This is a genomic window from Botrimarina mediterranea, assembly GCF_007753265.1.
Classification (GTDB): Bacteria; Planctomycetota; Planctomycetia; order Pirellulales; family Lacipirellulaceae; genus Botrimarina; species Botrimarina mediterranea.
The window spans coordinates 1-230686 of record NZ_CP036349.1 but is presented as its reverse complement, the minus strand read 5'-3'; the positions used below and the strand labels follow the sequence as shown (position 1 = coordinate 230686).

Genomic DNA, 230686 nt, shown 5'->3' with positions numbered 1-230686 from the left:
CCACTCGGCCGCGGCGATGAAGTCGTCGAACACGTTCTGCTTGTTCTTGAGCTTGCCCGCCTCGTGCCAGGGCTCGCCGTACTCACCGCCGCCGCGGAGGTTGGCGACCGCCAGGACGCCCCCCTTCTCGACCCAGGCCATCCGGCTCGCCGAGTAGCCCGGCGTCATCGAGATCGTAAACCCGCCGTAGGCGTAGAGCAGCGTCGGGTTCGTACCGTCGAGTTCGAGGTCCTTGCGGTGAGTGAGGAATATCGGGATGCGCGTGCCGTCCTTCGACGTGTAGAACTCCCGTCGCACGGTGAACTTCGAGAAGTCCACGCCGACATCGGGCTGGAAGAGCAGCTCCGATTCGCCCGAGGGGATGTCGTAGCGGTAGGTCGTCGGCGGGGCGTCGTAACTGGTGTAGGTGTAAAAGGTCTCGGTCGCGTCCTGCCAGCCACCGAAACCGTAAACGGAACCGACGCCCGGCAGCTCGACTCGCCCGAGCGGTTCGCCACGCAGCGAGTAGCGCTTCACGACGGCGGCGACGTCTTCGAGATACCTCGTGAACACGACATCGCCCACGAGCGAAGCCGACTCGAGCGTCGCGGCGCTCTCGGGAACGACTTCGACGAGCGTGTCGCGAAAGACCACGTCGCTGGCCCGCTGCAGGTCGAACGACACGACACGGCGCTGCGGGGCGTTGTGGTCGGTGACGAGATACAGCCGGCTCCCTTCGCTGGCGATCGGGTTGAACTCGTTGTCGAAGTCCTGCACGAGCGGCGTCCACGCGCCGCCTTCGGCGTCGGCGCGACGGACGTAGAGCCGGTTCTGGTGGTCGGTGCCGCGACTTTCCACTACCACCAGCCACTCACCGTCCTCGCTCACCCACAGGCCGGACGACCAATCGGGGTGCTCGGGGTTCTCGTAGATGACGACATCCTTTTCCTGCGGATCGCCCAGCTTGTGGTAACAGAGCTTGCGATTGAGGGCCGACGCCTGGTAAGCGGCGCCCTCTTCGGGCTCGGGATAGCGGCTGTAGTAAAAGCCCTTGCCGTCGGGCGCCCACTGCACGCCGCCGAATTTGACCCAGCGCAGCTCGTCGTCGAGTTCCTTGCCGGTTTCGACGTCCATGACGCGGATCACCCGCCAGTCGCTGCCGGCCTCGCTGCGTTGATAAGCGAGTAGCTTGCCGTCGTAGCTCGCCGACGTGCCCGCTAGAGCGACCGTGCCGTCTTCGCTCCACTGGTTGGGGTCGATCAGCACGCGGCCCTCGGCGTCGGCCGAGTCGGTGATGTAGAGGACGCTCTGGTTCTGCAGGCCGTCGTTCTTCGTATAGACGTACCGGTCCGGGCTCATGCCTGGCTTGCCGAAGCGGCTGGGCGCGCTGCGGCGCTCGTAGTTCCACAACTCGGTGAGCCGCTTCTCGAAGGCCTCCCGCTCGGTGAGCGCTCCGAGGTACGCCTCGGTGACGGCTTGCTGCTGGGCGACCCAAGCGGCGACGCGGTCCGACTCGCGGACGTCCGCCTCCAACCAGCGGTAGGGGTCGGTCACTTCGATCGTCTTGCCGCCGGGGCCTTGGTACTTGTCGACAACCTCTTCGCGCGCGGTGACGGGGTACTCGACGGCGTGAGCGGCTGGCATGGCGGAGAGCAAGCTGAGGGCGAGGCCGATTCGGTGCATGGCGGATAAGGCGACGGTCTGGCGTGGCGACTGTTGTAAGCCGCCCAATTGAACCACGTGGCGCGTTCTGGAACGAGGGTCGGCGAGTCTGCCGATTAGGAAAAAGAAGGCGGCAAAGCATTCCGACAGTTATCTCTTAGCCGTAGGCGGCAGCCCACGGCCGAACCACCCTACCTCCCTGCGACACTTCACCGGGGGCTTCCGCCCCCGGCTAAGGCCTACACCGATGGCGGCATCTAGCAACTCCTATGACGCGATCGTCATCGGCGGCGGCCACAACGGACTCGTCTGCGCATGCTACCTCGCCAAAGCGGGCAAGCGCGTCGTCGTGCTCGAACGCCGCCACGTCCTCGGCGGCGCCGCCACGACCGAAGAGCTGTGGCCGGGCTACAAGGTCTCGACGGCCGCGTACGTCATCAGCCTGTTTCTGCCGGAGATCATCCGCGACCTGAAGCTGAAGGAGAACGGCTTCGCCGTGTTGCCGCGGACGCCGTCGAGCTTCACGCCGCTGCCTGATGGCCGCAGCCTGCTGATGGGCCCCGACGCCGAGCTGTGCCGCCGCGAGATCGGCCAGTTCAGCACCAAGGACGCCGAGGCGTACCCGCGCTACGAGTCACTGCTCGAGCGCGTCGCGGCGGTGCTCGAGCCGACCCTCAGCCAGGCGGCGCCCGACCCGCTGCCACTCCCGCGCAGTTGGCGGAAGATCGGCTTCGCGAAGCGGCTCCGCGACGGCGCCAAGATGTGGCGGATGCACCAGACGCTCAAACATCTCGGCAAAGACCAGCCCGCCGCGGTTGAACTGCTGACCGGCGCCGCTCGACCGATCCTCGAACGGTGGTTCGAATCGGAAGTCCTCAAGACGACGCTCGCCACCGACGCGATCATCGGCGCCTTCACGTCGATCAGCTCACCCGGCAGCGCCTACGTCCTTCTGCACCACGTGATGGGCGAGGCGGGCGGCGCGCGGGGCGTTTGGGGCTATGTCCAAGGGGGCATGGGGAGCCTGTCGAACGCCCTGGCGAAAGTCGGCGAACAGCTCGGCGTCACCGTCCGCCGCGAAGCGTCTGTCGCGTCGATCAATGAAGCGAACGGCAAAGTCACGGGCGTAACGCTCGAAGACGGCTCGACCATCTCGGCGCCAATCGTCGCCTCAAGCGTGGACGCGCACCTGACGTTCGAGAAGTTTCTCCAGCCATCGAGCCTGCCGGCCGACTTCCGCGAGGCGGTGGCGAACATCGACTACGCGTCGGCATCGATGAAGGTGAACCTCGCGTTGAGCGAGCCGCCGAACTTCACGGCCCGTCCCAGTGCGCCGGGCGAGGTCGCGCCGCACCACCACGGCACGATGCACATCTCGCCGACGCTCGACTACCTCGAGCAGGCGTACCACGACGCACGGCTCGGCAAGCCGGCCGAGGAGCCGATCGTTGAGGCGACGATGGCGACCAGCGTCGATAACTCGATCGCGCCCCCCGGCAAGCACCTCTTGTCGTGCTTCGTCCAGTACGCGCCGTACAAGCTCAGGGACGGCAACTGGGACGACATCAAGGACGCCTTCGCCGACAAAGTCGTCGCCAAGATCGCCGAGTACGCCCCGAACGTCCCGGCGGCGATCGAGCACCGCCAGGTGCTCTCACCGCTCGACATCGAACGTGTCTACGGCCTCACCGGCGGCAACATCATGCAAGGGGCGATGAACGCCAACCAGCTGTTCTGCTTCCGTCCAATCGCCGGGTGGGCCGATCACCGCACCCCGCTGAAGGGCCTCTACCTCTGCGGCGCCGCCAGCCACCCCGGCGGCGGCGTGATGGGCGCGTGCGGCAAGAACGCGGCGCAGGAGATTTTGCGGGACAGGTAGCTTCCATTTCAGATTTGACGCGAGCCCCCGATGTTAACCGGGGGTGGATGTCGAGTACCCACTTCATTCCCCCGATTAACCTCGGGGGCTCGCCATCAAACAAAAAAGCCAGCCGCGGTGGGCGCTTCCGTGCGCCCTACGCGGCTGGCGGCGTGAGTCCGTTCACGCTTGGATAGTCCTGAGGCTCGAGGGAACAGGCCTGAGGAGAAAGGCATGCAGCCCAACCCTCAGGTCTCACACCTCAAGTCTCACCTCGCGTCAGCGAGGCCCGATCGACGGCGGGTTGCACATCAGGAAGTCGCGCGGTCCCCGCGTCGTGTAGTACGGGTAAGCGGTCTGCCCCACGGGCGGGCCCGGGTTGAAGTTGTAGTTCTGGTCGCCACAGCCGCCACCGGGGCCGCAACCACCGGGACCGCCGGGACCACAGCCGTAAGGCCCGCAGGCGCTGCGGCAGTTGTTGTGACCCGGGCAGTCGAGCAGGCAGCTCAGCCCATTCTGCAAGCAGTTGTCGCAGTTTCCGCAGCCGCAGGCGTCGCCACAGCCGCCGCCACCGGCGCCGAACAAGCCGCAACCCGCCCCACAGCCATCGCCGACACACTCGCCGCAACCCTTCTGGGTCCAGCCGAGGCGATCGAAGAGGCCGAGTGACGTCGGGCAACGGCCCGAGAGCAGCGTGGCGCGAGGCGCGTGCTGCGAGGTCGCGACATGGCACGGCTCGCCGCAGCCAAGTCCGCGTGATTGGATCGCCGTACAACCGACGCTCGATACAACGAGCGCCGCCGCTAGCGCGGCAAAGCGCAGTTTCATAGGATTCCCCCCCTAAAGGCCCCCGCCTTTCGCCGCGCCGGTTGATCACGGTAGGGCCGACCGATCGGCCTCCGCGCGCCGCGGGGCGCCTGCTGGGTACGGTATCGGCGGCACGGCCGGCACAATCCACTCTTTCGGCGCCGCCGTTGTCATCGTTGGCGCCGTCGCGATCGGGACTCGGTGAGTCCCATTCGTGCTAGCAGCGCCGCTGCGGCCGATGCCGTTGGTCGGGACGCGGGTGTCTGATACAACCCTGAACCCACAGCGGCGGCGACGGATCGCCCCGCTGGCGCCCGGCGTCATGCCCCGTCACGGACGACCCATGAAACAGTTTGGCCGCGCAATGCGCCTGGCGGCCCGCTACCCCGGGACCGTTGCCGCCGTCTGGGCGACATCGGTGCTGGTCGCTGTGCTCTGGGCGGCCAACCTCGCCGCCGTGTGGCCGGTGGTTGACGCCGTCATGCAGGGGGAGTCGATCCCCAGCTGGCTCGTGCGAGAGATCGAGCAAGGCGATCAAGCCCTCGCCGACCTCAGGTCGCAACGGCTCGCCGCCGCCCGGCGGATGTCGATCTCCGGCCCCGAGACCGCCGCGCAGCTGGCGCGGGAGATCACCAATCTCCGCACGCGCGAAGGGCTCACCACCGCCGAGAACCAGCGCTGGCGGTCGATCCAGCCGTTCGCCGACCGTTGGCTCCCCGACACGCCTTTCGAAACGCTGGCGTGCGTCTGCGCGTTCTTGATGGTCGGGACGCTCGTGAAGAACGTCTTCCGGATCTTCAATCAACTGCTGGTGTCGCGACTGGGGTTCCTCATCGCCTTCGACATCCGCAAGGAGTACTTCCGCCACCTGCTGCGGCTCGACCTCGGTGAGTTCACCGACCGCGGCCGTGGCGACCACATGACGCGCTGCACCACCGACATCCACAACACGGGCTACGGCGTCCAGACGGTCTTTGGTCAGGCGATCTGCGAGCCGCTGAAGATGATCGCCTGCACCATCGGCGCCGCATGGTTCAGCTGGCGCCTGCTGCTGCTGGTGATGGTCGTCGCGCCGCTAGCGGTGCTGATGATCCGCTGGCTCGGCAAGTCGCTCAAACGCGCCAACCGCCGCGCCATGGAAGAGTTGTCGGGCGTCTACGAGTCGCTCACCGAGACCCTCAGCGCCGTGCGGCTGATCCGCTCGTTCGGCCGCGAACCGTCGGAGCGTTCGCGCTTCAACAAAGGGCTCAAGCATTACTACAACCGGCAGATGCGGATCGCCACCTACGACTCGCTCACCAGCCCGCTTACCGAGAACGTCGGCGTCGCGATGGTGATCCTCGGGGCCATCTCCGGCGGGTACCTGGTGCTCAACGAGCAGACCAGCCTGTTCGGCATCCCGATCAGCGACACGCCGCTCACGCACGGCCAGATGACCGCGTTCTTCGCGATGCTCGCCGGCATGGGCGACCCCGCGCGGCGGCTGTCGGGCGTCTTCAACATCATCCAGAGCGCCGTGGCGTCGAGCGAACGCGTCTTCGAGGTGCTCGATCGCCAGCCCTCGATCACCGACCCCGAGTCGCCGCAAGCGATCCCCGAAACGTGGCGGACGCTGCGGTTTGAGAACCTCTCGTTCCAATACAACAGCGAGGCCCTGACGCTCGAAGGCGTCAACCTCGAGGTCCGCCGCGGCGAGACCATCGCGATCGTCGGGCCCAACGGCTGCGGAAAGAGCACGCTGCTCTCATTGCCGCCGCGGCTCTACGACCCGTGCGAGGGCGCCGTCTACCTGGGCGAGGTGGACCTCCGCGACGCCCGCCTCCGCGACATCCGCAAACGCATCGGCATCGTCTCGCAACAGGCGCTGCTGCTTTCGGACACCATCGCCGAGAACATCGCCTACGGCAAACCGGGGGCGTCGCACGAAGAGATCGTCGAAGCCGCTAAGCGCGCCCACGCCCACACGTTCATCACCCAGCGACTCGCCGACGGCTACAACACGCACGTTGGTCCCGGCGGCGGTCGCCTGTCGGGCGGACAACGGCAGCGGATTGCCTTAGCGCGGGCGATCCTCCGCGACCCCGAGATCCTGATCCTCGACGAGGCCACCAGCCAGATCGACATGGAGAGCGAGCAGCTCATCCAGAAGACGCTCGCCGAGTTCACCCGCGACCGGACGACCCTGCTCATCACGCACCGCCCGAGTACGCTGACGCTCGCCGACCGGATCGTCGTTATGGACCACGGCCGCATCATCGACGTCGGCACCGCGGACGAGTTGGAAGGCCGCTGCGACATGTTCCGACGGTTATGCTGCTCGCCGCTGCTTGAGAGTGCGTGACCGCCCGTTTCGACAGCCGCGGCCCCAGCGCGTACGATAGGGGCATGCAAACCCTCCCCCTCCACACGCAGCACGAGCGCCGCTTTTCGGCGAACCGCTTCGTTTACCCCGTCCTCAGCCGGCGGTCGGGCGGGGTGTCGGTGGGCGTCAACCTGAATCCCGACAAGGTCTGCAACTTCGACTGCGTCTACTGCCAGGTCGATCGCACCAGCCGTAGCGAGACCCGTTTCGTCGAGACCGACCAACTCCTCACCGAGCTGAGCGACGTGCTGCGGATCGTCGCGTCGGGCGATCTCTACAAGACGCCCAAATTCGCGAACACGCCCGAGCCGCTCCGCCGGCTCAACGACATCGCCTTCAGCGGCGACGGCGAGCCGACCACTTACAAGAACTTCGACGAGCTGATGCAGCTCGCCGCCGACGTGAAGCGTGAGGTCGGCGCCGAGTTCGCCGCGGCCCGCGACGCCAAGATGGTGCTGATCACCAACGCGTCGATGTTCCACCGCACGCACGTCCAGAGCGGCCTGGCGATCCTCGACGCGAACAACGGCGAGGTGTGGGCCAAGCTCGACGCCGGCACCGAGGCGTACTACCACACAATCGACCGCACGAAGATCCCGTTCCAGCAGGTCCTCGACAATGTGGCGTCGGCGTCGAGAGTGCGGCCGCTAGTAATCCAGTCGCTCTTCATGCGACTAGCGGGCGACCCACCCACAACCGAGGAAATCGACGCCTATTGCGACCGCCTCAACGAGACCACGGCCACCGGCGGAGCGATCAAGCTCGTCCAGGTCTACACCGTCGCGCGGAAGCCGGCCGAGTCGATCGTCGGCGCGCTGACGGACGAAGAGGTCGATGCGATCCGCGATCGGGTGCGCCGGCGGACGGGGTTGCGCGCGGAGAGTTTCTATGGGACAAGCGGTTATTGAGAGGCGGCCTCAAGCCTTTCTCGTAACTCTTTCGCATCCTCAGCGATGCGGTTCTCAGCGTCCCATGCCGACTCGAAGCTCGGTAGCAAGAGCGACGCCAACGCTTGTTGAGAAGTCATTTTTGGACTCGGCCCTCCAGGCCCGGGCTTAGCGAACTCCTTCTCGGCAGCGGAGATAGTCTGTTCATACGCTTCGAGAACAGCGGGCTGCTCCCAAAGTCGCACGATCGGGGACATCGTTTGGAATATTTCCAAAGAGTGAGCCCGTTCCGACGCCAGCGCCTGTTGAAAGCCGCTTCGATCTTCCAAGCTCGCCAGCGCCTCATCGAGCTGCGCAGACAGGTGAGCCGGCAGCGGTCCGGTCTGAGTAGTTTGTTGCATCAGGTTGATCGCCATGTTCTGAAGCGCGCACGACAACAAGCGATTCACGATGATCGGCTCGTTCTCATAAAGCTTGCCAAGTCGGGCAAGCGCCAAGGCGGCTTCAACGGCTTTGTCCTGGTCTCCGCTCACCAGAGCAAGGCGCCCCTCCAACAACAAGAGCCTCGCCGCCGACCTCGCTGTTGACATGGTCGGCAGTCCGAAGAGGTTGGCCATCTCGTCCGCCTTCAGCAGCGAGACGTACTGGGGTCGACTCAAGATGGAATGGAGCTCGCCGATGGTTGTCGATTGCTCGTCGTACACCCGCCGCGCCTCTGCGATGCCGGTATCGTCGTAAGGCGTTTCGCCCAAGGCCTCGAGGGCGTCCGCGGCCGCGTTACCCCCTCGCTCGAGAGTGGGGCCAAGGTCACGCAACCCCGCGGCGACGTTCTCGGCGTCCGGAATCGAGTCCGCGACGAGGTCCGCATACACAACCGGCGCCCCTGAGTCGCGGAGTTGCGAAACGGTGGATTGCAACAAAGCGAACCACAAAAACGCCAGAACGAGTAAGAGAGCCAGCAGGTTCAACGGGATGAACCACCAGCGATGCCAACGGCGAACGGATGAAAACGGGGTCGCCATGAACGGCTCCGATACAGAAGAAGCGGGTTACGCCGGCTAATTCGCTCCAGACCTGTCGTTATTGGCAACATACTACCGAGATATCGTCGCTCGCCCGCGCGCCTGCCCTGCCACATCGAGCCCCACCGTCCGGTCCCAAGCCGAAAGCATCCGCGCATACATCGGCCCCGGCTTGCCTGCGCCGATCGAGGCGCCGTCGCAACGCACGACCGGCATCAAGCAGATCGACGTGCTCGACAGCCAAGCCTCGTCCGCCGCGCGGAACTCTGCTGGCGTCAGGTCGCGTTCCGTGAACGGCACGCCCTCGGCTTCGGCCAACTCACGCAGCACCGCGACGCTCACGCCCGGCAGGACCTTGTCCATCCGTGGCGAGACGATCCCTTCGCCCCCGTTGTAGATGACCACGTTCGCCGTGGACGCTTCGCCGACGTAGCCGTCTTGATCGAGCAGCAGCGCCCGCGCTCCCGGCTCGCGGCGGCGGGCTTCTTGGTCGGCGAGGTAGTAGTGCATCCGGCTGCGGCACTTCAACTCGGCGGGCCAGCAGTTCTCGGGTGTCTGCCGATGGGCGCTCGTCCACAGGCTGACCCCCGCGTCGTACTGGTGGGCCCAGTGATGGAACTCCAGCGGGAAACCATGGACGCAACGCGTCGGCTCGCCCCCAACGCCCGGCGTTGCGAAGGCGACGACCGCCCAATCGTCTTCGACGCCATCGATCGTCGCCGCGGCGCGCTGCGGCTCATGGCGGCGCAGGAACTCGGTGATCGCCGCGTCGATTTCGTCCGCGACCGCAACGTCGATGCCAACAATCTCCGCCGAACGCCGCAGCCGACGGACGTGCTCCGGTTGGCGCCACACCCGACCGCCGAAGGTGCGCAGCCGCTCGGTGATCGTGATTCCCATCGCAAAGCCGGGATCACCGACGGGGATCGACAAGGCGCGATCGTCGATCCACTGGCCGTTGAGGTAAGCCTGTCGTTCCGCCATGGGGGCCAATCGGTGAGGCGTGGTTGCTCTTGGCGCTAGCCGCCGGTAGCAGCGGATAACGCACTCAATCGTAGTCCACCCACGGACCACTGGGTACTCGGCGCCACCAGCGCAACAAGAAGGGCGCCCGCCGTTGCCGACGGGCGCCCTTGTTTGGCTTGCTCAACTCAACCGACATCAAACGACGTATGTCGGCAGCGTCACGCCATCCGCGCCGAACTCGTCTCCCGCACGATAAACGGCATCGCGGTAGAAGCCGTCACGGCTCAGCGGCTCGCGGTACAGGTTGTCGCGGTAGAAAGCCTCGCGCTCGGCGCCGTCACGCCAGTCGAACCGCTCCAGGTAGCTGTACGGCGAACGGGCGGTCGTCGTTGTGAAGCGGGGCTCGACGTAACGCGGCTCTGCCAGGCGGGGATCTGCGAGATGGGGCTCGACGTCGCGCTCGAAGCGGTAACGCGGCTGCACACGGTGAAAGGCGGGGCGGTAGGGCGCCTGCGGGCGATAGCCGCGGCGCGGGCGCCATGACTCGCCGTAGACAGCCGCCTCGTGGGCCCATTGCGCGAGCACCGAGCGGATCACCGTCAGCGACTGCGTGCCGGTGCGTTCGGCGACGACCCACTTCGCTTCGCGCCAACGCGCCTCGCTGTGGGCCAGCTCCAGCAGCTCGTGGCCGGCGTTGGTGAGCCGCACGCACGGCACGCCGCCCGCGGGACGATCGACTTCTTTAACGAGGCCCGCATCGATCAATAGCCGCACGTGGTAACGGAGCGTCTCGTCCGCTTCGCCGGTGACGCCGGGCCGCAGGGCGGTCACTGCACAGTCGGGGCCGTGGCCTTCAATATCGGCCAGCAACTGCCGGCAGAGGTCCAGATCGCGTTTCATCGGGCGCCTTCCTTTGCACTCGGAGCGGGAGAAATGGTCGCGCGGCGCTCGTTGGGTCGGCCGCGGCGAGTTGTACGGAAGGAGAATGATGCTCCAAGTCGGGGGAAACGGGCAACGCCGATTCTTTGGGGCCGTGGAGGGTGTGCGTTTTTGTCGTGCGCCGTGGGCTTCCGCCCTCGGCTGAGGTTTTTACTCATGTCGGCCTCAGCCGAGGGCGGAAGCCCACGGCGCGCCACGAGACGCCCACCACCGACCAACACCAGCAACGCTAGCGTTCGCTGTCCTCCACCACCACACGGATCTCGTCGCTATTCCCACGCAGCTCCGGCGCGTACATCGCCGAGATTTGCGCCGGCAGCGCCGCGAACTTGCCGGGCGTCTCGGCCCGCAGGCGGTAACGCACGGTCCGCTCGCCGCGGGCGAGGGTCCGGGCGTAGAACCGCACCGTCTCGTCGCGGAACTCCACGTACGCGCCCAGGGCGTTGCCGTTGTAGCCGCTCTGCGACTCGACCGGCTCGAAGCCCGCCGGCTTGGCGTCTTCGATCACGAGGTACTCGTAGTCGTTCTTGCTGGTGATCGTCAGCTCGACCTCCACCAACTCGCCCGTCTTCACGGCGCCGAGGTTCGGCACGTCGACGCGGCGGAACTCCTCGACCGTCGGCGTGAGCACGCCGCCACGGGCGTCCACGTCGGCGGCGGTCGCCTCGATCGGTACGAGCTTCTGAACCCGCCGTTTCACCCGCACCTCGAGGCCGGCGGCGCGGAGGTCGTCCTCGAGGCTGAAGTTCGTCAGCGCGGCGCCGACGTACAGCCGGCCCTCGCCCGACTTACGGACTTCGAGCGTGTGCCGCCCGGCGTCGAGTTCTTCGCCCGCCAGCACGAACCGCCCGTCGAAACGCAGCGCGTCCTTGGCGGTGAATTCACGGAGGTCGCGCTTCTTACCGTCGAGCCAGACCTCGACCGTTCCATCGACCGCCGCCTCGCCGCTCTGGCGGACGTAGTCGGCCATCGCTTCGACGACCAGCGCCGTATCGCGCGTGCTGTTCCAACGCGTGGCGTGCCGTCGGTTGGCGAGCAGGTACTTCACGAGCTTCGGCGCCAGCTCGCCCTTCGGCTCGGTGGCCGCCAGCAGCTTGAGGAAGTAGGCGTGGGCCTCGTACTCACTGCCGTACCAACGCCACCAGTAACCGTCCGGCAGGTTCAGGTACGCGGTCTGATTCTCCTCGTCCTCCTGCACAAACTGCCGCAGGTTGCGGATCACGACATCGCGCCGCTCTGCCGCTTGCGGCTTAGCGGCGTCGTCACCCCCTTCCGCGACGAGATGCAACGCGAGGCCGAGCGTCGCCAGGTTGTACGGCGCCAACTTCAACCGATCGTCGAACAGCCGCCCGAGCATCGCGTCGTTCGGCCGGCCCGCTTCGCCGAGCACCAGCTCCACCAACGCGTCGAGGTTGTCGGCCGCGAGCTTGTGGCGCCGCTGGTCGTTGATCGGCTTGCCGTCCTCGTCGACGTTCGCCAGCGCCTCGAGCTCCATCGCACGGTAGCGTTCGAGCCAGTCGAGGCCGCGGTTGAGGACGTCGTCTGAAACGCTGACGCCGCTCCGCTTCGCGATCCCCAGGCCCCGCGCGACGACCGCCGTCGTGTGTGGCGAGCTGTGCTCGCCGAGGCCGCTGAACCAGCCCCAACCGCCGTCGCTGAGCTGCATCTCGGTGAGTCGCTGCACGCCGGCGCGGACGATCTTGTCGAGCTCCGCCGGATCGAAGACCGGATCGGGCCGCTCCGTCGGGCCATCGACGGGCTCGGCCGGCTTGAGCGTCGCCAGATCGACGCCGAGGTCTTTCACCGTTTGCCTGACGATTACCGCGGGGAGGAAACGGTTGAGCGTCTGCTCGGTGCAGCCGTGCGGGTACTCGATCAGGTAAGGGAGCGTGTCGAGCATTGCGCCGACGAGCGTCGGGGCGAAACGCACCTCGAGCCGCGTCGATTCGGGCCGGCGCTCTTGTGGCACAACGAGTTGGAACGTCGCAAGGCGTTCCTTCGGGCCGATCACGCCGCTGAACGACTCGACGATCTCGGCGCCGTGAATGAGCACCGGCAGCGTCACCTGCATCGCGTCGGAGAGCGTGCCGTCCGAAGTGGCGATGACGCGGAGCGTCGCGTCGCCCGCCGCCGCGGCAGTGACGCGCCAATCGACGAGCTTCTCGGCGCCGGCGGCGATCGTGACGGTCTGCTCATTGACCGAGGGGATCGTCAGCACGCCCCCCTCTTCTTCAAGCTTCACACGCACCGTCAACTCCTCGGGCGACTCGTTCTGAACGAGGGCCGAGAGGGTCGCCTCGTCGCGCTCCACCAAGAACCGCGGCGCGCGGAGGCGGACCATCAGGTCCTTGCGCGTGACAACCTGCGCGTCCCCTTGCCCGACGCGTAGCCCGTCACCGACGGCCCAGACGCGGATCTTCCACGACGTGAGGCTCTCGGGGAGCGGCATTGGCACAATGGCGAAGCCCTCGGCGTCAGCGCTTACGGAGCCGATCCACACGGCCGTGTCGGCGAAGTTCTGACGCACCGCAACCGGCGCCGCGTCGCTGTCGGTCGTCGATGACGCCGATCGCTGCATCTTGGCGCTACCGAACTCTCCTCCGGCGGCGTCGGCGGTTTCAGCGGCCATCGCCATCGGAGCGCCAACGACGACCCCCTCCTCGTACCGTTCCTGCCACGCTAACCCGCCCCCGCCGAAGCCGCCGCGGCCAAGCATTCCTCCCCGACGCCGCGGCACAACGCCGCCGAAGACGCCCAGGTCCTGCATCGTCGGCACGTCGTTGGGCGTCACGGGGCTCTCGCTGCGCGACAGGTTGTGCGTCGTCCCCGGCCAGTGCTGGCGGGTCCAGTCCCAGAACGCCGCGCGGATGTCGCCGCCCGACGGGCCGCCGGCGATCGCCTCGACGCTGCGGTCGTACACCGCGATCGTCGCCGCGCCGGTGACGGGCTTGTCGTTTTCAACCGTGAGCTTGACGCGCAGCGTCCCCTCTTCGCCGGGCAGGTACGTCGTCGCCGACGGCGCCGCCTCGACGTGGATCACCCGCGACTCCGGCGGCACGGCGATGTTCCGCGTCACGGTGTGCAACTCGCCGCTGGAGACCGTGTGCGCCTCGACGTAGAAGTTCGGCATGTCGGCGCGCTCGATCGGGACTTCAACGACGGTGCTCTTGCCGTCGAGCACGAGCACCTGCGGCGCCGCATAAACGCCGCCCACCGGTCGCACGAACAGCGTCACTACCGAGCCGAGCCGGTCCGTGTTCACCATCAGCCGCAGCGTCTCGCCGGGCTGGTAGTCCGACTTGTCGGGCACGAGCTCCAGGTCGCCGAAGCGGAACGCGGCGCCGTCGAAGCCCGGGCCGCGGATCGTGAACACGACGCCCCCTTCGACCGCCGGCTCATCGGGACGGGTGATCGCGTCGCTGCGATAGACGAGGCGGTACTGCCCCGGCTCGGACGCCTTGAGACGCATCTCGGCCCGGCCCTCGTCGGTCGTCTCCAACCGCCACGACTGCACGAGCGTTTCGTTCGGATCGACCAGCTCCGTCGGCTCGCCGTCTTCGCCCTGCGGCTGGTCCACCGGCGGGGCGATCTTCATCAGCCGCAGCTCGCCTTCGCCGGCGATCGGCTTGCCGTCGGGCCGGCGGACCGAGACGTTCGCCTCGACCGTGTCGCCAACGTTGTAGTAACCGCCGCCCAGCCACACCGTGACGTTCACGGGCTTCCGCGCGGCGAGCACCTCGCCGGCGCCGACGATCGTGCGACGGCCCGCGTCGGTCACCTCCGCGGTGATCTGGTACTCGTGGTCGCTGTTGGGGTAACGCTCGGCGGCAAGCTTTGTCTCGATCGGCAGCCGGAAGACGCCCTCCGCGTCGAGCGTCGCCTCGCCTTCGGCGACCACTTCGGGCGGCCCCGTCACGCGCGGCAGCCACGGCGGCGCGGGGCCGAAGCAGCCCCACCGCGACCAGTCGCTCCGCCACGTCGCGTCCTGGCCGAGCCAGCCGTATCCGGGGCCGTACAGCCAGTCCCACGGCATCGGCGGCAGCCAGTGCTCGGTCCGCTTGGTGCGCACCACCTTGTACTTCACCGTGCCGCCACGCACCGGCGTGCCGGCGTAGTAGTCGGCGCAGATGACGGCCTCGAACTCGTCGCCGAGCTTCGTCGGCTCCTCGGGCGCGTCAACGATGACTTCGAACTCGGGCTTGCGGTACTCCTCGACCCGGAAGTTTCCGCTGCCGAAGCCGGCGACCTCGATGCGGTACACGCCGAGCGACGACGCGTCGGTCGTCAGGTGTTGTCCGACGACGCCGCCGAAGGCGTCGGCCGTCAGGCGTTGCGTCTCGATCTTCTCGCCACGGGCGTCGAAGAGATCGACCTGGAACTCCTTGTGGGCGAAGGGCGAGGGATCGGCCGCTTCCCCCTCCGCGGCGGCGGCGAGGTAGTCGGGCTTGCCGATCCACGCCTTGAACTGCACCGCGTCGCCCGGGCGATAGACGGGACGGTCGGTCACGAAGAACGTCCGCGCGTGCTCCGGCGGGTCGGCGTCCACGTAGCTCCGCCACACGCCGGCAAATCCCAGATACGCCATGCGGCCGTCGGCCGTGGTCGCGACGGCCAGCCATTCGTAACCCTGCTCGCCCTCCGGCGGCGCGACGTCGAACGTCGCGAGCCCGTTAGCGTCGGTCTTCTGCGTAACCTCGGTGGTCTCGATCCGCGGTTTGCGGAAGGGCTGGCCCTGCTCCTGCGGCTCCTGAACCTGGCGGTAACCGAACAGGTCGATCGAGGCCTCGGCGATCGGCTGGCCGTCGCGGGCGTCGAGCACTTGGTACAGCGCGCCGCCGGCGGTCGTCTTCCGCACGAGCGTCGTGTCGGCGACCCAGACGACGACCATCGATGGCGCGCCGCTCGAACCATCCGACGCGATCGGTGTCGCGGTGACGAGGTACGCGCCCGGCTCGGTCAGCGGCGCGTCGATCGGCGCTTCGCCGTCGCGGTGGTCGGCGGGGGTCGGGATGTCGGCAGTCCACGACGCCGCTTCTTCGCCGAGGTACTTCTTCTGGTCCTCTTGGACGAGCCGCCAACCGAGGTTCTCGACTTGCAGCGACCGCCACGGGTTGTCGATCGGCGGCTTGCCGAGCAGCGCCTTCACATCGGTGAGCAACTGCGCCACGTCGATCCGCCGCGCGAGCAACTGCACCTTGGCGGCGTTGCGATGCGTCACACGGAGCGTCGTCTTGTCGCCCGCCGCGTGAGTAACGGTCGGCTCGAAGCGAACCCACGGGTCGATAAGTTGGTCGAGCCGCTGCTGGATGCCATCGCGCAGGTCGCGATTCGATTCGGCTTTGATCGCGGCTCGCGTCGCCTCGGCCGCCTTGGGACGCTGATTGCGGTTGAGGTAGATGTCGGCGAGCGTCGTGTGCCGGTTGTGCTTGCGATAGACCTCGATGAAGCGATGCCCCTCGGGGAGCGTGAACCGCCGCACGCCGGTGGCGAGCCGCGCGATGGTCTCCTCATCGCCGAGGGTTTCGACCGCCAGAGCCGAGGTCTCTGGCAGCGGGCCGTCGCTCTCCTCCGCCGGGCGGAACCAGCCCTGCTGGGCGAGCGACTGCACGCCGAACTGGTCGTGCAAGAAGTCGGCGTAGGCCAGCTCCATTTCTGCCGCCTTGTCGGGCCGACGACGGGCCGACTCCGCCAGCAGCCAACGCATCCGCTCGCCGTCGTTCTTCGCGGCCTGCCAATCGTCGGGGACCTCGTAGAGCAGCGGCATGTCGCCATCGGCGGTGACCGGCGGGTCGCTCTGCGAGACGTTGCCGTTCCAGCGGTCGGTCGGGTCCGGCAGGTCGGCGTCGAGGTCCGTCAGCAGTTGCAACCGCCACGCGAAGCGGCCCATGCGGCTCGCCATCAACTGCGATTGCATCGCATGCAGGATGTCGTACGCCAACGCATCGTCGTCGCCGACCACCGCCAGCGCCCGCTCACCCAGCCGCAGCACCCGAACCCGGTCGGCTTCTTCAACCGACAGCATCGCCCCGCCGTCACGCTGCGGGCCGCGCCGGAACTCGCCGGCGACCTCGACGCCAAAGTGCGGGGCGTTGGCGTACGCTTCCATCGCGCCGAGCAGCATCGACGCCGACTTCTCGTAGCGGGCGACCGTCTTCTCGACGAGGTCGTCCAGCTCCACGGCCCGGTTGAGCCGCTGCAGGCAGACGGCGGCCGCCTGGAGATCGGCGCGCTGGCCCTCCCCCGAATCGAGCCGCAGCTGCGCCAACTGTAGCGCCTCGTCCCAGTGGCCCGCCTTCATCGCGTCCTCCACGGCCCGGCGCGACGCCTCCTCGGCGTAAGTACTTCCCACACAAGCGAGCAGCACGCCGCCGACTAGCAGCGCACCGAGTAGCAGTTCGCCGATCATTAACCAAAAAGGTCGCGTCATCATTCCGCCCCGTTCCTTGAGTCACAGCCCTTGGTGCGCGGGCGCCCAACCAACCCGCACCTTCGGATGCCCCCGTTCCCACGGATGCCCCCGTCTACTGATGCCATAGTGCGGCTGGGCAGCGAAAAGGGTTCAGAAAAACGGCGAAATCCTCGTAATCCGTCCGCTTCCCCCAAACCCCACGCCGGCCGCCCTCCCAAGCTAAGGGATTCGGCCCGCCCAAGCCATCGAAGGCCGGATAAACCGCCCAACGTCACGGACGGCGACCTACGCTTTTCCCACCGGTCTGACCTTCCTGAAAGGGGCGAGGGGCTGAGGAGCTAGGGGCTAAAGGGTTAAGGGACGCGCAAGCGGTCCCTCGTCATTCCCTTAGCCCCTCAGCCCCTCAGCCCCTAGCCCCTCCCCAACCATGTCCACGATCCACCGCGGCATCGCCTCCGCCCCCAGCCTGCTCACCAGCCTGCACCGCGTTATCGACGCCGCGGCGATCGCCGCTGTCTCGTACGCCGCCGCCAAGCTCACGCCCGCCGGCGGTCAGGCCGGGCTCTCGCTGGTCAACGAATGGCTCGGCGTCACCGCCGCCGCCGTGGTGGCGTTCCACGCCGTCAGCGAGCTGACCGGCGTCTACCGCAGCTGGCGCGGCGCCCGGCTCCGCGGCGAGCTCGGCTGTCTGGCGATGACCTGGGCGTACACGGTCGCTTTGATGCTCGGCATCGGCTTGGTGACCGCCTACAACGCCCGCTTCAGCTACGAGTCCAAGGTCGCCTGGATCGTCGCCACGCCGCTGGTGATGGTGACGCTGCGCTCACTGCTGCGCCTCGTGCAGCGGCGCCTGCAAGCCGAGGGCTGGAACACCAAACGCGTCGCCATCTGCGGAGCCAACGAACTCGGCGTGCAACTCGCCCGCAACCTCGCCGGCATGCCCGAGCTGGGCCTCAAGACCGTCGGCTTCTACGACGACCGTTACGTGGAACGCCGGCAACGGGCCAACCGCCGCGCCGACCAACCCGCACGGGGCGATAGCACGACCACCGACGAACGCCGCGAAGCCGAGACGTCCGACCGCCGCCAAAACGACATCGCCTCCGCCGCCCGCAAGGCGAACATCCCCACGGAACTCGGTGGCGTCGTCGGCGGCGTTACGGACCTCGTGGCCGCTTGCCGGGCGGGCGAGATCGACACCGTCTACCTGACGTTTCCGATGCGCGCCGAGAATCGTCTGCGCGACGTGCTCAACAAGCTCGCCGACACGACGGCCGACGTGTACCTCGTTCCCGACTTCTTCGTCTTCGAGTTGCTGCACGCCCGCCTCACCAACGTCGGCGGCCTGCCGGCGGTGAGCATCCACGAGAACCCGCTGTACGGCGTCGACGGCCTGCTCAAGCGTGCGTTCGACCTGGTCGCGGGGCTCGCGCTGCTGGTGCTGTTCAGCCCCGTGATGATCGCCGTGGCGCTGGCGGTGAAACTCACCAGCCGCGGGCCGGTCTTCTTCCGCCAGAAGCGCTACGGCCTCGACGGCCGTGAGATCCGCGTCTGGAAGTTCCGCAGCATGCGCGTCGAGACGTGCCAGGTCGGCGACGCCGGCACGACCGTCCAGCAAGCCACCAAGGGCGACGCCCGGATCACGCCCGTCGGCGCATTCATCCGCAAGACGAGCCTCGACGAGCTGCCGCAGCTGTTCAACGTCGTCGGCGGTTCGATGAGCCTCGTCGGCCCGCGCCCCCACGCCACCGCTCACAACGAGCAGTACCGCACCCTGATCGACGGCTACATGCTCCGCCACAAAGTGAAGCCCGGCATCACCGGCCTCGCGCAGGTGATGGGCTTCCGCGGCGAGACCGACACGCTCGACAAGATGGAAGGCCGCATCCACTACGACCACGAATACATCCGCACGTGGAGCTTCACGATGGACGTGGAGATCCTGTTCCGGACGCTGTGGGTCGTGCTGGGGCAGAAGAATGCGTATTGAGGGAGGGGCTAGGGGTTAGGGCCAGGGGATGAGGGGGACTGCCGCACATCGCTAACCTCTTTGTCAGTTAGTCTGGGTAGGCAGCGCGGAGCGGTTGGGCAAACCCGCCGCTGGCGGCTTAGCGGGCCGCCGACGCCGATACCAGTGGCGATGGTCCATCGACTCGCATCCGCCGCGCTTGCACTACTACTGCTGGCGTCGCTGGCAGTCGCCGAAGAGCCGCGCCGTTTGCCGCCGCCTAACAAAGCTAGCGTCGTTGACGACGCGGTGACGCCCACCGTCTACCAACCACTCTTTGGCGTCGCCTGCGAGCCCGGCGATGATCCGCTGACGCCGCGTTACGAAGTCGGCGCTGTCTTCGACAAGGGAGTCTTCATCCGCGGCGTTGATCCGCAGCGCGACCCGTATTCGTTGTATGTCGGCGCGCGTCTGCAATTGCGGCACACGGGGTTCACCCGCACCGCCGACGAGTGGACCGACTCGGCCGGCAATACGCGCGAGGTCCGCAACCGCAACAACTTCGACGCCGAGCGCGTGCGGATCAACTTCCAAGGGACGGCGGTCGATCCAAACCTCTCGTACTACTTCATCCTCGACGGCGACTCCGACGGGCAGTCGAACGTCGACATGCTGTTCTACGCCTTCACGTACAAGTTCGACGACGCGCTACAGCTGCGCGTCGGGCGTTGGAAGGCGGCGAGCGACCGGGAGTGGCTCGTCTCTTCGCGGTTCTTGACGCTCGCCGATCGCTCGATGGCGACCGAGTACTTCCGTTCGGGCATCACGGACGGCCTTTGGTTGCTCGGCGATCTGGGCGACGGCTGGCGTTACGAGGCCTCGCTCAGCAACGGCCTCCGCAGCAGCACCCGCCGCGGCTTCGAGTACGACGACAACCTCGGCGTCGCGGCGACAATCTATCACGACCCGCTCGGCGACTTCGGCCCCGACCTGATCGACTACGCCTGCAGCCCGGCGCCCCTGGTGCGCTACGGCGCCAGCGCGGCGTTCGACAAGACCGACGACCGCAGCGACGCGGGCTTCCCGCTTGGCGACAATAACTTCGTGACGATCTCCGACGGGACGCAATTGTCCGAGGTCGGCGCCCTCGGACCCGGAGCCCGGGTCGTCAGCGACCGCATCATGAAAGCGAGCCTCGATTTCGGCATGAAGTACCGCGGCTGGTTTATGTCCAGCGAGTGGTTCTTCCGCTCGATCCAAGACATCTCCGCCACCGCGCCGATCTTCGTCTCGCAGATCGACGACCACGGCTACCGCCTCGACACCGGGGTCTTCATCGTGCCAAAGCGGCTCGATGTCATCGGCCGCGTATCGCACGTTTCCGGCCCCTTCGGCGACTCCTACGAGTACGCCGCCGGAAGCAATTACTACTGGGGCTCGGGCACGACTGACGGCAAGCTCAATGACCGCATCAGCAAACTGACCTTCGACGTGACCTATGTCGACGGCTCGCCCGTCACCAGCCCGCTGAACGACATGGTCGCCGGCGACCGCGGCGTGCTCTTCCGCACCCAGGTCCAAATCGGCTTCTAACGTAGGGTCCACTGTGCGGACCGCCCGAAGGATTCCGCGCAACGAAAGGGTAATATCGACGAGTGACAGCGAGCCGCGTCAGCGCCCGAAGTTGAGCCGCGGTCGAGTCGCTGGGTCATTCGACTCCGCGGTCCGCACAGCGGACCCTACGAAGCGCTCAATCCACCACGATGAATCCCGCCCACCACACCGGGTGCTGCGGCGATATGTCCTTTGGGCTGTCGGGCGCGAGGCGTGGTTCATGCACCACGTCGATCGCTCGACTCTCGCACAACCGTCGGGCGCGGCCCCACGCTTCGGTGGCTGGCAGACGCGATAGGCCGCTGAGCCACTCGGCGACATAGTCGCGCGAACGGGCGCCGCCACTCGACCAGCGTTCTAGAAGGATTGGCTCGGCGCCCCCCGCAAGCAGCGACGCGACGACGTGCAACTCCGGCGCGCCGACGTCGATCGCCGACTTTGCGCGGCGGACCTTGGCGCCCCCCGCTTCGCCGCCGCCCATCGATCGCAGCACGACGGCGATCGGGTCGCTGAGCGGCAAGCCGCTCCAGGCGCCAACCTCACGCTGGCCGCGGTCGGCGGTCGTCAGCGGCAGGCCCAACGGGTCCATTGCGGCCGGCTGATTGCCGAGGTCGATCGCCATCTGACCGGCGACCGACTTCAGGTGGATCGCTGTCGGATCGAGACCCTGCGGCGGCGGCGTCGCCTTCGCAACCTCGGCGATCACGTCGATGCCGTCTACCGCGGCGGCCGATTTCGGGTCCGCTGCAATCACCCACGTGGGCCGAGTGTCTTGTTGATTCGCGTCTTCTTCGGGCCTTGGCCGCGTCGCCCACCCCGGGGTTGGTGCGTAGCTGATCGCCACGTCGGCGAGCGTCTTCCCCTCCGTCGCGCCGGGCAGCGTCAGCACGCCCAGCGGCGCCCTCCATAACGGGCCATCTGGCACGACCCACAAGCGCCGGAGCGTCGCCGCGTCGAGCCGCGAGTCGGCGAACAACCGCGTCGATAACGCGTCGGCCGCTTCGCGCCACTTGTCGTTCGTCAAGTCGTCCGCGGTCCACGTCGCCTTCGCGCTCGAGCCGACGACCTCGCGCAACAAGCGTTCGACGTCCTTGGCGAGTTCGTCGGTGGGACCGACGCGCCACAGATGCTCGCCCGCCGAGGTGAGCACGACGCCGTACGTCTCGCCGGCCGACTCATGAAACACAACGACGGCGTCCCCCTCGACGAGCTCCTGCTTGGCCGCTTCCGTATCGATCGGCGGCGGGAAGACCAGCGGTGTCGGCGTCCGCGACAACGCGACGCGCAGCGCCAAGCTCTCTCGCGCGGCCACGGACTCTCGGAGGTCCTCCGCCGCACGTCGCGCAGCGGGCGACGTCGATTCGGGCGAGTCGGCGATCGCCGCGCGCAGGGCGCTTGTAGCCGCGGCGCCTGCGCTGCGATGGTTGCGGTACTCGGGCGCGGCCGCCTCGACCTGCGCCCGCAACGCCAGGGCGGCCGGCGGTAACGCCTCGTCGGACGCCTCCAGCAACCACTGCGCCGCCACGAGTCGCCCCGCCATCGGCTGGCCGACGAACACCTCTCGACGCCGTTGTTGATCGATGATCCGGAGGCACAACAGCGGGTCCCGGTTGTCGAGCGCCGCCGCGAACCAGCGGTCGAACGCGTCCCGCAGAGGTAGTGAACCGGCGGCGACCGCGTCGAGCGGTTGGGTCTGCCACCCGAATACGGACGGGTCGCCAAGCACGCCGGCGTACGCCTGCCGCGCGAGCCGCTTCGAGAGTCGGCCGTCGTCGTACCAAGCGCCCGCGACCTGCGTCTGCAAGAGCCGCAGCGAGACCTTCTGTTGATTGGCGATCGCGCGTCGTGACTGCGCTAGGGCCGCATCGTACGGCCCGCTGGTGGCGACGAGGGCGGCGAGCCGTTCCGCCTCGCGCCCCATCCAACCGCCCGACACTTCGCGCGCCCGGCGGAACAGCGCGCCGAGCGCCGCTTTGGCGCCGCTGGAGTCGCCGGCGAGGATCGAGTTCTCGATCAGCGCGAGCCGGGCGTCGATCGACACCCGCCACAGGCCCGCTTGCTCGGTCCAGGCGACGACCTGCGCGAGCGGCGGCTTCGGCGCCGTCGGGTCGGCAAGCGACAGTTCGTGCAGCGCTCGGGTCGCTTCGGCAAGGACGTCGAAGTCCTCGTAGGCGACCGCCGCCGAGATGGCCTGCTGCAGCAGCTTGCCGGCAGCCGGCCCGTCGCCCGAGGCGGCGGTGAGCTTCCCCTGGGTGAGCAGCGAGAGTCCCGTCAGCCGGTGCTGCATCCGCCCGCCGAGGAGCGTCGCGTCCCGCAGGTGGGGCAGCGCCTTGACCGTCTCCCCCGCCGAGGCCTCGGCGAGTCCCCACCACAACTCGGTCCATGCCCGGGTCCAGTGTCCCGAGGGCCCCAGTCCGCCGCCCGCGAGCCGCGACGCGACGGCTTGCGTGCGGGCGTCGTACGCGCCGAGCGGGCCGAGCATGTCGCCGCGGCGGTAGAGCGACCAGGCGATCGCCCGCGACAGCTCTTCGCAATCGAGCTTCCAGAACTGGGCGGGTTGGACGACGCCGCCTTGTTGCTGAGCGAGTGTGTTATCGACTTGCCCCTGCTGATAGAGAAAGCTCCGCGGCATGTCGGCATAGACCGCGGAGCCCGTCACGGCCCAAGCCGGCATGCGCCTAGCCAGCGAGACGTCTTCGCGCGGCGACTGCTGCCATTGGATGCGGCGCATCCACGTGGCTTGGCTGAGGAAAAGGTCGATCGCCGCGTCGAACTGCGTCAGCGCGTCGCCGAGCCGGCCCTGTTGGTAGAGCGCCTCGCCGAGGCCGGCGTGGAAGCAGATCGAGTCGAGCCACCGTGAGTCGATCGTCTTCACCGCGGTGCGCAGCTCGGTCTGCATGACGCGCCCGGCGCGGTTGTAGTCCCCCGAGTGCAGCTCATCGAGCGCCCGGAAGTAGGTCTGCCCCGGGTAAGTGCTGAACTGCGCCCAGACCGGCGGCGCCAGCAGCGCCGCCACGACCAGCGTGACGGCCTTCAAGAAAGCGAGGCGGTTGGCTCGTATCATCCGAGAACGCTAGCAAGGGGAGCGGCGGCGAATAACGGCCGATTCGCCTTCTTTCACCCTACCCCGCCGGCGTTATTCCGTCGCGTCGGCGGCCGCCGCACTTTCTGTCAAAGTTTGCGGGCTTTGCCGCCGATAACGGTTGTGACGGCTCGCGCTGCGGCGTGGGCGCACCGAACCCGTACCAACCGCCGCGGCCGGCTACCCGGACCGCCGCCTCGGAGAGATCGCCATGGATCACGGCACACGAAAGACTGGCCTGCGGGCTTCGGGCCTTGTGGCCGCCCTCGTCGTGGCCGCCTGCCCGGCCCTGACGGGTTGCTCGATGGACATCGCCGGCCAGACGCTGCCGAGCCCGTACTACCTGACGGACGACGTGCAGTACTACGCGGAGGGCCCCGAGTTCAAGCTCGCCAACGAGGCGGCTGCGATGAAGGCTCAGAAAGAGGCCCGCATCAGCCAGCAGCAGAAGTAAGCCTGCCGCGCCTGGTTCGCCAAGACAAACGACGCCTAGACAAACGACACAGCCGCGACGGGGAAACTTCCCCGCCGCGGCTGCTTGCATTGCGGTCGGATGTTAAGAGGCGTTCTACGCGCGACGTCGCCGCGCCAGCACAAAGCCAACCGCCGTCATCGCCAACAGGGCGCTCGTCGGCTCGGGGATCGCGGTGGTGATCATCATGGCGCCCAAGTAGTAGAACCGGCTGCCGTTGTCGTTGTTGGGGCCGGCCGAAACATCGATCGACACAGCGCCCGAGCCCGTTGGTTGGATCCCCGCGACCGTGACGACCGTGTCCACGTTGGCGGAGGCATTGAGGTAGCCGACGCCCGAGTTGGCGCCGCTGATGTCATAGGCGGTCTCGCGATTGTCAGAGACCCCGGTCCGCGACGCGAAGAACGTGAAGTCGTAAGTCAGCGCTGGGTTCAAGCCGGTAAGCGATACCGTGCCTAGCGAAGCGTCCGGATTGCCACTGAACGGGCCGGTGTGTCCGAACGCGTTGTCGCGCGTCGCCGTCACGGGGAATAGGGCCGCGGCGTCGCCGGCCGGGGCGGTTTGCCCCGTCGAGTTCGAGCCGGGGAAGAACCCGCTGATCGAGATCCCGACGCCGGTGTTCGCGCCGCCCTCGTCGACCATGTCCGCGATGCTCAGGGTCGCCGGCGAGTTGACGACAATGTTGTTGAAGTTGCCGGCTGTCAGTTGAGAGCTCTCGCCGAAATCAACGAACACATTCGCGCCGGCAGCAAGCTGCGTTAGGGAGACGCCCAAGATGAGGGCCGTCGAGCCAATCCACTTCATGAGACAAACCTTCGTGTTGAAGAGCCACGATGCAATCGAGTCGGCTTCTCCGAGGAGGAGCCGCCCGCCGAGAAGAGACCGAAGAAAAGAGCAGCACGCCGCCCCCCTTCACCAACGGCGACAGGCGGCGAGTGCAAGTGCTTTACAACGCAAGGTTAGTCGTCCGACACCCCGATTGCAACAAGCAACCGCCGGATACCTCGTGAGCCCAGAGCCGCGAACGGCCGGGGTGGCTCCGCGGCGTCGAGGCCCGCGCGCGACGCTTGGAAACAGCCGTAGCCGCGACGGGGGAAGGCTCCCCGCCGCGGCTAGAAGCCGTAAAGAGTTCGCAACGAACCGCTACCCGCGACGACGCCGGGCCAGCGACAGTCCGACAACCGCCAGCGCCATCGCGGCGCTCGTGGGCTCGGGGATCACCGGCGCCAAGACCGCATCCGCCGCCGCGGCGATGGCGGCGGCGTCCGTGGTGCTGATATTGAGCGACGTGAGGATGCTCCCAAGCGGGATATCGCTAGTGGTCGTGTCGCCATAGATCGTCCCGTAGAGGACGAGCGTCGCCAGCAGCGACCCCCGGTTCTGCGCGTGGTAGATGTCGCCCGCGTAGAGACTCAGTGGGAAGCCCATCTCCTCGAACGCGTCGCCCACCGGCGCCACCAAAGCCGTCCCGGCGCCGGCGCTGGCGTTGATGTTCGCCTGCGCGGCAAGGTAACCGTCACGCAGCTCTTGCTGCATCTGCGCGGGGCCGCCCGGGAACGAAGGCGCGCCACCCGTGTAGAACGAGTGGCCAGGGCCGCGAGCCCAGGTCTCGTACAGCACGGGCGTCACATCGGGACTGCGAGCCGCAACCGCGTTATACATGCCCAGCGTGCTCGAAAGATGTTGCGACAGGTTGCCGATGTGAGTCGGCATTGTCGAGAAATCCTGCAACACAACGTAGTCCCAATCATCGCTGGCGCTGATGCCGCCGTTGATCCCGGCGGTGTTATTGGTCAGATGCCACTGGAGCGACTGGCCATTGCTCGAGCGATTGACGTTGTTCGGCGCCGGTTGACCGGCGGCGACTGCGACCGCATTGAAGATGGCCGGCACCGAGGCCGTCCCGCCGCAGCAGGTGGCGTTAGTGAAGCTATTGCCGTACCAAATGATATTGATGGGTTCGGCCGCTTGGCTCGACGCCGCCGCCACGAGGGCGGCGAGCGCGAGCGTCGGCGACAAAGCCCGTCGAAGGCATTGAAACACGTGAAGGATCTCCTTATTCAGTCGTCAATATAAAGACCGACGCGAGCGGTGGCTCAACGACGACGGAAAAGGAAACCTGCGCTGGCAAGGCCGGCGATAGCGAGCGACGCCGGCTCGGGGATCGCGGGGGCCGAAACTAGACGGACAGCGCCGAGGTAATAGAACTGCTCAGGGCTGTTGTTATTGGGGCCAGGCTTGGCGATCAACGTGATCGTGCCCGCAAGCGACGGGATGACGCCAGCAGCCGTCACCACATTGCTCGTATTATTGGCGGGCTCTAGCAACAAAGAAGTAGACGCCAAACCGCTGATGTCGTATTGCGTCTCGCGCAGGTTGGGCGTCGAGTTGCGGCCGGCAAAAATTGTGATGTCGTAGGCCGTTGCGCCCGACCCATCCAGTCCGCCAAACACTACCGTCCCCTGAGGGGTCAGCGGATTCGCCCCGAACGCTCCGGCATGGCCAAAGGCGTTGTCGCGAGTCGCGGTCGCTGCGAATATGGCCGCGTCACCTGTAGGCGTCTGGGGCCCACCCGTATTCGAGCCGGTAAAAAATCCCGAGGCGCTCGCGGTGATTCCTGTCAGCGAGCCATCCGAATCGACCGAGTCCGCAATGCTTAACTGCCCGGGCGGATTAACGACGACGTTGTTGTAATTGACCGGCGTCTGCTGATTACTGTCGCCAAAGTCATAGAAGACGGTCGCGGCGGAAGCCGACTGAACCGCAGCGAGGCCCAAAACGAGGGCCAACGAGAAGAATCGCTTCATGAGACACACCTTTTCTTGCTGAAGACACTAGATGCGGAGGGGCAGCTAACCGCAGGGGGAGAGCCGCCCGCCAGGAAAAGTCACGAGGACAAGGTGAGAGCGTCAGCGGTCGGCGAGCCCGCAGGCCAACCGCAGCTAACTGAAAACGCTTTCACCCCGCAGCCTAGTCGCCCCCCATCCCCTGTCAATAGTCGGTGCGCAAAGCAACGAAATCGCTTTCAGGCGCCCTCGGAGACTATCGTCTGGTCGGTCTCCGACCAGCCTCCGCCGGAGACCTCCATCAGCCCGCCCAACGCAGCCGATTGGTCCACCACTTGGCGGCCCGCAAAGCCCTGGGACGCCACGCCGAGGCGGCGATATGGGTCAGTCGGCTGCTCTTTTCCACCGTTGTTCGCAGGCGGGCCTTATAGCCCTCGGCGCCCACGCCGAGGTCTAGCCGCCGGTCGCCACGACTCAGGCTGTCTTCAATCACCATCCCCAACAGCACCGCGCCGGCCCCGTCAGCTAGGTTCGGGTCGTAGCCCGTCCGCAGGCCAAGAACCTCGCCATTGCAACGGTAGGCGTAGTAGTACGCCGCTGGCTTGCCGTCGAGGTAGAGCACGCTCATGTCGAGCATCCCCAGCCGTGCCGCTTGCTCGTGGGCGTCGGCGAGTTGTTCGGACACCGTCCCGTGACACAGCGTGTTGCCCGTGCGAGAGACGGCCTGCCAGCTCTTCTCCGCGACCGCGATGCAGTCGTGATACAGGTCCCAACGCGGATCGCCGTCGCCATGGCGGAGCGGCTCGGGCCGGTGACGGACAAACTCGACGTGATGGTTGCGCGACAGCCGACGCCGTTGACGCCGCAGCTCGTGACGCGTCTTCGCTGTCCGCGAAGCGAGGTACGCCTCCCAGTCGGCAAAGCGATCAAGTTCGATCACCGACGTGGTCTGGTCGTCTTCGACGATCGCCGGCAAGCCGGCCAGCTGCATGGCGTGTTCCGTACGGCCCCGATCGGTGGAGTTGTGCGCTGTCCAACGCGGAGCGAACACGTCCCACGTCCGTGGTGATTGCGCCAAGTGCTTCATCGCGATGGCGAGCGTCGCCGTTTGGTTGAGCCCGATCGGCCCGAACCAAGGCCCCCAGTTGTCGAGCGGATAGGTTAGCACCCGCACGGAGCCGAGTTTGGTCGTCTCGGTCAACTCGACCAGCGGCAAGATGCCGATCGGTCGGCCTTCGACAAGGACGATCAACACTCGAAGCCGCTTCCCTTCGCCGCAATGCTTCCAGTAATTCTCGAGCCACTCGAGCGTTTGGAAGTACGACGCCCGCGGCGTCTCGGCGTGCAGAGCGGTCCACGCCAGATGGTAACTCTGGAGCGACGCGATGCTGTTGACCTCAACGACGTCAGCCATGGGACAAGCCCCCGAGAAGAAGAGTGACGGGTCCCCACACCCGTCGTACGAGGAGTGGGTTGCAAGCCCGGCGCCAATGGCCGCCCGCGGCGTCCACGGCGCGAGAGACAAGCCCCAAACGGCCGCCGACTCCGGACAACCCTCACAAAGGCGCCGGTTCCGTGTGGCCTCAACGCAACCTGTCGTCGGCAGGCAACAGTGGCTTCCCGATCGACGAAGCGACTTTGCCACCTACAATCGGGGGCATGATGCAACCGGGCCTCATCGAGCGACTCCACGCGACTCCCTGGCGGGGCGTGCTCACCATTACCGGCGGCGGGAGCGGCGCGATCCCGAAACTCCTAACCGTCCCCGGCGCCTCGGCCACGGTTCTCGAAGCGACCGTCCCCTACTGTAAAGCATCGCTTGCCGACTGGCTCGGGGCCGCCCCCGCCCGTGCGTGCGACGAACAGACGGCTCGCCAAATGGCGATGCGGGCATTCGAGCGGGCGCGCCTGTTGGCGACCGACGCCAACCCGCGTGAACTCTTCGGCCTCGGCTGCACGGCGAGCCTCGCCTCGACGCGCCCCAAGCGCGGCGAGCACCGCGCGCATGTCGCCGTGCAAACGGCGACGGAGACCCGCGTCCTGACGCTTCACTTCGAGAAGGGCCGGCGGACCCGCATCGAGGAGGAAGAGGCGACCGCCCACGCAGCGGTCGCGTTGCTTGCTCAGACGGCCGGCGTTCATACGCTCGACCTGACGAAGACGCCCGGCGGCATCGAGGCGACCATCGAGAATGTCCTGGCGCCAGCCGAGTGGACCGGGCTGCTGCTCAACGAATGGGCGGCCGTCACGCTGCACGGCTCGCCAGCCGTTGGCGCCGCGGGCCTCTGTCTGTTCCCCGGTTCGTTCAACCCACCGCACGCCGGGCACGCCGAGATCGCCCGCATCGCCGCCGAACGCACCGGCAGGCCGGTGGTCCTAGAACTGTCGATCGCCAACGTCGATAAACCGCCGCTCGATTTCGTCGAGATCAGCCGGCGGTTGGCGGCGATTGGAGAGCGGCCCGCTTGGCTCACCAACACGCCCACGTTCATCGAAAAGGCCGGCCTTGCCCCCGGCGCCGTATTCGCCGTCGGCGCCGACACGATCCACCGCATCGGCCAGGATCGCTACTACTCCAACAACACGGCTCGCGACGCCGCCTTCGAGCGACTTGCCGCGCAGGGCTGCCGCTTCCTGGTCTTCGGCAGGAGAAAGGACGACCGGTTTGAGGGGCTCGAAGACCTCTCAATGCCGCCGAAATTGCGACAGCTTTGCGACGGCGTCACCGAAAGCGAGTTTCGCAGCGATATCAGCTCTACCGACTTGCGAGACGGGCTGTAGGCCCAAGCCCGCACGGGCCCGGCCTGGCCCGCTTCGATGGCCTCCGCCGCGAGGAGTTATGTCGCCCCCCACCTTGGGATTGCCCCAGACGGCGGTGTCATTCTAGCTGTCACTGCCGGCAACGCCGCCAACCCCTGGTTCGAGGCGATCGGCGGGATCGCTTGGGCTACGATCGGCGGAGTCTTCTCTGTCACCGCCGTCGTACGCCGCCATGCTGCTGTTCAAACGCAAATTCCTTCCGGCTATCCGCTGCGGTGAGAAAACCCAGACCATCCGACTGTGGAAGCACCGGATGATGCGGCAGGGGCAGCGAAGTTACATCCCTGGCGTCGGCGCCATCCGGATCACCGTGGTTGAGCCGGTCGAGATCGACTCGCTGACAGACGAGGACGCCGTCCCCGATGGCTTTGCTACCGCCGACGCCCTGCGTGTCGAGCTGCGGGCCATCTACGGCGAGCAAATCACCGCGGGCTACCGGGCGTTTCGGATAGGGTTTGTGCGGGAATCGGAATGATCCGTTGCGACATGCGATCAACGGATCGCTTTCATCAACGCGGATCCCGACCGGAACGACAACACTAGCAACGCTAGCGAAGCGCGGGCGTTCACCACATGCTGGCGTCGACTCTGACGTTCCGTGTTGCCCGCCGTAGGGAATTGAGCTACTACGACCGATCATTGGCTCTAGTGTCGGAGTCAATTGACCCCCTTTGCTGTGCCGATGGCTGGTCCCTTCAAACAAGCGTTCCGCGACGCCCAGTGGTGCCTACGCCACGGCGGGTTGCACGGCTTTAGCGCGGCCGTCGCCGGACGGGTCGCCGATACGCCGGTGACGTTCAATGTGCATGCGCCGCTGCTCGAACACCCCGTGACGCTGCGGGTCCCTTCGACGGATGTCTCGACCTACAAGCAGGTCGTCACGCGCCAAGAGTACGCCGTCGAGCTCGCGAAGCGGCCCGTCACCATCGTTGACGCCGGCGCCAATATCGGCCTCGCCTCCGCTTACTTTGCCAGCCGTTACCCCGACGCGCGGATTCTTGCGATCGAGCCCGAGGCGCAGAACTACGACCTCCTGCTGAAGAACACGGCGCCCTACCCGAACATCCAGGCCGTCCGCGCCGCGCTATGGAGCGAGTCCGGCGTGATCGGCGTGGTGGACTCCGGAACCGGCGCTTGGGGCTTCCGTACGGAAGCCTTGACCGACGCGATGGCCGCCAACTCCGTCCGCGCGGCGACGCTCGACGAACTGCTCGACGAGCATGATTTCGATCACGTCGATCTCCTGAAAGTGGACATCGAAGGAGCCGAGGTCGAGGTGTTCGCCGACACGTCGGCGTGGATCGATCGGGTGAACGTGGTCGTCGCCGAACTGCACGAGCGTTACCGCACCGGCTGTCTGCGGAACTTCTACAACGGCACGCCCGGCTTCCCCGTTGAATGGACGCACGGCGAGAGCACGATCGTCGCCCGTCGCGACTGGGCCGCGGCCGGTAAGTCGAAGGCGTCGCAACGTCACGCCGCCTGATCGACCCCGCCCCTCGCTGGAAACCCTCGCCGAATGAAGATCGCCCTCGTCAGCACACAACGCACCTGGGGCGGCGGCGAAAACGTGCTGGCTCAACTCGCGCTCGGCTGCCGACGCGCGGGGCACACCATTGGCGTCGCGGCGCCCGCTGCTAGCGCGACGGCCGATTGGGCCAGCAAGCAACTGGGGATCGAGCGGCTCGAACTCCCCGGCCGCGGCCGAGGCCCGGCGGCGATGTGGCGGCTGCGGAACTGGATCACCCGCACGGCGCCCGGTGTTGTCGTCCTCAACGACCCCCACGCCATCACCTACGGCGGCGTCGCGCTCGCGGGGCTTGGCGTCCCCCGCGTCGGCGTCAAGCACACCTGCTTCCCCGTCCGCTCGGCATGGAAACACAACCACCTGCTGGAACGCGTCGTCTGCGTCGCCGAGGCCGCCCGGCGTGAATGCCTCGCGGCTGGCGTTCAAGCAGCCAAGCTCGAAGTGATCCATGCGGGACTCGACCGACTAGCGCCTACCAACGCAGAGTTCGCAGCCGCGAAGTCGCTCCTGGCAACCAAAGGCGGGGGCGCGAAGCATGTCCTTGCGATCGGCAGCTTGCTGCCGGTGAAGGGCTTTGACTCGCTCATCGAATCCGCTGCTCGTTCGAGCGGCTGGAACCTCTGGATCGCCGGCGAAGGCCCGCAGCGCGATGCGCTCGAAGCTCAGATCGCGAGGCTTGGCGTCGCCGACCGTGTCACGCTGCTCGGCTTCCGTAGCGACATCGGCGCGCTGCTCGCAGCGGCCGACGTCTTTGCGTCGGCGTCGCACCGCGAGGGCCTGTCGCTAGTGCTCGTCGAGGCGATGATGTCCGGCACGCCCGTCGTCGCGACTCCCGTCGGCGGCAACGGCGAAGCGCTGCAGATCAACGAGCCCGGCGCTTCTCCCGTCGCCCGCGCGGTTCTGCCGGACGATCCGGCAGCGATGGCCGCCGCGATCGAAGCCGCTCTCCAGCCCACCGACGAGAACTCGCGTCGCATCGCCACGGCGAGGGCATGGGCCGATGAGCACTTCACGATCGAGCGGATGACCCGCGACTACCTCGCGCTGTTCGAACGACTCGCGGCTGTCGGTCGTCACTCTCACGCGGCATAGCAGGCGGGGTTGATCCGGCACACCGGTTGGAATAACGCTCGCCACCGACTTCATCGGTCAACCGAACGACCCACCCTACTTCCTTGCTTCGAGTCCCTGCTCGATCACTCTTCGATTTCTTGAATGCGGATGTTTCGCCAGCGGATCTGCTTGCCGACTTGCTCGGGGCTGCCGACCGAGTGGACCTGTAGTGCGATGAAGCCCTCCGGCGTCACATCGTCGTGCAGGTGGGCGACGGGGACGCCGTTGACGGTGGTCTCGATGTGGTCGCCGACACACTCGATGCGGTAGTGGTTCCACTCGCCGACCTTGAACGCCGAACGCGCCTCGGCGCGGTTGTCGGCCTTCAGGTCGTACAACCAGCCGCGACGGGCTTCGTCATAGACGCCTCCCGACCAGGCCCGGTCCGAGGGGTCGATCTCGCACTGGTAGCCATGCACGCGGCCGGCGGGGATCTTGTAAGTCTGCTCTTTGCTTTCCCCATCAGGGCCATCGACTTCGAGCTTGACGGTCTGCGGCTCGTCGAAGCACTGGCTGCGGAACTGCACGCCCGAATTGAGCGACGAATCCACCAGCACCTCGAACTCCAAGACGAAGTCGCCGTAATCGCGATCGGTGCAAAGAAACGAGTTGGGCGTGCTCGCGACGCTCGTGCCGACGATCTGCGGCCCGCCGTCGGCGTCGGCGTCGACCTCGTAGGTCGCTTCGCCGCCACGCTGCACCCAGCCGTCGAGGTTCTCGCCATTAAACAGCGGCGTAAAACCCTCCTCCGCAACGGCGCTAGACACAGCGACCAGGGCAAAAACGAGCAGCGCGGCAAGACGAAGCGTGGACATGGCGGCGGGCAAATTCGGTGGCGAAATGTCAGACGTCGAGAGTCCAACATTATAACCAATCGAGTGGCCAATTCCTCGCACAAACCGGAGGCTGCTTTCCCTCAGCCCCTCGCCCCTAATCCCTCGTCCCTCGCTTACAACTTCCAGATCAGCATCGCCGAGTAGTTCAGGTTGTGCGGCGAAACGCCCTGCGGGTCCGAGTCGTAGCGATCGGTCGCCGAGAGCTTGAGGCTCATGTTCGACGGCTGATGGAGTTGGATCTGCATGCCGACGTCCGCCAGCACGCGGTAGTCGTTGAAGTCTTCCCACTCGGGGAACCAGTCGGCCTTGGCGAATAGCTTTTTGTCGGCGTCGATCTGTAGCTCGTAGTTCACGCCGAACTGCGCTTCGGGGACCCACTCGCTGTCGGGCCCGCCGAACTCGCGCGAGGCGCCCGTACCGATGCTCGTCGTGAGTTTCGTCCAGTCCTCTTGGAACCACTGGTAACCAAAACCGGCGTTGGCGTTGACGTTGAGGTCGAACGCCTGGAACTCGTCGTAGAAGGTCTGGGTCATCACGTAGACCGTCCACGGCGACTCACCGAACAACCAGTCGTAGCGCGCGTCCAGCAGCGCGTTGCTCTGCACCTCGACGCCGTTGGACTGGGTGCGGTTGTGGTACAGCGACGCGTCGAGCTTGTAGTCCTTCGCGCTGCGTTTGATGAAGCCGCCGACGCGGAAGCTCACCGACTCGCTGGTGCCGCTCGTGCCGTTGAGGCCAAACTCGATCCCCGAGTCCCACGGCGCCGGGCCGAACCAGTACGCCGGCTCGTACCAGGGCACAACGGGCTCGTGCCCCGGCAACAACGCGCCGAAGTTCTCTTCGATCACCGGCGTCACCTCGCCCGACTCGACGGGCTCGCCCGCGACTTCTTCTTCTGCCGGAGGCGCCGGGTTCGGCGGGACGAGGTCCGCGTAGGTCGGGATCAGTTGCGGCGCCGGCAGCGTCTCGCCTGCGCCCTGCGCAGCGGCCGACGACGCCCGGAGGGCGAGCGCCAGCGCAAGGATGATCAGGAGCCGTAGCCTTTGCATGCGTCGATACCGGTAGCCGGTCAATTCGACGCAACGTTTAGCGGCATCCCCCGAGCGGAGGCAAGGCGGATCGCCGCCGTGCTAGCGGCGCCGGCGCCTTAGAACAGACTCGTCACCAGCCGGGAGATGTCCATCGAAGTGACGAACAGCATCAGGCTGAGCAACAAGAGCAGGCCGACCGTCTGCAGGGCGATCGCCACCTTCTCGTTGACGGGCCGCCCGGTGATCCCCTCGTAGAGCAAGAACACCATGTGCCCGCCGTCGAGCACGGGGATTGGCAGGAAGTTGAGCACCGCCAGGTTCGCGCTGAGCATCACCAGCGACATGAGCAGGGCGCCAACACCCTCGAACGCCGCCTCTCCCGCCACCTGCGCGATCGTCAGCGGCCCGCCGAGCGCCTTCACCGAGACCTGCCCGCCGATCTTCTGCAAGAACCGCACGACGCTCATCAGCGCGCTACCCGTCTCACGGAAGGCGAGCTCGGCCTGCTCTTGGAAGTTCTTGGCGACGTGCATCACTCGGAGTGGCGACAGCACGAGGCCGCGGTTGTTGACCATGTACGAATCGGAAACCGAAACGGGCTTGAGTTTCACGCTTCGCGACGGCTGCTGCTCAGCGGATGAATCGCTCGCGATCGACAGCTCGACCGTGAAGTCATCGCCCGGGTTCTGCAGGGCCAGGATGAATACGGGCCAGTTCTGTTGTCCTTCGCCGAACTCCATGGAGTCGGTCTGCGAAACGCCCTTCGCATCGGTCCAAGAGAGGGTCGCCTTCGAGACCCGGTCGCCCGGGCGCAGGTCCGACGCCGCCGCGGGGCTGCCGCCGATGAGCGACGCCACCTCGGCGCGCAGTTCGCAAGCGGCGCCGATGGCGTCGAACGTCTGGGGGCTGTTCTCGGTGATCGCCATCGACTGCCAAGTGACAACGCGCGGCGCCATCGAGAGCTCGACGGCCTCGCCGTTGCGATCGACCGTCAACACGACATCCTCGCGTCGCGCGGCGATGGCGCCGAGCTTCGCGTCGAGCGTCACCGGGTCGAGGGCGGGTTCGCCTTCGGGCGCGGCGCCGATCGCCTCGCCATCGACGGCGGTGATCACATCGCCGACCTTAATGCCGGCCTCATCGGCGGGAGAGCCCTGCTCAACCACGACCACAGGACCGAGCGTCGGCACGATGCCCAACCGCTCCATCGGGTCGGGCGGCAGCGTGACGTCGACGCGCTCGCCCCCTTCGACGACGCCGAAGGGATCGCCCGCCGGCGCTTTGCCGTCGCGGATCACGGTGAGTGTGAGCGGTTGATCGCGTTTGGCGGCGAACGTCGCAAACAGGCCGGCATAGGTGTCCACCTCTTCGCCATCAACGGCAACGATCTGGTCACCCGCTTCGAAGCCCTCGTCGCCTAGCGAAGCCGCCGGTGAGTGCGGCGCGACGGGCTCGGTCGCTGAGAGCCGCAAGCGATTCGCCATCAGCACGCCGACCTGCGGCGCCATGCCCGTCAGCTTGGGTCGCAGGGTGATCTGCTCGGTTGATCCGTCCGTGCGGAGCACCTCGGTGTCGAGCCCTTTTTCGAGGTCCCCGAGGACGACCGACCCAACGAGTTGCTTGTGAGTGGGGTTCTGGATGTCGCCGATCCTCGTTAGGCGGTCGCCCGTCCGCAGGCCAACCTGCCACGCCGGGCTGCCGGCGATCGTCGCGCCGACCGTCGCCGGCGTTTCCGGCACGCCGACGCCAAACGCGATGAACGCCATCACCACAGCAAAGATCACGTTCATGATCACGCCCGCCGAGATGATCGCCATGCGTTGCGGCACGCTCTTGGCCATGTAGCTGCGTTTGTGGACCCAGACCTTCTTGCCATCGGGGCCCATCACCTCTTTGGCGTCGGGCGAACCCTCCATCGCCTTCGACGCCTCGATCTCTTCGGCAATGGCGCCGGCGTTGTCCTCCTGGCCGAACATCTTCACGTAACCGCCCAGCGGCAGGATGCCGATGCCGTACTCGGTCTCGCCCCACTTGCGGCTCAGCTTGAGCCCGCCGATGTCGAAGCCGATCATGAACTTGTCGCAGCGCACCCCGCACGCCTTGGCGACGAGGAAGTGACCCAGCTCGTGAACAAAGATCACGAAGCCCAGGCCGAGCGCGACTTGAAGAATGGCGAAGAGGGTTTGCATCGGGGGAGGGATTAGGGACGGGGGACGGAGGGCGAGGGAAAGAAGCGCAAGCGACGGCGACGATTCCCTCGTCCCCCGTCCCTGACCCCTCGTCCCTCCTTAGGCACAGACCCAGCTGTGGATTTCTTCTCGCGCCCAGAGATCGAGTTCCTCGAGCCGCTGGAGCGTTGGGTTGGCTTCGTAGTCGTGGGCTTCCAGGATGCTGCGGCAGGCCGGGACGATCTCCGTGAAGTGCAGGTCCCCTTCGAGGAACGACTGCACCGCCGCCTCGTTGGCCGCGTTGAGCACCGCGCCGCTGGTGCCGCCTTGCCGAGCGACCTCGAACCCCAGCGCCAACGCCGGGAAGCGGTCGAAGTCGGCCGGCTCGAAACGCAGCTCGTGCATCCGCGTCCAGTCGAGCCGCTCGGCAGGGCCGGCGAGCCGTCGCGGATAATCCAGTGCGTACTGGATCGGCAGCTTCATGTCGGGGCGTCCGAGTTGGGCCACGACCGAGCCGTCCACAAACTCAACCATCGAATGGATGATCGACTGCGGATGGATCAGCACCTGGATGCGTTCGGCGGGCGTGTCGAACAACCACCGCGCTTCGATCACCTCCAGCGCCTTGTTCATCATCGTGGCCGAATCGATCGTGATCTTCGGGCCCATGTCCCAGGTCGGGTGGGCGAGCGCCTCATCAACGGTCACTTGGGCCAGGTGCTCACGGGCCCACGTGCGGAACGGCCCGCCGCTGGCGGTGAGGAAGATCTTCTCCACCTCGTCACGCCGGCCGCACGCCATCGACTGGAACACCGCGCTGTGCTCGCTGTCGACCGGCAGCAGACGCTCCGGCGCGGCGGGGTTTTTCTTCCGCTCGGCGTCGAGCATCTTGCGCACGAGCGGTCCTGCGGTGACAAGCGTCTCTTTGTTCGCCAAGGCGACCGTCTTGCCCGCTTTGAGCGCGGCGAGCGTGCTGCGGACGCCCGCGGCGCCGACGATCGCTGCTAGCACGACGTCGACTTCGTCGCAGCTAGCGGCCTGCTCGAGCCCCTTCGGCCCCACCAGCAGCTCGGTCCCCTTGGGGAGCTTCTTCCAAGACTGCTCGGCGGCGGCTTGTTCATCCGAAGCGACGACGAACTTTGGCTTCAGCAGCTCGGCCTGCTCGATCAGCTGGTCGAGCCGCGAGTGAGCCGAAAGCACCGTCGCCTTCAGCCGGCCGCCGCTGGCGCGGATTACCTCGATCGTGTTCCGGCCGATACTGCCGGAAGAGCCGAGGACGGCGACGCGGCGGGGCGGCTCGCCATCGGCGGAGGGGGCGGGGGTCTTCGAACGGTCAGCCATGACTCGGCGGCGCCGGTGGGGACAATTGGGGCGGGACGCGACGGGTAGTTCGTTACGGAGCAGTCGGGCTTGCGCCGGTTTGGTGGTCCGTTTGGGGGGGTCAGCGCCGGCCGGGCGGGTTGCACGGGCGGCCGTTCCGTTGGTTCGTCGCGTCAGCCCCCCGGAGATCGCGCCGCAGCGGCCTTTGCTTCGCTAAAATCTTGGTAGGATTGCCTTTGCAGCGAGTCCGGCGATTCTATCGGCGACCGTCATCGACCCACAAGGCGAGCCGGCTGAGCCGACGACCGCCACGGACAGGCCGATTGCCGCCCTCAGCAAGTCGATTCTAGCCTTTGGTGAACCGTCGGCGCCCTGTTTGCGTTTGGATGATAAGTCTACCTTTCTCTTCCCTGCCGCGATCTTCGAATGGAAAAGCAGCCCGAATCCCCCAAGAACGACAAACGGGGCAACGACGGGAAGAAACCCGGCTCGCAGCCCGTCAGCTTCGTCTGGTACCTCCTGGCGGTGTTCGTGCTGCTGATGTTCGGCGTCACGCTCTTCGGGGGCGGCTCGTCGACTGCGCTGGAGTGGAGTGACTTCAAGAGGCTCGTCGAAGCCTCCTACGTGCCGCCCGAATCGGCCGGCGTCGCGGTCTCAGTCGAGGGGAACTCGGTCGAGGGTGACGAAGAGACCGCGATCGAAGAGTCCACCACCGACGAGCCGGCGCCACGGCCGGCAGGCCCCGGCTACATCGATTACGTCGATCGCACGATGGAGCCCGAACGGCTCGTGCGGCTGTCGAACCTCAGCAAGCTCGAAGTGAGCTACGACGGTGTTACCGGCCGCGTCACGCGCCAGGTGCTCCCTCCCGGCGCGACGATGCCTAGCGGCGACGCCGCCAGCGAATCGACGCCCTCCCCGCAGGCCGAAGCCGGCGCCACGGAGAACGACGTCCGCTTCCACGTGAATTGGAACGCCAACCTTCCCAAGATCGGCGACCTGCTCGAAGCCAACAACCTCAAGTATAGAGCCGCCCAGCCGGCGAACCCGCTGTTCAACTGGGTGCCAACGCTGCTGATGATGGGGCTGCTCGTCGGCCTGATGGTCTACATGCTGAAGCGCCTCGGCGGCGCCGGCTCGCCGATGGCCTTCGGCCGCAGCCGCGGCAAGCTCTACGCGCAAGAAGACCTTGAAGTCACGTTCGACGACGTCGCCGGCATCGACGAAGCGGTTGAAGAGCTGCGAGAGGTTGTCGACTTCCTCAAGAACCCCGAGCGATACCAGCGCCTCGGCGGGCGCATCCCCAAGGGCGTGCTCCTGGTCGGCCCCCCGGGAACCGGCAAGACGCTGCTCTCCAAGGCCGTCGCCGGCGAGGCGGGCGTGCCGTTCTTCTCCTTGAGCGGCTCAGACTTCGTCGAGATGTTCGTCGGCGTCGGCGCCGCCCGCGTCCGCGACATGTTCCAGCAAGCCGAACAACGCGCCCCGTGTATCGTCTTCATCGACGAGCTCGACGCCCTCGGCAAGACCCGCGGCGCCGGCAACATGGGGAGCCACGACGAACGCGAGCAGACGCTCAACGCGCTGCTCGTGGAGATGGACGGGTTCGGGACGAACTCGGGCATCATCATCATGGGCGCCACCAACCGCCCCGAGACGCTCGACCCGGCCCTGTTACGCCCGGGCCGCTTCGACCGCCACGTGCTGGTCGATCGACCCGACGTCGCCGGCCGCAAGCAGATCCTCGAAGTCCACCTCACCAACATCAAAGTCTCCGACGAGGTCGATGTCGAAGCCCTCGCCGGCATCACCAGCGGTTTCGTCGGCGCCGACTTGGCGAACATGGTCAACGAGGCCGCGCTGCTCGCCGCCCGCAATGGCAAAGAGATGGTCGGCAAGGTGGAGTTCTTCGAGGCCGTCGAACGCGCTTCGATCGGTCTCGAAAAGAAGAGCCGCATCATGCTCGAAGAGGAGAAGCACCGCCTCGCCGTGCACGAGGGGGGCCACGCGCTGATCGCCTACTCGCTGCCGAACACCGACCCGGTCCACAAGGTCTCGATCATCCCCCGCGGCCTGTCGGCGCTCGGCTACATGCAGCAGCGTCCTGAAGCGGACCGCTACATGATCACCAAGAGCCAGCTGGAGAGCCAGCTGCAAGTGATGCTCGCCGGCACCCTCGCCGAAGAGTTGATCTTCGACGACGTCGGCACCGGCGCCAGCAACGACCTCGACCGCGCCACCGAAGTCGCCCGCAGCATGGTGATGGACTACGGCATGAGCCGCTTGGGCCGCGTCACTTACCGCGAGCGCACCACCGGGTTCCTCGGCCAAGAGGCGGGCTACATCAAGCACCACAGCGAGCAGACGGCCCGCGAAATCGACCAAGAGGTCAAGCGGATCGTTGACGAGGCGCTCGAGCAAACGCGGCGCATCCTCGCGTCGCGACGTCCGGCGCTAGAAGCGATCACGGCCGAGCTGCTCGAGAAGGAAGTCATCGAGGCCACAAAGCTCGGCGAGCTGATCGAGCAAGCCAGCCCCGGCCCCAAGATCGTCCCCGGCACCGCCACCGAACGCAAACCCGCCACGCCGCCAGCGTCATCCGCCGAAGACGAAGCCGCCGAAGCGTAAGCGATGGGTTGCTAAATGTGAGCCGTCGGCGCTAGCCGCGGGTGACCCCGGCACACGGTGTTCATCGTTTCGAACGAGAGCCCACGACGCCAGTCGTGGGAGTGCAGCGGGTACGTGGTTCCTCCCCCGACTGACGTCTGGGGGCTCGCCTTAGCGCTTGCTTCGCTCGCGATCAGTTCTCGCGTCTCACTTTTCCGGCTGTGAGTAGTACTCCAGCTTCAAATCCGCCACGTGCTCGATCAAGCTCGCCTGCTTCGCGCCACCGAACCGGCAGTTCTTGATCGTCAGCCCCTGGATCGGCGACTCGGCCAATCCCACCAGGTGCATCGGACGTTTGCACTTCTCCGCGGTGACGTTCTCTAGCACGACATCGCTCACCGCCGGCGGGTAGGGGCCCGACTCGGGTTCGCTGTAGACGAGGTTGATCCGGAAGACGGCGTCGCTCACCTCGCCGACGCGGATGTTGCGGACCTGCATGTTGCGCAAGTAACCGCCACGCATCGAATTGCTCTTCAGACGGATCGCGCGTTCGAGATTCGGGGAGTCCATCTCGCAGTCCTCAACGAACACGTTGCGGATGCCGCCCGACATCTCGCTGCCGAGCACCACGCCGCCGTGGCCGTCGCGCATCGTGCAGTTGCGGACGACGATATTCTCGCTCGGCGCTCCTACGCGCCGGCCGTCGGCGTTGCGGCCGCTCTTGATCGCGATGCAGTCGTCGCCCGTGTCGAAGAAGCAGCCTTCGATCAACACGCCCGAGCACGACTCGGGGTTGCATCCGTCGTTGTTCGGGCCGTGGCTATCGACCGTCACGCCGCGCACCGTGACGTTCTTGCAGAGCACCGGATTGAGGCACCACATGGGCGAGCGGTGAACGGTGATCCCCTCGATCAGCACACGCTCGCAGCGGTAGGGCTGCACGAAGTTGACGCGCAGCTGCGAGCCGCCGAAGCGGCGTTCGCTCACCGGCACGCCCTTCTCGCCCATCTCGCCGAGTCGCTTGATGTCCGTCGCGCCGCTCCGCTTCCAGACCCACCAGTGCTCGTCGTCGGCGCCGCCGTCGATGACCCCTTCGCCGGTGATCGCTATGTCGTGCTGCTCGAACGCGTAGATCGGCGGCGACCACATCATCACCTCGGTCCCCTCGAAGCGAGTGTGGACTTCCGGCAAGAAGTCGTCGGGGTCGTTGCTGAACTGGAGCGTCGCCCCCTTGTTCAAATGTAGGTTGACCCTCGACAACAGATGAATCGGTCCTTTGCAGTACCACTCGCCCTCCGGAACGACGACGCGCCCGCCACCCGCCTCATGGCAAGCGCGGATGGCGTCGGCGATCGCCTGCCGGCAATCGGTCTTGCCATCGGGCTTCGCGCCATGATCGGTGACAGGGAAGTCACCGTCCGGAATCAGCGGCGCCTCGATCGCGGCGACGATCGTGGGAACGTCGTCCCACCCCGGCGACTCCTCAGCTCGCAAATCCGACGCGCTGAGAAAAACGGCAATCGCGACACACCCTACTAGCTTTCTCATTAGGAAGCTCGATCTCCACGGTGAACGACTAGGTCTCACACAAAGTCGCGAAGACGCAAAGAAGATGAAGCCAAGAGCCTTTGCGTCTTCGCGCCTTTGCGTGAGTCATCAACCTTAACCTTACGAACCAAGACGAAACAAAAACCGGCGGCAGCCCCCACCCCGAGGGCTGCCGCCGGACTGCCTACCAGAAGAGGTCGGCAGTGTGCGTCGGCTAACGCCGCCGCGCGGCCAGTCCTAACCCAACCAAGGCGAGCATCGCGGCCGTGGGCTCGGGGATGGCTAGAGCGGCGCTTCCGAAGTGCGTGTCAAAAACCGCCAGATCGAGGCTGTCGACGAGGTCGTCGGCGTTGAGGTCGAACAGATTTTGTGCCGTCGCAATCGCGATCTCAGGAGGAGACGCGATCGCATTCAAGAGCGCTGTCCGATCTTCGGGGCCCAAGACGCCATTCCCGCTCAAGTCGCCGGGCGTGCCCGTGACTAGCAGATCACTAAGCGTCACCGCGTCCACCACCACACCATCATCTGCAGAGTCGAAGTAGTTGATCGTCCACTCGTACGCGGCGCCGGCGTAGTCGGCACGCACTTTTGTGCCTTCCCATAATCCCGCGTGCGGGAGCATCGACGTGCCAGCCGTGTTAAGGCCAGCCCGGTCAGGGTCAAAGAACCGTCCCATTTCGATCTCGCCCGATTCCACGCCGGGGTCGTTGTCGAGGTCAACTTGCGATGAGATGCGATCAGCCTGGAACAGCACGATCTCGTCACCTGACCCGACACTGCCTGAACCCGCAGTGGTCGGCTCCGAGAGCTTGATCCGCAGAAAGGCGTAACCGATCTCACGATTCCCTTCGAGGTCCTCGGTGCGACCGAGACGGAGTTCGTCGTTCACGACAACCGGCGAGGCGCCGCCAGCGTCGAGAACAAACTCTGTGACAAACTTGCCGAGCTTCATGTTCGTGACGCCATTCGGGTTGTCGGTTGTGACATCGTTGTCGTGGTCCCAGAGGCCGAGTCGGCTTTCGTTCCAGTAATCCTCAACGTTAGCCTGGACCCCCGACCCGCGTACACGGAAGATCGCGCCCGGCGTGGTTCGTGAGCCGCCATTGTCACGATCTCCCAGGCGAATCGCACCGTGAAGATTCAAAACCGCGTCGCCACAGATCTCGTATAATGCGCCGGCGGAGTTAGGTTTGTCGCGAGAGAAATCGATCGTTGCGTTATTAGCCGGAACCTCGGGCACGTACTGGAGCGTACCATGCGTATGTTTCAGGATCGCCCAAGGGGCCGTCTCGGTGGTTCCGCCGGCGAGAGTGCTTAGCGGGTTGATATTCTCTCGGCCGAGTCGCATGGCCCGGGTCCCGTTCGTCGTGCCGGTCGGTTCACCGCTTGAGTTGCGCTCGATGGCAGTCAAAGTAACGCTATTGTTGATGACGAACGTTGTCTTCGCGTTGAAGTCATTGGCGCCAGACTCTCCGCCATAAGCAAACGTGCCCATTTGCTCGGTCCCGTTCTCGCCGCTCCGCTCATCGGTGAGAACGATCGTGATGTCTTCCGCATTGTTATCGACAAACCAGATACTGTCGCGGCCTGGAGGGGTCGATTCGAGACCCGCTGACGGTATGGGGTTAAAGTCACTAACGTCCCAGTTCGCGGGGTCCTCAAATGCGAACGTTGCCCCCGATCCACCCGTCGCCCCGTAGTTCGTGCTCCACAACGTGTAATGGGCAGCGCCAATGGGGGTTCCGAGGCCGTTGTCGTTGGGCAACGCGGCCCCACTTCCGTCGTTATCTCGGTAGACCGTGTAATCCGCGGCGTTCACGGCGCCATCGCTATTGAAGTCGCCGAGGGCGGCCGGCGCTGGCTCTCCGACGAAGTTGACCGCCGCGATGACGCTCGAGGGACAGAGAAGCGCCGCTGACGCGGTGAAGGCGATGGAAACGAGACGAGAATAGAACATTGCAGAGACTCCGCGGTTGCAACAAGGAGAGATTGTGTCAACTCTTTCCTGACGTACTTGGCAGTTCGAGTTCCATGTCGTAGTTCATCGAAGAACTCGATGTCGTCACCTCGCACTCCAACCCCGACGTGCTGGGGCTCTCATACACGGGATGGATGGTGCGTGCCTTGGGGTTATCCCAGCCGCCTCGTTTCTCGCTCACTGCCACTTGGTACTTGCCGGGCGGCACGCCGTCTCCTCTTTCCACTCCTCCAACTTCGTAGTTGCCGTCATCATCGGTGATCCCGTCGGCGGACGCCCCCGTCTCGGAAGATCGAAAGAGGACTTTTGCCCCCGACACCGGTGTGCCATCGACGCGAGTCACCCGTCCGCCAACCTTGATCCGGACAGGGCCACCGCAACCAGCAGCGACCACCGCCACGATCGTGGCTAGCCAGACGATGCTTCGGACGTTCAACAATTGCATGATGGGGTTTGCGGAGCTAATCCGGGGGTCAGAAGGGATTGGAGATCACCGGCGCGCAGGAACCATTTGCCGGCTGATCCTCTTGATAGAGATCGTCACCGGCACGTGTCACCATGCGATCGACGACCGCGGGATCAATATCCAGCCTCACCGGACGCACTTGGCCGTCCGCCATTCCCATCAAGACGACGCCGGGATGCGGGCCTCCAAATCCTCCCTCGTCGGGGCTCTTTGAGAACGGGGCGAGCTCACCCGATCGGAGACCGGGTTCGACATCCCCGCCGAACGCATGCTTCGACTCGGCCTCGTCCTTGCTTCCGTGCCCTACCATGAAGGTCTTAGAGGTGCCGTCGGTGATCTTCGAGAGTGAAGTCCTCGACCAATAGCGTTCGATCGTCCTAGGGAAATTCCCATTGGTGCGATCGAAATCTCCCGGCACGATCGCCCCGTCGGCGCGCTTCGCATTCTCGGTCGAGCTGGAGGTCAGTGAGACACAAGTCGATATCGCCGACGGACTGTAGTCCGTGATCACGCCTTCGTATGTGGTTTCAGAGTGGGCGTGCGTGTCGCCTGGCGCCACCGCCGCAAAAGGCGACTCGTGAAACTGCGAGGGGCAGACGATGTTCGGCAGCTCATGCAAACGTACCTGTTCAGGCAAGTCGTAAAAGCACCCTTGCTTGAAGTCCCAACGATCAAAGTGCGCCTGCTCCTCAATCTGCGGCAAGATGAGCCAAAGCCAGGTTGCTTGACCGTCGTTGATTCTCGATGGGGGCAACTCCTTCCGTACATCGTGATGGTTGTGGATCGCCAGCGAGAGCTGCTTGATCTGATTGATGCACTGCGAACGCCGCGCCGCTTCGCGGGCGGCTTGCACCGCCGGCAAGAGTAGCGCTACAAGGATGCCGATAATGGCGATCACCACCAGCAGCTCCACGAGGGTGAAACCACTGGTGCGACTAGCGCGCGACGAATAGGCCGTAAGCCGCATGGTAATGCGTCTCCTGTGTCGCCTGAATTGTTGAAGAGTAGCAGCGAGAAAAGATTCCGCGATCGCGCCGCGCGTCCCAGCGCTGCGCGCAGCTTCGGCTAAGCCTCAACCCTCGCGGAGCGGGTCGAGGTGCCGCACGAAGTGGTCCCGCAGGACCTCGTCGTACGCCGATTGGTTGCCCGCCAACACGCCCTTGACGGCCGGGCCAAGTTCGGGGTCGGTCATCACCGAACCAAACGTGCAATGCAGGACTTGTCGCCCCGGCGCCGTGAAGCCCTTCCCCGCGGGGACGTCTTCCCAGCGCTCCAGGTACAGCCGTTCGAGTTCGATCGCGTCGGCGACCTCGCTTTGTGGCGGCGCGTCAGCGAGCGTCGCGGAGACGTGGTAGGTCGCCTTGTCGCGGTCGTAGCAGCCGCGCGAGAAGTCGACGATCCGCCGGAACAGGGCGTCGTCGCTCCGCGCCACGACACGCAGGGCTTCGAGGTAACTGGTGCCGGCCGTCTTCACATGGAAGCGGCCCTTCGTCGCCCGCGACAGCAGGCGGTACATCGAGATTTTGTCCGACCCCGAGTGCAACGACAGCTTGTAGGGGCCCAACTCTTGGGCGATCTCGGCGTGGAAGCCAAGCGAATGTTCGAGCGACGCCAGATCGCCCTTGTAATCGACGCCCTTCTCGAAGTCCCCCTCGAAGCGCGGGGCGAGGCTGACGATCGCTACGCCCGCTTGCCGTAATTGATCGGCGATCAGGTAGTGCTCGGCCGGCGTCGTCGGCTGGTCGGTCTCATCGACCGAGAGCTCGAGCTCGAACGGCTTGCCTTGGCGGGCGGCCTCTTCGGCGACGAAGCGGCCTAGCTCGATCGTCGCCTGGATCGCCTTGCCGTACTTCACGGCGGCGCGCCGCAGCGTCGGCTCGTTGAACTCGATGGAGCCCGAGGCAAACTTCACCGTCTTGCCGCGGTACGTGTCGAGCCACGGCGCCGAGTCCTTGCAGGCCTCGAACTTCGTGGCCAGTTCGCTCGCCGAGTAGCTGTCGGCCTGCTGATCCACCGAACCCGACGGGTCGAGCGTGAAGAACACGAAGCCCGCCGACATCGTAACGCGCACGTCGTCGGGCGTCTTCAGGTGGTCCGCGTCGGCGGACCAGATGTCCGAGAAGCCCTCGGCCTCCAGCGCATCGACCGCGGCCTTCATCACCTCCGGCGCGGTGCGGTGCGTGCGGGTCATCTCCCGGATCGACTGCTGCGCAAAGATGCCGCGGATGGCGCCGCCCGCTTCACGCAGCGCCGCCAAGTGGCCGGGCGTCGCGCAGCCGATGCGGTCGCCGAAGCCGAAGCTCGGCTCGATGCCTAGGGGAGTGGGCGCCTGAACTTTAGTTGCAGCCATCGTCGTCATGTTGCGGGCGCCTCGACAAAGGAGGCAAAGTTCTTCTCGAAGAGCAGCGCCACGTCGCGACGCACTTCACTCTCGGTGGCGCGCCAACCAGCGGCGGCCGCGTCATTGTATTTGTCCACCAGCACATCGGCGATCAACTCGCGGCTATGGCGCCACTTGTAAATCAGTTGCTCAAGCACGCGCGCGTCGGAGTGCTGCGGCACGAAGCTGAGGCCGAGCAGCTCGACCCGCATGCGGGTGATCTCTTCGACCAGCGACGGGTTGTTGAGGAACCACCAGCAGCCGAACACCAAGAGGTTGCCGAACTTGCGGGCCGCGACCGCCAGGGCGTGCTGGTTCTCTCGGGCGAGCATCGTGCACAGGAAGCGGTTCTGCGGGAAGTCGTTCGCTAGGCGGGTGACGCTGAACACGTCCGCCGGGCCGACCATGTCGCCCGCGTCGCCCAGCGCCGGGTTCACCTGCAGCTGCGAGCCGATCATCATCGCAAAGGGCAGGTCGCGCTCGGCGAGCACCGGTAGCACGATGTCGGCGAGCACGCGGCTGCTGTAAGAGCCGTCATCGGGCGAGTCGTATCGGAACGAGGGCGGCAAGCTGACGGCGCAGTAGATCGCTTTGACGCGGTCGATCCAGTCGTTGAGGAACCGGCGGGCGTTGGCGATGCTGGCGTCATCGAGTGTCTCGCTCGCCGCGTAGCCCCAGCGGGTGAGCTTCGCCGCCGCCGCGGGCCAGTCACGCACCAGCGGGTCGAACCGCAGCACGCCCTCGAAACGCGAGTCGGCGCCGACATTAGGATTCTCGAGCCAACGCAACCGTTCGTTGTCGTCGAACACCGCGTTGGTCATCGTGATCCGGTTGACGCCGCCGAGCTCCATGACGCGGTCGATGTGATCGTCCGGGTTTTGAGCGGCGAACCAGCGGCGGTAACGGCCCAGGTCGCGCTCGTCGGGGTCGAGGCCCAGCGCCTGGAGTGTCGTCAGCACGCCGCGGCAGGCCTCGCTGATCGGGCTGCGTTCGAGGAACAGGTGGCGCCAGATGTGGTCGGCCTGCGCCTCCTTCGACATCCGCCAGAAGTCTTGATAGGGCAGCACGCGACTGGGGACGACGCGGAAGACCTCGGCCACGAGGTAGTGGTAGGTCAGCAGCTCATCGACGCCCCACAACAGCAGCCCCTTCGGGTCCGTGGGCGCCCCGGCGCCGGCGTTGGGGGTGCCGAACGCCACCGGGTAGAGGTGTGTGTGCAGGTCCCAGACGGGCGTCGTGCGGACCGCGTCACGGACGATCGTCTCCAGCGCTGTCGCGTGCGCCGCCGAGCCGTTCGCTCCGTTGGACGAGCCCGCGCCGTTAGCGCCGTGAGGCCCGCCGGTGCGAGGATGCTTTTGACCGAGACTGTCCATTGCCGCGCAAAGTCCGCCAATAAATTTAGGAATCTACCGCCTGGTTGCCGAGTGCCGAGTCTTCACCCAGGTCTCGGCGCCGTGCGACTCGACACTCCCATCACACCGGGCGTCGCGTTACAGCCGCTAGCATGAGCCAGCGGCAAACTGAGTGACGAGAGGGCCGAGCGGTTTTCAACGACCAGCCGTCATTCACCCTATCCACGCTTGGCGAAAGGGTCATCCGCACTGGTTGCAATTGTCGGGAGCAATAACGCACCACAAGCGAGTTGTCCTGAATAAGTGCGGTTTTTCACCCCCGCTCTGCAAGCAGGCGAATTGTGGGTCCCGGAGGCCGGGATTACGGTGAGGGTGGCGATGAAGTTCGCCCACGGCTTTTCCCTAGCGGCGTCCGCGCCGCCACTCGTCTCGCTGGCCGCTGAGGTGGCCCTGGTCTCGCGTCCTTCTTTTGACTCGCATCCTTTTCTTGCGGTAGACCCCCGGAGTTGCTCATGAACAAGACACTCGCTCTCGTCCCTAGCCGGATCGGCTGGGCCCTTATGCTGGGCCTCGCTGTGACGACAACGGGCCCCGCCGCCTCGGCGGCGATTCTCCTCAACGACTCGTTCGCCGACGGCAGCCGTGGCGAAACCAATCTCCCCAATGAGTCGGCCGTCTGGCTCTCGCACGTCGCCGACGCGGCCGTCAGCCCGGGTTCGCTCGCCTTCACCCAGGACGGCGGCAGCAAAAAGCTGTGGACACATTTCGCCGCCGATGGCTCGGAAGTGGACCTCGCCGTCGGCGACAAGCTCGTTGCGACGGTCGATTTCACCCCCCGTGGCGGGCTGTACGCCAACACGTCGCGGAGCTTCCGCTTCGGTTTGTTCAACGATCCGACCGACGGGCAGTTGATGAGCGACACCAATAGCGACAACGGCGGCGGACTCTGGACCGACTCGAACGGCTACGCCGTGCTGATCGCCCTCAATTCGGACGGCGCCGGCGGCACGGGCGCGCAGGTCGGGAAGCGAACCGGCACGGGGAGCCTCCTCGGTTCGACCGGCGTCTACACGACCAGCAGCGGCGGCTCGCCGATCGTCAACGCGCTCGACACGCAGTACACACTCAGCCTCGAGCTGGAGCGCGCTGCCGCGGACGTGATGAACGTCTCGTTCTCGATCGCCGATGCCGGCGGCGTTATCTCGTCGCACTCGACGACCGACGATCCTAACGGCGCGGCGACGCTTGGCGCCGGCCCGATCGCTACGACGTTCGAGCAGCTCTTCTTCCGCTTCTCGAACAACACGACGACCGCCGACGTGATCGACATCAATCGCATCCAGATCGAGCACATCGCCGCGATCCCCGAGCCGGCAACGGCAGCGATCGCCCTGCTCGGCGCCGCCGCTCTACTGCGTCGTCGTAGCTGAACGCAACGGGGTGCTGTGACAAATTCTAGGGGCCGGCCGGCGCGTCTCGGCCGGCCCCTTCTCGATAAAGGCCCTTCGATCGAGGCGAGCCGGAAGCCGCAGCGCCCGGAGCGGCGCCACGGTCGAGCGCCGTCTTCACTCCCACGACTGGCGTCGGGGACTCCCGGACTATCCATAAATCATGCGAAATCGCCCGCTCATCGCTCTCGCTTTGTGCGTCGCAATAACCGCGACCACTGCGGCCCAGTTGCCGTTCTTCCCGGGCGCCGAGGGTTTCGGCGGCTCGTTCTTGGGAACGGCGCCCGCCGGCGGTTGGTTCTCCAACGCCACGGTCTATCGCGTCACGAACCTGAATGATGACGGCCCGGGCTCGCTCCGCGGCGCGTTCCAAGAGAACACCGCCAACCGCATTATCCTCTTCGATGTCGCTGGCACGATAAACCTCACCTCCGACAGCCTCGACATTAAGAACATCCAGAACTACTACATCGCTGGCCAAACGGCGCCCGGTGAGGTCACTATCACCGGCGAGACAGTCCAGATCACGCACAGCAACAACCGTGACAACACCAACATCGTCCTGCGGTACCTGACGTTCCGCAAAGGAACCGGCGACGGCTCCGACGCGATCACCTTCGCCGGCGGCAGCTCGGCCACGCCTACCAACGTTGGCTCGAACATGATCCTCGACCATGTCACCGCCACTTGGGCCGAGGACGAAAACCTCTCGATCGCCAATAACAACACTAACATTACCGTCCAGCATTCGATCATCGCCGACGCTACCGGCGGCACGCACTCGTACGGCACGCTCGCCCGCCCGCGGAGCGACGCCTCGGTCTCGATCCACCACAACCTGTACGCCAACAATCGCAGCCGACAGCCACGGCTGGGGAGTTACAACGGCACGCTGCTCACCGCCGACGTGCGGAACAATGTGATGTACAACTGGAGCGACCGCGCGACGTATGCCGGCGGCAGCAGTGAGGACGACGAAGAGTATGTCGACGTCAATTACGTCGGCAACTATCTCGTAGCGGGCCCCTGGACTACCGCCAACGCCAACCGTGCGTTTGTCATCGACAAAAACACCAACGTCGAAGCCTATCAATCGGGTAACTTCATCGACTCGGATCGGCAGGCGAATCCGTCCGGCGAGCCCAACGGGGCGGACACGGGCTGGAACATGTTTCAGCTGCTGACGACTTCGCCGCAGTCGACCTTCACCCAGCGTGCGACTCCGTTCGACATGGCGCCGGTGACGACCCAATCGGCGCTCGACGCGTACCACTCGGTGATTGCCCACGCCGGCAACTCGGCCTGGGGACGCGATACGATCGACCAGCGGATCGTCGGCAATGCGGTCAACATGACGGCGCCGTCCAACGGCCCGAGCCCCGCCGCGCCGATCGCGTCGGAACTGGCCTTGGTCAACAACGCCGCCGCGACTTACCACCCGGCCGGCTACGACACCGATGGCGACGGCATGCCCGACGCCTGGGAGGTCGCCCACGGGCTCAACCCCAACTCGAACCTCGACTGGAAGCTCGACTTCGACGGCGACGGCTACGTCAACCTCATCGAGTTCATCAACGAACGCGGCGAGTTCCCCGCTACTGCTCCGATCGAGTTCACCGGCGACGCCGGCGCTCGTTACGCGCGGATCGAGAATTGGCGCACCAACGACGGCGTCACCGCCGGAAGCCTCTGGCAGCCTTCGCGGCACGACCTCGCCACGATCCGCAGCGGCAGCGTGATCGTTGACGCCGTGGGCCAGCACGCCGGCTTGCTCCGACTCGGCGACCAAGCCGGCGACAACGCCTCGCTCAGCATCACCAGCGGCTGGCTCCAAACGGCCGAGGGCGTCGTCATCGGCGGCCACGATTCGGCCACGGCGAGCCTTTCGATCAGCGGCGGTCTCCTGGTCGCGCCAGCCCTTGCCAAGAGCGCCCTTGGCTCCATGAGCTTCACCGGCGGCGAACTCCGGACCGAGAGCGTCACCTTCGACCTCGCTGTCGATGGCGGCAAACTCTCGCCCGGCGTAGCGATCGGCAATCTAGCGATCGGCGGCGATTTGGCGATCAACTCTGGCGCCCTTGAGATCGAGCTATCCGCGTTGGCGCACGACACCGTCACCGCCACTGGCGTCGCCACGCTCAGCGGCTCCCTTGAGGTTGTCCTGCAAGACGGCTTCACCCCCTCATCGGGCATCTGGGAAATCATCACCGCCGACGCCATCGTCGGCGACTTCGCATCCGTCACGGCGGGCTACACCACGTTCGTGATGGGCGACTCGCTCTGGTTGTCGATTGGCCTCGCTGGCGATTTCAACGACGACGGCGCTGTTGATGCCGCCGACTACACCGTCTGGCGCGACGGCTTCGGCCAGCAGTACACCGCTGCCGACTACGACATCTGGGCCGCCAACTACGGCCGCACGCTCTCGTCATCGCTCGCGGTCCCTGAGCCGACGACCGTAGCCGCCGCACTACTCACCATCGCACTGTCCTCCGCCGTTCGTCGGCGAGCCGGAAGCGTAGGCGCCCGGAGTCGCGCCACGCTTGGTACGTCGGCTTGAGTCCCTCGTCACATCACTCCGGGCGCTGACGCTTCCGGCTCGCCACCTTCCTTGGAGCTTAGCGGCGTGATGCCATTTGCAAGTCGGTTCTTAGCTCTCTTCGCGATCGCAGCCACCACGGCGCTGGCTGCCGCAAACCCGCCGGCGTTCCCCGGCGCCGTAGGGCAGGGCGCCGCCGCCACCGGCGGGCGTGGCGGCGACGTGTACCAGGTCACTACCCTCGAAGACTATTCGGTCCGTAAAGACCCGCCAAAGATCGAAGGGAGCCTCCGCCACGCCCTACGTTCGGCTACCGGCCCGCGGACCATCGTCTTCGACGTGGCTGGCGTCATCCACCTCAAGCAGCCGCTGCTCATCAACAAGGACAACATCACCATCGCCGGCCAGACTTCACCCGGCGGGATCACGCTGTTCGGCTATCCCTTCGAAGTAGACGGCGCGAAGGATGTCGTGGTCCGCCACCTCCGCGTCCGCTGCGGCGACCTCAACGCCCGTGGCCGCCCGAGCGACGACCCTCAGGGCGCCGGTGACCTTGAAGCTTCTAGCGCCAACGCGGTGCAGATCGGTGACGGGGCCGAGCGCGTCATCTTCGACCACGTCTCGACTTCGTGGGGCATGGACGAGACGCTCTCGATCACCTGGGCCCGCGATGTCACGGTGCAGAACTCGATCGTCACCGAAGCGCTCGATCGCTCGTTCCACGCCAAGGGCAATCACGGCTACGGCAGCCTGATCCGCGGGACGGTCACGCCCGAAGACCAGCAGGCCAACCGCGGCGGCTACACGCTCTACGGCAACCTCTGGGCGCACAACCGCGCGCGGAACCCTTCGATCGGGGGCGCCCAGTCACGGCTTAGCCCCGACGAAGAGCATCGCCGCAAGCGCACCGACGTGAACGTCGTCAATTGTGTCGTCTACGACTGGGGCGATCAGGCGACTCACCGCAGCAACCTGGGTGCGGTGCGGATCAATCTTCTCGGCAACTACTACGTCGTCGGCCCCGTGAAAAAGGCCAAGTACTTTTTTCGCGGCGGCGGCGGCCCCAATTCGCCGACAGCGGTCTTCCAACGCGGCAACTACTTCGACCGAAACCAAAACGTCCGCCACGACGGCGAACTCGTTGAGAGCCTTGAGCAAGTCGCGGCCTGTTTCAATGACCTCGACGAAGACGACACCGTTATCAGCGATGGCGAGCCCCTCGGCTTCGTTGCAACCATCCCAACCGAAGCGATACTCGACGGCCAGACGGCCTACGAGCGGGTCCTGGCGTCGGTTGGCGCCTCGCTATGGCGCGACGCGGTCGATGAGCGGATCGTGCAGACGCTCGAGGACCGCAGCGGCCACGTCATCGACACCCAAGAAGACTACCGCCGCGAAGACGGCGTTTTGCCCGGCATCGACGACATCCCAGAGAAGCGTCGCCCCGCCGACTTCGACCGCGACGCCGACGGCATGGCCGACGCGTTCGAGCAGGCCAACGGCCTCGACCCCAGCGACCCCGACGACCGCAACGGCAAACAGCTTGCCGAGCAGCGCGGCCTCGACGGGCTGACCAACCTCGAGGTCTACCTCGACGCGATCACCCGCGAAAACGACGCCTATTGAGCCGTCGGCGCTAGCCGCGGGCAGCGCCCCGGAAGACGGAAAAACAAGAGAGAAGGCATGAGACGCTACCTACTGATGCTGACGGCATTCACTTCGCTGTCCGCATCCACTTCCCACGCTGCGGATTACTTCATCGCCCCCACCGGCAACAACGCCGGCAACGGGTCCATCGGCGCGCCGTGGGCGACCTTCGACTTTGCGATCGATCGCCTCGACCCCGGCGACACGCTCCACGTCCGCGGCGGGACTTACTCGCTCAATAGCCGCATCCAGATCCGCAGCAACGAGGGCGGAACCGAGTCGGCCCCGATCCGCATCTGGGCGTATGAGAGCGAGTCCCCGGTCCTCGATTTCTCAACGATGTCCAACTCACAGTGGGGACAATCCGGTGGGCGGGGCATCCAAGTCGATGAGGGCGCCGATTGGCTCCACCTCCGCGGCCTCACCATCGAGAACGCCCGCGACAATGGCGTCTGGAGCGGCGCTAATCACGGCGTCTATGAGCGGATCGTCACCCGCTGGAACGGAGACTCCGGCATGCAGCTCAGCGGGACCGCCTCTTACAACTTGATCGAGAACGCCGACTCGTACGAAAACTACGACCCCAGCTCCAACGGCGAGAACGCCGACGGCTTCGCCATCAAGTTCAGCGAACTCGGCCCCGGCAACATCGTCCGCGGCGCCCGTGCGTGGGGCAATTCGGACGACGGCTGGGACATGTGGCAAAGCATCCAGGGCGCCGTGCTAGTCGAGGACTCCTGGGCGTTCGACAACGGCAAGATCCTGCCGCGCTTCTACGACGTCGAGGCCCTCGAAGCGAATGACATGAATCCGTCCAACTTCAATGGTGACGGCAACGGCTACAAACTCGGCCAGGACTCCGGGCCCCACACTCTCAACCGCGTCCTCGCCTGGGACAACCGGGTCCGCGGCATCGACGTCAACGGCAACGGCTTCGGTGTCTTCGTCAACCATTCGACCGTGTTCGACTCGGGACGCAATTGGAACTTCGATGAGACCGCATCAGAGACCATCAACCAGCACCTCCTCACCAACAACGTCTCCGTTCTAGGGAGTCAGTCCGATACGTTCCTGTCGGGCGTCACGAGTTCGTTCAATACCTGGAACGGCGTCCCCGCAAACGCGGCCGACTTCTTGTCGCTCGACGACGCCATCGCCCGCGGCCCGCGCCAAGCCGACGGCAGCCTCCCCGTGAGCGACTTCCTGCGTCTCTCACCCGACAGCAACCTGATCGACGCCGGCAAGAATATTGGCATGCCGTTCTCGGGTTTAGCGCCGGACCTCGGCGCGTTCGAGTCGGGCATCCTCGGCGATTACAACTCCGACGGCGTCGTCAACGCGGCCGACTACACCGTGTGGCGTGACAACATCGGCGGCGGGTTCCTGCCCGGCGATTACGGCGTCTGGGCAACGCATTACGGCGAAGGCGCACCGAGTGGCGTGTCGGTTCCGGAGCCGACCAGTGCGTCGATCCTTCTAACCGTCTTATTGCTAGCTCACCATCGACTCCGACACTCTCGAATTTAGACCGGAAGAACAGGATCGACAGGATAATGCTTGGGGGGCGATAGGCCTCGCATCCATCCCGCCAATCCTACCGTTCCTGTCTAACAAAACTTTGTGCTTACTCCGCGCTCTCCGTGGCTCCGTGGTTAAACGAATGCGTCTAAAGACTCTGCTGGCTAGCCTGCTCCTCCTCTCGACGGCAAACGTTGCCTATTCACAACTGCTCGCCTTCCCCGGCGCCGAGGGCGTCGCGCGGCATGTCACCGGCGGGCGCGGCGGTGATGTCTATAAGGTCACTAATCTCAACGACTCCGGTGTCGGGTCGCTGCGTCACGGTTTGCAGAACGCGCCGACGGCGGGGCGGACCATCGTGTTCGACGTCGCCGGCACGATCCACCTTAGCTCCGACCTCAGCATCACCCGCGACAACATCACCATCGCCGGGCAGACGGCGCCCGCCGGCGGGATCACACTCGCCGGGCGTCAGCTGCGGGTCAACAACACCGAGAACGTGATCGTCCAGTTCCTCCGCGTCCGCCCCGGGCACAGCGACGGCGCTGGCGACCCCGACGCGATCTGGGTCTCCGGCTCCAACGGCGTGATGCTCGATCACATCACCGCCAGCTGGGGCGTCGATGAGACCATTTCCACGACGCACAACTCCAACAACGTCACCGTGCAGTGGTCGACGCTCTCGCAAGCGCTCTACGAGGGCGGCCACAGCAAGGGGGACGGCCACAGCTACGGCTCGCTCATCAACGGCGGCGCTTACTCGTACCACCACAACCTCTACGCCCATAACAAGAGCCGCAACCCCCGCGCTCAAGCGAGCGGCAACTACCTGCGGCTCGACTTTGTCAACAATGTGATGTTCAATCCGCAGGACCGCTTCGGGTACAACGACTCCGACGACCCCTACGACGTCAACCTCGTCGGCAACTACGCGATCAAGGGACCCAAGTCGAACTCGAACAACTATCTCTTCGATTCGAAGGACGCCGACTCGCACTACCACGTCGCCGGCAACTTCACCGACATCGACAAGGACGGCCTGCTCGACGGCGCCGCGGTCGATGGCGACGGCGTCTTCCGCCCCGGCGGCGCCTACACGCTGTTCCCCTCGCGGCTCAGCGCCGCGCAACTCCCCGTCGTCGCGACGCACTCCGCCAGCGAAGCGTACCTGCACGTCCTCAGCCGGGCCGGCGCCATCAACTATCGCGACCCCGTCGACCGCCAGCTGATCCGCTCGGTGATGAATCAGCTGGAGTACTCGATCAACACCGAGGACGACATCGGCGGCCTGCCCACGCTTCCCACCGGGACCGCTCCGTCAGATTCAAATGGCGATGGCGTCCCCGACAGCTTCGCAGCGAGCCTCGGATTCGCGCCGACGACCAACCTCGCCGCCACCTACACTCCGTCAGGTTATAGCTATCTCGAAGAGTACCTGCACTCACTGACGCCCTTCGCCTACGCGCCGACCAACACGGAGACCATCGCCATCTCTACCGCCGACGGCCGCGGCGCCGACGCGACCGTCAGCGAAGCCGGCGGCGGGACAGGCGATGGCCTTGGACCCACGCTCAGCGCCAGCTGGGCGGGCGCCTCTGGCGCGACCAACGACGTGACCGTCTTGAAGTTCGACCTCTCGGCCATCGAAGCGGGCAGCGTCGCCGCCGCCTCGCTCGAACTCACCGCCGCCGCTTCGGCCGGAAGGTCGCAGCGTTTCCGGCTCTACGGCCTCGAGCACGACGCCGCCGACTGGGACTGGGACGAAGCGACCATCGACTTCGATTCGGCGCCGGGTTTGATCGACGACGGCAACCCCGGCACGCTCGGTATCGATCCGGCCTACAACGCGTCGAACCCCACCGACATCCCCGGCGTCTTGTCGCTCGGCGAGTTGAACGCCGGCCCTTTCGAGGAGGGACAAACCGTCACGTTCGACAACCCCAACCTCGGCGTCTTCGTCAACCTGGCGGCGTTCTTCGAGGGCGCTGCACAAGAAGGCGTGGTGACGCTCTTGCTCGAGTCGACAACCAGCAATGGCGCTGCCTTCTACTCGAAAGAGGGCTCGGCCGAATTCGCGCCGCGGCTGGTGCTTGAAGCAACCGCCTCCCCGGGCCTGCCGGGCGACTTCAACAGCGACGGCGTCGTCAACGCGGCCGATTACACCGTGTGGCGTGACAACACGAGCGGCGAGTACACGCCGGCGGATTACCCAGTGTGGGCGAGCAACTACGGCCGCAGCGTCTCGACGGTGACGACGGTCCCCGAGCCTTGCTCTCTGATGCTAGTAGCAACACTACTTGTGGGAGGCGTCTCCAGACGCCGATGACGCGCACCATCACGTTTCGGCTATAGCGTACTTTATTTTGCCGTAGCGTCTCGCGCAGAGACGCGGAGACGCCGAGGGTCGGCAGCGAAGACTCACGCCAAGCCGCCAAGCTGCAAAGACAAAGTTGTTGAGAAATGAGCGTAGCCGCAAACGATCGCGCAGCAACGCGTTCTTTGCGGCTTAGCGCCTTTGCGTGAGTCTTGGAAAGCATCCAACTCTGCGCCTCTGCGTCTCTGCGCGAGACTTCCCCACGTTGCTCCGTGGATCAGAGCGAGGCTAGAAACGCTACGGCCAAGTGAAGCACGCTCAAAGTGACTGCAATCGGCGTCTGGAGACGCCTCCCACAGTGATCACTCGACTCGCTTTGCGAGCGGGAGGTCGTCGAGCCACTCCGCCAGGTAGCGGAGGTGCGCCATGTGGTCGTCGCCCGTCTCACCGGCGGCGCCCCAAAGCACAAAGCCGCCCCGCTCCGCCGTGCGAGTGAAGCGCAGCGTGCCGAGGCCCGGCTGGTCGATCGCCGTCGGCGTCAGCCCGAGATGCGCGAGCAACTCGTCCCCCGTCTCACGGGTGCTCTCGTAGGTCGGCGTCGCGACGTCCGAGTGCGTGAAGAGGAAGGTCTTCTCGCCACGTGTCGCCATGTCGGCGTAGGTCTTGTAGTCCGCCATCTGCTCATCGACCGGCGTGCCATCCGCGGCGTCGGTCGAGGCGTACAGGGAGTCGGCCGCAAGGATCGCGTCGATCGCCTCGCGATAGTGCGGCTGCTTCAGAATCTCGCGCACGGCGCCATAGCCGGCGCTGAATGAGGTGACGGCGATGCGATCGAAAGCCGCCTCCCCGAAGTCCGGCAGCGTCCGTAGCTTCGCCCGCGCGTCGTCGAGCAACGACCGGAACAACTCCGTGTCCGAGAACGGCTTGCTGTACGCGCTCGACAGGCCGTTGTAGTTGGCCGTCACGATGATGGCGTTGAGCCGTGCCTGAGCCGCGTTGTTCCAAACGGCCTGTGGGTCGCCGTGAAAGTGCATCAGCAAATCGACGGCGCCGTCCTGGCGATGCTCGTAGCCGGACGGCACAAACAGTTTCCACTGCGGCTGACTCAGCTCGAACGCTTCGCCCGTCGCCGGTGGCGCCTGGGCCGAAGCGACCTTGGCCAGCAACACGACAAACCAACAGGCGAACGCAACCGGGCGCTTCACGATGACTTTCTCCGTAACCATTCGCCCCATCGGCTGGTCCCTTCGACATGCTCCATCGCCGGCAGCTTCGCCAACTGACGGCGGAGCGGAAACGACACCTTCGTCCCGGTCAGATCGAGTCGCTTCAAGTTCGGCAGCCGGCTAAGCCGCATCGCGCCGGGATCGCCGACCAAGGTGTCCGCCAAGTTGAGCGACTCGAGGAACGGCAGGTTGGCGGCGTCGGCGGTTAGCTCCATGACCTGGGCGTCGCCAACGGGCCGGCCCGAAAGGTCGATCGACTTCAGCCGGTCGGCCATCGCCGCAAAATCCTCGCCGACGGTCCCCTCGAGCCAGTCGAGGGCCTCGATGACAAAAGTCCCTCCGCACCGCTCGACCAACTCGGCCGCGTCACGCTGGGCCACGTAGATTGGCGCCAACGAGCCGATCCAGGGGAGCCGCTTGCCGTTGCGCTTCGCGTACTCGACCGCATCGTTGAAGGCCTGCTGAACCTCCAAGAACTCGCTCGTCGAGCCCCCCCGATCCGGGTGGGCCTCCCGGGCCCGCTGGAAGTAGGCCTGTTTAACGTCCTGCTCGGTCACCGGCAGCGACAGCCCGAGCCGCTCGACCGCCATCGGCCGCTTCTTGTGCGTGTGACCCCGGGACGATTCGTCGGGCGGCGGGAGATGGGGCGTCATGCGGACGGCTGGGGCAGGGCGGTGAGCGGAGGGCCGCTAGCTGCTCCGATTCTAACCACCCGACCCCAGAAGTGACGGCGAGCCGGGGACGTGAGTCCTCGGTGGAACCCTGGTACCCACTTCCCACCGACGACTGACGTCGCCGGCCCGCCTTCGATCGAAGGGGCGGGCGGGGAGCACGAGGACGCAGGACCCCTGCTCAATGGCTTGCATTTCAAGCCAGATCCGGAGTCGATACAAATGTCCACCGGTGTCGAAATCGCTCGCTAGGACGCATCCTCGGCGATCTGGCGCGGGTCAGAGGGGTGCGAACCGGGGACGTAAGTCGTCGGTGGAACCCGGGTACCAAGTTCCCACCGACGACTAACGTCGCCGGCTCGCCGCCTTATTTTGCCCCCGTTGGTAGCGTTGTAGCGGCCCCGGCCCCGGGCTATAATCCGCGGCTCGACTACCCATCCTGCCTAAATTCGCGCGACTGTCCGGCGGCGTCGCGGCGCTCGCCCCCGCTCCGTCTGCCCCGCTCCGCCCGAGAGACCCGATGCGGTTCTGGCTGCTCGACACGATCGAAGAGTTCGTCGCCGACGAGCGCCTAGTGGGCTCGAAGCAGGTGAGCTATTCCGAGGAGTACCTCCAGGACCACTTCCCCGAGTTCCCGGTGCTGCCCGGCGTGTTCATGCTCGAAGCGGCGACCCAGGCCTCGGCCTGGCTGCTGCGGCTCAGCGAGGACTACGCCCACAGCGTTATCGAACTGAAAGAAGCCAAGAACATCAAGTACGCCGACTTCGTTCGACCCGGGTCGCGGCTTACCGTCACGACCGAGCTGATGAAGAAAGACGACCGCGAGGCGACCTTCAAGGTCAGCGGCATGGTCGGCGATAGCACGAGCCTCAGCGGCCGGTTGGTGCTCGAAAGATTCAACCTCGGCGACACGGATCCCAGCATGGCGGAAGTTGACGCTCACGTCGTCCGTTACATGCGGTCGATTGAGCAGGTGATGCGACTCAACCGCGTCCCCGTCGGGAACGCGACTTAAGGACAAAGCTAGCGGCGCCATCGCGGCAAGCAGACACCCGACGCGATCGCCATCGACTACCTCAGTTCATTTTCGAGAAGACGAGTAACGGTATGCCCAGCAAAGAAGAGATCTTCGCCAAGGTCCAGGAAGCCCTCGTGGACGCCCTCGGCGTGGAAGAGGACGAAGTGACGCCCGAGGCGACCCTGCAGGGCGACCTCGACGCGGAGAGCATCGACTTCCTCGACATCGTCTTCCGCCTCGAGAAGGCGTTCAACATCAAGATCGAGCGTGGCGAGCTGTTCCCCGAGGACATCCTCACCGACTCGGCCTACGTCGCCGACGGCAAGGTGAACGCCGACGGCATCGCCAAGCTCAAAGAACGCATGCCCTTCGCCAACCTCACGGCGTTCGAGGCGGACCCACAGGTCCAAAAACTCGGCAAGCAACTCACCGTCCAAGACATGTGCGGCTTCGTTGAATACAAGCTGGCGAAGTCTTGAGGTAGCAACTTCACATTTAGCCCCCGGTCATTGACCGGGGGCTAAATACTTACACAACGCCCCACTCATGAGATGGTTCTGGGTCGACCGCTTTTCCGAGTACGTCGCGGGCTCGCACGCGCGCGGGCTGAAGGGCGTGTCGCTCTCGGACGAGTTCATCCACGGCCATTGGGACATCTACCCGACGCTCCCTAACTCGCTCATCGCCGAGGGCATGGCCCAGACGGCCGGCTTGTTGGTGAGTGAGATGTACGACTTCAAAGAGCTGGTGGTCCTGGCGAAGTTCACCAAGCTGTCCTTCAACACGCTGGTGCGGCCGAGCGAATCGCTCGAGTACCACGCCACGATCGGCCGCGCCCTCGACGCCGGCGCCCAGTGCATGGTGACCGCCACCGCCCGCGGCATCGAGGGCGAACGCCAGCAGGCCGAGGCCGAAATCTTCTTCGCCCGGCTGTCCACTAGCGAGGCCGACTCCGAAGCCGCCCAGAAGGGCCTCCCGCCCCGCCTGTTCGACCCCGCCGACCTCGCCCGCTGGCTCTACGTCACCGGCGTCTTCCAAGTCGGCGTCCACGAAGACGGCAGCCGGATGAAGCCGCAAGACTACGATTTGCCGGTACTAGCGTGAGGGACGAGGGGCTAGGGACGGGGGACGAGGGTTTCATAGCTTCGGAATCCCACGTCGCTTGAACCTTGCCCCGCTGACCGAATAATCAGGTTCTCCACAACCATTTGGCAGGACGCTGTTTATCAGGAGGAGTTGAGGGGCTAAGGAACTAAGGGGCTGAGGGAACGCGCAAGCGTTTTCCCGTCCGTTCCCTCAGCTCTCAGCCCCTCAGCCCCTCCTCGTCCCCCGTCCCTAACCCCTAGCCCCTCCCACCTCATGCGTCGCGTCGTCATCACAGGCATGGGCTGCGTCACGCCCCTGGGTCACACCGTCGATGAGCTGTGGGGCAACCTGCTGGCGTGCAAGAGCGCCGTGGGGCCGACCACGCTGTTCGACGCCAGCTCGTTCCCCACCAAGATCGCCGCCGAGGTGAAGGACTGGTCGGTCGCCGACGTCGGCCTCGACGCCAAGGAGTGGGAGCGCCGCGGCCGCCACACCCGTTTCGCCGCCGGCGCCGCCAAGCAGGCGATGGACCAGTCGGGCGTCGCCGGTTCGGTCGAGCCTGCGCGGATGGGCGTCTACCTCGGCGCCGGCGAAGGCCAACAAGACTTCGAGTCGTTCGCGCGGATGATGACCGCCGCCATGCAAGGCGGCCAGCTCGACATCGCCCGCTTCGTCCAGGAGGGGATCAAATCGCTCGACCCGCAATTGGAATTGGAGCAAGAGCCCAACATGCCCGCCGGCTACCTGGCGGCGATGTTCGACGCTCAGGGCCCCAACAGCAACTGCCTCACCGCCTGCGCCGCGAGCAGCCAGGCGATCGGCGAGGCGACCGAAATCATCCGCCGCGGCGACGCCGACGTGATGCTCTCCGGCGGCTGCCACAGCATGATCCACCCGTTCGGCGTGACGGGCTTCAACCTGCTCACCGCCCTCAGCGAACGCAACGCCGAGCCGCACCGCGCGAGCCGGCCGTTCGACCGCGACCGTGACGGCTTCGTGCTCGGCGAGGGCTCGGCGATGGTCGTCCTCGAAGAGTACGAGCACGCCAAGAAGCGCGGCGCGACGATCTACGGCGAGCTGCTCGGCTACGGCGCCACCGCCGACGCTTTCCGCATCACCGACACGCACCCCGAGGGCCGCGGCGCGACGACGTGCCTCAACATCGCCCTCGCCGACGCCAAGCGCAACCCCACCGACATCGACTACGTCAACGCCCACGGCACGAGCACTTCGGTGAACGACCGCGTCGAGACGCTCGCGCTCAAGCAAGCGATGGGGGACGTGGCGTACCAGACGCCCGTCAGCAGCACCAAGAGCATGATGGGCCACCTGATCGCCGCCGCCGGCGCGACGGAGTTGATCATCTGCCTCAAGACGCTCGCCGACGGCGTGATGCCGCCGACGATCAACTACGAGACGCCCGACCCCGACTGCGACCTCGACTACATCCCGAACACGCCGCGCGAAAAGAAGTGCCGCACGGTGTTGTCAAACAGCTTCGGCTTCGGCGGTCAGAACGTGACGCTGATCGCCGGCGCGGTGTAGGGTCCGCGCCGATGTTGTGGGAGGGGTCTCCAGACCCCGATTACGGTATCCGTCCCGTAAAGGCATGGTGCGCGTAATCGGGGTCTGGAGACCCCTCCCACATCGACCCCTACTCCACAATCAACACGCACGTCGGCGAAGGCACATAGTCCGACTCGAGCGTCCACTGCAGCGCGCCGGTCTCGCCGTCGATCGAGAACACCGCGACGGTGTTCGAATCCCGGCCCGCGGCGAGCAGCCACTTGCCCGACGGCGACACGGCGAAGTGCCGTGGGTGGCTGCCACGGATCGGCTCGAGGTCGATCGGCGTCAGCTGCGACGGGTCGGCCTCGATACGGAACGCGGTGACCGAGTCGTGCCCGCGGTTGCCGACGTACACGACCTTGCCCGAAGGGTGGACGCGCACCTCCGACGCGCTGTTGGAGACCTCGCCGGCGCGCTGCTCTTCGGTGAGCGTCGGGAAGGTTTGCAGCAGCTCCAGCTCGCCCTTCTCCGTATCCCACGCGAACGCCGTGACGGCCATCGACAGTTCGTTGACGACGTAACCGAACTTGCCATTCGGATGGAAAGCGAAGTGCCGCGGGCCGCCGCCCGGCTCGCACTTCACGGACCCGTGCGGATTGAGCTCGCCCGACTCGACGTCGAAGGCGTAGACGTAGATGCGGTCGGCGCCGAGGTCGGGGACCAGCACCCACCGCCCGTCGGGCGACGGCATCGCCGAGTGCGGGTGGCATTCCTTCTGCCGGTCCGCGACGACGCCTGACGGCTCGTCGTGCTCCATCAAGGACGCCCGCTCGGCGATCGAGCCGTCCTCGCGCAGCCGGTACGACGCCACCGAGCCGCCGCCGTACTGCGCGGTGAACAGCACGCGGCCCGAGGGGTCGACCGACACGTGGCAGGGCCCGCCGTCGCCGGTCGGCGCCTGGCCGAGCAGCTCCAGCCGCTTGCGCGACCCCTCGCCGCCGATCCGCCATTCGGCGACGCCGCTCTGGCGGGCGTCGATCGTCGAGTAGAGCCGCGGCAGCGTCGGGTGCTTGGCGAGGAACCCCGGCTGCGTCGTCTCCGCGGCGAGGCGGGCGCTCGAAAGCTTGCCGGTCGCGTCGTCGAGCGTCAGGTGATAGATGCCGCGGCTGGCGCCGCTGGGGGCGGTGGCGGTGCCAATCCAGACGTCGGTCATAGCGGCGGAAGCGGTTGAGGCGGTGAGCAGGGCGAGGAGGAACAAACGCATGGCGGAATCATTGCCCTGAGAGTCGGTCGAGGCGAGGCGCCTCGCGCTGGATTGCCTAAGTTGCCGGCGGCGAAGGTCAGAGCCATTGGGACACGTCTCGCGGCCAACAAGCCGCCACCACTGATATCACAACGATATCCACGGCGGTCTTATTGATTGCAATTCACGAAGTCACAAAACACCCCGTCAGCGCCTAAAGCATTTTACCACAACGGCTTACGGAGTTCACGCCGTTATGGCCACTACTTTGCACAATCGGTATTTGCCGTCGTCGCCCCTTCCAGTCGACAACGCCACCCGATTTACCAGGAGCAAACCCAAATGACGAAGCACCTTGTTGCAGCGGCCGCCGCGGTCGCGTTGTGCTTCGTGGCTGGCGCCGATCAGGCCCAGGCCCGAGGCTTCCACATCCGCGCCGGCGGCGTCCACGTCGATATCGGCAACCCCCACGGCCACTGGGGCGGGCGACACGTCGTCGGCTACCCGGGCTACGGCGCCGGGCGTGTTCACCGCTCGTTCTACGGCGCCGGCTTCGGCGGCGGTCATGACCACGGCCACCGCCGCTGGCACGACACCAGCCACTACGACTACCACGGCCCGAGCCTCGTCCCGCACCGCGGACACTTCGACTACGTCCCCGGCCACTACGATTTCCACCGTAGCGGGCACTGGGACCACCACTGAGGCGGGGTGACGCGATAACGAATCAGCCCGGAGGAACATTGTCCCTCCGGGCTGATGTATTGATAGCGGATTGGGGATTTCGGATTAAATCGCAGAGCGAGGCTTGGGGTTCGCTTGCGTTTCAACCCGCATTCCGCAATCCCAATTCCGCAATCACTACAACGCCACCGTCACCGTCTTCGTCTCCAAATACGCATCGAGCCCCGCCGCGCCCTTCTCGCGCCCGACGCCCGAGTGCTTGAAGCCGCCGAACGGCGCCGCGGCGTCGAAGACGTCGTAGCAGTTCACCCACACGGTGCCGGCGCGCAGCTCGGCCGCCAGGCGATGCGCCTTGCTGATGTCCTTCGTCCACACGGCCGCGGCGAGACCGAAGGGCGAGTCGTTCGCGCGCTTGGCGACCTCTTCGACCTCGCTGAACTTCAGCACGCTCATCACGGGCCCGAAGATCTCTTCGCGGGCGATCCGCATGTCGTCCTTCACGCCGGTGAACAGCGTCGGCTCGACGAAAAACCCGCGGTCGCCGAACCGCTTGCCGCCGGTGACGCACTCGGCGCCGTCCTGCTTGCCGATCTCGACATACGACAGGACCTTGTCGAACTGCGCCTTATCGACCTGCGGCCCCTGCTGCGTCGCGGGGTCGAACGGGTCGCCCAAGCGATAGTCGCTGTTCATCGCCGTGAGGCGCTCGACGAACTCGTCGTGGATGTCGTCCTCGACGTACAACCGGCTGCCGGCGACGCAGCACTGGCCCTGATTGAAGTAGAGCGCGAAGTGCGCGCCGGCCACCGCCGCGTCGAGGTCGGCGTCGGCGAACACCACGTTGGGGCTCTTGCCCCCCAGCTCGAACGTCACCCGCTTGAAGGTCTCGACCGCTTCACGCTGGATGATCTTGGCGGTCGTCCCCTCGCCGGTGAACGCGATCTTGTCCACTTGCGGGTGCTTCACCAACGCCGCGCCGGCCGTCGGGCCGAAGCCCGGCACAACGTTGATCACGCCGTCCGGGAAGCCTGCTTCTTTGGCGAGCTGCGCCATCCGCAAACAGGTGAGCGGCGTCTGCTCGGCCGGCTTCATCACGATCGTGCAGCCCGCGGCTAGCGCCGGCCCCCACTTCCACGCCGCCATGAGCGCCGGAAAGTTCCACGGGATGATCTGCCCGACGACGCCGACCGGCTCACGCCGTGTGTAACAGAAGTAATCGCCACGGATAGGGATCGTGTCCCCTTGGATCTTGTCGCACCAGCCGGCGTAATAGTGCAGGCAATCGACCACCAACGGCAGGTCGGCCGCGCGCGAGTCGCTGATCGGCTTGCCGTTGTCGAGCGTCTCCAGCGCCGCCAAGTACTCGATCTCTTCCTCGATCAGATCGGCGAGCCGGTGCATCAGCTTACCGCGGTCGCGGGCGTCCATCGTCCGCCAGGGACCGCTGTCAAAAGCCCGCCGCGCCGCCTGCACGGCGCGGTCGATGTCCTCGGCGTCCCCCTCGGCGACATTGGCGATCACCTCTTCGGTGGCCGGGTGGATCGTCTCAAAGGTCTTGCCGCTCGCCGCATCGACCCACTTGCCATCGATAAAACACTGCGTCTGCTTGATCGCGGGACGCGCAACAACCTGCGTAGCGGTAGCCATCGGTACGTACCTCTGAAGTAGGGCCTCTAGCGTAGGGCCGTGGGAGTAGAGCGATGCGACGAGGCCCCCGATTGTACGGCGGAACGATAGGTTTTGCACGCCAACCGGCCGCCCCCTACTCAACCGATTCCATGCGGAGCCGGGAGACGTCAGTCCCCGGAGGGAAGCGGGTACATGGGTTCCACCGAGGGCTAACGCCCACGGCTCAGACCTCCCCCATGGTCGGTCTTATGAAAACTTGTTGCTCCGCGGCTGCGTATAGCGATAGAACTACCGCTAGTGAGTTCTGACTCACGTCCAACCTGGAGCAAGTGATCATGTTCCGTCGCGCCATGCTTGCCTTGGCCCTGTTGATGGCCTTCGGCGTCGCTCTCGAAGCGGTCGCCCAAAACCGAGCCTACTACGGCACGCAGCGCCACATGAGCGCCCGCCAATACAGCGGCGAGTACCAAGCGATGCGTCCGAACGTCGTGCCGACGTTCAGCCTGCCGGTCTACGGCGGGGGCGGTTACCGGAGCTATTACCGTGGGGGGGGCTACGGCGGATATTACGGCGGGTACCCCGTCTACCGACAGCCGGTGATTATTTACCCACCGGCGATCTATTACGGTTTCTAAGCAAGTCTTCAAAAACAGCGGGTCGGAATCGGCTAGAGGGCGTGTTAGGCTACGCGAAAGTTCTGAGCCTGTCTCCCTTTACCTCCCGGAGGCCGTCATGGCCCTCACTCGCTTCCTTGTGTTCGCGATCGCTTGCGTTGCTCTGACCGGTTGTCAGGAGAAAGAAACCGTTGTCGATGTGGAAACGCCTTCCGGCGACATCGAAGTCACGAAGGACAAAGACAGCGGCGATATCGAAGTCAAGGTAGATCGGGACCCGGCGACGGAGGCCGCATCCACCACTGAGACCGCCCCCGAGTGACGCCTTAACGTCGCGCCGCGGCTACCACCGCGAGGCCCATCGCAACCACGACAACGGCCGTTGGCTCCGGGATCGGCATGTTCGACCCCGGCAGCCAGCGGCCGTAGTTCGTTTTCCAGTTGGCCATCGCCATCGCATTGCTCGCCGGCAGGTCGCTATCGCGCAACACGGTGTAGTCGGCGGCGTCCACGCAGCCGTCGCCGTTGTAGTCGCCCGGCAACGTCACCGCGCTGTCGACCACCAGCAGCGAGAACTCCGTCTCGGTCAACTGCGGGACGAACTCCAGCGTGCCGGGGAGATCGGGGAGGACAATTTCGCTGAGATACATGCTTAGCGATTCGGCTTCGAACAGAGAGAAGACCTGCCCGGCGGCGATTTCGGTCATCGCTGAGGCGTCGATCGTCAGCGACCCGTTAACCGTCAGTGGTTCCGCACTTAGAATCGACGGGGTCGTGAGATTGCTGTTGGAGAGCGCGACTGATACCGTGTTGCCGACTGTCGCATATCCGCTGAAGAAAACCGAGCTGCCAGCGTTAAGTGACATCTCAGCATTGAGCAGCGCAGTATCCAGTTCTATCGATGCTTCAGCCGCGAGACGGAGTGCGCCCCGGGACGTGCTGCGGAGTTCAACTCCCACCGAATTGCTCTCGCCGTGAATCTCAAGGACGCCGTCGATCCAAAGCGGCCCGCCCGGCAACGACGCCTCGTCACGGATGACTGAATTATGCATCAAGAAAGCATTTGACGGGTTCGTTCCGCTTGCCGTAATGCGAAGGCCCTGAGACGAGACGATTAATTCGCTGTCAATGATTTCGGTGGAGCTCTCGATCGATAGGCTACGGCCAATCTGCAGCAGCGACCTCTCGACCTGCAAAGTCCCGTACAGTCGGCTTGAGATGCCTTCGCCGATCTCGACAACGCTATCGGTAAATCTCAGACTTCCGCCGCCGTCGAAGTGCCCGTTCAGAGCAAACTTTCCCTGCGCCACATCGATGGAGGCCAACCCAGTCCCGCTATGGAGCAGGAGGTCGCCGCCTATCTCCATGCTGCCACCCTCGACCCTAATTCGCCCCGCGCTAGTTAGGTTGGACGCCAATCGCAGCGAGTCATTTTCACCGACTTCGATTAAGCCAAGGGGCGCTACGGATACCGAATGCACCACGACTCCCGACCCGGCAATGACCCCCTCGACCTGAACGTTGTGCAACGCGATCGTGCCGCCATCAAGTTCGAGCCGGCCTTGGTGGCCAACGTCGGCGCGACTGTTGTTGCTGTTCAGCATCGACCGCACGACGGCTCCCTCCGAGACACGGAGAACACCGCCGGGTCCATAAGGCAATGACTGGCCACGCGACCCGACCGTAAGTCCGTTTGTCTGCAGTTCGGTTCGTTCCCCAGTTACGTTGGCTTTACCTTGGATCAGCACTGCTTCGCCTAAGACACCAGTTGCGGGGCCGACCCGCACGACAGCCCCATCGCGGACGTTGAGTATTGAGAAATCGGCGTCAGAGACCAGCAATTGCTTGCCAACCGTGAGCAACGACGACTCGCCAACAACTTCGACCGTCGCAAGCCCCGGCGACTCTCCCCGAGGAGAAATCGACAGCACCCCCAAATGCGTTTCCCCAACTTGGAGCCACGCCCCGTTATCGACGCGGAGATAACCTGATCCGCGGACGCCCACCCCCAACGTTGGCGTACTTGTTGAACCGGCGGAGACAACCGAAGCCTTCGTCCCCGCCCCCGTCACCACCATCTTCGCCAACGCCGACTCGCTATCGCCCACCAGCACCCGCCCGGCGGTGAACTGCGAGCCGCCATTCACCTCAACGCCGCCGCGCGGGTCCGCGTCCAGGGGGGATTGGCTCGTGGGACCAATCGCGACCGTCGTCGTGGGTTCGACGCCGGCGGGTTCGCCTGGCGTCACCGTCCCCGTGAACACCACCTCGCCAAGCGAGACGCCGGCGGCCCCAACGACCACCGCCGCCGTCACCAGTCGCAGTGCGCTAAAGAACATCTAAAAAAAGCTCCCAGGGCAGCCGCCCCTGCTCGGGTAGTAAACCAGACCGCTAGACTGCATCGGCTTCGCCAGAGTCTGACCGACGCTCGCAAGAAGTGTATTTTATCCGATCGCGCGGCCAAAACCGAACGAAATCTACTTGGCCCGTACGGGGAAAAGCCCCGCTAAACAACCTTCCTCGGCATGCCCCCCGCGACTGACTACGACGTCCTCGTCCTCGGCGCCGGCGCCGCCGGGATGCTCTGCGCCGTGCGCGCCGCGGAGCGCGGCAAGCGCGTGCTGGTGCTAGAGAAGAACACCAAGCCGGGCGTGAAGATCCTCATGTCGGGCGGCACACGCTGCAACCTCACCCACAGCGCCTCGGCCAGCGAGATCGCCGACGCCTACGCGCGGCTCGTCGGCGGCGCTGAGGGCAAAGCGAAGGCTCGCTTCCTCCGCACCGCGCTCGGCCGGCTCACGCCCGACTCCGTCGTCGCGATGTTTGCCGCCGAGGGACTCGCCACCAAGATCGAAGCCACCGGCAAGGTCTTCCCCGCAAGCGACCGCGCGCTCGACGTGCAACGGACGCTACTGCGGATGCTCGACCGCGCGGGCGCGTCGCTCGCGCTCGGCGAAGGGGTGACGTCGCTCGAGCGCAACGAAGAAGGCTACGTCGTCACCACAACGAAACGAACGATCTCCACCCCCAAGCTCGTCATCGCCGTCGGCGGTCAGTCGTACCCCGGTTGCGGCACAACGGGCGACGGCTACGCCTGGGCCAAAGCCCTCGGCCACCGCATCGCGCCGCCCCGGCCGGCGCTCGTGCCGCTCACCTCGCACGAGCGCTGGGCCTGCGAACTGCAAGGCGTCACGCTGAGCGACGTGCGGGTGCGATTGCAGGAAGGCGATATGAAACCCGTCGCCGACCGCCGTGGTTCGTTCCTGTTCACGCACTTCGGCCTCTCGGGACCCGCGGTGATGGACGCCAGCCGCTTCGTCACCGAGCGTCCCGGCGCCGGTTGGCAGGCGGTGTGTGACTTCGTGCCGAGCCTCGACGAGCAACACCTGCTCGACGCGTTGCAAGCCAGCGGCGCCCGAGGCTTGCTCAACGTCGTCGCCGAGTGGACGCCGCGCCGACTCGCCGAGTCGATCGTCACCCGCGCCGGCGCGCCGCTCGACCGCAAGCTCGCCGAACTCTCGAAGCTGGAACGCCGCGCAGTGATCGACGGCCTGAAAAGATCGGCGATCCCTTTGGTTGGTTCGCTCGGCTTCAAGAAGGCCGAGGTCACTGCCGGCGGCGTCGATCTGTCGGAGATCGACCCGAAGACGATGGAGAGCCGCCTCTCTCCCGGCGCCTACTTCATCGGCGAAGTGCTCGACCTCGACGGCCCCATCGGCGGTTACAACTTCCAAGCCGCCTTCAGCACCGGCGCGCTGGCGGGTGACTCAGTTTGAATGAACGAACGTCCGATGCGTGACCCCGACCGATAGGGTGGATTATGGCGTTCTTCATTCTGCCGTAGCGTTTCGCGCAGAAACGCGGAGACGCAGAGGATAGGCAGCGAAGACTCACGCAAAGACGCCAAGGCGCAAAGGCGAAGTCTCGTAGGAATGAGCGCAGCCGCAAACGATCGCGCACGAGTGCGTCCTTGGCGGCTTAGCGCCTTTACGTGAGTCTTAAAGACATCCCGCTCTGCGTCTCCGCGTCTCTGCGCGAGACATCCCCACTTTGCTCCGTTGATCGGCGCGAGGCTAGAGACGCTACGGCTAAGGGAAGCTCGCTTTAAAGAATCCCTTCACTAAGCGACTGCCAGATCCCTTCGCTCCACGACATCGTCATCGCCCCTCTCTCTGAAAGAGAGATGCGGCAGCGATGGCGGCCGTTTCAATCCGGAGGATGCTCCTACCGAAGGAAACAGATTCCCAGCCGGCGGCCTCGGCCTCGGTCACTTCGACGTCAGAGAATCCCCCCTCGGGCCCAATCGCGATTGCAACCGACTTGGCGCCGCTCGCCGTCGCTTGCGACCCGCCCGTTGGGTGCGCGATTAGTCGCCGATTGGCATGAGTCGTGGCGAGGAACTCACGAAACGCCATCGGTTCGTCAATCGCCATCAGCCGATTGCGGCCGCACTGCTTGGACGCCTCCACAACGCCACGGCGGAGCTTGTCGAGGCCCGACCCCTTCGGCGCCGCGACGCTGTGCTCGGTCGCCAGCGGCACAAGCCGGGCGACGCCTAGCTGAGTGAGCATGTCAACAAGCACCTTCTGACGATCCCCCTTCGGCAACGCCACGCCGAGCGTCACGACGACGGGCGGCTCACGATTGACTTCGGTCCGCGACAGCACAGCTAGCGTCACGTCACGGCGTGTCGTCTCAAGGACTTCGGCCTCATATTCGTAGCCGCTGCCGTCAAACAGCGTCACGTGGTCCCCCACACCGCCACGCATCACGTGCAACAAGTGATGGGCCTCGCTGTCGCAGAGCCGCGCGGCGCTCCCACCCGCGGGGTCAAACAGTATCGGGTCGTCGCAGTAAAAGCGGTGGGACATGAAGGAGTGGGTGGTCAGTAGCGGCAGGAACGGAGGGCCGCGCGCCAGCTCTGCTGGCGCCGCGGTTGGCTTGCCGTTAACGCGGTGGCCAATAACCGCCGATTATGCCAGTGGGGCTGCGCCCACGCACTGCCCACTGTCCACTGCCGACCGCCCACCAACGTCCATGTACCTCCAGCACTGGGGCTTCGACCGGTCGCCCTTCGCCACGGTCGCTTTCGGACACGGCGTGAGCGCCGACGGCCGCGAGCCCTACCCGACGCGCCCGCTCGCCGAAGCGACCGCCCGGGCCGACTACCTCGTCAGCCAGCGTCGCCGACTAGGCGTGCTGCTCGGTGGGCGTGGTTGGGGCAAGACGACCGCCCTCGCAGCGATCGTCGCCGAACAACGCCGCGCCGCGGTGCAGACCGTGCTGCTCGACGCAGTGGGGCTCACCGCCCGCGAATTGCTCTTCCGTGTCGCCGAAGGTCTCGACGCTGCGCCCGATTCGGCCGACTGCCAGATGAAACTCTGGCGGCGGATCGAGGACGCGCTCGCCGAAAACCGCTGGCAGCGGATTGCGACACTGCTGGTCGTGGACGACGCCGACGAGCTCGGCCCCGACTCGCAGCAACAACTCGTGCGCCTCGCGCGGCTTGAAGCCGATCCGGCGGCGCAGTGGACGATCCTCCTCGCAGCGAGTCCCGACTCGCTCGAACGATTGAACTCGGCTCTGTTGCACTTGATCGACCTGCGGATCGATCTGGCGCGTTGGACCGCCGACGACACGGTGGGCTACATCCAGAACGCCCTGGTAGAGGCGGGCCGGTACGAGCCGGTCTTCACCGACCGCGCCCTCGACCTCCTGCACGACCTCACGCGCGGCGTGCCACGACACGTGGCGCGGCTGGCGGACTTCTCATTGCTGGCCGGAGCGGGGCAACAGGCAGACAGCATCGATGCCGCTACGGTGGAGCAGGCGTTCGCGGAAACGAAATGGACTCCCGACGGCATGGCGGCGGCCGGCTGACGCCAGAGAGGCGAGGCGCTAGGGACGGGGAACCTTGAGCCGTCGGCGCTAGCCGCGGGTGAGGCCCTCTCTTGGCGCCGCTACACTCTTCACACACCGAACTCCCGCGACTTGCGTCGCGGGAGTTCGGTGTTGCACTGCTTAGCAAAGTCGACGGCGCTGCGTCAGGAACTGGGCCGCGCTATTGGAACTCCCTTCTACGTGGCCTCGGGCGTTCGACGACACCCGACACGGACCCGCTGGGGCCCGAGGGTCCAGGGCTTAGACATCGGCGGTCGCAAGGTCGGCGGCGTAGGCCTCCAGCGCTGAGTCGCCGACGTTGGGCGCCACCGGCTTGGGCTTCTTCGCCGCCTTCTTATTGGCGACGCTGGCGGACTTGCCGCGGGTCTCCTTGGTCGGCTTCACGTCTTCGCGGGCTTCGGCAACTTCTGGAGTCGACTCGCTAAATTGGAAGCGGCCGACCGTCTTGCGAAGGTCCGAGACGTGCTCGCTCAGCATCGTCGAGATGGACAGCGAGCGTTGGCTGTTGCTGGCGGCCTCTTGGGTGCCATTGTCGATCTCGCCGACAGCGATGTTGATCTGCTCGATCCCTTGGGCCTGCTCGCTCGCCGCGGCGGCGATCTCGGCGATCAGGTTGTTGGTCTTCTCGACGCTGGTCGAAATCTCGTCCAGAGCCGAGTTCATGTGCTGGTTGATCTCGACGCCCTCTTCGGCGCTCTCGCAAGTGGCCGCGATCATCTGCGAGGTGGTGCTGTTGGCGTGAGCGGTCCGCTGGGCCAGGTTGCGGACCTCTTGCGCCACGACGGCAAAGCCACGCCCCGAATCGCCGGCCCGGGCGGCCTCCACCGCGGCGTTCAGAGCCAGGAGGTTGGTCTGGAAGGCGATGTCGTCGATCGTGCGGACGATCTTCGCCTGCTCATCGGCCGAAGTCTTAATCTTGTTGATCGCCTCGGCAAGCTTCTTCATCGCCGCATTACCACGGTCGCCGGCCAGACGAGTCTCATCAGAGAGGGCCTTCGCCTGCACGGCGTTGCCGGCAGTCTGCTTTGTCATCGAGGTCATCTCTTCAAGGCTGGCGGCGACCTCCTCCAGAGCCGACGCCTGCTGCGTCGCCTTCGCGGCGAGTTGCTTGCTGCCCGATTGCATGTCGCCCGCCGCGGTTGCGACCGAGTCGCCCGTGTGAGCGACGGCGGCAAGCGATTCGGCGAGTGCTTCGACCGCCCGGTTGATGCTCTTCTGCAATGCCGCGAAATCGCCGCAGAATCGCCCTTCCATCCGGCTGGTAAGATTGCCCTTGGCGATCTGCTCCATCGCGTCGGTAGCGGCGGCGGCGGGGACGGCAAAGGCCTCGACCATGTCGTTGAGGCCCGCGACGAGGTCACGGTAGGCGCCCTGGAAGGCGCCGCTGTCGCCACGCTGATCGAGTTTGCCGTTCTTCGCCGCGTTGACGAGGTCGTCGGTCTGACGATTCAGGTCAAGCAACGTGGTGACGACTTCACCGAACGCCTTTGAGAGCTCGCCGAGCTCGTCCTTGCTGTGCTGCTTGGAGATTTCAACGCGATCGAGGGCGCCAACGACGACGTTCTTACTGACGCCCAGCAGCTTGCCGATGGGACGCAGGATCGACGTGCTGATCAGGTAGCCCAAGACCAACGTGGTGACAATCGCAACACCGCCGACGAGCAGGAACGTCAGGGTTGCTTGCCGCGCGACGCCACGCACACCTTCGGCCGCGGCGAGTACCGAGTCGCGGCTTTCGGCCACGAGTTGCTCCTTCTCGTTGATCAACTCCTTTTTCTTCGTCAGTCGAGCGATCTCGTCCTTGATGTCGAGTTCGTGCTGCTCCTTCGAGAGGTCGAGCAGTTCGCGGAACACCGAGAAGCTCGCCTGGGCCTCACCGCTGCGGCTCGACACGAGCGCCTCATCGCGGGTATCGGGGTTGTCATAAAGCTTGAGCACGCGTCCCGACGCCGCCAACCAGAGGGCGTACTTGTCGGTGGCCTGATCGAGGTAGGCCAGCGCCTTGGCGCCGGTTACGCCCTTACGGGCCTCTTGGATGCGCTCGATAACCTGTTTGGCGTTGTCGAGGTGCTCGGTCAACGCCGCCGCCCGGGCCTCGTCGTCCGAGGCGGTGATGTAGGCGCGTTCGGCGGTCAGGGCCTGGTAGATATCGCGGTCGGCGTCGAGCATCAGCTTGATGCTCTCGTTCATGGCCTGGATCTGGTGGACGTCCTTGTTGAGCACCGGAAGAATATCGTTCTCCAAGAGCGGCGTGATCTGCTCCTGGACCAGCGGGATGAACTCGTCGTCAACGATGTCGTTCATCGTAGCGAGCAACGAGTTGCAAGCACGCCAGCCGACGAACATCAGTATCGCGAGCGAGACCGAGCCCGTGGCGACCAGTACTGTAATCCTTGACTTGATTGTCATCTCAAACTCGCTGCGCGGATGCGTAGAGGTGTGGTGGTGATTTCGGTTGCGGCGACTTTGCCAGCGATCAAACGACCAGTGAATCAGTGAACGCCGAAACTTAGGTTGCTTCCCACACGCGTTCCGAAAGTGTCGGTAATCCGCAGGATGCAGCCGCGTAGCGGTTCAAGCGGGCAGAATCGGGCGCCGACGCCGCGATGTGATCCCTACAGGCTGCAAGGTCTCTCGCGCCTGCGCGCCGTGATTTCCGCATCCACCGGTACGGGGGCTCTCGGCAACCTCCGTAATGCGTCGAGATTCTGACGGTCGAGCCGGGCGTGATGAGGATGCCGTCCGTCGCGCTTGTAAGTTCCACGGAGGGGAAGCCCGATGCGACTGTTCGTTTTGTCTCTACTGGCGGCCACGACGGCTGCCCCGCCGGTTAGCGGCGCGACCTTGATCGACCCCGCGGCCGCGAATGGCGTCGCAGCCGCCGAAGCGCCCGCCGCTGTGCCAACAGAGGAGCAGTTCGAGGCCCTGCAGTCGCAGATCAACGAACTCCGTCGGCAACTCGAAGCGAAGAAGAACGAGCCCGTCGTCGCGCCGATGATGACGGTCGGTGTCGAAGACGAGTTGCCGCCGCCGCCCGTCGCACCGGTCGCCGACGTGACCATGGAGCTCTCGAATGACGTCGAAGAGCTCATGGCGTGGCGGAAGTCGTTGGAGGAGTCCGAGGCCAAGGCGGCCGCTAAAGCAGCCTTAAAGCCCAACAACAAGATCTCCGGCCGCTTCTTCCTCGACGCGTACAACTACGACCAGAACGTCGCCAGCGTGGCGTCGGCGGGGGACGCTCAGAACACCGTCCAGTTCCGCACCGTCTGGCTCACGATGGGTGGAGACGTTCTGGAGAACACCTCCTACCGGATCTGGGTCGATGTGACGGGGGGCGACGTCAAGCTGCTCGACGTGTACCTCGACTTCGCCGAGCTCCCCGTCCTCCAGAACGTGCGGATCGGCAACTTCTTCGAGCCGTTTGGCATGGAGCAACTGACGCCGAACATCCACCTGACGTTCATGGAACGGTCATCGGTGTTCAACCTCGGGCGGCATACCGGCATCATGGCCCACTCGGACGACGAGAACGCCAACTGGACATACGGAGCGGGCGTCTTCGTCTCGGAACATGGCAATGCGCCGATCGAGTTCCAAGACGACAACGACGCGGCGGCCCTCACCGGCCGTCTAACGTGGTGCCCCTGGTACGACGAAGCGACCGCCGGTCGGGGTGTCTTTCACCTCGGCGCCGCTTACAGTTACCGCGTCCTGGCGGACGACAACCTCCGCTTCCGCAACCGCCCCGAGTCGTTCGCGGCGCCGTTCGTCGTCGATACCGGCACGGTCGGCGCGTCGAGCTACCAACTCGTCGGGCTCGAAGCGGCCTACGCCTATGGCCCGTGGATGGTCCAATCGGAGTACCACGGCGCCACCGTCAACGAGCTCGGCCCCGCGAACGACTACCTCGACTCATTCTACATCCAGACCAGCTACTTCTTGACGGGCGAGAACCGCTACTACAATCGGCGGTCGGGCACCTTCGCCAACGCCATCGTGCCGATCGAGAACTTCTTCCGCGTTCGGACCGGCGATTGCGACATCTGCACCGGGTTGGGCGCCTGGGAAGTCGCGTACCGCTACGCCACGACGGACCTCAATGCCGGTTCGATCACAGGCGGATTGACCGACCTGCACGCGGTCGGGCTGAACTGGTACCTGAGCCCCTACACCCGAGCCATGTTTGACTACATCCACTCGGAGACGGACACCCTGGCCGCCAACGATGGCGTCTTGAACGCGTTGCAGATGCGTCTGCAATACAACTTCTAGATGGTCAGCCGTCACCCGTTCAAGCCAAACACAAAGCAAGGAATCCGACCCATGCGTCCGCTACTAACCTTGGCCGCGACTATCGTTGCGGCGTTGAGCAACCCTGTTCTTGCCGGCGAGGTCTTGCAAAACCCCGCCGCGCCACAGGGACAAGTCGAGTTGCCGCCAAGCACCGACCAGATCGAGCAGGTCGTTTACGGAGCGCCGGGCTGTTGCAGTTGCTGCGAAGCGAAGTGCGGCTGCACGAAGTACGCCCGCATTGTTTGCGAGATGAAGAAGGTCCCGCGGTACGAGTGGGAGTGCGAATGCGAGAACGTCTGCACGCTGGTCCCGGCAAAGAAGATCGGTTGGTCGTTCCCGAGCCTCGGCAGTCTCTTTGGATGCTGCGATGACGCCGATTGCAGTGATGAATGTGCCGACGGGTGCTGCGAAGGCGGCGAGTGCGGCTGCGACCGACCCAGGCTCGGTTGCTGCCGGGTGCGGCGGTCACCGGTGTTGAAGGAATACACCGTTGAAGTGCCGGTCTACAAATGCGTCGTCGAGTACTGCTGCCCCGAGTGTGGCGACCCCCTGACCTCGAACAAGGGGAACGCCGCCGCAATCGCTGAGCAGGAGAAGAAGGCGTCCGTCCGAGTGGCAACGCTCCCGCGCCACACGGTCGGCTATGCCGAGTGATGAAGCGTCAACGTCTCCGCTGGCTGGGACGCCGGCGGAGACGCTGTTGCATTTTGAGCGGCGCCGGATGGCATCCGGTCCCGCTGTTGGCTCAGCCTTCGCCGTAGCCCAGTTGGTTGCGGAACATCTCGGGGTGATAGCCGTGACGGATCACACGCACGGGCGCGGGGTACGCCCGGTATACGGGTTGGCTGGCGCTGCGGATCGTCGCGGGTTGCGAGTAGTGATGGCGGAAGAACAGGCGCGCCTCGGCGGTCGCGGCCGTGGCGACAAAGATTGCGATTGCGAGCGGGGCGAATACGGTCTTGAGTCGGGCCATCGTAGGTGCTTCCACGGAGGGAGGAGGTTCTAGGGCGACGAAGCCGTCTCCCTATAGCCATCCTATTCAGGCCCTCTCCCGTGGCCAGCTTTTCAGCCCCGTTCGCACTGGGGCAATCCGCAAACGGAACACCGACCGTCCAATCGTAGCGGATAGCGCGATCGGGAAGTCACGACGGACTCCCCAGGTTCGACAGCCCGGACCCCCAACGCGTAGAGCAGGGGCCCTGCGTGGGCGTAGCGGCCCCCATGAGAGCACGTTTGAACCGTGAGCGTGAGCACTCGGGGTGCAGCGCGACTCGTGCTCCCCTCCGAGGGGTAGCGCCACGGCTCCGACGCCATGGTCAGGTGAAGCGCGATCTAGTGCAACTCTTGCCTCACCGCTTATCCGGTCACGCGGGCACGGCCACCCACTTCTTGAGCTTCTCGCTCAGCGCCTCGGGCGTGAAGGGCTTTGACAGGTAATCGCTCACGCCATTCTGGATCGCCTCCATCACCTTGTCCTTAGACCCCTCTGTGGTGATCATGACGAACGGCATGCTCGGCCATTGTTTGCGGACCTCGCGCAACAGCTCGATGCCCGACATGTTGGGCATGTTCCAATCGCTGAAGACGATGTCGATCGTCCCGGAATTGAGCGCCGCGAGCGCCTTGACGCCGTCTTCGGCCTCGCTGATCTCGGTGATGTCGAGGCTCTTCAGACAGTTCTTTGCGACCATCCGAGTCATGGCGGAATCATCGACAACGAGAACGTGCATAGCGTTACGGTCCTAGCGATTTTCGTGGGTTGGGGACAAGGGTCGCGCCGGAGCGGGCGCTCGTTAGTCGAAACTGGAGCAAGAGAAGCCGAAGTCGATCAGCATCGGACCGAAGTCGCTCTGAAAACTGATTCGCAGAGGCTTGGCCTGAGACGGGAAGTTGACTTTGTGCTTCTCGCCCAGCACGACGTTGGGAATGCCGAGGTTCAGCGGCAGGTCGAAGCGTTCCTTCGCCGAACCCACGATGACGTTGGTGAACTCACCGACGCCATCGATGACGAGGGCCGAACGAGGGTCGACCTCCATCCCGGTGAAGCGTGATACGGCTCCGGCCGCGGTCTCGAAGGTGAAGCTGATGCAGAAGGCGCCCGCCACTCGGCCGGAGACGCCGATCAAGGCGGAGATGTCGTACATCGACGCGTCGTCGGGCCTCAGTTCAAGCCCGGTGCGTTGAATCGACGCGCCCAGCATCGTGTCGAAAGTTTCTTGCACCGCCGCGACCAATGGATTCGCCGCCTTAACGGTGAGCTCCGCCGACGCGTGGGTTCTCGTTGTCGCCATCGATATCGTCTCAGGTTTCGCACTGCGCAGGCGTCGCCCCGCAATCTCAACTAAACGTCTAGCACGGCCTCGGGGCCGCGGCGGGAATTTCGGGAGTCCGTAGCGACCTCAACTTCTCGTCCGTGCACTTCAGACACTCGCTTGCGCTACTCTGCGTCCAGCCGCAAATTCCCCGCGCTAATGCGTTCGAAACATGGCGACGACCTACCTGTTGTCAGTCTCCGAACCAACCTGTCAGCGACCCCGCCTCGAGCGGCGTCAGATACACAGCTTCGCCCCATGATCACTCCCGAAGAAGAAGCCATCGGTCGCCTGCAAGGCTTGCGACACGTGATCTCAAGCGGCAACGCGAAGGCCGTCTCCTCGCTCTGCAACGAACTTGGTTCCCTCGCTACCGATCGGCTAGAGAACACCGAGATCCGAGATCGCATCGCGCAGGTCGTTAGCCACATCGACACGGCAATCTCGGCCGGCGGTGGCAAGGGAAAGAAGCTCGACGCCGTTCTATCCCGGATCGACCAAACCCTTGCCTCGATTGACGCCCTACTCTCGGCGGAGCAACCCGACGCCGCAGAGGCGCCCGCCGTCGAAGCGGCGCCGGTCGTCGCCGAAGTTGAAGCGGCGCCGTCGTCCAACGATGACAGCGCGCTCATCGACACGAGCATGCTCCCTGTCTTCATCAGCGAGGCGGCCGAGCACCTTGAGAACGCCGAGCAGAATCTCCTCGAACTTGAGCAAGAGCCCAGCAACAAGAGCGCTCTCGACGCGGTTTTCCGCGGCTTCCACTCGGTGAAAGGGAACGCCGGCTTCCTCAGCCTCACCCAGATCGGGAAGCTCGCCCACGAGGCCGAGACCCTCTTCGAGTTGATCCGCTCCGGCAAAGCCGAGCTAACGGACACCGCGGCGGAGCTCGCGTTGCTGAGCGTGGACATGCTTCGGCAGATGATCGACGCGTTGGGCGCCGTTGACGAACCCCGGGACGAGATGCCCGCCGAAGCCGCCGCGCTGGTCGCACAGCTCGTCGCGCTGATCCATTCGATTCAGACCGGCGAGGCCCCGCCCGTCCGCGAGCCGGCCCAGCCAAACCCCGCTGCCACCGAACCCGCCGCACCGAGCAATGCCGCCGCTGCCGAGCCGAGCGCGCCGGCTCCCGCACCCAACCCTCAACCGACAGCCGCGGCGCCGGGCGGCAAGAAGACGTCCGGGGGAATCGTCCGCGTCGACCAAGACCGCCTCGACGACCTTATCAACCTCATCGGCGAGTTGGTGACCGCCGAGTCGATCGTCTCTTCGACTTGCGACGTCTCACAGCACGAAGAAGCAGAGCAGTCATTGATCCACCTCAAGAAGATCACCGACGAGTTGCAGCAACTCAGCTTGTCGCTGCGGATGGTGCCGATCCACGACCTCTTCCAGAAGCAAGTCCGGCTCGTCCGCGACCTCGGCCGCAAGCTCAATAAGCCGGTCGAGCTCGTTATTGAAGGTGGCGCCACCGAACTCGACAAGAACGTCATCGACCAACTCGCCGACCCGCTGGTTCACATCGTCCGCAACTCGATTGACCACGGCATTGAGCCAAGCACCGAAGAACGTCTCACCGCCGGGAAGGCCGAAACAGCGACCGTCACCCTCTCGGCGGGTTACGTGGGCGGTCATATCCGCGTCGCGATCCGCGACGACGGCCGTGGCCTCAACCGCGAGAAGATCCTCGCCAAGGCCATGGCGCGCGGCGTTGTTCCAACCGACGCCGAATTAACTGGCCAACAGATCGACCAACTCATCTTCCACGCCGGCCTCTCGACCGCCGAGAAGATCACCGATGTCTCGGGCCGCGGCGTCGGCATGGACGTCGTCGCGCGCAACATCGAATCGCTACGCGGCGTCGTTCAGGTGAACTCCGAACCGGGCGTTGGGACCGAGATCGAGATTATCCTCCCCATGACGCTCGCGATCATCGACGGTCTCGTCGTGACGACGGGCGACCACCGGTTTGTGATCCCTTCGCACGAGATCGAGCGGCTCGTCGAGTGCGACCCCGATCAGATCGCCAACTTGGTGAAGCGACAGCCCATCCTGACGATCCGCGGCAAGCACCTGCCGGTGTTCCCGCTCGACGCCCTGGCGGGTTTCCACCGTCCTGCTGAAGCCGGTCCGGGGAAGGTGATCGTTGTGGCGAAGGCCGGCAATCACACGTTCGGTCTCCTGGTGGATCAAGTCGTCAATCGGCAACAGGTCGTCATCAAGCAGCTCGGCGACGCGATCGGCGGAATCGAAGGTGTGACCGGCGGCGCCGTCATGGGAGACGGACAGGTGGCGCTGATCGTCGATCTGGCGGGGATGCACCAACGCGTCCTCAAGCGACGCTCCGCCGGTTAAATCCCCATCCAACAGCCGGGCAACCGGTCGCAACTTTCCTCACCGCTACTAGCAGCCCCGAAGACGCCCTATGTCAACCGCCGCCCCGATCGCCAAGAACGACGCCTCGACGAGCAGCCAGTCCGAGATGTACCTGACCTTCAAGGTGGGCGACGACGAATTCGGCGTGCCGATCGTGCGGGTTCGGGAGATCATTGGCATCCTGCCGATCACCCAGGTGCCGGACGGGCCCGATAGTATCCGCGGCGTCATCAACCTCCGCGGCCGGGTGATCCCGGTTATGGATCTACGGTGGCGATTCCGCATGGACGGGGACACCACATCGTTCCCCCGGGCCTGCATCATCGTCGCCGAGGTCCAGCAGGGCGGCCGCTTCGTCGATCTAGGGCTGCTGGTTGACGCGGTGCGTGAGGTCTTCACGCTCGAGGCCCGAGAAGCGCATTCTTCCGAGGACTTCCAGGCCACGATCGAGCAGAGCTGCATCGCCGGTCTGGCGAACGACGAGAGCGGCATCAAGATCCTGATCAACGTCGACAGCCTCCTCACCGCGAGCCAACTCGGACTTTCAATGTTCGATGGCAGCGACGCATCCAGCCGCTCGATGCGAGTCGCGTCGGAGGCGCCATGCTGATCGAATCACTCGACGACGCCCTCTTCGAGAAATACCGCGGACTGATACAGAAGCTGTCGGGCGTCACGCTCGCGGACGCCAAGCACAGCTTCCTGCAGACTAGGCTCCGTAGCCGCCTGCACGCCGCCGGCTGCGAGTCGTTTGCGGAGTACTACGAGCTGCTCGGAGGCGGCGCGGACGGCGCCGAGGTGAAGCGCTTTATCGACGCCGTCACCACCCACCACACGTTCTTCTTCCGTGAGGCCCATCACTTCGAGCTTCTGGCCCGGCACGTCGCCGCGAAGTCCAATGCTGGGCAGACACGGTTCCGGTTCTGGTCGGCCGCCTGCTCGACGGGGGAAGAACCCTACTCGCTGCTGATGACGCTTGCCGAACGGCTCGGCGACGGCGGCCTCGCGCGGCTGGACCTCAAGGTCCTGGCGACCGACATCTCCGCGCCGACGCTCCGCAAGTCGGCCGAGGGCGTTTACGCACAAGAGCAGCTGCGCGGCCTTTCGCCCGAGCGACTGCTGCGCCATTTCAAACCGGCCGGCGACGGCGGTTCGTACCAAGTGACCCGTCAACTCCGCGACCTCGTGACGCATGCAGAGTTGAACTTGGTGCATCGGCCTTTCCCGATGAAGGGACGCTTCGACGCGATCTTCTGCCGCAACGTGCTGATTTACTTCGACCCACCAACCCAAGTCGATGTCCTGCGCCGCATGGCGGCTCGGCTTGCGCCGGGCGGGCTGCTGTTCGTCGGCCTCACCGAAACCGCGATGCACGCCGAGCTCGACCTCGAGTTCGTCGCCCCCGCCGTCTATGCGCGCCGCCACGAGTGCGGCCCGTCCAGTGCAGGCATGACGCCGGACGCCGTCCCGGCTTTCGCCAGCTGACCATCCAACCGAATCCAGGCCATGAAGGTTCTAATCGTCGATGATTCCGCGGTGGTCCGGCAACTCCTTGCCCAGGAGCTATCGAAGGACCCGCAGATCGAGGTCGTCGGCGCCGCGCCCGATCCCTACGTCGCCCGGCAGATCATCGCCGAACGGCGGCCGGACGTGCTAACGCTCGACATCGAAATGCCGCGGATGGACGGTCTGACGTTCCTGTCGAAGCTCATGCAGCACCATCCGCTGCCGGTGGTAGTGCTTTCGTCGCTGTCCGAGAAAGGGAGTCGCGTCGCGCTCGAGGCGTTGTCGCTGGGCGCCGTCGAGGTGCTCCACAAGCCGACCGCTGCGCACGCCGTTGGCGATGTGGTCCAAGACCTCTGCCGGAGCGTTAAAGCCGCTGCGCGGGCCAAGGTCCAGACGGTCTCGCCGGTGGAGACGCGTTCTTCGCTGTCAATGACGCGGATCACGAATCGGATCATCGCGATCGGCGCGTCAACTGGTGGCACCCAGGCGATCGAGTTTCTGCTGAAGCAACTGCCGCACGATTGTCCCCCGATCCTCGTCGTGCAGCACATGCCGCCGACATTCACCAAACAGTTCGCCGAACGGCTCGATTCGCTCTGTCGAGTCAGCGTCAAAGAAGCTTGCCACGGCGACCTGCTCGCGCGTGGCCAAGTGCTGATCTCGCCCGGCAGCCTGCACATGCAGCTCCGCCGCAGCGGCGCGCAGTTCTTCGTCGAGCTTTCCGATGGGCCAGAGGTGTGCGGCCACCGGCCAAGCGTTGACGTGATGTTCTCTTCCGTCGGCAAGTACGCTGGGCAGAATGCCGTCGGCGTGCTGCTCACGGGCATGGGGCGCGACGGCGCCGAGGGCCTGCTCAATATGCGGGCCGTCGGCGCCGCCACGATTGCCCAGAACGAAGAGACTTGCGTCGTCTTTGGCATGCCCAAGGAAGCTATCAAGCTCGGCGCGGCCTCACAGGTCCTGCCCCTGAACACCATCGCCGGCGCCGCCCTGGCGGCCGCGTCCGCGCCAGAGTCCTCGACCAACAAACCCGCCTTGATGGCGACCTGATAATCCAGTCGTACCGAACTCGATCCATTCGTTCCGTAAGAAGAACCTGCCGTAACCGGGATACCAGACCATGTCCGCCCATCGTCACGCCCTCTATCTTGCGCTATCGTTCGCCGCCTTCGGCATGGCGCCACTATGTGGAGCGGTGCTGATCGGAGCGCCCCAGTCGGCGTTCGGCGTCGCCGCGTTATTGGCGCTTCCTCTGATCGGAGCCGGCGTGGTCGTTAGGTTGCAGACAAAACTAGAGAAGCAGATTGAACGCCTCGCCGATGTCACTGAGCGTGTCGCGCAAGGCGAGCTAGACATCGAACCCACCGAGACCTACGCCGGCGCCTGCGGCAGACTGTCGGAGGCGGTCGTCGCCCTGGGTGTCACGGTCCGCGAGCTCGACGAAGAAATGCTGCAGGTGGCCGACGCCGTCGCCGCCGGCAACCTCGCCGAGCGTGGTGAGCTCCGGCGCTTCCGAGGCGCCTACCACGGGTTGCTTGGCCACTTCAACAACGCGATCGAATCCGTCACCGAGCCGGTGATCGCCATCCAAGAGGTGTTGGACGCCGTTGTCGATGGCGACCTCACCGCTCGACTAGAGGGTGACTACCGGGGCGATTTTAGCGACTTGCAAGACACATTGAACCGCGCTATCGCCGCGGTGGAGCGCTGCCTCACGGCGGTCGCAACGTCTGGCGAGGCGCTGGGCCGCGCCACGTGCGGAGTGCAGAACCGCAGCCGTTCGCTGGCGGACGGCGCCAACCAGCAGATGACCGCCTTGGAGCAAGTCGCCGCGAGTCTCGAAGAGATGACGTCGATGACTCGTCAAACCTCCGACAACGCCCACCTCGCCGAGAAGCTCGCCAGCGAGACGCGGACCGCCGCTCAAAGCGGAAATGAATCGATGGAGCTGCTCAACGCGGCGTCGCAGAAGATCATGGCGTCGGCCAGCGAACAGGCGAAAATCGTCCGCACGATCGACGCGATAGCGTTCCAGACCAACCTCCTGGCGCTGAATGCGGCGGTCGAAGCGGCCCGCGCGGGCGACGCCGGCCGTGGATTTGCGATCGTCGCCGACGAAGTCCGCAACTTGGCGAAGCGGAGCGCCGACGCGACGAGCTCGACCGAGCAGATGATCCGGGTCTCGACACAGATCGCCGAGGAAGGCCTCGCCCTTAACGAGAAGGTGCGCGCCTCGCTGGCCGGGATCCTGCAGAGCGCCTCGAAGGTCAGCGATCTCGTCGCCGAGATCGCCGCCGCCGCTAATGAGCAAGCCCTGGGCATTGATCAGATCCGCGACTCGGTCGGTGGCTTGGACCGGATCTCGGTCCAGACATCCGAAGCGGGCCGCGAATCCTCACGGATCGCCGAAACGCTCAATGCCGAGATCGCCGAGTTGCAGGCCGCGGTGGCGCAGTTCGATATTCAGATGCACCTGACCGACTGCGAAGCCGCCATCGAAAGCGACTCATCAATGCAGGACCTGGCAGTTGCCGAAGAGGATTCCTTGTCGGCAGCTAAGACGTCTTCCCCTCGTAACTGGGCGCCCGTCGATGATTCTTACCACGACTCAGAGGGTGTGCCGGTCGGGGTGTGTGCGGAAGAACTGATCCCCTTCGACAACGACTTCAGTGACTTCTAGCTTTCGACGCGGTTTCACGGAGACCGTGTGCCGGCGACGATCTACTGCGCTGTCTAGACCCTCGCTCTCAACTCACGACGTGAGCTTGCGGCTGCGACGCCGGTACTCAGCCGCGAGCAAATCTTCCAGAAAGCGGCGTGGCGCCTCTTCGGAGTCCGTGCGGGGCGGCTCGACTCCGAGCCGAGTAGCAATGGCGGGGACGATCGCGGTAACCATCGCCTGCCGGCGTTCGCGTGGCAGATCGGTCCATCTTTCGAGCAAGGCTTCGATGGCTAACGTGTCTTGGGCACGCAGCTTCTTCAGAGCGGTAGCGTCGAATCGATAGACGGCGTCCGTCGCCGAACGTTCGGACAGCGCTGCGCGAAGCGGCGGGAGGCCGGCGTCGCCATCGGCGACGACAAGCGTGCCCGAAACCATATCGCCGAAGCGTTGACTCCGCGCGGAGAAGGCCGGCACGACCCAAAGCGGCGGTATCTGGTCGGCAACACGGAAGAGGTTTCGCAGGAAGACGCTCGAAGCGTCGAGAGAAAAACCATCGGCCTTCACGACGCGGATCTTCGCCGAGCGCTTGCCGAAGGTTTGGCCGCGGAGCAGCAGTTCGCTGAAACCGAAGTAGACAAAGCTCCCCAGCCCATACGCCAGCAGGAAGAGGCCGACAAACACCATGGCGTACGGCCCCATGTCGAGCTGACCGTTCGAATCAACCGGATCGAAGGACTCGACCGCGTCCTCGATGGATTCGCCGGCGCCATCGACCGACGCCAGAAAGAACGCCATAACGACAAACGCCACGATCAGGAGTATCGTGACGAAGACCTGATCGATGGTCCAGGCGAGGAAGCGGGTGCCAAGCCCTGCGGGACGGTACGAGATCTGGACGTTCTCGGGGGTTTCGAACCGGATCTCGTCGGACATAGTTGATTGGCCCTAATGCCCGTGGTGTAATCGTCCGCAGCTTGGACAGTTGTCGATCGACGTTCTCTTCACAACATCTGTGGCTAGTAAGGATTATGAGTCGCTTTATAGCCCGTCACAAGCATGAGTGGGCCGAGCTCGAAGCCCTGCTGACAAAGGCCCGTCGCGGAGCCCGTCGGATGTCGTCCGAAGAGATCGGCCGCCTCGACCAGCTCTACCGGCGGACGACGGTTCAGCTGGCGCGGGTCTCGAGTTGGACCGATGACCAACCATTGATCGAGTACCTCAATCGCTTGACAGCGGCGGCTCACAGCTTTGTCTACCTGTCGCCACGAAAATCGCTCTGGGCGGGTCTCGCTCGGTTCGTCTCCGAAGGCTTCGCGCGTTCGGTGTGGCGGAACAGGAAGGCCCATCTCCTCTCGGTCGCACTGATGTTTCTGGGGGGATTGATCGGCTACGGCGTGGCGGTGAACGATCCCTTGCTCGCCCACGCCGTCTGGCCGGCGTCTGACCCGCGACAGCCCGGCTCGTCGCCCGAGCAACTTCTCGAAGTGTTGCGACATGGTCGCGACGACAGCGGCGGAGTGAAGTTCGCCTTCGCTTCGATGCTGTTCCAACACAACTTCAAAGTCGGGCTGCTGGCGATGGCGACCGGCATCCTCGCGGGCGTCCCCTCGGTCCTGCTGATGGGCTTCAACGGAATGCTACTCGGCGGTTTCGTGGCGATCCATCACAACGCCGGCATCCGCGAAGAAATGTGGGCCTGGATCCTCCCGCACGGCGTGACCGAACTTGGCGCCATTGCCCTGTGCGGCGGCGTTGGCCTGATGCTCGGCCGAGCCGTCCTTGACCCCGGTTCGATCTCGCGCGAGCAAAAGCTTAAGCAGATAGGGTACGAAGCGGCTCGCACTTGCGCCGGGGTCGGCTTGATGCTATTCGCGGCGGCCGTGATCGAAAGTTTTGTGCGCCAAAGCCACTGGTCGACCGCGACTCGTCTCTGGTTCGCAGCCGCGACCGCGGTCTTCTGGGTCGCGTATTTCGCGTGGGGTGCTTACCGCGAACGGCAAGACAAGCGGGCTGCTAACGTCGCGCTGGACGACCTTCACGCAACGCCAGCCATCGCCAGCTAGAGCTGCGTACCACCGCGAAGGACTAAGAATCGATTGATCAGCGGCAGGGTCAATTGACGCGGCTCGACGTCAAGGACCTGCACGCCACCCCGTTCCAGCGCGTGAAGCGATTCACGCCGCTCACGAACCAGCCGCATCGCAACCGCCTTTCGCGCGCCGTCCTCGATCGACTCGAGAGGGCCCGCGATCTGTTCAGATAGCATCGGAGTCCTCACCGCCGCGAACAGCACCAGGTGCCGCTGGGCAAGAAGGGTCAGGGCGCTACGAAGCTGGTCCGAAGTTTCTCGGTCGCTGAGGTCCGACAGGATCACGACGAGTGACCGCTTGGGCTGACGAAACTGTAGCTCGGCGAACATCCGAGTGAAATCGGATTCGCGCCACTCGGTGCGTGCGGCGTAAAGCGATTCGACGATCGATTGCAACGACGACACGCCAGAGACGGGCGGCAAGTAACCGCGAACCCGGTCGTCGAAAACGCCAACGCCGCAGCGATCGCCGCCACGCAGCGCGACGCCTGCCAAGTGCAACGCTGAATCGATGGCCCGATCGAGTTTGGCGCCACGGCCCGCGTCGCCCGCCATCAGGCGACCGCAATCGACGACGAGCATCACATCGCGGTGCCTCTCGACCTGATAGTGACGCACGATAGGCTGCCGCGCCCGGGCGGTCGCCCGCCAGTCGATTCGCCGGGGATCGTCCCCATACTGGTACGGATAGAGCGAGTCAAACTCGGCGCCCGCCCCGGTCTGCCGCACCGTCTTCACTTGATCGAGCAGCCGGACGGCAGCGCCGATATCCTTGATCAACTCTTCGCGTGACGCGAAGGTCTCGGGCAGCACCTTCACTCTGGCCAGCGAGTCGATCGAGGTCTGCGCCTCCACCAATCGCCAAGCGCCCCATGTCCGCAGCCAAATAGGTCCGAAGGTGTGCATCCCCCGAACCGGCACCCGGACGGTGTCAACCAGTTCGGTCTGTCCTTGGGGCGGGACACTAAAGAGGCGGCGGACGTCGTTCGGATTCGCTTCGTGCGACCGGAGATCGCGCAGTTCACCCTCGATCGCCATGCGCCGACGATTCACGACCGAATAACGGATCGAGAAAGGCAGATCACGACCAACGACTCGGGGGGCGTTTCGCTTCACCTCGATCGTGTCCAAGACTTGACGCGCGCTGCGATAGTCGTAGACGCAAGCGAGCAACAGCGTAAGCACGCCGCTAGCGACGATGATCACGGCCGGCAGCCAGAAGAACGCCGCCACCGTCGATATCGCGAGCGCTACCCCGGCGTAGACGAGGTTCTTGCCGGGGCGAATCGTCACCGTGGGACCTCGACCATCTCGATCAGATTTCCCAACACCTCGTCGGTGGTCACCCCCTCGAGCTCAGCGCTTGGGCTCAGGACGACACGGTGGCGGAATGCCGGCAGCAAAACGCTTTGGACATCGTCGGGGGTGACAAAGTCGCGGCCGCGGAATCTCGCGAGGCTCTTCGCGCCCATCAGCAGCATCAGCCCCGATCGAGGGCTGGCGCCGACAGAAAGCGAATCGTCTTCGCGTGTCGCCTTGAGGAGCTCGCCCACATAAGCGATCACCTCCTCTCGGACATGGGTCTCACGGATCGACTGCTGCGAGGCGAGGATCTGGTCAGCGCCCAGGACCGGTTGGACCAACGACGCTTCCGGGGAGGAGAGCCCGCTGGTCGCGTGGTGCTCGCTGAGCACGCGAACCTCCTCCGCGGGGGCAGGGTAAGTAACCCGCACCTTGAACATGAAACGGTCGAGCTGTGCGAGCGGCAGGGGATACGTCCCCTCTTGCTCGATTGGGTTCTGTGTCGCGAACAAGACAAACGGCTTGGGGAGCGGGTGTTCCTGTCCATCGAAGGTGACCCGCGACTCTTGCATCGCCTCCAACAGAGCTGATTGCGTCCGCGCCGACGCGCGGTTCACTTCATCGGCCAAGACGAAGTTGGCGAAGACCGGCCCGTGACGGAACTCGAACTGGCGATTGTCTTCGCGATAGATCGAAGACCCCGTCACATCGTTCGGCAACAAGTCGGGTGTCATCTGGATGCGGCGGTAGCTGAGCGACAGACTCGCCGCGATGGAACGCACCAGCAGGGTCTTCGCGACGCCGGGTGGGCCCTCTAGCAAGAGGTGGCCGCAGCTGAACAACGCCGCGAGGGCGAAGTCGATGGCTTCCTCTTGGCCGTAAACGACTTTCTGGATCTCCGCGCGGATGGCCTGGTAGTGCTGTTCTACAGACAAGAGTTAGCCCTTTTCATAAGCTGTGTGGCCTCAGTGGCTGACAGTCGATCGGCGACCGCCAACCGCTGATCGATATCATTTATAATCGACGAAAAGGCTTCGGCCCGCGAGAGTTCTCGGCGCGCCAGGCTGGCGGCGACGCGGTCGGGCGCCGGCGTTAGCACGGAAAAACCGAGCTGGCGTCCCAGTTCTTCAAGAGTTCCCTGCCGCAGCTCGCGTAACAGGTAGCGTCGCCCGTCCCTGCCTTTCAGAAGGAGTCGAGACATGGCGTCGACATACTCGCGCAGGTCCCGGCGGGGCTTCTGCGGTGTGAACACGGGCGGCCCGAGCGCGATCGCGGTCCTCCAGGCCCATAACGCCGTTGCCGCCAGGAGCCCGATGGTCAGTGCGGCGACGCCGGGAATGGTCAGCAAGTAGAGCGGATTGCCCCGCGATGAGAGTCCATGGTAGTGCTCGTCAAAGACGACGGGCCCGCCTGCTGGCGAAAGCAGGCGTACGGCGGCGATGCTGTTGTCGCTCTGACGGAGGATGGCGTTGGCGAAGAGGTCGGGGTCCGCCACTACGACGATCTCCCCGGCGCCTCGGGGGAAGCTAGCCGCGATCACCCCTGCTCCATCGTCCGCACTTTCCAACTGAAGCAGCGGCCGCCATTCCGCTTGACCGGGTTCGATCGTCAGAGGCGCGCCATTCGGCAAAGCAATCTCGAGTCGCTCGCCTTCCGCAGCATTCCACTGGCACCAGTGGGTGTCGGTTGGACCTTGAGAACGAGATTCTCGCACAGGAGGAAAAAAGGGCGCCTCCTCCTCTTTGTCCTCGGAACTAGAAGCAACCCCTCCATCGCGTAGAGAAACGCCTTCAAGGCCAAGCGTTCCGAGCAATGTCGGCGCATCGATCGACTTGGATTTCTCTTCACGACGGCGCGTGAATCTTGTTGGCCGGTCGGCCGTCGGAGGCGCCACGATAATACGTCCGCCTTGGTTCACCCAATCGACCAGTTGGCTCAGGTAAGCCGGCTCGCGTTCCACAAAGTGAGAGGCGGGCGACAGCAAGGCGATCGTCATCCCGACGGGCAGTTCAGCAGTCGGCGGTGCGATGCGGCGCTGACCATCGACGCCGAGTTCGCGAACTACCTCGAGCACTCCGCGGTAGCCGTGCGCCCGCACTCCGTACGTATCACGGCCGACGCCGTCGGAGTCCGGCTCTTGCAACAAGCCAAGGACGCTGAGACTTAACGCCACGACCATTATCAGGCCGATCGAGATGATCAGGCTACGCGCTGAGAGCATCGTGCCTCTCCTGAACAGTGCGGCGGATCACTTCGTGGCTAGCCTCGCACCGCTCGTAGTCGGTCGCCAAGCAGGGCTCGTCGCCGTACCACTTCAACTCGACCGTCCGAACCAACTGCTTGAGCGGCTCGGCGATGGAGGTCGCCGCGTACTCTCGGAGGAGCTCGGAGTTCGTCAGTCCGGGGCTGAAGCGCCGACTCCGAACCTGTTGCAGCCTGGCGAGCGACGCCTGCAGTAGCAATCGACAGGCGCCGACGTAGTCGCCTGCCGAGGCCAGCTGACGGGCTTCCGCTTCCATGACCTTGGGATCGAGGACCCGTGACTCCTTGGTCGAGGAGAGCTGGAGCGAACCGAGACGGGGTGTCGAGAGCGAACTGACCAAGGTCCAGACGATGTGGGCCACCAGCAGCACGAGCAGGATGAGCAGCAAGATGATCACCAGCCACCTCAGCCCGTCGGGAAGCCCCTCCATCGAATCGAACAGCCAGCGGAGGGGCGCCGTTAGCCACCTCAGCCACCCCTCAACCCACTCCGTTGCTGGCCGCTCGGCGCCACGCTGGAGGTCGTAGTCGGCCCGGGAGAGCACCTCGGTCGCGGCGGCCCGAATGGCGTCGGCGTCGTGCCACGCAGGCGGATCGCCGAACGACGGGGGACTGCTGGAAGTCAAGCTTTGGCTCCGCGGAGACCTGCAACGGATTCGGAGCTCAGAGGCCCAGGGCCGGTTCATCCGACGGCTCGGACTCAACGTCGCTCACGGCCTCTGCAAGGCGTTTCAGGTCGTACGCCTCGTGCTGACACAGCGTTGAGAAGTAAAAGACGATGGCGACCGCCGCATAGAAGATCATCGCCAGCCCCTGCAATATGCCGCCAACAACGACCCCCGTGTGTTCCTGGGGGATGAGAGCCGAGCTCGCTGTTACGCCTACAACGATCAGGAAGACCAAGAAGCCGATCGTGAACGCTTTGCCAAGATTGTCCTTCATCAGGTTGCGGCTTCGCTTCAGAGCGGCGACGCCAGCCTCTTCTTCTAGCACGACCACGGGCTGGTAGAGGTAGAACCACAATGTGGCGATGATCCCCGGAATGATCAGCAACACGAATCCGGCGCCCACCGCCAGCGCATAGAGAATGGTCGTGCCGACGAGAGCGAGCCACCGCGAAAGGGCCCGTCCAAAAGCGTTGCCTACCGTCGGTTGCCGGCCGAGGTAGATGTCGGCAATAGCAAAGATCAGGGCGCCGGTGGTCAACGGTTGGACGATCAGGCTCAGCAGACCAATTCCCATCATGGCGATTGGAAGCGCCAGTCCGACCTGCGCCTGGGCGGCGATCACTTCTTCCTGCGTCGCATCGGGCGGGATCACGGGCGTAAGCGCCAGCTGTGTCAGGCCCGCGCCGATCTGGAGCGGCACCACCATACAGCCAACGATCATCATCAGAACGACCGCGCCATCCTTCGAGACCTTGATCGCCTGATCGAGGATGCCACCGACACTTAACTCCTTGATCTCGTAGCCCATTCGCACGCAACCTACGGGTAGAGGTGGGGGTGGCGCCGAAGTCGGTACGGATCCGCTGCGGGCTTGGTCCGTAGTATTGAGCCGAAAGGTCGCCGGTGCAAGCATTGGCGTGCCAGAGACCGCCTGCTGATCGATCGGGCATCCAACGCCGTTGCGGGCGGCGTTCCGCTGGAGACTGCGGCTATAGCATACTTTATTTTGCCGTAGCGTCGCGCGCAGAGACGCGGAGACGCAGAGGCTAGGCAGCGAAGACTCACGCAAAGCCGGCAAGGCGCAAAGACAAAGTCGTTGAGAAATGAGCGTAGCCGCAAACGATCGCACAGCAACGCGTTCATTGCGGCTTTGCCTGAGTCTTGAAGGCATCCAACTCTGCGCCTCTGCGTCTCTGCGCGAGACGTCCCCACGTTGCACCGTGGATCAGAGCGAGGCTAGAAACACTACGGCCAAGTGAAGCACGCTCTAGAGACGGCCCATTCGCATCGCCTTCGCCGTCCTCAAAGGCCTCGACCGCGCCCTCATGGGCCTCGACAACGCCATCGATGTCCGAGCGATTGCGTGCTTCGCTCAATTCAAGAGAGATCGCTACAGCGCGCTGGCATCGATCACTTCACCGTCACCGATCGGGCCCAGTAGCGTGAAGACGGACTCGTCCACGTCGTACGAGACAGAATGCACCGAACCATCGCAGAAGACCATCAGGCAGCCTCCCGGGTGAGGGCCGCCGAAGAGTAGGTGGTCGTTGTCGTTGCCGAAGGTTCGAATCGCGTCAGAAGCGGGCGAGTTCCTTGTCCAACGGATCACATCGACGTCGTACCCCAGGTCCCAGCCTTGGTCGTTCCCGATGTTGTTGGAGGTCTCGTACTCGCCAGCGGGGACGAATTTCTCACCGGCGAAGGCTGTCTTGCTGGCGCCATCGGTGATCTGCGCGAAGGTCGTCTCGCTCAAAGCGAGCACGACGCCATTGCCTTTGCGGACGGTGGTTGTGCCCCCCCGGCTCGAAGTGGTGATGTCCTTCGGAAGCGTGTACTCGATGAAACTGGTGGCGAACGCCCAGGGGTCGGGGAAGACGCCGTCGGTTCCCATCGTCGGCCCACCGAACACCGAGGCGGGCGCGAGGCTTCCGCCGCAGGCGGCGTAGTCGTTCCGCCCAACAATATCGGGGCGATCCGCGTTGGCGTAATTGACGGTGTGGTTGAAAGGATAGATCCCCGAGCCACGACGCGAGGGGCACACGAACATCTCTACCGAAGACTCCAATCGCTGCTTGGTCCCAGCGCGCTGGACTGGAGTCAAGCGTTTAGCGTCACCGTCCGCGCCAAGCTCACGCAAGGAATTCTCTTCCGAATAGGAGAGGACACTGTAGCACCAGCCACCCGGCTGCTGGTCGCCGTAGCCACGGTCCGGATCGCCCGCGTAGTGCCAGCCCCAGCCACCGGTCGGGAAATGCCGATGGGCGCTTTCCAAGTTCAACGCCGCAAGGCCCATCTGTTTGAGATTGTTCTGGCACTGAGAACGCCGCGCCGCCTCTCGCGCCGCCTGGACGGCGGGCAGCAAGAGCGCTACCAAAATGCCGATGATCGCGATCACCACAAGCAGCTCGACCAGCGTGAACGCGCCTCGGCCTTGCCTCGGCGAGAGTGACCGATCCAGCGACTCATTTTTTTCAATCACCGCTAATGCCCTGTGGAACGCTCCGCGGACTTGGCGCCGACGACGGCAGGCCAAGGACTGGTCGATAACCTTCGGACTGGCGCGCCAAGCCCTGCGACGATCAACCGGAACAAGCAACATCTCTTTCTCTCCCGCTGATAGCGGCAACCGCTGCCGGCGTTCACCTTGTCCGCCGTGGCGAATCCGACCGGTTGGCTCTCCGAGTCACGACGGCTATCGACGCCAGCAAGCCGAGCAACATGGCTTGTGGTTCCGGTACGGAGATGCCGACGGCGCTATTCACATAGGTCACGGAACCCAGCTTCAGTTCACCGCCCGAGCGATAGCGGAAGGTGAGGTCCTCGTCGCCAATCGCGCCCCCCAGGTAGGCGACGCCGAGCGAAATCGAGGCGCCGGCGGTTACGGTCGACTCGCCGGTCAGGTAGTATTCCTCAAGCTCGTTGTTCCCGGGGTTCGCGCCCTCTTCCCACCCGTTGCCCGAGCCGTCGCCTTGGGGGAATCCAGCCAGGCCCTGGTCGGCGAAGCTCTCCCAACTACCGGCCGCTCCCGCGGCGCCGTAGTTCTCACTCCAGACGTCGTAGTCGGCTTGGGTGAATGTCGTTCCCAACCCGTCACGCCAAACCGTGTAGTCGGCGGCGTCGACTCTGAGGTCGCCGTTGTAATCCCCGGCCGGCGCCCCGGCGTTGAGCATGCCGGCGCCGCTCTCGATGCTGTAGGCGCTGAGGTCGATGGCGTTGTTGGTGGGATTGCGGAGCGTGACCTCCCCGGTGGCCTTATCCACCAGCAGATCAAGCTGCGCCGAAAACACCAGAGCCGCCTCGTCGGTGATGATCAGGTTATCGACTTTGAAGAACTCTCCGCCCCCAGCCGATTGCAGCCGCAACGACTGCCAGCCGGCCCCGATCGGTGAGTTCTGGATCGTTGCCGAGTGAGTCGGTGACTGGGGATTGATCGTATCGACCCAGAAGCTGTACTTATCATCGAACGGCGCCACGCCGTCGTCGTCCCAATCGATCTCGAGAATCAAGCGATGGGACGCCGTGTCGATGGGAACGCCTTCGCCGCCGGTGGCGGGCAGAGTCTGCCCTTGCTTCATGTCCAGACCGTAGGCGCTGTACTGCCCGGGGTCGCCAATGAAGAGCGTCTCCGCCCCGGTGCCGGTGCTCCCTTCGAAGAAAGCGAGTCCGCCCCACTGGTTGCCGGCGGTCGTTTGATAGTCGAAGGCGATATAGAACTTGTCACTCAGGTAGGGCTCGAGCGGAGTCGCGAAATCACGGAAGGCGCCGTTGAGGACCTGCGTGTCGGCCACCCCGCCGACGACGTTGCCCCAGGTGTCTCCTGCCGCCCACCCCGTCCCTGATCCCTCCGCGCTGAAATCATCGCTGGCGAAGACGATGGCTTGTGCGCTCGAGGCGCCAAGGCATAGGGTTGCGGCGACGCAGAACGCCGTCGCTACCGATCGCGCCCGGATCGGCCTGAGCATGAGGGCGCAGGCCGCGACGCCCACGATTAGCAGCGAGCCCGGCTCGGGAATGGCGTGAAGCATCGCCGCGAACGATCCGGCGCCATTGAGTCCTTCGTATGCGTCGACGAAGAGGCCGTAGTCGCTCAGGTCGTGATCGAAGTCGCCGTTCATATCTCCCATCCGGTAGGCCTGGAGCGGCGACAGCTCGCCGTCCACTACCCCCTGACCCGACTTGAACAAAGTCCAGTCGGCTTGATTGATGGCGCCATCACCGTTCAGGTCGCCCTGGGCAATCGGAGCGCCTTGATAGACGACATTAACGTTGACTGGCAGCGGCTCGCCGTTGTCATCCAGGATGAGCGTGCCGACGACGTCTTCGAATGGCGAGCGAGACCAGAGCTGTCCGAGATCGATGGGCGTGGCTCCTACGACTCCACCGTCGCCGGGAGTCATAGCGGAGATTGTTTCCGCCAGTCGTGCGGCCGTTGAAGACGAGACCGTCCAGCTGTCATCCGGATCGACCGACCCGTCGCCACCATTGCTGGGAGCGTCGTAGTTGGTTGCGACGGTGGTCCACGTTTCCGATTCGAACGCGCCAGCCGACGAGGTCAGGGTGTAGCCGATCAGTCCCATGAGCGGTGTGGCGCTCGAGAGCGTCGTGGCCCCCGTCGCGCGATCGATCGTCAGCGTGGCGTCGATGTTGACGAGACCGACGTCGGACGAACTCGTGGCGATCGTCAGATCGTCGTAAAGGTCCGTGTTAGGATCGCTGCTCGCTAGTCGCATCGTTCCCCACGCCGCATCGATCGGTCCGCCACCAACGATCACCCCCGAAGCGGACGGGACCGACTCGTTGAAGTTGTCCACCCAAATCTTGTAAGTGTGGTCGATGCCGGTGGTGTCGATGGCGGCAATCAACGTGTGCGCCTCGGTATCGACCGCAAACCGGCTGTCATAAATTGCGTCCGGAACTTTCGCGTCGATGCCGTAGTTGTTGAACGCCGCCTCTGGATTGCCGAAGAAGAAAGTCTCGTCTCCAGGCGTCCCCTCGACGCCTTCGAAGAAGGCGAGACCGCCCCAGCTGGCGCCCGTGCCCGGTATCGCCTGCGTGTAGGTGATGCGGATGTAAGTCAACCCGTTCGAGGCGTCGAGGGGCGTCGCAAAGTTTCTGAAGCTCTGAACATTGGCGGCGCCCGTCGGATTCGATGAGACGGCGCCGTCGACGAGGCCTTCCCAGGCGTTGCCGACTTCCCAACCGACGCCCGAGCTCGTGCTGCTAAAGTCGTCAGAGACGAGCACGACCGCCTCAACGGGGTAGCCCCTCACGACAGCGGCAACCACCAACACGCAACAGAGACGCAACCAAAGCTTATTCATAGGTGCAAATTCCTTGGGCGCTGCAATGCGTCACCGCGCACACCAGCCACAGAGGCGAGCGTTGCGTGAACGTGCGTAGCGTCTCGATGAGTTACCGACCGGTGGAACCAACCCCTCGGCGCCCCGCTGCCCGAGAGAGTCGACCACCGGTCATGCAGGTGGACTAAGTTCAGACGAGCGTCGTTAGTTCCGAGGAGCGTCGTTACAAGTGGGTACAAGCCGATGAGAGCGGCGCGAAGTCGCCGCACCTATATCTCCGCTGCTACCGCCGCAAAGCGGACACGAATTCCGATGCTTTTCTTGAACCAACTTGCCTTTTAGGTCCCTTCACGCTGGCGCCGGCTGCTCTCGTTGGAGAACGCGACATAATTCTGCATTTCTTTCGACTTCTCGTGTCCGGGGACCGCCCTCTTGTGCGGACACGGGTGGAGCGAGCTAGAGAATCCGTTATTCTCTTCGTCCCTCCGAACAATCCGAGTAGCTCGCTTGACCGCCGACCAAAGCGGGAGTCGCGAGCGGCGGATCATTCGACTCTTCCGATTCGATGGACTGCGGATCACGCCGTTAGACGCTAAAGCAGGTCATCGCTATGCCCTCCGATACGGCTCCTTCCCCCGAGCTCTTTGTCCAGCTCTTGGCGGAAAACCAGCGTGCTCTGAACGCCTTCATAGCGTCGTTGACTCCCTCCCAAGCCGACGCCGACGACATCCTGCAAGAGACCTGCGTCACGCTGTGGAAAAAGTGGGCCGAGTTCGACGCCAGCCGCGATTTCTACCGCTGGGCGTGCGGCATCGCCCACTACGAGGTGCTGCGTCATCGCAGGAAGTCGGCGACCGATCGCCTCTGGTTTGACGACGAGGTTCTGAATCTACTGGCGTCGCAGATGGTCGAGGACGAAGGGTTGCTGGAATTGCGCCGGGACGCCCTGGACAGTTGCTTGCAGAAGCTGTGCGTCGATGACCGTGTCCTTTTGGAGATGCGATACCGCCAGGACATGACCAGCGAGACGCTGGCCGCAACCCTGGGCAAGACGACACGGACCGCGCGTCGCATGGTCGCTCGGGTGCGCCGCCTGCTACAGCATTGCATCGATGTCACCGTTAAGGGCTGGGGATCAGCGAACGCCTAAAGCGCGGATCGTCATATGACTGATCGAGAGAACACGCCGGAGGACAACAGCCTCGACGCCTTGATCGGCGCGTGGCAGGCGGGGGAGATCACGCCCCCCCGATGGGAGTCGCTATGCCGTCAGCTACGTTCGGACCGAGACGCTCGCGCTCGTTTCTTGCAACACATGCAGCTCGACGCCGACCTCACGTGGAAGTTCTCGGACCGGAGCCGCGCCAAGGCGGTTCTCTCGGAGTCCTTCCCAAGAAGCGAGAAGCCGGCGAGCTTGTCCGAGTTGGCGGAAGGCAGCTACAGCCGCGACCCCTGCTACCAGGAAATCCTCGAACTCGTCTCCGGCCATGAGGCCATCGATCTGCTGTGGACGCAACTTTATCCTCAGATGCGGAGCTATGTCGCCGCCTGCTCGCCGCGCCTGGACGACATTGATGCGGTCGTTACGGCCATCATCGAAGACATCGCCAATGGCTACCACGACCAATCTGGCCCGCAGGAGTTTTGCGAACTAGTCCGCGAGTCCTCTCGGCAAAGAATCCGAGAGTTCCTGACCCTAGAGAAGGACCTAACGCTTCACCTCGAAGAGTTGTTCGCGTCGTCGTGCCTCGGCGATTCGGCTAACGAAGAGGCTAGCCCTAGCGAGCTTTACGAGCGTCTGAGCGAGTACGTGCCCCTCAAGATGAGTGAGGAGCACCTCAGGCTGCTCTGCTTGCGGTACCTCCACGAGCTCCCACCCGAAATTATCGCCGAGCGAATGTCGTTGGCGACCGACCGCGTCCAGCTCGACTTGGCAAAGGCACGGTTGTCGATCTGGAGGCATTGTTGCGAGCGACGCTTTGGCGGCGCCGCCCACACCGAAATCGAGCACCTGCTGATCGCCAGCTATCTCTTCGATCGGCGACGGCTGAACAACGTCACGATCGAGAGACTACAGGCGTGGCTAAGGTCGTCCGACCGGCATCGACGGATATTCTACACCTTCGCCATGCTCCACGAGTGCGCGTACCGGCAGCTGTCGGTTGAGCGTCTCCTCGAATCCCTGGCGACAAGCGATAACAAGTCGCTACGACAGGTGGTCGGCCAGGCGATCCAGCAGATCGAGTTGTTCGCCGAGAAGGCGACTCCAACGGAAGTCCATGTTGTTCGGCCGAACACGGTCCGCGTCGGCCCTCTATCGGTCCTGGCTATGGCGACGGCCGCGATCGTGCTCGTCGGCGTCGGTCTGCTCTTGCAAAGCGGCAGCCAGGAGAGTCCGCGTGAAAAGCGGGCGACCAATGAGCGGTCAAGCGATCGAGTGAAGGTGGCGAAGAGCGAACCATCCTCCCCGGCGCCGGTGCGTGAAAAGCCCGCGCCTCCTTTGCCGCCGGTCGTCGCTACGCTCGACGAGCTACTCGGCGATCTTCGTGGCAACGACGAAGGCTTCGCCTACGCGACTGGCGCGTCCTTCCGACAAGGCGATTCGTTTGCGATCCCCCGGGGCATCGCCCAATTCTCGTCGGCGAACGGCTCGCTGATCGTCCTGGAAGGCCCAGCCGAAGTGGTGTTCAGCGGGGACGATGAAGTCCTGCTTCACGCCGGGAAACTCGTCGGGCTCAACTCCACGAAGATACAACAGGTCGTGGTCCGCACGGCTTCCGCGGTGGTTCGTGACCTCGGGACCGAGTTCGGCGTCGAGCTCGGCGCCGACGACTCCACGTCGGTCGCCGTCTACCAGGGCTTGGTAGAAATGAGCGGCTTAGGAGACGACGCCCCGCAAACGCCGTTGGAAGAGGGATGGCGGAGTTCGGTCAGCGCCGATCAGTCCGTCGTCGAGGAAGCAAAGCCCCTGCTTCACGACCGAGAGTTCGTCCGCCCTGACGAGGTGCGGCTCCGTGTTGCGGTCGAGCGTGGTTCGGAAGCGGCGCGAACCGAGGTCGCGTTCTACGAGCTCATGCGGGTCGAGGGCATCCTGGCTTACGAAGGCTTTGATCGCTTGCAAGGCGCTGAACGGCGATCGATTGGGATCGATCCGCGGCGGCAGGGATCGTCGCAAGGCCTGATTCTTGGGCCGAATCTCTCGGAGGGGACCCCGATGTCGGCTTCGTCGAAATCGATCATCGCCGCCGACGGGCAGCAGTACTTTGTCTATCTCGACACGTCCGAGAATTCGCGGCTCGCGCGAGCGGGATTGGTGTCGGCGGGGGGAATGGTCGGCGACATGCCGGGAGAGGTCTGGATTGCTTGGCGATCGCAACTCACCGGGACACAACAAGGCCGCGTAGATTGGGCGGGACTCTCCTTGATGTGCGGCGATCGACGGCAGACGGACGAGCCGCTATTCGTTGGCGTGCCCTCCAATCAATCCGCCTATGGCATGCAGTTTTTTGAAGGGCCCAATCGCTCGACTCAGCATCAGTACCCGCTCGACCGCGATGCAACGGCCTCAGGCGTGCAGGAGCGGACGGCCGACAACCAGAACGTCCTCTGGATCGCACAGCTCCTAATGGGTCCAACCGGCGCCGAGGTCCGCTTGTGGTGCAATGTCCCGGCAAACCTCATCGAGAAGACGGCCCCCCATCTCGCTAAGTCGATTGAGAACCTGCGCTTCGACCGCTTCCGGTTGGAGTTGGCCGACTCCCGCAAGCAGACGACCTGCGCCTTCGATGACGTTCTGGTGACAGCGACGAGAGAGGCGCTCGTAGAGGCGATCCAATTGGTCGGCGACTCGTCCGAGTAACCACCGGCGTCCAGTTCAAAGAGCGCGACGACCCGTCCAGGCGGAAGGCCCGACCGACGACGCACGCCTCGCGGCGCGCTCCGCCAGAAGTTTTCCCGATTTTATGCGTCCGCTTTAGCAGCGACGCTGCGGATAGATCATGCGGACGCGACGCGCTCGGAATCCGCTCCTACGATTCTCTTCTGAAGATTCTCCCTGCGACACAGAGGCGCCCTCAGCTCGTCACGCCCCAACGGTGAAGGGATGCGGCCCCTCTATGAAGTGATTCAACTTGATTCGACGCTCTTTTCTGCGCTAGACGTTCTTTTCTGCAACGCGGGTCTTTTCTCCTTGGAGTCGACTAATGAAAGCAATGAGTGGCATCTTCACCTCCGCTCTTACCCTGGCCTGCCTCGGCCTTACCTGCGGAGCCTCGGCCGAGATCATCGGCGCCGACGACTTTAGCGAAGCGGACGGCACAGCCGTCAACGGCAAGCTCGCCGACATCGGCGGCGCGCCCTGGTCAGCGGGTTCGCAGACGATCGTCGGCGGCGTCCTCGATACCGACCAAGTTGGGCAGCACTCTGGCAGCTTTCTGGACCTGACCCGCGCGTTAGGCCCCGGCGAGATCCTGACGCTCAATTTCACCTCCGCGGAATCAAACGGATTGATGTTCGACATCGACGGCTATGCCGGAATGTCGTTCTATGTGGGCGGTGATGAGAAGCTCTTCGTCGGCGACCCCGGCGGCGGACAGGCCGTTGACGGCTGGGCTCTGGACGGCTTCGCCGGCGGCGTCATTGACTACACCGGGTTGCAGAGCGAAGCGGTGACCGGCGTGTTCACCTACGTCTACAACACCGGAGTCGGCGTGCTCGAGGTGACCGACGGCGTCAATGTCGGCACGGCCGTGCATTTCTACGACGCCGGCCTCGCCCTCAATCGCTTCCGCCTTCAGAGCGGCAGCAGCGACGCGGCGGCGATCGCGATCGACTCGTTCTCGATCTTTGCCGGCGTTCCCGAACCGACTTCCGCCGCTATCGCCCTAGCGAGCACGGTCATCGGCCTCGCCCGATCGAGAAGGCGATAGCCGCCGACGAATCACGGTAGCCGCCCCCATCGCGACGGCGTTCCGCTGCTACCCGGCCCCGCCAACCGCAGGAAAGACGGCGCCCCGCAGAACGCCCCAGAAGGGCCCTTTAAGGCGGTCCGTCGCGGGGTGGACCGTTGAGCCAAAGACGACCCCGAACGCGTCGCAAGGGCCCTCTACGACCCTCTAAACACCTGTTCACAGTTGGCTCCCGGCGCCCCGGGGTGGAAGCGTCGGGCGGGGGGCGGCGCCGTGGTGATTGAAGGAAAGCTAAGCCCGACGACTATGCCCCCGGCGGGCGAGCACGGGTCAATCGCGATCTCTGATCGAGGCGTGCACGTCCACTTCGGCGAAGAACGTCGATTGCTCGGAGCGTTCGACGATCCACAGCAGGTGTCGGAACGGGCCCATCGATCCCGTTGAGGTAGTAAGTTGGCTGGCGTGGACGCCGCCCGGGTCGCCGAATCGGCTGTCCACCAAGCCGATGAACTCCCAGTCTCGGGCTTCGTCCGAAGTCTCGAAGTCGATCGGTGGCAGCGTCTCGGCATTCGATCCCCAGACGGTGAAGTGCTGCAAGGATCGACCCCAGCGATGCCAAGAGAAGCCGTTGATCTGTCGGATCAAGGTGGGCTGGAGCAGATCGAGCGTGAACCGGCCTTGGTTGTTAAACCAAGCGTTGCGCTCGAGGTCGTCGTTATTCCGAGAGAGCAGGCCGTCGTTGAGGGCGGGCACGACTCCGGCTTTTAGCACGGTTACGTTGGGGTGGGGGAGCCACTGCCCCCCAGGTGAGTGAGCGATCATTCGACGTCCCTTGCTGGAGGACGCCGCATCTTCGGCGGAAGGGGGGGCGAGAGTTACCTTGTCGAAGCTCTCGACCCGTTCCCATGCTGCGCTGGCGATCGGCCGAGGCAACACGCCCGTATGGACGAGGCCCCGTCCGATTGTCGCTTGGTGATGAGAAGCCGGTTCGGCAGCGGCGCGGCTCGCATCGTTCAACGGCTTGGCGACGACGCCATACATCACCGACCAGTCGCTAGGCGGTTTGATGCCGCCGAGCACAACGTCGCCGGGCGCCAAGACGTCGCGGAACCAGACCGAGCAAGTACGGTCGAGTAGCTCGCCGGGCCCGACGCCGAGGTGTTGCCAAGAGCGTTCGTTCGAGAAATTGTCCTCGTCGATAGCTACATCGTACCCACTGTCTTGGTACTCCGCTTTCAGCCACGCGGGAATTTCTAAGCGGTTATCCAGCAAGACGTAGAGTCTCGCAGCCTGCGCCAGCCGTACCGTCACCTTGAGGTTTTCATCGACCTTGTCGTCGCAGTAGGGCAGGACGTAGTCGGCGCCCCGCAGGAACTGGGGAAGGCCGTGCTCCTTTTGAATGCCGTTCCACTGGTAATGGCGATCAACGAACGCCTGGGCGTCTTCGCCGAATCCGCCTTCGGAGACGCGGTAGCATTTGGCGGTGTCGCGGTCGCGGATGTTGTCCCACACTCGCTCGAGGACCCGCCCTGTAGGGCTCGGCTGCCGGATGGGGGCGAACGACCGTGGGAAGTCGGTGTCGCGCACCATCATCAGGCGACGCACTTCGCCTGACCGGCTGATGCCCATGGCTTCGCCGTCGGTCAGCAAGCGTCCGTCGCCAAGAAGCTCGAGATTGCTCAGCGGCACATTGGGCGCCGGCGCGCCGATATCAATCGGCAGCGCGGCCGCGTATTGCAACGCGACCTTCCCCGTGAAGACCACCATCTCCGTATCGCCCTCGTCATCGACCGATAGGCCGAACTCGGTTCCCAGGTCGATGACTCGGGAATTGGGCGTGTCGATCCGGAACCCGTGGGCGGACTCCTGCACCTGTGCGGTGAGGGTTCCGCGGATCAGCCGCGCGCGCATCGGCGAGACGACTTCGATCTCGGCGGGCCCTTTCAAAACCACCTCGGCGCCGCAATCGAAACGCAGGCTCGCAAGCCCCTCCTCTGTTGCGATGCGGTCGCCGATGTGGATGGGGCGGATGTCGGTGTTCCCTGGCGTGTCACCGACGGCTGAGTCGATGGCGCCCACGACAACTCTGGCGACGCCTGCGGATGGAACACTTGCTGCTGGGTCACTGACGCCGTCGAAGTAGGTCGCCACAATCGCGGCCAAGGCCGCCGCGACTGCCAGAGACGCCCCTGCGAAAGCCCTCCAGCGCTTCGCTACTCGTGATACTTCCTTCGGCAGAGCGCGCCCGGCGATAGCCGCGTCTTCCCCCGGCAGGTTGAAGTTGGCGACCTTATCGTAAAGAGCGAACTCTCTCCGCAGGCTTGCTTCTTCCTCGAAGTAGCGCGAAGCGTACTCTCTCGCCCCGGAGTCCTGGAGCAGCAGGTCGTTGAGGGCTTGCCAGTCGTCCGAGGACGCGTCACCGAGCACCACCGAGGCCAACAGGCGACGGAGCTTGGGCGTGTCGGCGTTGGTTGAGGACGGTACGGGTTGCTTCGCGTCTTCCTGCATCGAATCCATCTGCTGTTGTATCAAGCCTGTCGAGTAATGGTTCCGCCACTAGGATCGCGCTTCCGACGTTAGTCGCCGGTCGATGCACTCCTCCAACGAGCGACGGATGCGCAAGAACACGCTCTTCACCGCTTCCACGGTCCGACCTGAAATCTCCGCAACCTCGGAGACCGATCGATCGCTGGCGTAACGAATCGCCAGGAAGTGGCGGCTCCGCTCCGGCAGTTCCTTGATGCAATCCATCAGCGCCTCGCTGCGCTGCGAGAGGTTCGACGAGCGCTGGATCGCCATATCCACCATCAACTCGACGACCTCGCTCGAGAACTGATGGCGGTCGCGTCGGCGTTTCCGCAGGAAAGCGAGGATCTCATACTTCGCCACCTGCAGCGCCCAAGGCATGAACGGCGATCCGGCGTGGAACTGGTCAGCCTTCTTCCAGAGAGCGATGTTCGTCTGCTGAAGCACATCGAGGGCGTCGCTGTAGCTGCCCAACGACGACAGGATGAAACCCTGGAGGTCTACCTGGTGATCCGTCAAACGGCGGATGAACTGGTCGATCTCGGCTTCGTGCCCCTCCGCGGGAGCGTCAGTTGTCGGGCATTCTCGATCGCTCATTGGCTCATTTGCGCTCGGTAGCATTGCCCACCGTCGGTCAGCAGGCATGGGTTCGAGGCCGCGTGGCGGATAGCTAGCTTGCCGAAGAAGAGATCGGGGTCCGGACAAAGAGCCTCCGCTAATGCTTTATCTGCCGACCCCACAACTCGGGTGGCGGCAATTCTCGCTGGCAGTAGCGAAAACATCAACAAAGTTCACTGCCAGGACGGGGAGCTATCGCCTCCGTCCGTGGACGGGTTTTTCTTCCGATTTTGGCCGCCACCTCACGGGCCCCCGCGGCAGACTCTACCTCGGACGGCACGAACGCCTCCGCTTGTCATCGCTCCTTATCAACTCAGAGCAAGGTTGCCGGGATGTCCCCTCGGGGCCGCCTTGCCCTCTTGCTCTTCGTATCTTCTCACTCACGGCTCGTTCTCGAAGTCACATGCGTAACCCTGAATCCCGACGCCGCAAGCGTAGCCCGCTTGGACGACAAGGCTTCACGCTGGTCGAGCTGCTGGTGGTGATCGCCATCATCGGCATTCTCGTCGCGTTGCTCTTGCCCGCGGTTCAAGCGGCCCGAGAGGCGGCGCGGCGTTCGGAATGCGTCAATAAGCTCAAGCAAATGTCTCTCGCCGCACAAAATTACGCCGGGGCGAATGGAGAGGCGCTGCCTGTCGGCACGCCGGGGCAAGGGCGTCACGGTCTCTTCACCTACTTGCTTCCCTACCTCGAGCAGCAGCCGCTCTACGACTCGATCGACCTGAAGTCCACCAACGCGCGCAACGATCCGCTCAGGATGCAGGTCGTTGGGGCCTACGTCTGCCCCGACTACCCCGAAGAGCCGGTGATCACTACCAATCCGTCGACCAGCGCGATCGGGGCGATCACTACCTACCAGGGGAACGGCGGCACGTTTGTCACCGGCGGGGGGCGTCAAGAGTTGCTGGCGTCGCCAAGCTACGGAGACCTGCCCCTCAATGGCGCCTTCCGTTGGAGCGAGGACGGCCGGGCGCTGCGTGAGGTCACCGACGGCACGAGCAAGACTTTCCTCCTCGGCGAGTTCGTCCACATCGATCGGCTCCCGGGGCTCTATTCCTCGCTGCCGGGCAACATCCGGCCGTGGATGGGCAGTCCCAGGCTGGCAAGCACCAGCGAGCGTGTGCCCTACGAGTTCAAGGTCGCTGTCTACACGCCCAACACCGCGGTGGATCGCGAGGCGGACGAGACGCCGTACAACCACCTCCCGTTCGGCAGCTTTCATCCGGGCGGCGCGAACTTCGCCATGATCGACGGCAGCGTCCACTTCGTCCCCGACAGCGTCGCCATTGATCTCTACAAGGCGTGCTTCACGGTCGATGGCGAAGAGGTCGTCTCGGTGGGAGACCTGCGTTGAACTGCAACTTCTCAAAAAGCGTAACGCTCACCCCCTGCTTAAGTTCGAGAGGCGCGATGGCGCTGGTCGTTGCCAGCTGCGTGGTGATGAGCGGATGCGGCTCCACACAAGAGCTCGCGCCGGTGCGGGGAAAGGTGACCTACAAGGGAAAGCCGCTGACGACCGGCGTCGTGATGTTCCAACCGCTAAGCGGCCCGCCCGCCCGCGGCAGGATTCAGCCGGACGGAACGTTTGAACTGGAGATGCTCGGCGAAGGCGCCGGCGCGCCGCTCGGCACGAATCGAGTGCGAGTCTCTTCGCGCGAACCGTCGGCCGACACCGCGACCGAGACAGCCCTCGGCAAATTGCTGATCCCCAAACGCTACACCGACTTCGCCACCAGCGGCTTGACCGTCGAGGTCGCGGCCGACCGAACCGAACCCTACTTGATTGAACTGGAAGACTGACGCCCCGGCGCCGCCTTTATCTCGAGAACGATGGCTAACCTTGATTCATATTCGACGCCGCAGCGAATGGGCTCTCTGCTGGCGGCCATGATCGCGGCAGCGGTGTGCGGCGCGCCGTCGCGGGGTGCGGAGTACGACGTCGTCGTCTACGGCGGAACTTCGGCCGCCGTCACCGCCGCCGTCGAGGTCGCCCGCATGGGCAAGTCGGTAGTCATCGTGTCGCCCGACCGGCGGCTAGGAGGGTTGACCTCGAACGGCTTGGGCTGGACCGACATCGGCAACCGCGACGCGATCGGCGGTCTCAGCCGTGAGTTCTACAATCGCGTCTACGACCATTACCTGGACGACTCCGCCTGGGACCTGGAGTCACGGCAGGCCTACATCAACCGCTCGTCGCTCGATCCGGATACGAATCGTGAGATGATGTTCACGTTCGAGCCGAAGATCGCCGAGGGCGTCTTCAACGCCATGGCGGCCGAGCACAACATCCCGGTGGTCGCCGGGCGCCTCGACCGCGAGACGGGCGTCGCCCGCGCCGGCAAGACGATCCAATCGATCCGTACGCTCGAGGGCCAAACCTTCTCCGCGCCGGCGTTCATTGACGCCACTTACGAGGGCGACCTCATGGCGGCGGCTGGCGTCAGCTACACGATCGGGCGCGAGGCCAACAGCAAGTACAACGAAACCCTCAACGGCATCCAAACAGCCCGCGCTGTCAAGAACCAACTGCCGTGCTGCATCGACCCCTACAACACACCGGGGGATGCTTCGAGCGGCTTGCTCCCCGGCGTGAATCCCGATGCGGGAGGTCCCGACGGCGCCGGCGACAAGCGGCTTCAGGCCTACAACTACCGCATGGTGCTGACCAACAACCCGGCAAACCGCACCCCGGTCCCGCAGCCCACGGGCTACGACGAGAAGGACTACGAGATTCTCTTCCGCGCGATCGAGGCGGGGCAGTCCAACCGGTTCTTCAAGTTCTCGCCGATGCCGAACAACAAGACCGACTCCAACAACGACAGTGGCGCCTCGACCGACTTCATCGGCGGCAACTACACGCTCGAGACGGGCGTCAACTTCGCCGAAGCCGACTACGACACCCGCGAAGAGATGCTGCAAGCGCATCGTGATTACCAGCAAGGATTCGTCTGGACCCTGCAGAATCACCCCCGCGTGCCGGCCTCGATCCGCAACTCGATGGACGACTGGGGACTGCCTCTCGATGAGTTCGTCGATAACGGACATTGGCCCGATCAGATCTACGTCCGTGAAGGGCGTCGCATGGTCGGTGACTTTGTGATCACCGAAAGCCACGTGAATCAAGAGCAAGGGTTTGAGCAGTCGGACTCGATCGGCATGGGCGGGTACGCGATGGACTCGCACAACGTCCAGTACCACGTCTCGGCTAGCGGGTACGTCGTCGCCGAGGGAGACGTCCAGGTCAATCCGGCTCAGGGTCCCTACCCGATCAGCTATCGAGCGATCGTTCCGAAGCAGAGCGAGGTGCAGAACCTGCTAGTCCCCGTGGCGGTTAGCTCGAGTCATATCGCGTTCGGGTCGCTGCGGATGGAGCCGGTGTTCATGAGCCTCGGTCAGGCGGCGGGCGTCGCCGCCGTGGCGGTTGGCGAGCACGGCGTCTCCGCGCAAGACATGCCGTACGCGATGCTCCGCTCGCGGCTCGTCCGCCAAGACGCCGTGCTGGGCGTTGATTACGTCTCCGCCGACCCGGGCGTGCTGCTGAATTTCGGCGCGGTCGTCGCCGACAACGCCAACAGCCCAGGGCACGCGTTGGGTGGGGCGCCGGGCGTCGTTTGGAATCTCATGACGGGCGATGCGAACGGCGGACTTGTTGATTCGCTCGGCGCGTCCGTCAACCTCACCGTGGATCTAGGCAAGAGCCTCCCGGGGCAACAATCGATCGACTGGGACGCGGACGGGTTCAGCGTCATTTCTCAAGGCACGGCGACCAACTTCGGCGTGTACAGCGGCAACGCGTCGAGCGCTCTGTTCGTTGATGACGGGAAGTCCAGCAGCGTCGATCTTGGCGTGCGGCTCTCCGGCCTCGCCGAGGGCGTCTACGACGTTTTCCTTTCCGCCAAGAACACCAACACCTCCGCCAGCGAAGGGTTCAATGTCTACGGCCTCGTCGTCGATTCATCGAGCGAGGCGACCGACTATGAACAAGCAGCCCCGCATTCCCTTGCCCACGATACGACGTCGGCATGGCGCCATGGCTCATCGACCATTGCTCAGACGTTCAAGGTCGAGACCGGTCAAGACGTGGTGCTAGTCGTCGAAGGCCTTAGCGATGGCGAACTACGCGGCTTCATTAACACCTTAGAGATTGTCAAGCTCGCGGGCTCGTTGTCGGCGGACATCAACGGCGATGGTCTCATCGATGTCGCCGACTTCACCATCCTCCAGAGCAACTTCCTGTCCAACGTCCCGGTCGGCCTCCAAGGGGACGCCAACTCTGACGGCAGGGTCGACCACCGCGACTTCTACTTCTGGCGTTCCGCCTACGTCAGCGCCGGCGGCGATCTGGCGCTGCTTGATTCGCTGAACGTGCCCGAGCCCGCCGCCGCGGCCTACGCCCTCGCGGCGATGCTCATACGCGGGACCGTGCTGGCTCGCCCCGCGCCGCGCGACTAACTCGACCGAACCCCTCATCACAATGCAACGAGCCCATCCCCTCCTCTTTCTTCTTGTCAACGCAGCCACTCGTCACGAGCGACTCACCACTCTTGTCCCTGCATCCTACGAAGAGAACGCCTCATGAACCTTCTGCCTCCCCAACGCAGTGCGGCCATCGTCGCGACGCTTTGCCTGGCGACGCTTGCGCAAACGGCTAGCGCCGAGATGCTCCCCAACACGTTCGGCAACGGCGGCGATGTCGTCCTACGCCGCAACAACACCGTCGAGAACGACGGCTTCTTGCGTATCAAAACGCAGTCCGGCGATATCGAGACCCATGGCAACGACCGGATTGGCCTGCTCAAGTTCGACCTCTCGGGGCTGTCCGAGCCTGTAACAAATGCCGCGGTGCGGCTCGAGTTGCCACGTGGTCAATCCTCGGGCCACTCAGGTAACACCTACGACGCCGGCGACACGCTTTACCTGTACGGCATTCCCGATGCGGCGGCCGACGAGGACTTCGATGAGGCGACGATCACCTTCGCTTCATCGCCTTATCTGACCGGGTCCGGAAGCGTTACGGATCCGCGTCCGCTCACCGACACGACCCCCAACGGCGTCAACGACGACATCGCCGTGCTGCTCGACACCTACACCTTCGCCGCCACGTCGGATGCCGGTGACCTCGTTGATTTCCAGAGCTCGGCGTTGACGGCGTTCTTGCAAGCCGACACGAACAACATCGCAACTTTCATCCTCAGCGTCTCGCAGACGGACCCCTTCAAGACCGCGGTGTTCGTCTCCGACACCGGCGCCGAGGGGACCCCGCTGCCGCCCACGCTGCTGACCAACGCCAACGCCCCGGTGCCCGAACCGACAGCCGCTGTGCTTTTCGCGATGTCGCTCCTCGGCGCCCAGATCGTCGGCGGACGTCAACAACGCTGTTAGAACTCGACTCACTCAACAGGGCTCCGTGTCACGTCTTGTGTAGCGTCCCTACTCGACAGCTTCGCTGTGCGAGGCCGTCCGCCGCCCGCAGGCGAATCCCACCGATACCCGCATCTCCAAATCACCAGGAGCCTTTCTCGTGCGTATCTCATCCCACCTCGCCACTCTGATGGCCGTTGCGGCCGTGCCCGCAACGCTCTGCGCCGAGGTCACGAACAATGTCTTCGGCGTCGGCGGAGACGTCGTCCTCCGTCGCAACAACACCATCGAAAACGACGGCTTCCTGCGTATAAAGACGCAGTCGGGCGACACCGAGACCAGCGGCAATGACCGCATCGGCCTGCTCAAGTTCGACCTGTCGGGGCTGACGGAAGGAGTCTCGGAGAGCATCCTGCGATTGGAGTTGCCACGCGGCGTTTCGTCGGGCCATCCCAGCAATAACTTCGACGCCGGGGATCAGCTCTTCCTCTACGGCATCCCTAACGGCGGCGCTGAGGAGAACTTCGACGAGGCCACGGTCTCATTCGCGACTTTCCCCTACTTCACCGGCGGCGGGAGCGTCGTCGACCCTCGGCCAGCTTCGGACACGACAGCAAACGGGATTAACGACGAAGTCGCTATCCTGCTCGACACGTTCCTGTTCGATGAGCCGTCCGACGCGTTCGATCTGGTGAACTTCCAAAGCCCCGAGCTCACTGCGTTCCTGCAGGCCGACACGAACGACATCGCGACGTTCATCCTCGGTGTGTCGCAGACGGACCCCTTCAAGACCGCGGTGTTCGTCTCCGACACCGGTACCGAGGGGACCCCGCTGCCGCCCACGCTGTTGACGAACGACGACGTGCCGCTGATGGGAACGGACTTCAACATGTCCAACGGCACCGACCTCGACGACTTCGAGATCCTGCGCGCCAACTACCTCACCGGCGCCACGTTCGAGCAAGGGGACGCCAACCTCGACGGAACCGTCGATCACGAAGACTTCTTCATGTGGCGCACCGACTACCTGATGCTCGGCGGCGATCCGGCATTGATCAACTTCCAAGCGATTCCCGAGCCTTCGACGTTGTCACTCGTAGCGTTAGCTGTGATCGGGACGCTCCGGCGCGCCCGTCATCGTTGAAACGAGAGCGACGAGCTGCGAGTCCCACGTGTACCACCTCTGAAGGCCCCTCGCTGAACCGAAGCGACATAAGGACGGGAATAGAAGATGACGATTCTGAAAACAGCGCTCGCATCGAGCGTCGTGCTGACGGCCCTGCACGGGGCGTCGCCGACCTCAGCGCAGACACGAGTCGATTGGATCGGCGCCCCCGGCGCCGAACTCGCCTGGGACGAGGGCGACTTTGGCGGCGGTGAGGGCGCCAACTGGGCGAGCGGCAACCCGCCGCTCAACTTCCAGCCCGACGGGACGTTCGGCTCTGGCGAGTACGCCTCGATCTCCAACGGCGGCGTCGCCCTGGTGGATCACGCCATTGCCATCTCACCAAGTGAGGTCCGTCTCGGCGAGGATAGCGGCTCTAGCGGCGCCTTGGTCCTCCGTGACGGCGGGTCGCTCACGGTTCAACCAGGCGTCTCGGGATCGGGCGTTCTCGCCAACGGCGTCGGCGGAACCGGTCGCCTGGTGCTTCGCGACAACCTCGGCGCCTTCAGCCTGCAAGGGTACACACAGAACGCCGCTTCAACGCTCGTCGCCCAGTTGGGCGGTCCGTCGTCGTTCGTTAACCCGGTCTCCGTCGCCAACGAGATCGACCTCGCCGGCACCCTGCGGCTCGAAGCCACGCCCGGCAGCGGCTTCGTCGCTAGCGCCGGCAATTCTTGGACGATCATGCAAGGATCGTCCGTCACCGGTGGGTTCGATGCGGTGGAGCAGAGCCCCGGACTGTTGAGCAACGCCGGGCAGTACTTCTCTGTCTCTACTGAGAGCAACGGCGTTGTGGTGTCGGTCGATCAACGATTGGTCCTCACGATCGATCGGTTTACGGGACAGACCTCCCTCTCCAACCCGGCGGGGCACGCCACGTCGCTAGGCGTTATCAACTACACGCTCCGCGCCAATTCAGGCCTGCAAAGCGACGACGCCAACTGGCAATCGTTCGCCGACGACAACAGCAAGCCGGGCTGGTACGAAGCCAACCCGACCTCGACGGCGCTCTCCGAGCTGAACCCCACCGGCACCCAGCAGTTCGCGCCGGGATCGAGCCACGACTTCGGCACGCCACTCACCGTCGATACCTCCGCGCCGCTTGGGGCGCCGCGAGTTAGCGCCGACGGCGTGAGCTTGAGCTATCAACTCCCCACCGGCGAGTACGTCGAGGCGGGCCTGGAAGTCGTCGGCCGCTTTAACGACCTAGTCCTCGTCGTCGATCCGCAAACCGGCGCCGCGACGATCCAGAATCAGTCCAACCAGGCCCTCGACCTGATCGGCTACACCATCTCATCGACGACGGACTCGCTGCTCCCCGATTACAGTGGCAGCGGCCTCACCGATTGGCGCACAGCCAACCCGACGACTTCGGACCTCTCGGAGCTCAGCATCGGCGACGCCCTCTCGATGGGATCGGGCGCCGAGGCGCCTCTGGGCGTTGCTTGGGACGTCGCCAGCGGGCCGTCCGATCCGCTTACCTTCTTCTATCAAACCGAAGACGGCGGCTTCCACCAGGGGACGGTCCACTTTGGCGACCTCGCCGAGGTGCCGCCGCTGCTCGCCGGCGACTACAACAACGACGGCGCCGTCAACGCGGCGGACTACACCGTGTGGCGCGACGCCGAAGGCACGTCGGCCACGCTGCCGAACGACGCCATCGGCGGCGTGATCGGGCCCGCCCAGTACGTCCAGTGGAGCTCGAACTACGGCGCCACCAATGCTCCTGACGCAACCGCGATCCCCGAACCGTTGTCGCTTGCCCTGGTCCTCGTGACGCTGGCTCTCCAACCGGGACGGCGATGCGAAAGGTGATGGTCTGTTTGCGATCGCCGATGCGCCAATTGACGGCTTTGCTACTCTTGACCGGTTGTCTGACAACCTTCGGGCGGTGCGCTGCCGAGACGCCGCGTTCGACCAGCGAGTTGATCCGTCGGCTCGAAGCGGGGGAGCGTCAGAACATCGTCGTGTACGGAACGAGCCTGACGGCCGGCGGCGGCTGGGTCTCGCAACTAACCAATCAGCTCAACGCCGACTACCCCGGGCAGATCAGCTGGAGCAACGGCGCGCTGAGCGGCAAGGCCTCGAACTCCGGCTTGGCCCGTCTCCCGGAGCGGGTGCTCGCCCACAACCCCGACGCCGTCTTTATCGAGTTCGCCACGAACGACGCTTTCATTGCCTACGACGAGGGCGACATCGACGCCGGCATCACGCCCTCGCAAGCGCGAGCGAACCTGCTGGCGATGGTCGAACAGGTCCGCGCCCAGAACCCCGCGGCTCAGATCGTCCTGCAGACCATGAACCCGGCCTGGGACGCGCCGAACGGGAACGGTTCCGGTTCGAAGCGTCCGTTGCTCGAACAGTACTTCCAGGTCTATCGAGAAGTCGCATCAGAGAAGGGCTTGCTGCTGATCGACAACTACCCCGTGTGGCAAACGCTCCGGGCGAACTCGCTCGACGAGTTCTCACAACGCGTCGCCGACGGGGTCCACCCCGACGCCACTGGGTACCAGCGCTACGTCACCCCTGCGATTCGATATGCGCTCGGCGCCGAGATGGGATTGACCCTGCTTGTCGATGTCGAGACCGGCCGCACGGCAATGATCAATCAGTCGGAAGACGCCCGTGAACTGATTGGCTACACCATCTCTTCGCCGTCGGGTTCGTTGCTGCCCGATTGGGATAGCCTCGCTGGCCAAGCGCTTGCCGGCTGGTCGGAAGCGAACCCCACCCCGGCCAACTTGAGCGAGCTCAACGCGACTGGCTCAGCAGCCATCGCCGCCGGCGGCTTGCACGACCTCGGCCACGCCTGGGACGAAACGATGCCGCTGGACCTCTCGTTCCGCTACCAAACCACCGACGGGACCAACCACACCGGCGCCGTCGTCTACACGACCGACAAACCGGCGCTGGGCAGGTCGCTCGGTGACTACAACAGCGATGGCGTCGTCAACGCCGCCGACTACACCGTGTGGCGCGACACACTCGGCAAGACCGGCTTCAATCTCGTCGCTGACGGCGACGGGAATCTAAACGTTGACGAGAGTGATCTCGAAGTCTGGGCCAGTCACTACGGACTGACGCTACGCCCTTCGACTAACACTCTCGAGGTACCCGAGCCGGCGACGGCCCTACTGCTATGCGTTGCTCTAGCGCGGCGGTGCAGCGAACCTTATCGATCGACTCTCGTCGGCTATACAATCCGATAGCAACTCTGTTTGCTTATGCAGTGGACGCCATCCCTTCCCTGGCCAGGCGTCGTCGACTTTGGATCGGAAGCTCCGCATCGTGGACCACCCGCTAAGCCCCGCCATCGAAATCGGTCAGACGCCGGTGCAGGTCATTGGCACGGACCGATTCATCGACGCCACTGCTTAGAGAAGGGCTCCCTCGTCAGCGCGGCCAACTCGACCGCGATAGTGACTTCGTCAACGATCTGTCCCTTTAGAGACTCTCGGACGACAAGGTCGATGCGCTTCCGCTTTCGATCAGCAGATTTGCGCGCACGTCGTTGTAGTCCTCGTCGCCAAGGGAATCGTCGAACCCTAGAATCCTGAAGCGAGGCTGCTCGTAGAGCGTCTTGACGGCCGACGCCTGCCACACGGCGTCCTCTGCGGCCGAAGCCTTGTAGACGGCGACAAGCCTTAGTTTCTGAAGTGATTGCGAGTGGTTGCTGATACACGCGGCGCCGAGATGGGCCGTCCGGGCCCGAGGTTTAACGCGTGACCAAAGCACTTCGTTGGATTCGGCGTCGATGAGCACCATTCCGCTGGGGTAACTCGCTTCGCTGAAGCCCTTCACGATGGCCCTACCGCCTGGCGGTAGATCAAACTCGAAACCCGAGCCGACGTCGTCGGGGATAGCGAGCTGAGAATCGACGTTTCCCGAGACGACGCATTGACCAGGAGAGTCGGGCCAACGCATGCCAGCGATCGGCGTGAAGAACAGACTCGCCGCCAAGTCATCGTAGTCGCCGTCCGCTTGGTAGGACTCACCAGCGACTGGAGCGGGGCCGCTGTCGTCCCAGCCGATGTGGACGGCGTCCTCATTCTCAAGCAGGACCTCAAGTTCGCTCAGCCGCCACTCTGCATCGAGAGTGGCTTGCGCGAGCTTGTGCACGCCGGTCAGCAAGAAGAACCGGGGGAGCGGCCCCGGGTTGGACTCGGTCCAATGTCCCAACACGCCGTAACGCCGGTTCTTCGCAGCCGGATTGGCGTGGAATGGCCTGGGGCCTTCGCCGGCGTTGTGGAAGGTCAACTTCTTCGTGGCGGGTTGCTCTCCACCCGTGAATTCAACGATGGAGAGACTGTTCTCCCCAGTTGCGTCGAACGTGGCGACGAGATCCACCGAAGTCCCTGGATACAGACAGAAGACATAGCCCTCGGCCGTCTTACCTTCCTGAAGGCGTAGCGTGATGGCGCCGGGCAAAACCCGCGTCTGGGGTAACGCCTGATCGACATGCGACTGGAAGGCGGGCCCCTCCCACGAGACATGCGTGATCGCCGGCAGGGTGGTCAAACCGGCCTGTTGCGACGGACCAAGGACCGAGCCGGCCCCGCGCGGCGCCGGGTCCGAACCCGGCATGAAGAGCAGGCTGCCCGCAACAAGCGCGACCATCACCGTCGCCAAGGGCCACGCCCAGCTTGTCGGCTTCGGTAGCACGGAAGCGCCGCGTAACGGCGGCAGAACAAGGGGCGCGGACTGGGAGCGATTCGCGGGCTCCTTGCCAGAGGGCTCGGTCTCCATCGAGCTGCTCGCAACACACAGGGCGATGTGTGTGTCAACCAACTCCCGATATCGCCTCTGCGCCGCGGGGTCGTCCTTCAACAACTCTTCCAAACGCGCCAGATCTCGGCGAGATAGACCGTCATCGTGCAGAGCAGACACCAGCCGCTCAATCTCCTTGAAATCCCGGCTGTTCAAAGAGCTCTCCCTATCTCGTATTGATTATTGATGAGTTTATAAAAGCCGCAACTAAACGACGCTTGTTTCTGCCGCGACGGTCTTATTTCGCTTGCAAACGTTTGCTCTCGATGCACTGTCGGAGGGCACGGCGCGCGCGCAACAGGGCGCCTTTCACGGCAGAAGGGGATTTGTCGAGCCGGGACGATAGCTGCTGTATCGATAGTCCCAGGTTGTATCGCATGCTGATCAGTTCACGGCTGCTGTCCCCGAGACTTTGCAAGCAGGACCGCAACAAGCTGATGGTGACGTCCATGTCCCTCCCCTCGTCCGTCTCGTCCGCCAACTGGACTACAAGTTCATCACTGAAGATATGCCGGTCTCGCTTACGATCGCGGCCATACGCCCTCACTTGCCAGTAAGCGACGGTTGTGGCCCATGCATCGAAATTGGTTCCGGGTTCAAACTCGTCGGCCTTCTGCCACAGCAACAAGTTAGTGTTCTGGAGGATATTCGACGCCGCTTCGGGGTTTCCGACGAGAGTGGTGATGTAGCGGAGCAGCCCCAGCTGTGCCTTCGTCAACAGCTGAACAAAGTCGCCACGATTGGGCGGGTCGCTATTTTGCAACCGTCCCTCGCCCGGGTCCTGGTTCATAGCAATCAACGCCGTCTCTCAATCGTTGAGGTTGATGCTTTTCGCCACGGCGGATCGGCCAACGGGGATCATCAAGCAAAGGTGCTTGCCCTCAGCGACGAGCAGGCTGCCGATGATAGCAAGTCGGCGGTCCCGTTAGCAGTCGGTCGTTGCATTCGCGCCCCCTAGCTGCTTACGGCATGCCGAGCCCCACTGTGACATACCGCGACTCCCAGGGGCGTTGCGCAGCATCCGCAAGAAACTTGAAGATTCTGTTAAGCCCCTGGCTCGCGTCGATTGGGGCGAGCTCTGACCGAAGGGGATGCGAGGCGGAGGCATGAAACCGCGAGAATTGTCGGCGTAGCAGGGTCTTCCGCCTTTTGGCTGCGGATGCCCACCCGCGGGATGCCTCGAAAAAAATCGCATTCGCGGCGCAACCAGTTTCGCCACCGCGGTATGTCTTGGATAAGGCGAAGTCTGCCACGGCAGTAACTTCTCATCACTCAGTCGACCACGCTTGCTGGCCGCCCCGTCTGCTCGGGTTTGGCCATCCGGTGTTGGCTGCAATCTCAAGAAAGATCGATCCGGCGCGACGCGCGCCGATCGGTGTTGCGCGCACTTAATCTGGCGCCACCCGCATAAATGAATGTCTAGAGAAGATTGTGCGTTCGCGGTTGGCGCTAATCAAGCTTGCGTTACTTTGCTGACTGCCACGCAACTGCAACTTGCACGTGGCAAGCTGTGTTCGCCCGTAGTGTGATGTACATGCTGGCTGGGACCTAGAGAGAGCGAATGTTTAAAACGGGACCGAAGACGTCGATTAGCCCTCAGCGGCCATGGATTTATACATGGCGCTATGACCGTGCTCCGACTTCGCCGTGTAGCAATGATTTACACACGTCCGGGTTTACACTGGTCGAGCTGCTCGTAGTAATCGCCATCATCGGCATCCTCGTGGCGTTGTTGTTGCCGGCCGTTCAAGCGGCAAGAGAAGCCGCGCGTCGTTCTCAGTGCACCTCGCAGCTGAAGAACTGGACGCTAGGGATGATTAATCACGAAAGCACTTTCGGGATTTGGCCGGCGTCGGGATGGCCTGGGGAGTGGAGCTCGGACCCGGGTCGGGGGAGCGGCGCCGATCAGCCGGGAGGATGGTTGTTTGCAACGTTGCCTTACGTCGAGGAGCAAGCCCTACACGACACCGGCGAGGGGCTGACCGGGGCGGCGAGGAGCGAGGCGATGATCCAGCGGGATGCGACGCCACTGCCTTTGGCGAATTGCCCCTCTCGTCGCAACGGCGGGCCCTATCCCTACCCTCACGGCGGCCCGGTCCGCACCGGCGACGGCGCAGGTGGGGTCATGGGATACACCTACACCCAAGCCGCCCGCAGCGACTACGCCATCAGCGTCGGTGACGACAACGACTACGACATCAGCGGGGGCAGCCGTTGCCGCTCGATCTCGCCGGCAAGCTACGTGCAGCAGACCTACCCGGCCGGCTTCCCGCCGAAGCTCGCCTTGTTCTCGGGCGTCTCCTTCTGCGGAAACGCGGTCCCGTCGCGGGCAATCACCGACGGCCTCTCGAACACTTTCGCCTTAGGTGAAAAGTGGACGCCCGCCGAGCACTACGAGACGGGCCTGTATCAGGGCGATGACTGGTCGATGTTCATCGGCTTCCAAGACGACATGGTGCGATCGACTTTCTACACCGGCGTCTCCGCCGCGGGCGTGCCTCGCAAAGCGACTCACCTACCTCGATCGACAAACGAAACGCTATCGGCAGTGGTGGCGGACGTCGGGGCTCCCGCGTCGCGCGAGATCTTCGGGAGCAGCCATCCCGGCGTCTGCTTGTTCTCCATGTGCGATGGCTCGGTCGTGACGGTCGGCTTTGACGTCGACCCCGAGACCTACCGACGCATGGGCGCTCGTAACGACGATGGCGTCGCCAAGGTGGCGCCTCGGTAAGACGCTTGGCTTGAGTGACGACGTTGGGCAGACGGCAAACAACGGGCTGATGAGTCCGCCCCCACGGGCGGCAAGCGTGCAATTGACATAGAGGATCCATCCTTGGGAGTACATACGATGATGCACCGGGTTCTATTCGTGGCGGGAGCCTTCTTTCTCTCCGGGGTCTGCCACGCCACCACGGTTGGCTTCGGCCAACTGGGGGGCAGCAACTCGACTGTGCCGAAGAATCTCGCATCGCGCGCGACAACAGACGGCAACGGATTCGTGGTCAGCGACGGCGCGACCCCAAATATCGAGGTGTCGTGGGACGTCAACGGCGAGCAGAACAACGGGAACCCGGCCTCCAATGGTTGGGACATTCACACGTCGAACTTCTTCACGGATATCGAGGGTGTCACCGTCGGCGGCGGCCTCTGGGACAACGAAGGGGGCGTGCCCCGTGTCGGCCAACTCGATTTCGGCCTGCACACCATCGGGTTCGCGGCCGACGCCGGAGCCCAGCTTGTCCTTAATTCGTTTGATTTCGGTCACACCGGCGAGACAGCCGGCACAACCATGTGGGACCTCACCCTGACGGATTCGGGGTCCAACGTGGCGTGGAGCCAGTCGGTCACCTTCACGAACGGGATGGCGCAGACGTTTGCCCCGAACTTCATCGGTCTGTCCGGCGAGGACTACACCCTCACCTTCCAACGCACCAGTTCCACCTACGGCTCTGACGGCCGGCATGCGATTGACAACCTGAGCTTCAATCAGATCCCGGACCTATCCAATCCGATCGGGGCGCTGGTCATCAACCGCAGCGGCCCGAATGCCGGAACAGCGCACATCCGCGCCGATCAGGCCTTCTCGTTCAGCGAGTACGAGATTCGTTCAACGAGCGGGGCGTTGATCCCCGACGAATGGACCTCCGTGGCAAGCACCGGCGCCGACACCAATGAGACTTGGTCGATCGTCAGCAGCACGGCGACCTCCCTACACGAGGAAGACGACGCCTCCGGTCCCAACGACGGTTTGTCGTTGAACGCGGGCGGACAATACAACCTCGGGAACGCGTTCGGTATCCTCCCAAGGTTTCGTCGCGATGGAACGACCCTTACCGGTTGGGAAGACGCCGCCATCACGATCAACGATCCGAGCGGAACGCTCCTGGCCATACTGCCCGAGTATGTGGGCAGCCCCGTGCCGTGGGGAGATTACAACGGCGACCTCATCGTGAACGCCCAAGACTGGCCGCTCTTCCGTGCAGGGCTCGGCGGCAGCTACAGCGGCTTGACCGCGGCCCAGGCCTACCTGCGCGGCGATCTGGACGGCGACTTCGACAGCGACATCCATGACTTCAACCTCTTCGTCGAACTCGCCGGCGGCGCGAGCAACCTCTTCGGTCCAAACGCGGTCCCCGAGCCGTCAACCGTCGCGATGCTGGCGCTCGCGGGAGTCGTTCTATCAACGGGTCGCCGGCTACGGGGCGCCTCGGCGTTGTTGACCGGATTCATTGCCGTCGCCGTCGGAACGTCGGCCCAAGCCCAGACGCTGCAAAACTTCGGCGTTGTCGGTTCAACTCCGGTCATCTCGATCCCCGAGGGGCAGCAGAACGAGAACGCCAACGCCGGCCCCGACAAGTTCTTCGACGACACGATCCTGGATGAATCAGGACAGATCGTGTTCGACCTCTTCTCAACCAACTACACGGACCCCGATCTGTTCCCCGGCGGGTTCCTCGGGCAGTACGCGATCGGCGGCGAGACGCCGGGCGCCGTCGATTCCGCTGTTGTCTTCATGGACTACGGCGCTCCGGTCACCGCCAACTGGTTTGCTTACGCGCAGCGAACGGGCGGCAACCCCATCGCCGACAAGGTTGGCAAACTCGAGTTCTGGTTCAGCAACAGCGACTTCGGCGGCGCTCTCCCGAACGACGCCCCCGACTCCGTCGTCAACCTGTTGCCGGGCGACAATCGCATCAACGACAGCGTCATCCGTCCCTACAGCCTGGGGGGTGATCGCACCGGACAGTACGTCGCGATGCGGATCACCGAGACCGCCGCGTCGGGGACCTTGACCAGCACCAGCCGCATCGGCGGGCACGAGTTCCGTCTGCTCGACGGGCCGTCCGACGTGGTGCTGACCGTCAATCGCGCGAACGGCGAGATGACGCTCCGCAACAACCTATCGGGCGCGGAGGACATCTTCATGAAGGGCTACACGATCGAGAGCCCCGCCGGCGCGCTGGTCTCGTCGAGCTTCAATGGCGTCCGTGGCGATGGGCCATTCCCGCTAGGGAATGGGAGCGGCAACGGTTGGGAGCTGGCGCTCGGCGGCGACCCGTCGCGTCTCGCCGAGACCTTCTTCGCCGGCCAAACCACCTTCGCCGCCGGCGCTGGCGCCGTTAGCCTGGGCAGCGCCTACAACAGCCTGGTTGGTTCGGAGGACCTCGCCTTCTTGTGGACCAACTCGCAAGGCGAAGTCTACAACGCGCGTGTCGAGTACATCGGCGCCGCTACAAAGGTAGGCGGCGATTACAACGACGACGGCGTCGTCGACGCGGCCGACTATACCGTCTGGCGTGACAACCTGAACACCAACAACACGCTGCCGAACGACGCCACTCCTGGAAGCGTCACCCAGGCTGACTACGTGTTGTGGAGCAACAACTACGGCAAGTCCGTTGCGGCGAGCTTCGCTGCCGCTGTGCCCGAACCAGGCGCCGCGCTCCTGATGAGCGTCGCCGCCGTGCTCTCGGCTTGCCGGCGGAGGGGGCGAACCAACTGATCAAGTCGCCTTCACGACCGCGCAAAGGAAGCGTTGTTCCGAGCGCGGACGCCAGAGGATCTTCCCGGCGGGCCGACTCCAGCCGAGCGGGGTGGCCGACTCGACATCGTCCGAGCGAGCAGGGCAGGGCGGCCCGCCGAGCTTTTTAACGTCACTTTGCGGAACTGCGATCCATCGAAGACGGCGACAGGGAGAGGCACTGTTTGTTTTTCTGTTCACGACACGCGCTACGGAGTAAGAACCAATGATCCGACAACTTGCGACACTGGCGGCATGCGCCGCTCTGCTCACCGGGGCCGGCACGAGTCAGGCCACCATGCTCGGCTTCGGCCAACTCGGCGGCAGCAACTCGACCGTCCCCAAGAACTACGGCTCGAACGCGACCGCCGACGCCAGCGGCCTGGTCGTCACCAATGACGCGACGCCCAACATCGTCGTGGCGTGGGACGTTAATGGCCAAGAGAACAACGGCAATCCCGACTCCAACGGTTGGGACATCCACACCTCGAACTTCTTCGCGTCGATCGAAGGCGCCACGGTAGGCGGCGGCGCGTGGGACAACGAGGGAGACATCCCCCGCATCGGTCAGCTCGACTTCGGCCTGCACACCATCGGCTTCGCGGCCGACCCGGGGGTCCGGCTCGTCCTCAACTCGTTCGACTTCGGACACACCGCCGAGACCGCCGGCACGACCGAATGGGACCTCTCGCTGACGGATTCGGGTGCGAACGTGGTCTGGAGCCAGTCGGTGACGTTCGTCGATGGTTCGGTCAGCAACATCGCGCCGAACTTCACCGGTCTGCCGGGCGAGGACTACACCCTCACCTTCCAGCGCACGAGCGAAACGTACGGCTCGAATGGCCGGCACGCCCTCGACAACCTGAGCTTCAATCAGGTCCCCGAACCAACGGCTTGCGTGCTTGTCGGGCTGATCGGTTTGGCTCACGCCACCGGCGTTCGCCGGAGCGGGCTCGCCTGATCTCGACCGGACACCACTCAGTTCACGACGAGGCGGGGCATCGAGATCGACGCCCCGCCTTGTTCGTTTCTGGGTTCCTTGTCGAGGTCTCGCAAGACGACGTGGGGCTCACCTCTCGGGCGCCGTTCCCCCTCTCTTCGACAGCGCCACCCGCCGGGTCGGAACCCGTCGCGCCGGAGACCACCTATAAACATGCGTTCAGATCGCCAAGAAGGGCCCTTCCGGCTCGCCTTGAGCCCCCGCTCGAACCTTACCCACCTCGACGAGAAAACCCGCTCAAGGGCCCTTCTCGGGGCCCAGGGAGGACATCGCAAAAACCCCGGTGTTTTCGCGGCTGGAGGACAGGCGAGCGGGTAAGAAAGGTGGGGTGGCCTGTCCCCCAGCGAAGCGGAGGGACATGCGGCTTGAAGGTTGATGACCGTCGCGGACTTCCTGCTCACCCCCGACCCGGAGTGTGCATGCGAATTGATTGGGGCCGTTTATCCTGGTTCGCATGCTCATCCCCTACGGGTGTGAGCATGCCACCCGCTTCATCAGCCGCACGGGCGTCGAGCGGCCCCGGCTGTACTTTGCGAGTTTCACCCGCTCCTCGTCCCTCAACTCGATCGCTACCGCTACTCGCATCGCGCCCTCCGCGGTTAGAACGCCATGCGTTCTATCACCTACGAAGGCTCAGCGCAATACGATCGCGGAACAGCGACGCGGTACACTAGGTGGTTTACAGCATAGAGCTGCACCCCTTAAACGACACTTGGGCGTTGAGACTCAAGGTAGTTGAATCTGCTCTCTTCGAGTTTCTCTTCAAGTGCTTCAAGGCCGTTACACCTAGCATAGTTCGCCTCTGCTGCAGTGATGGGGACTAACCACAGACAACAAACGGTCTTGGTAAATTGCGGTGTTTCAAAAAACTCAAGGTTGGGGCCATCAAGGTAGGGCAACGAAAGCAAACCATGGTCACACTCTGACCCTGGAAGCCAAGGGCGCCCAAAGTTCACGGTGTGCCCAAGACCAAGCTGCTTGCCAGTTCTATGGTAGTGTGCAATGACCGTTAGTAACTCGACGTGAGCATTCGCTTGCACATCAGAAAATAGGTGAATCTCTATGGGGTTCTTGTCATTCGCTTGAGACATGCAACATGTAGCGTAGGTCCACATACTGCGTGTCTGGCTTGGTGGAAACTCCAAGACACAGAACTCTGGAGGAAGTTGCCCAGTAGGACCGTGGTCCCACGAACGCACAGTGGCATTATTAGACCATTGTTGTTCGTAGTGGAGCCGTAATTGATAGCAGAATTCCATCAGTGAAATCCGAAGAGTTCTTTCATCCGCTTTGAGAAACCAGACATGAAACCGCCTTGTCGCCATGAGTCGGCGTCAGATTGCAGACCCATTCTTGACCTGTCATTCGCGCTTGCACTCCGTTGTGATGGAGTCTGATTGTAACCCGGTAATTCGCCCCGATCAGGGTCTCCTTGGTAGTATCGCTGAACAAGTGGTGGATCATGATCGACTACCTCACCAGCCGGGTGCCATGCCCACACGCGAAGCGGATGGGCATGTGGACCAGGATCGACGACCTACTTCACTTCACATGCGCATCCCCATATTGGGTGTGAGCATGCCACCCGCCTCGCGCAATAGACTCATGACATCGACGCTGATCGACTTCTTGTGAAGGTCCACGCCGACGTAATTCATGACGGTCTCCTGCGGGGGAAACGGGGAAGGATGACAACCCTCGTTTACCACCAATCCGAAGAACCGCCTACTCGGCGCGGCCTCCTCTCATAGGTTCACCCGGCTCAAGAAGCGAAGCAAGTCTTGTCTGGGAATTCTTGCTTACGCCAGTGCAGTAGCAACTTACGCCTGGCACATGGCGAGTAGGCTCGCTTTTCATCATCAGGAACTTCAGTGATGACTTCGGTGCTGCCATCTTCTTTGGCTACCCTGACGACACCAACGCGGTCTTCGTTTGGCCCGAACTCGTACGTTGCGTACTGATCGTCTTCGTTGATTTTCCAGATGCCAACGTAGATTGCCATGCTTACTCCAATCCTGAGGGGAACGTATCGCTTACTCGGTCATGTGCTCCGCGATAAGTGCCGCCGAAGAGTTGCTCGAAAATCGATTCCGCCTGCTCATGCTTGAACAGTTGTCGGTCAGCGGCGGTGCCTGTCCCATTGCGTAGCCGTTCCCAAGCATTGGCTATCTCTGGGTGAGCATCGACCTTCCCCTGACCTCATCATCAAGCAAGTGTTCGTTGTTGAACAAGTGATTCTTAACACGCTCAACCGTGCTGCGAGGGATTCCAGAGTTCTTGGCAATCTCATCTACGTCAGTCGTTGACCGACGAATTTGATCGTAGATTTCTTCGGCGCGATCCCAATCATCGAAGTTGTCCGGGTCGAGTATGGCAGCCCCTATCCTCCTTGGGGCCTGAACATCCGGCGTAGTCTTGGTCCCGCCGAAGCGATTCTTGAAATAGTTTACTACATCGTCGAGCTTCCCTTTGGTAGCGTTCGCGATCTTCTCCGACACATGCCGCAGTACGGGTAGGGCGGCCTTGCCGGCGACTTTTAATGCGGTCCCAGCAACCGCATCGACGGCCAACTCCCCTGACGAAGGCCCTCCGAGAATATATCCACCATGATCACCGTTGGTGAACCTTAAAACGACCTCGCCCGCGGCATCAAGATTAAGCCATGGCTGGATGGATTCACCCGTCGCACGGCCGGCGTTGTCGAGTACGATGTCGATGCCTCCCCACGTGGCGACGAAGCGTGTCTCGCCTTCCAGGGTGATGGGCTGCGCGTTCTCTGACGCTTCTCCGAGCGTTAAACCGGGTAAATTTTCTGGGCTGCCGATTGACGCCGTGATCCGATCGACATGAACCTCCACAAACCGCCCGTTGGGCGCCTCCGTCTTGCCGGCGCCGGAGTCGGGCAGGAACGGCTGCTGGGCCTGCGGGGGTAAATCGTTGTCGGGGTAGGTGACGTAGTACGACTGATTGTTGGAGTCGGAGGTTGTGCTGCTTGCCGCCAACAGTAACGAACCAACCGCGGCCCTTGCGGAGCCAGGGTTCGGGGGCGCCGTGCGCCATGAGAGGACCCTCCGATATCACCGTTTCAAGAGACGGGAAATCGGGCTGGGAGGTCCAAAGACGCCTCGCCGGCTGCCACCGACGAGACGCCCTTTTCTCTACGCAACTAACCAAGTCGTTTTCGAGAACGGTGCCAACTCTGTGCCAGTTTGGGTTTTCGGCGATTGATGGCCGCTAGCGGCTTCGTCGTAAACCCTTGCAGAGAAGCCTTTTACGAAAGCCGAAGCGACTGGACGCGAGTTGAACGGTTCGTTTCGACGATCAGCCGTAACTTGGGCGGGCTGCTAGCAGCTTGCCAGCTAGAGCGGGGCTAGTACGTCCCTCGCGGAGCATAGGGGGAGGGCAATTGGCCCGACTCAAAAGAGCTGTCAGTCCAGGACGGTTCGCTAAGCGGCGCCAATCTACGCAGAACGATGAAGCCTCCGTAGGTTTCGCGTTGGTCGAAAGCCGCCCAGGCTGTTAGTTCGACGCAGGTTAGCAGTTAAGCCTCCTCCCGTCATTAGGCGACAATCAGGCCGGCTCCATGGCAGCCAAGACTTCGTCCATGCCGATCGTCGCGAACGTTGAGGCGTAGTCGGACATCGCGTAAGGGATTATCAGCACGCCCTCGTGGACGGCCGCTCCGCAGCTGTAGACGACGTTCGGCACGTAACCTTCGCGTTCGTTCTCGTCGGGAGTGACCAGCGGATGTCGCAGTCGGCCGATGACGCGCGAGGGATCGTCGCGGTCGAGCAGCAAGGCGCCGATGCTGTACTTGCGCATCGCGCCGACGCCGTGGGTGAGCACCAGCCAGCCGGCGTCTGTCTCGATCGGGGACCCACAGTTGCCGATCTGCACATACTCCCAAGGGAAAGTCGGCCTGACAATGATCCGCTTCGAGTGCCAAAAGTAGAGGTTGTCGGACTCCATCAAGAAGAGGTTCTCGCCGTCTTGCCGTGAGATCATCACGTAGCGGTCGTTGACCCGGCGCGGAAAGAGAGCAAAGCCCTTGTTCGCAACGCCTGGCCCGTTGAGGGTGTGCATCCTGAACCGCAGGAAGTCAGCGGTCTCAAGCATCTGAGGCAGCACGACTTTGCCGTCGTACGCGCTGTAGGTTGCGTAGTACCGGATGTCTCCGTCCGGTTCTTCGAAACAAACGAAGCGGGCGTCTTCGATCCCCGCCGACTCGGTCGGGCTGTAAGGGAGGATGAGCCGCTCTGACAGCTTGGTGTCGGTAGGGTAGATGATCTCGTAATTTGATTTCGCGAGCGCCACGATCCCGTCGTAGACCGTTAGATGCTCTTGATGACGGGAGCGGTTCTCGCGGACGGTGAGCAGTAGCGCGGCGTCGAGTTGCTCAAGGGAGAACTCTTCGTCGAGGCGGTCCATCACGTGATTGGTGAAGACGCCGGCTAACCCGAGCTCGGTCAGCTTCCGATGGAAGAGCGCCTTCTGGTATCCCGGGTCGGGCAGAACGTTGGGCGGCGTAGCGAAACGGGTGGGCTCGTCCATCTCGATCCGGCATTGGGCGTCGATGACGCCGGTCCGGAAGGTGATCGACGAGAGGTGGCCTTCGCCGGTGGCGCGCAGGCTCACGACAAAACGCTTCGAGCCTACCGATAACCCCGCCTGATCGGGATGCCAGACAATCGACGGGTTGAAGAGCGCTGCCGATTCGACGGCGTACTCTTGCGTGAAGTAAGCCCCAATCAAGAGTTGCCGGTTCTCGCTCAGCGGCGCGTCGGTGATCAGGTGCTCGCGGACCCTGTCAAATCGACGGAGCAAGAAGTCGCGTGGCCGCTGATGCCGGCCGTGGAACTCCTCGACGATGTGAGAGAGTTGCTTATCGACCTCTTCCTCCGACAACGTGGCGATTCGCGCAATGATACGTAGCTTCCTCTCCTCGGGGAACGGAATAAAAGGTCGTAGGATGACCCGCCGGCTATTGGGGGAGAGAACGATCCCAGTTCTTTTAATCTGCATGCACAAGTCGTAGGGCTTGGTGATTTTCCGGAGCGGAAGCCGCGGGGGGTGATTTCGTGGGGGCGGCAATTAGCAGCGAGCTTTCCAGCTGCTCCATCTCGGCGAGCGACAGGAGGAACGCCAGCGTCGATTCGGCGCCTTGGTTCTCGTTGACGCGGCCCTCTTGTAGACCGTCGTGGCAGCCGCCGGTGCCCGAGTCGTAGAGCGGCTGACCGAGATCGTTACGGCAGAGGAACCAGTCGAACGCGAGGTGGGCTTGGTTGAGCCAGAAGGGGTCCCCTCCGGCGTTATGGGCCTCGATCGAAGCCGAGATCATCGCGTTGGCTTCGATCGGCTGCTGGTCGTAGGCGGCGATTGGCTCGCCGCGCCGACAGAACCCATTGCAACCGATGGGCCGGAAGCGGCCCTCGGGCGAGAGCTGCTTGACAGCCAACCATCTGAGCGATGTCAGCCCGATTGTGAGGGCCTTCTCGTTGCCGCTCCAGCGTCCGCTGAGGATCAGCGCGTGAGGTAGTTTCGCGTTGGCATAAGAAGCGACCTCCTCGAACCACGGCCAATCGTCGGTCGCGGTGCGATCATAGAGGTCGATGAGCTTGTCAGTGAGCTTATCACGCATTTGGCTCGCGAGCCGATCGCCACTGAACCGGCGGAGGTACTCGTGGATGCCAATCAGCGCCAGCGCCCAGGTGCGGGGAGAACTTGTCTGCGCGCAGGCTGGGAGCGCCTGTTGGAAGAGCTGCACGGCCCATGACTGAAAGCTTCTTCGCTGCGATCGGCCCGCGCAGGTCCCGAGCGCCCAGAGCGTGCGTCCCTGTGAGTCGTCCGAGCCGTCACGTTCGAGCCACTTGCGATCGAAACTCATGAAGTTGCGGAACCGACCGATCGCTGGGTCGTACGCATGGTTCAGGAACGCTGCATAGCTCGACGCGGCCTGATGCAGTCCTACCGAGTCGTGCCCGAGCTCTTCGAGCAGTACCGTGAGGATCAGCGCCCGGGCGTTGTCGTCGGTGCAATAACCCTCTTGGAAATTTGGCAGGGAGTAGGTCGCGTGCTGGAAGATGCCCGTTGAATCGGTCATCCGCAGGACGTGGTCGAGGCGGATCTTTGGGTGTTCGAGCGGTTGCTCGTCGAGGGTCTTGATCGCCAGGGGCTTTGGAGACGTCGCTTGGCTGCGCCGCGCATTCTGGAATGACGCCGAGTAAAGGCCGGCGACGTGGCTCCAGACCATCTCGCGCCCTAGGAGATAGGCCCGTTTACGCATCGCGTGGCGACGCGGCTCGTCGCACAAAAGATCGGTGGTCGCTTTCGCCATAGCCCGCGAATCGCCGAAGGGGACAAGGACGCCGCGTCCGTCAGCCAACAGTTCTTCGGCGTGCCAGTAGGGAGTCGAGATAACTGCTTGTCCGCAGCCAAACGAGTAGGCAAGTGTTCCCGAGACCGCCTGGGCCTCATTCAGGTAGGGCGTGATGTAGACGTCAGCTGCGCCGATGAAGTTGGTCAGCTCTTCAAGCTCGACAAAGCGATTGTAGAAGACGACGTGTTTCTGCACCCCGAGTTCTTTCGCCATCCGTTCCAGCCCGATCCGGTACGTCTCGCCGTCGTTCCGCAGGAGGCTTGGATGCGTCGCCCCGAGCACCACGTAGACGAAGTTGGGCGCCGAGCGGAGGATCTCCGGGATCGCTTTGATGACGACTTCGATCCCTTTGTTCGGCGAGAGCAAACCGAAAGTGAGCCCTACCTGCTTGCCAGCGAGGTCGAACTGGTCCTTGTAGAAGTTCGGGTCGGCGAAAGGCCGGTCGGGGATGCCGTGGACGATCAGGTCGATCTTCTCATCCGCGACTTGGTAGACCTCTCGCAACGTTGCGCGGCTGCGCTCGGTCATCACCACCAGGCGCGTCGAGAGCTGCACCAACTGTTCCATGACGCGACGAAGCGTCTTGTCGGGGTTGGGGAGCACCGTGTGTAGCGTCGTGACGACCGGCACCCTCAGTTCCCGAAGGAGCGACAGGATATGAACGCCGCCGGGCCCGCCGAAGATGCCGAACTCGTGTTGGAGCGAGACGACATCGACGCTACTAAAGTTGAGGAAGTCAGCGGCGCGGCGGTAGGAGTCGCGATCCTGCTGAACGATCTGAAAACGCACCTCGGGTGGGTAGTCGTAGCCCCCGTCGATATCGTCCACAGGGACAATGAGGCACTCGTTCGATACGTGTTTCGCAACCGCGGTGCTCAGGTCATGCGTGAAGGTAGCGATGCCGCACTTCCGCGGCGGATAATCGCCGACGAACGCGACCTTATGAACATCCGATTCTGCCACTTGTGCGCCTCCTGGACGTGAAACGAAATCACCGTTCGCACAGCGATCCGAGCAATAAGCTGAGCGGGAACTCCACGACCCCCACGGCGGTGTCAGCGGCGCCGTAGAAGACCTTCAGCGTCGCTTCACTTTCGATGAGCGCCGTTGGGAAGACCACGTTGGGCACAACACCCTCTCGCTCGAAATCTGCAATCGGGCGCAACACGGGCGTAGAGCTACGGCGAAGAACCTTCCTCGGATCGAAAAGGTCGAGCACAACGGCGCCGGCGCAATACTCGCCAACGCCGACACACTGATCCGAAACGCCGCAACCGTGGTAGATCACTAACCACCCTGACGACAGCTCGATTGGTGGCGGTCCGGCGCCGATGCGTTCGGCTTCCCAGTCGATGAGACCACTGAGGAGGGGCTGGTGCTCGCCCCAGTGCAGCAGGTCGGGCGAGCGCGAGAGCCAGATTTCCGGCCGGCAGAAGTTGGTCTTCGCCGTGGGCCGGTTGAGTGCGACGTACTTCCCATCGATCTTGCGAGGGAAGAGCACAACGTCCTTGTTCTCTGGCGGAAAGATTACGCCGTGACGTTCGAATGTGATGAAGTCGAGCGTCGAAGCCAATGCGGTCGCAGCGCCATGCCGCGAGACGGCGACATAAGTGATCCAGTAGCGACCGTCGATCTCGGTGATGCGAGGGTCTTCAACGCCATACTCCTCGATTGGCGATGCGGGGAGGAACACCGGGCCAACCCTCCAAGCGGGATCGCCCCGAGCGGGCCGCCGCAACACTCTCAAATGAGAGATGGACGTGAGTCGTACTCTGCCATCGCTTTCCCGCCGCACCACACGGGGGTCGGTGCAATCAAGTTCGGCGACGGGCGTCCAGTCGACGACCGCGTCGCCACTCGCATCATAGCGAGGCAGTCCCACGAAGCCGGGCCTCTCATCGGATGGCGTTTCAGCTACTCTGACCAGCAACACGACCTCGTCGCCAACAACGACAGCGCCAGGGTTGAAGACCCCCAGCACTTTGAAGCGTTCGTTCAATGGCCGCACGTCCTCAGGACCAAACAGCCGTTCAACTCGATGGCGGAGCGTCATGTTCCGAATCGGATGGCGCCATTGAAGCCGGTCTTCTTGGCGCTGGCGTCCGGCTCGGGCGGGTTCGCCCGGACTTCGGCGGCGTGCTTGGCGAGCCGCGTTTTGTCGGCTTGAGCGCGATGGCATTGGGGGTGGATGCCATCGATGGAATACGACGAGTGACCGCACACGGGGCACTTCTTCTGGGCGACAGGCCGCTGCAGCGGCTCGGGTTTCTTCTCGCTCATCTTCATCCTTCTCCTCAAGAGTGCATCTCTAGTACGACGGCAGGCGAATCCTTCGCGTCAGCCGAAAAGTAATGTCAGGTCGTGATCACTGAACCATTTATACGAGAGCAGCGTCGTTCGCATTCCTGTCCTCGCCGCACGCGTCCATCGGCTGGACGTCGTAAGCCGTTGAATCAGCGCCTAGTGACAGCCGATGCGACGCCGTCAGCGGACTAGCCGGCGCCTTCTGCGCTGCGAAGACCGCCTCGGCCGTGGCCGCATCAAAAGTCGTTTCGTGAGGGCCGCGGGCGTTGAGAACCACTAGCTGTAGGCCGGGGAGTTCCATCGCACGGGCCAGGCGAACGCCAAGCAGGGGATAAGGGCGCCGCGTCGCGTCGACGCCGGTACGGAACACATCGAAGGCCGCTTGATCGGTGAACCCGAAGATCGCCGCACAGGGCCCACCGACATAGTCGTGGCAGCGTGGGCCATCGGGCGCCTCTTCCTCCGTCAGGAGAAAGTAGCGCGGCACAGTTTGGGGTTTTGAATCAATTGCCATCACTTCGTCTTTCCTTCTAACAGTTCTTGTTGTCACGCCACTTCAAGCAGGCGCGACGGAATACTTCGCAACAGCCGGCGACGCAACTTTTCCAATCTGGCGGCTACAGACACGCCGCCAAAGAAAGCTTGTCGCCGCTCAGGGCGTTTCACCCGCCTTGAGGTCGGCGCCCAACAACACGCCTGGCAATGCGGAAACCAGGGCTCTGAGCTGCCGGTGCGAGACGCCAGGGCCGTACGGAATCCGGAAGCTACAGCGACCCGTGACACGGCCGCACACAATCGGCTCGCTGGACTTGAAAACAAAAACGGAGCTAAGCGATGAGATCAGAACGTGTGCCGGCTGCAAGCCAGCAACGACGACTAAGCAGGCGTAGTCTTCGTTGCGAAGCCGAACTTCGAATGGGAGAACGGCTTCCGTCGGTTACCTAGCGCTTGTGAGAGGAAGCGAGAGACGAATCTCGTTCGAGTTGCCCGCAGGACTCCAACCGCTTGCACCGCTGTGAGACCGACTCGAACGGCATGCCCCTGCCGAGCTCGTAACGCTCGGCGCGAACAAACCAAAACGCCAGCCCGCCCGTGTTGTAGGAAGAGTGATCTGCTGAAGCCGTAGCACGCACTCCCATCGAACCCTTGCGGCCGGTCTTCTTCCACCCGCGTCGCTCCATGACGATCCGCACCAAGACGCCAATCGCTTGGCGAAATCGCTTCGTCTCAACGGAGGGCGCCGCGGCGAAGTACTCATCAATGGCGGGCTCGGCCTCGAGCTCGCGGATCACCCCTGCGAGCGGCGCACGATCGTGGTGAATCTCCGACTCCTCCATCCGTCGTTGCCGGTTGGAATCGCTGAAGAACGACAGCACGTCGTCAAAGGGCTGTGCCGGGTCGTTCAGCACGTCCGAGAAAGTCCGCCCCTGCCGGTCTTCGAGAAAATTCTTCCGAGTCACCGTCACGGCAGACATCCGCTGGTTCCTGAAGGGTGAAGGAGCAGGTACCGTTATTGTACCTGCAAAATCGTACGAAGGATAGGCACTAGAGCATTTCCACGAATACCGTTCTCGGTATCCGCAGTGTCGGAAGTAGGCGAGGCACTCGTCCAGAGGGAACTTGTCGAGCAGGGCGTTGATGGCTTGTCCGAGTTGTTCGACAGTTCTGGCGGCGGCCTTCCTGAGCAGGGCCTTGAGCTTGGCGAAGGCCAGTTCGATCGGATTGAGGTCGGGGCTGTAGGGCGGCAGGTACTCTAGCCGCGCGCCGGTCGCTTCGATCGCCTCGCGGACCCCGGCCCTTTTTGTGGCTAGAAAGGTTGTCCATGATGACGGTGTCGCCCGGCCGGAGCGTCGGCGCGAGACATTGCTGGACGTAGGTCAGAAAGACCTCACCATTCATCGGGCCTTCGACCAACAGCGGGGCGGTCATGCCCTCGGCCGCAACGCACCGAGGAAGGTGGTCGTCTTCCAGTGGCCATGGGGAACCCGATCGACCACGCACGCCGCCCGGCCGTGGGTCCGCGTCATCTTGGTGCTCGCGCCCGTCTCGTCGAGGAACACCAGCTTCCGCGGGTCGAGGTGGGCCTGCCAGAACCGCCAGGCGGTCCGCTTGAGCGCCACGTCGGGCCGGTCCTGCTCAGCGGCGTGCACCACTTTTTTTGAACGTCACGCCCAGCCGCCGCAGCGTGTTGTGCACCGTGCCGATGCAGACGGCCACGCCCAGACGATCCCGGAGTTCTCGCAGCGACGCGTCCGGCTGCTCCTCGACCAGTTCGAAGAGACGCTCGCCGTGCTCGGCGAGCTTCGGCTTGGGGCCTGTCCTGCCCCGCCGCGGGGCGATCTGGCCGGTCTTCCCGCCGCTTTTCGAGGTTGTAGAGGCTGCTCGATGAGATCGACGCCAACACGTACGCGGCGAAGTCGACGGTGCTGCGCGATCAGGTCGGCCGGCTCAGCGTGGAACTCGAAGCGACCGACCGCGGCCGGGCCGAAATGGATGAGATCGCCATCAAGGCGTTTGAACTCTCGCAAGTCCTTCGCGAGAAGTGGCTTACGGCCGATTACCGGGCTAAACGTCGTCTGCTTGAAATCATCGGTTTGAACTACCGACTCGACGACGTAAGTCTCGTCCCTGAATGGAGAAAGTCCTTCGACGTTCTCGCCGAAGGGCCTCTATCTGAAGAAAGTCGGGCCGACAGGATTCGAACCTGCGACCTTTTGACCCCCAGGCCGATTCAGACGGTATTTCAAACACGCTCGCGACTACGAAGAACCCTTATATCACAGGGCTTTACGAAACGCCACCCATTGCAAGAGCATGCACAAAATTGCATTTAGTTTCATTTAAAGCAGCACGGAAAGCAGCATAGATTTACCCCCACCTACCTTTTGCGACGGGAAGGCAAAGGGATGCAGCTGGTCGTTGGCTACAATGTTGCGTGAACGTCGTCTTCACACCGTCGAGCGACTTGATCGTTGAGAGTTCGGTATCCAGGGCGCTCACATTAGGGTTGCTCTTCTCGCTGGGCGTCCGCACTTGACTTTCGGACCACTCGCCCATCATCCGGCCACGCTTCTGAAAGCCAATCACTCGACACCTTACGTCGCAGGGTGCTCGTAAAGATCGTCACTACATTGCTTATCGGACGGGTAAGCGCTTCGGCGACAATCGACGCTCAAATCCCGGAGTTATTGCCTAGCCCGTTCAAGGTTCGGTCATTGGATGGTTCGTATTGGCGTCACTGTATACTTTATGGGCATGATAAGCGGCTCAGAGCTTCATAGCATGCTGCGGATTACCAAGCCTGCGCCATGGTAACCGAGGTACCGGCAAGATCACAAAGAAGCCCGCCAACGTAGTTGGCGGGCCCCGGTTAGTGACAGTGATGAGTAGCGTCGGTGCTATGGCTGGTCGCTTTCTTGGAGCCATTGCTCAAGATCGGCCCGCACCCCACTTGTTATACGGGTGCTCTTGTTAGGGCAGCCGCCGTAATTGTGAATCCCTACCGCTTTGGCGCTCGTCGTGAGAACGGAGGCTGAGCCACTCTGGCCTCCGTAGGTGTCGAGCATGTACCACAGTCGGCCCGGCTGGACAGTTTGCAGTGGATCGCGATCCATCCATTGCTGGCCGATAGGCCGGTCGCCCGGATAACCAGATAGGAGAATTTCAGCGCCTTGGAGGTCGCTGTCTCGTGCCACCGCGATATTGTGGCTCCCCGGACTTACGCCAGTACGCGAAAGGAATTCTGAATTTAACAGGATAGCGCCGTAGTCACTCTGCACGAGCCCACTCTGTTTCCAGTCGTTCGATGCTCGCAAACGCGAGCTGGGAATCACTTGCGAACCGAAGGGACGGGCCGAATCATTCATGCCAGGAATTACTTCCACGCTTTCAAAGAAGTTACCGCCATCACCTTGATGCACGCAGTGCCCGGCGGTTACTACAAGACGCGGCCCCATCAACCACCCCGTGCCCCGTGCTCCGCCTCCGCCGACAAACTTGATAATGAGCTGGCAGTTGGCGCTGTAAGGATAGGTCGATGTGTTGGTGACACGCACACGTTCATCGGGCAAGCAAACCGACTCCGGTGGCTCGAAGAAGAAGGTCTCGATGGGAGGCAATTCTTGGTCCGCAGCGACCACTAAGGGTAAGTCGTCTGCATTTACAGCCTGTTTTGCATGAAGAACTATGGAACGGTCTGTGGGGCCGATCGCTTCCTCCTCTGAAGCCAGTCCGAGTTCGTTCAGCTTTTCCATACGCTCGACCTGTAGATCGGGCCGGAAGCTGGCTGTGATCGCGCTCGCAACGGAACTAGACTCGCCCTCGTGAGCCGCAGTAGAGACGACCGGTGAGATTTCGAGCTTGCTAGACTGGGAGGCTTCGGCTGCCTCTAGAGGAAAAAACTGGAGAATCTTTTTAGCGTCGATGCGAATTCCACGGCCGAAGTCGATTGTGCCGTTGGCGTCTCCGGTGCTGGGATTACCGCGGAAGTCTCCTTTCACTTTCCAATCGTAGACAACAACCTTCTTCTTGCCATCAAACGGAACTCGTACCTTGATTACGTGTCGAGATCGGATATACGCTCTCCCGCGAAGTTCTCCTGTCGATGTGTTGAACGACAACTCTTCCCATCCAGCCGATCGTTCGTTGCCTTTGGCGAGTGACTTCAGCAACTCGGCGGCCTTTTTTGCCGCGGGCTTATCTCGGTAGTCGACAATCGCTTCGGGCGATAGCTCGCTATGGCCATCGTCTCCAGAAATCCCTTCGAGCTGTTGCGCGAACAACCTCAACACCGCTGCTTGTGGACGACACGATTCTCCCGACGCCTCCAAATCATCGGCCAATGATCGCACTAGCCTCAGCAACTGTCCTTGCTCGGCTTGCTCAATCGATGACTGGAGTTGGAGGACAGATTTTTCTTCATGCAGGATCGCTGCTGCACCCGCCGCGAGCGTCTCGTAGAGCTGGCGTTGTTCCGCAGAATCGGCTTGATCGAATTCGGCGTCACCGCTCTCCGGAGGGGCGGTCGCGAATTCTTGGAGAAGATCAGCGACGGATTCCACAAGGACAAGATCAGAGAACACGATATCGGCGCTAACGTCCGAAGCTAGTTCCTGAGCGGATTCTCGGAGATCTTGGCCGTTTAGCCTTCCAATATGGGCAAGAATGGCGTTGCCGACACGGCCTCTTCCTCCATGCTTTTTTTGATCCTTGATCAGAACAGAGCCACTCCGTGTGATCTCGTAACGAGCGGTGACTCTGCCGGAGGCCTGATGGTCGCTAGTGCCACGCTGGCCACCGAGCACGTAGTCGGCGTGACGTTCGCGTCCAGAAAAATGGTACGCGACCTTACCTTGGTAGAGTTCGTTGTCACTGTCAGGAGTTACATACAGCTCGCCCGGATAGGTCAGCCAATGCTTGACACTTCCCGTGCCGAGCGAGTTCCGATTATTTTGCTGCCCTTCATCGATTGGACCCGCCGCGATTCGTAAAGCGGACTTCAGTCGGCTTAGATCCGCCGCGTCGTCCGCTCGGGCGCCGGTAACGACGCAGGCGACCAGCGACAAGATTAGGACCACTCGCCCAGTGGTTGGCATGGTACGCATAGTTACTCTCTCATAGGTTTCTAGACGGCAATAAGAAGCTCAAGAGGGGCTTGTTGCGGACGGCGCCTCCGTATCTGGCAGGCGTCGATCCCTTCGATAAACGACGACATAGGTGCGCATCGGTTACAGAAGCACTTTCGACGTCTTTTCGACGCGAACCCTCGTGCCTAAAGACTGCAGCAGCGGAAAATGCATGCGCCTGCGCAACCGGCCCAGCACCAGTAGTTGGTGCCACAAGACAGACAGCCTGGCGCACAGTCTCGCAGGCAAGACCAGTCGCAGCTGGGACCAAATGCTTCGAGCAGAGAGTGCTCCCCTTCGATCGACACCGTACAGCTAGAGGGATTCAGCAAGTTATCGCACTTGAAAACAAGAAGTGCCGAGAAGTACTCGGTGTTCGCGACCGAGATCGTGACCCGTATGCGGACCGATACTTCGGGCGGGATCAGATCGGCGTCTTTGATCTCCCAGCAGAGCTTGATGGGGACGCCAAGTTGCGGGATTGTCACACATCCCTTCTTTCCGTCGGCCGTGCCAGTAGCTAGAACGGGCCGCGAGCCGATCATCCAGAGGCGTTGGGTCGTGTAACCCTCGGGTGCGGACTCAGCGGCCTGGGATTTCAGCGACGCGAGAGAATCGAGACTGAGTTGCACAATGGCGGGTGCAGACCCGCGGCTGTTGCAGCCACACGACATTGAAGGGTTCCTAGATCGGGGTGAGTTTTGCTTCTTTGCGTCCTGCAAGCGGAAGTCTTCCTTACTGTCGAGTCGGCATGGCTGTGCGTACGCTCGCTGCCTGCCATTCGCTTCCTCGTAGCCCTTGAACGGCCCTATTCACCAACCGGGTTCCAGCAAAATCGCCCGCCAAAAAAGTGAAGACGGTTGGGCATACGCAAGAAAAGGTGGGCGCTGCGGTCTATGCCACCTCCACGCGTCTGGGTAGTGTGAGAGGAGTAGGCAAAGTCAGAAACTAGGCTCTCGATCGTGACCACTGGCTCAATAAGCGAATGGATTTCCAGCCTGAAAGGCGGCGATTTTGCCGCAGCGCAAAAGCTTTGGGACCGCTATTCGGGGCGGCTCGTCTTGTTCGCGAAACGGCAGTTAAGAACGGCTTCTCATCGAGTTTCCGATGAAGAGGACATCGCGCAAAGTGTCTTTGCTGTAGTGTGCCGAGGGGCTGAAATGGGGCGGTTCGCCGACGTCCAAAATCGCGACGAGTTGTGGTGGCTGCTGCTAGCCATTAGCCGTCAGAAAGTCGTTGACCTCCACCGCAGTGAATCAGCTCTCAAGCGTGGGGGGGGTAGGGTGCGTACCGAATCCGCCCTTCAGGCGTCGTACGGCAGGGACTTGAAGTTCTCTCTCGACCAGCTCGTTGGCGACGAGCCAACGCCAGAGTCGCTTTTGGTCATAGACGAGCAGCAGCGGCGGCTGCTCGGGATGTTGCGAGATGACGTGGTGCGACGCGTCGCAATCGCGAGAATCGAAGGCTACACTGTCTCCGAGATCGCCGGGGAGCTCGCGATCAGCCCCCGGTCCGTCGAGCGCAAGCTCCAGTTGATTCGCAAGCGATGGGCCGAGGACCTAGGCAATGCTACCTCCTCAGCCAGCGTCTGACTCACCGAATCCGTTGTCAGATGACGATTGGGTCGATGTCCGCTGTGATGAGTGTGAGACTAGGCTCCGCCGAGGCGAAAGTGTCGATCTCTACAAGTTTGCGCAACAGTGCGATCCAAGATTGCATGATCGGCTGGTGCACGAGCTGCTTGTGCTCGACATCGACTACGCGAGCAGGTTGCGAACCGTTACTCGCGACGAATATCTAGCTCGCTACCCCCAGCTCCGCCAACAGATCGAGGCACTCGATTTCCATATCGGGATTGACTCCAAGGGCGCAGAGCAGCCGACGGCTTCTTGGGTCGCGCCGGCGATAGAAGGTCTTGTCAAAGGACGCGATATTGCTCATTACCGCCTTGTACGAAAAGTGGGCGAAGGCGCGATGGGGCAGGTATGGCAGGCCCATGACCTTCGGCTGGACCGCACCGTCGCGCTAAAGCTACCAAATGCTATCGACATGTCGCCGGACGTCCGGCAGCGTTTCCTGCGCGAGGGGCAAGCCGCCTCGCAGCTCCGGCACCCGAATCTCGTGACCGTGCATGCCGTTGGCAGAGATGGCCCCTATGCCTACATAGCCACCGAGTTCATCGAGGGCGGGGATCTAGGCCGCGAGCTAAAAGCGGGGCCACTTCCTGTGAAGCGAGTCGTCGAGTTGGCCGCAGCGCTCGCTGAAGCGTTGCACCACGCCCACCAGCACGGCGTCGTTCACCGAGACCTCAAGCCGGCCAACATTCTCCTGGACTTGGACGGCGTGCCCCGCATTACCGATTTCGGGTTGGCGAAGTGGGAACGCGACGCGAGCGCCTTGACGGCGCACGGACAACTTTTGGGGACTCCCGCCTATATGGCGCCCGAGCAGGCGCTCGGCAAAACCTCGGAGATCGATTGTCGGACCGATGTCTACGGACTAGGTGCGATCCTCTACGAGGCATTGACTGGACAGCCGCCGCACTCGGGCGACCGCGCGGCCGTGCTATTGAGCGTCATTCATATCGACCCGCCGATGCCACGTCGGCTCCGACGTAGCGTCCCGCGCGACCTCGACACGATTTGTCGCAAAGCTCTTCAGAAGCGGCCTGAAGGCCGGTACGCGACCTCGCAAGAACTAGCCGTTGACCTGCGCCGATTTCAGCGGGGCGAGATGATCTTGGCTCGGCGGGCCAACCCATTGCGACGGCTTCTGCAGACCGTGCAAAGGAGGCCCGCCGCAGCAGTAGTGGTGTTGCTCGCTACACTACTGGCGGTAACAGCATTGGCATTCCGGGAGCTGCAGTTGCAGAATCGTGAGCTTCGTGGCGCTCGGGAAGTCGCAATCCTGACGGCGCCCCCCGGAGCGCAAGTCGCGTTTGTGCCAATCGAGGAGACAACCGGACGGTTACTCGTCGAAGAGATGTCGTCTAAACCGATCGAGGCGCCAGGGAATGCGCGACTCACCCCGGGTGACTATTTGGTTGCGGCTCGCTGGAACGACGGGCGGTTTCACGAAGTCTTTCGACGAGTCCCCGCCAAGTCAGTCGATGCTCCCGGGCAGTTTCGCCACACACGCTGGTTGATCCGCGAGAACAATGTTATTGAACTGCCACCGATAGAGGCGCCACCGAACCAAGTGGTCGAAGGCATGTTGCGGGTGCCGACTGAATCCGATGGGCCGGTCGACGACTTCATTTTAGTCGATCCCTACCCAACGACTTTCGCCCAAGCTCTCGCGCTACGGCAGGGGCGACCCTTTGGGGATCCACGCAGCCATGGCGCGCCGAACTCACCCGCAACCGTCAGCTACGACCAGGCGGTGGAGCTTGCGGAGCGCGCGGGCAAACGGTTGCCTACTGAACGAGAGTGGGAGCTGATCTCGCGCAGGTCGAAAAGCAACGAAGGGGCGCATTCGTCCGGCATTAAGGGATTGTTCGCAGGGCTCGCCGAGTGGACCACAACTCCGGCCGGAGCGGCGACAGGGACTAGGACGCTCACCAACAGCGTCGCTTCGCTCTCGGACACCCGCATCGCCCGCGGCGCGGATCGCGACCGCCTCGACAGTGGAATTGAGCCGGACGAACCATCACGCAATGCGATGGCTTCCGTTGTTTTGTGGCGGCACGAAGTACGGCCTCGGCTAGTATTTCGCTGCGTTCGGAGCAGTCGTCCGCGTCTCGACACCGACGACTTCCGTTTTCTTACTGAGCAGTGAGGAGCAGTATCCGAGCCCCGCGTTCGTACTGCAAAGCAAACGCCTTACCCCCGGGCAGTTCGCGAATCCCTTCAGTGGAAACCCGGTAGTGCTGGACATCGCCGCTCGCGGGGCTTTGCATCTCGAAGGCCACGTGAAAGACACGCAGAGGATTGTTTCGATGGTCGTCATTGCGGCCGAACAGGCAATAGGTAAACACTTTTGCAAGCGTCTCGACCTGTTCCCTCTTTCCGTCTTCTCGCGTCCGAGGGGCATACTGGAAGTTTACGTATCTCCATCGGAGCACGTCGACACACTCTTCCGCCTCAGCGCAAACGGGAAGCGGGTACGACGGATGAACCGGATAGTCAAGGCCCGGAAAGTTCGCGTAGTTCAACCTTCCGGTGCATTCCTCGTTCTCGCAGATCTCCGGCCAATTGTCGCTCTCACCGATTGCGTACGTAGGCCACGGTTCAGCACAATCTTCGTCTTCGTGGAACTCAGCCGCGTACAGAGTGCCAACCGGCAGCACCGTAATGGGGTTCAGGATGCAAGTCTCCTCGTAGGGCTCGGCCACCTTCGCTGCGCGGTCGGCGCCTTCTTGAGCGATAGAGCGCTCCACCACCATCGCGAAAAGGATAAGCAGCGCGAGGCCAAGGAATACAAAATTTCGACGTGACATGGGCGATGACTCACTGTTTTTAGAATAAGGGAGTTGAAATTTCGTAGCGCCAGTTGTATGCAACATTCGATCAGTTGGCATCGCGTGTCACTAAGGATTTAAACAGGCTTAGGTCAATTTTTTCGTCGAGGAATACGACTCGCCCGTCAGCGAATCCGGCGTAAACTCCGTTCGGGTGGTTAGAGGTGAAAGGGTTGTTAGGTCCCCGGTTGTCATCGACGCCAGGCAGATCGTAGTCGGCAGTGTTGGGCGTGTACCGTACGGTGACGATATTCCAACTCGGCGGCGCAAACCCCGGGTGGTATTCAGGGGGGACCCCTCGGGCCGCCGTCCCGGCGATCCAACCGTTTGGGAATCCCCCATCGATTCTTCGTTCACGACCGTCGGACGTGTATGAGTATGACGAGCATTCCGCTGTGACGAGCGTATTAGAAAGGCCGTCAGTAATCTGCATCGCGCGCACCGAGTAGTTGGGGACGAGCACTCCACCCGCGGAGATCTGACCCCCCATCCGTGGAATGCAACATTCAGCCACGCGTTGCTCTGGGAAACCATCGTGGTTGCTTGCCCCTGAGACCCCCACGTACGATGGCATCATCAGTTGGAAAGCGCCTACCTGTCTTAGCTGCGGGATCAGGCTAGAAGGGCATGCGAGCGTGGCGATCTCCAGTCCGTCGATCGCTCTACCATTTTCGGCATGGACGACTACTAGCCCGTGCTTGCCCCCGCTGAGGTCGAGGCGGTCGTAAGATTGCATTTCTTCGAGGTATGGGGCGATGCGAACCATCCACGAAACGCCCATCGATCCTCCGCCAGCCGCTCCCACCGGGAACTCAATGTGAGTAGCTTCATGTTGAAGCAATGCGACCCCGACCTGCCGAAGGTTATTCTGGCAACTTGCCCGCCGGCCGCTTTCGCGGGCCGACTGGACGCCGGGCAGAAGCAACGAGGCGAGGGCGCCGATCACGCCCATCGACACTAGTAACTCAATGATGGTGTGGCCGCGATTCACGGGAACCTCGTTGAAGCTTGCGAATCTAGTCCTCGCTGCAGTCGCATCGCATGGCGACCAACAGCGGGATAGCGGCGAGGGCGACCACCATCGCGGAGGGTTCGGGAACTACCGCGGCGATACTGGCTAAGCGATCGCGCCAGACGGTGTAGTCGGCGGCGTCGATGACTCCGTCGCGGTTGCCATCCGCGGAGAGGGCGTTGGAGGATCCGTAGCTCTCCGTCCAAAGCGACAAATCGTGCTCGTCGACGACGAAGTCGAAATTGAAATCGCCACGCGGGTCGAAGAACTCTATTGAATCGATGGCAAACACGAGCTTGGGAAAGAGGAATGGTTTGGTCGTGTCGGTTACGAAATGAAACGGCGATTCCCCTGCCGCGAGCAGTGCCTCCAAAGAAAGAAGCCCCGGTAGTTCGGGAGCATCCATCAAGTTTGGAGGGGCAACGAAGTTAATCGATAACGCCCCCTGCGTGACGGAGTGGCCGTTCATCAGCAACGGGATTGTTGGGGCCGGGACGAGAGCGTCCGAGTACGACACGCCGAAGAGGTCGGTCACCGCACCGGATGATGGCTGGGTTACGTTATTCGCGACCTGAATCGCATAATCGCTGGCGACGATTTTGGCGACGCCGTCAATCTCGATTGCAAACCCGCCGTGGACGACCGAGCGGAACGCGGCCTTGTTCGGGTTGCTCAGGTCGTACGTCGGCGTGAGCGACGTGTCATAGACAAAGTGGCCGCGAACGGGTGTGCCAACCGACGCCACCGGCAGCCCAAAAGGAGATTGTCCCGGGAGGGGATACGCCGCGACAAGCCCGGTGAACGTAAACCCCAACTCGGCGGCAGTTGCTGCGTCGAGCATCGGAACTGCCAAACCCAGCATCGCGGTGGCAAACCCGATCAGTTGAATCTGCCGCCGTTGCCTGTGCTTCCTAACGTAGGTCTGATTTGACATCGCGATTTGCCCGATGAGACAGCTAAAGCTGGCCAAGAATATTCGCTGGATGCTATAACGCCGAACATAACCCACCATCCGTCGCCGTAAAGCCTTCGAAATCGACGTTTTCTTGTGATTTGAGGGGTGGTAAGAAGCGGTCTGACCGTGGTTCACTAAGAGCAGGTCTACTTTTGTCGGTTCTCTGGAAACGGGAATCGGCAGTTGAAGAGGGCAGCGATAGCCGGGTCTAGAAGGCGGGCATCAGCAAGAATATCTCGCCCCACACGATGCGTCACAACTTCGCCACGCATCTATTAGAAGACGGCGCCGACCTGCGGACGATCCAGGTGCTCTTGGGTCACCGCAGCGTGACCACCACGGCGCTCTACACGCACGTCTCGCAAGCGACGATCCGCAAGACGAAGAGCCCGCTCGACCGCCTCAACGGGGAGCCGGCCGCCACGGCATGACCGAGCGGCCTCGGCTCGATGCGGCCGAGGTGTTCCGGGGAGATGGATCGAGGTTCCTCGATGGGTACGGCAAGACGCTCTCGCACGCCCAGCACCGCGCGTTCCGCGCTATCGTGGCCTGTCGCACCAAGGTGCTGGGCGGCCACGTCGATCGGTGCGGCGGGTGTCGGAAGAGGTTGTTGCTGCGGTTCTTCTGCGCCCATTCGAGGTGGCGGCTACAAACCTCCGCGACGCAGCGGTCGGGCAGGTCGATCGTCGGCAACGGCTGGCGGCGGAGATTGGCGAGGTGCTCGCCGAAGCGGGTGCGGGCGACTTGGTAGGGAACAGCGGCGGCGCAGCGTGGGCTGGCGCGACATGATGAGCCTCGTCGAAGTGGGGACTGGTTGTGCAAGGAACGGGGGCGAGTTGGCGCTCGCTTACCGCCTGGTCCCCTCTACGCTCGGGGCCGGCCGAGAGGCTGCCCAGAGACCGAGGAAAAAAAGCATTGAAAACAGCATGGGTTTTCCGCGGACGCCAGCACATCGACGTAAGTCGTTGCTGTTCAACCGCTTAGAAAGTCGGGCCGACAGGATTCGAACCTGCGACCTTTTGACCCCCAGGTATTGGGCTGAATCGGCGTCATTCTCGAAAACCGCTTATTTTATAGGGTTTCCGGCCCGAAAGCTGAGCGCAACATACGCCCCATTTGCCCAGAATCAACCCAAGTCTGTGCCAAATTGTGCCACTTTCTGTGCCACTCAGACCGGCAGCTTCGCGCGTTTGACTACTGGCGTGAACACCAAGTGACGCAGCGTGTCGCAGTCCAGTCCAGCGGCCCTTGGAGCCTCGTTTGACTCACTTAAGAGTGGTATTAGTAGGCTGATGGTCGCGGCTAGTCGTGCTGCTTCGACACGCCCTCCCAAGGATTGATGAGCATCACGCCGGTCGCCTCGAAGTCGCTCACGTTGCGGGTCATCAGATGCAGTCCGTGACGCAGAGCTGTCGCTGCGATCAAGCCATCGACCGCGGGAACCGTCTTGCCCTTCCGCTCCGCTATAGAGGCGATCTCTCCCCAGATGATGGCCGTCTCGGTATCGACCGGTAGGATGCGGTCTTTAGATGTGAGCACAATTCGCTCAAACCAGTCGATTAAGGCGCGCTTACGGGCACTGGCCTTGAGTTTGTCGATGCCTTTTTTCAGTTCGCCGAGCGTGAGAACGCTCAAGAAGATATCTTCTGCGGCAAGGGCTTCCAACCTTGCCCTGACGCGCGGGTCTCCCTGCTTCCGTTGGACCTCTGAAAGCACACACGTGTCGATCAGAGTCCTCACAGTTCTAGCTCCCGGCCGGGGCTCAGGTCTCGTTTGAGATCAACCCCGTCGAGGCTAGGACCGCCAAGGATCAGATTCTTCAGCGTGGGCTGAGCGCCGGTCAAGCGGCGGTAAGCGTCGCCGTTCATGACGACATACTGCCGGTCGCGGCGGGTGATGATCTGGGCTTCTTGCTCGGCCAAGTTCAGCACCTCGCTAAGTTTGCTCTTGGCGTCGGCGATGCTCCATTCGGTGTGCGGCATGCCCGCCTCCATTAGTTTGACTAGTTTGACTGGTTTATTGTGCCTCATTCCACCCCATGAGTCAAGAACTCTCGACGCCGGCTGGTGAGGGGTGCTGACAATGCCGCGCCGTAGGCTCTTCTAAGCGCCCGTATGGCGTCGGAATCGAAACCGGATTTGACAGAATGCAAGCGGTCGGACAGGGCTAAGAGCCGCCGCCCTCCTACGATTGGCCGCCTCTATTTGTCATAACGCTTTCTGTTGTATCGGAAGTGCCCGCGTAGAGGGTGCCAATTGATGTCTCGTGACGGCGCTTCGAATACAACGCGTTGGAGTAAACCGAGTGGTCGGCGTCCTGTGGGGATTGTATTGCCCCGTAGCCCAGTCGGTGCACTGCTGAGAGAGGGATTCGACAGCGCGTTGAGGGTTTCCTTGGGCGTCGAATCGAGCTCTGGCGCCAATCCGTACTCCCGAGAGCGAGTTTCAAATAATCGGCGCGTGTCGGTTCGAAGCAGGGCGATCACGCCTCGAATTGCAACAAGGTTGTCGCGCATGGCGACGCCTATAACGTGTATAGGAAGTTGGTCCCGGCGCCGAATAGACAACGCCAGTCGCGTCGGCACGCCGTGGGCGGGTTGCAGCTCGATCGACCGCTGCCGCTTTGACTGGCAATTCAGGCAGTCCCCTGACGTCGTCGACTCGGCAGTGTGGTCACCGGGTGCCTCAACGGCGTCTGGGATCGTCGTGACCTTCGCGCCCAGCAGCTCGCGGCACCGCCGCGGGCCGTCGCCGCGGTTGCGGCTGGCCTCGGCCGTTCGGATCGCCAATGGCATGCCGTTGCCATTCGCCAGCAGCGTCTGCCGAGAGCTAGGTTTTCGCCGGTCCACGAGGCTGGGGCCCGATCGATCGCCGCCGCCGAAGGCCCGAACGGTGACCGAATCGACGACCACCGTGGCGTGCTCCAGCTCGCCCGCCTTCCGCAAGCGTCTCAGCAGGTACATGTGGAGCCGGTCCCAGACGCCCAGCTCCTCCCACGCCCGCAAGCTGCGGTGGGCCGTGCGGCCGCTGCAGCCCATCACCGGGGGCACTTCCTCCCAGCGACTGCCGGTTGCGAGCACCCACCACAGCACCTTCATCACGGTGCGGTGAGCCACGCGTGGCCGCCCCCCGCGCGGCCCCGCCCGTAGCACCGGCGGCAGGTGGGCCTTCAACTCTACAAAGAACTCCTCCGGCATCCGTGAAGCCACCATCTTCATCCTCCTGCTGAATTCGCTCCAGAAGCAAATCAACAAGGCGCAAAACTCGTGCCAATCGGAGCGGGGGTTTTATCAGGGCTACTTAGCGGAACGGCACAGCCGGCTGCGTGACGAGTTCGTGGCGATCGAGAAGTTCGAGTCGCTCGCCGCGGCGAGGAGGCTCACCACCGCCTAGCGAAAGGATTACGCACACCACCGGCCGCACGGATCGCTTGTGTACGTCGCCCTGGCTGAGTGCGCGGCCCTTTCCTCCGATCTGAAGGGTGCTTCGGATACGTCTCAGCAGCCTTCTCCGCTCCAGCAGTGCAGCGCCTTTACCCAACTCTCGCCTTCACAACGGGCGGTACAAGAACTTGAAGCGGGTCACCTCACTTCAACACCCACAGGAGGCTAGTGGAATCCAGCAGAGCTTCAGCCCAACAGAAATGCGAGGTCGACGCGATCTCGGTGAGAACGACCTCAGCCCCTGCATTCCTTGCCGCAATTGCATTTGAGCGAGGAAACTTTGTCCCGTAAGGATCCCACATCGAATTACATACCCACAATCGCTTACCTGCAAATGCATCCGGATGTATCTTACAATTCGTCCGACTACCACAAAGGACGGCCCCCCCGTAGTCTTCACCAAACCTGCGCAATAGTTCCCACCCGGCATCAGCCCCAGAGCTAATACCTACCAGGTGTACATCTCGGCTTCGTATGCCATGGTGACTTTTCAACTCCCGAACCAGTCGATCCACAGACTCCAATACATCCGCCTTTCGTTCAGTCTCTGATCCACCGTCCCAAGAATACCAAGCCTCGCCATCAGGGCATTGCGGCGCACAGATAAAGCTTTTTCTGATCTCTTGACCGCTAGGTCCATCAAAAGCATAGTCAATGTACTTTAGGGCACCGCTGTGAAGCTTTAGTTCCGCGTCGCCATGCCCATGCAGCCAAAGAACCAATCGCGGACTTTCAACAGAGGAAAAACACGGGCTATATAGCCAGTACTCGTCTATCCCCACCTTCTGCAGAGGCACGCGATCAACAAGATGACGTTCGAACCTTGCAGCTGTAACGGGACTCGCCATAGTCGCTAAATTGGGGACATTGGTCGGCCATGCGTCTCGCTCAATATTCCGTCGATTATTTACTTGCACTGCCATCCAGCCTAAGATGCTCTGATTTAAATCGACTTCCGAGTCGCTTGGCTCAATGGACGCAGGTGACGGCAAAACGCCATTCGGGGCAACGTAACTCGCAACGTTCTTCATATACTTGATAGCCGCCGCTGCCCTCTGCGAAGGACGCACGAATAGCTTGGGCAATGTGTACAACCTATGTGCATCGTGTTCGAATTCTAATGGCGGCTGATAATCTTCTAGAATTAAACCAGCAAAAATATCTGGATCCTCCGTTGCTTGCTTCCAGAGGAGGCGCGTTAGAACGCCCCGAGCAATCCCGAAGATCCGCTCAGGGTTTACGACAAACATTCTATCCAATAAGTCACAAGCCGATGTAATAGAGAAGCCATTCTCTGTAAATAACCTTACGTCCATCTCAACAACGATACAGGAGGGCGACTTGCCGTCATAAGCCGCTAACGTACCATCAGCTAGAAGCCCCGAATCGGATTCAAAGTCTCTAATATATAGCAGCAGCGTGTTCTCAAACTTTTCAATCGTCCATTTGTAATCCTTTGGCAGATGTACCCTTACCTGTCCCATCACCTGGTCGCCGTCCATCCCGCTCCGCACTATGTTGCCAGTACAGACGCTTCCTTCTTCAGGCATTCCATTATCCCACGCTACTTTGTAAGCGAGTCTTGACTCAGACCGCATCGTCCACGCCAGAGCGCCCGACCTCTGCAACGCTGCTGCCTTTCTTTTCGCGGATCGCAGAAAGCTATGGTCTAATCGCGTTGTGCGTACAATATCCCCTTGCGCAAATGCCTGATCCCAAACCGCATACGAATAATGATTCGCCGAAATTGCTTGCTTAAGCCCGCGGCGGTCTACCGTACTATCGAAATGCCACAGACGCGTTTGAGACAGCCAGGCCGGGGGCATCCGGTCAATAGGCCTGGTTGGAAACCCTCCAAACGTTGTAACAGTAGCGAATTTCTCGGGCGATGAAGCCGCGAGGTCCCACGCTGCAAATGCGCCCATCCCGTCACCAATGAGATGCACGCGAAGTGGATTGACAGTGTCCCTGGCACTAAAATCAGTCAGCAATCCTGCAAGTTCCTGGGAGTCCCAGGTGGATAGATCGGGACAGCGCGGAGTCAGCACAGTCGCCTTTCTATCTGTCGCGTCATGTATCAGCGCAGCTAGTTCGATTGCCATGGCATAATTCTTCTCATGCCGAAGGTCTTCACTTGCATCGTGAAGCAATACAATACATGGCGATGCATTGGCTTCACTACGCCCGACAGTCCCGCCAGAAGCCCACAGAACATGTGCATTCATTCCAGCAATCTGAACATCAATGTAGGTAGCAGCTTTGTACTGCTCGCCATCCAGCGCGAGCCAGCCCACATAAGCCGCGCAAGCAAGGGCGCCGCACAAGACACTTAGCTTGCAGACTATTCTAATCATATGTTCTGGTTAACCCAATGTTCCATGGGATCAGACGCCCTTAGCGCCGCCCCAAATCAAGAGCTCCACTAAATACCCACGTCATTCCGTAAGCAGAGTACTGTAGGTCAAAGGTCTTGGATCTCGACCTATCCTAATGTTCAAATCATTCCAGTAAAACTCGCATACGCCATAAGCAGTTTCTACAGGGATAGGCATTCCGCCAAGGATGTTCGCGCTAACTATTACCGATGATAACGCACCGTGCGCGTTCGATGCCAATTCATCACACGTTGCGCAGCTCTGTAGCAACGAAGCCGGCGACCGAAAAGCGAAAAGGGCCACGAAGCAATCTTGAGCTGGCTGAGTTTTCAGCCATTGCTCAACATAAAAATGATCCTGCCCGCAATCAATTGCGGTTCCCAGCAAGTGAAAGCGACCGTTTCGCGGCCCCCCCACCAACTCATTAAAGTACGATAGGCTGTGCGGGAATACCCATATACTGCTAACGACAAACCAAACTACAAGAAACCTGGGGATGTACTGTGCATAGTTATAAAAACGTTGCAGTGTTAGCGGCAGGCGACGACTCCGCTTCGTTCTCCCAAAGCACGCAGATGCGATAAACACATACCCGAATGGAAGCACCTGCAGTATATACCGAAAGTGCTCGTTGATTCCAGTCTTTACACTAGCTATAAGCAGGATGGTAAACGCAGGCGATAGCAAGGCGATGTCATCCGCAAGCGAATGAGGTCCCGAGAACGCTCCAACGCGACGAGCACAAGCAAGTGCAAACAGGAAGATGCCCGCGGTGGGCGTCTTTACAGTTAACGCGTATATGTAGTATGAAAAAAAGCCGGTCTCACTCCAGCGTCCCGCCATGAAGAACGGACGCCCGTAATTTTCAAAGTCGACCTGTTGGGAGTCCATTCCACGGATGTAACTCTGCGGCAGCGGTATCGGGAAATGCTGCAAGCATTCTGCAAATGTCGTCAGAGCAGTTCGTTCTTGCTCACTTGCCACACTGCCTTGCACAGGGGGGGGGGCAAGATTTCTGGAGAATTCGCTCCTTAGCTTATATCGCGAGAGGGGCTGCAATGTTCCCTCAAATAGGTACCCCGCATTAACTACAGCTAGCGCGACGAGCAATCGCGTCATCATCATTGAGCAATCTATCAGAGTGCACTTCATGGTCTTCAAGTTACCATGTGCGAGACGGTAAACTAACCATGAGACGAGAAAAGCGGGTATGCAGCCGAGCGTCGTAAACTTGCACAAGTCGGCAATGCCGAGAACAATTCCGCCAACGACGACATTAGGCCAGCTAGGATTTCTCAACCATTTCCAAAATAGATAAGCTGCTGCAACGGTTACGGCGGAGGCGTGCGAGTCGGGAAATAGTGTCGCACTATACCCTAGTATGTTTGGACACGTGCACCACAATGTTGCGGCGAGTAGCCCAGAAGTGCGACTGCTCAAGTCCGACGCCCATGCATAACAGGTGACTGCCCCTATTATTGTGAATGGCAAGCAACTAAGTCTTGCAATAAAAAGCATGACGTAAAAGGTGCCAGCATTCCTGTGTACTAGGTCAGCTCCAACGGCGAATTCTGATCGGGATCTCGCATCGGCCCTATACGCAGCCCAGTCTACTTCGTGATCTATCAAGAGAATTGGAAGCGCGGCGACGCACCGCACGAAGGGCGGATTAACCTCGTATAAATCTAGGCGCCCTAAATGCCAAAATGCCAGTCCGGCCGCCAGATGTGCGGGCTCGTTGACGGTTGGACTGTGCGCAAATATATTGTACGCCACGGCAGTGGTGTGGGCTGCTAACAGCAGCACTAGGATAAAGTGTGCTGCTTGCCTCCTTCGGAGCAGTAAAGATACGACTTCGAACGCATATTCTTGCTTACGTCCGCACCGAAGCATACGATTAGACAATGCCATGGGGACACTTTAAGACGCCTGTGGATATTACCCGCCCCCCCTAACGTAGAGACGACCGTGCACGCGAGCAACTATGCAGCTGTCGTGTCGGCTTAGACGGTTAGCCACAGCCAAGACGCAAATGGTGGCATTGCTAGAGGATCGGTTTTGAGCAACTAGAAGGGATCTAGTAGACGTATTGCCGCGATTGCAGTGATCTGCATACGGATCTTGACTACGAGGGTTACGTATGAGACACTTGCAGCCTGTCCCATGGCCACATACAGCGTGAGCGTAACCAATTGATCAGGTATGATCAATTTGGCGGCTAGCAGCAGCTGATCATAGCTGCCTGTGCCCCAGTGGTTCAACTGCTTAATCGATGAGAGGTCAACAAGCGGGTCCAGATCAATCACGGATACTTGCAGTTCTCGTAACCCGGAAGTGTTGGGTGAGTATGATCAGTCGCAGGCTTTGCAAAGGTTGCCGTGCTGGCGATACAGCCGCCACTCTATTGGAGCTTATTGTAACGCTGTCGATTGTCGGGCTGTTGCTTCAATTAGCGCTTCCAGCAGTCGAATCTGCAAGAGAAGCGGCCAGGCAGTCGCAGTGCAAGAATAATCTGCGTCAACTGGGAATTGGAACCCTTCTGCACGAACAGCAGTTCGGATACTTCCCCACAGGAGGATGGGGGTGGCTTTGGCTGGGTGACAACAAGCAGGGTTATGGACATAGGCAGCCTGGTGGGTGGAGCTTTTCGCTGCTTGCGTTCGTGGGGGAGGGTGCAGTACGCGATCAGTTTAGTGTAGGTGTTGGGAATGGCGCAAATAATTCGGCTCTTCTCAGCGCGGTCGCCCATCCTATCGACGTTTTTACCTGTCCGTCGAGGCGGGTACCGCGGTCTCATCCCTATTTGTATGGCGTCGCGTTTCCACAACTCAACGCGATCCCCATTGAATTCGCAAGATCTGATTACGCGGCTTGTCTGGGCGCATGGGACAACCCGGTGACTACAACAGGCCCCGTAAACCTAAGCGAGGCTGATGAGTGGAAGGGGCGGTCTGGCTTAAAGCGAATACCTAGAGCTCTTAGCACCGGAGTAATATTTCAACAAAGCGAGACTAAGTCTACTGAAGTAACTCGTGGTATGTCGCGAACTATCGCGGTCGGCGAAAAACACGTGCCTAGCGACAGAGAGCTTTATCAGACCTTCGGTGGGGATAATGAAAGTCTTTACACTGGATATGACTGCGACACAATTCGCACAACCGGCCTGGTTCCAATTAGGGATTCCGAACGGAATGCGATGAACGACTCTTGGCGTTTCGGAAGCGCGCATCTAGGCGCCTTCTCAACAATGTACTGTGATGGAAGCGTTCGCAGCATCTCTTATGACATTGATCTTGCTGTTTTTGCGAGCTCTGGCATGAGAGGCGATTAAAATCTGGTCGGAGAAGGCAAGTGGTAGTGCGGTCAGTAGCCCGATAAGGTTTCTGCAGTAGTAGCACTACGTTGTACGTAGTGAAGTACGGATGCGATACTTCAGCGCTCGCTCTCTAGTGCTAAGGCGCGTGATATCCCGGGGGAAATACCTTCCCTGCATTGGCGTGGGGTGCAGGAAGTAGGGTCAATCGAACAAGCGTCTAGCTTTACGGGTCCGAGCATCTGAGAAGGGCCGACTCGCCGACTCACCTCCTCGACGGCACGTTTTTGTGAAGTGTTAGGGGCCTTTGCTTCCTATCGGGCCTGCGGAACACCATAAAGTGCCTATTGAAATATGTCGTAAGTCGGTACGGTAAAAGATGATCTCTGGACGGTTCGATAGCCGGAAGTTCGAGAGCTCGCGAATCCGTCTCTTCCTTAAGAGGGACGCAGTCATCTTCTGAGCATCTCCGTGGTAAACCGAGCGAGATTGGATCGCTAACTAGCAGTAGTTCAATTGACGTCGATGCACATGAACCTGCATGAAGCGCAGCAATCCCGAGAAGAGCAGAAGTGGCCTCTTTTGTGTGTCGTACGCTTGACGTCGCGTCACGATTCCATTATTTTGCGAAAACCCTCGGGATTGATCACGCAGGCAAAGGCGATTTGACTTGAGTCGTGACTGCTTGTCAAGTCGCTGGTCGCTTGCCGCAACATCCTATTAATCGCCAGCCTACCGGAATCGATTTTTATGAAGGTTCTTGCATCGCCCGCTTTTTGGACGCTTTCCTCTGCGACTTTGCTATTCGCGCAAATGCTGCTGGCGTTTCCGTCTGTAACGCTTATGAGCGCCTCGGAGCTCGATTCAGTTAATGGTTCCGTGCCAAACTGTTACAAGAAGGGTCCGGACGAGTCCCTTTGTGGCGGTACGAGTTCATGCGAGGAGGACGACGGCGATAATTGTCCGATGGGAGTGCCCTGCTGGCTGGAAATTGAATGGGGGAACATAACTCGTCCGACTTGCGAGTTCTGGCCAAAGGGGTGGAGTTTCTGTGACCACTATATCCCCATGTTGTGCTTCAGAAGCAGGCCATGCACCGAAGCGGGATGCGACGGCACTTGCGGTGAATGGAATACCGTCAATGAAGATTCGGAGTTATTTGTAACTGGGGTGTGCCCGATCTATTGATGTCTTGCGAGCCAACGTATTACGTTCGTAGCGCTGGGCTGATTCGAGCTTAGTTAAGCTGCTCTATCAATGGTGCATGCTGCCCTCGCAGAACGCTTGTTGATTGTCTGCGCGAATGCGGTGCGCGTAGAGTCTACGGGTAATGCGTAAGCATGAAAGAACGTAAGATGCCCAATGTATTTTGCGCGTTAACTCTCTGGCTCGGTCTGAATCGGAGCGTGGCCCTGTGCATACTGCGCGTTGCTCCGTTACCTTCGGGTTCGTTGTGCGGCGCAAGAGCAAAGAGTTAAACTGCTCCGTCTGTCATTAATATTTTGCCTCGCGGCCGCTCCCTATTCGCCTTGGCGTGCGACTGTATTCGTCACATGCATTCCACTTCCGCAGGCTATGGGTATACGCCGAGAATCAACAAGATTGCATTTGGCAAAACTACATTACACATTCAAGCCTACCAATGTTGTTTCGCGCTTGCACGGCCTTTCGGCCCCACGGTTAGGGCGTTTGCTATTCGACAGCTTGATGTATGAATGCGGTGTCGCGCCAAGGATTCCCCGAAATCTTCTAGCTGGCATGCCGTCGCGCGTTCCCATCTGCGGTGCTAGACAATTGCAATTGCTGCAGAAGCTAAGTACATTGCGTCCGGGGGCGCAATAGCAACGCGCATACCGGTTGCGCTTACGCAAGTCTGTCGGATTCATTTAGGTTGTGTCTACACCGTCGGAATTAAAGGATGCACTCACTTTGTACGGCCGGTTGCCCCGTTTAGATATAGCAATATGATCAAAGGTCTGTCTGGTCCTTTGTAAACAGTATCCGAACTATGATTTTGTATCTCTGCAAAGGTGCTGGAATGCTGACCTTGCGTTATGTAAGCCTGGGTATGCGAACCATGCTCATCGTGGCGTCATTAGTCGCATTCCTGCCATACGCAGAGGCGGAAGTTACCGTCCACGATGAGCTAAGTCGACTTCTCAAACGTTGCACGGAGAGATTTGAAGGATTTCGCAACCTGACGGCTGACATTGAGTGGATCTACGAAAGTGAAGGCCGAACTGTGGATTATATGCAACACAGGTCTGCCGACGAATTTGGACGCTTTCTGTCGTCTGTCACCAGGTCAGTGCGAGGTGGTGCTGATCCGCAGCAGGATTACATCGATCTGTTTGACGGCGGAACATCGTATCTTACGACGATCATGTATGATATTCCTAAGCATGCGCACAAAGGAAACGATCAGGTCTTAGAAGGCATACCTGCCGAAATGGGTCTTGAAACCACAGCAATACACACTGGCCTCGGTCCCGATGGAAAGGATGTAGTCAAAAATCGTTTACCGCATTGGCCTATGTTGGTTGATCGGTTCTTGTTGAGTGCGCTTAAGAGCGTTGATCTGAGTGCGTTGGAAACGTTGCCGATCGAGCTTCAATCCTCCGGTGGTATTACTACTATCCGGTTGCCATCGAGCACGCCAGGCGTGTCTGGAGCTATAAAGATCGTCTTCGAAAGTCCAAAGGATGGAGTTATTCGCTCTATTGAACGCATTTCTGCGAAGGGTGTACGCGAGATCTACACGGTCGATAAGCACTTTATTTCCGGCGGGATTTTGGTCCCTTCCGTTGGAAGCGTATCCGTTGACCATCCTGAATCAGGTGTTAAGGTGTTTAGCTGGATGTACAGTGCAAGTAACATTCGAATAAACGACCCCAATTTCTCTGATGACACTTTTCAGTTCAAGGCCGGCCCCTATTCGCTAGTGTACGACAACCGGAGCAACGTGCGGCTGCGGGCTCCTAAAGAGGGCGTAGATTCTAAAAGCCTGCCAACACTTGTCAAGTTACACACTGAAGATCCGACGAAACTTCCGCCACTTATTCCAGATCCCGGTGCCGTCGATCTTGAAGCGGTAGAGCCCCGCGACCCTGGTCGCATTCGGATGCTGTTGTTGTATGTGACAGTGGGTGTGTTATTGCTATCCTCGACGGCATTGATTGTTCAGCGCATTCGTAGATAACTGGCCTGACGTATTTATATGTAAGGCAATGGCAAGGGTTGGGATTGTGCGGATTGCGATATACTCTTCGTCTCGCGTGCGACTTAAACTCTGTACACCTCATGCTTCGATTCCCCGATCTAGTTACCGGGCACGGTAACCGCGAGCCATTCTGCTGCAATTGGGCTTCTGTGGTTGGTGCTTGTAGCGTAGCTTCGCCCTTGTCGAAATGCCTTGCGTGAGGTTTGCGAGACGATTGTGAATATGCTTTATTTAGAACGCTGCCGCATGCTTTCCATCTTGCTCGGCGTTATTCTGGTTGCATCCATGGCGGGTGCTAAAGCGCATCCTACCGCGGAATCGTCCTGTGGATTGGACTGTCTAAGATTGGTGTCTAGCAGGCTCGGCCACTCAATCGACGCTTCGGCTTCTCTTGGGTGGGAATCTGACACGTCGTTGTCAATGAAGCAGCTTCAGGATTGGCTGGCTGCAGCGGGTCTGCAATCATTAGCATTTAAAGCGTCGCTTGGCGAGGCGCTCGACATGCGTTGTCCTCTCATAGCGCATGCACTAATGAACGGCAGCGGTCATTATATAGCCATAGTAGGGATCAACAGCCGTGACGGCAGTGTAGTGATTTATGACCCAGCGCAGCAGCACGGACGAGATGTGCCCAAATTCCATTCTATTGCCCCTTCGATGCTCGAAGGGCGTTTGACTGGAGCGTACCTAGCGGCTTCAAAGGAGCATCTATCTACAGATTCGTCCGCGCTCATTTGGGGAATTTTTAGCGTTGCAATTGTGGCAACCGCTGTCGCTGTGTCATTGTCTCAATTGCGAGGCGCTTCGCGATGGGTCCGCATGGCGCCACTTCTTGCAATAGTTTACGTCGCTGGGTGCGACAGTGGCGTCGCACCATCGTCAGTGCAGAAGGAGATCGAGCTTGATTTGGGTATAATTGCGCCCGGCAGTACTAAGGAGGTGCAGGCAGCTGTAGAAAACGTTTTTGATACGCCCTTAAGAATAGTAGATATTAAGACTTCGTGTCAGTGCACGACGGCCGAGTTGGAAGTTGGTGCTATAATCCCTGCGAATACAAAGCACTTCTTCAAAGTCCTTGTGGACGGATCTAGCCGTAATACAGAAGTGTCTACTAAGTTGCTAATTTCTGGTGAAGCCGGCCATAGGACAAGCGTAACATTATTTTCCATTCACGGCAAAGTTGTTGGGGATGTAGTAGCTGTTCCCGCCTCAGTGGATTTCGGCGATATACCTTATGGACGCTCGGTAAGTAGGCAGATTGCAATCCATAGTGTGTCTGATGAAGTTGATTTGGAAGAATGTCGGGCACATGTGCACTTAGATGGGTTGAGGGTTCGTTCACTGCCGGTTGACGGTCGTAGTGCGACCTACTTGTTCATTGTCGACAAGTCACTGCCACTCGGCGCCTTTGCTTCTGGGGCACGGGTTGTAGATAGCCGTTCCGGCAAGGCATTGCTGACAATTCCGGTGAATGGGCGCGTCGTTGGAGATGTGGAGGTGTTGCCAAGCACTCTCCACTTGCAGAAGGCGCTTCGGAGTGGATTTGATGCATCGAGGTACGCGTTAAGGTTAACTAGTGTGGGTGGGGTTCCGTTTACAATTGTGTCTGCGAGCTCGCCGGCCGGTGTAACGGCGAATATTCCGCGTGAGGTAGTTGAGTCAGACGTCCATCGGATCGAAGTCGAGGTTAGGGGCGACTACGTACGCGAAGATGGTGATTACATTCAACTGAAGTTAGGCAATCTATCTGTCTCAACGCTTCGAGTCCCGCTCTTGTGAAGTGTGTATTTTGCCATACTTCCGTTTGTTTCCGAATCCGTCCCAGTTCTGACCGAGACTCAAGTGTGATGCTGTCTCAGCTTCCCGATGAAGGGTCTAGTAAGCCAATCCCGCTGTGGCAGATTGCGCCCGCGATTGAGTTTGTTTGTTGGGTTGTTGTTGGTCTGGCGCCGTTGCTTTACGTCATTATTGGCGCGCCTGTCACTTCGGACCAAGCGGTCTTGCAAGTATCGATTGTAGTGTTGGCAGTGCTTGGTGCCATCTTGATGCGGGTCATTGGTTTTCGGAACTCAAGGGGTTGGAAGGAATTGCTCGTCAGGCTGGAAGAAGAAGAGGTGACATGAGTGCCGATTATCGACGCATTCGCTGGGCCCGGATTGCGCCTGATTGCTACGTTCGGAGTGTCCTCGCGGCCCTGATGGTAATCGCGGCGATCACCAAGGGGCTTTCACCTGGAGAATCTGCGAGGGCAGTCTTTGACGGAATGCCGTTCGTGGGAAGGCTGCTGATCGTGCAAGCCGAGTTGGCATTCGGCGTCATTCTGGCCTCAGGGCTCTGGCGGTGTTTTGTCCACGATGCCGCTATGCTGGTTTTTACCGTGTTTGCTTTGATAGCAATGCGGAGTGTGCTTAGTGGGGAGGAGTCTTGTGGTTGCTTCGGGGCCGCTGTCGTCGATCCGCGTGTGATTTTGCTTATCGATCTGCTCGCGGTTGCCGCCCTGCTAGCCACTCGGAGGGGGGGAGGCCGGCTTTTCTACTCGGCATGGAAGCGAGTCCGCTTAGTAGTTGTTGTAATCACCTTAATGGGCGTCCCGTTAGGCTTTGCTATGTCGAAGTTGGCTCCAGTCCATGGCGTAGCCGTAGAGTCTGTGGATAAGTTTGTACTGCTGGAGCCCGAAACCTGGGTTGGCAAGAAGTTGCCGCTGCTCGAAGTTCTGGAGGGAAAGCCGGAATTGGCGTCCGGTGTATGGGTAGTGCTCATGCATCACCATGGCTGTTCAGACTGCCAACGGGTGATGCCTGGTTATGAGAGACGGCTGATTCGAGGAGAACGCGTGCTGCTCGTCGAGACGCCCCCGTTTCCCAAAGGGACTGCAAAAGATGGTTTTAATCGAGGATTTGCGCGGCTGCCCGACGATAGAGATTGGTTTGTCCACACCCCAGTTGAGATCATCATCAATGACGGAGTGGTGGTATCGGTCGATAGCGAGCTGCTTCTCGACGAGGAGGCGAAGCTGTGACTGTTACTGTCTCAGTCCGGACTTTAGAGGTGGAGAACACCATCTCGCGCAGCAGATTACTATCAGTTGTCGTGCCAGTGTACAATGAACACCGCACGGTCGCAGAGGTCGTAAGCCAGCTACTCAAGTTGGCGATGGTTGACGAAGTCGTCCTCATCGACGATGGATCGGACGATAAAACCCGGCAAGTAATTAGTCAATTCGCGACGGAGCAACGCGTTCGTATGCTCCGTCATGCTGAGAATCGCGGCAAAGGCGCCGCGCTACGTTCGGGGTTCTCCGCCTGTACCGGGCAAGTGATCATCGTTCAGGACGCGGATCTTGAATACTCTCCTGAAGCTCTCCCTGAGATTGCCAGACCCATCCTCGATGGCGAGGCAGATGTCGTCTATGGCTCGCGCGAGTTGGGAAGCCGTTACGAAGGCAGTCATTGCGTCTATAAGGTAGCGAACTGGGCACTTACGTGGCTCTCAAACCGAATGACTGGTCTGCGACTCACCGATATGGAGACGGGGTGCAAGGCGTTTAGGCGAGAAGTTATTGAAGGAATCACGATCGAAGAAGACCGCTTTGGTGTCGAGCCTGAGTTGACCGCCAAAGTGGCCGCGGCGGGGTGGCGCATCATTGAGAAGCCAGTCGGCTACCAGCCACGTAGTTACCAGGAAGGCAAGAAAGTTGGCTTTCACGACGGCCTAAGGGCCCTGTGGTGCATCGCACGCTATAGCCGACGACGGTCGAAAGCGGCGACCAGTGACCGCGTCGTTGCATCGTCCTTCGGGACATGCCCTCCACCGGGCTTCACACTAATTGAGATTTGTGTGGTAATTGCGATAATCGGAACTTTATTGGCGATTGCACTCCCCGCAGTCCAAATGGCGCGAGAGGCCTCTCGTCGAAGTTCATGCGTCAATAATCTCCGGCAACAGGCGCTCGCCGCTAAACTTCATATCGACGCGTATCAGCATTTTCCTACGGGTGGGTGGGGCGAGGAGTGGGTGGGCGACCCCGATTTAGGGTTCGGGCCGAGGCAGCCGGGAGGGTGGATATACAACGTCCTGCCGTTTGTTGAGCAGGCAGCATTACGCGACCTCGGGAGTGGTCAATCAACTGATGAGAAGAAGCAATCACTTAAACAATTGATGATGACGCCACTTGAGGTCCTTAACTGCCCATCGCGGCGAAAGTCGGAGATTTACCCGTACCGCGGCCCACTGCCGCTCAAAAACGTCGATCCGCCACCGGAGGTGGCTAAGTCCGACTACGCAATCAACTTTACCCTCTCCTACAAAAGGTCGGAAGTCATCGTAGCGGAGGTCCTGCTTGACAAGGGGATGAGCAAGACTTTACTTACAGCTGAGAAGGGGCTCAATCAAAGGGACTACGCGACAGGTGAAAGTGCCGGCGACCGGCTCAGTATGTATACGGGCGATTGTGAGGACGTCCGTCGCACCGTCTCGAATGCTCCGACCGGGGACCGCAGCGGCGGCAATGGCGGGTTTGGCGGCCCACACCCAAACGGTTGTAACGTGGCCTATGGCGACGGCTCCGTCCGATTTGTAGCTGAGGAGGGGCCACTCGAACCGTGAACAAGAAGAGACATTAAAATTGGATGAATGGGGTAGTACTTCGCGCTTAAAGAGCACTTATTGGACGCACAGGCCGATTCAGACGACGTTTGACGCGCGCTTACGATTAGAACTCGTTTCAAAATCTGCGTGACCTAAGGTTTCGCCACGTCGGGAGTTACGTTACGAAGGTCTCTGAAAGGAGGCTGTCATGGCGAGACGACCGAGTGTTGAGATCACCGACGAGCAGTGGGCGAGGATCGAGCCGCTGTGCCGTCGGCCCGAGGTGGGACGCAAGGGGGGGCCGCCCACGAGAGGACAACCGTGCCTGCCTGGAAGTTGTTCTGTGGATGCTTAGCAGCGGGGCTCGTTGGCGGCACCTTCCCGAGAGATACCCCTCCCCCAGCACCTGTTGGCGAAGGCTGGGCGAATGGCAAGCCGAAGGAATTCTTGATGAGGTTTGGCAGTCGCTGCTTGTGATCGGCAGTCGAAAAGGGTTCTTGCTCAATCTTGGTGAACGCTTCGGCCCAGTTTGCGTAGAGGAATCGCCATAGAGGTTCTGTCCGAGACGCCAAGCACGGCGTGACCAGCCTCGAATTCTTGTACCACCCGCTATGAAGGTGCGGGTTGGGTAAAGCCGCTGCCCTGCCGTAGCGGAGAAGGCTGCTGAGGCGTAGCCGAAGCAGCCTTCGAAGCGGAGGAAGGGCAGCGGGCCGCGAACTCGGCCGGGGTGACGTACCCCAGCGAGCTGTGCGGCCGGTGGTGGTTGTAGTCCTCTTTCCAGGCGACCGTGAGCTTCCTAGCCGCGGCGAGCGACTCGAACTGCTCGACCGCCAAGAACTCGTCACGCAGCCGGCTGTGGGAGCTCTCCGCGTAGCCGTTCTGCCAAGGGCTCCCCGGCTCGATGTACAGCGTCCCAACGCCTAGCTGCTCCAGCCATCCCCGGATCGCCTTCGCGGTGAACTCGCTGCCGTTGTCGCTGCGGATGTGCTCCGGAACGCCGTGCATCGCGAAGAGCTCCGCCAGCGTGTCGATCACGTCCTCGCTCGTGATGCTCCGGTCGCACTTCAGAGCCAGGCACTCGCGTGTGTGCTCATCGACGATCGACAGCCACTTCAGCGGGCTCCCGAGCGTCGTCTTGTCGAACACGAAGTCCCAAGTCCAGACGTGGCTGCGGTACGTCGCACGGCGCCGGTCACAACCGTTCTCCGCCACGCCCAGCCGACGCCGTTTCCGCTTCTTACGAGGCACTTTCAGGCCCTCCTTTCGCCACAGCCGAAGAACACGCGACTCGCTCGCACCGAAGCCCTCAGCCCGCAACAACGCCGCGATCCGCCGGTACCCGAACCGCGGGCGCCTCCGCACCAACTCCAGCATCCGCTGAATCAGGCGTGGCTCGTCGCCACGCGGCTTCACCCGGTACCGCTGACTCGAACGCGGCTGGCCGATCGCCTTGCACGCCCTTCGCTCGGACGCCGAGAACGCTCGCTTGAGCTCCTCGACCGCCGCACGCTTCCGGGAAGGGCTCACCAGTTTCCCTCCTGCAGATGCTTGAGCATCTGGTTGTCCAGCGACAGGTCCGCCACCAGCTGCTTCAGCCGCTTATTCTCTTCCTCCAGCTTCTTCAGCCGTACTGCTTACGCCAACGCTCCAGCGTCGATTCGCTCACTTCGAGCGTCTGCAGCACCACCGCTTGATCCTTGCCCGCTGACAGCATCGCATCCGCGTCGCGAAGCTTCTTGACGATCTGCTCCGGCGAATGCCGCTTCCTACGCTTCTCGCTCATCCTTCGGTCTCCTCGGTGAGACCTTCATAAGAGGTGGATCAGGTTTTCGATAGCAGGCCAGGCGAGGCTTTGTTGAGTCGATAGTCGTGCGTTTAGCCGCTTCGTTACCGGAACCCGAGTCGCTGGTCTGCCGCAGCGTGCAGATTGACGAGGGGGTCGCGACGCTTGAAGTCGAAAGCCGCCAGCCGACGGCGTGTTGTCCTTCGTGTGGCGGGCTCTCTCGACGCGTCCACAGCCACTACGTCCGCAAGTTGAGGGACCTGCCTTGGCAGGGTCTGCAGGTTCGGCTTCGCTGGCGCAGTCGGAAGTTGTTCTGCTGTAACGCTGGATGCCAGCAGCGGGTCTTCACCGAGCGTCTCCCCAAGGTCGCTCAGCCGTACGCTCGTCAAACGATGCGATCGGAGGAAGCCCTGCGAGCGATTGCGATGGCATGCGGTGGTCTGCCGGGCGCCCGACTAGCCAATCGCCTCGGCATGGTGACCAGCGGCGATAGCCTGCTCCGCCTCTTGCGTCGTGGGAGCTCCGAAACGCCTCCATGCCCGCGCGTCCTGGGGGTTGATGACTTCGCTTTTCGCAAGCGATCGACCTACGGAACCATTCTCTGCGACCTCGTTCGTCGCCGACCGGTTGATCTCCTTCCTGAGCGGAGCAAAGAGTCCCTGAGCGCTTGGCTCTTGAAGCATCCAGGGGTAGAGGTCATCAGTCGGGACCGGGGGGAGTACTACCGCCAGGGGGCCAGCGAAGGAGCCCCCGAAGCGATCCAGGTCGCCGATCGGTGGCATCTGCTGGGCAATCTACGCGAAGCCTTGGCGCGTTGGTTGGGAAGATGTTCGGGAGAGTGGCGAGTCGCCGCTGCTGGGGAGTCGGCATCCAGTCACTCTGGCGTCTCGACGGTAGCACCTCCCCAAGTGACCAAGGGAGAGCTGAGCACCGCGCGTCGAGAACTACGTCTGCAGCGTTACGAAGAATCGCGGCGGCTCAGCCGTGAAGGGCTCGATAATCGACAGATCGGCCGCCTCCTTGGCCTCCACGCGGTGACCGTTCGAAAGTTTATCGAAGCGGATTCGTTTCCCGAGCGGGTCGATCCGGCAAGGACGCGGCTGACCGACGCCTTCCTTGAGCACTTGAAGAAGCGCTGGGAGCAAGGGTGTCACGTCGCGCAGACCCTGTACAGCGAAATCCGATCGCTAGGCTACGTCGGTTCGTACGACGCCGTTCGGCGTCGCGTGGCGCCGTGGCGGGACGCAGCTCGCGACCGTAAGGCGGCAGTCGTCGCGGGCTCCTGCGTCGCTAGCAACCGGCTGTCCGCTGACCAGCTGGCATGGCTTCTCGTCCAGCCGTCGAAGGATCGAACGGCCGAAGGTGAAGCGGTCTTGCATCGACTCTCCTTACTGGGCGAAAGCTGGTCCAAGGCGATTGAGCTGGCCAGGGCATTCCCTGAAGCCATGCGTGATCAGGATGGCGCCGCGTTTGACGGCTGGCTGGAGCGCGCCCTGCGGGAGGTGGTACCTCGTGAAGTACGCCGATTCGCGCAAGGGCTTACTCGCGACCTAGCGGCGGTGCGAATGGCCTTCACTTCTTCTTGGAGCAACGGCCAAACTGAAGGGCACGTCAATCGGCTCAAGACGATCAAACGCCAAATGTACGGCCGGGCGAGCTTTGACCTGCTGCGGATCCGCTTTCTCAACGCGGCCTAGCCCATCTTGCGCTCGGTCGTTTGGGGCGTTAACCGACGGCGACGGCCACCAGCACACTCGGCTCCCATGCATGGCTCTCCCCCTACTCCAATCGCCATCAACCACGACGTCCGGCGCTTTGGCTTCACCAAGATTGAGCAAGAACCCTTTTCGGCTGCCGATCACAAGCGTGAGAACGCTCAAGAAGATGTCTTCGGCGGGTAGGGCTTCGAACCGCGCCCTGACGCGAGCGTCACCTTGCTTCCGCTGGACCTCCGAAAGCACGCACGTGTCGATTACGGTCCTCACAGTTCCAGCTCCCGGCCGGGGCTCTGGTCTCGTTGGAGATCAACCCCGTCGAGGCTGGGACCGCCGAGGATCAGGTCCTTCAGCGTGGGCTGCTCATCGCCTTGAAGCCAGCGCCCTTGGGGATCTTGATCGGCGCGTACGCCTGCCCCTCGTACTTGTCGCTGACGTACTTGATGAACAAGAGCGAAAGGACGTAGTCCTTGTACTGACTGGCGTCCATTCCGCCCCGCAGCTCGTCACAGCTCGCCCAGAGCGAGGAGTAGAGTTCGGACTTCTTGAGAGCCATTGAGGCCTACCGTTCCTTCGGTGTTCCTGATGCAAACTTACGGGCGGCTGGCATCTGGAGTCGCCGCCTCGCTGCTGGCAGGCAGTCTAGCAGAGGCGTTCCGAGATCGGTACGCGGGCTTCGTGTCAGCGCGGCCATTTCATCGACCCGCCGTACCGCGGGTTCGTTCGGTCCTGGAAGGGCCTAACAGCCCGAACAGAGTGCTATGCAGCCGCAGCTCCCCCCGCTCCGCCCTACTCACCAGCCCGCGGAAGTAAGCCGCCGGCGCCCGAGCCGGGTTATCCTTCCGCAGCGCCGCCCGGTCCGTCACCAGCAGCGCGACAGCCGCCCCACTCCGCCCCAGGACAACGCATGCCTCGCCCCAGCTCTCTTGCGAGACGCCCAGCTCGGTGCGGAGGCGGTAAGCGGCCTCGACCAGATCGGCCCAGCCCGGGTCCCGCGGCAGGTGCGCCGCTAGCCGCTCACTCGCCGCCGATAACGCCATGCCTAGCGTCACATGCTCCAGGCCCGGAGACGACTGCCCCGTGGACGGACTCGCCTCCTTGACCTCGGAGGATCGCCGTACGCTTACCTGAAAGCTTGCGTCGCTCCGACTACAGGGTTCTATGAAAGAATGAGTAGGGTATTTGTAGTGGGCGACCTTGGGTTCGTCTCTGGACGAACTTCTTGGTGTTTCTTTGATCGAAGAACAGCACTGAGCCCCCTCTTCGATTTCCAGGCCCCCTACTCCCATCGAGCCTTGGATCGCGTTGTAGAGGCTTCTATGCTCGGCAACGAGCGATTCGAGCGAGCTCAGGTCCATCGAGGTTCGGATCGGAACGGCGATCGCATCGTACTGTGAAGCGAAGCGTTCGATCTCCATCATCGAAGCCCCCTCTTCCCGCTGCGACCACTCGGCCAACAGAGCCCGCACCTGTCGGCGGAGCCAAGACGCTTCGCGCTTGGCCGCCATCCAGGCGTCGTCGTGGCGACGCTTCTCTTCGAGGATCGCATTGAGCTGTGAGGCCAGCGACGCGAGCGGCCCGAGATCGACGCCGTAGGCGTAAACGATCCGCCCCGTATCGGCGCAGCGTTGGCCGTAACGCTTGTGATTGCCCGAGTCGTTCCACGCGATCGCCCCGGCCGCGAAGAGAGCCGCTTCGAGTTTCTGCACTTGCCGCTCAGTGACGCCCAGGTCGAGCGACGTACGGGCGAGCGATTGGTAGACGATGGGCCGGCCCCCCTCCTCCCAGTCGCAGTCGCGTGTGAACGCCAAGTAGTATTCCAGCAGCGTCAGCATCCGCGGCGTGAAGCCAGCGAGCTTGCCGGCGCGTTTCGCTAACAGCAGAAGGCCGTAGCGGTCGGCCCCCTCCTCTAGTCCCCGAAAATCGTCGGCGAGTGTTTGGGCGTGACGCAAGGCGTCCGAAGCGACGCGCCCCCCTCCTCCCAGGCTCTTTAGCTGTTGATTGGTGAATGTATGAAGTGTCTGCATAGCATCGCTGTGCGCCCTCCTCCGTGGCGGGTTCCTTAGAGTGCGGACGTGCAAAAGCACGCCGGCGAAAAAATCGCTTGCGCTGGGAACCGAAGACGGATACGGTGGGATTGCTACATCGCTTTCCGTGACCCAGTCTTCCCGGAACCTCTTCAAAGACCGCCGCTCGAAACGGCGGTTTTTTGTTGTCTGCGAGGCGGCCTGGCGGCCTTGTTCGGCTGGCGCCCTCCTTTCTTTCTTCGTTGGTATTGAGGCGGACACGGGAGAATCCCGCGCCCTGCAAGAGACAGACAGCCCCGATTCGGCCGTCTCGTGGAACCACGGTATCACGATTCTTGCGCGGTTGTCCCCAGGTTTGTGCACACCCTTGAACACGGGTGGACGCACACCCCCCGCCCAGCGTTGACCACCTGTGCAGAGGAGGGCGCGACCATACCCCGACCATTCGGCGAGCGCTTCGCCAGCAAACCCGCACGAAGCCTCATTGATCAGCGGAGTGGGGGAGTCGCACACCCCTTGGGCAGTGTGCGCCCACGGGTCCGCACAGCATGGGTGCGATCGTATGCAATGCTGAACGGACACCCCTGAACAGCGTGGGCGGTTGTGGATAAGGAGGAGGGGGGCCGCGTTTTCGCTTGCGCCCAGTGCGCCCACTAGTGCATGCTTGTCCGCACAACAGCGAACAGTGTGACCACCCGTGACCGACCAGAAAGCGAACACCCCCAAGCAAACCACCAAGTACTCGATCACCGCCGCCCACCGGATCACCGGCAAGAGCCGCACGACGATCCAGAAGCACATCAAGAAGGGGAAACTCTCGTATACCGAGGACGACGACGGCAACAAGGTCATCGACGCTAGTGAGCTGATGAGGGTCTATGGCGACGAGTGCGACTTCAGCCGGGAGGAGGGGGACGACGCCCCGGAAGAGGTGGCCGACGTGTCCGGCAGTGTCCGCACCGAGCTGCACACCCTACGCGAAAAGCTGAACACCCTGGCCGAAGAACGCCGCCGGGAACGCGACCAACTGCAAGCACAGATCGATCACCTGCAGGAGACCCTCAAGCTCGCCCAGGAGGGGAGCAACCGGGCGTTGCTGCTGCTGGAAAACCGCTCGGGAGGAGGGGAGTGGCGTGAAGCCATCGCCAAGCTCGAAAAGCAACTTGAGGACCGCGAAGATAAGGCGATCACTAAAGCTAAAGAAGAGACGCGTCGAGAGTTCCTCTCGAAGCCTTGGTGGCGATTGCTGCGAGGTTAGAGGGGGGCTGCTACTTCCCTGAATTGCTCGGACTCATCGAGACGCGGACACCATCAATCACGTATTCAGCGACGTCCCCTGGAGCCGCCTCATCGGGAAGGAACAGGGCTAGGTTCATCCCATCGCCAACGGAACTGCCATAGATCACACCGGCGTAGTTGCACTTCTTGATGAATTCGCAGAGATACTGGCTCGGTATGTAATCGATCGCCGCGGCGTCCGGAACAACTGGAGTCGAAAGCTCGCGTCCTAATCGCTCCAGGAATGCGATGTCGCCCCGCATCAGTGCGATAGCACTCTCGTCGCCGAGCAGAAAAGGTGAAACCAATTCCCTCGGGTTTCTCAGGTCGACCACCCGCAAGTAGTTGGCGATGCTGAACTCCGCAACACAGGCTTTCTGACCCGGGTGGGGGCGAACTTCGGCGACCGCAGTCTCAGGGGTAGACGCGAGATAGAGATACGGTATCCCCACGGGGTTCGCTCGGCCATGGGAAGCGAGACGTCCGGGGGGAGCGCCCATCTGGTCGGCGGGAAACGGAACGCCGTCGCTCTCGATACGCGCTCGATACCAGTGCTGCTCCCACTCGTCTTCGTCGAGCATTAGCCATGCGAGCAACTCTTCCAGCCGCTTGTGGACGAAGGGAGTGGTAGGGAAGAACCGGTTGCGACTACGAAGCTCGTCGGAAAGCTGCGTCCACCTTTCGAGACTATCCGATTTGCAGTCGGCAGAAGGCGTGACGGGGCGTCTTACTCGCTGTCCGTCGTCGAGAATCTCGACGAGCAGTAACTGGGCCTGGGACCGCTCAACGGCGAAGATATTCCAATCTTCGATGAGCCAATCAACTAAGACGGGGCCGTCTTCGGAAGGAATGTAGATTCCGCACAGGCTCTCGAAATGATCGATGAGGTCGACCGCATCGACCAGTGCTTGTGCCGTAGCGCCGCAGGTGGGGCACGTTCCCGATTGGGTCGAAATGGTGGGAATGATCTGCTTGCGCAGTCCGCGGTCATTGAAGCATCGACCACAGCAGAGCATCACTACCGGCCCCCATGTGTCTCTGCGTAATTCGCGAGGGTCTCGATGTGGTGCATCATCGCAAGCTTCTTGACGTATCCAAGCCCGGGATAGTGGCCTCGGTCGTGCAAGTCGCAGAACTCTAACGAAGCCCGCGTCTTACAGAACTTTGAATTGGGATCCCGTAGCTGATCAACGAGCTTCGCCACCGCTTCCTGGAACTTTCCCGCGGGGTCCTTCGGAGTGTCCTGACGATCTGACTTGAAGTGCCAGATGTACATCGCGTCGTCGTTGTCGCCATCGATAAACGTTAGATGAATGGCGACCGTGTAGGCTGGCCCTCCTGCCTCGGAGTAGGCGCCTCCTACCACTAAGAAATCGCCAAACCCGTCGACTCCTTCATCGGGGTAGGTGATGTGGAGGTCCGAAAAGAACTCGGGCGTATCGGGATGGTCACGGTTTCTCTGTCGCGGGGTGCATCCGTCACGGACCAGGATTGGCGTTGCAGTCCCCTTGAAGTGCCGCTGGTAGAGCTTACCGCAGTACGCCTCCAAGAAGATGTTTGCGTCAATACGCGTCGCGTTGTCTCGCACGTAGGGCGCGAGCCCACTCGCATCCGAGAACCCCGCGTGGATCAACGCCAGTCGACGGGAGGCATCCTGGCGATTACAGATAGCGAGCGCGTCGCTTGCCTTCATGCCCTCGGTCAGCAAGACGCCGACTGTGATGTGGCCGTGGCTCTCGCAATTCTCTTTGAGGAAGGCCGAAATCTCTTCGCCGTCGCCGCTATGATCACCTATCTGCGGGTTGATGATAAGGATCGATCTCGCCCCTTCGGACTCCAAGTAGTCGAGTGTCTTCAAGAGGCCGCTTTTTTGCTCCCGAACAGGTTCGATTATGGGCGTGAAGCCCGCATCGCGCATGAGGGGCGTCGATTCCCTGATGGCCACAAGCTCGTACTGCTTGCCCCGGAAGTATGGGTAGTACATCAATTCGCTATTCCCATTGCAGGGCAGTCTGGAGCGGAGACTGTACGGCCTGTATCAGCCGATCGTGATCGGACTTCCGAAGTCGGGTGGAGAGAGAGGCCGAGTAGAGCGACTCGGGCAGGTTATCAAGAAGCGATTGTAGGGACAGCAAGCTCCTGGTCTGCTTTAGTGTGCTCACCATGCCGCGGTGAGCAGCGTCGGGCGTGAGACACGCGAACGCCTCCCTGAGCATACCGTAGCGCTGGGTGTTTGGCACAGAAGGGATGGGCACGCCATTGTTGGCAAGGATCGACTCCGCCTCACGCAGAGTAATGGAGTCGAAGATAGCGTGCGGGCAGGTCCGGTGCACGTCTTCAACGCCTTCACGCAATACTGAAATGCTGTACCTGTTGGTTAGGAGAAGCACGCCAACGCCCACGGGCGCAATGTCGAAAGCGCTCTCCACGTGGTTCTCGCCTACGATGACGTTCACTGTGGCGAAAACACGGAGGTAGGCCTCAATCTGCGCTCTCAGTCGAGTGAGGCTATCTCGTTCGGACTTGATCTCGTAGACGGTGGCCGTTCCGTTCAGGATCACGACGTCGGCCTTGCAATTGGCGACGCGGAACTCGGTAAGCATCGACGCCGTTTGCAGGGAGTGGATGCCAAGGAGAATCTTCTTGGCAATCGCCGCCTTGTAGACGTATTCGTGGCGGTGTTCGGCCTGCTTCAGGTGCTGAAAAGCCCGGTCGAGCAAATCCCCGACGGTTCCAAGTGGGGCAGCGTCACAAAGCAATCCCGATTCGCGAACAAGCCGTGCGAACGTCGGGGAGGCCCCCCACCGTGCAAGCTCACGGACGACAGACGACGAAAAGAACCTTGCTATGGCGGCCGATTCTATTTGCCGTTGGCATTCCATCTTCCCCCCGCGGGCTCGGACGTCTCTGGCCCTCTTCGATTCTAGCATTGCTGGCGCAAGTGTAAACTAGGTAAGGGTTTGGGCGCGATGTCGGGCAAGCTCAACGGTGACATCGGCGGTGCAGGAAGGGGCAGGCGAGCGGAACCGGAAGAGCATCGGTTTGCAGCCGGGCAATTGACTGCCTGGAGGCCCCATTTCTCCCAAGCAGCGAGAAGGGAGCGCGGCCATCTATCGCGACGAGAACCCGGCCTTCCTCAATTCTCTCTCCCGCTTCGTCGGCTTCGGGGGGTCGGCTCTCACCGCCAAGGGGAGCCGGCCCCCCGCAGCCGCTACGAAGCCCGCCCCCCGCTTTGTTGGCGAGGGGGCGAGGTCTCTCACTATTCCTAGCGCTCGATCCCGTCCCGATCCCCACGCCCCGAGCGCCCGTCCTTCTCCTTGGCCAGCAGCGCGTCGATCTCCGCCCGCAACCGCTCCCGCCGCTCGCGCTCGCTATCGATCAGCGCCGCCCCCCGCGCCGGATCACCCGTCCCCACCACGTCCCGAACCGGCGTCGGCTGCGCCGGCCCCTGCGAACGCGGGTGCTCCTTCACCAACCGCCGCCACTCCTCGCGGCACGCCTCTTGGTGCCCCCGCCATCGCCCCCGCGTCGCCTCCCGAACCTTCTGCTGCTCACCGAGCGTCTTCTCCCGCTCCGACAAATAATCCCGCCGCGTCTGCGAAACCAGCCGCTTCTGCTGCTCCAGCCGCAGCTTCCGCGAAGCCTCGGCGAGCCGTGTCTCTTTCTCCCGCACCTCGCGCTCGCGCGCCTTCTGCTCGCGCCGCAAAACCTCCTCACGCCGCTCGTGCTGCGTCTTCAGCGCCGCCTCCCGAGCCCCGCGGCTCGCCAGTACCCCGAACGCCTCCCGGAACGTGCTAACCCGGCCGTCCTCGGCCTGCCGGTCGCCCCCCACCAAGGCCCCGAAATCGATCGCCCGCAGCGCGTTGGTCACGCGCCCCACGAGCTTCTCCTCGTTCTGCCGAAACCCGGCCAGCTCCGCGCGGAGCTGGTGATAAAGCTCGCCCCACTTGGGCCGGTAAGCGTCGCGCACCTCCGAGAGCCCACGCCCGGTCCGCTCCTTACGCCGAGCCTCAACTCGCGCCAGCGACTCCCGCCCACTCCGCTCGACCGCTTCCAATCGCACCCTCACGTCGCGCTGCAACTTCTCCAAGGCCTCTCTGCCACGACGGTTCTGCGTCCGCTGCTCCTTGGCGATCGCCGCGGCCCGCCGCGTCTGCTCCGCCAGCAGCAGCGCCTTCCGCGCGGCCTGCGTCTCCGAAACCCCCTTCATCGCCTCGTGCTGATGCCGCGGAGTAGGGGGCTCCCCCTTCACGTACTCGCCGCGCTCGCGCGCCGCGTTGTTGAGCGTCCGCTGCGGCGTGAGGTGCTCGTTACCGTGCCGCTCCTGGTACTTCTGCGCCCACTTGGAGAGCTTGAGCTGGTCGTTCCCGTCGGGCAGCATCCGCCCGTGCAGGGGGTGCACCCGATTGAGAAGGATGTGGACGTGCGGGTGGGCCTTGTCGTTGTGCGCCACCATCAGCATCTGGCACTCGTCGCCGTAGTACCGGTAGCCGTTCTTCACCTTCTTCGAACTCGTGCTGTCCTTGCCGAGCTTCGAGACGGCTTCCCGCGCCGCCCGCCGCATCTCTTCGGCCGACAAGTTCTCGATCTCCCCCTCGGCCCAACTCAACACCAAGTGCATCACCGGCCCGCCCGCCTGCTTGCGCCCGGAGGCGGGGACCCCCGCCTGCCGCTTCAAACGCTCGGCGTCCAGAGCCGTCGCCGCCATCACCCGCCACGCCGCCTCGGGGTTCTTCGTGCCAAGACCTTGCGTGTCGGTCCAGGCCACGCGCTCCGAGGTATTCCGCCCCTCATCGTGCAAAAGATACGCGGCTGCCCCGGCAAAACTCCGCCCCTGCTTGGTGACAATCTTGACGTTCATTTCTGCTCCACCAGCTTGCAGAGCAGCGCGGAGGCTTCTCGCCGCGTCTTCTCGATCGCGCCCGGTAGCGCACTCCAATCCTTGGGGATCGGGCGCCCCGTGTGCAGGTAGAGCGCGACCTGGTTGGCGAGGTTTCCCAGCGCCGAGAGCTGCAGCGACAATTGGTTCAGCTCGCTCACGACGGCCGGGTCGCAGCCCCCCGATCGCACGACCTTCACGACACGCGCCGACAGCGAGGCCGCGCGGACGTACTCGCTGGTGGAGAGCCCGGCCTCGGCGCCACGCTCAGCGAGCATTAACCACTCCGCGGTGGTGTAGCGGACGGTCCGGTTCTCACGCCGCTCCTCGGCGATCTTTGGGGGGCGCGCCATCACGCGGCTCCTTTCGCAAAAAGCTTCGGGACCGGGCCGTCATGGAAGCGGCCCGCGTCCGCCGGTGCGGCAAAGCGTCCGAACGAAGCGGACGGCCGCGGGGGTTGCGTACAAGTCGCAGCGCAAGAAGACGCGCCGGAGCGCCTCTTCGACGCACGACGCGGCGCGTTGGTTCGCGCGTTGTCGTGTGATTTCGGCCGGACGATCCGGCGCTGCGACGCGCGGTTCACCCCAGGAGGGTCGTGAACCGCGGCGCGATCGAACGGCGCTGCGTTCGCCAGAGATAGTCCCGCCGGCCCGATAGGGCCTCGCGGGACGGGTTTTTGCCATGCAAAAACATATCTGGCTACCCGTCAGTCACCACGTTTACCACCATCCCTCCGGAAGTCACCCTTAAAGCGGCTCTCCCCACACCCCTGTAGGCAACGCTCCCTTCTCTTGCCTCATGAAGAAGTTCCCTCACTTCTCCGTTGAACCCTCCTTCGCGTTCCTCCGACCCAACGACCATCACCCCATAAGAGACCAATCATCTGAAAACAGTGAGGCCGCCGCCCATGCCCTTACCTCCGCACGTTGACGCAACACAAAGCAGGGCGAGACGCATCGCCCTGATCGAAGTTGCTCCTAACCTCCAGAGCGGGGGTCCACGCGAAAGCTGCTCCGCCCGAGACCCAAGCCGCGACCGAAACGGTCCGTGATAAAGCCTAGTGACTTTGCTGAGAGAGGGCCCACCGATAAGTCTCACCGCCATTGTGAAACGTCGCGTCGCGAAACAGGGATTGCGACGCTCTCTCAGAGGCTTAGCAAGGGTTCTTCATGACGAGAGCCGAGAGAGCGGGGGAGGCTTCTACCCGACTTCAGGCGAGACGCGCGGGCAAGTGTTGAGAGAACGCCTTAACCGCAACAACAAAAACAAGCCGCATCAGCGGCTTGTCCTTACTTCTTAAAGCGGCGTGTTAGGCTTCTAGCTATCGAACGTGACGCCGAGGATGTGGTCGGCCGCGCGTTGTCCCTGGCCGGCCGCGGCGATCACCAGCTTCTTGTCGGCGCGCAAAGACTTCCTCCAGCCTTCGAGGTAAGCGGCCGATTGCTCGATCGTCGGCGGGCTGATCCCGGCCGCCGCGCACAAGAAGGCCGAGCCCATCTCGGCCACCAGCTCTTCATTCCCGTAGTCCGGCGACCCAAAGACACTCGGCGTGTCCCCGAGGTCCCGCGCCAGCCGCTTCGGGTGGCCGGTTGAGTGGGCCAGCTCGTGAAACAGCGTCGCGAAGAAGGACTCGGTCGACTCGAAGCGGAGCGGGTCGGCAATCTCGACGCGGTCCTCGCGGGGCAGGTAACACGCCCGGTTGCCGCGCAGCTCAATCACCGGCGGGTCCCGGTACTCCTTGACGATCCGCGCGGCCGCTTCGAGCGGCACAAACTCGCGCGGCTCTGCCGACGGCGTTTCGGCTTTCGGCAACCCCTCGACCTGGTCGGCGTTGAACACCACGTAGTGCCGCAGCACCGGGATCGTCACGTCCTCGCCGCTCTCGCGATCTTTGGTGGCGTGTTGCTTCCAGAACAAGACGGGCGAGCCTTTCTCGCCCTTGCGGACCTTGCCCCCCAGCTGTTTGGCTTGGTTGAACGTCAGCCAGTAATTGGACGCGTAGTCGTGCGCCCAGGAGGTGATCGCCAACAAGAAGAGGTTGATGCCCCGGTAAGGCTTCTTGGTCCCGAAGCTCGTCGGCAGGCCGGGGCCATCGGCGCTAGTGATCGGCTGGCGCCACGGCGGCACGCCCTGGTCGAGGAGCTTGAGGATCTTGTCGGTGACCTCTTGGTAGAGGTCGCGCTTGGGTTTCTCAGAGTTGGTCTGCTTGGTCATCCGCCCCTACCTTCCGGGACGGGCGGCCTCGCGGTGTGTAGTCGATGGAGTGGTCATCGTCGTCGCCCTTTCAATCGTTGGTTGCAGTATCGGCCGCACCACAGCACGTTTCGGGGCGGCTGTCAAACAAGACAACGCACCCGGTGCGAATCTTGTTGCCCCGGCCTCGAAAAACGGGGTAAACTAGCGGTATGAAGGTTGAAATCTCCGAGACGACCTACGAAGCGATCGCGGCCGTCGAACCCGACGTGTCGGCGTTCGTTGAGCGCGCCGCTCGGCGCGCGTTGTCGCAAGCGCCCGACGCGGCGCCACGCAGGGATGTCCAGGCGGCCAAGCAGCGGCTGATGGCCTTCCGGGACAAGCTGGCGGGCGTGTCGGCCAGCGAGTTCGTGGACGATAGCCGTCAGGGCCGCGAGTAGATGCCCCTGGTCATCGACATCTCAGCGATCATCTCGCTGGCGCTCCGCGACGAGAACCCTGTTTACGCCGAGGCCGTCGTCGACGCCCTCGCCGAGACCCAGGGCCTTGTCCCGAGCGTCTTCTGGTACGAGTTGTGGAACGGGCTGGCGACTAACGTCTGCAAACGCGCGCGGCTGTCGGCGGAAGACGCCGAGGCGTTTGTCGCCGCTGTCGAAGGCCTTGGCTTGCAGACGGCGCCGATCGGCGTAAGCGGCGAGGTCTTGCGGCTCTGCTTCACGCACGGGCTCACCGCGTACGACGCGGCGTACCTCGAACTGGCCCAGCGGAGCGACGCCGCGCTGGCGACGCTCGACGAGGCGCTGCGGCGCGCGGCGATCGCCGAAGGGGTCGAATTGCTTTTAGCAGACGCCTAATCCAAGTCCGCTCAAAAAAGGCGGTCGCTCTCCGCGCACCAGCGGGCGATTATCTCCCCGGCCTTGAGGGCGGCAGCGCACCATCACAACGCGGCCCCCGTCTGCGGAGGGCACGGGTGAGCGTTGTTCCCGAAGCGATCCCCTGAGCGTATGATGGACCCGTCCGGTCTCGCTTAACGCCAGCCGGCGATAATTCGAATTGACGCGCGAGCGTCAAGTTACTGCTTCAGCGAAAACCGCCAAATTTCCTGATGAAGAGGCAGTGCCTTGAAGCCGCGCCCCGAAAGGGGCGCCGGCCAGGGCACGTTCTTCATGCCCCTTGGCGGGGGTTCGCTGAGCGACCTTGGTACGGCGCCCTGTTTCGTCGGGGCGGTCTGGCGATGGCTCGTTCACAACCGGTTCTTCTTAACGGGACGCCGCCCTCGTTCCCGATGGACGCCGCCACCTGGCGCGACGTTCGAGAGCGACTTGACCTCGCGCCGCAGCAGTCGCGGATTGTCGAGCTGATCTTGCGCGGCAAGCCCGACAAGGAAATCGCCCTCGAGCTCGGTCTGTCGGTGCCGACGATCCGCACCTACCTGCGGAGGGCGTACCGCCGGCTCGGGGCGAGCGACAAGCTCACGCTGGTGCTGCGGGTGTTCGAAACGGCGCAAGCGAGCCTCCAGGAGTCGCGTCATCCGCAGGGATGACATCCCGCGGGAGGTCATCCTTGTGGATGGCTTGTCGGCAAGCAGGGGTGGTCTAGGCTGCGACCATCCCCTTCCACCCATCGCACCTTTTGCACCTGTTCCTCGATGAAACGATCTCCATTGCTGTTGGTCCTGGCGGCGGTCGCGTGCTGCTTCGTCGCGAAGTCCGCCGCGGGGCAGACCCGCTACGAACTGCTCCCGCTGTCGTTCACGGTAGCGAACGCTTCGATCGGCCAGTTCAACGGCGACTACACGGTCAGCGGCTTTATCGAAACTGATGGCAGCTTCGGTCCGCTCGACATCTGGAGTGACAACGTTACCGACCTTCAAATCGTTGTTCAGGGCCCAGTCAGCGGAACGCTCTCTGCTACCGATGTCTTCGGCTTCAACGTTGCGGCGACGCCCGATGCGCTCCTCATTTCACCATATAGCGACTCGGCGGGTCACGGATTGGGCCTGTCCGGCTGGACCCTCGCGCATTCGGCTTGCCCCGCCTGCGAAGAGGCAATCAGTGTACTGAGCATTAATCCCAACGCGACAGGCAGCCGTGTTAACGCCGATTTCACTGTTTTGGAGGACTTGGGCGATTCGATTTTTACTCTTGCAGTTGAGAGCTTTAGCGCCGGCACTCCAACCTCGGGCTTCGTGTTCGCGACGAACGAGGGGGTCGTCCGCGGTTCGACGCCCTCGCTGCCCATCTTGCCCACCGGGTCCAGCTCACCGGCCGGGTGCGACTGCGTTTCGTTCGACTTCGACAACGCCCCGAGCGGCTGGTGGTTCGACCCGCCGGTCGCCGAGGGCTACGAGTACCGCATGCAGGCGGGGTCCGACGCGCTGTTCACGTCGGTCCTCGACTTCCCGCCCGGCTTCGACGGGCCGTTCACGGTCGTCGCCGACGGGGCGACGCTGGGCGTCTTCGGGCCCGGTGAGCCGGTCGATTTCGTGTCGCTGCTCGGCCACGGGGTCGGGTCGTTCCTCGTGACCGGCATTGCGCCGGGCGTCGATCCCGAAGACCCCCAGGCCTTCCCAATCAAACTGGCGTTCGACCAGCCATTCGCTTCCTTTGCGATGACGGCGATCACCACGGTGCCCGAGCCGGGCGCCGTCATGCTCGCCGTCGTGGCGTGTCTGTTGGCGCAGAAGCGACGCTAAGCACTTCGGAAGTTGGCGTTCCGGCAAACGAAGACCGTCGCGGCGTGAGCCGCGACGGTCGTTGCGTAGGGCGCCCGCTACAGCGCGCCGGCCTCCAGCACGAGGCACTGGTCGTGCAGCCCCGGGATGAAGCTGCTGCGGTAGCTCCGCGACGACGACGTGTTGCCGTACTGCAGACGGATGATCTCCGTCGCCGCCATCCGCAGGCCGACCTTGGCCGCTTCGGCCACGAGCAGGTGTGGCAGCGGCTGGAAGACTCCCCGGTCGCTATAGCCGCCGATCAATACGGCGATCTTGCCGCGCGGAGTCAGTGTGCTCTTGCAGTTCCGCAGCACCCGCCGCATCCGGGCGAAGAACGCATCGAGCGTCGGCGCCTGTGACAGGCACCGCGGGTCGTCGTTGTAGACGATCTGCCGCCAGTAGGGCGGGTGCAGCCACGCGAAGTCGATCTTGCCGACGGCCTCATACAGGTGCGGTTCGGCCGCGTCCTGGCCGAACCGGACGTCCATCGACACGCACGAGATCGCCAGCTCACGGCACACGTCGCGGCACGTGCCGCTGCCGGTCATCGGGTCGAGGACCCGGCGGGGCTGGTGGTACCGCAGCAGGTCACGGATCAAGAAGCCGCCGCAGTTCCCGCGGTACTTCGACGAGCCGTAGGGGCCACGCTGGCGAGCGGCGTGGATGCTGGTGAGCTCGGGCGCCGGGCTGCCGTTACGCGGCGCGGCCGGCAGTTCGATCAGCTTGGGGAAGGGAGGTTTCATGACGCGCCCCCTTCCTCGCACAGCTCGTGGATAGAGCTGAGGTGGTCCTCCGCCTGAGCGATCATCTCGGCGATCACGGCCGCGAGGTCCTCGGCAAGGATCGCTTTAGCGACGGCCTTCAGCTCGGCGGCGCGCTCAGCGAGCCCCGAGTAGCCCTCGTAGTCGAGCCGCTCGGTGTGCTTGTCGGCGAGAGCCTCCGTCTCTTCGGCCAGCTCGCGGAGACACCGGGCGATGTCCGCTGGCGAGGCGGCCGGTGCGTTGGCCGGGTTTCCCCGGCCAACGCGGCCCGTGACGCGGGGGCTCACTCGCCCGCCCCGTCTTCGTCGTTGGCGATACCCGCTTGGGCGATCGCGTCGTAGGCTTTCGCCGCGAGGTGGGCGACCCGCAAGAGCTCGTTACGCCCGAAGTAGTGGGTGTCGTGCCACTTACCCTGGGCGTCGGTGTAGCTGCGGCTGATCTCGACCGAGTAGCGGACTCCGCCTTTGTCGGTCGGGTTGGTCCAGATCGTCGCCTTGATCGCGCCGTCGCGGACGGTGGCGAGCGGCTTGTTGTTGAGGGACTGGTTGACGATGGTGGTGCTCATGGTTCTCTCCTTGGTTGGGGTTGGAAGCCGGGGCGAGACTTTTTTTCGCCCCCTCACCCGGGCTGGGGGGCAAAAAAAATCGATCCCCGACTTCCGGGGTCCCACCCATCAGGTGGAGAGACCGCGCCACCATTGAATAGTCCTTGGCGGAGTAGCCGCAACAACTGCGTCCGTGGACCGAGGTCGCAACGAACCCGAGAACCGTTGGCTGCATGCGCAGGTCGTAGTACGTTAAACGCAAGTGAAGACTTCGAGTGAGTTAGCCCATTCTCACGGCGCGATTACCGTGGGCGTTCCGAGGAGAAGATGTCGATGGCGTCCTGGAAAGCATGTGAACCACTGGTGCTCAAGATGCAAGATGAGGGCGATTGGGCGGGGATAGCCCGGCTGTCGCTCGTTGCGAATTGCGACCCAGACGTACTCGATGCGGCGATCGAATGTGTGGAAGGAGAGGTGGGATCGTACTACGTCGTCGAAGCGCTGCTTAATTTCCGCTGTTCTGGAGGAGCGTTTTTCCCGGCCGAAGACCCTGCCGGAATGTGGGACGCCGCCGAAGTCGCGACGTTTGGGCTTCTTCGCGCGTACGGACGGGCGATCTTGTGTAATCGAGAAGACTCGCAACGTGTAGCGATCGACGTTCTCCGTACAGGGACTCGGGTGGCTATGGAAGCGGCGGATCTAGCCGCCGAGATTGGCGATGAGGGGGTCGGCGCGCTGTTCTGCCTCTGCGCAGGCCTAGGGTCGATCGGTCTCGATGATTTTCGCCAAGCCGTCGTCTGCTTTGAAGCAGCTGATCGCTTATCGAGCGCGCCGTACTCGCGGCACCCGGCGATCTATGGGGGGATCAAGGGGGATTCGTTCGGGAACCTGACGTGGGCGTACCACGAACTTGATCTACTCGATAAGAGCGATGAGGCCTCTCTCCGATGTATAGAGGTCTACCAGCGTCTTTGGGAGATTGCCCCGAACGAGCATTGGCGCAAACTCGCATTGGCGATGAGACAGCGGATGGCATCTCAAATGCATTGTTGCCCCGCCACTGAAGCGATGACGCTCGGCGATCAGTTGATGGCGTTGCTGAATAGCCGGCCGAAGTCAGACGCCGATTCGCGAGAATTGCGTGGGGCGGTTCAGCACCTGCGATCGGCGCTTCTCCGGCGAGCGGGCAACGCCGTCGCGGCGGAGAAGGCAGCGAGAGAATCCCTGTATTGGTACTCGGAACTTGAGCGTACGGACAGCAGATTTGCGGGAGACGTTGCGGATTCGAACGAAGTGCTTGCAAGCGCACTGCTTCATCAAGGCCGATTGGAGGAGGCCGCCGCCGCGTCGTCGCAAGCCGTGAAAACGCACCTGCGTCTCTACAGCCAGCGTGGGCCGCGGTACGCGCGGAAGGCGATTGCTGGTTACCTGCGCGGGGCGCGCTGCTGTCACGAATGCGGCTTCTACGAAGACGCTTGGGCTCAGTTCGAAACCGCTAAACAGTGGGCGGCGTCTTTTGCCGCGGAGGACGCCGTTCGCTTTGGATTGCTTGTCGTCGCGGCGGCCTTCGGATCGACACGGTCATCACATCAAAGGCGAAGTGGATCCGGCGAAATAGACGAGTTCGATAGGTATGAACTACTGCGTGGCTACGACGAAGTGGTCGGAATGCAACGTCAGCTGCAAGGCATGGGCCTCCTTGTGGATCGGTCGATCACCGCTCACGCGCTGACGGCCATGGCGGAGATCTTTGTTGAGTCGGGCGATGGGGAAAACGCAGTGAGATCGCTCGAGTCCGCAAAGGCGTGGTGGCAATCTCTCAGAGACGGGGGGGAAGTTGATTATGTCGCCGGCATGGCCGATTGCTTGCGTGTCGAAGCCGCCCTCCGCGTCCTGCAGGACGTTCCGCTGGCCGGCGTCGATTGCCTCGCCGAAGCCGTTGGTCTCTTTGACGGGTTCAGCGGCGTCGACGAGATGGCTCTCGTCGCACCCAGGATCGACGCCTTGTTCGCGTTCGCAGATGCGGTCATCCGGGAGAGTGAAAGTGTGGCTCCGGAAGTTCTGCACGACGCGATCGGCCACGCTCGCCAAGCGAGAGAGCTAGGAGAACGATGGCTTGCGAGCCTGAGCGACCCAATGCTAAAGAGGCGGATCGCCGCCGCAGTCAATCGTCCCAGCCATCTTCTTTTCCACTACCTTACCACGCGGCGCGAGGGCCTCTCGGAGGCCTTTTCGATCGCAGAGTCGTGCCGGTCGCGCTACCTACGCGCGATGCTGTCAGACGAGACGATCGAAGTCCCGGCGTCGAATGAGGAACTGTCCAGGCGTTTCAGGGCGGCGAGACGCGAGATGCGGTGCGCGACGATTGCACTAGCGGCGCTCGATCGCGACCGACACGACCTAGAGAGTGACCGCGCTTCGCTAGAGGAGCGGAATCGCCTTTGCGTCGAGCGCTATCTCGCAGCGCAGCAGGCAGAACACGACGCAATCGCAGCGATCCGTAAGATTGATCCTGCTTTCGACCCCCGACCTTCGGGGGCGCAAGCGTCACTCGATCAACTGAGAGGGTCGCTCGCCGGCCACGATTGCGTCGCGATACAATATACGATCTCCGACAATTGCGCGGGGGCCCTGGTAGTGTCGGAATCGGATTGCGACTGGGTTGATCTGCCAGAGGCCTCCGCTGCGAACGTAGAGCGTCTGTTGAGCGTTTGGTCCGACTTGATCGACGCACCCGAGCCACGTTCGGCGGAGGAGCACTCGATACAGAAGGAGGCTATCGACGCCTTTCTTGCCGAGTTCAGCCAACGAGTGTTAGCTCCAATTGCCGAGACGCTCCCCCCCGGCGTGCGGTCGCTAGTTGTGGCGCCACATCAAGGATTACACCTGCTGCCATTCGCCGCCTGTCCCCTTGGCGACGGCGTGGTGGCGGCAGAACGGTGGGATTTGCGTACGGTTCCCTCGCTCAGCGCGCTGCGGCCGACTGCGTTGTCCGGCGAATTGACTAGCGGCAAAGTTGTGATTGTCGACGCGTCCGGCGGAGGCCCAATTTGGTGTCGTTCTGTCGAGCTTGCGGCGGTTTCAACTTCGCTTCCGGAAGCGTCCGTAGTCGTGGTCCGAGCGAGCGATCAGCTAAAGGAGACCCTGATCGCCGAGTGTCGAGACGCAACCGCGATCCACTTCTGCTGCCATGGAAACTATCACCCCGAGAACCAGCTTGCCTCGCAACTTCGGCTGGGAAACGAGCACCAGTCGGCGCGTTGGCTGAGGCTACGGGACGTCTACCAGAGCCTCAAGCTAGAGCGAAGCCCCATCGTAACACTCAGCGCCTGCCAGACAGGCGTGCTTTCGCCGGACGACCATGACGAGTTCGTTTCATTCCCCTCCGCGTTTCTCTACGCCGGAGCATCGGCAGTTATCGCCACTCTCTGGAATGCGGATGACCTGTCATCGTGTCTCTTGATGACGAAGTTCTACGAATTGCTCGCCGAATCCCGTACGCCGTCCCACTCGCTGGCAAAGGCCCAACAGTGGCTACGGGGAGACGGCGTCGGTGAACTCGCGTCTGCTGATAGCCTTCGAGCCTACATCGACTCCCGGGGCTTGCTCGAGGCCGAGCCGGACGAGAAGGTACGACGTCGTATCGAGCGGCTAATCAACGCCGCTTGTCGCCGCGCGGACTGGGGCCCTCCTTTCGCGTCGCCCAAGTATTGGGCAGTCCACATCGTAGCCGGCTGAGGCCATGGGTTGCACGCGGAGTTCGGGGGTTCCGATTCAGTACAGACGATCCAGTTCGGCTGCATCTTCGCCGCCTGGCGCCCAGCTGGAGCGGCCGCCGGCGCCGCGAACCCGCCATTGGCGATCAGTATGGTTGCAGGGATACTACTATCACGAGCTGAGAGGCCCCCGCCAAACGGCAGGTAATTCTGCGGTGTGGTTGACCGCTAGGGGCGGCATCAAAGAGACGACGCGGTATTCGGCCAAATGTTAGGCGAGACGCTAGGAGTGCAAGAAGGAACGATGCTTCGAGCGCTGCTCGATCGATTCGATCCCCCGACGGATTCGAAGGGGATTGACGAGTTGCGCAGGTTGGTCCGATTTTGGAACAAGGAGCTAGAGGAAGAGTTGGCTCAGGCCAAGTTGACGGCGGAACTCGTATCGGAGATCCAGGAGTTTTTACGCCATGCCGATGTCGACTCCAGCGAGGACAGGGACCCGAATGACGTCAGCACGCTTCGCGACGAGGGCGTAGGCCTCCTCGATGACGTCCAGGACTGTTTCGCCAATTGCAACGCGGCTTTCATTGACAGGTTCCCCCACATAGCGTCGGTGCGGTCTTTCAATGTGTCCCCGCGTCTGGCGGTGACGGTTCTTAAGTCGGTGCTTAAGTCGGCGCTTTTTCTTGTTGCCGGCGAAGGTGCGATCGTCGAAGCAAGTCAGTACAGCGCCCATACTATTGCTGAGGATGTCCCAGCGCAGCAGGGCACGGCGCCCAGTAGCGACGAGAATTTGACATCTGCCGAAGCAACATGCGAAGATAATGCTGTAACAGAAAGTGGACTCTTGCCCAGTGATGACAATAAGGAAGCGTTTCGAGACGCCGGCTCCGTAGAAGCACCTAACGCAAACGTCTTAGCGGCGGTTTTGGCGTCGGCGAAGAAGCGGGATCTTATCAAGGCTGCGGCGTCGCTAAGCGACGATTGCATCGCGATGGAAGAAGAGGTGCTTCGTTTGGAAGTCGCCTACCGTTGCTTCGAGAGATCGCTACCGGGCCTGCAGCTTTCAGGGTGCACAAAGAAAGAGGCCGCCAAAAAAGTAAACGCATGGCTGCATTCGCATTCCCTGAGCGGAGCTTTCAGCGATGCAAGCGCTGAGACAAAGGACAACATCATCACGGCTTTGCGAGAGCTGGCGCACGCGATGGGGGGAAGCTATGTACTTGCCTCCGATACCGGCGATCAATCGCCGCTAGTAGTCTCTCTCCAAGGCGATCACGATCGCCACGGAAAGCGACGATTCCGAGTGGTCTTCGAGGAAGGCAACGGTATGCGCCGGTATCAAGGGATTCCAGCTATTCAGTTGGTTCTCCGATAATCCCTCTTGACGCTTCTGCGGTGTGCATCTACAATGCACACCAGCAAACGAAGCCTTTTTTTGCCGCTGGGGTGCACATGGCCTGCATCCCTGCGGCGATGGTTCCCTGCTTCAACAAGAGGGGAAGGCTGGGCGTGCGTGCCGCGGCACGGCGTGCAAATCCCAACCACGCAACCGAATGACCTCACAAGAAGCCAAGGGTGGCAATCCGCAACGCCAGTCGTCGGGCGACCGCAGCGCATGCCTGAACAACTGTCTGCGAGCTCGAACAGCTGCTCCCGCCTCTTCCGCTGACGGGCCGTGGGCCGACGGCCCATGGCTCCATTACGTGGAGGCTGTGAGCAGCCAGATCAACGAAGTAGGCGTGCTGCTCTACACCGCTTAGTCAGTCATGAATCGCCCCTGAACCCACGAGGCTACGAGACCGCGATGCACTACGAACAAGATCGTCGGACAACACGTGCTGACGCTGGCATGAACGGTTCGGCAAAGCCCCACAGCGGCGAAGCCGCCTACCGCTACGAGCACCTTCAGTACCTGGACGGAGAGCCGCTCGCGATCGCCACCGAAGCGGAAGCCAAATCGGCAGCCTACACAGACAGGGAGGCAGCCGACTGGAGCGAGGACGCCGCCAAGTCGGAACATGCGGCCGACATGGCGCAAGAAGAGGAGCAAGTGCTCGCCGGACTGCGTAACGACAGAAAAGTGACCCCGCGAACCTGCAAGGTCCCGGGCGAGGACGGGGGCGGTTCGGCGGCGAAGGTAGCGCACGCGGCTTGGGTGGGCGGCGCGGGGGCCTTGGGAACAGCAGAGGCGTTCACCGCATACAGCGCCGTCAGCAATTCCAGCTCGGCGATGGCCGAGAACGAATTGGTGTGCGCCGCCTTCTGCGTGTCGCTCATCGCCGCGCCGATCGCGATCGCCCAGCTCAAGATCGTCTACTCGTCTCTCGCCGAGCTGAACAAGCTGTCCCGGCAGGTGTTTCAGTACGGGACGATCGCGGTGATCGTTGCGTACTTGCTTTTTGCGATCGGCTTCTCGAGCGCCCACCAAGCGATCGACTTCACAAAGGTCGGTGCTGAGGGCGCCCATCCGTCTGGCGGAGGCGCCCTCTACGTCGCCTTCATGTTCGCTTCACTGGTGCTCCAGGCGTTCGGCTTGTTCGCCGCCAAGATCTGTGGGGCCGCCGCCTTCTATAAGGCCTACGGCTACGTCGAGAAGGAGAACCCCGACTACCAGCTGGTTTGCCGTCAAATCCAGCAGTCGAGCGACCGTCTGCTCAGGTACCGAAAATCCCATCGCCGTTTCGCCACCATCGCGGGCGAGCGCAAGAACCGACTGGATAAGGCCCGTGGCCGCATACAAGGCCGAGTGGCGGCGGACAAGAAACAGTACGCCCGCGCTCAACGCAAACGAGTGGCCGAAGCCCGTGACCGGCTTGATCAAGCCAAGCGTGCGTACCGCGATGCGCTGGAGGATTGAGAGGCCCGCGCTACGAGCGAGCCTCTTCACCAGAGCGACCCTTTCTTCTCTTACCTATGGAGTTTGCGATGAGAGTCTTACTCGCGCCGCTTTGCCTCGCGGCGATGGCGGCGGGGTGCGAACACGAGCACCTCCCGCCGGCGTTCGAGCGATTCTACGTTGTCGATGACCAGATGGCCCTCGCAGAACGGGCGGCCATCGTTGGGGCGATTCAGGACCAATACGCCAACCGGGCGGCGCCGGGCGAGCCAATCCAGGTCGTCGTCTCGGACGATCTGCGTCATCGCTGCGTGTTCTCCATCATCGTGCCGGAGAAGGCGCGGGGCAACTCCCGGCTACGAGACCCCAAAGCCAAACGTGAGTTCGGCCGACTTGTGCAGTGGATGCGATCAGAGGGGACTGGCGACCCCGGACAGTTGGGGCTTGGAGGTCTGCCTGCGACGGTCAATTCTTTGAAGCTTAGCGCTTTGCCCAACCGCATTGTGATTGCGAAGGGCGATCCGGTCTATGACGAGCCAGGCACAGGAGCGGGCTGGTCCTTTCGAAAAGGGGTTATCGCGAACGATGCGTGCCATTCGAGCGAGGCCTTCCCGCTCAACGTCGATCCGTTCAACGAACCCGCGGAGATTAATTTCTGGCTGCCCGAGACGGTCGGCGTTTCGCCGGACCACGAGCGGGCCGTGATGCGGTTCTGGGCGCTCTGGGCGAGGGGCCACAACGCAGAGCTGCGGCGGGCCACCCCGGAACTCACTTCCGCTCTAGACTTCTCGGTCGCCGCGTTTTCTGAGGTTCGTCGCGATGAGAAGGAGCGCAAGCCCGGCATGCGGGTGGTGACGCGTTTGACTGAGCAAGAGCCGAAGCCGGAACCGGTAGCCGAACAGGTCACCGTCACGGCGACGCGCACGACCCCCAAGACGTTCACTCCGCCGCCGCCCCCACGGGGCACGCGCGAGGGAGACCTGTGGGAGCTCGGCCGGGAGTGTGTCGGGAACGTGTTAGTGGTTGATCACAGCCCTTCGATGGTCGGCGACATCGGACCGGATGGAAAGCTCGAAGTAATCCCCGAGCGCCAAGCGGGGTTCAACGATTTGCGGGCGAAGCTCTGTGTCTTGATCCGCGACATCCCCTGCCAATGGATCAACGTCGCCGTCTTCTCCGGCATGCCTGGTCAAGAACGGGCAGACACGGCCTCGCCGGAGATGCTCGCCGCGACGGACGAGAACCGGACGCGGCTGATGGACTGGCTAGGGAAGCAGCAGCTGGGAATGGGCTCTGCGATGCTCCCGGCAATCGAGCGCGCCCTCAGCTGGGAAAACGTCGACGTGATCACGCTCGTCGCGGACGGTCAGCCGAGCGGGATCGGCGAGCAGGAAGCGATCCTGGCGAGGCTTCAAGAGGTCCGCCGCGTGCGCCCGCTGCGCGTAAATGTGATCGCGGTTGGCAACCTTGAGAAGAGCCGTGAGCTGCGTGAGCGGCTCGCCTTCCCGGGCCTTGAATTCTTGCAGCGCGTCGCCGATTCGACAGGCGGCGTGCTGGTCCGCTGGTGAAGAGGAGAATCACCATGAACGAATTCCTCGACGAGTTCGCCACGCTCAGCGGGCCGCAGCTTGCTGTCGTCGCGAAGATCGGCGCCGCCGCGATGTTGGTTGGCATTCTCGGTGGGGGGTTGATCGCTTCGATGTGGGGGCGGCTCCTCCGAGCGTCGGCTGGCTTGGCGCTGCTGATCGCGATTGGTGGTGGGCTGATCTACCTGCTCGTGCAGTCGCGCGAAGAACGCTCGGTGACGCTGCGCCCTTTGCCGCCGCCGCCAAACGCCGCAGCGGCGCCCGTGGCGCCCGCATCTGAAGAAGCCCCGCCATCACGGGCGGCGGGGCCTTGGTGGAAGTAATCAATAGAGGAGGGTCCGATGCGCTTGTTTGACCTCTATAAGTTTCGGTGGCTCCTGGCGGTGGTGATCGGCTTGCCAATCGCGTGGATCGTACGGGCCGCCTTTACGATGTCGCCGCCGCCCGGCTTCGAGCAGTGGCCCTACGCGTCCCAGAGGGCCGCCGCCCACCTGGTGAGTGGAACCTACTCGATTGCCTACGGGGCATGGCTCGCCGCGGTAGTGGGGGCGGGCACGTGGCTCGCGCCACTCTCGATCCAGAGCCGCGTGAGCAGGTCGCTTCCAACCGCGTTCGCACTCTTGTCGGCGTCAGGGTTTTGGACACTGGTCAAGGCGTGCGGCGCAATCTCAGCGTCGCCGCCTGAGATGCTCTGGAGGGTCCTAGCGGCGGCGGCATGGGCCGTGGTTCCTGCGTTGCTCGCGGCCGTCACACCGGTCGCATGCGTGGAGGCCATTGGTCGCCTCATGGCGCAGGACTGGCTTGTCAGTCTTGTTTACTCCGGGCGGGGCGCCCACGCGGCTTGGGCCGCGCCCCACACGCTCGATCCCTTCACCGAGCCGCTGCCGGAGGAACTATAATGCTCATCCCCAAGGAGCCCGTCGCCAGGCCCGGCGGTCACTTCAAGGAAGGGCTGTTTTGCGGCGTCACACGACGTCGCGACACAGGCAGTCCCCGCGCGTTCGTCTGCCGGGAGAATCACTGGAACATATTCGGACGAAATGGCTCGGCGAAGTTCGTCTCGAACGGGGCGTTCGTGAGCGCCTTCAACCGTCGCGGAGGCGGTCTCTTTATCTCGCCCAAGAGCGACGAATGGACCAACTTCGGCGTCCAGCGCGGCGCGGACCCGCGGCTCTGGGAGCGTAGCCAAAGCCTGGGGCGTTCTCTGGGCGTGAACCCGGTTGTGACCCGAGACCCACCGCGGGTGACGGCGTCGTGGTTCGTCCCCAACGGCCGCTGTTTCATCGTCGCGCCCGAGAACGACTCTCAGTTTGAGGGGAGCTGCTGGAATCCCCTCATGGACTGCGGGATCGCCCCGGAAGGCGCCGCCATCCCCGAAGCGTGGAGCCGGCTCATCGCGGTTTGTGGTTCGCCGTTTCCCGCGGCGGACCCGGGATCGAACCGCGATTCGTTCTGGTGGCAATCGCCCACGGCCGCGTTGGCGGCCGCGTCGGCGTTTATCTTGTGCACCGATCCGCGCCCCGGTCACTGGAACCTCGCGTACGCGCTTAGGTGGGTGCTCGGCTATGACGAAAACCCCGGACGGTTCGGCTATGACGAGCACGGCAGGCTCAAGGTCGCGGTGGGCTCACCGCTGATGCAGCAGGTGCACTTCCGTGAGATGGCGATGGCGTCAGAACTCCTTGATGGCCAAGTCGCAATGGCGGGCAACGCCCTGCTGCAAATGGGCGAGAAGACGTTTGGGGGGGTGAACGCCGAGCTTCAGGCGAAGGCGAACTTCCTTGTCGATCCACGCTACCAACGGGTGATGGGGCGGAGCGACTTCTCGCTCGAAGAGATCGGCGCCGACCCGGAATGGCCGGTGAGCGCTTACTTCAGTCCGGTAGCGGGGGAGGGGGAAGAGCCGCTGGCGTTCTTGCGGATGGCCTACCGTCTCGGATCTCAGATCTTCCTGAAACGCGACTTTAAGCCGGAGCACCCGATCGTCGTGGTCGGCGACGAAATCGGCTCGTCGTGGGGCCGCGGGCTCCGGCACGAGGTGCTCAACCTGCACACCTACGGTCGTTTCCGCAACGTGATGTGCATCAATTACTGGCAAGACCTGAGCCAGACCTACTCCGCGTTAGGCCGGGAAGGCGCCCAGACGGCGCTCGCCAATTCCGCACAGATGTTCTTTGGGGGCGCCTGCCGCGAGGGGCGGGAGTACCTGCGAGAACGCCTGGGCGAGAAGACGATCCATATCGGCGGTTTTGGCCGGCAACGCGAGCGGCGGCAGGTCGAATTAGCGTCCTCGGACGCCATCGACCGCGACCTCAACATGGGCTCAAGCCTGGCTTATGTCTTGCCATCCAGCAGCCGCCCGGTATGCGTCCGGCGGGTGGCGTTCAAGACAATCCGCACGCCCGAAGGGGCCGTTTACGAAGGGCTCCCGGGCGTCCGGGGGCACTATAGCGAGTTCTGACCAGCAAAATGGAGCAAAGCAATGGCTAAAGAAGGTTTTCAAAACGCGCCCAGCGCCGCGCGAGACTTCTCGCAAGCTCACGACGAGCAGCAAAGGGAGCAACGCCCGGATGGAACGCCCGACCCGGTCGAGTTGCTCGACGATCACGATCTTTCCTCTTGGGACCTGACCCCCGGCGGGACAATTGAACAGTCGGTCCACACGCGTCTTTCGGAGGCGGGACGAAGCGCTTATCGGGAGGCGACCCGTCCGCCGGAAGAGCGGGACTACGACGAGCTCTACGCGAGACAGCTCGACAACGCCTTTGAACGCGCCGCCGCCAACGACGACGTCGCCCACGAGTTCACCGAGCAGTCTGACGAACGCCGCGCCGAGGCGATTCGGAGCAAAGACCATCAGGTGCGCGAACGCATCGCCGCGCAGAAGCTCGACGAGGCGGCGAAGAAGGCTCGCGAGGGCCGGCCGATGACCGGCGCCGAACTCGCCGAAGCCTTCGCGAACGAGGTGAATAACGCCAACCGGCGGATGACCGACAACGACTACGGGATTGCCGAGAAGCAATCCTCGCCCACCGACAATGGCCTCTACCCGTGGAGCGAGTCCGACCCTACCCATCGCGATTCGGACGGGCGGGTCCCTTCGGAATTCGATGTGCTCGGCCCCTCCTTTGAGAAGGCCCACGGGCGCGAATCGCCCGAGATAGAAAGATGAACTTTACTTACACACATCCCACCTGAATTGATTAGGAGTGCGGCATGCCTACACCCGCCACCACGGCCGAGAGCCTCATCCTCACTGAGATAGAAACTTGCGACCAGCGCATCGCCCAACTCAAGGAACGACTGGCGGAAGAACTCGCTTTTCGCCGGAGTCGGTCCTTTGCGCTGAAGTCTCTGCAGCAGACCCACCCCACGCCCCTGTGCGACGTGGTCCGGCCGATCATCGCTGAGCTCTTGCGTGACAACGGATCGATGGAGTTCGACGCTTTGTATGAGTTTGTGAAAGACCGGCTCGACGGGGAGCGGCCGGCCAACGGCGTGAAGCAAGTCGTGCAACGGCTTTTGAAAGAGCCGGGCATCCGCGAAGCGGAGCCGGGTGTTTACGCAAAGAGCGGCGAATAACCGAGGAGGGGAGCGATGGCGCCGCACGGGCTGACAACCACCAGGTCGACGAACGCGTCCGCGGAAGGGCGCGCCTGGTGGACGGTGGCCGAGCTGGCCAAGCACTACGGGCTATCGGAAAGAACCGTGTACGCCGCGATCGAGCGAGGCGACCTGACGGAACATCGCTTCGGCGGCAAGCGGCGCGGCATCCGGGTCGCCGACGCCGATCGACTCGAGTGGGAAGGACGCAGCCGCGAGGCGCAGTCCGCTCGAACCACCGCAACAACGTCTCGCGGCCCCAAGCCACGGCCCTTGGTGGCTAAGCATTTCCCACACTAGCGGGCAACGGAACATTGCGAACGGGAAGTCGGGCCGGCAGGCCCGCTTAGCGCCCCGTCGGCTGCCACCGGCGGGGCGCTCTTGGTTCAGCACTACGGCCCGTTGGAGCGGGTGCGCACCCAAGGCTCTAGCGTTCGCAGCCCGCACCACGCTGGAGCTGAGACAGGATGACAGCTGCGTCTCGGGTTGCGACCGTCGCGTAAACCGCGTCCCTAGTTGCCTCGAGCTCTAGGGAGACATAACCACTGAACGGGATCGGCCCATCCCGCATACCGGCGCGCTGGGCCAGCAGAGCTATCCACGGGCCGTATGTCGCGCGCGAGCCCTTTAACGACAATGCCCGATCGCCAAAGTGTGCCTTCTGACTGTGCCCCGAGATGTGGGCGTGTACGATTCGTCTGAAGATCGGGCTGTCCCGCACCCGCGCGGCGGACACTCGTTCGTCAGCCCCCCCTGAACCTTGCACGCATGTCATCCGTAAGTGCGACACGTCTAGATTGACTCCCACTCTTTCGTTCAGAACGGGGTCGATGTCCAGACGGGCACAGAACGCCTCCAGCGCTTCAATGCCGTTCACGGTGAAGAGCGGTCCTGGCTCAAGCTCCACGGCCCACGCGACACCCGAAACACTCGATTCTAAGTCGCCAATTGAACGTCGTAGGTTCTCGACAAAGTTATCCAAAGCGACTTCTTCCGCTTCGTACGACATTGAGTAATGATCTGTCGACCCATTCGATTTGAACAGGCTTGTCACCCTCGAGCCCGCGACAAGTTCGACGATAAAAGGGCGATCTGACGCTGCACACCCCGAAACCATCCGCTGCTTAGCGATCGACGCTCCCAGGCGGCTGATGAATCTGATAGCTCGCCGAGCGGTGTCGGCCCCACCGCAGGCAGGCGGCAACGACATCGACGGGATAAAGGATGCAATCCCGATCACCGGGCAGGCAAAGTCCGCGGACCTTATTGCTTGGTCGATGATTGCCTGCCGAGGCGTCGGCGGAAGTAATTCGCACGCCGCCATGAAGTCCGCGGCTGTGTCGAACTCGATAGACTGCGATTCCGCGAGCTTTCGAAGCGGACTCGCATCAACGTCCGTTTGCATCAAGGTGTACCACTCAACCCCTTCTATCAAAGGCGGGTCATTCGAAAACTGGGGCAGCCGTGCCGCCACCGCTGAAGGCGCAGTTGTCATCGAGGTGATGGCGGAAAGTCGGACAGGGCCCACGCCAAGCCGCAGTGGCCGCCAGGTCTGGTCCTTGGGGTTCTTGATCGCCGCAAATCGTGGCAAATCGAGTCCGATGTGATAGCCTCGGCCGCGATAGGCAGTGGCCGTCGCGTCAATCAGGACAATCGCCTCTCGAGTCTCCGACTCGCCAACCTTGACTTTTCGGTGGACCGACCAATAGGCCGACGAGAGCTGCCCGCCCGACGACCGCAACCAGTCCGCAATGATTCCGATCGATTGAGGGTGGAGGGTGTCCCCCAGCGCTAGGACTCGGGCGGCACCAGCGGCCGTTTCATCCGCCGACATTAGGAGCCGGATCTCGTCATCCTTACGTAGGACAGATTGACCGGCAGGGAAGAGTGGTCGCAGCTGTTCTGGGCAGTGCTCCTGGAACAGCATCAGTACGTCAAAGACGCTCATGCCCAGTGGAGCGCCTCCGTCGAATGTAGCGCCTTTCCTTTTGTCGTAGGCAAGAGGGACCGTCACAAACCGCGGCAAGACCGCAAGCATCGATTCGGAGTCGCGCCAGCCCTCTGCGTCCCGTGAGAGAACCTCAAGCAGGCTCGCCTCGCTAAGCTCTATGAAAGGGAAGGTCGATGGATCATTGATGAGGAAGCTGCTAGGTCGGCGTTTCTTGCATCCGACGACAACGACGGCGTGTGGACGTCTTACCGACGACTGTGCCGCCGCGAACCCCGAGTATCCGGGGGTTCGTAGGAGCTTTGACATGTCGGTGTTTAGGATCACCGGCATCCCACTTAGGACGTAGGCGCGAATCAAAGTCGCGAATTGGTGATCTGCGACCCCCATACGCGCCCCGTCACAACCCCGCGACCAGAGGCTCTCCTGGGTGTGATGGAATGCCGTAAGCCCGACGTGCGATGAACGCATGTACTTGCGCGCCGCTTCCATCGTCATTCCAGACAACAACGCCTCCGACTCACCGTCTACCGAACGGCTCGGCTGCGACAACGCGGTGATCTCTGTGGGGCCAAAGATCGCGTTGGCGTGCTGAAGAAGGATCGCGTTCGCCATGAAGCACGCCGCCTGCTGACACATCCCACCGCGTCCGATACCGACATGCTGCAGAAACGGAACACCAGGGGATGGCAGCGGGAGGTCTTCTTCAAGGTAATACGCGGCGATGTCGCTGGAGAGAATGTGCCAATCCGCCACAGCCAGCCGTGCCGGCGGCACCAAGACGCAGTCGGCAAGCCCTGTTGTGTCTGTTGCTAGGCTGGCAGACAGCATCTGATCCAGAGGCTCGGCCTCCTGATCGCTGGTGAATAAATGGCGACAGCTCTTGCTCAGAAACTGCAATCGGCGGAGCTGTAGCATGCTCCCATCGGGAAGAAATGTCCGTATGGCGAACCGGGGCGCCGATACCGATAGAAGCTCACACTCACTGCGTACGACAACTGAAGGTCGAATTGAATATGCAAGCTCTCGATGTGAGGCACTGCTGACACCAAGATGTTCTTTCAAGAAAGCATCGAGAAACCTGATCTGAGGTTCACCGACCTGGTCGCGCACCCAGGCCACCGACGGCGATGGCTCCATCATATGAGATGCTTTGGATGAGGTTTTTCTATGCTGTTAGAGCGGCAAGGATGATCCGCCACGAGGTGGGTTGCAAGTGGTCATCTGAAATAACATCAGCCGATGACATACACCTGGCACTGTCGATGGTGAACTGTCGTGCAATAGAGTGGACGACACCGCCAAGCGCACACGGGAATTGCCCGTCCACTGATCGTGGCGGCCTCAGAATTTCGCGTCCGCAAGACCGCGGCTCAGAGCCGTATGAATAGTGCAGGTGGTAAGAAGGGGTCACCTGCGGTAGAGGGGCGCCAACTCACCCGGCAGAAGACCGACTGACGCAAATTCGACAACTTCCTCGTCTTCGGAAGTGGCCTTGTGAAACGCACGCTTTTCTTCCTCGATCGCCTTGAACAATTCGAGCGATAGCCTCTCTGCTTGCGATCGCGGCGGGGCGAAAAACTCTCCCCGGTCTTCTGTAAAGTCGGCAAATGCTTCACTCGCCAGCTTGAACGCTTCATCAGGCGTCAGGGTTGATTCGCGATCGCGGACTCCGTCGAAAGCAACACGAAGTGTGCTGACAACCTCCGCGATTGTGAATTGCGGTGGCTTGCTAGCCAGATCACTATCGTCGCTTCCCATTGCACCCATTTTGCCTAGTGTAACACTTCTTGGCGGGATGTCAATCTGATTGCGCCAGTGAGCGGCCACCTCCGCTCAGATACAAGCAGGAGACTGGATGGTCGCCTAAGGACAAAACCCTTCGTGAAGGGTAGTGGCAATCGGATCCTTACGAAAGCCCGGGGTAGCGTGTCGTTGGAGAATGGGTGCACTCCTCTTCAGACCCACTCCGACTAGCGGCACCTCCCGGCGCCGACGCGCTCCGGTTCGGCGGATTCACGTGAAGGCGGGACCTGTTGAGGCTACCCAGGCTAAGGGCTGGTTGTCAGCGGCAGGTCGCCGTGGGCGGTATGGACGTAGAGCGACGCTCCGAGCACTGACAAGGCACGGTTGAGCGTTCCTAGCTTTACGTCGTCGCCCCATTCCATCTTCGAGATTGCTTGCTGCGAGACACCGAGACGCTCGGCGAACTCGGCCTGGGTCAGCCCCACCTCCTCGCGAAGCCGAGCGATGAGGGTGCCCGCCTTGAGCAGCTCGCCTTTTTCGCTCGCTTTGGCGAGCTGTTCCTTCGTGAGCAGCTTGGCGAACACGTCGCTTGCGGGTCTGGTTGGCATGGTAAGCTTCCTTTCATCTCTTCCAAGTGGCGGTCGTAGATCGCGTCCGCCAAGGGGATCATCTTCTCGTAGAATCGTTTGTCGCCGGTCTTGTCGCCACCTACGAGCACGACGGCGCGACGGAGGGGGTCGAACGCAAACAGTGACTGGAGCGGCCGGCCTTTGGACTGGGTCCGCAGCTCCTTCATGTTCGTGTGTCGCGAACCTTTCGCGTATCCACGTGGGGCCGCGGCGTTTGCGGCCCGTCCTGACGGAGCACCTCGATCGAGGCATAGATGTCGATCACCGCCTCGGCGTCGAGCGAACCAAGCCAAGCCTGATACTAATCTGCGAACAGAACTTCCCAACCCACACTTAAGATTACAACCTACAGGTTGTTTTGTCGAGTCTGTTAGAATGGTCGCGAAAGTGTTGTCCACCGAAGCAATCCACCTATGCCTCAATCGCAATTGGAGGCATGCCAACCACTTCGATGCATCGGGTCGCACTCTCTACGCAAACTCGTTACTACCAATCTGACGGTAGGGCAGTCCTACCTAAAGAGACCGATCCGACGCTCGAGGAATGTGTGGCACTGACTCATCAGCGCTTCCGGGAATTGATCCTAGAGCCAGTTTCATAACCGTCTGAAGCAGACGATCATGCATGCGAGCTTAATGAAGCCGTGGTAGAGATGGGCGTAGAACTCGTTGCGGACAACCAGCCGCTTGAAGGCGTGGAGCCAGGCGATGCTGCGTTCGACGGTCCACCGTCGCCGGTAGCGACGCAGCTTCCGCCCGTCCTGCTTCTTCTTGCGGACGCGGTTCTTGCGATGGGGGCAGATCAGATCGACGCCCCGCTCTGCGAGTCGGTCACGCAACGCGTCGCAGTCGGCCGCCTTGTCGTACACCAGCCGCGACGGGACGTGACTTGTCACCGCCTCGTCCAGCAGCGGCTCGATGAGATTCACCTCGGCCACATTGGCCGCCTCGACCTCAGTCGCCAGCGGAAGGCCCTGGGCGTCGGTGAGGACCATGATCTTGGTCCCCTTGCCCCGTTTGGTCAGGCCGACGCGATCCCCCCTTTTTTTGCCGGGGCGAACGTGCCGTCGGCGAAGCCTTCTCCCCAATCGATCTGGCCTGCCTTGTCGAGCAAGCGGACCAGTCGCCGGTGGACTTTGTCCAGCGTGCCATCGGTCGTCCATTCGACGAATCGACGCCAACAGGTGGGGTATGAGGGGAACCAGGGCGGAAGGTCTTTCCACCGCGCGCCGCTACGCAGCACCCACAGCACGCCCTCCAGACAAGCCCGCGCATCGGCGCGGGGCCGGCCTCCCTTGGGGTCCGGCTTGGGCGGCTTGAAGAGGTCGCTGACAAGCGCCCACTGCTCGTCGCTGAGCTGCGGGCGGAAGAATCGAGAGTCGGGCTCCATCCTGGACCCCGCACCAGGGCGGGATCGATCGGTCATTAGGGGTCTCCTTTCGGAGACTCTTACGACCGCTCCCTCTCTGCGGTTCAGCTAGTAAATCGAAGTTCTGAAACTGGCTCTAAGCTGAAAGCAGAAGTAGACAAGCACCCGGCGATTGCTCGTCTTGTAGAGCAGTACACAGCACCGAACCTGTTAGAGTTGGTCGCCCTACTTTGGACAATGATTGGACGACACTCACCCCCTTACGCAAAGGCCTGGGAAGCATGGGAGAGGCGGTTCATCATGATGCACTCTCCGCTTGGCGACATCTTTGCGCCTTGGGCGGGCTAGAACTGGAGGGGCGTGATGAGGGCATCGACGAGCGTATTCTAACTCGTCTTGATCCTCGAGCTTCCTCGCTCGAACAAGCATTGGCCAACGCCGATATGGCGTCCTTCGTTAGAGCATTCTTCGAATCCTTACACCCCTACGTCGCGATGTTCCGCGACATTCTCGCTTTTTTCCAAAACGCAAAAGCGACACGAGGGAAGTCGCAATGGTCGCTTCGGGTGGATGACATCGAAGTGAGCCTAGAACACTTCCGAGATTGGTTAGCCAACTGGGATTTCTTGAGCCGTTCTTCAGTAACCTTACCGGCAATTGACGCAAATGCAGTATGGCGGTTGTTGGGCGTCATGCAGAGCCGGAAAATAATCCAAGAAGCCACGACAGCCCCCGAGAAGGCCCCTTACGTCATCCCAGAAGACGCGAGACAGTGGGCAGAGGCCTACACACGAGGCTCCTACTTGCCGTGGCCTAGTTCACTCGGTCCACAACAGTGTCATCCCGCGCTGGCTACCTGCGCGAAAATCGGACAAGCTGTTTTGCAGCGTCTGCTAGACCAACAGCTTTCACCGCCACTTCTGAAGGCTCTCTACAATAAGCAACACCAAGAGGCTCAGTGTCGCGGGGGCAGAAGAGATGTCGACCCTTCCGATGCCTTTGACCTCTGGACGATAGCACAATACGAAACCGACTTTTGGTTGAGATCAATTGTCGCCTCTCTTTCCGTTGCCTCGCGGCTGCCTAACCGCGAGATAGTCGCCATCGGCGATGAGCTAGACGCGATCACCGACCCGTTTCCCACTCGACAATTTCAGGTCGATGTGCACATCGGCGATCTCGAGTCGGTTCTCTCGTTGCCGATCTGGGAGAAGCGATACGATCTGTACGCAGTTTGGATTGCTACGGAGATCATCCGTGCCCTGAAGGGGCACGATGTCGAAATCCATCATGACGATGGGCTAATCGCATTCAATTTCAAAGAGGCGACCGTAGCCACCGTTCATTCCTCTCCTGGTCCGTTCAAGCTTATATGCGAGCGTCAAGCACCGCTAACTAATCCACGCGGAAAAGGCCGAATAGCCAACGTACAACCAGATCACGGGCTCTGGACTACAGTTCATGAGCACGAAGTATGCAAGATGGTGATCGAAGTCAAACACTACAAGAAGTCGTCAAAGGGAAAGTTCATCGATGTGTTCGAAGACTACGCCCTCGCACTTCCAGATAGCGTAGTGTATCTCGTTAATCACGGGCCCGCTGGTAACGCCCTCCAAGAAGTGTCCGCAACGATTCGCAATCGTTGCAGGGCCATAGGCCATCTTACCCCGTCAAACAGCCTCGCACGGGAGGAACTAGCGACTGCGGTTCGACAGTGCGTCGGCGAACCGATATCGCGGTGGCCAGATGTCACAAACCCATCGAGCCAATCAAACGCATTGTTGATCGATGTCTCTGGCTCGATGGCAACGACCTTGCGATCTGAGTCGATGCGATTGCTAGTTCGCTTTCTAGCCGAACAAGAGATGCCAGCTAAGCTCGTAGCGGCCGACAGTAAGATCGTCGGTACTTGGGATATCGGTGAAGCGGGCTTTGAGGAACTGCTGCTCTCAGGAGGCGGTGCTACCCATCTAGACAAGTCCGTCAAGGAACTCCTAGACTACTACGAGTCGGTCTTTTTAATTACCGACCAGGAAGGGGTGGCAACTCTTCGGAGCAGCAAGTTAACACCGCACGTGGCGCAGTCGGCTGCTCCTGACGGGATTGTGGTTAGAATCTGCCAAAAGCAATGACGCCATGCTGGTCTCGCATCAGATTGCTGATAACAGACGCGGCGATGCCTCGGCGGCCTACCAAAGCCGTTAATCCCGCGATTCACCGAACATCGCGATCATTCGGTGCCCGTCGGACGCTGCGCTAACTGCCTAACTTGTAGCCGACAATCCGGCTTTGAACGTCAGGCAACGCTCGACGTTTGCTACCGGTAGACTGTAGGTACTCGACGACGTTTGCAAAGCATTCGTGGATGTTCTTAAGATCGCTGTTTGTGAAGGTGAGGGTAGTGATGCCGTATTGCTTGAAATAGCTGTTCCGCTTCGTTGTATCCGCCTCCCATTTTCGGATTCGCTCCTTCTCTACAGCACTTTCCCCTCCACTAGCCTGTAATTTCTTTTTTGCTAGTACGCGGCCATGCGTGGACCATGGACTCAGTTCAATTCCCACCTTGCAACCACGATTGGCGGAGAGGATGGTGAAGTCGAGTCGATACTTGTGACTTGTGGAAGCGCCCTCGTAGCGGAACTCCGGAATCATAAATGGAACTGCCAATGGGAATTTCTGTTCACGCACATACTCTTCGTATCGATGCCCAAACGCTTTTGAGTAGGAAGAGCCTGTGGATCGTATGAAGACATCCTGGTACAAGTCAAACAGATGGTCCAAGTCCTTGATCTTATGAATTCTCTTTTTCTTGGGAACGATCAACCCGCTCGTAAGAACATGTTCGATAGTCCAGTAATCGAAGGAAACTCGTCTGATCTCGCTGACATCGTTTTCCCAGATTTCGTCATACCGGGGCGTGATGAAGAGGCCATACTCTTGATTCTTTGCTCCAAACCACAACTCCCATAGTGCATCTTCCGGCTTCACTCGTGTGCGCGCGTGGTACTGACGGCAAAAGTTGCGTTCTAAGAAGGTTTCGACGTAGGAATTGACCAGGGGGTCCTTCAGAAGGCGAATAATACGGTGAACGGCGGCATTCTGGTAAAGCCGACCGTAGGTCTCTCGATCGCGTGCGTCTCGGCTTTCGGCTTCCTCAAGTGCTCCCTCTTTCCATTCCGCGATGAACTGCGAGGGCGACAAGAAGATCTCCCGGATTGCATCGACGTATGTGTTGTTCTTGCCCCCGATGATCCCGTGGAAGCTAGCGACTTGACTGGTGCCGAACTCTTTGTAGCCCGCGCGCTTCAACGCCTCTTCGCGCATGCTCGCAAGTTTCTTGGTTAGTTCGTCGATTTTCTGCTGGAGAGCGCTTTTCCGTCGAGGCATCGACTACATTCCGACTGAGCAGAAATCCGCGTGCATACCATCTGGTCGGCGACAGTAAGCCCGCCGGTCTCTCTGTAGATGGTAACTCGGTGCTATAGGGTGATGGTGCGGTGCAACTACGTCATTGTCGCATTATTGGTTTCCAATAGCGCGGCGGATAGCCTCACTCATATGGTCGTGCCGGTCGGCGAGATGCTGGTAGACGCGGCTTAACGTTGAGGCGTCCGCGTGCCCCAGCAACTCCGCCACCGTCATTGGATTGAGACCGTTTTCCAGGGCGTCGGTCGCAAAGGTGTGGCGGTAAGCGTAGAGGTAGAGGCCCTTGGGCGCCCTGTCGCCGAGCTTCGCCTTCATTCGCCGGAAGCGGCACCGGATCGCGTTGGCCGTCCACGTTCCGCCGTGGGCGTTCCGGAACAGAGGCCCAGTCGGGTTCTCCTTGGCCAGTCGCTTGGAGAGCTCCACGAGGGCGGGCGGCAAGAACACCACCCGCGGCCGTCCTGTCGCCTCACCCGTTTTATTCTCCTCTTGGGGGAATAGCCAAGTTCCCCTTCTGGCGTCGAAGTGTCGGGCCTCGACACGCCGCAGTTCTTGCGGACGGACGCCTGACAGTTCGGCGGCAGTGATCAGCTCACGGAACGCTACGTCGGTCGCCGCGTTGAGGACGGTTTTCTTATCCGCTTCTGTGAGCGTTACCGTACGCCGGGGCGCTGAAGGGCGTTTGACGTGGGCGAGGGGACTGCGCTGAATCGCCCCTTGTTGCTCTGCCCATGATAGGGCGCGCTTCACTGAGGTGATCGCCGCACGGCGGCTGCTGGCGCTCCAACCGGGGTTCGCGTCAAGCCACTGTGTTACCGCGAGCGGCTTGAGACGTGCGACCGTCAGTCCGGCGGGAAGAAATCGCACGAAGCTGTGCAGGTAGCGCCGGTACCAGTCGTAGCTGCTGGGGGCGAGGTGCTTCTCGGCCCACTCGCAGAACATGGCCAGCAGATCGACGACGAGCGGATCGTCGCCGGCGTCGTACGCGACGGTGGGTCCGGCCGCCATCAAGTCATGCCAACGCTCATACGCCTCGCGCTTGTCGCGTGTGCGCAGGCTTTGCTGCTTGCCGCCGATTGTCACGAACCAGCCGCGGCCCTTGCGGAACCAAGGCTCAGGGGCGCCATGCGCCATCGTCAGACCCTCCGATATCACCGTTTCGAGAGACGGGAAATCGGGCCGGAAGGTCCAAGAACGCCGCGTCGGCTGCCACCGACGAGACGCCCTCTATCCTACGCAACTAACCGGGTTAGTGCCGAGAACTGTGCCAACTCTGTGCCAATTTGGGTTTTCGGCGGCTTTCGGCCGAAATCGGCCTCACCGTAAACTCTTTGGTGGCAACCCTTTACGAAAGTCGGGCCGACAGGATTCGAACCTGCGACCTTTTGACCCCCAGTCAAACGCGCTACCAAACTGCGCCACGGCCCGACCGTGCTCGGCTTTCGGAAATGGGGCGGAACGAGGCTGGTTCGGAGGAGGCCCTGTTGAGGGCTGCTTCCCCGGGCGAGGGCTGGGGGCCTGCTCGCCGGCCACGGTTCCGCGGCGGGCGCGTACGCCCGTTGGTAGCCGAGTCTTAGAGGATAATCCAAACCGTCACGCCCGGGAAGCCGGCCTCGTTGCAGTCCGGCGGCGTGCTGGCGCCGCGGCGGCGGCGGCCACGAGGGCGAAGCCCAGGCCAGACGGCTCGGGGACCGCCACCGCCGTGGTTGAGGCTCGGTCGCCGTAGGACGCCCGCCATGTCGCGAGGTCGGTCTGGGTGTAGCGGGTCCCCAGGTCGTCACGGATGGTCGTGTAGTCAGCGGCGTTGACCACGCCATCGAAGTTGTAGTCGCCGGCGATCGTGACGGGGTCGAACAGCGTCACGTTGTAGCTGAACGTTTGAGCGACGCCGTTCACACGGGCGTTCTGGATGGTGACCCGGTAACGCTGGTCAGCCGTCGGTTTTGGGAAGGTGGCGAAGTCACTCAGGTTGTTGACGTTAAAGCTGAGGTAGCCCATGAGGTTTTCGGTCCCGCGGGCAATGACCGCGGCGGGGACGGTCAGGCCGCCGAGGGTCAGCGAGACGGTCGCGGCGGAGAAATCGACGCCCTGCTTCGAGAAGTGCCAGCGAGGGAAGACGACGTTGTAGGGGACGTAGCCGGGCGGCGGCCAAGCGACGTAGCCGTCGCGCGTCGCGGGGTGTGGCGCGTTGGAGGCCACATCGACGACATAGAGGGCGTTAGCTTGGGCGCGGCCGGTGGTCGCGGAGACGTCGCCGACGCCGAACTGCTTGGCGGGTGGGTTGAGGACCCAGCGCCGGTGGCCGACGGAGAAGTTCGTCGAACCCGGTCCGCGCATGTAGCCGTCGATGGCGGCGATGCCGCTGGAGCCAAGGTAGAGGTTCGAGCGTTGGGCGCCTTGCAGCGCGGTGGTGGTGTAGTAGAGCCAGTCGCTGGTCGGGTTATGGCTGGAGCGGTTGTTTGCGCTGATTAGGTGCGCGGCGGCCTGGGCGCGCTGTGTGTAGGTCGCGTTGTGCGTGATCGCCGGCACGCCCGCCATCGTGCGGTAATAGTTGACGCGCGTGATGACGGCGTTCTGAAACGCGGCGCTCGTTGTGCCGGGATCGCTAAGGCCCGTTGTGGTCCAGCCCGTCGGCACGTACGTGGTCGGTGCGTACAGGTTGTAATACGCGGCAAGCGAATCCTGTCGGCTGGAGGTGTTGACCGACAGCAGGGCGGCATTCGCGTAGTGACCGACGACGATCACCATAACCAGCGCGCGAAGGAAATGTTTCATGCCTTGTAGCACAGGGGCTCTGTTCCGGGGGCCCAATGCGACGGCGTGGCGACGTCATCGCGCAGCGAGAGAAATTTAGAGACACATCGGCCGCGGCAATAGAGCGATCGCGATCCGCATTGCGGGAGACCGTGGCAACGGCCTCAAATGCATGCAGCCGGTTCGACGGGAGAGAGCCGAGTTATTGCCGCAGGCTCTGGCTTCGCTCGAGCCAATGCTGACGTGACCGAGAACAATCGCTACAGCTCGTGGCGAGCCGTAAGCGTTAGAGCATTCTGCATCCATCACCGTAAGTCGAAGAACCGGACGCTAAGGCGTGCCGGCTGACCTTGGTAGCGAGCCCTTATTAGCCGCGGGGCCTTAGCCCTCGGTTCTTTGCCTATCGTCTGACATTGCCACTTGATCGCCAACGCTTTTGATTAAGACGTGCAAAATGCTCGTCAGCGACCGGAGGTGTAGCGCGAACTCGCGGCACTCCCACGACTTGCGTCGTGGGCTCTCCGGCAGCCTCACGCTTCGCGGGGGCGACGCTTGCGGCCGGTGGGTTTGAAGCGGTCGCGGACGGTGGTCAGCGCTTCGGCGAGGGCGTCGACTTCGGCCAGCGTGTTGTAGAGATAGAAACTGGCGCGGGTGCTGGCGGTGATGCCGAGGCGGTCGTGTAGGGGCTGCGTGCAGTGGTGGCCGGCGCGGACAGCGACGCCCTCGTTGTCGAGGAGCTGGGCGATGTCGTGCGAGTGGGGGCGGTCGAGGACGAAGCTCACGAGACCCGCGCGGATGTCGGGGCCGTGCTCGATCGGCGATGGACCGAGCAAGCGGATGCCCTCGATTGCCGAGAGACGCTCCCACGCATGCGCCACCAGCGCTTGCTCGTGGGCGTGGATGCGGTCGAGGCCGATGGATTGCAGGTAATCGATCGCCGCGCCCAACGCGATCGCGGGAGCGATCGGCGGCGTGCCGGCTTCGAACTTGCCCGGCAAATCGGCCGGCGTGAAGTGATCGTCGTAGACGCGGTTGATCATGCTCCCGCCGCCGAGGAACGGCGGCATGGCGTCGAGCAACGCCTCGCGCCCGTACAAGAGACCAACGCCGGAGGGGCCACACATCTTGTGGCCGCTGAGGGCGAGGAAGTCGCAATCCCACGCGCGCACATCGGTCGGCAAGTGCGGCGCGCTCTGCGCCGCATCGACGAGCGTGACAACGCCGGCCGCCCGCGCTTGGCGGCAGAGTTTGGCGACAGGGTTCACCGTGCCGAGGGTGTTGCTCACCGCGGTGAACGCGAAGAGCTTTGTCTTCGTTGTAAGGAACTCGCCGAGCCGATCGACTTCGAGCCGGCCGTCGTCCGTCATTGGCAGGTGCTTGATAACCGCGCCGGTGCGATCGGCGAGTTGGAACCACGGCACGAGGTTCGAGTGGTGCTCCATCGGCGTGAGCAGGATCTCATCGCCGGCGCCAACGTTCGCGTCGCCCCAGCTGCGCGCCACGGTGTTGATCGACGCGGTGGTCCCTGCGGTGAAGATCACCTCGTGGGCGTGCTCGGCGCCGAGGAACTCTTGCGCCTTGCGGCGGGCGAGCTCGTAGCCATCGGTCGCGCGCTCGCTGAGCACATGGATGCCGCGATGGACGTTGGCGTATTCGTGCTCGTAGCAGCGGACGATCGCGTCGATGACCTGCCGCGGCCGTTGGCTGCTGGCGGCCGAGTCGAGGAAGACGAGTTGCTTATCGCCATGCACCGTCTGCGCGAGGATCGGGAAGTCGTCCCGGATCGACTCGGGGAGCAGTGCGGCGGTGGACTCAGCGAGCTTCATTTGTTTACCGCAGACGAAGAAGGGGACGCGGATGAACAAGGATTAAACGGATCGACGCGGACGAGACGCAAAAACGTTTCGATCTGCGGCAGTCCTTTCAATCCATTTCCATCCGCGTTCCATCTTCTTGTTGATTGACAGCAATCACTGAACCGGCGAGTGAACCGCCTGTTGGATCACGCGCCACGACAGCAGGCAGCACTTCTGGCGGTTGGGCGTGAGGCGCGGGCCGTAGAGTTTGAGCATGTCTTCGGCGGTGAACGCCTTCACTTCGTCGACGGTCTTGCCGTGGAGTGCTTCGAGCAGCATCGACGCGGAGGCTTGGCTGATGACACAGCCCTCGCCCTCGAACGCGCAGTCCACGACCTTCCCATCTTCATCGAGTTTTAATGCGATGCGGATCACGTCGCCGCAGAGGGGGTTCTTGTCCTCGTGGGCGTGGGTGGCCTCGGCGAGCGGCCCGCTGTGGAAGGGGTCCTCGTAGTGGTCGAGGATGTGCTCTTGGTAGATTTCTTCTTCGGTGGGCATTGCAAAAAACGACGGTGACGCGGCGGGGAGCGGCCCGGGGTGACAGAACGTTGTCGCTGGGCGGGCCGATTACCCAGTCTAGGCGGCCCGGCGGGGGTGGACAACGCAGAGAACGTTTGGAAATGGCCACCGCTTCACTTAAAATGGACGCTTCTCGTTCATGACAGATGCCGAGGGATCTACCGCCATGCGCGCCTTTTGCCGACTACCTGCGGCCGTCTCGCTCATTCTATTGATCGGTGGCGAGCAATGCCTCGGGCAAGAGGTCACCGTTCAGATCACCAACGCCGACGAGATCGTCGCTTCGTTGCCCGACACATCGCTTGTGCAGGATGTGCTTAGAGACATTGACCATGACTTGTCGTCCGTGGCGTTTCACCGTGACGCCCGTTCGATCACGCCACAGGTGCTGGCGAATCAGCTGATTCGTCTGGCCGCACCCGACTCGGTATCGAATTCCAGTTTTGCGGTCCGCAATGGAGTCGCGACCTTCCGCTTGAGCCCCGTGGAAGACTTCGGCGCGTTCCTCGAATCGATCGACTACGGCGAGGTTGTCTCATCTGATGCTTCCGAACGAATCGTCAGAGTGAAGGTCGACGTCGAAGAACTGCAGGTTGACAAGCTCATGGCGCGGGCCGAGAAGAAGGGCGACGACGAGGCCGACCATCTCGATGAACTGCTGAGCGGCAATTCGCGATCCCCAAGAGCGTCGATGAATTTTGGCGGCGGGCCTAACCTACCTGGCATGTCTGAAAATCCAGATGTCACCGAGCGACTCGGAGCCGATTTTGCGGAAGGCGATTACGTCGAGATCCTCCTGCAAGGCAAGCCGCACGTCGGGACGATCCTCGCCGTTGAGGAAGGAACCTTCGGGAAAGCGCAGGCTCATGTCCGACTGACCGACACGAAGCCGCTCCAGAAGCAGCTGAAGCGTTCGCTTCAACGACGCCTCGAGAAGGCCGAAGAGTTTGCGTTCTGGGCCCCGGCCGATCGTCTACGCAAGCTGCCCGGGGCGCCCGCTGTCGCAGCGGAAGAACGCACGTGGCAGGACGCCACCGGCAAATTCAAGGTAGCAGCTACCTACCAGAAGCGTGACGGAGATGCCGTCGTGCTGAAACTCTCCAACGGTAAAGAGACCAAAGTCCCGCTTGCCAAACTCTCTGACGCCGACCGTGCGTACGTCGATCAACTGCAAGAGACCACCGAAAATCCCTTCGCAGAGAAGCAGACAGCAGGCCAGTCGCTGCGGGCCGACTGGAGCGGGGTCAAGCGAATCGGCCTCAGCAACTCCAGCAAGTGGCGATGGAAACCGCCCGCGGTTCCGCAGCCGAAGGCAGCCGCGACATCGGCCGATCGAATCGACCTCGACACGCCGGCGGGCGAAGGCCCGTTCGGAGCGAAATTGCTCGAACTGTCGATCGCGCCCGACGGGGGTTCGGCCGTCGCGGTCATGGAGACGGGACACATCAACACCCGGACACACCTGCAGCGACTTGACCTAAAGACCGGCGCCGCCGACGCTCTGATCGATTGCCCTTTAGAGAGCCGCGTTCTCGACGCTTCTCCCAGTGAAAGACTCGTCGCGTTGACGACCGAAGATGTCGGCGACAATTCTACCCGGCTCTTCATCAAGAAGCTCGTTGACGGGACACTCGAGCCGGTCACCGATTTCGACGCCGACGTTCCCGACAGTTTCCATCACGGTATCGACGCCGCTCGAATCCTGGACAGCTCGCGGGTACTGGTCTGCAGCAAGTCGGACCATTGGACGATCTGGGACTTTACTACTGGAAAGGCGGTCTACACTTTCGAGCTGAGAACGGCCTTTAGCCCCTGCATCGCAATCGACCCCTCGGGGCGCTACCTCTTCGCTGGTGGAATGAATGCGATAGTCGTAATCGATCTCGACGCCGGCAAGCAAGTCGCCTCACTGGCTCACCGCTTCATGCGACTCGGCGAGATATCGATCGACAACCGGCTCAAAAGGCTGGCCATCAGCAGCGGGGACAACCTGTACACGGTCGATCTCGACACCGGCAACGTCACCAACGCGCTGTTCGGGTTCCCCTACGACAGCGATGTCGATTTCCTCGGCAAGTTCTTGCTGGTGGAGAACCGCTATATCGTCGCTCCCGAGTACCCGATCTTCCTCTGGCAGTACGTCATGGCCGACGGCGCGTCGTACGACAACCACGCCACGCTGCGTGGCCGCAAGTTGTGGTACGCGTCACGACATGGCGAGCGGAGCGGCGCCTCATGGTCGATCTCATCGATCCCCGTGCCACACGAAGCCGTGCGGGACAAGTTTGCCGAGCTAGGCGACCTCGATGACTTGATCATTCTTAAAGTCAACGACCCGGTTACGATCGTGGCCGATACGGACCTGGACGCGGCGACCGAGACGCGTCTCGTCGAAGCGATCACCAAGACTTTCCGGGCCGCCGGCTACAAGATCGTCGCCGCCGGAGAGGCCGACGATGGCGCCAAGGAAGTGATGGTCACCTGCAAGAAGGCGTCGGAGCCGGTCACCGTCCAGATCGGCGACCCCAACGCCAAACCGCCCAAAACGGACGATCGCCCCGAGAAGGATCAACCCGCCCACCGAAACTTGCCCGCTTGGGCGCTGCTGAATTCCGGACCCCGCGGCGCGTCTTTCGGCTGGATGTGGAAGGAGCACACCATCACCCCCTATCAATCATCGATCTCGATCCGGCTCGGCGACAAGGAGATCTGGAGCGACGGTCACAAGGTCCGTGAAGGCCAGCGGTACTGGCCGATCGGCAAGGAAACCCCGCAAGACGTTATTACTCGCATCACTCAGCCCAACACCGAGCGACTACTCGAACTGTCCTTACCGGCGCAGATGTGTAAGCCCGGCCCCGTCGGGGGCACGTACGGCGCATCGCTCTTGAGCGCCGACGGCATCGTTTCAGATTACCTAGGCGAAAACCAAGAAAGGTAGCGCCTTCGACGCCAATTGATCTTTCTGCTAACGGTCGCCATCGGTGATCGCGCGACAAACCATCGAATTAGCGAGGCCCATTCGGACGATATGAATCAGCCCTGAAGGTGGGTCGACTTCTTAAAGTACTATTGTCACGCCGTCAGCAAGCGTCGCCACCCGTGATACTGCACCGCGTTCCACTTGACGGACCTGGCGAAGCAACGCCGCGCGCCGTGCGCCCGTCCGAGAGACATGAGCTCCTTGCCCGCGATGTACCACAGCCGGGCGATGCTGCGGCGTAGCGGGCGGTCGTCGATGTCGGGTCGGCGACGACGCACCCGGTCGAGCACCAGCTCGTGGACCCGCGCCCAACGTAGGCTGCTGTAGGCGTAGCGGCGGCTTAGGTTGTTCTCTTCGCCCCGTGCGAGGGCGGTCCCGAGGTAGTAGTCGACGGGCTCACCGATGACATGGACCCACGACCCTTCGAGCGCCATCGTGACGAACAGCATGGTGTCCTCGGCGCTCTCAAGCGACGGGTCCCAACCGCCGACCGATTCGTAGCCCGCCGATCGTAACAGCGTGCAAGACGCGACGCCGGCGCCATAGCGGAACAGCTGGGGGACCGGGTCGGCCGCCAGCGGGGCGCCGTCGCGAAACCCGCCGCTGGGGCCCTGGAGGTCGGTGTAGCGACGATCGACGAGAGCGACGCTCGCGTCGGGATTGGCGTCGAGCGCAGCGGCGGTCCGCTCCAGAAAATCGACGGGCCAGTGATCGTCCGAGTCGAGGAACGCGACGTAGTCGACTCCGCCGAGCGACCGGTACGCCTGCGCCCGGGCGTGGGCGCTGGTGCGGTGGGGCAGCCGCAGGACTCGCCAGTCGAACGCCGGTCGCGCGTCGCGAAGCCATGCCTCGGCCGCGTCGGGCGTGCCGTCGGTCGAGCCATCGTCGGCGATGACCAAGTGATGAGGCCGCCGGCTCTGTGCGAGGACGAACGGCAGGGTTTCGAGCAGGATTGACTGACGGTTGTAGACCGGGATGACCACGCCGATCGTCGCCGGACGGATGGCGGGCTCCACGGTATGTTCGACGTAGACGCGCGGGTTCATGCGGCCTCGATCCGTGGTGCGCCCGATAGGCCGCGACGCTAGCACGCCGCAATGGCGGCGAGTCAAGGTCGCAACGCTCGGCGGCGAGGCTTTACAGAAACCCGCGGAGGCGGTCAACGCCAGCGGCGGGCGGCGCGGGGCGAGCCGGGAAGCGTAAGCTCCCGGAGTTGCAGCGGAGCTCGCTTCCCAAGTGCACGTCGCGTTACGCCGTCGCCAACTCGGCGCGCTTCGACGCGATCGCCTCCAGCAACGCTTTCTGCGGGTCGGCGAACTTCTGCACGCCTTCGCGCATCAGCGTGTCGTGCAGGTGATTGAAGTCGACGCCGGCGTCGATCGCGGTTTGCACCGCGGGGCTCGGCATCTCGTCGACGCGGCGGGGGAACGTCAGGCCGCTCGCTTGGGCGGCGTCGTTGGTGGCCGGCGGGTTGGTCTGGATGTCGCTGCCGGCGAGGGCTTCGACGTACTTCCAAGGCTTGTCCTCGGGCTTCTTGGTGCCGGTGCTGGCGAAGATGATCTCTTGGTTGAGGGCGAGTCCCTTGTCGGCCCAGAACTTCTGGTTCGATTGCCAGACGCGCTTGGCGTTGAGGATTCCCACGAGTCCTTGCGCCGTGGAGTCGAGGTCGGGGCAGTGCTTCTCGGTGTAGACGTCGATCCGCGACACGAAGATGCTGTAGACGCTCTTGAAGTTCTCAAGGTCGTCGCGACGCTGTGCGCCTCGCCACACCGCGTCGCGGGCGCGCTCGTACTGGTCGAGCGTGAAGAGGAGCGTGACGTTGAGCGTCACGCCGGCCGCGGCGAGTCGCTCGAGGGCCGCGATACCCGCCTCGGTGCCGGGGACCTTGATCATCCGGTTGGGTTGGCCCGCGGCCCACTCTTCACCGAGCTCGACGTACTTGGCCACACGCTCGTCGTGCGGCATGTCGCCCTGGGGGTCTTCGATGAGCGGGTCGAGTTCGAAGCTGACGTACCCGTCGTCGCCGCCGGTCTTCTCCCAGACGGGGAAGAACTCTTGCTGGGCGGTCTCGACGAGGTGGTCGGTTAGGCCCCAGGCGATGTCTTCATCGTCGAAACCCTCGTGGATCAGCTCGCCTACCAGGGTGTCATACCGACCCGTCTCGACGAGGTCCGAAATGATCGACGGGTTCGACGTCGCGCCCGTGGCGCCGAAGGCGAGATTCTTCTCGACGAGGTCTGGATCGACCGAGTCGAGCCAGAGTTTGGTGCCGGAAGCGACGAGCGATTCGAGCGGCGTGGCCATGGCAGGCGGTCCTTCGGTGAGAGGCGTGGGGCTCTCCGCGAAGTATCCGCCTCTGGAAGCCATGGGGCAACCGTGGGCGGTCCCGAAACGATCGGTGAGAAGTTTACTCCGGGTTTCCTGCTTCTTCCGCCTCGTCCGTCGGAACTCTCTTGAAGTGGACCAAGGTTGGGGGCGATGGGGCTTCACCGATTAAATTAGGAACTTCGGTCCACGTGTCGCCAGTAATCGCTACCGCGTAGCCTCCACCAATTCCATCAGGAGCGGAGCGTTCTCCCTCCAACAATTGGTAGTCCTTGAACCACAGTTGCGCGACGCCATTGCAGACACGAATGTCCCACTTCGTTTTCCAAACGCGGACCGCCTTGCCGTCCCGGCTGAGCGTGACCGTCTCTGTGCCCGGTTCGACGACTTTCTCGATAACCGTGCCGTCGTCCTTCACGCATCGCCACGTCCCGACAGCGCGTTGTAGAAGAACCTTCCGCCGCTCGATATCCGAGGACATTTGGAACGTTTCTGCGTCGCTGTTGGGCCACGGCCGAGTGTCCACTTGTGCTTCCGCCGTCACCAGCAGGGGCGACGTCAGCAGCAGCAATGCGAGACGTTGTGAGGCGGCGAGCATTTTCGGAGGCTCCAGAGAGATGCGCGGCGGGTTATCCGATCTAATCGTCGGTTGAGTCTGTTGAATGCATCCACCGCTTGGAGGAACTGCACTACATCCCTGAAGCGCGGGCGAGGCCCGCGGCGCCGATGTAGCCGGCTTTGCCGCCGAGCTTGGCGAACTCGATCGGCAGGTTGCCACGTAGGCTGGGGATGAGGCGGGCCTCGGTGTGCCGGCGCACTTCGGTAAGGAATTGCTCGCCGAGCGGGTGCCCCGCGCCTCCGAAGGTCATCGCGCCGCCGAGGACGATCGCCTCGGGGTCGACGGTGTGGACAACGGTGACAATGCCGATCGCCAAGTAGCGGGCCGTATCCATGACGATCTTGAGCGCCAGCGCGTCGCCCGCCTCGGCGGCGTTGGCAATCAACAGGGGCGTCAGCTCTTCGCCGCCGGCGACGGTGTCGCGGAGGGACGATTCGACGAAGCGGTCGGAGAGGGCCGCCTGCGCGCGGCCGACGACGCCGTAGCTGCCGCAGTAGCCTTCGAGGGTGCCGCGGATGCCGAGCGTGTTGAGGGGGGCCTCGTCCGAGGCGTCGATGATGATGTGGCCGATCTCGCCGCCGCAGCTGTGGGCGCCGTCGATGACCTTGTCGTCGAGGATGACGCCGCCGCCGACGCCCGTGCCGAGCGTCACCATCACCAGCGAGTCGAAGCGGTCGCCGGCGCCGGCCCAAAACTCACCGTAGGCGGCGGCGTTGGCGTCGTTCTCGTAATTGACGGGCTTGCCGGTCGCCGTGGCGAACAGATCGCGTAGCGGCGTGTTGTGCCACTCGGGGAGGTTCCCGGGGCAGAGGAGGATGCCCTTCTTGAGGTCCATCGGCCCGGGCGAGGCCAGGCCGATCGCCACGACATGGTCGCTCTTGAGGCCGGCGGACTCGATCAGCCGCGCCAATGCCTCGCCGGCCCGCTCGGCGGCGTTTTCGGGGCCGTGCTCCTGGTCGGTGGGGATCGACTCGTAGGCGAGCGTCTGCGCGCGGTCGTCCACCAGGCCAATCTTGATGTTGGTGCCGCCGATATCGACGCCGGCGTAAACGGGCTTATCCATGGCCTGGAGAGAGTCGCGGAAGGGAGTTCGGGGTCTCCGGATGGTAAACGGCGGGGTTCGCGACGGCTAGCGGACGAGCGGTGGCTCCCCCCAGCAATGAGGTTTGAGGAAAACCACCGAACTTTACGATCGGAAATATCGTAAGATGACGATATGTTGAGCGTCTAGCATCCCCGTGTACGTGAAGACGCGTCGGCGCGACTCGCCTCCACCCTCGTAGCCATTACTTCTTCACCCCTCAGCCCCTAGCTCCTCAGCCCCTAACCCCTAACCCAAACCATGCCCGCAACTGTCTCCCCCGCCGAACTTGCCGACGCTCTTAAACAGAGCGACACGTCGCTCATCGACGTCCGCACCCCTGTGGAGTTCCAGGAGGTGCATGTCCGCGGCGCGCGAAACGTTCCGCTCGATCGATTGAAGCCGGCCGACTTTCAGGGTCGTGATCAGAAGTTGTACGTGATCTGTAAATCGGGGAGCCGGGCCGCCAAGGCTTGCGATCAACTCAGTGCGGCGGGCATTACGAACGTCGTCAACGTCGAGGGGGGCACGCAGGCGTGCGTAGAGGCGGGCCTGCCGGTGAACCGTGGCGAGGCCGCGATGTCGCTCGAACGCCAGGTTCGCATCGCTGCGGGGACGCTTGTCGTCATCGGCACGGTGCTCGGCGCGCTAGTCCATCCTTACTGGTTAGGTTTGTCCGGATTCGTCGGCGCGGGGCTCGTGTTTGCAGGAATCACCGATACGTGCGGCATGGGTATGTTGCTCGCCCGCATGCCGTGGAACCAAGTAGGGAAATGCCGAACGAATTCCCCTACCAAAACTTCGGCGACTTCCTAGAACGTTGCTCAAGGGACGCCCTCCGCGGCGTTCCGGGGCGCCGGGGACACGCCATCCGTAAGCAAATCAGTGCAGCGCCGCGGAGGGCGTTTTCTTAACGGATAACCTCGACATGAAAGTCGTGATTGTGGGCGGCGTCGCTGGCGGCGCGAGTGCGGCGGCGCGACTGCGGAGACTCGACGAGACGGCCCAGATCGTCCTGGTGGAACGCGGCGCCGAACCGTCGTTCGCCAACTGTGGCATGCCCTATTACATCGGCGGCGAGATTGCGTCGCGCGACAAGCTGCTCGTCGCGCCGGTCGAGATGTTGCGCGAACGCCACCGGCTCGATGTCCGCACTCGTCAAGAGGTCATCGCGATCGATCGCGAGGCGAAGTCGGTCCGCATCCGCGACCTCAACGAGGGGCGTGAGTACGAAGAGTCGTACGACAAGCTGATCCTCGCCCCCGGCGCCGCGCCGATCAGGCCGCCGATCCCGGGGATCGACCTGCCGGGCGTCTACACACTGCGCAACCTCTCAGACGCCGACCGGCTGCGTACGGCGACGCTCGAGGCCAAGCGCGCCCTGATCGTCGGCGGTGGCTTCATCGGCGTCGAGATGGCCGAGAACTTGGTGCGTCGCGGCGTAGAGACGGTCCTCGTCGAACGCAACTCGCAGGTGCTTACGCCGTGGGACGCGGAGATGGTCGCCTCGATGGCCGAGCGGCTGACCGAGGCGGGCGTGGACCTGCGCTTGAACAACGAGGTGGTCGCGTTCCACAAGGCGAACGATTCACTCGAAGCGGAATTGAAGAGCGGCGAGCGGTTGCCGATCGACTTCGCGGTGCTGGCGATCGGGGTGAAGCCCGAGAGCTGCTTGGCGGTCGAGGCGGGACTCGAGGTCGGCGCGCGTGGCGGCATCGTCGTCGACGAGCAGATGCGCACCAGCGACCCCAACATCTTCGCCGTCGGCGACGCGGTGCAAGTGACGCACTACGTCACCGGGCAACCAACGCAGATCCCCCTCGCCGGGCCGGCGAACCGCCAAGGGCGCATCGCCGCCGAGGCCTGCGTGGGGCGCCTGTCCGAGTTCAACGGCGTGCAAGGGACGGCCGTGGTGGGTCTGTTCGACAAGACCGCCGCGATGACGGGTCTGAGCGAGAAGGCGTGCCGTGCCGCTGGGATCACCTTCGACAAGGTTTATCTCCACCCCGCGCACCACGCCGGCTACTACCCCGGCGCCGAAGGGATGACGCTGAAGCTGCTCTTCTCGCCCGACGACGGCAAGGTGCTCGGCGCGCAGGCGGTCGGCGGCTCGGGGGTCGATAAGCGGATCGACGTCATCGCCGTCGCGATCCAAGCGGCGCTCACGGTCTTCGACCTCGAAGAGGCGGAGCTGTGCTACGCCCCGCAGTACGGCTCGGCCAAGGACCCGGTCAACATGGCCGGCTTCATCGCAGCGGGGGTGATGCACGACGAGCACCCGGTGATTTACGCCGAAGAGATCGTCGAGGGGTTCCTCCCCGAAGACGTGATTCTGCTCGATGTCCGCACCAGGGACGAGCACGACAGGGGCGCCATCCCGGGCGCTTTGAACATCCCGATCGAGGAGCTGCGCGAACGCCTCAACGAACTTCCCGCGGAGCAGCCCGTGGTTAGTTACTGCCAAGTCGGCGTGCGCGGCTACCTGGCGACGCGCGTCCTGCTGCAATCGGGCCGCGGAGCCGCGAACCTCTCCGGTGGGTACACGACGTACCGACAGGTGATGGCGGCGCGGAAGTTGGCCTCGCAGTGAAACGCGTCGGCAGGAAGGAACGTTAGACAGCAAACAACGCCGAGTGCTTCAGCCCGAACGTCTCCGCCACGGGGCCGTTTGTCACGGCGCCGTCGAACAGGTTCACCGCCCGGGCAAGCGGCTTCGACGCGGTCGCGGCCTGCGCCGCGCCGTCCGAGCCCGGTCCCGCCGCGGCGATACGCATCACCCACGGGAGCGTCACGTTGCACAGCGCGAACGTGCTGGTGCGGCCCACGGCGCCGGGCATGTTCGTCACGCAGTAGTGAACGACGCCATCGACGATGTAGGTCGGGTCGGCGTGCGACGTGGGGCGGCTCGTCTCCATGCAGCCGCCCTGGTCGATCGCCACGTCGATGATCACCGCGCCGTTTTGCATCCGCGCGAGATCGGAGCGTTCCACAAGTCGCGGCGCTTTCGCCCCGGGGATCAAGACAGCGCCGACGACGAGGTCGGCCCGCTCGAGCTGGCGGCGGATCGTGTGCCGGTCGCTGTAAAGGCAATCGACGTTCGCCGGCATGATGTCGTCGAGGTAACGCAGCCGGTCCATGTTGATGTCCAGGATCGCCACGCTCGCTTGAAAGCCGGCGGCAATCTTGGCCGCGTTTGCCCCCACGACGCCGCCCCCCAGCACGGTGATATGTGCCGGCGCGACGCCGGGCACGCCGCCTAGCAGGATGCCGCGGCCCATCTGCGGGCGTTCGAGGTACTTGGCGCCCTCCTGGATGCTCATACGTCCGGCGACTTCGCTCATCGGCGTCAGCAGCGGCAGCCGGCCCTGGTCATCGGCGAGCGTCTCGTAAGCGATGCAGGTCGCGCCCGACGCGAGCATCGCCTCGGTCAGCTCGCGGCTGGCGGCGAAGTGGAAGTAGGTAAAGACCGTCTGCCCGCGCTTCACCAGCGGCCACTCGCTGGGCTGCGGCTCTTTGACCTTCACGATCAGATCAGCGCCGCCCCAGACCTCAGCGGCCGTCTCGACCATCGTGGCGCCAGCTTCGATGTAGGCCTCGTCGGGCAGGCCCGAGCCCTCCCCGGCATGCCGCTCCATCAGCACCCGATGCCCGCGGCGGACGAGCTCCTCGACCCCCACCGGCAGCATCGCGACACGGTACTCGTCCGGTTTGACCTCTGTAGGAACACCGATGTTCATCGTGGGGAGGGGCCAGGGGCTGAGGGGTTAGGGAGCCAGGGAACGCGTTAGCGACTCGGCGCCATAGCTAAAGACTACGGCCCTTCGACGGGGGGCAGCAAACCCGAACTGCGCGGCGCACTCTCGAATCGGCGGGCGCGGAAGGGCCAAACTTAGGAGACGCGTCATGCGAGCCGGGCGGCGTTAGCCCCCGGAGGGCGGCGGGTACCGACTTCCCCTTCGGTCGCTGACACTCCCGGGCTCGCCTAACATCCACTTGGCGGCCAACCTCCCCAACCCGCCCCAATTTGCCGCTTGTGCCGCCGCCGGGCGGCCGATAAGATGCGGGGCTCCCGTGCGGCTCTACGTCTGTACCGGGAGGGTGGTCTCGCCGGTTGAAGCCCTGTTTTGACCGCTGTACCCGCGATTTTTGCAGCCCCCGCGTATTTTCGGTGTTTTCATGCGTACGATTACCCGCCCGCTCCAGCGGACCACGCAGCTCAAGCCGGCCGACGTCGAAGCCCAATGGTTTCACGTTGACGCCACCGACCGCGTGGTCGGCCGTTTGGCGGCCCAGATCGCCACGGTCCTGATGGGCAAGCACAAGCCGACCTACACGCCGCACGTCGATACCGGCGACTTCGTCGTCGTGACCAACGTCGAGAAGGTCCGCTTCTCCGGCAAGAAGTGGGAGCAAAAGAAGTACGCCTGGGTGACCGGCTACACCCGTCAGCGGACCATCGTTGCGGCCGACCGTCTCGAGAAGAAGCCCGAGCTGATTCTCCAAGAGGCCGTCCGCCGGATGCTGCCGAAGAACAAGCTCGCCTACGCGATGCTCACCAAGCTGAAGCTGTACGCCGGCGCCGAGCACCCGCACCAAGCGCAGCAGCCGACCGAACTCGACCCGAACACCATTCGCTGAGCGAACTGGGGGGAGCTAACGCTTCCCGGCTCGCACGAAGCGTCATCAGATAGAAACGGGAAAATCCCGCCCACTGCCTTCTGCCCACCGCCCACTAGCAAATGCCCACCGCCACGCCAGACGCCCTGGGAACCGGCCGCCGCAAGACGAGCGTTGCTCGCGTTCGGATCCGCTCGGGCAGCGGTAAGATCACGATCAACAACCGTGAGATCGACGATTTCTTCCCGATCCCGCAGTACAAGAATCAGGTCCTCGCGGTCCTGGAGCACTGCGAGATCGCGGACAAGGTCGACGTCGTGATCCGCGTCCACGGCGGCGGCCTCACCGGCCAAGCCGGCGCCTGCCTGCAAGGGATCGCCCGCGCCATCCTCAAGCACGACAGCGACCTTGAGGATAAGCTCCGCGAAAAGAGTTTCCTCACCCGCGACAGCCGCATGAAGGAACGCAAGAAGCCCGGTCTCCGCGGCGCCCGTCGTGGAACGCAGTTCTCGAAGCGTTAAGCTTTGGGAGGATTGGCCCAACCAAAAATCGAAAAGCCCGTCGGACTTCCGACGGGCTTTTTTTGTAGTCGTTTTTAACCACAGAGTCACTGAGGTCACTGAGTGACGCACAAAGAAGGGAAGTCACCTCTGTGTTTACTCCGTGCTCTCTGTGGCTCTGTGGTTAGTAAACGGCACTGGGACTAGTAGCTAGAAATCGCATCCTCGCACGAATAGCAGGATGAGCACGATTGGCAGTGGCAGGCCGATCAGCCATCCAATCAGGGCGTACTTAATCTTGCCGGCGCGGTCATCGAGTTGCTTCTTCATGATTTGGAAGGCGGTTGCTAACGGTGATGGGTAAAGGTTAAGGCGACTCGGGCGCCAGGCCTCTTCAGGCGAGGCCCGGCGCCCCGAAGCCGCGTCGCTTCAGTCGGCGTCGTTGACGCCTTGGGCCGAGATGTGATCCGCGTCGGCGTCTTTGAAGATCTGCTTGACCTTCGAGACTTCGTCGCTGTCGGCGACGCTCACCGAGATCAACGCGTTGCCCTCCTTGAGGTAACCCTCGTACTGCTTGGCCTCGTACTCCGAAAAGCCAAGACCAATCAACCCGCCAGCGATCGAACCTGAGGCGCCGCCAATCGCTGCTCCGCCGAGAGCGGCCATGATCGGACCAGCGGCGATGAAGGGGCCGAGGCCGGGGATCGCCAGGGCGCCGATGCCGGCCATCCAGCCAAGCACGCCGCCGAGGACCATGCCGCTGCCTGCGCCGGTAGCGGCGCCCTCCGGCGCCTTGGTCGCGCCTTCAATGGCGATGTCGCCACCGCCGTCGTCGTGCGGCATGACGAGTGAGATCTCCGATTCGCGGAGCCCGCTGGCGCGGAGCGCGTTCAAGATCGCGATGGTCTTCTCTCGGGTATCCGAGATGCAGAAGACAGCAGTGTCGTGAGTCGTAGCCATGATGTGTTCCTTGAGGTTGTTTGTGTTAAGCGAGCGGTCGGGGCTTCGAGATTGCTTCGATTACTCCGCATCGACTTCGAGTTGGTCATCGACGTTGCCAGCGCCGACGACGCCCGTTGCGACGTCGACAATCGCGGCGCGTTCGGCTTCCGAAGCGACCGGGCCACGCAACGTTACGCGGCCCGCTTCGGTGACGATCTTTACGTTGCGGCCGGCGACAGAGAGGTCATCGATCTCCAGGACCTGCGATCGGATCTCGGCGACTTGGTCGATGTCGGTCTCTTCGTTGGATTGATCGAAGGGGGTCTTGGTGGTCCCCTCGGCGTCGCGTTCGTTGACGGACGTGTTGTCGGGCTCGGCCTGCATGCCCGCGTCGTCACAGCCGATTGCAGCCACGGCGATGCCCGCCGCGAGAAATAGCGCCTTCATGATTTCCGCCCTTGGTTTAACGGGGGTTGAGACTTGGGGCGTTGCACGGCCCGCGCCCTGCCGGGGCAACGCCGTTCGCCGCTGCGATAGTGAGAGGCGAGCAGTAGGCAAAGGCCGTACCGCAACCCCGTCGGAGGGGGTGCGTCGCCATAAATCGCCTGGAATCCGGCAGCTTCGGCCTCGGCAGCCTGCCTCCGCCTGGACCTGAGGAAAGGTGGCGCAGGCGAAGGCAGTTTGACTCGCCAAAGACCATCGGTTGCCTCGTTGCTGTTGCTTTTTCCCTTTGAACGACGATGTTCCGCGGCGATTTTGGTGGAACCCGCTGACCAAAGTGGGGTTAGATGGAGTGAACGGGCGCCTCTGGTCCCGTGCTCGTTGGTCCGCCGAGGGTCTTACTGATGAGGCGACGCTTCCACGTCTTCGTGATCCCGCTCGGGCTGGTGCTGGCCACATCGGCCACCACAAGAGCCGCCGGCCCCAAGCCCACCGTTGTCGCCAAGCAGATCGACCAGCTGCTTGCTGAAGAGCTAGCGCTGAGCCCCAGCGAACTCGCGCCAGCGGTCAACGACACCACGTTCCTCCGCCGTGTCTACCTCGACTTGCTCGGGACTATTCCCTCGCCCGAGGAGGTCCGCGCGTACGTCGCCGATGACCTTCCGCGTAAGCGGCGCCGGCTGGTCAACGAACTCCTGAAGCGCCCCGAGTACGGCGTCAGTCAGGCGCGCTACTGGCGCGACGTGATCCTGTCGCGGCGGCTTGAAGATCGAGCGATCGTCGTCGGTCCCGCGTTGGTAGAAGACCTCGCGCAGTGGATCAACGACGGCGAGCCGTGGGACGCCATCGCGCGCCGCTTCATCACCGCCACCGGAACGGCCAGCGAGAACGGCGAGACGGCGATCTTCGTCGCTCAGGATGGACGCACCGAAGAGATCGCCGCCGAGGTCTCGCGCATCTTCCTCGGCGTGCAGATCCAGTGCGCCCAGTGCCACGACCACCCGTGGGACGAGTGGAAGCGTGAGCAGTTCCACGAACTGGCGGCGTTCTTCCCGCGCGTCGGCATGCGGCCGATCCGCGACGCGCGACCGCTCGACCTGATGGTGAACGTCGCCGACCGACCCGACCGGCCGCGGTTCCGCTCCGGCGTGAACCTCAATCGTCGCGGCAGGCCTGAGCACTACATGCAGGACCTTGAGAAGCCCGGCGAAGTCGGCGAACGCATCGAGCCCAAGTTCTTCCTGACGAGCCTCGAACTCCCCGCCGGCACGCGCGACGCGGACCGCCGCGCCGAGCTCGCCAACGAGCTTACGCAGACCGACTGGTTCGCAACGGCCTTGGTGAATCGCTACTGGTCCGAGCTCGTCGGCGAAGGTTTCTCCGAACCCATCGACGACCTCGGCCCCGGCCGTGAGTCGTTGGCGCCGGGCGCAGCGGATCGCCTCGCCGGGGCGTTCGCGGACAGTGGCTACGACCTGCGTTGGCTGCACAAGACCATCCTGGCAACCGACGCCTACCAGCGAGAGAGTCGCCCCCGTCGCACGCCCGACGAGAAGCCCTTCACGGCCAGCGTCGCACAGCCGTTGCGTGGCGATCAGCTGTTGGACTCGTTGCTCGCTGCTCTGGAGGTTGACGAGAGCCGACTACGCGGTCTCGGCGGCGGCCGCGGCGGTTATGGGATCGCAACGCCACGGCTCGGCTTCAACGCCGCGTTCGGGTACGACCCGAGCGAGCCGCGCTCGACGATTCAGGCGACGATCCCGCAAGCCCTCGCCCGGATGAACACGCCGCAGCTCAACCTCGCCGTCCAAGCGCTGCCAATGACGGTCGTCGGCAGGCTTCAACGAGAGCATGGCAATGACGTCGAGGAGATCACCAGCGAGCTCTACCTGCGGACGCTGTCGCGCGAACCTACGGCGGAGGAGTTGGCGACGGTAAACGACTTCGCCGACGAAGCCACCTGGAGCGGCGCGGCGATGGAAGACCTGATGTGGGCGCTACTCAACTCCGCGGAGTTCGCGCACCGAAGGTAGGGTCGCTGTGCGGACCGTGGATTCGATGTTCCGTACGTTGTGGCAGACCATTGAGCAGTTGCAAACCTTTCACCACGGTCCGCACAGCGGACCCTACACCATGACCGCCTACCGCCGTTTCACTAACATCGGGCTCGATCGCCGCGGCGCCATCGCTTCGCGAAGAGACTTCTTGCGTAGCGCCGGCGCGACCGCGGCGGCGGGGTTGTTCACGAGTTGGACCGACCAAGTCAGCTGCGCGGCCGAGTCACTCCGTAAGCAAGGTAAGCGCTGCGTCCTCCTCTGGATGGAGGGCGGGCCGAGCCAGTTCGAGACGCTCGATCCCAAGCCCGGCACGTCGTCAGCCGGCGACGCGGGCGACATCGCCACCGTCGTCCCTGGCGTTCACCTCGCGGAGAACTTGCCGCATCTCGCCAAGCAGATGGGCGACCTCGCGGTGATCCGCTCGCTCACGAGCAAGGAAGGGAGCCACCCCCGCGCCCGCTACTTGATGCACCACGCCGCGCTGCCGATGGGGGGCGCGGATCTGCCGACGCTCGGCTCCAGCGTCGCCGAACGTCGCCGCGCCGCTGGTGACTACGAAGTGGCGAGCAACCTGCCGAGTTATGTCCGCGTCGGTCGCGTCGGCAACGCGGGGAACGCTGGCATGCTCGGCGTTGAGTACGACCCGCTCACCGTTGATGGCCCGACGCAACCACCACGCAACGCCCGACCCGCTTCCAGCGTCGCGCGCTTCGAACGGCGGCTAGGTCTTTTGCGCCGGCTCGAAAGCGACTTCGGCACTGGTTTCGGCGCTGTCGAGGGCGCCGACGTGGTCGCGAACCACCGCCAGCTCGTTGACGCCGCGAGCCAGATGATCCTCTCGCCCGAGATGCAGGCCTTCGACCTCGAGCGAGAGACCACCGCGATGCGGGCCAGCTACGGTGAGGGCCGCTTCGCCAACGGTTGTCTGCTCGCTCGGCGTCTGCTGGAGTCGGGCGTCACGTTCGTTGAGGTGACGCTCGGCGGCTGGGACACGCACGACGACAACCACGCCCGCACGCAAGAGTTGTGCGGGCAGTTCGACAAGCCGGCCGCCCGGCTGATCGCCGACCTCAAAGAGCGCGGCATGCTCGACTCGACGCTCGTCGTCTGGATGGGCGAGTTCGGCCGCACGCCGCGCATCAACGGCCGTGGCGGGCGCGACCATTATCCGAAGGCCTTCAGCGCGTGGCTCGCGGGCTGCGGCGTCCAAGGAGGTCAGGTGATCGGCGCCACCGACAAGAGCGGCGCCGAGGTTATCGACCGCCCCGTGTCGCCACAGGACCTGTTTCAGACGATCTACCACGCGCTGGATATCGACCCGTCGCACGAGAACACCACCAGCACGGGACGCCCGGTCAAGCTCGTCGATGGCGGCGCCGTCATCGATGGGCTCTTTGCTTAATCTGTTCTTGGATTCACCATGACGGACACAACGGCCTCTTTGCCGAGGCATCGTCGACCCGGAAGGCCGACCGTCGTGCTCGACGCGGTTATTTCTTCTCTGCCTGAAGAGGCGATCACGGCTCCGACGCGGGGGGGCCAATCCACAGCATCGGGTTGTGCGCCACCTCCCAGAGGTGGCCGTCGGGGTCGGCGAAGTAGCCCGAGTAGCCGCCCCAGAAGGCCCGCTGCCCCGCTTTGACGAGCGTCGCGCCGGCGGCGACCGCTTCGGTGAGAAGTTGATCGACTTCATCCTCCGAACCAACGTTGTGCGCCAGGGCGACGTCACGGAAACCGCTCCCCTTGGCGCTTACCTGTGCGTCTTCCGCTAACGCCTCGCGGCCGTAGAGTGAGAGCCACGTTCCGCGTAGAGAGAAGAACGCCACCTCATCGCCCGGAAAGTCGAGCCGCGGCAGCCCGAGAGCCGCATAGAACCGCGCCGACGCGGCCACGTCGCGCACGCCGAGCGTGATCAGGCTGATGCGGTCGTCCATCGGCGATCACAACCCCATATCGATGAAGCCGTTGTCCTGCAGCCGCGTCAGCAGGCGGGCCAGATCGACGGCCTTGGCGACCTCTAACTTGGCGAAGATCTTCTGCTTCCGCAACTCGACGCCACGTGTCGTCATGTCGAGCGATTCGCCGAGCTCGCGGCTGCTAGCGCCTAGAGCGGTTCGGCGGCAAATATCTTGGTCGCGCGCGTTGAGTTCGCGGAACTTCGCGTAGGCGATGGAGAGATCGGTTTGCTTGGCGACTTTCGTCCGGTCGTTGTGGATGCTGAGCCTCATAACGCCGAGGATCGCCAATCCCGGGGCATTGAGCGGCTTAAGCGAGGCGGCGTGAGCGACTACGTGATAGGTGGCGCCGTTAAGTCCCACGCCGGCGTTCTCGCAGATCACGTACGGCGAGCCGTCGAAGATCAAACTCTCGATCTTATCGGCGCGATCGGCAATGACGGGGTCAAGGAACGCCCGCTTGGTTCTGCCGATGGGTGAGGCGTTCGGCGAGAAGTGCTTTCGATGGGACGGATTGCTGTACACGAGCACGCCTTGGGCGTTGCTGATGTAGACGCACTCGGGGAGGCATTCCAGTTGGGGGAAGGACCAGTCGACCGCCTCGACGCACAGCTTTACATGCCGATAGACCTCGTCCGCCACTTGGCAGAGGGGGCGTCCGGTCGGCGTGAACGCACAGTCGTTCGTCGTCGCCTCGGAGTTGGCGCTGAGCGAGTCGCCCTGATTGGTGTCTGCGATCATGGGCTTATCGACTCTCTCACTTTCTACAAATGCCAACTCAGCGGGGGCAGGCCTGGAGGTCGCGATTATTGGTCAGGGCTAGTTCCGTAGAGCGCCACTGCCGACCGTCTAAGACGTTGGGCCGAATCCCCTCGATGTCGTCACACACGTTTGCGACGAGAACTCTCCGAGCGGCCACTTCTTTCTCACCGATCCGAGCTAGCTACAAGCCGAGGTCGAGGTAGCCGCGGTCCTGCAACCGCGTCAACAGCCTCGCCAAGTCAACCGCCTTTGCTACTCCCAGCTTGGAGAACGCCTTCTGCTTGCGAAGTTCGACACCTCGCGTCGTCATACTCAGGCGTTCGCCTAGTTCGCGGCTGCTGACGCCTAGGGCTGTCTGACGGCACAGCTCCTGGTCGCGGTCCGACAGCTCACGGAATCGCGCGCATGCCGTCGAAAGATCAAGCCGGCGGGTCGCTGCGTCGGTGTCGGTCTGCCGCTCCAAGCGGATGACCCCGAGGATCGCCAGGCCTGGGGCATTGAGTGATTGGAGTGACCGCTTGTGGGTCACCATCTTGTAGAGCAGGCCGTCAGGGCCCGTGTTGGTGTGCTCGCACTCACAGTACCGGCACCCGTCGAAGAGCAGGGCATCCTGCCTCTCACTGAGCGCCGCGCCGACCGCGTCGAGAAACGCGTTGGCGGTACGGCCGATCGGCGAACCGATCTGTGCGAAGAGCTGACGATGCGCCTTGTTGCTGTAGATGCAGACGCCGTCCGCGTTCTTGAGGAACACGCACTCGCTGTAATCCGATAAAGGTGAGAAGTCGTGATCGCCGCCCGATCCCAGTGCTTTGAGGATCTCTTCGATCTCGTCCGCTATCCGTGACAGGGGCCGCCCCGCCGCGAGTCCGACGTGAGTCGTGAGTTCGTCAGACGCCTCTAGACCTTCTTCGCGAAACAAACCTGCCGATTCCTGCATAGCTATCCATCGTGGACGAAGCCCCAAAGACGTCCGATACGCTGGCTAACGAACAGCAATGACCCTCCCATCTCCCCCACGTTTTGGGGGAGAAAGAGAGGAGAATCGCCGCTGCTCTTGGCTGGCAACACCCGGTTCTAACCACGTCATGAGGCCGCCGCAACACAAGGAAAAGCGAAGATGGCTTCGCATTAGGAACGCGGCGTGCCGCAAACCCCTACGGTATCGGGGTTTATCGCCTTCAATTCCCAAGAAATCAGACGAGGATTTCTATGTGGATTGCCGTAATTTCCTAAATTGCGGTCCTTTCTCAATACCAATTGTGTGCGGTCACTCACGCAATCGCTCGCGACGCGATCGATGGGGCTTCTACTCTCGCTCGGCAGTGGCCAATCCGGACGCTTATGATGCCGCCATCCCCGGGGGGGTCAAACGTCGAGATTCTTGACGTCCAAGGCGTGCTTCTGGATGAACTCGCGGCGCGGCTCGACTTGGTCGCCCATCAGCACCCGAAACAGTTCATCGGCCGCGGCGGCGTCTTCCATCGTCACCCGTAGCAGCGTCCGGGCGGCGGGGTCGAGGGTGGTGTCGCGGAGTTCCTCGGCGTTCATCTCGCCGAGCCCCTTGAAGCGGATGATCTGCAAACCCTTCTCACCCGCGGCGCGGATCGCGGCGGGCAGCCCACGCAGGTCGTCGAGCCCCGACTCGGATTCGCCCCGGCGGATCACAAACCGGCTCGTCTCCTCGCCGGTGCGCTCCTGCGGGATCAGCGCGTCGATCTCGAAGCCCATCGGCGACAATTCACCGAGGACGGTGTTGATCGTCCGTACCTCATGCAGCTCAACGACCCGCAGACGTTGCTTGACGGCGACTACTGCATCCGGGGCGTCGTTGGCCTCGCCGTTCTGGGCCGCCTCACCGTTTTGGGCCGCCTCGATGTCCTGGAGCGTGATCGCCGCGGCGCCGAACTCGACGACAATCTCGTCCGTCGAGGCGTGTTGCTTCTGGGCGATGAAGTCATCGACTTCTTGTCGTGACGTAAACCAATGCTCTTCCAGACCAAAGAAGACATGGTATACCGGCAGCTTGCCGGTCACGGGGTCTTGTCGCTCGGCGTGCATCTTCAGCGACACGCCACGGCGTTCGAGCTGGAGCAACGCATCTTCGAGCCCCGCCAAGTGCCGGACCAAGGCGCTCATGGCGTCCCCTTCGATACGAACGCCCTCGGCCGACTCGAGCACGCTGTCGCCGAGACCCAGATTGAGAAGCTCCATGCGCATCTCTTCCTCGGTCTGGACGTACCGCGCGGGGTTCTTGCCGCGACGGACGCGGAACAACGGCGGCTGGGCGACGTAGACGTGGCCACGGGCCACGAGGTCGTACATCTGGCGATAGAAGAACGTCAGCAGCAGCGTGCGGATGTGCGACCCGTCCACGTCGGCGTCGGTCATGATGACGACGCGGCCGTAGCGGCGTTTGCTGATGTCCTGCTCGGCGCCGATCCCCGCGCCGATGGCAGAGATCATGCTGCGGATCTCTTCGTTCGCAAGAACTTTGTCTTCGCGGCTCTTGTAGGCGTTGATGATCTTGCCTCGCAGCGGCAGGATCGCTTGGAACTCACGCCGCCGTCCGCCTTCGGCCGGACCGCCGGCCGAGTCGCCTTCCACGAGGTACAGCTCGCACTTATCGACCACCTTGCTGGAACAATCCCGCAGCTTGCCCGGCAGCGAACCGCCGCCCAGGGCGCCCTTCCGTTCGCGGATGAGCTGCCGCGCCTTGCGGGCCGATTCGCGAGCCTCGGCGGCGACCATCCCTTTGCGGAGAATCGCTTTGGCCGTCTTCGGGTTCTCTTCGAGGTGCTTCTGGAGGTACTCCCCGAACAGGGTGTTAACGATGCCTTCGACCTCGCCGTTGCCGAGCTTGGTCTTCGTCTGGCCCTCGAACTGCGGGTGCGGCACGCGGCACGAGATAACCGCGGTGAGCCCTTCGCGGAAGTCCTCACCGTTGGGGGTGAGGTCCTTGAACATCCCCTCTTTCTTGCCGTAGTTGTTCAGCGTCCGCGTCAACGCCGCGCGGAAGCCACTGAGGTGCGTGCCGCCCTCGTGCGTGTTGATGTTGTTGACGTAGGTGTGAACGTTTTCGGTGTACTCGCCGGAGTACTGCAGCGCGACTTCGAGCTCGACGCCGTCCTGCTCGCCCTGGAGGTAGAGCACCTCTGGGTGGACCTGCTCGCTGGCCCGGTTGAGGTGGACGACGAACTCGCGGATGCCGTCCTCGTACTGGAAAGTCTCCGAATCGTTGGTGCGGCCATCGGTGATGGTGATCCGCACGCCCTTATTGAGGAACGCCAACTCCTGTAACCGCTTCACCAGCGTCGCGTAGTTGTATTTCGTGACCTGGAAGATCTGCGGGTCGGCCTTGAACGTCGTCTTCGTGCCGCTCTTGTCGCTCTTGCCGATCCGCTTAATCGGCGCCTTGGGGATGCCGCGCTCGTACTCCTGGTGATGGACGCCGCCATCGCGGAAGACCTCGACGTCGGCCCATTCGGAGAGGAAGTTGACCACCGTCACACCGACGCCGTGCAAGCCGCCCGAGGTTTGGTAGGCGCCTTTGGTAAACTTGCCGCCGAACTTGAGGACCGTCATCACGCCTTCGAGCGTGCTGACCTCGCGATCGAACTGCTCGGAGAGCTGGGTGTGACGTTCAACGGGGATGCCGCGACCGTTGTCCTCGACCGTAACCGATTCGTCGGGGTTGATCGTGACCGACACGTCGGTCGCGAAGCCGGCCATCGCCTCGTCGATCGAGTTGTCGACAACCTCGTACACCAAGTGGTGCAGGCCACGCACCGTCGTGTCGCCGATATACATACTGGGCCGTTCGCGCACGTGCTCCAGGTCGGAGAGGTGCTCTAGGTCGCCTTCGCCGTATTCTTTATTGGACTCGATCGCCATGTTGTGTTTCGTTTAGCCGTTGGGGTGGCTGGGTTTCTCTTAGGAAGGAGATGAGGGGGGATGTTGGTGATAGGGGAGATATCGTGTCAGGTAATCCGTCCTACCTTGAATCGCAGCGCTGTGATCTTGGAGTCGGATAGCGCCGTTTGCGTGGCGGCGAGCAGGGCGGGTCGGTGGAAATTGATCTCTTGCATGACGACATGGTTGGCGACCATCACCTCTAGGACGCCCCGCTTGAGCGCGCCGGCCGCGGTCATGCCGGCGATCGCCGCATCGCCCAACACCTCGGCCGCCGCCTTCGCCCAGCCGTCCCGCACCCTGTCGGCGCCCTTCACTGCGGCGTAGCCGTGCTTGGCGACCACCGCCGCCACCACATCCCCCGCACGCTTAGGCCGCCGCGCGTAGAACCCGGCGCGTTCCTTCTCCGAACGCTTGCACAGGTCCGACAGCTTTTGGGCGACGTCTTGGTCCACTGGTAAGTCGATTGTTGAAGGAGATGATGGTGATAGGGGGGATGAAAGCAAAAAGTTTCATTTCTGTAGGAGGCGTCTCCGACGCCGATTACGCGCGTCATGTCGGATGCGGCAAGGAGACCGTAGTCGGCGTCGGAGACGCCTCCTATATTTCCATTTTTTTATTACACCTTCCGTATCTCAAACGAAGCTTCTACATCGCCTTGCGATCTCCCCTATCTCCAACATCCCCCCATCTCCTTTAAACGGAGAGACTTCAATTCCGGTCGCGCGCAAGGGGCATGAGGACGTATGTGTAGCCGTCGTCGGTGAGGGCGACCGCGGCCGAGTCGCTGTCCACCAAGTCGAACGTGAACGACTGCTCGGGGCCGAGCGTCTTGAGGAAGTCGACCAAGAACCGCGGGTCAAGGGTGATCTCGATCTTCGCGCCGTCGTAGCCGATCGGCAGCTCGACGTGCGACTCGCCGACCTCGGCCGCTTGGCCGGCGAGAACCAGGGCGCCGTCGCCGAAGGCAAAGTCCACGCCCCGCGACTCGTCGTTCGTGACAATCGCCGCTTGCCGCACCGCGGCGAAGAACGGGCCGACCGTCAGCTCGATCTTCGCCGAATCACTACGGGTCGGAACGACGTCGCGCCAACGCGGGTAACGGCCTTCGAGCAAACGGGTCGAGAGCGTCGAGGTCGGCGTGGCGAACACGGCGTCGTTGGCCCGCACCGCGAACTTCGTCGGCGCCTCTTCGTCGGTCAACGTGCGGTCGATGAGTTGCAGCGAACGCATCGGCACGATCGTCGCGTCGCCCACCGGGGCGGGGTCGCCGATCTTCTCCAGCGGGCCCTCCATCTTCGCCAGGCGACGGCCGTCCGTGCCGACCGCGATGAGTTTGCCCTCTTCAGAGACTTCGAACTTCACACCGCCCAACGCGTAACGGCTCGACTCGTTGTCGGTCGCGAAGATCGTCCGGCGGATCATCTCCTTGAGCAACCGTGTCGGCGCCTGGTAGTACGCCTCGGCGTCGAAGCCCACCGCCGGCGGGAACTCGCTGGGGTTCTCGCTCGGCAGGTTGAACCGGCTCCGTTCGCCACGGACGAGCGTCTTCACGCCGTCGGTCTCGATGCGGAACGTCGTGTCGGAAGACTCACGCAGGATCGCGCCAAAGCGCGTCACCGGCAGCAGCACCGAACCGGGCGTCTCGACCTCGACGCCTTCGACTTCGCGGCGGATGGAGACTTCCAGGTCGGTCGCGAAGAAGGTGGCCGAGCCGTTGTCGCTCACTTCGAGCTTGACGTTCTGCAGGATCGGCTTGGGGCTGCGTGCAGGGGCGACCGCCGCCACGTCTTGGAAGGCCTTGAGGAGCTTCTCGCGGTCACAGGTGATCTTCATAGGCACTTCGAGGCGGACGCTCGTGCGTCCCGTCCCCGTTCCTTCAAAAAGTTTTTAAAAAGAATGGTGGTAGTTGTAAGGCGGCGAGCAAAAGCGTCGGTGGCGTAGGACTCCGCGTCCAAAAACGCCTGCTGCGACACGAGTTAGTGGCGAAGACAACGTCGTGCAAAACTCGGCGCGCCGCTGTAGCGAGTTGGTTGTGACGTGGCGAGCGATTGTCGCCCGGTGAGAACCATGAGGGCCAGTGACCGCCTCGAACGACACCAAGCGCCGACATCGCAACGGACGCGCGCCAAGTTTTCCCGAAAGTGTCGGAAGCCCGCCGATGTTCATGGCGACGCCTCCCCTTTCGAGACGCACGACGCCGACATCTCCGCCCGGCCGAGCCGACGCAGCAAATCATCGATCGCCGAACGCAGCGCCCGGTCCTTCGGCAGCCGGTCGTCGATGCGGTGGAAGTTGTGCATCACGGTCGTGTGGTCGCGTCCCCCCAGGTAACGGCCGATCTCGTCGTAGCTGAGCGGCGTCAGTTGGCGGGCGAGGAAGATCGTCACCGCTCGGGCCAACACCACCGGCGCCTTGCGCGAGCTGCTGCGGAGCGTGCGGAGCGACATCGCGTAGTAACGAGCCACTACCGCGGCGATGTCCGACAGAGGCGTCGAAGCTTCTTGGGCGGCGGCTTGAGTGATGTACGAGCGGGCCTCGGCTTTAGTGATCGGCTTGCGCCCGCCGAAGCGGTGCTGCAGGTCACTCGCCACCGCCAGCACACGGCGGGCGTCGGCATGGAGCCAAGCGGCAAGGTCGGCCGCGGCGGCGGGTTCGACATGCCGACCAGCCGCCGCCAGCGCCGCGACCAGCAGCTCGCGCCGGGTCCCCTCGGCGGGCGCTGCAACTTCAAGATTCAACCCCGCCGCCAACCGTCCCACGATCCGCGCATCGAGCCCGGCTATCTCGCCGAGCGGTTTGCTGGCGGTAACGACGAGCGCGGCGCCCGCTGCAGCGAGACGATCGACCGTGACGGTTAGCAGCTCGACCGCGACAGCCGATTCGGCGAGGGCGTCGAGGTCTTCGACCACCAGCAGCTTGAGCGCGGCGAGGTGATCGGCCAATTCCGCGACGGCGCCGGGCCGCTCGGTTTCCGCGCCCAACGCGCGTTCGAGTTGGCGACGCAGGTCGAGGCCCGTGACGCTGAGCACCGCGTCGTCGCCCTGGGCCGCGCTCCAGGCCGCGGCGACGCCGGTGGCGAGCAGGCTCTTGCCGCTGCCGGGCGGGCCGATGAGCGTGAGCGGCGTGGCGACGGCATTGCCCGTTTGAGCGGCGGCGATCAAGCGGGCGACCGCCGCGGCGACCAGCGAGTTCTCCGGGCCGGCGTAGTAGACCGAGCGGTCGGGAGCCGCGGCGGGACGCGTTGGAAGACCGCTACGACCCGACAGCGCGCCGGGCAGCGGCAGCGGGGTCACACGGGACGTTTCCAGGCGGGCGGCGGGCAC

At 62.9% G+C, this 230686-nt stretch carries 177 protein-coding genes, 1 tRNA gene and 3 pseudogenes (1 of these 181 cut by a window edge); 82 read left to right on the top strand and 99 right to left on the bottom strand.

Annotation, left to right across the window (positions count from 1 at the left end):
- Positions 1-1623 carry the 5' portion of a prolyl oligopeptidase family serine peptidase gene (locus Spa11_RS00910; RefSeq protein WP_197529644.1) on the bottom strand. 513 nt of this gene lie to the left of the window's left edge, so 1623 of the gene's 2136 nt are visible here — the first part of the coding sequence; its start codon is at positions 1621-1623; its stop codon lies beyond the left edge, outside the window.
- Between the two features lie 106 nt (positions 1624-1729).
- On the opposite strand from Spa11_RS00910, the gene Spa11_RS00905 reads away from it, so the two are divergent.
- Positions 1730-3520, top strand: a complete 1791-nt coding sequence (locus Spa11_RS00905; RefSeq protein WP_315851352.1) for an FAD-dependent oxidoreductase — start codon at positions 1730-1732, stop codon at positions 3518-3520.
- Positions 3521-3778: 258 nt separating this feature from the next.
- Here Spa11_RS00905 and Spa11_RS00900 read toward each other — a convergent pair whose 3' ends face one another.
- Entirely contained in the window at positions 3779-4327 is a 549-nt protein-coding gene (locus Spa11_RS00900; RefSeq protein WP_145105544.1) for a hypothetical protein, read from the bottom strand.
- Positions 4328-4649: 322 nt separating this feature from the next.
- Here Spa11_RS00900 and Spa11_RS00895 point away from each other — a divergent pair, with 322 nt between their 5' ends.
- A complete protein-coding gene (locus Spa11_RS00895; RefSeq protein ID WP_197529643.1) occupies positions 4650-6647 on the top strand; it encodes an ABC transporter ATP-binding protein in 1998 nt (665 codons plus the stop codon).
- A 44-nt stretch (positions 6648-6691) separates the two neighbouring features.
- The gene (locus tag Spa11_RS00890; RefSeq protein WP_145105538.1) at positions 6692-7576 is read left to right on the top strand and encodes a radical SAM protein; all 885 of its coding nucleotides are present in this window, start codon (positions 6692-6694) and stop codon (positions 7574-7576) included.
- On the opposite strand, the gene Spa11_RS00885 is transcribed toward Spa11_RS00890, so the two are convergent.
- From Spa11_RS00885 to Spa11_RS00870, 4 genes are all read right to left on the bottom strand, one after another.
- Positions 7570-8577, bottom strand: coding sequence for a hypothetical protein (locus Spa11_RS00885; protein WP_145105535.1), 1008 nt, complete (start codon positions 8575-8577; stop codon positions 7570-7572). The genes Spa11_RS00890 and Spa11_RS00885 overlap by 7 nt on opposite strands.
- A 72-nt stretch (positions 8578-8649) precedes the next feature.
- The gene (locus Spa11_RS00880) at positions 8650-9561 is read right to left on the bottom strand and encodes an aminotransferase class IV (RefSeq protein ID WP_145105532.1); all 912 of its coding nucleotides are present in this window, start codon (positions 9559-9561) and stop codon (positions 8650-8652) included.
- Between the two features lie 177 nt (positions 9562-9738).
- Positions 9739-10443, bottom strand: coding sequence for a DUF2513 domain-containing protein (locus Spa11_RS00875; RefSeq protein ID WP_145105529.1), 705 nt, complete (start codon positions 10441-10443; stop codon positions 9739-9741).
- A gap of 268 nt (positions 10444-10711) precedes the next feature.
- Positions 10712-16912, bottom strand: a complete 6201-nt coding sequence (locus Spa11_RS00870) for an alpha-2-macroglobulin family protein (RefSeq protein WP_145105526.1) — start codon at positions 16910-16912, stop codon at positions 10712-10714.
- Positions 16913-17318: 406 nt separating this feature from the next.
- On the opposite strand from Spa11_RS00870, the gene Spa11_RS00865 reads away from it, so the two are divergent.
- On the top strand, positions 17319-18881 hold the full coding sequence (locus tag Spa11_RS00865) for an undecaprenyl-phosphate glucose phosphotransferase (protein ID WP_145105523.1): 1563 nt from the start codon (positions 17319-17321) through the stop codon (positions 18879-18881).
- A 150-nt stretch (positions 18882-19031) separates the two neighbouring features.
- Positions 19032-20432: a porin gene (locus tag Spa11_RS00860; RefSeq protein ID WP_145105520.1), complete on the top strand. Its 1401-nt coding sequence runs from the start codon at positions 19032-19034 to the stop codon at positions 20430-20432.
- A gap of 157 nt (positions 20433-20589) precedes the next feature.
- Here the strand turns inward: Spa11_RS00860 and Spa11_RS00855 are convergent, their stop codons facing one another.
- Complete coding sequence (locus Spa11_RS00855) at positions 20590-23517, bottom strand: hypothetical protein (RefSeq protein ID WP_145105517.1); 2928 nt, start codon at positions 23515-23517, stop codon at positions 20590-20592.
- Positions 23518-23746: 229 nt separating this feature from the next.
- Between Spa11_RS00855 and Spa11_RS00850 the strand changes: the two genes are divergently transcribed.
- Positions 23747-23989, top strand: coding sequence for a hypothetical protein (locus Spa11_RS00850; RefSeq protein WP_197529642.1), 243 nt, complete (start codon positions 23747-23749; stop codon positions 23987-23989).
- 114 nt (positions 23990-24103) lie between these two features.
- On the opposite strand, the gene Spa11_RS00845 is transcribed toward Spa11_RS00850, so the two are convergent.
- From Spa11_RS00845 to Spa11_RS00830, 4 genes are all read right to left on the bottom strand, one after another.
- The gene (locus Spa11_RS00845; protein WP_145105514.1) at positions 24104-24811 is read right to left on the bottom strand and encodes a PEP-CTERM sorting domain-containing protein; all 708 of its coding nucleotides are present in this window, start codon (positions 24809-24811) and stop codon (positions 24104-24106) included.
- A gap of 339 nt (positions 24812-25150) precedes the next feature.
- Entirely contained in the window at positions 25151-26050 is a 900-nt protein-coding gene (locus Spa11_RS00840; protein ID WP_145105511.1) for a hypothetical protein, read from the bottom strand.
- Between the two features lie 53 nt (positions 26051-26103).
- Positions 26104-26814, bottom strand: a complete 711-nt coding sequence (locus Spa11_RS00835) for a PEP-CTERM sorting domain-containing protein (protein WP_145105508.1) — start codon at positions 26812-26814, stop codon at positions 26104-26106.
- A 280-nt stretch (positions 26815-27094) separates the two neighbouring features.
- Entirely contained in the window at positions 27095-28207 is a 1113-nt protein-coding gene (locus tag Spa11_RS00830; protein ID WP_145105505.1) for a GNAT family N-acetyltransferase, read from the bottom strand.
- Positions 28208-28368: 161 nt separating this feature from the next.
- Between Spa11_RS00830 and Spa11_RS00825 the strand changes: the two genes are divergently transcribed.
- The 4 genes from Spa11_RS00825 to Spa11_RS00810 all read left to right on the top strand — a co-directional run bounded on the left by Spa11_RS00825 (position 28369) and on the right by Spa11_RS00810 (position 32233).
- Positions 28369-29574 (top strand): hypothetical protein, encoded by a 1206-nt coding sequence (locus tag Spa11_RS00825; protein ID WP_145105501.1) that lies wholly within the window; start codon positions 28369-28371, stop codon positions 29572-29574.
- Positions 29575-29785: 211 nt separating this feature from the next.
- Positions 29786-30088 (top strand): ASCH domain-containing protein, encoded by a 303-nt coding sequence (locus Spa11_RS00820; RefSeq protein ID WP_145105498.1) that lies wholly within the window; start codon positions 29786-29788, stop codon positions 30086-30088.
- A gap of 207 nt (positions 30089-30295) precedes the next feature.
- The gene (locus Spa11_RS00815; RefSeq protein ID WP_145105495.1) at positions 30296-31099 is read left to right on the top strand and encodes an FkbM family methyltransferase; all 804 of its coding nucleotides are present in this window, start codon (positions 30296-30298) and stop codon (positions 31097-31099) included.
- A gap of 33 nt (positions 31100-31132) precedes the next feature.
- A complete protein-coding gene (locus tag Spa11_RS00810; RefSeq protein WP_145105492.1) occupies positions 31133-32233 on the top strand; it encodes a glycosyltransferase in 1101 nt (366 codons plus the stop codon).
- A gap of 104 nt (positions 32234-32337) precedes the next feature.
- Here Spa11_RS00810 and Spa11_RS00805 read toward each other — a convergent pair whose 3' ends face one another.
- From Spa11_RS00805 to dxr, 4 genes are all read right to left on the bottom strand, one after another.
- On the bottom strand, positions 32338-33069 hold the full coding sequence (locus tag Spa11_RS00805) for a 3-keto-disaccharide hydrolase (RefSeq protein WP_145105489.1): 732 nt from the start codon (positions 33067-33069) through the stop codon (positions 32338-32340).
- A 134-nt stretch (positions 33070-33203) separates the two neighbouring features.
- Positions 33204-34139 carry a DUF481 domain-containing protein gene (locus tag Spa11_RS00800; protein WP_145105486.1) on the bottom strand — a complete coding sequence of 312 codons (936 nt, stop codon included), beginning with the start codon at positions 34137-34139 and terminating at the stop codon, positions 33204-33206.
- Between the two features lie 98 nt (positions 34140-34237).
- The gene (locus tag Spa11_RS00795) at positions 34238-36310 is read right to left on the bottom strand and encodes a site-2 protease family protein (RefSeq protein WP_145105483.1); all 2073 of its coding nucleotides are present in this window, start codon (positions 36308-36310) and stop codon (positions 34238-34240) included.
- Positions 36311-36409: 99 nt separating this feature from the next.
- On the bottom strand, positions 36410-37630 hold the full coding sequence (gene dxr / locus Spa11_RS00790) for a 1-deoxy-D-xylulose-5-phosphate reductoisomerase (protein ID WP_145105480.1): 1221 nt from the start codon (positions 37628-37630) through the stop codon (positions 36410-36412).
- Positions 37631-38035: 405 nt separating this feature from the next.
- Between dxr and ftsH the strand changes: the two genes are divergently transcribed.
- A complete protein-coding gene (ftsH, locus tag Spa11_RS00785) occupies positions 38036-40234 on the top strand; it encodes an ATP-dependent zinc metalloprotease FtsH (RefSeq protein ID WP_315851338.1) in 2199 nt (732 codons plus the stop codon).
- A 186-nt stretch (positions 40235-40420) separates the two neighbouring features.
- Here ftsH and Spa11_RS00780 read toward each other — a convergent pair whose 3' ends face one another.
- The 6 genes from Spa11_RS00780 to Spa11_RS00755 all read right to left on the bottom strand — a co-directional run bounded on the left by Spa11_RS00780 (position 40421) and on the right by Spa11_RS00755 (position 47958).
- A complete protein-coding gene (locus tag Spa11_RS00780; protein WP_145105477.1) occupies positions 40421-41761 on the bottom strand; it encodes a glycoside hydrolase family 28 protein in 1341 nt (446 codons plus the stop codon).
- A gap of 214 nt (positions 41762-41975) precedes the next feature.
- Positions 41976-43718, bottom strand: coding sequence for a hypothetical protein (locus Spa11_RS00775; protein WP_145105474.1), 1743 nt, complete (start codon positions 43716-43718; stop codon positions 41976-41978).
- A 37-nt stretch (positions 43719-43755) separates the two neighbouring features.
- Complete coding sequence (locus Spa11_RS00770) at positions 43756-44184, bottom strand: carboxypeptidase-like regulatory domain-containing protein (protein ID WP_145105471.1); 429 nt, start codon at positions 44182-44184, stop codon at positions 43756-43758.
- A 28-nt stretch (positions 44185-44212) separates the two neighbouring features.
- On the bottom strand, positions 44213-45172 hold the full coding sequence (locus Spa11_RS00765; protein WP_145116866.1) for a DUF1559 family PulG-like putative transporter: 960 nt from the start codon (positions 45170-45172) through the stop codon (positions 44213-44215).
- A gap of 105 nt (positions 45173-45277) precedes the next feature.
- The gene (locus Spa11_RS00760; RefSeq protein WP_197529641.1) at positions 45278-46555 is read right to left on the bottom strand and encodes a tagaturonate epimerase family protein; all 1278 of its coding nucleotides are present in this window, start codon (positions 46553-46555) and stop codon (positions 45278-45280) included.
- A 5-nt stretch (positions 46556-46560) separates the two neighbouring features.
- Entirely contained in the window at positions 46561-47958 is a 1398-nt protein-coding gene (locus Spa11_RS00755; protein WP_197529640.1) for a hypothetical protein, read from the bottom strand.
- 491 nt (positions 47959-48449) lie between these two features.
- Here Spa11_RS00755 and Spa11_RS00750 point away from each other — a divergent pair, with 491 nt between their 5' ends.
- The 5 genes from Spa11_RS00750 to Spa11_RS00730 all read left to right on the top strand — a co-directional run bounded on the left by Spa11_RS00750 (position 48450) and on the right by Spa11_RS00730 (position 57415).
- Positions 48450-49367 carry a hypothetical protein gene (locus Spa11_RS00750; RefSeq protein WP_145105465.1) on the top strand — a complete coding sequence of 306 codons (918 nt, stop codon included), beginning with the start codon at positions 48450-48452 and terminating at the stop codon, positions 49365-49367.
- Between the two features lie 181 nt (positions 49368-49548).
- Complete coding sequence (locus Spa11_RS00745; protein WP_145105462.1) at positions 49549-51945, top strand: hypothetical protein; 2397 nt, start codon at positions 49549-49551, stop codon at positions 51943-51945.
- Between the two features lie 69 nt (positions 51946-52014).
- Entirely contained in the window at positions 52015-53550 is a 1536-nt protein-coding gene (locus Spa11_RS00740) for a pectate lyase family protein (RefSeq protein ID WP_231933094.1), read from the top strand.
- Between the two features lie 57 nt (positions 53551-53607).
- Complete coding sequence (locus Spa11_RS00735) at positions 53608-55098, top strand: right-handed parallel beta-helix repeat-containing protein (RefSeq protein WP_145105456.1); 1491 nt, start codon at positions 53608-53610, stop codon at positions 55096-55098.
- A gap of 133 nt (positions 55099-55231) precedes the next feature.
- The gene (locus tag Spa11_RS00730; protein WP_145105453.1) at positions 55232-57415 is read left to right on the top strand and encodes a DNRLRE domain-containing protein; all 2184 of its coding nucleotides are present in this window, start codon (positions 55232-55234) and stop codon (positions 57413-57415) included.
- A gap of 350 nt (positions 57416-57765) precedes the next feature.
- Here the strand turns inward: Spa11_RS00730 and Spa11_RS00725 are convergent, their stop codons facing one another.
- Together Spa11_RS00725 and Spa11_RS00720 are read right to left on the bottom strand one after the other, a co-directional pair.
- Positions 57766-58608, bottom strand: coding sequence for a hypothetical protein (locus Spa11_RS00725; RefSeq protein ID WP_145105450.1), 843 nt, complete (start codon positions 58606-58608; stop codon positions 57766-57768).
- Positions 58605-59282 carry a J domain-containing protein gene (locus Spa11_RS00720; protein WP_145105447.1) on the bottom strand — a complete coding sequence of 226 codons (678 nt, stop codon included), beginning with the start codon at positions 59280-59282 and terminating at the stop codon, positions 58605-58607. Before Spa11_RS00720 ends, Spa11_RS00725 begins: the two co-directional genes overlap by 4 nt.
- A 538-nt stretch (positions 59283-59820) precedes the next feature.
- On the opposite strand from Spa11_RS00720, the gene Spa11_RS00715 reads away from it, so the two are divergent.
- The 4 genes from Spa11_RS00715 (at position 59821) to Spa11_RS00700 (ending at position 62949) form a co-directional block, all read left to right on the top strand.
- A complete protein-coding gene (locus tag Spa11_RS00715) occupies positions 59821-60315 on the top strand; it encodes a 3-hydroxyacyl-ACP dehydratase FabZ family protein (RefSeq protein ID WP_145105444.1) in 495 nt (164 codons plus the stop codon).
- Positions 60316-60407: 92 nt separating this feature from the next.
- Positions 60408-60797, top strand: a complete 390-nt coding sequence (locus Spa11_RS00710) for an acyl carrier protein (protein ID WP_145105441.1) — start codon at positions 60408-60410, stop codon at positions 60795-60797.
- Positions 60798-60864: 67 nt separating this feature from the next.
- Positions 60865-61422 (top strand): hotdog family protein, encoded by a 558-nt coding sequence (locus Spa11_RS00705; RefSeq protein ID WP_145105438.1) that lies wholly within the window; start codon positions 60865-60867, stop codon positions 61420-61422.
- 255 nt (positions 61423-61677) lie between these two features.
- Positions 61678-62949, top strand: coding sequence for a beta-ketoacyl-[acyl-carrier-protein] synthase family protein (locus Spa11_RS00700; RefSeq protein WP_145105435.1), 1272 nt, complete (start codon positions 61678-61680; stop codon positions 62947-62949).
- 109 nt (positions 62950-63058) lie between these two features.
- Here Spa11_RS00700 and Spa11_RS00695 read toward each other — a convergent pair whose 3' ends face one another.
- Positions 63059-64177 (bottom strand): lactonase family protein, encoded by a 1119-nt coding sequence (locus Spa11_RS00695; RefSeq protein ID WP_231933093.1) that lies wholly within the window; start codon positions 64175-64177, stop codon positions 63059-63061.
- A 321-nt stretch (positions 64178-64498) separates the two neighbouring features.
- Here Spa11_RS00695 and Spa11_RS00690 point away from each other — a divergent pair, with 321 nt between their 5' ends.
- Positions 64499-64861 carry a hypothetical protein gene (locus Spa11_RS00690; RefSeq protein WP_145105432.1) on the top strand — a complete coding sequence of 121 codons (363 nt, stop codon included), beginning with the start codon at positions 64499-64501 and terminating at the stop codon, positions 64859-64861.
- Between the two features lie 156 nt (positions 64862-65017).
- Here Spa11_RS00690 and Spa11_RS00685 read toward each other — a convergent pair whose 3' ends face one another.
- Positions 65018-66487: an aldehyde dehydrogenase family protein gene (locus tag Spa11_RS00685; protein WP_145105429.1), complete on the bottom strand. Its 1470-nt coding sequence runs from the start codon at positions 66485-66487 to the stop codon at positions 65018-65020.
- 317 nt (positions 66488-66804) lie between these two features.
- Between Spa11_RS00685 and Spa11_RS00680 the strand changes: the two genes are divergently transcribed.
- Together Spa11_RS00680 and Spa11_RS00675 are read left to right on the top strand one after the other, a co-directional pair.
- Positions 66805-67104, top strand: coding sequence for a hypothetical protein (locus tag Spa11_RS00680; RefSeq protein WP_145105427.1), 300 nt, complete (start codon positions 66805-66807; stop codon positions 67102-67104).
- A 97-nt stretch (positions 67105-67201) separates the two neighbouring features.
- Positions 67202-67405: a hypothetical protein gene (locus tag Spa11_RS00675; RefSeq protein WP_145105424.1), complete on the top strand. Its 204-nt coding sequence runs from the start codon at positions 67202-67204 to the stop codon at positions 67403-67405.
- Between the two features lie 4 nt (positions 67406-67409).
- Here Spa11_RS00675 and Spa11_RS00670 read toward each other — a convergent pair whose 3' ends face one another.
- Positions 67410-69422, bottom strand: coding sequence for a hypothetical protein (locus tag Spa11_RS00670; protein WP_145105421.1), 2013 nt, complete (start codon positions 69420-69422; stop codon positions 67410-67412).
- Between the two features lie 186 nt (positions 69423-69608).
- Here Spa11_RS00670 and Spa11_RS00665 point away from each other — a divergent pair, with 186 nt between their 5' ends.
- A complete protein-coding gene (locus Spa11_RS00665) occupies positions 69609-70859 on the top strand; it encodes a BaiN/RdsA family NAD(P)/FAD-dependent oxidoreductase (protein WP_145105418.1) in 1251 nt (416 codons plus the stop codon).
- Between the two features lie 381 nt (positions 70860-71240).
- Here Spa11_RS00665 and Spa11_RS00660 read toward each other — a convergent pair whose 3' ends face one another.
- Positions 71241-71954 carry an RsmE family RNA methyltransferase gene (locus tag Spa11_RS00660; RefSeq protein WP_145105415.1) on the bottom strand — a complete coding sequence of 238 codons (714 nt, stop codon included), beginning with the start codon at positions 71952-71954 and terminating at the stop codon, positions 71241-71243.
- A gap of 166 nt (positions 71955-72120) precedes the next feature.
- On the opposite strand from Spa11_RS00660, the gene Spa11_RS00655 reads away from it, so the two are divergent.
- Complete coding sequence (locus Spa11_RS00655) at positions 72121-72963, top strand: ExeA family protein (RefSeq protein WP_197529639.1); 843 nt, start codon at positions 72121-72123, stop codon at positions 72961-72963.
- 261 nt (positions 72964-73224) lie between these two features.
- Here the strand turns inward: Spa11_RS00655 and Spa11_RS00650 are convergent, their stop codons facing one another.
- Positions 73225-75393: a methyl-accepting chemotaxis protein gene (locus Spa11_RS00650; protein WP_145105409.1), complete on the bottom strand. Its 2169-nt coding sequence runs from the start codon at positions 75391-75393 to the stop codon at positions 73225-73227.
- Between the two features lie 369 nt (positions 75394-75762).
- Here Spa11_RS00650 and Spa11_RS00645 point away from each other — a divergent pair, with 369 nt between their 5' ends.
- Both Spa11_RS00645 and Spa11_RS00640 read left to right on the top strand, forming a co-directional pair.
- A complete protein-coding gene (locus Spa11_RS00645; RefSeq protein WP_145105405.1) occupies positions 75763-77256 on the top strand; it encodes an OprO/OprP family phosphate-selective porin in 1494 nt (497 codons plus the stop codon).
- 51 nt (positions 77257-77307) lie between these two features.
- On the top strand, positions 77308-77931 hold the full coding sequence (locus Spa11_RS00640; RefSeq protein WP_145105402.1) for a hypothetical protein: 624 nt from the start codon (positions 77308-77310) through the stop codon (positions 77929-77931).
- Between the two features lie 91 nt (positions 77932-78022).
- On the opposite strand, the gene Spa11_RS00635 is transcribed toward Spa11_RS00640, so the two are convergent.
- The 3 genes from Spa11_RS00635 to Spa11_RS00625 all read right to left on the bottom strand — a co-directional run bounded on the left by Spa11_RS00635 (position 78023) and on the right by Spa11_RS00625 (position 79568).
- On the bottom strand, positions 78023-78250 hold the full coding sequence (locus Spa11_RS00635) for a hypothetical protein (RefSeq protein ID WP_145105399.1): 228 nt from the start codon (positions 78248-78250) through the stop codon (positions 78023-78025).
- Positions 78251-78641: 391 nt separating this feature from the next.
- Entirely contained in the window at positions 78642-79007 is a 366-nt protein-coding gene (locus Spa11_RS00630; protein ID WP_145105396.1) for a response regulator, read from the bottom strand.
- Positions 79008-79070: 63 nt separating this feature from the next.
- Entirely contained in the window at positions 79071-79568 is a 498-nt protein-coding gene (locus Spa11_RS00625; protein ID WP_145105393.1) for a chemotaxis protein CheX, read from the bottom strand.
- Positions 79569-79847: 279 nt separating this feature from the next.
- On the opposite strand from Spa11_RS00625, the gene Spa11_RS00620 reads away from it, so the two are divergent.
- From Spa11_RS00620 to Spa11_RS00600, 5 genes are all read left to right on the top strand, one after another.
- Positions 79848-81944, top strand: coding sequence for a chemotaxis protein CheA (locus Spa11_RS00620; RefSeq protein ID WP_197529638.1), 2097 nt, complete (start codon positions 79848-79850; stop codon positions 81942-81944).
- A gap of 70 nt (positions 81945-82014) precedes the next feature.
- Entirely contained in the window at positions 82015-82575 is a 561-nt protein-coding gene (locus Spa11_RS00615) for a chemotaxis protein CheW (protein WP_145105387.1), read from the top strand.
- Complete coding sequence (locus Spa11_RS00610; protein WP_145105384.1) at positions 82569-83450, top strand: CheR family methyltransferase; 882 nt, start codon at positions 82569-82571, stop codon at positions 83448-83450. Before Spa11_RS00615 ends, Spa11_RS00610 begins: the two co-directional genes overlap by 7 nt.
- 21 nt (positions 83451-83471) lie before the next feature.
- A complete protein-coding gene (locus Spa11_RS00605; RefSeq protein ID WP_197529637.1) occupies positions 83472-84521 on the top strand; it encodes a protein-glutamate methylesterase/protein-glutamine glutaminase in 1050 nt (349 codons plus the stop codon).
- A 70-nt stretch (positions 84522-84591) separates the two neighbouring features.
- Positions 84592-86151, top strand: a complete 1560-nt coding sequence (locus tag Spa11_RS00600; RefSeq protein ID WP_145105378.1) for a methyl-accepting chemotaxis protein — start codon at positions 84592-84594, stop codon at positions 86149-86151.
- A gap of 72 nt (positions 86152-86223) precedes the next feature.
- Here the strand turns inward: Spa11_RS00600 and Spa11_RS00595 are convergent, their stop codons facing one another.
- Positions 86224-87066: an RDD family protein gene (locus Spa11_RS00595; RefSeq protein ID WP_145105375.1), complete on the bottom strand. Its 843-nt coding sequence runs from the start codon at positions 87064-87066 to the stop codon at positions 86224-86226.
- A gap of 95 nt (positions 87067-87161) precedes the next feature.
- Here Spa11_RS00595 and Spa11_RS00590 point away from each other — a divergent pair, with 95 nt between their 5' ends.
- A complete protein-coding gene (locus Spa11_RS00590) occupies positions 87162-88196 on the top strand; it encodes a stage II sporulation protein M (protein WP_145105372.1) in 1035 nt (344 codons plus the stop codon).
- On the opposite strand, the gene Spa11_RS00585 is transcribed toward Spa11_RS00590, so the two are convergent.
- The 7 genes from Spa11_RS00585 to Spa11_RS00555 all read right to left on the bottom strand — a co-directional run bounded on the left by Spa11_RS00585 (position 88193) and on the right by Spa11_RS00555 (position 97775).
- Positions 88193-89515, bottom strand: coding sequence for a DUF58 domain-containing protein (locus Spa11_RS00585; RefSeq protein WP_145105369.1), 1323 nt, complete (start codon positions 89513-89515; stop codon positions 88193-88195). The two genes, Spa11_RS00590 and Spa11_RS00585, sit on opposite strands and share 4 nt — an antisense overlap.
- Positions 89512-90459, bottom strand: a complete 948-nt coding sequence (locus Spa11_RS00580) for an AAA family ATPase (protein WP_145105367.1) — start codon at positions 90457-90459, stop codon at positions 89512-89514. The genes Spa11_RS00585 and Spa11_RS00580 overlap by 4 nt, the downstream gene beginning before the upstream one ends.
- Positions 90450-91703, bottom strand: coding sequence for a DUF4350 domain-containing protein (locus Spa11_RS00575; protein WP_315851351.1), 1254 nt, complete (start codon positions 91701-91703; stop codon positions 90450-90452). The genes Spa11_RS00580 and Spa11_RS00575 overlap by 10 nt, the downstream gene beginning before the upstream one ends.
- Before the next feature lie 25 nt (positions 91704-91728).
- Complete coding sequence (locus Spa11_RS00570) at positions 91729-92412, bottom strand: DUF4129 domain-containing protein (RefSeq protein ID WP_197529636.1); 684 nt, start codon at positions 92410-92412, stop codon at positions 91729-91731.
- 37 nt (positions 92413-92449) lie between these two features.
- Positions 92450-93268, bottom strand: a complete 819-nt coding sequence (locus tag Spa11_RS00565; protein WP_145105358.1) for a hypothetical protein — start codon at positions 93266-93268, stop codon at positions 92450-92452.
- A gap of 576 nt (positions 93269-93844) precedes the next feature.
- Positions 93845-94933: a DUF1559 domain-containing protein gene (locus Spa11_RS00560; protein ID WP_197529635.1), complete on the bottom strand. Its 1089-nt coding sequence runs from the start codon at positions 94931-94933 to the stop codon at positions 93845-93847.
- A gap of 160 nt (positions 94934-95093) precedes the next feature.
- Positions 95094-97775 carry a hypothetical protein gene (locus Spa11_RS00555; RefSeq protein WP_145105352.1) on the bottom strand — a complete coding sequence of 894 codons (2682 nt, stop codon included), beginning with the start codon at positions 97773-97775 and terminating at the stop codon, positions 95094-95096.
- Between the two features lie 589 nt (positions 97776-98364).
- Here Spa11_RS00555 and Spa11_RS00550 point away from each other — a divergent pair.
- From Spa11_RS00550 to Spa11_RS00540, 3 genes are all read left to right on the top strand, one after another.
- Positions 98365-98904, top strand: a complete 540-nt coding sequence (locus tag Spa11_RS00550) for a sigma-70 family RNA polymerase sigma factor (protein WP_145105349.1) — start codon at positions 98365-98367, stop codon at positions 98902-98904.
- A gap of 15 nt (positions 98905-98919) precedes the next feature.
- Positions 98920-101613 (top strand): FecR domain-containing protein, encoded by a 2694-nt coding sequence (locus Spa11_RS00545; RefSeq protein ID WP_145105346.1) that lies wholly within the window; start codon positions 98920-98922, stop codon positions 101611-101613.
- Between the two features lie 343 nt (positions 101614-101956).
- Positions 101957-102682, top strand: coding sequence for a hypothetical protein (locus tag Spa11_RS00540; protein ID WP_145105343.1), 726 nt, complete (start codon positions 101957-101959; stop codon positions 102680-102682).
- 309 nt (positions 102683-102991) lie between these two features.
- On the opposite strand, the gene Spa11_RS00535 is transcribed toward Spa11_RS00540, so the two are convergent.
- Positions 102992-105193: a FecR family protein gene (locus tag Spa11_RS00535; protein ID WP_145105340.1), complete on the bottom strand. Its 2202-nt coding sequence runs from the start codon at positions 105191-105193 to the stop codon at positions 102992-102994.
- Positions 105194-105217: 24 nt separating this feature from the next.
- Positions 105218-105784 carry a sigma-70 family RNA polymerase sigma factor gene (locus Spa11_RS00530; RefSeq protein ID WP_197529634.1) on the bottom strand — a complete coding sequence of 189 codons (567 nt, stop codon included), beginning with the start codon at positions 105782-105784 and terminating at the stop codon, positions 105218-105220.
- A gap of 424 nt (positions 105785-106208) precedes the next feature.
- Here Spa11_RS00530 and Spa11_RS00525 point away from each other — a divergent pair, with 424 nt between their 5' ends.
- The 7 genes from Spa11_RS00525 to Spa11_RS00495 all read left to right on the top strand — a co-directional run bounded on the left by Spa11_RS00525 (position 106209) and on the right by Spa11_RS00495 (position 115540).
- Positions 106209-107159 (top strand): DUF1559 domain-containing protein, encoded by a 951-nt coding sequence (locus tag Spa11_RS00525; RefSeq protein ID WP_197529933.1) that lies wholly within the window; start codon positions 106209-106211, stop codon positions 107157-107159.
- A 56-nt stretch (positions 107160-107215) separates the two neighbouring features.
- The gene (locus tag Spa11_RS00520) at positions 107216-107605 is read left to right on the top strand and encodes a hypothetical protein (RefSeq protein WP_145105331.1); all 390 of its coding nucleotides are present in this window, start codon (positions 107216-107218) and stop codon (positions 107603-107605) included.
- A 30-nt stretch (positions 107606-107635) separates the two neighbouring features.
- Positions 107636-110257, top strand: coding sequence for an FAD-dependent oxidoreductase (locus tag Spa11_RS00515; protein ID WP_197529633.1), 2622 nt, complete (start codon positions 107636-107638; stop codon positions 110255-110257).
- Positions 110258-110380: 123 nt separating this feature from the next.
- Complete coding sequence (locus Spa11_RS00510) at positions 110381-111187, top strand: hypothetical protein (protein WP_145105328.1); 807 nt, start codon at positions 110381-110383, stop codon at positions 111185-111187.
- 139 nt (positions 111188-111326) lie between these two features.
- A complete protein-coding gene (locus Spa11_RS00505) occupies positions 111327-112310 on the top strand; it encodes a PEP-CTERM sorting domain-containing protein (RefSeq protein WP_145105324.1) in 984 nt (327 codons plus the stop codon).
- Positions 112311-112397: 87 nt separating this feature from the next.
- Complete coding sequence (locus tag Spa11_RS00500; RefSeq protein ID WP_145105321.1) at positions 112398-114146, top strand: hypothetical protein; 1749 nt, start codon at positions 112398-112400, stop codon at positions 114144-114146.
- Positions 114134-115540 carry a GDSL-type esterase/lipase family protein gene (locus Spa11_RS00495; protein WP_145105318.1) on the top strand — a complete coding sequence of 469 codons (1407 nt, stop codon included), beginning with the start codon at positions 114134-114136 and terminating at the stop codon, positions 115538-115540. The genes Spa11_RS00500 and Spa11_RS00495 overlap by 13 nt, the downstream gene beginning before the upstream one ends.
- A gap of 235 nt (positions 115541-115775) precedes the next feature.
- Here the strand turns inward: Spa11_RS00495 and Spa11_RS00490 are convergent, their stop codons facing one another.
- A complete protein-coding gene (locus tag Spa11_RS00490) occupies positions 115776-117254 on the bottom strand; it encodes a hypothetical protein (protein WP_145105315.1) in 1479 nt (492 codons plus the stop codon).
- Positions 117255-117336: 82 nt separating this feature from the next.
- Positions 117337-117888 carry a sigma-70 family RNA polymerase sigma factor gene (locus Spa11_RS00485; protein ID WP_145105312.1) on the bottom strand — a complete coding sequence of 184 codons (552 nt, stop codon included), beginning with the start codon at positions 117886-117888 and terminating at the stop codon, positions 117337-117339.
- A 771-nt stretch (positions 117889-118659) separates the two neighbouring features.
- On the opposite strand from Spa11_RS00485, the gene Spa11_RS00480 reads away from it, so the two are divergent.
- From Spa11_RS00480 to Spa11_RS00470, 3 genes are all read left to right on the top strand, one after another.
- Positions 118660-119829 carry a DUF1559 family PulG-like putative transporter gene (locus tag Spa11_RS00480; RefSeq protein WP_145105307.1) on the top strand — a complete coding sequence of 390 codons (1170 nt, stop codon included), beginning with the start codon at positions 118660-118662 and terminating at the stop codon, positions 119827-119829.
- A 117-nt stretch (positions 119830-119946) separates the two neighbouring features.
- Positions 119947-122601: a PEP-CTERM sorting domain-containing protein gene (locus tag Spa11_RS00475; protein ID WP_145105304.1), complete on the top strand. Its 2655-nt coding sequence runs from the start codon at positions 119947-119949 to the stop codon at positions 122599-122601.
- Between the two features lie 244 nt (positions 122602-122845).
- Complete coding sequence (locus Spa11_RS00470) at positions 122846-123580, top strand: hypothetical protein (RefSeq protein WP_145105301.1); 735 nt, start codon at positions 122846-122848, stop codon at positions 123578-123580.
- A 740-nt stretch (positions 123581-124320) separates the two neighbouring features.
- On the opposite strand, the gene Spa11_RS23535 is transcribed toward Spa11_RS00470, so the two are convergent.
- The 10 genes and pseudogenes from Spa11_RS23535 to Spa11_RS23530 form a co-directional block, all read right to left on the bottom strand.
- Positions 124321-124878 (bottom strand): suppressor of fused domain protein, encoded by a 558-nt coding sequence (locus Spa11_RS23535; protein WP_197529632.1) that lies wholly within the window; start codon positions 124876-124878, stop codon positions 124321-124323.
- Positions 124879-125381: 503 nt separating this feature from the next.
- On the bottom strand, positions 125382-125621 hold the full coding sequence (locus Spa11_RS00460) for a hypothetical protein (protein ID WP_145105295.1): 240 nt from the start codon (positions 125619-125621) through the stop codon (positions 125382-125384).
- Between the two features lie 163 nt (positions 125622-125784).
- Complete coding sequence (locus tag Spa11_RS00455) at positions 125785-126621, bottom strand: hypothetical protein (RefSeq protein ID WP_145105292.1); 837 nt, start codon at positions 126619-126621, stop codon at positions 125785-125787.
- 568 nt (positions 126622-127189) lie between these two features.
- Entirely contained in the window at positions 127190-128641 is a 1452-nt protein-coding gene (locus Spa11_RS00450; RefSeq protein ID WP_145105288.1) for a glycoside hydrolase family 130 protein, read from the bottom strand.
- Positions 128631-130958: a glycosyltransferase family 4 protein gene (locus tag Spa11_RS00445; protein ID WP_145105286.1), complete on the bottom strand. Its 2328-nt coding sequence runs from the start codon at positions 130956-130958 to the stop codon at positions 128631-128633. The genes Spa11_RS00450 and Spa11_RS00445 overlap by 11 nt, the downstream gene beginning before the upstream one ends.
- A gap of 28 nt (positions 130959-130986) precedes the next feature.
- A complete protein-coding gene (locus Spa11_RS00440) occupies positions 130987-132048 on the bottom strand; it encodes a glycoside hydrolase family 130 protein (RefSeq protein ID WP_145105284.1) in 1062 nt (353 codons plus the stop codon).
- Complete coding sequence (locus Spa11_RS00435) at positions 132045-132275, bottom strand: hypothetical protein (RefSeq protein ID WP_145105281.1); 231 nt, start codon at positions 132273-132275, stop codon at positions 132045-132047. The genes Spa11_RS00440 and Spa11_RS00435 overlap by 4 nt, the downstream gene beginning before the upstream one ends.
- A gap of 97 nt (positions 132276-132372) precedes the next feature.
- Complete coding sequence (locus Spa11_RS00430; RefSeq protein WP_145105278.1) at positions 132373-132786, bottom strand: hypothetical protein; 414 nt, start codon at positions 132784-132786, stop codon at positions 132373-132375.
- A 454-nt stretch (positions 132787-133240) separates the two neighbouring features.
- Positions 133241-133774, bottom strand: a complete 534-nt coding sequence (locus tag Spa11_RS23175; RefSeq protein WP_231933292.1) for a hypothetical protein — start codon at positions 133772-133774, stop codon at positions 133241-133243.
- A 99-nt stretch (positions 133775-133873) separates the two neighbouring features.
- A pseudogene (locus Spa11_RS23530) lies at positions 133874-134729 on the bottom strand (IS630 family transposase); the annotation flags it as partial.
- On the opposite strand from Spa11_RS23530, the gene Spa11_RS00415 reads away from it, so the two are divergent.
- Positions 134723-135133, top strand: coding sequence for a hypothetical protein (locus Spa11_RS00415; RefSeq protein WP_145105272.1), 411 nt, complete (start codon positions 134723-134725; stop codon positions 135131-135133). The pseudogene Spa11_RS23530 and the gene Spa11_RS00415 overlap by 7 nt on opposite strands.
- Positions 135134-135697: 564 nt before the next feature.
- Here the strand turns inward: Spa11_RS00415 and Spa11_RS00410 are convergent.
- Complete coding sequence (locus Spa11_RS00410) at positions 135698-137863, bottom strand: trypsin-like serine peptidase (protein WP_197529631.1); 2166 nt, start codon at positions 137861-137863, stop codon at positions 135698-135700.
- A gap of 1022 nt (positions 137864-138885) precedes the next feature.
- On the opposite strand from Spa11_RS00410, the gene Spa11_RS00405 reads away from it, so the two are divergent.
- Positions 138886-139515, top strand: a complete 630-nt coding sequence (locus Spa11_RS00405) for an ECF-type sigma factor (RefSeq protein WP_197529630.1) — start codon at positions 138886-138888, stop codon at positions 139513-139515.
- 151 nt (positions 139516-139666) lie between these two features.
- Positions 139667-141700: a bifunctional serine/threonine-protein kinase/formylglycine-generating enzyme family protein gene (locus tag Spa11_RS00400; RefSeq protein ID WP_197529629.1), complete on the top strand. Its 2034-nt coding sequence runs from the start codon at positions 139667-139669 to the stop codon at positions 141698-141700.
- Here the strand turns inward: Spa11_RS00400 and Spa11_RS00395 are convergent.
- The 3 genes from Spa11_RS00395 to Spa11_RS00385 form a co-directional block, all read right to left on the bottom strand.
- Positions 141687-142361: a hypothetical protein gene (locus Spa11_RS00395; RefSeq protein WP_145105257.1), complete on the bottom strand. Its 675-nt coding sequence runs from the start codon at positions 142359-142361 to the stop codon at positions 141687-141689. The two genes, Spa11_RS00400 and Spa11_RS00395, sit on opposite strands and share 14 nt — an antisense overlap.
- Positions 142362-142431: 70 nt before the next feature.
- Complete coding sequence (locus Spa11_RS00390) at positions 142432-143373, bottom strand: DUF1559 domain-containing protein (RefSeq protein ID WP_145105254.1); 942 nt, start codon at positions 143371-143373, stop codon at positions 142432-142434.
- A 25-nt stretch (positions 143374-143398) separates the two neighbouring features.
- Complete coding sequence (locus Spa11_RS00385; RefSeq protein WP_145105251.1) at positions 143399-144484, bottom strand: hypothetical protein; 1086 nt, start codon at positions 144482-144484, stop codon at positions 143399-143401.
- Positions 144485-144570: 86 nt separating this feature from the next.
- Between Spa11_RS00385 and Spa11_RS00380 the strand changes: the two genes are divergently transcribed.
- Together Spa11_RS00380 and Spa11_RS00375 are read left to right on the top strand one after the other, a co-directional pair.
- Positions 144571-144780: a tyrosine-type recombinase/integrase gene (locus tag Spa11_RS00380; protein ID WP_315851350.1), complete on the top strand. Its 210-nt coding sequence runs from the start codon at positions 144571-144573 to the stop codon at positions 144778-144780.
- Complete coding sequence (locus tag Spa11_RS00375) at positions 144777-145100, top strand: transposase zinc-binding domain-containing protein (protein WP_145105245.1); 324 nt, start codon at positions 144777-144779, stop codon at positions 145098-145100. Before Spa11_RS00380 ends, Spa11_RS00375 begins: the two co-directional genes overlap by 4 nt.
- A 551-nt stretch (positions 145101-145651) precedes the next feature.
- Here Spa11_RS00375 and Spa11_RS00370 read toward each other — a convergent pair.
- The 4 genes from Spa11_RS00370 to Spa11_RS00355 form a co-directional block, all read right to left on the bottom strand.
- Positions 145652-146089: a type II toxin-antitoxin system VapC family toxin gene (locus tag Spa11_RS00370; RefSeq protein WP_145105242.1), complete on the bottom strand. Its 438-nt coding sequence runs from the start codon at positions 146087-146089 to the stop codon at positions 145652-145654.
- A complete protein-coding gene (locus Spa11_RS00365; protein ID WP_197529628.1) occupies positions 146086-146331 on the bottom strand; it encodes a type II toxin-antitoxin system Phd/YefM family antitoxin in 246 nt (81 codons plus the stop codon). The genes Spa11_RS00370 and Spa11_RS00365 overlap by 4 nt, the downstream gene beginning before the upstream one ends.
- A gap of 218 nt (positions 146332-146549) precedes the next feature.
- The gene (locus Spa11_RS00360) at positions 146550-147560 is read right to left on the bottom strand and encodes a transposase (RefSeq protein WP_197529627.1); all 1011 of its coding nucleotides are present in this window, start codon (positions 147558-147560) and stop codon (positions 146550-146552) included.
- A 374-nt stretch (positions 147561-147934) separates the two neighbouring features.
- Positions 147935-150115 carry a hypothetical protein gene (locus tag Spa11_RS00355; protein WP_145105233.1) on the bottom strand — a complete coding sequence of 727 codons (2181 nt, stop codon included), beginning with the start codon at positions 150113-150115 and terminating at the stop codon, positions 147935-147937.
- 2323 nt (positions 150116-152438) lie between these two features.
- On the opposite strand from Spa11_RS00355, the gene Spa11_RS23525 reads away from it, so the two are divergent.
- The 7 genes from Spa11_RS23525 to Spa11_RS23520 all read left to right on the top strand — a co-directional run bounded on the left by Spa11_RS23525 (position 152439) and on the right by Spa11_RS23520 (position 161837).
- Positions 152439-153497: a DUF1559 family PulG-like putative transporter gene (locus Spa11_RS23525; RefSeq protein WP_145105227.1), complete on the top strand. Its 1059-nt coding sequence runs from the start codon at positions 152439-152441 to the stop codon at positions 153495-153497.
- Positions 153498-155517: 2020 nt separating this feature from the next.
- On the top strand, positions 155518-156678 hold the full coding sequence (locus tag Spa11_RS00340) for a hypothetical protein (RefSeq protein WP_231933092.1): 1161 nt from the start codon (positions 155518-155520) through the stop codon (positions 156676-156678).
- Positions 156679-156921: 243 nt separating this feature from the next.
- Positions 156922-158478, top strand: a complete 1557-nt coding sequence (locus tag Spa11_RS00335; protein ID WP_315851349.1) for a cysteine peptidase family C39 domain-containing protein — start codon at positions 156922-156924, stop codon at positions 158476-158478.
- 65 nt (positions 158479-158543) lie between these two features.
- Positions 158544-158822, top strand: a complete 279-nt coding sequence (locus Spa11_RS00330; protein ID WP_145105218.1) for a hypothetical protein — start codon at positions 158544-158546, stop codon at positions 158820-158822.
- A complete protein-coding gene (locus Spa11_RS00325) occupies positions 158819-159718 on the top strand; it encodes a MauE/DoxX family redox-associated membrane protein (RefSeq protein WP_145105215.1) in 900 nt (299 codons plus the stop codon). Before Spa11_RS00330 ends, Spa11_RS00325 begins: the two co-directional genes overlap by 4 nt.
- The gene (locus Spa11_RS23425) at positions 159715-161304 is read left to right on the top strand and encodes a glycosyltransferase (RefSeq protein ID WP_145105212.1); all 1590 of its coding nucleotides are present in this window, start codon (positions 159715-159717) and stop codon (positions 161302-161304) included. The genes Spa11_RS00325 and Spa11_RS23425 overlap by 4 nt, the downstream gene beginning before the upstream one ends.
- Positions 161305-161510: 206 nt before the next feature.
- Positions 161511-161837, top strand: coding sequence for a transposase (locus Spa11_RS23520; RefSeq protein WP_391503298.1), 327 nt, complete (start codon positions 161511-161513; stop codon positions 161835-161837).
- 169 nt (positions 161838-162006) lie between these two features.
- On the opposite strand, the pseudogene Spa11_RS00310 reads toward Spa11_RS23520, so the two are convergent.
- Positions 162007-163069, bottom strand: a pseudogene (locus tag Spa11_RS00310) (IS3 family transposase); the annotation flags it as partial.
- A gap of 86 nt (positions 163070-163155) precedes the next feature.
- Here Spa11_RS00310 and Spa11_RS00305 point away from each other — a divergent pair.
- Complete coding sequence (locus Spa11_RS00305) at positions 163156-164766, top strand: ISL3 family transposase (RefSeq protein ID WP_197529622.1); 1611 nt, start codon at positions 163156-163158, stop codon at positions 164764-164766.
- A 367-nt stretch (positions 164767-165133) separates the two neighbouring features.
- Here Spa11_RS00305 and Spa11_RS00300 read toward each other — a convergent pair whose 3' ends face one another.
- Both Spa11_RS00300 and repC read right to left on the bottom strand, forming a co-directional pair.
- On the bottom strand, positions 165134-165340 hold the full coding sequence (locus Spa11_RS00300) for a type I restriction-modification system subunit M N-terminal domain-containing protein (RefSeq protein ID WP_231933091.1): 207 nt from the start codon (positions 165338-165340) through the stop codon (positions 165134-165136).
- Positions 165341-165479: 139 nt separating this feature from the next.
- Positions 165480-166811 carry a plasmid replication protein RepC gene (repC, locus tag Spa11_RS22685; protein WP_197529621.1) on the bottom strand — a complete coding sequence of 444 codons (1332 nt, stop codon included), beginning with the start codon at positions 166809-166811 and terminating at the stop codon, positions 165480-165482.
- A gap of 697 nt (positions 166812-167508) precedes the next feature.
- Between repC and Spa11_RS00290 the strand changes: the two genes are divergently transcribed.
- Entirely contained in the window at positions 167509-168069 is a 561-nt protein-coding gene (locus Spa11_RS00290; protein ID WP_197529620.1) for a hypothetical protein, read from the top strand.
- Between the two features lie 10 nt (positions 168070-168079).
- Here the strand turns inward: Spa11_RS00290 and Spa11_RS00285 are convergent, their stop codons facing one another.
- The 6 genes from Spa11_RS00285 to Spa11_RS00260 all read right to left on the bottom strand — a co-directional run bounded on the left by Spa11_RS00285 (position 168080) and on the right by Spa11_RS00260 (position 175182).
- Positions 168080-169105, bottom strand: a complete 1026-nt coding sequence (locus tag Spa11_RS00285; protein WP_145116860.1) for an RES family NAD+ phosphorylase — start codon at positions 169103-169105, stop codon at positions 168080-168082.
- A gap of 2 nt (positions 169106-169107) precedes the next feature.
- On the bottom strand, positions 169108-170073 hold the full coding sequence (locus tag Spa11_RS00280) for a sce7725 family protein (protein ID WP_145105200.1): 966 nt from the start codon (positions 170071-170073) through the stop codon (positions 169108-169110).
- Between the two features lie 7 nt (positions 170074-170080).
- Positions 170081-170809: a sce7726 family protein gene (locus Spa11_RS00275; protein WP_197529618.1), complete on the bottom strand. Its 729-nt coding sequence runs from the start codon at positions 170807-170809 to the stop codon at positions 170081-170083.
- Positions 170810-171354: 545 nt separating this feature from the next.
- Positions 171355-172950, bottom strand: a complete 1596-nt coding sequence (locus tag Spa11_RS00270; RefSeq protein WP_145105196.1) for a relaxase/mobilization nuclease domain-containing protein — start codon at positions 172948-172950, stop codon at positions 171355-171357.
- A complete protein-coding gene (locus Spa11_RS00265) occupies positions 172947-173321 on the bottom strand; it encodes a plasmid mobilization protein (protein WP_145105193.1) in 375 nt (124 codons plus the stop codon). The genes Spa11_RS00270 and Spa11_RS00265 overlap by 4 nt, the downstream gene beginning before the upstream one ends.
- A 964-nt stretch (positions 173322-174285) precedes the next feature.
- Complete coding sequence (locus Spa11_RS00260) at positions 174286-175182, bottom strand: ArdC family protein (RefSeq protein WP_145105190.1); 897 nt, start codon at positions 175180-175182, stop codon at positions 174286-174288.
- A gap of 191 nt (positions 175183-175373) precedes the next feature.
- Here Spa11_RS00260 and Spa11_RS00255 point away from each other — a divergent pair, with 191 nt between their 5' ends.
- The 4 genes from Spa11_RS00255 to Spa11_RS00240 all read left to right on the top strand — a co-directional run bounded on the left by Spa11_RS00255 (position 175374) and on the right by Spa11_RS00240 (position 177856).
- Positions 175374-175601 carry a hypothetical protein gene (locus tag Spa11_RS00255; protein WP_145105187.1) on the top strand — a complete coding sequence of 76 codons (228 nt, stop codon included), beginning with the start codon at positions 175374-175376 and terminating at the stop codon, positions 175599-175601.
- The gene (locus Spa11_RS00250; RefSeq protein ID WP_145105184.1) at positions 175602-176015 is read left to right on the top strand and encodes a type II toxin-antitoxin system VapC family toxin; all 414 of its coding nucleotides are present in this window, start codon (positions 175602-175604) and stop codon (positions 176013-176015) included.
- 431 nt (positions 176016-176446) lie between these two features.
- Positions 176447-176704, top strand: coding sequence for a helix-turn-helix domain-containing protein (locus Spa11_RS22680; RefSeq protein ID WP_197529617.1), 258 nt, complete (start codon positions 176447-176449; stop codon positions 176702-176704).
- 105 nt (positions 176705-176809) lie between these two features.
- Positions 176810-177856, top strand: coding sequence for a hypothetical protein (locus Spa11_RS00240; protein WP_145105177.1), 1047 nt, complete (start codon positions 176810-176812; stop codon positions 177854-177856).
- Positions 177857-177933: 77 nt separating this feature from the next.
- On the opposite strand, the gene Spa11_RS00235 is transcribed toward Spa11_RS00240, so the two are convergent.
- Genes Spa11_RS00235 through Spa11_RS00225 form a run of 3 tightly spaced genes read right to left on the bottom strand, consistent with a single transcriptional unit; the run spans position 177934 to position 179203 of the window.
- A complete protein-coding gene (locus Spa11_RS00235) occupies positions 177934-178620 on the bottom strand; it encodes a hypothetical protein (RefSeq protein WP_145105174.1) in 687 nt (228 codons plus the stop codon).
- A complete protein-coding gene (locus tag Spa11_RS00230) occupies positions 178617-178925 on the bottom strand; it encodes a hypothetical protein (RefSeq protein ID WP_145105171.1) in 309 nt (102 codons plus the stop codon). The genes Spa11_RS00235 and Spa11_RS00230 overlap by 4 nt, the downstream gene beginning before the upstream one ends.
- Entirely contained in the window at positions 178922-179203 is a 282-nt protein-coding gene (locus Spa11_RS00225) for a hypothetical protein (protein ID WP_145105168.1), read from the bottom strand. The genes Spa11_RS00230 and Spa11_RS00225 overlap by 4 nt, the downstream gene beginning before the upstream one ends.
- Positions 179204-179515: 312 nt before the next feature.
- On the opposite strand from Spa11_RS00225, the gene Spa11_RS00220 reads away from it, so the two are divergent.
- From Spa11_RS00220 to Spa11_RS00180, 10 genes are all read left to right on the top strand, one after another.
- On the top strand, positions 179516-182920 hold the full coding sequence (locus Spa11_RS00220) for a CHAT domain-containing protein (RefSeq protein WP_197529616.1): 3405 nt from the start codon (positions 179516-179518) through the stop codon (positions 182918-182920).
- A 282-nt stretch (positions 182921-183202) separates the two neighbouring features.
- The gene (locus tag Spa11_RS00215; RefSeq protein ID WP_145105162.1) at positions 183203-184276 is read left to right on the top strand and encodes a hypothetical protein; all 1074 of its coding nucleotides are present in this window, start codon (positions 183203-183205) and stop codon (positions 184274-184276) included.
- Positions 184277-184705: 429 nt separating this feature from the next.
- Positions 184706-185758 carry a hypothetical protein gene (locus Spa11_RS00210; protein ID WP_145105158.1) on the top strand — a complete coding sequence of 351 codons (1053 nt, stop codon included), beginning with the start codon at positions 184706-184708 and terminating at the stop codon, positions 185756-185758.
- Between the two features lie 68 nt (positions 185759-185826).
- Positions 185827-187305, top strand: a complete 1479-nt coding sequence (locus Spa11_RS00205; RefSeq protein WP_145105155.1) for a vWA domain-containing protein — start codon at positions 185827-185829, stop codon at positions 187303-187305.
- A 14-nt stretch (positions 187306-187319) separates the two neighbouring features.
- The gene (locus tag Spa11_RS00200; RefSeq protein ID WP_145105152.1) at positions 187320-187646 is read left to right on the top strand and encodes a hypothetical protein; all 327 of its coding nucleotides are present in this window, start codon (positions 187320-187322) and stop codon (positions 187644-187646) included.
- Positions 187647-187664: 18 nt separating this feature from the next.
- On the top strand, positions 187665-188222 hold the full coding sequence (locus tag Spa11_RS22675) for a hypothetical protein (protein WP_197529615.1): 558 nt from the start codon (positions 187665-187667) through the stop codon (positions 188220-188222).
- Positions 188222-189784, top strand: a complete 1563-nt coding sequence (locus Spa11_RS00195; protein ID WP_197529614.1) for a type IV secretory system conjugative DNA transfer family protein — start codon at positions 188222-188224, stop codon at positions 189782-189784. Before Spa11_RS22675 ends, Spa11_RS00195 begins: the two co-directional genes overlap by 1 nt.
- Positions 189785-189805: 21 nt before the next feature.
- Positions 189806-190495: a hypothetical protein gene (locus Spa11_RS00190; RefSeq protein WP_145105146.1), complete on the top strand. Its 690-nt coding sequence runs from the start codon at positions 189806-189808 to the stop codon at positions 190493-190495.
- A gap of 44 nt (positions 190496-190539) precedes the next feature.
- Positions 190540-190905, top strand: coding sequence for a hypothetical protein (locus Spa11_RS00185; RefSeq protein ID WP_145105142.1), 366 nt, complete (start codon positions 190540-190542; stop codon positions 190903-190905).
- Positions 190906-190920: 15 nt separating this feature from the next.
- Positions 190921-191226 (top strand): helix-turn-helix domain-containing protein, encoded by a 306-nt coding sequence (locus Spa11_RS00180; RefSeq protein WP_145105139.1) that lies wholly within the window; start codon positions 190921-190923, stop codon positions 191224-191226.
- A 127-nt stretch (positions 191227-191353) separates the two neighbouring features.
- Here the strand turns inward: Spa11_RS00180 and Spa11_RS00175 are convergent, their stop codons facing one another.
- From Spa11_RS00175 to Spa11_RS00150, 6 genes and pseudogenes are all read right to left on the bottom strand, one after another.
- On the bottom strand, positions 191354-193792 hold the full coding sequence (locus Spa11_RS00175) for an apurinic/apyrimidinic endonuclease family protein (RefSeq protein ID WP_145105136.1): 2439 nt from the start codon (positions 193790-193792) through the stop codon (positions 191354-191356).
- 492 nt (positions 193793-194284) lie between these two features.
- Positions 194285-194704, bottom strand: coding sequence for a hypothetical protein (locus Spa11_RS00170; RefSeq protein ID WP_197529613.1), 420 nt, complete (start codon positions 194702-194704; stop codon positions 194285-194287).
- Positions 194705-194925: 221 nt separating this feature from the next.
- The gene (locus Spa11_RS00165; protein WP_145105130.1) at positions 194926-195228 is read right to left on the bottom strand and encodes a helix-turn-helix transcriptional regulator; all 303 of its coding nucleotides are present in this window, start codon (positions 195226-195228) and stop codon (positions 194926-194928) included.
- 47 nt (positions 195229-195275) lie between these two features.
- Positions 195276-195647 (bottom strand): annotated as a pseudogene (locus Spa11_RS23515) (type II toxin-antitoxin system RelE/ParE family toxin); the annotation flags it as partial.
- A gap of 197 nt (positions 195648-195844) precedes the next feature.
- Positions 195845-196336: an IS5 family transposase gene (locus tag Spa11_RS00155; protein WP_197529610.1), complete on the bottom strand. Its 492-nt coding sequence runs from the start codon at positions 196334-196336 to the stop codon at positions 195845-195847.
- Positions 196270-196674 carry a transposase gene (locus Spa11_RS00150; RefSeq protein ID WP_145105124.1) on the bottom strand — a complete coding sequence of 135 codons (405 nt, stop codon included), beginning with the start codon at positions 196672-196674 and terminating at the stop codon, positions 196270-196272. The genes Spa11_RS00155 and Spa11_RS00150 overlap by 67 nt, the downstream gene beginning before the upstream one ends.
- A 173-nt stretch (positions 196675-196847) precedes the next feature.
- Between Spa11_RS00150 and Spa11_RS22670 the strand changes: the two genes are divergently transcribed.
- Positions 196848-198749: a hypothetical protein gene (locus tag Spa11_RS22670; RefSeq protein WP_197529609.1), complete on the top strand. Its 1902-nt coding sequence runs from the start codon at positions 196848-196850 to the stop codon at positions 198747-198749.
- 124 nt (positions 198750-198873) lie between these two features.
- On the opposite strand, the gene Spa11_RS00140 is transcribed toward Spa11_RS22670, so the two are convergent.
- From Spa11_RS00140 to sufU, 6 genes are all read right to left on the bottom strand, one after another.
- Positions 198874-200004 carry a topoisomerase II gene (locus tag Spa11_RS00140; RefSeq protein WP_145105121.1) on the bottom strand — a complete coding sequence of 377 codons (1131 nt, stop codon included), beginning with the start codon at positions 200002-200004 and terminating at the stop codon, positions 198874-198876.
- A gap of 132 nt (positions 200005-200136) precedes the next feature.
- Entirely contained in the window at positions 200137-201174 is a 1038-nt protein-coding gene (locus Spa11_RS00135; RefSeq protein ID WP_145105118.1) for a tyrosine-type recombinase/integrase, read from the bottom strand.
- Positions 201175-201394: 220 nt separating this feature from the next.
- Positions 201395-201468, bottom strand: a tRNA-Pro gene (locus Spa11_RS00130).
- Positions 201469-201633: 165 nt separating this feature from the next.
- On the bottom strand, positions 201634-202815 hold the full coding sequence (locus tag Spa11_RS00125) for a CAP domain-containing protein (RefSeq protein WP_145105115.1): 1182 nt from the start codon (positions 202813-202815) through the stop codon (positions 201634-201636).
- A 509-nt stretch (positions 202816-203324) separates the two neighbouring features.
- Positions 203325-204620, bottom strand: a complete 1296-nt coding sequence (locus Spa11_RS00120) for an aminotransferase class V-fold PLP-dependent enzyme (protein WP_145105112.1) — start codon at positions 204618-204620, stop codon at positions 203325-203327.
- A gap of 144 nt (positions 204621-204764) precedes the next feature.
- A complete protein-coding gene (gene sufU / locus Spa11_RS00115) occupies positions 204765-205148 on the bottom strand; it encodes a Fe-S cluster assembly sulfur transfer protein SufU (RefSeq protein ID WP_145105109.1) in 384 nt (127 codons plus the stop codon).
- 187 nt (positions 205149-205335) lie between these two features.
- On the opposite strand from sufU, the gene Spa11_RS00110 reads away from it, so the two are divergent.
- Entirely contained in the window at positions 205336-208110 is a 2775-nt protein-coding gene (locus tag Spa11_RS00110; protein ID WP_197529608.1) for an SHD1 domain-containing protein, read from the top strand.
- Positions 208111-208244: 134 nt separating this feature from the next.
- Here Spa11_RS00110 and Spa11_RS00105 read toward each other — a convergent pair whose 3' ends face one another.
- The 4 genes from Spa11_RS00105 to Spa11_RS00090 form a co-directional block, all read right to left on the bottom strand.
- A complete protein-coding gene (locus tag Spa11_RS00105) occupies positions 208245-209198 on the bottom strand; it encodes a glycosyltransferase family A protein (protein ID WP_145105102.1) in 954 nt (317 codons plus the stop codon).
- Positions 209199-209400: 202 nt separating this feature from the next.
- Positions 209401-210456 carry a transaldolase family protein gene (locus Spa11_RS00100; RefSeq protein WP_145105099.1) on the bottom strand — a complete coding sequence of 352 codons (1056 nt, stop codon included), beginning with the start codon at positions 210454-210456 and terminating at the stop codon, positions 209401-209403.
- 103 nt (positions 210457-210559) lie between these two features.
- On the bottom strand, positions 210560-211075 hold the full coding sequence (locus Spa11_RS00095; protein ID WP_145105096.1) for a hypothetical protein: 516 nt from the start codon (positions 211073-211075) through the stop codon (positions 210560-210562).
- Positions 211076-211166: 91 nt separating this feature from the next.
- Positions 211167-212159, bottom strand: a complete 993-nt coding sequence (locus Spa11_RS00090; RefSeq protein WP_145105093.1) for an ROK family protein — start codon at positions 212157-212159, stop codon at positions 211167-211169.
- A gap of 279 nt (positions 212160-212438) precedes the next feature.
- Between Spa11_RS00090 and Spa11_RS00085 the strand changes: the two genes are divergently transcribed.
- Positions 212439-212993: a rhodanese-like domain-containing protein gene (locus tag Spa11_RS00085; protein WP_145105090.1), complete on the top strand. Its 555-nt coding sequence runs from the start codon at positions 212439-212441 to the stop codon at positions 212991-212993.
- 112 nt (positions 212994-213105) lie between these two features.
- A complete protein-coding gene (locus Spa11_RS00080) occupies positions 213106-214767 on the top strand; it encodes an FAD-dependent oxidoreductase (RefSeq protein WP_145105087.1) in 1662 nt (553 codons plus the stop codon).
- Positions 214768-214789: 22 nt separating this feature from the next.
- On the opposite strand, the gene ald is transcribed toward Spa11_RS00080, so the two are convergent.
- The gene (ald, locus tag Spa11_RS00075; RefSeq protein ID WP_145105084.1) at positions 214790-215914 is read right to left on the bottom strand and encodes an alanine dehydrogenase; all 1125 of its coding nucleotides are present in this window, start codon (positions 215912-215914) and stop codon (positions 214790-214792) included.
- A gap of 439 nt (positions 215915-216353) precedes the next feature.
- Here ald and rplM point away from each other — a divergent pair, with 439 nt between their 5' ends.
- Both rplM and rpsI read left to right on the top strand, forming a co-directional pair.
- Positions 216354-216815 carry a 50S ribosomal protein L13 gene (gene rplM / locus Spa11_RS00070; RefSeq protein WP_145105081.1) on the top strand — a complete coding sequence of 154 codons (462 nt, stop codon included), beginning with the start codon at positions 216354-216356 and terminating at the stop codon, positions 216813-216815.
- A gap of 101 nt (positions 216816-216916) precedes the next feature.
- Complete coding sequence (gene rpsI / locus Spa11_RS00065; RefSeq protein ID WP_145105078.1) at positions 216917-217315, top strand: 30S ribosomal protein S9; 399 nt, start codon at positions 216917-216919, stop codon at positions 217313-217315.
- A 408-nt stretch (positions 217316-217723) separates the two neighbouring features.
- Here rpsI and Spa11_RS00060 read toward each other — a convergent pair whose 3' ends face one another.
- Together Spa11_RS00060 and Spa11_RS00055 are read right to left on the bottom strand one after the other, a co-directional pair.
- Positions 217724-218254, bottom strand: coding sequence for a hypothetical protein (locus Spa11_RS00060; RefSeq protein ID WP_145105076.1), 531 nt, complete (start codon positions 218252-218254; stop codon positions 217724-217726).
- A gap of 60 nt (positions 218255-218314) precedes the next feature.
- A complete protein-coding gene (locus Spa11_RS00055; protein ID WP_145105073.1) occupies positions 218315-218683 on the bottom strand; it encodes a BON domain-containing protein in 369 nt (122 codons plus the stop codon).
- A 398-nt stretch (positions 218684-219081) separates the two neighbouring features.
- Here Spa11_RS00055 and Spa11_RS00050 point away from each other — a divergent pair, with 398 nt between their 5' ends.
- Together Spa11_RS00050 and Spa11_RS00045 are read left to right on the top strand one after the other, a co-directional pair.
- Positions 219082-220710 (top strand): DUF1549 domain-containing protein, encoded by a 1629-nt coding sequence (locus Spa11_RS00050; RefSeq protein WP_145105070.1) that lies wholly within the window; start codon positions 219082-219084, stop codon positions 220708-220710.
- A 25-nt stretch (positions 220711-220735) separates the two neighbouring features.
- Positions 220736-222136 (top strand): DUF1501 domain-containing protein, encoded by a 1401-nt coding sequence (locus Spa11_RS00045; protein WP_231933086.1) that lies wholly within the window; start codon positions 220736-220738, stop codon positions 222134-222136.
- A gap of 115 nt (positions 222137-222251) precedes the next feature.
- Here the strand turns inward: Spa11_RS00045 and Spa11_RS00040 are convergent, their stop codons facing one another.
- From Spa11_RS00040 to Spa11_RS22665, 7 genes are all read right to left on the bottom strand, one after another.
- Complete coding sequence (locus Spa11_RS00040) at positions 222252-222668, bottom strand: VOC family protein (protein WP_145105064.1); 417 nt, start codon at positions 222666-222668, stop codon at positions 222252-222254.
- A 6-nt stretch (positions 222669-222674) separates the two neighbouring features.
- The gene (locus Spa11_RS00035; protein WP_145105061.1) at positions 222675-223430 is read right to left on the bottom strand and encodes a response regulator transcription factor; all 756 of its coding nucleotides are present in this window, start codon (positions 223428-223430) and stop codon (positions 222675-222677) included.
- Positions 223431-223632: 202 nt separating this feature from the next.
- Positions 223633-224370, bottom strand: a complete 738-nt coding sequence (locus tag Spa11_RS00030; RefSeq protein WP_197529607.1) for a response regulator transcription factor — start codon at positions 224368-224370, stop codon at positions 223633-223635.
- A 446-nt stretch (positions 224371-224816) separates the two neighbouring features.
- Positions 224817-227342: a DNA gyrase subunit B gene (locus Spa11_RS00025; RefSeq protein WP_145105055.1), complete on the bottom strand. Its 2526-nt coding sequence runs from the start codon at positions 227340-227342 to the stop codon at positions 224817-224819.
- Between the two features lie 86 nt (positions 227343-227428).
- Positions 227429-227815 carry a DciA family protein gene (locus Spa11_RS00020; RefSeq protein ID WP_197529606.1) on the bottom strand — a complete coding sequence of 129 codons (387 nt, stop codon included), beginning with the start codon at positions 227813-227815 and terminating at the stop codon, positions 227429-227431.
- Between the two features lie 256 nt (positions 227816-228071).
- Positions 228072-229196: a DNA polymerase III subunit beta gene (gene dnaN / locus Spa11_RS00015; protein WP_145105052.1), complete on the bottom strand. Its 1125-nt coding sequence runs from the start codon at positions 229194-229196 to the stop codon at positions 228072-228074.
- Between the two features lie 329 nt (positions 229197-229525).
- On the bottom strand, positions 229526-230686 hold the full coding sequence (locus Spa11_RS22665) for a helix-turn-helix domain-containing protein (protein ID WP_197529605.1): 1161 nt from the start codon (positions 230684-230686) through the stop codon (positions 229526-229528).

What these genes read in the sequence shown, in the direction of transcription:
- Spa11_RS00500 (WP_145105321.1), top strand. Translation starts at nt 112,398, where the DNA reads ATGACGATTCTGAAAACAGCGCTCGCATCGAGCGTCGTGCTGACGGCC.
- Spa11_RS00220 (WP_197529616.1), top strand. Translation starts at nt 179,516, where the DNA reads ATGGCGTCCTGGAAAGCATGTGAACCACTGGTGCTCAAGATGCAAGAT.
- Spa11_RS00795 (WP_145105483.1), bottom strand. Translation starts at nt 36,310, where the DNA reads ATGCAAACCCTCTTCGCCATTCTTCAAGTCGCGCTCGGCCTGGGCTTC.
- Spa11_RS00365 (WP_197529628.1), bottom strand. Translation starts at nt 146,331, where the DNA reads ATGCCGCACACCGAATGGAGCATCGCCGACGCCAAGAGCAAACTTAGC.
- Spa11_RS00740 (WP_231933094.1), top strand. Translation starts at nt 52,015, where the DNA reads ATGCCATTTGCAAGTCGGTTCTTAGCTCTCTTCGCGATCGCAGCCACC.
- Spa11_RS00895 (WP_197529643.1), top strand. Translation starts at nt 4,650, where the DNA reads ATGAAACAGTTTGGCCGCGCAATGCGCCTGGCGGCCCGCTACCCCGGG.
- Spa11_RS00720 (WP_145105447.1), bottom strand. Translation starts at nt 59,282, where the DNA reads ATGACGCCCCATCTCCCGCCGCCCGACGAATCGTCCCGGGGTCACACG.
- Spa11_RS00095 (WP_145105096.1), bottom strand. Translation starts at nt 211,075, where the DNA reads ATGCTCGCCGCCTCACAACGTCTCGCATTGCTGCTGCTGACGTCGCCC.
- Spa11_RS00815 (WP_145105495.1), top strand. Translation starts at nt 30,296, where the DNA reads ATGGCTGGTCCCTTCAAACAAGCGTTCCGCGACGCCCAGTGGTGCCTA.
- Spa11_RS00615 (WP_145105387.1), top strand. Translation starts at nt 82,015, where the DNA reads ATGTCAACCGCCGCCCCGATCGCCAAGAACGACGCCTCGACGAGCAGC.
- Spa11_RS00545 (WP_145105346.1), top strand. Translation starts at nt 98,920, where the DNA reads ATGACTGATCGAGAGAACACGCCGGAGGACAACAGCCTCGACGCCTTG.
- Spa11_RS00280 (WP_145105200.1), bottom strand. Translation starts at nt 170,073, where the DNA reads ATGTACTACCCATACTTCCGGGGCAAGCAGTACGAGCTTGTGGCCATC.
- Spa11_RS00180 (WP_145105139.1), top strand. Translation starts at nt 190,921, where the DNA reads ATGGCGCCGCACGGGCTGACAACCACCAGGTCGACGAACGCGTCCGCG.
- sufU (WP_145105109.1), bottom strand. Translation starts at nt 205,148, where the DNA reads ATGCCCACCGAAGAAGAAATCTACCAAGAGCACATCCTCGACCACTAC.
- Spa11_RS00450 (WP_145105288.1), bottom strand. Translation starts at nt 128,641, where the DNA reads ATGCAGATTAAAAGAACTGGGATCGTTCTCTCCCCCAATAGCCGGCGG.
- Spa11_RS00715 (WP_145105444.1), top strand. Translation starts at nt 59,821, where the DNA reads ATGCGGTTCTGGCTGCTCGACACGATCGAAGAGTTCGTCGCCGACGAG.
- Spa11_RS00195 (WP_197529614.1), top strand. Translation starts at nt 188,222, where the DNA reads ATGCTCATCCCCAAGGAGCCCGTCGCCAGGCCCGGCGGTCACTTCAAG.
- Spa11_RS00590 (WP_145105372.1), top strand. Translation starts at nt 87,162, where the DNA reads ATGAGTCGCTTTATAGCCCGTCACAAGCATGAGTGGGCCGAGCTCGAA.
- Spa11_RS00025 (WP_145105055.1), bottom strand. Translation starts at nt 227,342, where the DNA reads ATGGCGATCGAGTCCAATAAAGAATACGGCGAAGGCGACCTAGAGCAC.
- Spa11_RS00325 (WP_145105215.1), top strand. Translation starts at nt 158,819, where the DNA reads ATGAGTGCCGATTATCGACGCATTCGCTGGGCCCGGATTGCGCCTGAT.
- Spa11_RS00205 (WP_145105155.1), top strand. Translation starts at nt 185,827, where the DNA reads ATGAGAGTCTTACTCGCGCCGCTTTGCCTCGCGGCGATGGCGGCGGGG.
- Spa11_RS22675 (WP_197529615.1), top strand. Translation starts at nt 187,665, where the DNA reads ATGCGCTTGTTTGACCTCTATAAGTTTCGGTGGCTCCTGGCGGTGGTG.
- Spa11_RS00375 (WP_145105245.1), top strand. Translation starts at nt 144,777, where the DNA reads ATGACCGAGCGGCCTCGGCTCGATGCGGCCGAGGTGTTCCGGGGAGAT.
- Spa11_RS00755 (WP_197529640.1), bottom strand. Translation starts at nt 47,958, where the DNA reads ATGGACAGTCTCGGTCAAAAGCATCCTCGCACCGGCGGGCCTCACGGC.
- Spa11_RS00175 (WP_145105136.1), bottom strand. Translation starts at nt 193,792, where the DNA reads ATGCTACAGCTCCGCCGATTGCAGTTTCTGAGCAAGAGCTGTCGCCAT.
- Spa11_RS00640 (WP_145105402.1), top strand. Translation starts at nt 77,308, where the DNA reads ATGCGTCCGCTACTAACCTTGGCCGCGACTATCGTTGCGGCGTTGAGC.
- Spa11_RS00135 (WP_145105118.1), bottom strand. Translation starts at nt 201,174, where the DNA reads ATGGCGCATGGCGCCCCTGAGCCTTGGTTCCGCAAGGGCCGCGGCTGG.
- Spa11_RS00520 (WP_145105331.1), top strand. Translation starts at nt 107,216, where the DNA reads ATGGCGCTGGTCGTTGCCAGCTGCGTGGTGATGAGCGGATGCGGCTCC.
- Spa11_RS00685 (WP_145105429.1), bottom strand. Translation starts at nt 66,487, where the DNA reads ATGGCTACCGCTACGCAGGTTGTTGCGCGTCCCGCGATCAAGCAGACG.
- Spa11_RS00575 (WP_315851351.1), bottom strand. Translation starts at nt 91,703, where the DNA reads ATGGTCGTGGCGTTAAGTCTCAGCGTCCTTGGCTTGTTGCAAGAGCCG.
- Spa11_RS00085 (WP_145105090.1), top strand. Translation starts at nt 212,439, where the DNA reads ATGCCCGCAACTGTCTCCCCCGCCGAACTTGCCGACGCTCTTAAACAG.
- Spa11_RS00530 (WP_197529634.1), bottom strand. Translation starts at nt 105,784, where the DNA reads ATGAGCGATCGAGAATGCCCGACAACTGACGCTCCCGCGGAGGGGCAC.
- Spa11_RS00700 (WP_145105435.1), top strand. Translation starts at nt 61,678, where the DNA reads ATGCGTCGCGTCGTCATCACAGGCATGGGCTGCGTCACGCCCCTGGGT.
- Spa11_RS00830 (WP_145105505.1), bottom strand. Translation starts at nt 28,207, where the DNA reads ATGGCTGACGTCGTTGAGGTCAACAGCATCGCGTCGCTCCAGAGTTAC.
- Spa11_RS00475 (WP_145105304.1), top strand. Translation starts at nt 119,947, where the DNA reads ATGATGCACCGGGTTCTATTCGTGGCGGGAGCCTTCTTTCTCTCCGGG.
- Spa11_RS00625 (WP_145105393.1), bottom strand. Translation starts at nt 79,568, where the DNA reads ATGGCGACAACGAGAACCCACGCGTCGGCGGAGCTCACCGTTAAGGCG.
- Spa11_RS00880 (WP_145105532.1), bottom strand. Translation starts at nt 9,561, where the DNA reads ATGGCGGAACGACAGGCTTACCTCAACGGCCAGTGGATCGACGATCGC.
- Spa11_RS00165 (WP_145105130.1), bottom strand. Translation starts at nt 195,228, where the DNA reads ATGCCAACCAGACCCGCAAGCGACGTGTTCGCCAAGCTGCTCACGAAG.
- Spa11_RS00185 (WP_145105142.1), top strand. Translation starts at nt 190,540, where the DNA reads ATGCCTACACCCGCCACCACGGCCGAGAGCCTCATCCTCACTGAGATA.
- Spa11_RS00850 (WP_197529642.1), top strand. Translation starts at nt 23,747, where the DNA reads ATGGATCACGGCACACGAAAGACTGGCCTGCGGGCTTCGGGCCTTGTG.
- Spa11_RS00270 (WP_145105196.1), bottom strand. Translation starts at nt 172,950, where the DNA reads ATGAACGTCAAGATTGTCACCAAGCAGGGGCGGAGTTTTGCCGGGGCA.
- Spa11_RS00680 (WP_145105427.1), top strand. Translation starts at nt 66,805, where the DNA reads ATGTTCCGTCGCGCCATGCTTGCCTTGGCCCTGTTGATGGCCTTCGGC.
- Spa11_RS00285 (WP_145116860.1), bottom strand. Translation starts at nt 169,105, where the DNA reads ATGCTCTGCTGTGGTCGATGCTTCAATGACCGCGGACTGCGCAAGCAG.
- Spa11_RS00440 (WP_145105284.1), bottom strand. Translation starts at nt 132,048, where the DNA reads ATGACGCTCCGCCATCGAGTTGAACGGCTGTTTGGTCCTGAGGACGTG.
- Spa11_RS00705 (WP_145105438.1), top strand. Translation starts at nt 60,865, where the DNA reads ATGAGATGGTTCTGGGTCGACCGCTTTTCCGAGTACGTCGCGGGCTCG.
- Spa11_RS00235 (WP_145105174.1), bottom strand. Translation starts at nt 178,620, where the DNA reads ATGAAACCTCCCTTCCCCAAGCTGATCGAACTGCCGGCCGCGCCGCGT.
- Spa11_RS00335 (WP_315851349.1), top strand. Translation starts at nt 156,922, where the DNA reads ATGCTTTATTTAGAACGCTGCCGCATGCTTTCCATCTTGCTCGGCGTT.
- Spa11_RS00150 (WP_145105124.1), bottom strand. Translation starts at nt 196,674, where the DNA reads ATGACCGATCGATCCCGCCCTGGTGCGGGGTCCAGGATGGAGCCCGAC.
- Spa11_RS00050 (WP_145105070.1), top strand. Translation starts at nt 219,082, where the DNA reads ATGAGGCGACGCTTCCACGTCTTCGTGATCCCGCTCGGGCTGGTGCTG.
- Spa11_RS00605 (WP_197529637.1), top strand. Translation starts at nt 83,472, where the DNA reads ATGAAGGTTCTAATCGTCGATGATTCCGCGGTGGTCCGGCAACTCCTT.
- Spa11_RS00610 (WP_145105384.1), top strand. Translation starts at nt 82,569, where the DNA reads ATGCTGATCGAATCACTCGACGACGCCCTCTTCGAGAAATACCGCGGA.
- Spa11_RS00820 (WP_145105498.1), top strand. Translation starts at nt 29,786, where the DNA reads ATGCTGCTGTTCAAACGCAAATTCCTTCCGGCTATCCGCTGCGGTGAG.
- Spa11_RS00600 (WP_145105378.1), top strand. Translation starts at nt 84,592, where the DNA reads ATGTCCGCCCATCGTCACGCCCTCTATCTTGCGCTATCGTTCGCCGCC.
- Spa11_RS00525 (WP_197529933.1), top strand. Translation starts at nt 106,209, where the DNA reads ATGCGTAACCCTGAATCCCGACGCCGCAAGCGTAGCCCGCTTGGACGA.
- Spa11_RS00265 (WP_145105193.1), bottom strand. Translation starts at nt 173,321, where the DNA reads ATGGCGCGCCCCCCAAAGATCGCCGAGGAGCGGCGTGAGAACCGGACC.
- Spa11_RS00875 (WP_145105529.1), bottom strand. Translation starts at nt 10,443, where the DNA reads ATGAAACGCGATCTGGACCTCTGCCGGCAGTTGCTGGCCGATATTGAA.
- Spa11_RS00780 (WP_145105477.1), bottom strand. Translation starts at nt 41,761, where the DNA reads ATGAGAAAGCTAGTAGGGTGTGTCGCGATTGCCGTTTTTCTCAGCGCG.
- Spa11_RS00835 (WP_145105508.1), bottom strand. Translation starts at nt 26,814, where the DNA reads ATGAAGCGATTCTTCTCGTTGGCCCTCGTTTTGGGCCTCGCTGCGGTT.
- Spa11_RS00190 (WP_145105146.1), top strand. Translation starts at nt 189,806, where the DNA reads ATGGCTAAAGAAGGTTTTCAAAACGCGCCCAGCGCCGCGCGAGACTTC.
- Spa11_RS00760 (WP_197529641.1), bottom strand. Translation starts at nt 46,555, where the DNA reads ATGGCTGCAACTAAAGTTCAGGCGCCCACTCCCCTAGGCATCGAGCCG.
- Spa11_RS00775 (WP_145105474.1), bottom strand. Translation starts at nt 43,718, where the DNA reads ATGTTCTATTCTCGTCTCGTTTCCATCGCCTTCACCGCGTCAGCGGCG.
- Spa11_RS00300 (WP_231933091.1), bottom strand. Translation starts at nt 165,340, where the DNA reads ATGGCTCTCAAGAAGTCCGAACTCTACTCCTCGCTCTGGGCGAGCTGT.
- Spa11_RS00515 (WP_197529633.1), top strand. Translation starts at nt 107,636, where the DNA reads ATGGCTAACCTTGATTCATATTCGACGCCGCAGCGAATGGGCTCTCTG.
- Spa11_RS00810 (WP_145105492.1), top strand. Translation starts at nt 31,133, where the DNA reads ATGAAGATCGCCCTCGTCAGCACACAACGCACCTGGGGCGGCGGCGAA.
- Spa11_RS00495 (WP_145105318.1), top strand. Translation starts at nt 114,134, where the DNA reads ATGCGAAAGGTGATGGTCTGTTTGCGATCGCCGATGCGCCAATTGACG.
- Spa11_RS00210 (WP_145105158.1), top strand. Translation starts at nt 184,706, where the DNA reads ATGCACTACGAACAAGATCGTCGGACAACACGTGCTGACGCTGGCATG.
- Spa11_RS00090 (WP_145105093.1), bottom strand. Translation starts at nt 212,159, where the DNA reads ATGGATAAGCCCGTTTACGCCGGCGTCGATATCGGCGGCACCAACATC.
- Spa11_RS00710 (WP_145105441.1), top strand. Translation starts at nt 60,408, where the DNA reads ATGCCCAGCAAAGAAGAGATCTTCGCCAAGGTCCAGGAAGCCCTCGTG.
- Spa11_RS00765 (WP_145116866.1), bottom strand. Translation starts at nt 45,172, where the DNA reads ATGCGGCTTACGGCCTATTCGTCGCGCGCTAGTCGCACCAGTGGTTTC.
- Spa11_RS00855 (WP_145105517.1), bottom strand. Translation starts at nt 23,517, where the DNA reads ATGATACGAGCCAACCGCCTCGCTTTCTTGAAGGCCGTCACGCTGGTC.
- Spa11_RS00845 (WP_145105514.1), bottom strand. Translation starts at nt 24,811, where the DNA reads ATGAAGTGGATTGGCTCGACGGCCCTCATCTTGGGCGTCTCCCTAACG.
- Spa11_RS00695 (WP_231933093.1), bottom strand. Translation starts at nt 64,177, where the DNA reads ATGCGTTTGTTCCTCCTCGCCCTGCTCACCGCCTCAACCGCTTCCGCC.
- Spa11_RS00480 (WP_145105307.1), top strand. Translation starts at nt 118,660, where the DNA reads ATGTTTAAAACGGGACCGAAGACGTCGATTAGCCCTCAGCGGCCATGG.
- Spa11_RS00435 (WP_145105281.1), bottom strand. Translation starts at nt 132,275, where the DNA reads ATGAGCGAGAAGAAACCCGAGCCGCTGCAGCGGCCTGTCGCCCAGAAG.
- Spa11_RS00670 (WP_145105421.1), bottom strand. Translation starts at nt 69,422, where the DNA reads ATGTTCTTTAGCGCACTGCGACTGGTGACGGCGGCGGTGGTCGTTGGG.
- Spa11_RS00735 (WP_145105456.1), top strand. Translation starts at nt 53,608, where the DNA reads ATGAGACGCTACCTACTGATGCTGACGGCATTCACTTCGCTGTCCGCA.
- dxr (WP_145105480.1), bottom strand. Translation starts at nt 37,630, where the DNA reads ATGGCTGACCGTTCGAAGACCCCCGCCCCCTCCGCCGATGGCGAGCCG.
- Spa11_RS00125 (WP_145105115.1), bottom strand. Translation starts at nt 202,815, where the DNA reads ATGAAACATTTCCTTCGCGCGCTGGTTATGGTGATCGTCGTCGGTCAC.
- Spa11_RS00460 (WP_145105295.1), bottom strand. Translation starts at nt 125,621, where the DNA reads ATGGCAATCTACGTTGGCATCTGGAAAATCAACGAAGACGATCAGTAC.
- Spa11_RS00360 (WP_197529627.1), bottom strand. Translation starts at nt 147,560, where the DNA reads ATGGTGGCTTCACGGATGCCGGAGGAGTTCTTTGTAGAGTTGAAGGCC.
- Spa11_RS00655 (WP_197529639.1), top strand. Translation starts at nt 72,121, where the DNA reads ATGTACCTCCAGCACTGGGGCTTCGACCGGTCGCCCTTCGCCACGGTC.
- Spa11_RS00485 (WP_145105312.1), bottom strand. Translation starts at nt 117,888, where the DNA reads ATGAACCAGGACCCGGGCGAGGGACGGTTGCAAAATAGCGACCCGCCC.
- Spa11_RS00340 (WP_231933092.1), top strand. Translation starts at nt 155,518, where the DNA reads ATGCTGACCTTGCGTTATGTAAGCCTGGGTATGCGAACCATGCTCATC.
- repC (WP_197529621.1), bottom strand. Translation starts at nt 166,811, where the DNA reads ATGCAGACACTTCATACATTCACCAATCAACAGCTAAAGAGCCTGGGA.
- Spa11_RS00140 (WP_145105121.1), bottom strand. Translation starts at nt 200,004, where the DNA reads ATGCCTCGACGGAAAAGCGCTCTCCAGCAGAAAATCGACGAACTAACC.
- rplM (WP_145105081.1), top strand. Translation starts at nt 216,354, where the DNA reads ATGCGTACGATTACCCGCCCGCTCCAGCGGACCACGCAGCTCAAGCCG.
- Spa11_RS00040 (WP_145105064.1), bottom strand. Translation starts at nt 222,668, where the DNA reads ATGGACGACCGCATCAGCCTGATCACGCTCGGCGTGCGCGACGTGGCC.
- Spa11_RS00800 (WP_145105486.1), bottom strand. Translation starts at nt 34,139, where the DNA reads ATGCAAAGGCTACGGCTCCTGATCATCCTTGCGCTGGCGCTCGCCCTC.
- Spa11_RS00105 (WP_145105102.1), bottom strand. Translation starts at nt 209,198, where the DNA reads ATGAACCCGCGCGTCTACGTCGAACATACCGTGGAGCCCGCCATCCGT.
- Spa11_RS00055 (WP_145105073.1), bottom strand. Translation starts at nt 218,683, where the DNA reads ATGAAGGCGCTATTTCTCGCGGCGGGCATCGCCGTGGCTGCAATCGGC.
- Spa11_RS00675 (WP_145105424.1), top strand. Translation starts at nt 67,202, where the DNA reads ATGGCCCTCACTCGCTTCCTTGTGTTCGCGATCGCTTGCGTTGCTCTG.
- Spa11_RS00215 (WP_145105162.1), top strand. Translation starts at nt 183,203, where the DNA reads ATGCTTCGAGCGCTGCTCGATCGATTCGATCCCCCGACGGATTCGAAG.
- Spa11_RS23535 (WP_197529632.1), bottom strand. Translation starts at nt 124,878, where the DNA reads ATGGAATTCTGCTATCAATTACGGCTCCACTACGAACAACAATGGTCT.
- Spa11_RS00630 (WP_145105396.1), bottom strand. Translation starts at nt 79,007, where the DNA reads ATGCACGTTCTCGTTGTCGATGATTCCGCCATGACTCGGATGGTCGCA.
- Spa11_RS00770 (WP_145105471.1), bottom strand. Translation starts at nt 44,184, where the DNA reads ATGCAATTGTTGAACGTCCGAAGCATCGTCTGGCTAGCCACGATCGTG.
- Spa11_RS00650 (WP_145105409.1), bottom strand. Translation starts at nt 75,393, where the DNA reads ATGACAATCAAGTCAAGGATTACAGTACTGGTCGCCACGGGCTCGGTC.
- Spa11_RS00620 (WP_197529638.1), top strand. Translation starts at nt 79,848, where the DNA reads ATGATCACTCCCGAAGAAGAAGCCATCGGTCGCCTGCAAGGCTTGCGA.
- Spa11_RS00645 (WP_145105405.1), top strand. Translation starts at nt 75,763, where the DNA reads ATGCGACTGTTCGTTTTGTCTCTACTGGCGGCCACGACGGCTGCCCCG.
- Spa11_RS00900 (WP_145105544.1), bottom strand. Translation starts at nt 4,327, where the DNA reads ATGAAACTGCGCTTTGCCGCGCTAGCGGCGGCGCTCGTTGTATCGAGC.
- Spa11_RS00665 (WP_145105418.1), top strand. Translation starts at nt 69,609, where the DNA reads ATGCCCCCCGCGACTGACTACGACGTCCTCGTCCTCGGCGCCGGCGCC.
- ftsH (WP_315851338.1), top strand. Translation starts at nt 38,036, where the DNA reads ATGGAAAAGCAGCCCGAATCCCCCAAGAACGACAAACGGGGCAACGAC.
- Spa11_RS00745 (WP_145105462.1), top strand. Translation starts at nt 49,549, where the DNA reads ATGCGAAATCGCCCGCTCATCGCTCTCGCTTTGTGCGTCGCAATAACC.
- Spa11_RS00540 (WP_145105343.1), top strand. Translation starts at nt 101,957, where the DNA reads ATGAAAGCAATGAGTGGCATCTTCACCTCCGCTCTTACCCTGGCCTGC.
- Spa11_RS00595 (WP_145105375.1), bottom strand. Translation starts at nt 87,066, where the DNA reads ATGTCCGACGAGATCCGGTTCGAAACCCCCGAGAACGTCCAGATCTCG.
- Spa11_RS00730 (WP_145105453.1), top strand. Translation starts at nt 55,232, where the DNA reads ATGCGTCTAAAGACTCTGCTGGCTAGCCTGCTCCTCCTCTCGACGGCA.
- Spa11_RS00690 (WP_145105432.1), top strand. Translation starts at nt 64,499, where the DNA reads ATGACGAAGCACCTTGTTGCAGCGGCCGCCGCGGTCGCGTTGTGCTTC.
- ald (WP_145105084.1), bottom strand. Translation starts at nt 215,914, where the DNA reads ATGAACATCGGTGTTCCTACAGAGGTCAAACCGGACGAGTACCGTGTC.
- Spa11_RS00120 (WP_145105112.1), bottom strand. Translation starts at nt 204,620, where the DNA reads ATGAAGCTCGCTGAGTCCACCGCCGCACTGCTCCCCGAGTCGATCCGG.
- Spa11_RS00110 (WP_197529608.1), top strand. Translation starts at nt 205,336, where the DNA reads ATGCGCGCCTTTTGCCGACTACCTGCGGCCGTCTCGCTCATTCTATTG.
- Spa11_RS00860 (WP_145105520.1), top strand. Translation starts at nt 19,032, where the DNA reads ATGGTCCATCGACTCGCATCCGCCGCGCTTGCACTACTACTGCTGGCG.
- Spa11_RS00240 (WP_145105177.1), top strand. Translation starts at nt 176,810, where the DNA reads ATGAAACGATCTCCATTGCTGTTGGTCCTGGCGGCGGTCGCGTGCTGC.
- Spa11_RS00250 (WP_145105184.1), top strand. Translation starts at nt 175,602, where the DNA reads ATGCCCCTGGTCATCGACATCTCAGCGATCATCTCGCTGGCGCTCCGC.
- Spa11_RS00225 (WP_145105168.1), bottom strand. Translation starts at nt 179,203, where the DNA reads ATGAGCACCACCATCGTCAACCAGTCCCTCAACAACAAGCCGCTCGCC.
- Spa11_RS00890 (WP_145105538.1), top strand. Translation starts at nt 6,692, where the DNA reads ATGCAAACCCTCCCCCTCCACACGCAGCACGAGCGCCGCTTTTCGGCG.
- Spa11_RS00510 (WP_145105328.1), top strand. Translation starts at nt 110,381, where the DNA reads ATGAACCTTCTGCCTCCCCAACGCAGTGCGGCCATCGTCGCGACGCTT.
- Spa11_RS00805 (WP_145105489.1), bottom strand. Translation starts at nt 33,069, where the DNA reads ATGTCCACGCTTCGTCTTGCCGCGCTGCTCGTTTTTGCCCTGGTCGCT.
- Spa11_RS00100 (WP_145105099.1), bottom strand. Translation starts at nt 210,456, where the DNA reads ATGGCCACGCCGCTCGAATCGCTCGTCGCTTCCGGCACCAAACTCTGG.
- Spa11_RS00395 (WP_145105257.1), bottom strand. Translation starts at nt 142,361, where the DNA reads ATGTCACGTCGAAATTTTGTATTCCTTGGCCTCGCGCTGCTTATCCTT.
- Spa11_RS00470 (WP_145105301.1), top strand. Translation starts at nt 122,846, where the DNA reads ATGATCCGACAACTTGCGACACTGGCGGCATGCGCCGCTCTGCTCACC.
- Spa11_RS00885 (WP_145105535.1), bottom strand. Translation starts at nt 8,577, where the DNA reads ATGGCGACCCCGTTTTCATCCGTTCGCCGTTGGCATCGCTGGTGGTTC.
- Spa11_RS23175 (WP_231933292.1), bottom strand. Translation starts at nt 133,774, where the DNA reads ATGTCTGCCGTGACGGTGACTCGGAAGAATTTTCTCGAAGACCGGCAG.
- dnaN (WP_145105052.1), bottom strand. Translation starts at nt 229,196, where the DNA reads ATGAAGATCACCTGTGACCGCGAGAAGCTCCTCAAGGCCTTCCAAGAC.
- Spa11_RS00200 (WP_145105152.1), top strand. Translation starts at nt 187,320, where the DNA reads ATGAACGAATTCCTCGACGAGTTCGCCACGCTCAGCGGGCCGCAGCTT.
- Spa11_RS00865 (WP_145105523.1), top strand. Translation starts at nt 17,319, where the DNA reads ATGTCCACGATCCACCGCGGCATCGCCTCCGCCCCCAGCCTGCTCACC.
- Spa11_RS00635 (WP_145105399.1), bottom strand. Translation starts at nt 78,250, where the DNA reads ATGGCCCGACTCAAGACCGTATTCGCCCCGCTCGCAATCGCAATCTTT.
- Spa11_RS00750 (WP_145105465.1), top strand. Translation starts at nt 48,450, where the DNA reads ATGAACAAGACACTCGCTCTCGTCCCTAGCCGGATCGGCTGGGCCCTT.
- Spa11_RS00035 (WP_145105061.1), bottom strand. Translation starts at nt 223,430, where the DNA reads ATGATCGCAGACACCAATCAGGGCGACTCGCTCAGCGCCAACTCCGAG.
- Spa11_RS00080 (WP_145105087.1), top strand. Translation starts at nt 213,106, where the DNA reads ATGAAAGTCGTGATTGTGGGCGGCGTCGCTGGCGGCGCGAGTGCGGCG.
- Spa11_RS23525 (WP_145105227.1), top strand. Translation starts at nt 152,439, where the DNA reads ATGAGAGGTCAACAAGCGGGTCCAGATCAATCACGGATACTTGCAGTT.
- Spa11_RS00255 (WP_145105187.1), top strand. Translation starts at nt 175,374, where the DNA reads ATGAAGGTTGAAATCTCCGAGACGACCTACGAAGCGATCGCGGCCGTC.
- Spa11_RS00260 (WP_145105190.1), bottom strand. Translation starts at nt 175,182, where the DNA reads ATGACCAAGCAGACCAACTCTGAGAAACCCAAGCGCGACCTCTACCAA.
- Spa11_RS00555 (WP_145105352.1), bottom strand. Translation starts at nt 97,775, where the DNA reads ATGAATAAGCTTTGGTTGCGTCTCTGTTGCGTGTTGGTGGTTGCCGCT.
- Spa11_RS00045 (WP_231933086.1), top strand. Translation starts at nt 220,736, where the DNA reads ATGTTCCGTACGTTGTGGCAGACCATTGAGCAGTTGCAAACCTTTCAC.
- Spa11_RS00870 (WP_145105526.1), bottom strand. Translation starts at nt 16,912, where the DNA reads ATGATGACGCGACCTTTTTGGTTAATGATCGGCGAACTGCTACTCGGT.
- rpsI (WP_145105078.1), top strand. Translation starts at nt 216,917, where the DNA reads ATGCCCACCGCCACGCCAGACGCCCTGGGAACCGGCCGCCGCAAGACG.
- Spa11_RS00550 (WP_145105349.1), top strand. Translation starts at nt 98,365, where the DNA reads ATGCCCTCCGATACGGCTCCTTCCCCCGAGCTCTTTGTCCAGCTCTTG.
- Spa11_RS00660 (WP_145105415.1), bottom strand. Translation starts at nt 71,954, where the DNA reads ATGTCCCACCGCTTTTACTGCGACGACCCGATACTGTTTGACCCCGCG.
- Spa11_RS22680 (WP_197529617.1), top strand. Translation starts at nt 176,447, where the DNA reads ATGGACGCCGCCACCTGGCGCGACGTTCGAGAGCGACTTGACCTCGCG.
- Spa11_RS00060 (WP_145105076.1), bottom strand. Translation starts at nt 218,254, where the DNA reads ATGGCTACGACTCACGACACTGCTGTCTTCTGCATCTCGGATACCCGA.